The sequence below is a fragment of the Streptomyces luomodiensis genome (assembly GCF_031679605.1).
Taxonomy (GTDB): domain Bacteria; phylum Actinomycetota; class Actinomycetes; order Streptomycetales; family Streptomycetaceae; genus Streptomyces; species Streptomyces luomodiensis.
Map to the genome: position 1 here is coordinate 3,492,292 of NZ_CP117522.1, position 230,686 is coordinate 3,722,977.

A 230,686-nucleotide genomic window follows, 5' to 3' on the forward strand; every position below is an offset into this window, starting at 1 on the left:
GCACAGGCGGTCGGGCCGCGCAGATCCGCGTAGCCCTCGGGGTTGGCCAGCCGCAGCCGGACGGTGTCGGTGGCCGGCGGGGCGGGGGCCGGACCGAAGGCGTACGTGCCGAAGAGCCCGAGGTGGACATGGACCCAGCCGGTGACGGCGAAGTCCAGGAAGAGGTGCTTGCCGTGCGCCTCGGCGTGGTGCAGGGGCCGCCCGTCGATCAGCCCGGCACCGTCGGCGAACTTCCCCTGCGGGCTGGTGGCCCGGACGGGCCGGCCGCCGAAGGTCTCGACGTGGTCGGCGGCCAGCCGGTGGATGGTGTGCCCTTCGGGCATCAGTCGCCGTGCGGGTGGTGGGCCGGGATGGACGGCAGCTCGCCGGTGGTCTCGTAGGCGGCGAGCATCTCGATGCGGCGGGTGTGCCGCTCCTCGCCCGAGTACGGGGTGTTCAGGAAGATCTCGACGAACTTGGTCGCCTCCTCCTGGGTGTGCATCCGGGCGCCGACGCTGACCACATTGGCGTTGTTGTGCTCACGGCCGAGGGCCGCGGTCTGCTCGCTCCAGGCCAGCGCCGCGCGCACCCCCTTGACCTTGTTCGCCGCGATCTGCTCACCATTGCCGGAGCCGCCGATGACGATGCCCAGGCTCTCCGGGTCGGCCGCGGTCCGCTCCGCGGCACGCAGGCAGAACGGCGGGTAGTCGTCCTGGGCGTCGTAGATGTGCGGGCCGCAGTCGACGGGCTCATGCCCGGCCGCCTTGAGCCACTCCACGAGGTGGTTCTTGAGTTCGAAACCGGCATGGTCGGAGCCGAGGTACACGCGCATGTCCCGAGTGTGTCATGGTCGTGTGCCCCCCGCCGTCCCGGGTAGGCGTCGCATAAAAATCTGTAACGCCAAGGAACCTCATGAAAACCTCAAGTAACAATCCGGATTCAAAGGTTCATCTAGCAGGCCCCCTGAGATTCACTGGCGTCGCTCGTAACCCGAGAGCAAAGGAATCGAGCACATGAGCGCACAACCTGCGACTACGCCGGAGCGGCAGCAGCCACCCGGCGCCCCTGGCTCGACCGACGACGGCCTCCAGGCGGGTCTCAAGAACCGTCATCTCTCGATGATCGCGATCGGCGGAGTGATCGGCGCCGGGCTGTTCGTCGGCTCCAGCGCGGGCATAGCGAAGGCCGGCCCCGGCATTCTCGTCTCGTACGCGCTGGTCGGCCTCATGGTCGTCTTCGTCATGCGGATGCTGGGCGAGATGTCCGCCGCCCATCCCACCTCCGGCTCCTTCTCCGCCCACGCCGACCGCGCGCTCGGCCGCTGGGCCGGTTTCTCCATCGGCTGGCTGTACTGGTTCTTCTGGGTCGTGGTGCTGGCGGTCGAGGCCACCGCCGGCGCCAAGATCCTGGAGGGCTGGTGGCCGCAGGTGCCGCAGTGGGGCTGGGCGCTGATCGTGATGGTGATCCTCACCGCGACCAACCTGGTCTCGGTCGGCTCCTACGGTGAGTTCGAGTTCTGGTTCGCCGGGATCAAGGTCGTGGCGATCGCCGCGTTCATCGTGATCGGCGGGCTCGCCGTCTTCGGGCTGCTGCCGCATTCGGACAACGAGGGCGCGGGCCTGGCCCACCTCAGCGACCACGGCGGCTTCCTGCCGAACGGGCCGGGCGCCATCCTCACCGGTGTGCTGCTGGTGGTGTTCTCGTTCATGGGCAGCGAGATCGTCACCCTCGCGGCCGGTGAGTCCGCGAACCCGCAGCGTGCGGTGACCAAGGCCACCAACAGCGTGATCTGGCGGATCGCGGTCTTCTACCTGGGCTCGATCTTCGTCGTGATCACGCTGCTGCCCTGGGACGCCAAGTCGATCGCCGACAAGGGCAGTTATGTCGCGGCGCTCGACTCGATCGGCATCCCGCACGCCGGCGACATCATGAACGTCATCGTGCTGACCGCCGTGCTCTCATGTCTGAACTCCGGCCTCTACACCGCCTCGCGCATGGCCTTCTCGCTCGGCCGCCGCGGCGACGCCCCGGCCTCCTTCGCCCGCACCAACGCCCGTGGCGTCCCGCAGGCCGCGATCCTCGGCTCGGTGGTCTTCGGCTTCCTCGCGGTCTGGTTCAACTACCAGTGGCCCGACACGGTCTTCACCTTCCTGCTGAACTCCTCGGGCGCGGTCGCGCTTTTCGTCTGGCTCGTGATCTGTTTCAGCCAGCTGCGGATGCGCGGGATGATCCTGCGCGAGAACCCCGAGAAGCTGGTCGTCCGGATGTGGCTGTTCCCGTATCTGACCTGGGCGACGATCGCGATGATCTCGTTCGTCCTGGTCTACATGCTCACCGACGACGACGGGCGCGAGCAGGTGCTCCTCTCCGCGCTGGTGGCCGTGCTCGTGGTGGCCTTCGCCCTGGTCCGGGAGCGCGTCACCGCCGGCCGCGGCCCCGCCCCGGCGGCGCCCTCCAGCCCGTCCGGCCCCACGGACCCCACCCCCAAGGAGCCGGCGGCCCCGTAAGAGCCCGTAAGAGGCCGTAAGAGCCGTAAGGCCGCCTCGCCGAGCGGTTTCCCGTGCCCCTGAGCGGCGGTCGAAGCACCGCCGCCCGGGGGCACGGCCGTGTCCGGACTCAGGCCCGGTGCGTCCGCCATTCCCCGGTGCGGGCGAACCGTTCGAGGTCGGCCTCGTACGGCGCGGGATCAAGCCCCTGGGAGCGGACCCAGCCGGGGTCCAGGTGGGTCGTCCGGTACGGATCGGCGGTGTCGCCCATGACCAGGACGACGCCGCCCCGCGTGCCCGCCTCGCGCATCCGGGCCACCAGGTGGAGGGTGCCCCACAGGGCGGTGCCGGTGGCCGGTCCGGCGGCCAGTCCGCCGGCCGGTCCGGCGGCGCTGTTGAGCCAGCGCAGGGCCGCGATGGACGCCGCGTCCGGTACCGGGACCACCAGGTCGATCACCGCCGGAAGGAAGCCCGGCTCGGTACGGGGCCGTCCGATGCCCGGTATCCGTGAGGGCATCCCCGTGGCGTAGTCGGCACAGCCGCTCGCCCACGCGGGGAAATAGGCGGAGTTCTCCGGGTCCACCGCGGCCAGCCGGGTGGAGTGACCGTGCCGCCGCAGGTGGCGTCCGACGGTCGCCGAAGTGGCGCCGGTACCGATGCCGGTGACGATCCACTCGGGGATGGGATACGGCTCATCGCTCAGCTGACCGAAGATCTCGTCGGCGATGGTCGGCTCACCGCAGCCGGCCACGGCTCGCTCCGCGTCGCCGAAGTGGTCCAGGAAATGGCCGCCGAGCCGGGCGGCCAGCTCCCTCGCCTCCTCCTGCACGGCGGCCGGGGGCCGCTCACCCGGCTGCCACCGGCCGCCCTCCCGCTCGATCCTGGCCAGAACCTCCGAGGGGGTCTTCGCCGGGACGACAGCGGTGAAGTCCAGGCCGAGCAGATTCGCGAGGCGGGCTCCGGCGACCGCGACCGCCCCGCCGGTGGCGGCGATCACCGGGGTGTCCCGCTGGATGGCGCCGTCGGCGATCGCCTGCGCGAACATGGCGCGAACCAGTCGGTGTTTCATGCTGCCGGTGGGATGCGCGGACTCGTCCTTGACGTAGACCCGGATGTCCCCGCGGGCGAAGGCGGACGGCAGCGGAAGGGGGCGCAGGGGCGTGGGCAGCGTCCGGCGGTCGTGTTCCCGTAACCGCCTGATCGCGTCGGCCGCCCACGCGTGGGGATGCTCGGTGGCCATCCCGGCACCTTATGCCTGGGTGCCGGGCCCCGGCCCCGGCCTGCCCGGGGGCCGGGTTCCAGCCCGCCCTGGCTCTGCCGGGCCCGTGGGGTCTGACTCTGCCGGGCCCGTGAGCTCTGGCCTTGCCCGGCCCTGGGGTGCGGGTGACGCAGCCTCGGCATGTCCGGGGCGCGGACGGGCTCAGCCCCGGCACGCCCCGGCGAGCGGGGTGGGCTCACCCCGACCTGTCCAGGTGCGGGGGGCAGCCCCGGCGTGCCCAAGGGCCGGGGACTCTTCCCCGACACACCCGGGTGTGCGGGGGTGGCTCGGTGCCAGCGGGCCCTGGCGAGCGGGTGGCCCAGCCCAGATATGTCCCGCCCCGGTTTGCGGGGCCCAGCCCCGGCACGCCCGGGGGCGCCGAGCGCTCAGATCCAGCATGGTCGGGAACGTGCCGAAGGGCACGCCCCCACGTGCCCCGGCAAGCGGATGACCCAGTCCAGGCACGCCCCAGTGTGCGGGGACCCAGCCCCGGTACGCCCGGGGCGCACGGGAGGGGCTCAGCCTCCGTGCGCCCGGGTGTTGCGAGGGGAGGGTCAGCCGCGGCGGCCCACCAGCTTCCAGGCGGTGGGCAGGGCGCCCATCGCCAGCGCGGCCTTCAGCGCGTCCCCGATCAGGAACGGGGTGAGTCCGGCCGCGACCGCCTGGCCGAGGGAGATGTGGGTGGCCAGCGCGAGGTACGGGACGCCCACGGCGTAGATGATCGCCGAGCCGACCGCCATGGTGCCCGCGGTGCGCAGCGCCCCGCGGTCGCCGCCGCGCCGGGCCAGCGCGCCCACCACGGTCGCGGCCAGCAGCATGCCCAGCACGTAGCCGAAGGACGGCGCGGCGACGCCGGAGCCGGCCTCGGCGAACCACGGCAGGCCCGCCATGCCGACGAGGGTGTAGAGCGCCAGCGACAGGAAGCCGCGCCGGGCGCCCAGCGAGGTGCCGACCAGCAGGGCGGCGAAGGTCTGGCCGGTCACCGGCACCGGGGAGCCGGGGACGGGCACCGCGATCTGGGCGGCGAGGCCGGTGAGTGCGGCGCCCCCGAGGACCAGGGCGGTGTCACGGGCCAGGGCGCGGCGGGCGGGGAAGACCGCGTCCGCGAGGACCGTACCGGGTATGGCGGCGGCAGAAACAGTGCTCATCAGCGATGCTCCCAGGTCGTCAGGGTGGATACCGGGACGGTAACCCAGCGCCGAGCTCTCGGACACCGTCGGATGACCACAAAGCCGGACTCATCGGCTTGGCGGCTTCGGGCAGAGATCCACGCTACGGAGCGTGACACCAATGTCCGATATCCAGAAAAGTATGACCGCAATATTGTCCTGACCGAACAAAGCCCTTCACACTGGGCTCGTTTTGCATCCGCCCGCCCTCCTGTCCTGTGGGGGGCCGCCCTCCTCACAAGGGACGAAGAAGAAGAATGAACCGGACATCCGCGTCCTCCGCGCCATCCGGCGCCGCCGAGGCGGCCGGTGCGGGCGCGACCGCCTCGCCCCCGCTCTCCCACGGCCTCAAGCAGCGCCATCTGTCGATGATCGCCCTCGGGGGTGTGATCGGCGCGGGGCTGTTCGTGGGCTCCGGTGCCGGGATCGCCGCCGCCGGTCCGTCGATCGTGGTCGCCTATGCGCTGTCCGGGCTGCTGGTGATGCTCGTGATGCGGATGCTCGGCGAGATGTCGGCGGCCAACCCGGCCTCCGGCTCGTTCTCCGTGCACGCCGAGCGGGCGATCGGGCCGTGGGCCGGGTTCACGGTGGGCTGGATGTTCTGGGCCCTGCTGTGCGTGGGCATCGCCGCGGAGGCGATCGGCGCGGCCGGGATCATGGTCCAGTGGTTCCCGGGCACCGACTCCTGGATGTGGGTCGCGCTGTTCATGGCGATGTTCTGCGGGACGAACCTCGCGGCGGTCAGCAACTTCGGCGAGTTCGAGTTCTGGTTCGCCGCGCTGAAGATCGCCGCGATCACGATCTTCCTGGTCCTGGGCGTGCTCGCGATCCTGGGCATCCTGCCGGGCACCGGCGCCCCGGGCAGCTCCCATCTCACCGGTGACGGCGGCTTCCTGCCCAACGGCGTGAACGGCATGGTCGTCGGCCTGCTGGCGTCCGTCTTCGCGTACGGCGGACTGGAGACGGTGACGATCGCGGCGGCCGAGTCCGAGAACCCGGTCAAGAGCGTCGCGGGCGCCGTGCGCACGGCGATGTGGCGCATCGCCCTCTTCTACGTCGGCTCCATGCTGGTCGTGGTCACGCTCATCCCGTGGAACGACGCGTCGGTGGTCGAGAAGGGCCCGTACGTGGCCGTGCTCAACCACCTCGACATCCCGGCGGCCGGCGACATCATGAACGTGATCGTGCTGATCGCGCTGCTCTCCGCGATGAACGCCAACATCTATGGCGCCTCCCGCATGTCCTACTCCCTGGTCAGCCGCGGCGAGGGCCCCGCCTTCCTGGGCCGGGTCAGCGGCGGTGTGCCCCGTCTCACCGTGCTCGCCTCCTCCTTCTTCGGCTTCGTCGCGGTGCTGCTCAGCTACTGGTGGCCGGACACCATCTTCAAGTGGCTGCTCAACATGGTCGGCGCCGCGGTGCTGGTGGTCTGGGGCTTCATCGCCGTCGCCCAGCTGCGGATGCGCAGCCGGCTCCAGCGCGAGGACCCGGAGAAGCTCGTGGTGAAGATGTGGCTCTTCCCGTATCTGACCTGGGTCGCGCTGGCCGCCACGGTCGGGGTGCTGGTGCTGATGCTGCGCGAGAGCGACACCCGTAGCCAGCTGTACGCCACGGCCGGGATGGCCATCGTGCTCGCGGTCGTCGGAGCCGTACGGCAGCGGATGACGGCGGCCCGTAGCTGAGCCCTCACCACCCCGCACGGAGGCGGGGCGGGTCCTCGACCGGAGGACCCGCCCCGCCTCCGTCGTTGTGCCCGGTTCCGCGGTTCCGACTGGTGGGAAACACTCTTGCTGCTAGCGTGTACTTGCAAGTCAATTGCAATAAGCGGTCCGAAGGGCTTCGCATGGCCATCTACACACTTCCTGAACTTCCGTACGACTACTCGGCGCTGGCCCCGGTCATCAGCCCCGAGATCATCGAGCTGCACCACGACAAGCACCACGCCGCGTACGTCAAGGGCGCGAACGACACGATGGAGCAGCTCGCGGAGGCGCGGGACAAGGATCAGTGGGCCTCGATCAACGGCCTCGAGAAGAACCTGGCCTTCCATCTGTCCGGCCACATCCTGCACAGCATCTACTGGCACAACATGACCGGTGACGGCGGCGGCGAGCCGCTGGAGAAGGACGGGGTCGGCGAGCTGGCCGACGCCATCGCCGAGCACTTCGGCTCCTTCGCGGGGTTCAAGGCCCAGCTGTCCAAGGCGGCGGCCACCACCCAGGGCTCGGGCTGGGGCGTCCTGGCGTACGAGCCGGTCAGCGGGCGGCTGGTGGTCGAGCAGGTCTACGACCACCAGGGGAACGTCGGGCAGGGCTCGGTGCCGATCCTGGTCTTCGACGCCTGGGAGCACGCCTTCTATCTGCAGTACAAGAACCAGAAGGTGGACTTCATCGAGGCCATGTGGAAGGTGGTCAACTGGCAGGACGTGGCGCGCCGTTACACGGCCGCCAAGGAGCGCGCCCACAACCTCCTGCTGGCTCCGTAACCCGGAGCGCCCGCCAGAGCCCCTGCTCGCGTGATCGTCTTCTCACCGGACACCGGGCAGGCGGAAAAAGGGACCCCCGCGCGGTCGACTCGCGCGGGGGTCCCGTCGTGGGCGGTGGTGGTCCTTGCCGTCGGTCGAAACCTCAGTCGAAGATCGGGCCGACCGTCCGGGTCCGCTTGATCTCGTAGAAACCGGGGATCGAGGCGACCATCAGCGTGCCGTCCCACAGCCTGGCGGCCTCCTCGCCCTTGGGGGCCGGGGTGACCACCGGGCCGAAGAAGGCGATCTGCTCGCCGTCCGCACCGGGGACGGCGATGACGGGGGTGCCCACGTCCTGGCCGACCAGGTCGATGCCCTCCTTGTGGGAGGCGCGCAGCTCGGTGTCGTAGGCGTCGGAGTCGGCGTAGTCCGCGAGCTCGGCGGGGAGACCGGCCTCCTCAAGGGCGGCCACGATGGTCTCGCGGTTCTTCTCCAGGCCCTGGTTGTGGAAGCGGGTGCCGAGGGCGGTGTAGAGGCGGCCGAGGACCTCGCTGCCGTGCTTCTGCTCGGCGGCGATGCAGACCCGGACCGGGCCCCAGGCGGTCTTCAGCAGCTCGCGGTACTCCTCGGGCAGCTCATCGAGCTTGGGCTCGTTCAGCACGGCGAGGCTCATGACGTGCCACCGCACCTCGACCGGGCGCACCTTCTCCACCTCGAGCATCCAGCGCGAGGTCATCCAGGCCCAGGGACACAGCGGATCGAACCAGAAATCAGCAGGAGTCTTGGCGGTCTCGGTCACGTTTTCTCCTCGAACGGGCGCGTAGGTATGGCATGTGAAATAAAAGGCTGACCACCTCAGCCAACGCGGGCGGGGCGGGAGCTCATTCCCCGGTGCACCTGTCAGTGCGCCGTGACATGATTCCCGCTGTCCGATATCCGAGACGAGACTTTGCCGAGGGAGCCGCTTCGTGCCCGGTGAGAACCTGACCCGTGACGAGGCCCGTGCGCGGGCGAAGCTGCTGTCCGTCGAGGCGTACGAGGTGGCGCTCGACCTGCGGTCCGCGGTCGGGGAGCACACCGGGTCCGGGCCGCGCACCTTCCGCTCCACGACGACGATCCGCTTCCGCTGCGCGGAGCCGGGCGCGGCGACCTTCGCCGATCTGGTGGCGCCCTCGGTGACCTCGGTGCGGCTGAACGGGCGGGAGCTGGACCCGGCGGCCGTCTTCGACGGCTCCCGGATCGCCCTGGACGGGCTCGCCGCCGAGAACGAGCTGGTGGTGGACGCGCGGTGCGCCTACAGCCGGACCGGCGAGGGGCTGCACCGCTTCGTGGACCCGGAGGACGGCGAGGTCTACCTCTACACCCAGTACGAGCCGGCCGACGCCCGCCGGGTCTTCGCCAACTTCGAACAGCCGGACCTCAAGGCCCCGTTCACCTTCTCGGTGACCGCCCCCGAGGGCTGGACGGTGCTCGGTAACGGGACGGCCGGCCGGGTCGAGCCGTCCGGGGCGGGCGACGCCTCGGCGACCACCCACTTCACCCCGACCCGGCCCATCTCGACGTACATCACCGCCGTGGTCGCCGGTCCGTACCACTACGAGAGCGACCTCTACCGCCGCACGCTGCCGGACGGCTCGGAGCTGGAGATCCCGCTGGGGGCCCTGTGCCGCAAGGGGCTGGCCAAGCACTTCGACGCGGCCGATATCTTCACCGTCACCAAGCAGGGCCTGGACTTCTTCCACGACCACTTCGACTATCCGTACCCGTTCGGCAAGTACGACCAGGCGTTCGTGCCGGAGTACAACATCGGCGCGATGGAGAACCCGGGGTGTGTGACCTTCCGGGAGGAGTTCGTCTTCCGCGGCAAGGTCACCCAGGCGTCCTACGAGCACCGGGCCAACGTCATCCTGCACGAGATGGCGCATATGTGGTTCGGCGACCTGGTGACCATGGAGTGGTGGGACGACCTGTGGCTCAAGGAGTCGTTCGCCGACTTCATGGGGGCCTTCGCGCTGGTCGGGGCGACCCGCTTCACCGACGGCTGGATCACCTTCGCCAACCGCCGTAAGGCATGGGCCTACCGCGCCGACCAGCTCCCGTCCACCCACCCGGTCACGGCCGACATCGGGGACCTGGAGGACGCCAAGCTCAACTTCGACGGGATCACCTACGCCAAGGGCGCGTCCGTGCTCAAGCAGCTGGTGGCGTACGTCGGGCAGGACGCCTTCCTGGAGGGTGCGCGGCGCTACTTCAAGCGGCACGCGTACGGCAACACCCGGCTGTCGGATCTGCTGTCGGTGCTCGCCGAGACCTCGGGGCGGGACATGGCCACCTGGTCGCGCGCCTGGCTGGAGACCGCGGGGGTCAACGTGCTCACCCCGCAGGCCACCTATGACGCCGAGGGACACATCACCGAGCTGGCGGTGGTCCAGGAGGCCGCGGACAGCGCTGGTTCCGATGGTGCGGCTCCGCCGCGCGGGACGCTGCGGCCGCACCGGGTGGCCGTCGGGCTGTACCGCAAGGACGCCCCGTCCGGTGAGCGCGCCGGTGCGCTGGTGCGCTACGCCCGCGCCGAGGTGGACGTCGACGGCCCCCGTACGGTCGTCACCGAGCTGACCGGGGCCGCCCGGCCCGATCTGATCCTGGTCAACGACGAGGACCTCACCTACTGCAAGGTCCGCTTCGACGTGGATTCGCTGGACACCCTGCGCGAGCACCTGGGCGAGCTGACCGATCCACTCGCCCGCGCGCTGAGCTGGTCCGCGCTGTGGAACCTCACCCGCGACGCGCTGCTGCCCGCCCGGGACTACCTGGAGCTGGTGCGGCGGTTCGCCGGGGCCGAGAGCGACATCGGGGTGCTCCAGATGGTCCAGGCGTGGGCGCTGTCCGCCCTGCACTACTACTCGGCGCCGGACGCCCGGGAGGAGGCCGGCGCCCGGCTGGCCGAGGCCGCGCTGCGCGAGCTGCGGCTGGCCGAGCCGGGCAGCGGCCATCAGCTGGCCTGGGCGCGGTTCTTCGCCCAGGTCGCCGCCGCCGACTCCGAGGTGCGGCTGCTGCGCGGGCTGCTGGACGGCACGGCGCGGATCGACGGCCTGGATGTGGACCAGGAGCTGCGCTGGACGTTCCTGGCCGCGCTGGCCGCGAGCGGCCAGGCCGACGAGGCGCTGATCGCCGCCGAGCTGGCCCGCGACGACACCGCGTCCGGCAAGCGCCACCAGGTGCGGTGTCTGGCCGCCCGGCCCTCCGCCGCGGTCAAGGCCGAGGCGTGGGAGGCGGTGGTGGAGTCCGACCGGCTCTCCAACGCCCTGGTGGAGGCCACCATCTCCGGTTTCGACCAGCCGGGCCAGCGGGAGCTGCTGGCGCCGTACGCACCGCGCTACTTCGAGATGATCGAGCGGATCTGGCAGGAGCGGTCGATCGAGATCGGAATGGCGATCGTGCGCGGGCTGTTCCCTGCCGCCCTGGGCGACGCCGACACCCTGGAGGCCGCCGACGCCTGGCTGAGCGGCCACCCGGACGCGGCGCCCGCGCTGCGCCGGCTGGTCCTGGAGGCACGCGACGACCTCGCCCGCGCCCTGCGCGGCCAGGAGTGCGACGCGCGGGCGGCCCGCTGACGGCACCGTCAGGCGTGCGCCGAGCCTGTGGCGGCTCGGCGCGCGGGGTGCCTTTTCGGCATTCGAACTGCCGTCCTTTAGTGCGGTGTTGTCCGCTTTTGTCGACGACTGTGTAACAGCGGTTAGCCGGTGGAGCGGGCGCGGGAATGGCGGTGGCATGAGTCACAACACGCCGCTGTCCCCCCGCCCTCTCCACCACCTCTCGGACGTCCAGCGCCGCGTCCTGACCACACGTCAGCTGCGCGAACACGGTGTGTCCGGGTCCGTCGCCGCGGAGCGCTGCCGGCCCGGCGGGCCCTGGCAGCAGATCCTGCCGGGCGTCCATCTGCTCCACCCCGGCCCACCGACCAGCGAGGAGCGGCTGCTGGCCGCGCTGCTGTACACCGCGAGCCGTGGCCAGGGGGCCGACGGCGGGGCGCCCGGCGGCGGCCCCTCCGGCGAGGCGATGATCACCGGGCTGGCCGCGCTCGCCCTGCACCACTTCTCCTCCGCTCCCCCGCTGGCCTCCCTGGACCAGGTCGACGTCCTGGTGCCGCGCACCCGGCGGCTGCGCGCCACCGGTTTCGTCCGCTTCGTCCGGGCCGGCACCCTGCCCGGCCCCCAGTACCTCGCGGGGGTGCCCACCGCCCCGGTGGCCCGCGCCCTCGCCGACGCGGTGGCCCGGCTCGCCGATCCCACCCTGGTCCGCGGACTGCTCACCGAGTCCGTGCGCCACGGCCACTGCGACGCCGCGGCCGTCGTCGCGGAGCTGAGCGCGGCCCGGCTGCTGTCCCGGCCGCATGTCGTGGACGCCGTGGACGCGCTGCTCGCCGAGGGCCGGGCGATCGCCGAGGGACGGCTGTACGACATGGTGCGCGGCCACCATCTGCCCGAGCCGCTGTGGAACGTGGAGCTGCGGCTGCCCGGCGGGCCCTCCCTCGGCGGGGTGGACGCCTACTGGCAGGAGCAGGCGGTGGCGGTGGAGATCGACGCGCGGTCGCCGCGCCAGGACGAGCACGCCTGGCGCGGCGACCGCGGCCGCACGCGCGACCATCTGGAGAGGCTCGGCATCACGGTGGTGCGGGTCACCCCGAAGAGGCTGCGGGAGTCCCTGGCCGAGCAGGCCGCGGTGGTCCGTACCGCCCTGATCGCGGCGGCCGACCGCGACCCGGCCTCCTATGTGGTGGTGATGCCCCGCTGACGTGGCCGGCGCCCCGAGCCCCGGCGCGGGCGGATCAGGGCTTGCGCAGCAGCAGCTCGGTGTTGCGGTCCGTCGGGTCACCGGCGAGCTTCTGGCTGGCACCGGGCGCGTTGAAGGACAGCTCGCGGTAGAGGGCCGCGAGGCCGGTCTGGGACAGGTCCGTGAAGTCCGTGCGGTGCGGTGCGGCCGACTCGATGAGCGTGGTGAACAGCGAGAGCGTGCCGTCGTGGTTGTCCACCACCTCGATCACCCGGGCCAGCTGGGGGAAGTCCACGTGCGAGGCGGTGGTGATCTCCCAGAAGGTGCCGTGCGGGGTGATCTCGTTCTGGTGGCTGTGGCCGTTGATCCAGGCGAGCACCTGGGGGTGGCGCCGGAAGAGGGCGACGACCTCGTCCCCGCCGTGGCGGGCCTCGCCCGGCCGGTCCGGGTCGTGGTTCATGTTGTCCAGGCTGCGGCTGTAGTGGTGGCTGAAGACGATCACGTAGTCGTCCTCGTGGGCCTTCAGGGTCCGCTCCAGCCAGCGCAGCTGGGCGGTGCCGAGCGACCCGGTGTAGTGGCCGCCCGGGTCGGTGGTGTCCAGGCTGATGCCGACCACGCCGTCGGAGATCCGGAACGTGTAGTAGAGGGTGCCCTGGTCGAGGTTGTCCTTGGTGTAGCCGTGGCCGACCGGGCCGGGGCCGGCGGCGCCCGGGTCGAGATGCGCGGCCAGGTACTCGGCCTGGGTGAAGGGGGCGCGGCGCTCATCGGGAGTGATCGTGCGCATGTCCTTGGCGTACGCCTCCAGCAGCGCCTTCATCTCCGTGCCCGTGGGGTCGGCCCCCTTGCGCGTCCCCTTGTAGAGCTTCTCGGCCGCCGCCGCCGAGATGATCTCCAGCTTGCGCTTCCCGGTGGCGAAGTCCGCGTAGTAGTCGTGGCCGAAGGAGTAGACACCGCCGGCCAGGTCGTCGTGGTTGCCGATGGTGGAGTACCACGGCAGCCGCAGCCCGGGGCTGTGGACGGTGCGCAGCGCGGCCTCCAGGAAGCCGTCGACGCGCGGGAAGCCGAGCTTCTTGTCGGCGTCGCGCAGGGCCTGCTCGGGGTGCCAGAACTCCTTGTGCCCGCTGTTCTGGACGCCCTCGTAGTGCCGCGGATCGCCGGTGTTGGGGGTGATCCGGCCGCCGTTCATCGCGGTCAGGAACCACTCCAGCTCGATCTTGGCGTTGTTGTCGGTGTTGTCGCCGGTGGTCATGACGAACGACAGCGGCGCCCCGGTGGCGGGCCCGCCGCGCAGTCCGTTGATCCGCTCGATGAGCGAGGCGACCCCGGCGATGGTCAGCGCCTCGTGCGGCCGCCACGCCCCGGCGCGCCCGGCGCGCAGGAACTCGTAGCGCATCGGGTGCTGGACATCGGTCAGGTGCAGATCGGTGAGCTGGACGAACGAGGCGAGCGCGGTACGCCGGTCCGCGCGGCCGCCCTGTGCGCCGGTGATCTCGGTGCGGATCTCCCGGGCCCAGGCGGGGCCCGCGGCGAGCCGCCGGTAGCCGGTGGTGCCGTGTGCGGCGGAGAACGCCTCCAGCGTGGTACCGGCCGTCGAGGGCGCCGCGGGGGCCTGCACCACCCGGCGGGCCGCGGCGCGCGCGGTGGCGGGCTGCGAGGCGCCGGCCGAACCGCTGCCGGGCCCGAAGGCGAGCCCCAGACCCGCCGTGGCACCGGCGGCGGCGGTGGCGGCGAGGAACGTGCGCCGGTCGACGGCGGCGACGGCAGCTGCGGCGGACCGTACGGACCGTATGCGGGACATGCGCGATCTCCCCGAGTGGACACGCGGTGACGGACAGGCGGACAGCGGGGCCGTCCTCACCTCGGATCGTTGGCATCGGGGGTGGCCTGGGAGTGAACGAGACGGCAACGCCGGCCGCCGATCTCCACACGTGGATCTTGGCGATGGCAAACGGTCATCGCGCCCTGGTGAACCGGAACGCTGCCGCTCACCCGGTGTTCATCCGCGCTGGGAACCGCCCCGCCGTGGGGTAAATCACGGGACGGTAACGGGACGGCCTGAGACACTTGCCGGGGGGTAGGCGCCTCGAACACGCACAACCAAGGAAAAGGGCTGATATGAGGATCGGAATCGTCGGAGCGACCGGGCAGGTCGGCGGAGTGATGCGCAAGGTGCTCGCCGAGCGCGACTTCCCGGCCGAGCAGCTGCGGCTGTTCGCCTCCGCCCGCTCGGCCGGCCGTACGCTCCCGTGGCGCGGCACCGAGATCGCCGTCGAGGACGCGGCCACGGCCGACTACTCCGGTCTGGACATCGTGCTCTTCTCCGCGGGCGGCGCCACCTCCAAGGCGCTGGCCGAGAAGGTCGCCGCACAGGGCCCGGTCGTGATCGACAATTCCTCGGCCTGGCGGATGGACCCCCAGGTGCCGCTGGTGGTCGCCGAGGTCAACCCGCACGCCGCGGTGGACCGCCCCAAGGGCATCATCGCCAATCCGAACTGCACCACCATGGCCGCCATGCCGGTGCTGCGCCCGCTGCACGCCGAGGCCGGGCTCACCGCCCTGGTGGCCACCACCTACCAGGCCGTCTCCGGTTCGGGGCTGGCCGGTGTGGCCGAGCTCGACGGCCAGGTCCGCAAGACCGTCGACCGCGCGGCCGAGCTCACCCACGACGGCGCGGCCGTGGAGTTCCCCGAGCCCGGGGTGTACGCCCGACCGATCGCGTTCAACGTGCTCCCGATGGCCGGCAAGATCGTCGACGACGGCCGGTTCGAGACCGACGAGGAGCAGAAGCTCCGCAACGAGAGCCGCAAGATCCTGGAGATCCCGGAGCTGAAGGTGTCCGGCACCTGTGTCCGGGTCCCGGTCTTCAGCGGCCACTCGCTCCAGGTGAACGCCCGCTTCGAGCGTCCGATCAGCGTGCAGCGCGCCTATGAGCTGCTGGCCGCGGCCCCGGGCGTGGCGCTCTCGGAGATCCCCACCCCGCTCCAGGCCGCGGGCCAGGACCCCAGCTATGTGGGCCGGATCCGGGTGGACGAGACGGTCGAGCACGGTCTCGCGCTGTTCCTCTCCAACGACAATCTGCGCAAGGGCGCGGCGCTGAACGCCGTGCAGCTCGCCGAGCTGGTGGCGGCCGACCTGAGCTGACGCCGGTGCGCGACACGAGCGTGGGAGCGGCCCGTGCGGGTCGCTCCCACGTCCGCGTCCGGGCGGGCTCGGTCGCCCACTGGCCGCCGGTGCCCTGGGACCGACCGTCCGACATGCGAGGATGGCCATCCGCCTGACGCATGGCGTACCGCACCTGACGAACGGGAGTAATCCGACGTGCCTGGCACCAACCTCACAAGGGAGGAAGCCCAGCAGCGGGCGCGCCTCCTCACGGTGGACGCGTACGAGATCGAACTGGACCTGAGCGGCGCTCAGGAGGGCGGTACCTACCGTTCCGTGACCACGGTCCGGTTCGACGCCGACGAGTCGGGCGCGGAGTCGTTCATCGACCTGGTCGCGCCCACGGTGCACGAGGTGGTGCTCAACGGCGACGCGCTGGACCCCGCCGAGGTCTTCAAGGACTCGCGGATCGCCCTGCCGGGACTGCTGGCCGGGCGCAACGAGCTGCGGGTGGTGGCGGACTGCGCGTACACCAACACCGGTGAGGGGCTGCACCGCTTCGTCGACCCGGTCGACCAGCAGGCGTACCTCTACACCCAGTTCGAGGTGCCCGACGCCCGCCGGGTGTTCGCCAGCTTCGAGCAGCCCGACCTGAAGGCCACGTTCCAGTTCACCGTGACGGCGCCCGAGGGCTGGACGGTGATCTCCAACTCGCCGACGCCGGAGCCGAAGGACAACGTCTGGCGGTTCGAGCCGACGCCGCGCATCTCCACGTACATCACCGCGCTGATCGTCGGCCCCTACCACAGTGTGCACAGCTCCTACGAGAAGGACGGCCGCTCGGTCCCGCTGGGCATCTACTGCCGTCCCTCGCTCGCGGAGTACCTCGACTCGGACGCGATCTTCGAGGTGACGCGGCAGGGCTTCGAATGGTTCGAGGAGAAGTTCGACTACGCGTACCCGTTCGCCAAGTACGACCAGCTCTTCGTGCCGGAGTTCAACGCGGGCGCGATGGAGAACGCGGGCGCGGTGACCATCCGCGACCAGTACGTCTTCCGCTCCAAGGTGACGGACGCGGCGTACGAGACACGTGCCGAGACCATCCTCCACGAGCTGGCCCACATGTGGTTCGGCGACCTCGTCACCATGGAGTGGTGGAACGACCTGTGGCTGAACGAGTCGTTCGCCACCTACACCTCGATCGCCTGCCAGGCCCACGCGCCGGGCAGCAAGTGGCCGCACTCGTGGACCACGTTCGCCAACTCCATGAAGACGTGGGCCTACCGGCAGGACCAGCTGCCCTCCACCCACCCGATCATGGCCGAGATCAACGACCTGGACGACGTCCTGGTCAACTTCGACGGGATCACCTACGCCAAGGGCGCCTCGGTGCTCAAGCAGCTGGTCGCGTACGTCGGGATGGACGAGTTCTTCCGCGGCGTCCAGGCGTACTTCAGGCGCCACGCGTACGGCAACACCCGGCTGTCGGACCTGCTCGGCGCGCTGGAGGAGACCAGCGGCCGCGATCTGAAGACCTGGTCGAAGAAGTGGCTGGAAACAGCGGGCATCAATGTCCTGCGGCCCCGGATCGAGACGGACGCGAGCGGCACGGTGACCTCCTTCGCGGTGCGGCAGGAGGCCCCGGCGCTCCCCGCGGGCGCGAAGGGCGAGCCGACGTTGCGGCCGCACCGCATCGCCATCGGCCTGTACGACCTGGACGCGACCGGCAAGCTGGTCCGCTCCGAGCGGATCGAGCTGGACGTGGACGGTGAGCTGACCGAGGTACCGCAGCTGACCGGTAGGAAGCGCTCCGCCGTGATCCTGCTCAACGACGACGACCTCACCTACGCGAAGGTGCGGCTGGACCCGGAGTCGCTGGCCGTCGTCACCGAGCACCTGGGCGACTTCGCGGAGTCGCTGCCGCGCGCGCTGAGCTGGGCCTCGGCCTGGGACATGGTCCGCGACGGCGAGCTGGCCACCCGCGACTACCTGGCGCTGGTGCTCTCGGGCATCGCCAAGGAGTCCGACATCGGCGTCGTCCAGTCGCTGCACCGCCAGGTGAAGCTGGCCCTGGACCTGTACGCCGCGCCGGCCTGGCGCGAGACGGGCCTGGCCAGGTGGACCGAGGCCACGCTCGACCACCTGCGGGCGGCGGCGCCGGGCAGCGACCACCAGCTGGCGTGGGCGCGCGCCTTCGCCGCGACCGCCCGTACCGACGCCCAGCTGGACCTGGTCTCCGGGCTGCTGGCGGGCACCGAGTCGATCGAGGGCCTGGCCGTCGACACCGAGCTGCGCTGGGCGCTGCTCCAGCGGCTCGCCGCCACGGGGCGGGCGGACGAGGCGGCCATCGCGGCGGAGCTGGAGCGCGACAAGACCTCGGCGGGCGAGCGCCACGCCGCGACGGCGCGGGCCGCGCGGCCGACGGCCCAGGCCAAGGCGGAGGCGTGGGCGTCGGTCGTGGAGAGCGACAAGCTGCCCAACGCGGTGCAGGAGGCGGTGATCGGCGGCTTCGTCCAGACCGATCAGCGGGAGCTGCTGGCGCCGTACACGGAGAAGTACTTCGCGGTGGTGCAGGACATCTGGAACGGCCGCAGCCATGAGATGGCGCAGCAGATCGCGGTGGGGCTCTACCCGGGGCTCCAGGTCTCGCAGGACACGCTGGACGCCACGGACGCGTGGCTCGCGGCGGCCGAGCCCTCGCCGGCGCTCCGGCGCCTGGTGACGGAGTCCCGCGCCGGGATCGAACGCGCGCTCAAGGCCCAGGCGGCGGACGCGAACGCGGGCTGACCGGGGTGTGGCGCCGTGCGGGGCCCCGCGCCCCGCACGGCGCCGCGGCCGCGGGTGGCCGGGGCCGTCCGACGGGTTCGTTGCCGGGTGCCCCGGTCAGCGATCAGCGATCAGCGATCAGCGAGGATCGGGGATGGCCAGGCGGGACATGTCGCCGTACTGCCGTAGCGTCTCGGGGTACGCCGCGGCGGCGACCCGCAGCCAGCGCTCCGCCTCCTCCGTCCGCCCGAGCCCCCGCAGTGCCTGCGCGAGCCAGTACGGCGCCTCCTGGTGGTCCCCCTCGCACGCGGCCCGCAGCAGCGGTTCCGCCTCGGCGCAGGCGCCGCGCCGGACCATGCTGCGCCCGGCGAGGAAGGCGGGCGGGACCAGGCCGCTGCGCGCGGCGCGGACGTACCAGCGCTCGGCGTGCTGGGGGTCGCCGCCGCGCTCCTCCGACGTCCGGCCGAGCCACCACGCGGCGCGGCCGTGTCCGAGGTCGGCCGCCCGGCGGAACCAGATCTGGGCGGTGCGCCGGTCCCCGGCCTCGTCGTGGACGCGGCCGATGTCGTACGCGGCCCCGGCGTCGCCCTCGGCGGCCGCGGGCTCGTAGTACGGCACCATCCGCAGCCCCTTGGCGCCGCCCCGTTCGTGCAGCATCCGGCCGAGGCCGAGCAGGGCGCGCGGGGTGCCCGCCTTGCGGTACCACTCGGCGGCCTCCGGGAGCCGGTACAGCCGCATCAGCGCGTCGGCGTAGGCGCACCAGGCGTCCGGGCCGCCCTCCTCGGCGCGGGTCCGCAGCTCGGGCAGGCGCTCCGCCCACTCGGCGGGCGGCATCCGCTCGGGGTCGGCGCGGATCGCGGCGATGTCCCCCAGCGCCTTGACGATCCGTCCCTCGCTCTCGTCGAACGGGTCCCCGTTCTCCTCGTCGACGCCGGTGGCCCGCAGCCATCGCTCGGCCTCGTCCAGCCGCCGCTGCCGTAGGCACAGCACGCCGAGGTTGAAGCACGCCCATAGGTGGCCGCCGTCCGCCTCGTCGGCCTTGCGGTACCACTCCTCGGCGGTGTGCAGCTCGCCGTTCTCCTCCGCCCAGACGCCGAGGACGTACGCCGCGCCGTCGTAGCCCAGCTCATGGGCGCGTACGACGAGGGCGCGGGCCTCGTCCCAGCGGCTGTCGTCGCGGGCGATGAAGAGGGCCTGGTCCACCAGCGCCTTGGCGCTGCCGACCGCGGCCGCCCCGGCGTACAGCGCCTCGGCCTCCGCGACCATCCGGGGGTAGCGCTCGAACATCGCCTTGCGGTCCGGGTCGAGCAGATCGCGCAGCGCCTCGTACGCCTCCTCGGGATCGCCCTCGGCCTGCGCGCGGGCGAGGGCCTCGCGCCAGCCCGCCAGGTCCCGGAGCATGTCCTGGATGGCCCGGCGGGTGCGGGTGGCGACCTCGTCGCCCTCGGCGGACGCCTCGGCCAGCCGCTCCAGGGCGGTGTCCCATTCGCCGCGGGCGGCCAGCAGCACGGCGCCGTTGGTCTTGCACTCGACGCTGCCGAGCGCGGCCCCGTGCGCGTACCACGTCTCGGCGCCGGCCGTGTCGCCCGCCTCCTGCAGCAGCCGGGCCAGACCGAACGCACAGCCGCCGTCGCGATCGGCGGCCGTGCGGTACCACCGCTCGGCCTCGGCGAACTCGCCGCGGTCCTTGTGACAGATCGCCAGCGTGCGGGAGGCGTCCGCGTCCCCGGCGTCGGCGGCCCTGGCCCACCACGGCAGGGCCTCGTCCAAGCGGTCCCGCTCGGTGAGGAGTTCGGCGTAGGCCCGGTACGCGCCCGGCTTCCCGGCCTGCGCCGCGGCCCTGAGCCGGTCCGCCTCGGCCCGCTGGTCGGCGCTCTGACCCGCCGACAGCTGGTCCGACGTCATGTGGTCCGCCGTGGCGGGCGTTTCACCGGGAGCCGCGCCGGGCCCCTCTTGCGATGAATGTTCGACCATCACCCGATGGTGCCAGAGTGATCACGCTCGTTCGGCACGGGCCCTGCGACGGGCCAGCAGCGCCTCGCGCCGCTCGTCGAACTTGGTGGCCTGATCGTCCAATCCGCCCATGTAGAGCCCCAGTTCCTCCTGCGCCTTGAGCCCCTCCGGACCGAGCCCGCCGATCTGGAGGACCTTCAGGAAGCGCAGCACGGGCTGGAGGACGTCGTCGTGGTGGATGCGCAGGTTGTAAATGCCACCGATGGCGATCTGGGCGGCGGCACGCTCGAAGCCGGGCATCCCATGACCCGGCATGCGGAAGTTGACCACCACATCGCGGACGGCGCACATGGTCTGGTCCGGGGCCAGCTCGAACGCCTTCGCGAGCAGGTTCCGGTAGAAGATCATGTGCAGGTTCTCATCGGTGGCGATGCGCGCCAGCATGCGGTCGCAGACCGGGTCGCCGGAGTGATGGCCGGTGTTGCGGTGCGAGATGCGGGTGGCCAGCTCCTGGAAGGCCACATAGGCCACGGTGTGCAGCATGCTGTGCTGGTTGTCCGACTCGAAGCCCTCGGACATGTGATCCATGCGGAACCGCTCCAGCTGCACCGGATCGACGGCCCGGCTGGTCAGCAGGTAGTCGCGCATCACGATGCCGTGACGCCCCTCCTCGGCCGTCCAGCGGTGCACCCAGGTGCCCCAGGCGCCGTCGCGGCCGAAGAGGGTCGCTATCTCGTGGTGGTAGCTGGGGAGGTTGTCCTCGGTGAGGAGGTTGACCACGAGCGCGATCCGGCCCACCTCGCTGACCTTGGACTGGTCGGGGGCCCAGGCCTCACCGCCCATGACGCCGTCGAAGTTCCGGCCGTCGCTCCAGGGGACGTACTCGTGCGGCATCCACTCCTTGGCGACCTTCAGATGCCGGTTGAGCTCGGTCTCGACGACCTCTTCGAGTGCGTACAGGAGCTGGGTGTCGCTCCATACGGCCTGACCGTGGAGATGGGCGGGGGCAAGGGTCACGAGGGGGCTCCAGGGGACGGGGGCGGCGGGCTTTACCTACGGCCCCGTAGGTTACGACACCGTAGGTTAAAGCGAAAATAAACGGCCCGGGACCTGTGGATGGCGCCCGGTGAACCCGCCGTGACCCGAGCGGACTTGGCGACCCGGAGCGGGCAACGACAAGGGCGCCCCGGCCGGATGGCCGGGGCGCCCTGGCAGCGGCGTACGCGCGCTTCGTCGATCGATCGCTCAGTCGGTCTGCTTGCGGGACTTCCTGTCTCCCGCCATCACCAGACCCGCGATCACCAGGAAGAGAATGATCGGAGCGGCGACGTAGAGGCCCAGCGTCTCGGCGACGCTCAGGCCCGGACCCGGGTCGTCACCGTCGTCGCGGGTGAGCGCGAACGCGGGAGACGACATCAGCAGCATCGCCGTCGTCGCGGCGATGACTGCACCGGCGCGCACGGCGTTCTTTTTGACCTTGTTGCTCACGGACTCAAGTTATCCGACGCCCCTCGGCGCCGCGTGCCCGGGGTGGTCTTTACCATGCCGTTGAGGTGGCCATGACCGGGCTTGGAGATCACCTCGGTCACGGCCCGCCTCGCTGCGGTGGACGGTGGGTGACAGCAGCCGTGGCGCCGCGCAGGAGGCGGACACGGCAGGCCCACCTGTGGCCCACCTATGGAGGCGGTTCCTGGGAGGGCGTTTACGGGGCCGGGGCACGCGGGGTGAGCCGGGACACCTCGGCCATCAGGGCCCGCAGCCGGGGTGAGGCGATGAGTTCCTCGAGCGACATCGGGCGCCCCTCGGCGTCGGCGATCGGCAGCCGCCAGTTCGGGTACTGGTCCCAGGTGCCGGGCAGATTCTGGGGTCTGCGGTCCCCCACCGCGTCCGGCAGCCAGACGCCCACCATCTTCGCCGGGGTGCGCAGCAGAAAGCGGTGGACGGCCTTGACCGCCGCCTCCTCGTCGCCCGGCCCCTCCGGCAGCAGCCCGAGCCGTCCCAGCAGCGTCAGCCACTCGGCGACCTCGGCCGCGTCCGCCGCCCGCTCCTCGGCGAGCGGACGGGTCAGCAGGCCCAGCCGGTGGCGGAGCTCCACATGGTCGCCGGTGAGCCGGGCGGCCGTACTCGGCAGATCGTGGGTCGTCACGGTGGCGAGGCAGTCCGCGCGCCACTCCTCCGGCGACAGCGGCCGGGCCGCGCCGGTGGTGGCGCCCGGGTCGCCGTCGGGGGCGGCAGCGGCCTCGGCTTGGGCTTCGGTTTCGGCTTGGGCTTCGGCTTGGGCTTCGGCTTCGGCGTAGTGGCGCTCGAACCACATCACCGATGTGCCCAGCACTCCCCGCCGCCCCAGCTCCTCCCGCACGCCGGGCTCGACCGTCCCCAGGTCCTCCCCTATGACGACGGCCCCGGCCCGGTGCGCCTCCAGGGCGAGCACGCCGAGCATCGCCTCCGCGTCGTAGCGGACGTAACAGCCCTCGGTCGGCTCGCGCCCCTCCGGGACCCACCACAGCCGGAAGAGCCCCATCACATGGTCGATGCGCAGCGCGCCCGCGTGCCGTAAGAGGCCACGCAGCAGATCGCGGTAGGGGGCGTAGCCGGTGGCCGCGAGGGCGTCCGGGCGCCATGGCGGCAGGCCCCAGTCCTGGCCCCGGGCGTTGAAGGCGTCCGGCGGCGCGCCGATCGACATCCCGGAGGCGAAGACGTCCTGGAGCGCCCAGGCGTCGGCGCCCGAGGGATGGACCCCCACCGCCAGGTCGTGCACGAGGCCGATGCCCATGCCCGCGTCGCGCGCGGCGCGCTGGGCCGCCGCCAGCTGGGTGTCGGTGAGCCAGGCGAGCCAGCAGTGGAAGTCGGTGCGGTCCAGGTGCTCGGCGCGCGCCCGCGCGGTGCGCGCGGAGCGCGGATCGGCCAGCCCGTCGGGCCAGGTGCGCCATGCGGGGCCGTGGGCCTCGGCGAGCGCGCACCACAGGGCGTGGTCCTCCAGGGCCTGACCGCGCTCGGCGAGGAAGTCGCAGTAGGCGGCGCGGCGGCCGGGGCTGAGCGGGACCGTCCGCACCAGTTCCAGGGCCTCGCTCTTGAGGGCCCATACGGCGTCGCGGTCGATGAGGGCGCCCTCGCGCAGGACGGACGCACGGAGGGCGGCGGCGGCCTCCAGCAGCCGATCGGCCCGCTCGCGGGCGCGGCCGCGCAGATGGGCGTATTCGGGTACGTCCTCGACCCGCAGATGGACCGGGTCGGGGAAGCGCCGTGAGGAGGGGCGGTAGGGCGAGGGGTCGGTGGGCGCGGCCGGGGTGCCGGGGACGGCGGCATGCAGGGGGTTGATCTGGACGAAGCCGGCGCCGAGCGTCCGCCCCGACCAGGCGGCGAGGTCGGCCAGGTCGCCGAGGTCGCCCATGCCCCAGGAGCGGGCGGACAGCAGCGAGTAGAGCTGCACCAGGAAGCCGTGGCTGCGGGCCGGGGATAACGGCATCCGGTCGGGGGCCACGATGAGGGGGGCGGTGGCGCGGCGGCCGTCGGGGGCCTCGGCGAGCAGGGTGTGGGCGCCGGGCGGCAGCGCGGCGAGCCCGGCGAGGAGGCCGACGGCGACGGTGCCCTCCGTAAGAGGGCCACCCGCACGAAGGCCCTCCGTAAGAGGGCCATCCGCACGAAGGCCCTCCGTAAGAGGGCCATCCGCAGGAGGGCCGTCCGTAAGAGGGCCATCGGGGCGCGTGCCATCCGTAAGGGGGCCATCAGCGCCGCGGGCCCGCACGGCCGCCCACCCCCGCGCGTGCGATGCGCCGTCCTCGGCACGCACCCGCAGTGCCGTGCCCTCGGGCAGGCTCAGGCGTGGCGTCTTGCCGGGGCGCACCACCACGCAGGGGGGCAGCAGCCGGTCGCGCCGCCGGCTGTCATGCCGGTCCAGCGCTTCGCGTACGGATCGGGGGGTCGAGGCGTCCACGCCGAGCGCGGCGAGTACGGCGACGACCGTGTCCTCGGGCACCTGGACGGTGCGGCCCGGGGCTGGCTCGTATGAGGTGGCGACACCGTGCAGCTCGGCGAGCCGCGCTCTGCCCATCAGTACTCCATCGGCTCGCAGCCCGTGTCCGCGCCGGAGGGGGCGGCGGTCGGCTCACTCGTCAGGGGACGTTCGGCGGCCAGCGGGGGCTCGCTGGTCAGGGGGATGTTGTCGGCGAGCGGGGGCTCGCTGGTGAGGGGCGCCTCCACGGCGCTTCCGGACCCGAAGCCGTCCAGGCCGCACAGCCCGCAGTCGGGGTCGGAGACCCCGTCGAAGGGATCCGGTTCGCTGGACACCTCGGGGCCGGGTTTGGACAGGGCGGAGAGCAGAAGCTGAGCTGACGCGGCCACACGGACCTCCGTGGGGTTGTCGGCAGTGGGTCATGTCGAGCCCTACCCACTCCCTGCGGACGCAGACGTAAACGCTACCCGGACGTGCTGTAGCTCACATTCCCTCTGGGCGGCGATTTAACGGCGACAAGGGATTGAGGGCACAGAGTTTACGAACAGGACCGCCCTTCGTCCGTCAGACTTGCGCCGGACGCGCCGCACACCGTCCCGGTCCACTCGATGGGTGAGGCACGCACAATGCCGACATTCCGGCCGTTCGCGGTGCCACCCACGGGAAGGGCGCCCGGGTCGACGATCGGCATGGACGCCCCGGACACACGATGCATCCGCGTCCGGGACGCCGAGCGCGCCACCCGCCGCAAGGACCAGGGCCAGGGCCCCTGCGGGTAGACACAGTAATGGCCCGGTCTCAGGCAGATTTGCCGTCGATCCGGGCCATGGCGTCCTCCGCGCCGTATGCCTGCAGGTATGGCAGCCAGCGCGGGTCCCTATGCCCCGTGCCGATGATCCGCCACGCGAGCCCCGAAGGCGGTGCGGGTTGATGGCGCAGCCGCCAGCCGATCTCGGCGACATGACGATCGGCCTTGACGTGATTGCAGCGGCGGCACGCGGCGACCACGTTCTCCCATGTGTGCTGCCCGCCACGGCTGCGCGGGATGACGTGATCGACGCTGGTTGCGACGCCACCGCAGTATGCGCATCTGCCGCCGTCGCGGGCGAACAGCGCACGGCGGGTGAGCGGGACGGGGCCGCGAAAGGGCACCCTCACGAAGCGCTTCAGCCGGACGACGCTGGGGGCGGGTATCACACGGGTCGCGCTGTGCATCAGGGCGCCTGAGTCCTCGAGGCTGACGGCCTTGTCGTTGAGGACGAGTACGAGCGCGCGGCGGAGCGGTACGACGCCGAGGGGCTCGTACGACGCGTTGAGGACCAGGACATGCGGCACGGGGGCCTCCTTGTACGCCGGCGGCGCGTGGCTCGCGCCGGGACGATCTCCCCCAGTTTCCCCTGAACCCTGGGCGGAACGCCACTATCACCGGGTTAACGGTTGAGAGGCATTTCCGCGTACCGCACGTATACCGCCCGCACACCCTCTGTTCGCCGACCGCTTGACCACCGCCCCGATGGCCTGCCGGCGCGCTCGCGCAATGGGTGCGCGGGTGGTGGCGGCCACCTTCGAAGTGGCAAGAATCACGGCCCGCCCGCCCGCGGCCGGGCAGCGGGTGGAACTGCGGCCTCCGGGCCCGCTCATACGCGCCCCCTGGGCGCGCTCGCGCGCTCTCGAACACAGGAACGGCGCCTCCCGGGCCCGGCTAGTGTGTGAGAGGTTTCGCGCGGGTGATCCGTGCGGGCATGTCGCATACGAAGGGTTTCTGCTGTGTTCTGGTCCGCTGCTCTGGCCGCTGACTCGACGCCTCGTCCCACGACTCTCGACGATGCGCAGAAGAGCGCCACGAACGCCGCGGGCTGGGTGGAGGAGAACTGGTCCACCTGGCTCGGCATCGGGCTCCGCATAGCCCTGATCCTGATCATCGCGTTCGTGCTGCGGTCCGTCGTCCGGCGGGCGATCACCAAGCTGATAGAGCGCATGAACCGCACGGCCCAGGCCGTCGACGGCACCGCACTCGGCGGGCTGCTGGTCAACGTGGAGCGGCGGCGACAGCGTTCCGCGGCGATCGGCTCGGTGCTGCGCTCCGTCGCCTCGTTCCTGATCATGGGCACCGCGGCACTGATGATCCTCTCCGCGCTGGAGATCAATCTGGCACCGCTGCTGGCCAGCGCCGGGGTCGCGGGAGTGGCGATCGGTTTCGGCGCCCGCAATCTGGTCACCGACTTCCTCTCCGGTGTCTTCATGATCCTCGAGGACCAGTACGGGGTCGGCGACACGATCGACGCCGGGGTGGCCTCCGGCGAGGTGATCGAGGTCGGTCTGCGGGTCACCAAGCTGCGCGGGGACAACGGCGAGATCTGGTACGTGCGCAACGGCGAGGTCAAGCGGATCGGCAACCTCAGCCAGGGCTGGGCGACGGCCGGGGTCGACGTCCAGGTGGGGGCCGAGGAGGATCTGGACCAGGTCCGCTCCGTGATCACGCAGGTCGGTGTGGACATGGCCAAGGAAGAGCCGTGGAACGAGCGGCTGTGGGAGCCGATCGAGGTCCTGGGGCTCGACGCGGTCTATCTGGACTCGATGATCGTCCGGGTGTCGGCGCGGACCATGCCCGGCAAGTCGGTCGGCGTCGAGCGCGAGCTGCGCTGGCGGATCAAGAAGGCGTTGGACGAGGCGGGCATCCAGCTCATCGGCCGGCCCGTGGAGCCGGATCTGCAGACCGACGCCCCCGCCGATCCGACGGCCACCGCAGCGGCGCCGTCGGCGCTGTCCAACCCGGACTCACCGCAGTCCGCGGCCGCCAGCCCGATCACTCCCTCCGCCGGTTCGTCCGCCACTCCCTCCGCGACCGTGCCGCCGCCGACGTCGAAGTGACGACGCGGACGCGGTAAGGCTCCCGCCCCGGCACGGAACGGGAGCCTTACCGGCGCCGCCTTGACGGCGGCGTCGGCTCAACGGCGGTGGTGTCCGCCGAACGAGGCGAGGTAGCCGGCCGCGGGGGTGCCCACACCGGTCACGTCGTCGTAGCCCACGACCGCGTGCAGCGAGCTGTCCCGGCCGAGGCTGCGCAGCGAGGTCACCAGCCCCTCGGAGTCGTCCTGGCCGTTGACGTAGTCGACCCGGACCACGCCCAGCGAGACACCGGCGCCCAGCGGGTGGTCGGTCACATCGTGGTACGAGGCGGTGCCGTACCGGTCGTACAGCGCCGGGTTGGCGAAGCCGATCGGCTGTCCGCCGCGGGCCTGCTGAGCGAGCGCCTGGACGCCGGCGATCACGGGGGCGGCCAGCGAGGTGCCGCCGATGCGGTACTCGCCGTACTGGAGCGATCCGTCCGGGAAGGTCTGCGTCTGGCCCACCAGGAAGCCGGTGTTGGGGTCGGCCACGGCCGCGATGTCCGGGGTCACCCGCTGCTTGGTGGAGCCGCCGCCCGCGAGGGCGAGCGAGTCCGGCACCACACCGCGCTGGTAGAAGGGCTGGGCGACGGTCTTGCTGGTGCCGCCGCCGGCGCCCGAGGTGTAGGCGCCGGGCAGCGCGTCCCAGCTGGTGCCGTCGGCCGTGAGGGTGGCCTTGGTGGTGCCCCAGCCGGTCTCCCACTGGTACGTGTCGCCCTTGCCGACCGCCAGGGAGGTGCCGCCGACCGCCGTCACCCACGCCGAGTTGGCCGGGGTGTCGACCTGCTTGATACCGGTGGCGGCCACGTTGTCGCCGTTGTCACCGGAGGAGAAGTAGAAGCCGATGCCCTCGACGGCGCCCTGCTGGAAGATCTGGTCGAAGGCGGCGGCCACGTCCGGTGTCTCGTTGGCCTCCACGTCGCCCCAGGAGTTGGAGACGATGTCGGCCAGCCGGTTGTCGACGACCTTGGCGAGCGCGTCGATCAGGTCGTTGTCGGTGCAGGACGCCCCGCCGACGTAGACGATGTCCGCCGCGGGCGCGACCGCGTGCACGGCCTCGACGTCGAGGGTCTCCTCGCCGTACCAGCCGCCCGCGTCGCACTCCTCGGTGTACCGGTAGTCGGCGGGCAGCACCTGCGTCAACTGGCCCTTGCGGTAGGCCGGGTCGCCGTTGCGCCGGGCGTATCGCGCGGCGTCGGCGGCTATGGTCGGCGAGGCGAAGGCGTCGGTGATGGCGACGGTGACGCCCTTACCGGTGTCACCGCGCTTGGCGCCGTAGGCGGCGCGCAGCTGCTTGCCGGTGTACCCCTTGACCGCGTACGGCTGCTTGGCGCCGTAGGCCGAGGGCAGGCTCCGGTCGGTCCGGGAGCCGTAGTAGCTCGAGAACGGTCCGGCGTTCTCGAAGACCGGCCCGGGTGGCGGGAGGGTCTCGTCGTGCTTGGCCTTCTTGGGCGCGTTGTCCAGGCCGACGACGGTCAGCACGGCGCCGTCGAGCGAGGCGGGCACGGTGGCTGCCTTCGACGGCGCCCGGTAGACCTTGCCGCCCTTGGTGTAGTTGTGCAGCTGGGTGCCGAACGCCTGCTCGGCGGCGGCGACGTCACCGGTGACGGACAGATAGTGCTCATTGCCGCCGGTGACGTCGAGCCCGGAGTCCTCCAACCAGGCGGTCACGGCGTCCTTCTGTTGCCGTGTCGGCCCGAAACGTGCCTGTGTCTGCCGGGCCGACAGGTACGCGCCGTAGTCCGGCGAGGAGGGGTCGGACACCGCCTTCGCGTACTCGGCCAGCCCCTTGGCGTCCCGTCCGGCGAGATAGACGCGCGCGGTGACCTTATGGTCGTCGTCGGTCGCGCCGCGGTCCGAACCCGCCGTCGCCCAGGCGGGCTTGGTGCCGCTCAGGGTGTCACGGCCGTGCGGTGCGGAGTCGGCCTGCGCCGCGGGTACGCCCAGTGCCAGCGCACCGGCCGCCAACGGCAGCACCGCCGCCAGCCCCAGGGCCGTGCGCTGTCTGGAACGGGCCGTGCGCTGTCTGGAAGCGAAAGATCTCACCAAACCCCCTGCGATACGAGTGGTCGCATTCCGGCGGGCGCCGGCAGCCACCGCCACGGACGATCACGGCCATTGACGATCACGGCCACTGACGATCACAGCCACCCCACCGGAGGCCACTCTTGCGGTGACTTGTCCATGTCAGTTCCATGCGAGACCCATCTCTTCGCCAAGAACCCGCCAAGGAAAGCCCACCCGAAGCCCACCCAAAGAGCCCAGCCGGAGCCCGCCATGACCCATTGACGCCGCCCCGGTCCGCCCCCTACCTTGCTGTCATCAATAGGAAACTTTCCTAACAGAGCTCTCCACGACATGAGGGACGGGGGCAGCACCATGGCCGCACCACCCGGCAGCAGTACTCAGGGCGGCACGCCCGGGACCCCCCGCGTCCTCCGCGCCATGAACGACCGCGCGGCACTCGAGCTGCTGGCCGCGCACGGGCCGCTCACCCGGACCCGGCTCGGCGAGCTGACCGGACTGTCCAAGCCCACCGCCTCCCAGCTGCTGACCCGCCTGGAGACCGTCGGCCTGGTCCGTACGACCGGAAACGTCACCGGACGGCCGGGGCCCAACGCGCAGCTGTACGAGATCGATCCGGCCGCCGCCCATGTGGCCGCGCTCGCCGTGGACCAGGAGGGCATCACCGCCGCCGTCGCGGACATCACCGGCCAGGTGGTCGGCGAACACCGGGTGACGGCCCCGGCCACCGACGAGAGCGTGACCCACCGGACCGGCGAGCTGGTCGCCGAGGCGGTGGACGGGGCGCTGACCGCCGCCGGGCTCGGCCGGGACGATCTGCACACCACCGTGATCGGCACCCCCGGTGCGCTCGACCCGCGCACCGGGACGCTGCGCTACGCCCCGCATCTGCCCGGCTGGCAGTCCCGCACCCTGCGGGACGAGCTGGCCGAGGTGCTGCACACCCCGATCGTCATCGAGAACGACGTCAACCTCGCCGCCGTCGCCGAACAACACCACGGCACCGCCCAGGACTTCGACGACTTCGCCCTGGTCTGGGCCGACGAGGGGGTCGGCGCGGCCATCGTGCTCGGCGGCACCCTGCTGCGCGGCGCCACCGGCGGGGCCGGGGAGATCGGCTATATGCCGTTGCCGGGCGCGCCGCTGGCACGGGGCGGACCGGACGCCGCCGCCCGGCCGGACGGGGGCGGCGGGTTCCAGAAGCTGGTCGGCTCCCCCGCCGTCGTCGAACTGGCCCGCGCCCATGGGATCGACGCCCCCACGGCCACCAAGGCGCTCGCCGCCGCGCGGCGCACCCCCGGCGCGGGCGACGAGGTGCTGACCGAGCTGGCCCGCCGGCTGGCCGCCGGACTGGCCTCCGTCGTCGCCGTGGTCGATCCGGAGCTGGTCGTCCTTTCGGGTGAGGTCGCCCAGGCCGGCGGGGAGCGGCTGCGCGAACTGGTCGAGGCCGAGATGACCGGTCTCGCACTGCCGCGCCCGCAGTTGCGGATCAGTGAGATCGAGGGGAATCCGATTCTCACCGGGGCGCTGCGGACGGCGGTCGCCGATGCCCGTCGGACCGTTTTCGACACCGCCCGATTCGACGCCTGATACGACGCCTGATCCGGCGGCCGACCAGGTAGAAAGTTCGGCATGTGATTCGCTGACCGATTCGCCGCGCGGTCGCGTACCGCAGTAAAGGAAGTCCGCCATGCCACGAAAACTGGCCGCTTTCGCCTCGGTGCTGAGCGCCGGCGCCCTCCTCCTGACGGGCTGTGCAAATCCCAGCACCGGCAGCGCCGAGGACGATCCGACCAAACCCGTCACGCTGAAGTTCTGGCACGGCTGGTCGGAGAAGAACGAGGTCAAGGCGATCGACGCGAGTATCGCCCGGTTCGAGAAGCTCCACCCCAACATCAAGGTGAAGGCCACCGGAAACGTCACCGACGCCACCGTGAATCAGGCGCTGCGGGCCGGCGGGGGCAACGCCCCCGATGTCGTCTCCTCCTTCACCACCAACAATGTGGGGCAGTACTGCTCCTCCGGGATGTGGGTGGATCTCGATCCGTTCATGCGGAAGACCGGGCTGGACAAGACCGAGGTCTTTCCGAAAACGCTGCTGGACTACACGAGCTACCAGGGCGACCAGTGCGCCCTCCCGCTGCTCGCCGACGCGTACGGCATGTACTACAACAAGGACGCCTTCGAGGAAGCGGGCATCACCCGGCCGCCCCGCACCATGTCGGAGCTCAAGCGTGACGCCGCCAAGCTGACCAAGCGCACCGGGAACGGCGGCTATCAGCGGGTCGGCTTCATGCCCAATTTCCGGCTCTACCAGAACAGCCCGGACCGCTTCTTCGCCCAGTGGGGTCCGGACTACTTCGACGAGGACGGCAAGGCGCGGCTGGCGAAGGAGAAGGCGACCGAGGAGTTCTACGCCACCACCCGGGAACTGATCCGGCGCCAGGGCGGCTACGGCCCGCTGGAGACGTTCCGCACCTCCTTCGGTGATGAGATGTCGTCCCAGAACGCCTTTCTCACCGGAAAGCTCGCCATGCATCTGGACGGGGAATGGCGCGGCCTCTTCATGAAGGGTGCCGATTTCCGGTGGGGCACCGCACCGCTGCCCGTGCCCGACGACCAGCCCGAGACCTACGGCCGGGGCTATCTCACCGGTACGGTGATCGGCATCGCGCACAGCAGTACCCACCAGAACGCCGCCTGGGAACTGGTGAAGTTCCTGACCGCCGACACCGATCAGGTGGTCGCCTTCGCCAACGCCATTCACAATGTGCCGTCCACCAAAGCGGCGCTCACCTCCCCGAAGCTGGACGCGGATCCCACCTTCCGGGCCTTCCTCGATATCGCGCAGAACCCCCACAGCACCGCCATGCCGCCCTCCATCAACGGCGGTCAGTACGTGTCCTCGCTCCAGGACTTCTCCTACGACGTCGAGGCGGGCAAGGTGCACGACCTGGACGCGGGGCTACGCACACTGGATGCCGAGATCGACGCCGACAATCTCCAGGCACAGAACTGACGGAGTGCGATATGGCCACCCTGACGAACTCCACCGCCCTGCGTCGCAAGGCACGGCGTGAGCGGCTGCGCACCCTCGGCTTTCTCTCCCCCTGGCTGGTCGGCTTCAGCGTCTTCTTCGGCTATCCGCTGATCGCCACCGTCTACTTCTCCTTCATGCACTACAACCAGATCGAGGCCCCGACCTTCGTGGGGCTGCGCAACTGGCGGTATGTGCTGGAGCAGATGCCGCTGTTCGGACCGGCGCTGTGGAACACCCTCTGGCTGGTCGTGGTGATGGTCGCGCTGCGGGTCGTCTTCGGCCTGGGCATCGGGCTGCTGGTCACCAGGATCAAATCCGGGGTGGGGTTCTTCCGTACCGCCTTCTATCTGCCGTATCTCGCCCCTCCGGTGGCGGCCACCGTCGCTTTCGTCTTTCTGCTCAACCCCGGCACCGGTCCGGTGAACGACATCCTCGGGAAAGTCGGGATCGACGCGCCGAACTGGTTCAACGACCCGGCTTGGGCCAAGCCCTCCCTCGTACTGCTCTCCCTGTGGGGCATCGGCGATCTCATGGTCATCTTCATGGCCGCCCTGCTGGACGTGCCCAGGGACCAGTACGAGGCGGCCGAACTCGACGGCGCCGGGGCGTTCCACAAGTTCCGCTATGTGACCTGGCCGTCGATCACGCCGATCGTGATGTTCGCCGTCGTGACGGGTGTCGTGCAGACCATGCAGTACTACACCCAGGCACTGGTCGCCGGAAAGCTCGCCTCGGGGGTCAGCATCGGACCCGGAACGGTCATTCAGCCCGGCTATCCCGACCATTCCACGCTCACCGTGCCGCAGCTCGTCTATTCGCTCGGATTTCAGAACTTCAACACCGGAGCCGCCTGTGTGCTCTCACTTGTGCTGTTCGCGATCGCGATGGCCGTGACGACGCTGCTGATGCGCAGACGAGCCGGACTGCTGTCGGCCGAGGACTGAGCCGAGGACTGAGAGGACCGATCCGCCATGACCGCCACCACCGCCCTCTCGGCGCCCTCCGCGCCCGTGCGCCCCGCCGCGGGACGCTCCCCCGCCCCCGCCGCCCGCCGTCGTGCCGTGCTGCGCTGGATCGCCGTGCACGCGGTCGCCGTCGCCGCCGCGCTCTTCTTCGTCCTGCCCTTCGTCTTCGTCTTCCTGACCTCGGTGATGAGCGACGACCAGGCGATGAGCGGCACTCTGTGGCCTACCGAATGGCACTGGTCGAATTACGCCGAGGTCTTCACCACTCCGGGCTTTCTGGACTGGTGGCGCAATTCGCTGATGTACGCCGGACTCGGCACCCTCTGCACGGTCTGCTCCTCCGTTCCGGTGGCCTACGCCCTCGCCAAATTCCGCTTCCGCGGCCGCCGCACCGCCATGATGCTGGTCATCTCCACGATGATGCTGCCGCCGCAGGTCATCGTGATTCCGATGTATCTGGTCTGGGCCCAGCAGCTGCATCTGTCGGGTTCGCTGTGGCCGCTGATCATCCCGATGGCGTTCGGCGACGCGTACTCCATCTTTCTGCTGCGCCAGTTCCTGCTGACGATTCCCCGGGAGTACCTGGAATCGGCGAAGGTCGACGGCTGCGGTGAGATCGGCACGCTGCTGCGCATCGTCGTCCCGATGGCGAAGCCGGGAATCGCGGCCGTCGCGCTCTTCCAGTTCTTCTACTGCTGGAACGACTATTTCGGCCCGCAGATCTACGCCGCGCAGAATCCGGGGGCCTGGACGCTCAGTTACGGCCTGGAGAGCTTCAAGAGCGCGCACAGCGTCAACTGGAATCTGACGATGGCCGCGACCCTGCTCGTCATGGCCCCCGTGATCATCGTCTTCTTCTTCGCTCAGAAAGCCTTCGTCGAAGGCGTCACACTGACAGGAGTCAAGGGTTGAAGCTCGCAGTCGTGGGGGGCGGATCCACCTACACCCCCGAACTCATCGACGGATTCGCCCGGTTGCGGGACGCGCTCCCCCTGGAGGAACTCGTCCTCATCGACCCGGCCGCGGACCGGCTGGAGCTGGTCGGCGGGCTGGCACGCCGGATCTTCGCCAAGCAGGGCCATCCGGGCACCATCTCCTGGACCGACGACCTGGACGCGGCCGTGGACGGCGCGGACGCGGTGCTGCTCCAGCTGCGCGTCGGCGGTCAGGCCGCGCGGAATCAGGACGAGACCTGGCCGCTGGAGTGCGGCTGCGTCGGCCAGGAGACCACCGGCGCGGGCGGGCTGGCCAAGGCGCTGCGCACCGTTCCGGTGGTGCTGGACATCGCCGAGCGGGTGCGCCGCCGCAACCCCGACGCCTGGATCGTGGACTTCACCAACCCGGTCGGCATCGTGACCCGGGCGCTGCTCACGGCCGGACACCGGGCGGTCGGCCTGTGCAATGTCGCCATCGGCTTCCAGCGGAAGTTCGCCGCGCTGCTGGGCGTGGCCCCCGGCGAGGTGACGCTGGAACACGTCGGCCTCAACCATCTCACCTGGGAGCGATCGGTGCGCATCGGCGGCGCCGACGGCGAGGATGTGCTGCCCAAGCTGCTCGCGGAGCACGGTGAGGCGATCGCCGAGGATCTGCGGATGCCGCGCACGCTGGTGGACCGCCTCGGTGTCGTCCCCTCCTACTACCTGCGCTACTACTACCGGCACGACGCGGTGGTGCGGGAGCAGCGCACCAAGCCGTCACGGGCGGCGGAGGTCGCGGCGATCGAGCGGGAGCTGCTGGAGATGTACGGCGATCCGGCGCTGGACGAGAAGCCGGAGCTGCTCAGCAGGCGCGGCGGGGCGTTCTACTCGGAGGCGGCGGTCGATCTCACCTCGTCCCTGCTGCGCGACACCGGGGAGGTGCGGATCGTCAATACGTTCAACCGCGGCACCCTGCCCTTCCTGCCCGACGACGCGGTGATCGAGGTCCCGGCGAGCGTCGACGCTCAGGGCGCGAAGCCACTGCCCGTGCGCTCTCTTGAACCCCTGTTCGCCGGTCTGGTCGCGAATGTCACCGCGTACGAACACCTGGCGCTGGAGGCCGCGCTGAAGGGCGGCCGGGAGCGGGTCTTCCAGGCGCTGCTGTCGCACCCGCTCATCGGCCAGTTCGATGAGGCCGAGAAGCTGACCGACCACCTCATCGCGCACAACCGGGAGCATCTGGCGTGGGCCTGACCCAGTCCGTACCGACCCCTTCTTCTTCCTCCCCTCCCGGGCCCGACCGGTCGGTCCTGGCGATCGACGCGGGCAACAGCAAGACCGATGTCGCGCTCGTCGGCCCGGACGGCTCCGTCCTCGGCGCGGCTCGCGGCGGCGGCTTCCGGCCGCCAGTCGTGGGCGCCGAGCGCGCCGTCGGGTCGCTCGCGCCCCTGGTGGCGGAGGTGGCGCGGCAGGCGGGCCGGGCCGGGCCGCGGCGTGTGGGGCATGTCTCGGCGTGTCTGGCCAACGCCGACCTGCCCAGCGAGGAAGAGGAGTTGACGGGGGTGCTGGCCGGCCGCGGCTGGGGCGCCACCGTCACGGTCGCCAACGACACCTTCGCCCTGCTGCGGGCCGGCGTCGCGGACGACGGCGAGCCGACCGGCGTCTCCGTGGTCTGCGGTGCGGGCATCAACTGCGCCGGGATCGGCCACGGCGGCCGTGTCGCCCGCTTCCCGGCCATCGGCCGGATCTCCGGCGACTGGGGCGGCGGGGGCTATCTGTCGGAGGAGGCGCTGTGGTGGGCGGCGCGTGCCGAGGACGGCCGCGGCGAGCCGACCGAACTGGCCCGCGCCCTGCCCGCGCACTTCGGCCTGACCACCATGTACGAGCTGATCGAGGCGCTGCACCTGGGCCGTCTGGAGGCGGCCCGGCGGTATGAGCTGACGCCGGTGCTCTTCGCGGTGGCCGACTCCGGTGACGGGATCGCGCGCGCGATCGTCGAGCGCCAGGCGGAAGAGGTGGTGACCATGGCCGCGGTCGCCCTCGCCCGTCTCGATCTGCTGGGCGAGGAGACACCGGTGGTGCTGGGCGGCGGGGTGATCGCGGCCCGCCATCCGCTGCTGGACGGCCGGATCCGCGAACTGCTGGCGGAGCGCGCCCCGAAGGCCGAGCCGCGGGTGGTCACCGCGCCGCCGGTGCTCGGCGCCGCGCTGCTGGGACTGGACCGCACGGGCGCGCCCGAACCGGCGTACGCCCGGCTGCGCGCGCACTACGCCCCGAGTGACGACGCGGAAAGTGGAACCGAACGTCCTTCCGAAGCGTAATGAGAGGGGGAGGGTAGATCGCGATCCGAACAAGATCCAGGCTCGTCCGGTGACCTCTCCTGGCGCCGCGGTCCATACTGCTGCGACACCGACTGCGACACCACACCATGGGATCCGGGCCAAAGGGGAGAGGTCTTGTGTCATACCCGCCGACCACCGGCAGAGCCGTAGCGCCGCCCGCGCCCGCGGCCCCGCCGCGCACCGTGTGGCGTGAGGGGCTCGACCGGGCGCGGGCGGCGGCGACGACCGAGCCCGGTCGGCTGCGTGTCATCGGGGCGGTGCTGGCCGCGCTGATGGTCGCGTTCGGCGCGGTCACCGCCTGGCAGGTCTCCGACCGGCAGACCGCGGCGGACGCCGTGGCCGAGCGCAGCCAGCCGCTGAGCGCCGACGCGGCGCAGATCTACCGCTCCCTGGCCGACGCCGACACCACGGCGGCCAGCGGCTTCCTGGTGAGCGGCCAGGAGCCCGGCCAGGTCCGGCAGCGGTACGAGCGGGACATCGACACCGCCTCCAAGCTGCTGGTGCGGGCCGCGGCCAATACGGAGGGCTCGTCCTCCGCCCGCGAGGAGATACGGAAGATCAATCAGCTGCTGCCGGTCTACACCGGCCTGGTCGAGTCCGCGCGCGCCAACAACCGCCAGGGGCTGCCGCTGGGCGGCGCGTATCTGCGCTATGCCAACGACACCATGCGCGGCGAGCTGTTGCCCGCCGCGAGCAGGCTCTACAAGGCGGAGACCGCCCGGCTCGGGAAGGACTACGAGGACGCCGAGGCATGGCCATGGGTGGCGATCGCCACCGGTGTCGTCGCGCTGGGCGCGCTGGGATGGGCCCAGCGCCGTCACTACGAGCGCACGAACCGGGTGCTCAACCACGGGCTGCTCGCCGCCACGGCCGCCGCCACGGTGGTGATGCTGTGGCTGGTGGTCGGCCACGCGGTCGCCCGCGCCCAGCTCACCGAGTCCAATGACCACGGCGCGAAGTCCCTCCAGGTGCTCAACGAGGCGCGGATCGACTCCCTGCGGGCCCGCGCCGATGAGAATCTGACCCTGGTGGCGCGCGGCGCGGTCGTCGTCGACGAGGACGGCACCGACAAGGGCAAGGACGCCTACGAGGTCAGCTACGGCTCGCGGATGTCCGCGCTCGTGGGAAAGGCGTCCAGCGGGCGCCCCTCGGACGGCAGCCTGCTGGACGAGGCGCGCGCCCTCGCGGACGACGACGCGGGCCGCGAGCCGGTGGAGAAGGCCGCGGACCGGATCCGGGAGTGGCAGGAGCGGCACAAGGCCGCCCGCGCCGCCGACGACGGGGGCGACTACAAAACGGCGCTGACCAAGGTCATCGGCGCCAAGGGCACCACCGGCGAGTCCTTCGACGCGGTGGACACGGAGTTGGCCAAGGCCCTCGACCACGAGCAGCGGGAGTTCCAGCAGGCCGCCGACGCCGGGCGGGGGGCGTTCACCGCCATGGCGCTCGGCGCCGGGGTGCTGACCGTGCTGGGGGCGGCGGGTGCGGTGGTGGGCATAGGCCGCAGACTGTCGGAGTACCGATGAGGACGATGGGGGGCCACAGCATGCGATCGGTGCGATCGGCCGCCGCGGTGACGGTATGCGCCCTGGGCGTGGCCACGGCCATCGCGGTGCCGGCGGTGATGGACGGCGACGGGAGCGGCGGCGACGGCAGGGACGGTGCGCGAAGCCCGCATACGATGCGGGCCGGCGCCGAGGCTGCGGCGGACAGCTGCCGCGATCCCGAGGCGAGCCTGCGCCCGTCGAGCGCGAGCGGCCCGGCCATCAAGCGGATCAAGAACCGTGAGGTCAACGGCCACAAGTTGAACAAGCTGATCGCGGGCGTCGACCAGAACAGCTACCGCTGGGGATACCGCGATCCGGCCACCGGCGATCTCACCGGCTTCGACATCGATCTCGTGCGCGCCATCGCCGAGGACATCTTCGGCGATCCGGACGCGGTCATCTTCCGCACCATCCCCACCAGTCAGCGCATCAAGGCCCTGCAGCAGGGCAAGGTGGACGTCGTGGTGCGCACCATGACCATCAACTGCGACCGGATCAAGGACGTCGCGTTCTCCACCGCGTACTTCCAGGCCGGGCAGCAGGTGCTGGTCGCCGACGACTCGCCCATCACCGGCTACAACAAGACCCTGCGCGGCAAGAAGGTCTGCACCGCGCAGGGTTCCACCGCCGAGGCCGAACTGGACAAGCCGGACACCGGTGCCGAGCATCTGGGCGCGATCAAGGTGAAGCCCGTGCCCAACCAGCTGGACTGCCTGGTCAGGCTTCAGCTCGGCCAGGTGGACGCGGTGATCACCGACAATGCGCTGGCGGCCGGCCAGGCCGCCCAGGACCCCTCCGTCAAGCTGGTCGGCTCGCGATTCACCGATGAGTTCTACGGCGTGGCGATGAACAAGAACGACGACGACCTGGTACGCCGGGTCAACAAGGTTCTGGAGAACTACCGCCAGGGCGGTGCCTGGATGCGGGCCTACCAGAAATGGCTCGCGAAGGACTTCAGCACGGCACAGGGGAATCCGGCACCACCCGCCCCCCAATACAAGGACTAGGGCGGACAAGGACCGGAGCGGATGAGAACCGGCACGGACGGAAACGGACACATCACGTAGGGCAAGGAACGGACCGGCAAGGATTAGCGCCCGCCTCACACGCGTAGGGATGACGCTGAGACAGATCACATAACGGTTACGGACATGGAGAGGTGATCGATGGGGGTCCCGGGACCCTTCCCCAGCTTCGCGGGGACACCCAACGGCCCGGTCATGGGCCGCGAGGAGGTCGACCGCGCGCTGGCGAAGCTCGCCGCCGAACACGAGGCGATCGACTCCTCACTGCTCGCCCTCCAGGACCACGCGGGCAGAAGGCTCCTCGAGGGCGCCGAGCTCACGGGCGTCACCAAGGACCGGTGGTCCACCACCGAACAGGCCATCTCCCTCCTGTGGAGCTACTTCGACGCGTACTCCGAGGCCCTCACCCGCGCCCGTGAGGTGCGCTCCCGTCACCGTTGGCCGACGCAGGACGAGTTGGCCGAGCTCACCGAGCTGCTCCGCGGCACCGCGATCACCCTGCCCAGCAGCGCCTCCTTGGGCGGTTCTCCCCTGCTCAGCGAGGAGTTGAGCCTGGACCGGCTGGTCGACCGGATGAACCGCTGGTACGCCGAGGCCCTCGACGTCATCGTCAGCGCCGACGCCGTGTGGTCCACGCTGCCCGCCCGGATCGACATGCTCTCCGCCGAGCTGCACCGCACCCGTTCGCTGGCCCACTCCGTCGGGGTGCGCCCCGGTGAGCACCCCGCGGGGGACGATCTGGAGCAGATCACCGCCGAGCTGACCGCGTTGCGCGCCGACGTGGTCTCCGACCCGCTGGCCTTCTGGAAACCGGCCAGCGGCAGCTCCGCGCCCGGCGGCGGAAGCCCCGACACCGAGCGCTATGACCGCGCCGCCCGCGCCCTGGAGGATGTCCGGCGCGAGATCGAGGCGGTGCTGGATGTGCGGCAGGACGCCGAGCGGCGGCTGATGCGGCTGCGCGATGTGCTCTCCCGCGCCGATCGCACCCTGGCGGAGGCGCGCCAGGCGCGCGGCGAGGTGCTCGCGAAGATCGCGGCATCGGAGGTTCCGGCCGTCAGCGGCCCGCCGACCGCGCTGCACGAGCAGCTGGTCGCGGCCGCCGACTACCGCCGGCGCTCCCAGTGGCACCGGCTCTCGCCGCTGCTGGAGAGCCTGGAGCAGCGCGCCGACGACGAGCTGCTGCGGGCCCGCGAGTCGCTCACCGCGGTCACCGCGCCGCTCGCGGTCCGCGCCGAGCTGCGCGGTCGGCTCGACGCGTACCGGGCGAAGGTCGCCCGCCATGGCATGGCGGAGGATCCGCTGCTGGTGGAGCGGTATGACGTGGCCCGCCGGATGCTGTGGAGCGCACCGTGTGATCTGCGGGCGGCCGAGCAGGCCGTGCTGCGCTATCAGCAGGCGGCGGCCGAGGCCCTGGTGCCACGCCAGTCGGCCCCGGCCGACGAAAGCATCGAGGGAGGCTCGGCATGAATGCGGCGGTCGTCGCCTGCCAGCGGCGTAACTGCGACGGGTCCTACGAGGATGTGGGCGGAGGTGAGCTGTACTGCGATGTCTGCGGTATGGCCCCGGTCGTCTCACCGCAGGGCATGGTCGGCTCACCGGCCACCGGCGTCACCGGGCAGGGCGCGCCGGGCGGAAGCCTGTCGTCCGGCCGGGCCGCCTCCTCCGGCCGAGCCCCCTTGTCCGGCCCGGCGCCCTCCTCCGGTAGGGCCCCCTCCTCCGGCCCGGCCCCTTCCTCCGGTCGGGACTCCTCGTCCGGCCGGGTGCCCTCCTCCGGCACCTCGGGCCGGTCGCGGTCCGCACGCTCCGCCTCGTCCCAGCGCTCGGTGTCCGGGCGGCTGTCCCGCTCCATGTCGGGGCGGTCCTCGTCGCGTTCGGTCTCGGTGCGCAGCTCCCGCTCCTCCGCGTCGGCCCCCTCGGGACGCAACGCGCTGGGCGCCGGTCTGGTCAGCGTCCCGGAAGTGCCGCGTCCCGACCCGCGGACGGCGGTGCTGGCGGACCCCGAGGTCCCCGAGCGGAAGCGGTTCTGCAGCCGCGCCGACTGCGGCGCCCCGGTGGGGCGCGCCCGCGGTGACCGGCCGGGCCGCACGGAGGGCTTCTGCACCAAGTGCGGCCATCCGTACTCGTTCCTGCCGAAGCTGAGCCCCGGTGACATCGTGCACGGTCAGTACGAGATCGCGGGCTGTCTGGCACACGGCGGGCTCGGCTGGATCTATCTGGCCATCGACCGCGCGGTGTCCGACCGCTGGGTGGTCCTCAAGGGCCTGCTGGACACGGGCGACGAGGAGGCCCTGGCGGCGGCCGTCTCCGAGCGCCGGTTCCTCGCCGAGATCGAGCACGCCAACATCGTCCGGATCTACAACTTCGTCGAACACCTCGACCAGCGCACCGGCAGCCTCGACGGCTACATCGTCATGGAGTACGTGGGCGGCAAGTCGCTGAAGGACATCGCCAACGCCCGCCGCACCACGGAGGGCCGGCGCGATCCGCTGCCGGTCGAGCAGGCATGCGCGTACGGCATCGAGGCGCTGGAGGCGCTCGGCCATCTGCACAGCCGCAATCTCCTCTACTGCGACTTCAAGGTCGACAACGCCATCCAGCAGCAGGACCAGCTCAAGCTGATCGACATGGGCGCGGTCCGGCGGATGGACGACCACGACAGCCCCATCTACGGCACGGTCGGCTACCAGGCCCCCGAGATCTCGGAGGCGGGCCCGTCGATCGCCTCCGACCTCTACACGGTGGCGCGTACCCTCGCCGTGCTCACCTTCGACTTCCAGGGCTATACCAACGTCTTCGTGGACAGCCTGCCGGACCCCGAGCACGTCGAGATCTTCCGGCGCTACGAGTCCTTCTACCGGCTGCTGGTACGGGCCACCGACCCGGACCCAAGTCGCCGTTTCGCCTCCGCGCGGGAGATGGCCGACCAGCTGACCGGGGTACTGCGGGAGGTCGTAGCTCTCCAGACCGGGCAGCCCCGGCCGGCCCTGTCCACGCTCTTCGGGCCGGAACCACGGGTGGTGGACACCGAGCTGTTCGCCGCCGACGGCCAGGACCCGTCCCTGCTGGGCGCCCGGCGCACCGGCAGGGGTGCCGCCGCGGCCGCCCCCGCGCAGCGGCCGCCGGGCCCGCTGGCCCTGCCGCTGCCCGCCATGGCCGTGCTGGACGGACGGGCCACCGCGCTGGCGCTCCCGGTGCCGATGGTCGACCCGGAGGACCCGAACGCCGGGTTCCTGGCCGGGCTGCTGGCCGCCGACCCCGCCGAGGTGAGCGCCGCGCTGCGGACCGTGCCCGTCGACTCGCTCGAGCTGCGGCTGCGCCGGGTGCGCGCCCAGCTGGAGCTGGGCCAGGAGCAGGAGGCGGGCGTCGCGCTGACCGGTCTGGAGGCCGCGTACCACGACGACTGGCGGATCGTCTGGTACCGGGGGCTGCACGCGCTGGCCACCGGCGACCGGGAGACGGCCGCGCTCTCCTTCGACGCCGTCTACGACGCGTTCCCCGGTGAGCCCGCGCCGAAGCTGGCGCTCGGCGTCTGCGCCGAGGTGCTGGGCCAGTTGGACAACGCGGCGGAGTACTACCGGCTGGTGTGGACCACCGACCCGAGCTTTGTGAGCGCCGCCTTCGGCCTCGCCCGGGTCCTGCTGTGCTCCGGGGACCGGACGGGCGCGGTGCGGGCCCTGGAGTCGGTGCCGGAGTCCTCGATCCACTACACGGCGGCGCGGGTCGCCGCCGTACGGGCCCGGCTGCGCCAGCGCGCCCCGCAGGACGCCCTGCTGGGCGATCTGTCGGCCGCCGCCGCCCAGGTCGAGCGGCTGGGCGAGTTCGGTCTGGACGCGGTGCGGCGCGAGCGGCTGCGTACGGAAGTGCTGGGCAGCGCCCTGGATTGGGTACTGTCCGGCAGCAGCGGGGCACCGCCGGGACACAACCGGCCTCCGCTGCTCGGCAGCAGCCTGGACGAGCGCGGGCTGCGTTTCGGATTGGAGCGCTCGTATCGGATACTCGCCAGACTCGCGCAGCGAGGCGAGGAGAGGATCGAACTGGTGGAGCGGGCCAACCGTTTCCGCCCCAGGACGTGGGTGTGATCGATGTCGCAGATGCCGCAGCCGCCCCAGCTGTCAGCCTGCCCGACCTGTGAAGAACCTCCGCAGGCGGGGGACAGATACTGCGATCGGTGCGGTGCCGACCTGGTGGCGGCGGCCGCGTCGGCGGCGGAGGCGACCGCCGACCGGCCGGTGCCGCCGCAGGTGAACGGGGCGGCGCGGTCCACCCAGCCGGAGCCGGACGACTACGAGCTGGCCGCTCCCTCGGACGACGACGAGTCGGCCGAGCCGACCGACGACGACGGATCGGCCGCCCCGCCGGACGACGACGAGTCGGCCACCACCCCGGCCGACGAGTACGAGTCGGCCACCCCGACCGACGACGAGTCGGCCACCCCGCCGGACGACTACCAACTGGCCGCCCCGGCCCCCGCCGGGTACGGGCAGGTGGCCGACCCGCGGGCCACCGCGGCGCTCGGCGCGGCCGAGGCGACACCGTCCGCCGACGCCGGCACCCGCCCGGAAGCCAACGAAAGCACGCACATCAGCGCGGCGACCAGCACGGACAGCGGTACGGGCACCGGCACCGGCACCGGTGCGGACCCTCGGCTGCCCGGCGACGAGCACCACCCCCGGTGCGCCGCGTGCCAGGAGGGCACCATCGACCAGGACGGATACTGCCGGCACTGCGGGCAGGCCCAAGGGCGCGAACGCGACCATATGGAGAGCGAACTGGAGGGCCTCGCGGCGGCCACCGACCGGGGGCTGCGCCACCACCGCAACGAGGACGCGTTCTCCGTGTCCGCCGCGGAGCTGCCCGACGGCTCACCGGTCATGGTCGCCGTGGTGTGCGACGGGGTCTCCTCGGCCACCCGCCCCGACGACGCCTCGGCCGCCGCGGCCCATGCGGCGGGTGAGGCGCTGCGGGCCTCGCTCCCGCGCGGCGCCCACCCCCAGCAGGCCATGGCCGAGGCGATCGCCGCCGCCGCCGAGGCGGTCAACTCCCTGGCGCTGGAGACCGACGCGGACGCTGTCCACCCCGAGCCGCACCGCCATCAGAACGCACCGGCCTGCACCATCGTCAGCGCCGTCGTCACCAGCGACATCCTCACCGTGGGCTGGGTCGGGGACAGCCGCGCCTACTGGGTCCCCGACGACCGTTCGGCCCCGCCCGCCCGGCTCACCGAGGACGACTCCTGGGCGGCGCAGATGGTGGCCGCCGGGCTGATGTCCGAGGCGGAGGCGTACGCGGACGAGCGTGCCCACGCCATCACCGGCTGGCTCGGGGCGGACGCCTATGAGCTGGAGCCGCACACCGCCTCCTACAAACCGGACCGGCCGGGTGTCGTGGTGGTGTGCACCGACGGGCTGTGGAACTACGCCGAATCGGCGGAGGAGATGGCCCGCGCGGTGCCGCCGGACGCCCGCTCACGGCCGCTGAACAGCGCGCAGGCTCTGGTCGGCCACGCCCTCGGCGGCGGGGGCCACGACAACGTAACAGTGGCCATCGTGCCGTTCCCCGCTGCCCCGGGCCGGGCAGGATCCGCCTGACGGTCGCCAAGGAGCGGATGACATGGCCCTTTTCTCCACCTCCCCCGCGCCGCGGTTCTCGGTCGAGGTCCACCAGAACGAGTACCTCCCGGTGGGAGGCCACGAGGTGAACGCGATCATCACGGTCACCTCGGCCGGCGGCGGAGCCGAGGGAGGGTCGCCGATCCCGGCGTCCGGGAGCACCCCCGACGCGTCCGACCGGGATGGTTCCCCCGCCCGCGCGGCCGTGGTGATCATGGTGGACTGCTCCGGCTCCATGGACTATCCGCCGACGAAAATGCGCCACGCACGGGACGCGACCGCCGCCGCGATCGACACGCTGCGCGACGGCGTCGCCTTCGCCGTGGTGGCGGGCACCCACAAGGCGGTCGAGGTCTTCCCCGGCGACGGGCGGCTGGCCACCGCCGATCCGCTCACCCGCGCCCGCGCCAAGGAAGCGCTGCGGGGCCTGAGTCCGGGCGGCGGCACCGCGATCGGCACCTGGCTGCTGCTGGCCGACCTGCTGTTCGACTCCGCCGACACCGCGATCCGGCACGGCATCCTGCTCACCGACGGCCGGAACGAACATGAGGAGCCGGAGCGGCTGCGGATGGTGCTCGACGCCTGCGCGGGCCGCTTCACCTGCGATGCCCGCGGGGTCGGCACCGACTGGGAGGTCGCGGAGGTCACCGGGATCGCCTCCGCCCTGCTGGGTACGGCCGATATCGTGGCCGATCCCGCCGGACTCGCCGCGGACTTCACACGGCTGATGGAGGCGGTGATGGGCAAGGAGGTCGCCGACGTCAGCCTCCGGCTGTGGACGCCCAAGGGCGCCGAGGTGGCGTATGTGAAACAGGTCGCACCCGCGGTCGAGGACCTGACCGCCCGGCGCGTCGAGGCCGGTCCGCGCGCGGGCGACTATCCCACGGGGTCATGGGGCGAGGAGTCCCGTGATTACCACGTGTGTGTACGGGTTCCGGCCGCGGAGGTCGGCCAGGAGATGCTCGCGGCCAGGATTTCCCTGGTTCAGCCGCGGCCGGATGGAGTCGGCAGCCCGCCGAGTCCGCTGGCGCAGGGGCTGGTAAGGGCGGTCTGGACGGACGACCTGGCCGCCTCCACCGCGATGAATCCGCAGGTGGCGCACTATACGGGCCAGGCCGAACTGGCACAGGTCATCCAACAGGGAATGAACGCCCGCAAGTCCGGCAATATCGAACAAGCGACCGCGAAGCTCGGGCGTGCCGTACAGCTGGCGACCGCATCGGGAAATGAGGACACGGCGAAACTGCTTGCGAAGGTGGTGGACGTCGTCGATGCGGCGGCAGGTACTGTGCGACTCAAAGCGAAGGTCGCGGAGGCGGACGAGATGACCCTCGAAACGCGCTCCACCAAGACAGTTCGCGTTAAGAAGTAGCACATAACCAGCACTCACGTAGCACTTCTCGGCAGAAAACGCCAAGAACGCCACAAGAGGGGGATCCGACATGCCGACCTGTCCTAACGGCCACCAATCGGCGGCTGACGACTGGTGTGAGGTGTGTGGCCACCGGATGTCGGGGACACCCATGCCCTCCGGCGCCGTTCCGCCACCGCCGGCACCGCCCATGCCGGGTGCCCCCGGTACGCCCGTGCCGCCGGGCGGCTTCGGAAGTCCGGGGCCGGGCGGCCCACCACCGCCCGGTGGCCCGGGTGGCTACGGCTATCCGGCGCAGCAGCAGGAGCTGTGCCCGCAGTGCCGTACGCCGCGTGAGGCGCAGGCTCCGTTCTGTGAGGAGTGTCGCTTCAACTTCCAGGCGCAGGCGCCTTCCCCGTACGGCCCGCCGCAGGGCGGTTACGCCCCGCCGCCGCAGCCGGGGATGCCGCAGCCCGGCCCCGGGGGACCGCAGGGCCCGCACCCCGCCCAGGGCGGCGGCTACCAGGCGGCGCGCCCCGACAGCGACTGGACGCTCCCGCCGCCGCAGGGGGGCACGCCGCCGCACGGCGCGCCGCAGCAGGGCGCCCCGGGCCCCGGCCAGGGCGCACCCCCGGCCCCGCAGCAGTACGGCTACGGCTACCCCCAGGCCCCGGCGCCCGCGCAGCCGTACGGAGGTGAGGGGTACGCCCCGCCCCAGCAGCAGGGGCCGGGGCACCAGCCGCCGCAGCAGCACCCGGGTGCCCCGCAGCACTCGACGCCGCCCGGTGGGGCACCGTTCGGCCAGGGCGGTGCGCCGTCGCCCGCGCCCGGAAACTGGATAGCGGTCGTCGCCCCGGACCGTGAGTACTTCGTGGCGATGATGAACCGCAGCGGCCCGGAGGCCGCCGGGCTGAACCTCCCGGCCTACTCCCCCGAGCAGCAGCTGCCGCTCAACGGCCACCAGATCACCATCGGGCGGCGCCGCCACAGCACCGGTGAGGCCCCCGACATCGACCTCGGGCGCCAGCCCGAGGACCCGGGTGTCTCGCACCAGCACGCGATCCTCGTCCAGCAGCCCGACGGGGCCTGGGCGGTCGTCGACCAGGACTCGACGAACGGGACGACGATCAACGGCGGCGAGGAGCCGATCCAGCCGTTCGTGCCGGTTCCGCTCCGGGACGGCGACCGCGTCCACATCGGCGCCTGGACGACGATCACGGTGCGCCGGGGCTGAGCCACCGGGCTGCGCTACGGGCTGTGCTACGGGGCTGGGGCTAGACGTAGGGCTGAAGCCGACCGGGAGGGCCCAGTGGCCAGCCGTAGGCGCCCTCCGGGTCGTCCAGCCAGGCCCATTGGCGCTCGCCCCGCACCGTCACCCCGTAGCGCTCCCGCCCCGGTCTGCCCTCGTGCTCCCACAGCGCGAGGGCCTCGACCGGCTCCATCTGGCCCGCGGCCAGGTTCAGCAGGAACCGGAAGGAGTCGTCCAGCAAGGGCCGGGACGGCAGTCCGTAGGTGGGCACCTGAGGCGGCGGACCACTGCCGCGCAGCGGAACGAAGTACGCGGGGGTGGCCAGGAAGCGCCCCTCCGCATGGCGGGCGTCGGCGACCCTCAGGGCGATCAGCCCGGTCGCGAGCGGTGTCAGGATCAGTGCGTCCGGCCCGCACTGGCCGAGCCACGCGGGCGGGACGGACGCCACGGCGCAGGTGGCGATGATCCGGTCGTAGGGAGCGTGCGACGGACAGCCGCGCGCCCCGTCACCCGTGACGACCGCCGGCCGGTACCCGGCCGCGGCCAGATGGTTACCGGCGGCATCGGTGATCTCCGGGTCGAGGTCGAGGGTCGTGACCTGTGCGTCGCCGAGCCGATGTGCCAGCAGCGCGGCGTTGTAGCCGGTGCCCGCGCCGATCTCCAGCACGCGGTCCCCGTCCCGCACCTGGAGCGCCTCGAGCATCTGGGCCATCAGCGAGGGCTGGCTGCTGGAGGTGATCAGCTCGCCGTCGCGCACCCGCGTCGCGAGCGGGGCGTCCGCGTACGCACCGGCCAGCCAGCGGGCCCGCCGCAACGGGTGGGGGTCGTCGCGCCACAACCGGGTACAGCCAACCGTCCCGCGCGCCCCACCTGCCACCACCACTCCGGTGCCGCCCGCCTCGCCCCCTGCAGCTGCCCTCTCGCCGCCTACCTCGCCCGCCCCCGCTGCCCCGTCGCCCGCCTCGGGTGCCTCGCCCGTCTCGTAGTAGTAGGGCACGAAGAGATGGCGCGGTACCGCCTCGAAGGCTGCGCGCCAGGCGGGGTCCGTGAGTCCGCCGCTCGCCACGATCCCCCGGACCAGCCCGGCGCGCACCGCCGCGGCCTCCTCGGCGTACGGATCGGCCTCCCGGCCCGTACGGTTCGGCCGCGCACGTTCCGTAGCGTCCGGAGCGCTGCGTGTGCCGCCGCCCGTGCCACCGCCCGTGCTGCCCATGACTCCACTCTCCTGCGCCCGCCTCCCGGCCGCTACCCACGCCCCCTTTTCCGGACGGGGGCGTCTGAGAGCATGGAGGCGTGAAAGAGATTCCGCGCGGCACACTTCAGGAGCAGACCTTCTACGAGCAGGTCGGTGGCGAGCAGACCTTCCGGCGTCTGGTGCACCGCTTCTACCAGGGGGTCGCGGAGGACCCGCTGCTCAGGCCGATGTACCCCGAGGACGATCTGGGGCCGGCCGAGGAGCGGCTCGCGCTCTTCCTGATGCAGTACTGGGGCGGCCCCCGCACCTACAGCGACAACCGCGGCCACCCCCGGCTCCGTATGCGCCACGCCCCCTTCACCGTGAACCGCGCCGCCCATGACGCCTGGCTGCGCCATATGCGCGACGCGGTCGACGAGCTGGAGCTGGCCCCGGAGCTCGAGCGTCAGCTGTGGCACTACCTCACCTACGCCGCCGCCTCCATGGTCAACACGGAGGGCTGACCCGGCGGGCTCAGGCGGGTGTGACGGACAGACCGGGGAAGCCTGACGTACGCACCGCGACCGAGCCGTACGGAGTGCGCAGCCGCAGCCAGCCGCCCGCGGCGAGCAGCGTCAGAGGCTCGGCCACGGGGCCGGGCGCGGTGGTGGTCACAGCGCCCGCAGCAGCGGGGGCGGTGGCGGTCGGCGCCGCCGCCCGGACCGGCCGCAGGAAGCCCAGCGACTGGGCGGCGTGCACGGCGCGCAGCGGGAGCCCGGTGTCACCGAGCGTGCGGGACCAGATCTCATGGCCGATGCGGTCGCGCTCGGCGCGCGTACGGCGGTCCTCGGGAAGCTCCGCGTCACGGGTGCGGAACTCGGCGACGGCGGCGGCGACCGCCCCGCGCACCTCGTCCGCGCCCGGCAGCCCGTTCACCCGGCGCCAGCCGCCGCGCGGCGGCAGCACCCCGGCCCACGGCGGACCGGTGACGGACTGCGGCACGATGACCACCAGGCCGCGGCCCTCGGACGCTTCGGCGGTCCGCGCGGCCCGCGCCGTGTCCAGCGCGTCCGCGAACTCACCTGCCGAGACCGTCGCGTCCAGCCCCCCGGGCCCGCCCGCCGCCGTGGCCGACGTGGCATCGGTGTCCGTGGGGACGATCGCCTCGAGCCGTGCCGTACGGATCGCGAGGACATCGAAGGACGGCGGCCGGCCGAAGACGGCGAGCACACCGCCGCCCGCCTGCAGCCGCACCGCCGCCGCCCGGTCGTAGTGGATCAGCCGGGCCAGGAAGGCGGCGAGATCGGCCGCCTCCCCCGCGTCGGCGAAGTGCAGCTCCTGTCTGAGAGCGTGGAAGGCCGTCATACCGTGACGGCTCCCTCCGGTCGCCCGGCACGGCCGGCGGACCCGGCGGCCCCCGCGCTTCTCGCGGACGCCTTGCCGGTGTCCGTCACCGGGTCCGGCTCCAGGTACTCGGTCAGGAACTTCTCCTCTTCCGGGGTGACCCGGCGCGGGCGGCCCCGGTCGAGGTCGTACGGCACGATGCGGGTGGTGGCACGCACATACAGGGCGTCCTCGTCCTTGATCTCGTAGCGCACGGTGAGATACGCGGCCCCGATCTCCGTCACCCAGGTCTCGACCGTCACCGGCCGGTGCCGGTGGACGAGGGGCTTCAGATAGTCGATCTCGTGCCGGGCCACCACCACGCCGCCGGTGAACGCGTCACTCCCGCTCCCCGGCGCCAGCCGCCACATGAAGTCGACCCGGGCCTCCTCCAGATAGCGCAGGAAGGTCACGTTGTTGACATGGCCGAACGCATCCATATCGGACCAGCGCAGGGGACAGGAGTAGACATGGCGTGCCATCCGCTCAGCCCCGGGTCAGCTTCTTGTAGGTGGCGCGGTGCGGACGGGCCGCGTCCGGGCCGAGCCGCTCGACCTTGTTCTTCTCGTACGACTCGAAGTTGCCCTCGAACCAGAACCACTTGGAGTCGCCCTCGTACGCCAGGATGTGCGTGGCGACGCGGTCGAGGAACCAGCGGTCGTGGGAGACGACCACGGCGCAGCCGGGGAAGTCGAGCAGCGCGTTCTCCAGCGAGGAGAGGGTCTCGACGTCGAGGTCGTTGGTGGGCTCGTCGAGGAGCAGCAGGTTGCCGCCCTGCTTGAGGGTGAGCGCCAGGTTGAGGCGGTTGCGCTCACCGCCCGAGAGCACCCCGGCCGGCTTCTGCTGGTCCGGGCCCTTGAAGCCGAAGGCGGAGACGTAGGCGCGGGACGGCATCTCGACCTGGCCGACGTTGATGTAGTCGAGCTCGTCGGAGACGACCGCCCACAGCGTCTTCTTGGGGTCGATGTTGGCGCGGCTCTGGTCGACGTAGGAGATCTTGACGGTCTCGCCGACCTTGATGCTGCCCGCGTCGGCGGTCTCCAGGCCCTGGATCATCTTGAAGAGCGTGGTCTTACCGGCGCCGTTGGGGCCGATGACGCCGACGATGCCGTTGCGCGGGAGGGTGAAGGAGAGGTTGTCGATCAGGACCTTCTCGCCGAACGCCTTGGAGAGGTTCTCCACCTCGACCACGACATTGCCCAGCCGCGGGCCCGGCGGGATCTGGATCTCCTCGAAGTCCAGCTTGCGGGTCTTCTCGGCCTCGGCCGCCATCTCCTCGTAACGGGTCAGACGGGCCCTGGACTTGGCCTGGCGGCCCTTGGCGTTGGAGCGGACCCACTCCAGCTCCTCCTTGAGGCGCTTGGCCCGCTTGGCGTCCTTCTGGCCCTCGACCTTCAGCCGGGCCTGCTTCTTCTCCAGGTAGGTGGAGTAGTTGCCCTCGTAGCCGATGGCGCGGCCGCGGTCGAGCTCCAGGATCCACTCGGCGACGTTGTCCAGGAAGTACCGGTCGTGGGTGATGGCCACGACGGTGCCCTCGTACTTGGCGAGGTGCTGCTCGAGCCAGTTGACGGACTCGGCGTCCAGGTGGTTGGTGGGCTCGTCCAGCAGCAGCAGGTCGGGGGCCTCCAGCAGCAGCTTGCAGAGCGCGACCCGGCGCTTCTCACCACCGGAGAGGTTGGTGACCGGCCAGTCGCCGGGAGGGCAGCCGAGGGCGTCCATGGCCTGCTCGAGCTGGGCGTCGAGGTCCCAGGCGTTTGCGTGGTCCAGCTCCTCCTGGAGCTTGCCCATCTCCTCCAGCAGCTCATCGCTGTAGTCGGTCGCCATCTGCTCGGCGATCTCGTTGAATCGGTCGAGCTTGCCCTTGGTCTCCGCCACGCCGTCCTGGACGTTCTCCAGCACGGTCTTGGACTCGTCCAGCGGGGGCTCCTGGAGCAGGATGCCGACGCTGTAGCCGGGCGAGAGGAAGGCGTCACCATTGGACGGCTGCTCCAGGCCGGCCATGATCTTCAGCACCGTCGACTTACCGGCGCCGTTGGGGCCCACGACACCGATTTTCGCGCCGGGCAGAAAGCTCAGCGTGACATCGTCGAGGATCACCTTGTCGCCGTGCGCCTTGCGCGCCTTGCGCATGGTGTAGATGAACTCAGCCAAGAGAAACCGTCCGGCAATCTGGTAGGTATCGAGGTGCGGCTCCGCCGCGGTGTCCGTATCCGTGGCGGCTTCCACCGCGTGAGGGCAGATACACCCATCTTGCCGTACGGCCGGGCCGAGGCGGAAACCCATTGGTCCGGCGTGCGGCGTGGTCCGGTGTCCGCGGCCCGCGCGACGCGAAGGGCCGGAACCTCCCTGAGGCTCCGGCCCTCCATCACTGTGCGTGGTCGACGATCACCCGATGATCACCACAGTCGGTCATCGTCACTTCACTCAGCGATCACTGCTGCCCTGGCGTCGCCGCCCTGGCGTTCACTCGCCCGCGGGGGCCTTCTTCTTACGGACGAAGAAGATCGCGCCGCCACCGATCACGACCAGCGCCACGGCGATGCCCGCGATCATCGGGGTGTTGCTGCTGCTACCGGTCTCGGCGAGGTCGCCACCGGCGGTGTCACCGCCGGTACCGCTGCCGCCACCGGCCGACGCGGGGCTCGGCTGCGAGGAGGGGGTGTCGCTGCTGCCGCCGCTGCTGGAGGTCTTGCAGTCGAGGACGCCGGAGAAGGTCTTCTCGAAGCCGTTCGGACCCGTGATGGTGAACTCGTAGCTCTGGTCCTCCTCCACGGGGGCCGTGACGGTCTTCGACTGACCCGCCTCGACGGTGTGCTTCTGCCCCAGGAGCTCGAAGCTGAAGGCCTCGTCGCCCTTGTTGGTGGCCGTGACGTCGACGCCGCCCTTGGCGCAGTCCTTCTCGGCGGAGACGGCCGGGACGGCGCCCTTCTTCGCCCAGTTCGCGGTGGCGGTGGCGGAGACGGTGCTCTCGCTGGACCCGGCCAGGATCTGGGTCTGGCTCTTGGAGGCGCTGGAGAACGCGCGGCCCACCGGAACCTTGGTGGCGGCCTGGGCGGTCAGCGTGGCGGAGCCGTCGGCCGCGCCCTCGGGGACGTCGAAGTACACCTCGCCGCCGTCGGCGGCGCTGGTGATGGTCTTGCCGCTGCCGTCGACGAGCTTGACGCCGCTGTCCGCGTCCTCGGTGCCCGGGGTAAGGGTGACGCTGTCGGCGTTGGTGTGGACCTTGACCGGGCCGAGCCGCTCACCGGCCTTGCCGGAGACGGCCGGCGGGTCCAGGCTGAGCGACGCCTTGGGCTCCTCGAGGTTCTGGGCGCTCTTCTCGAGGTAGTCGGCGAGCTTCTCGGCCTGCGGGTCGACCGCGTCGACCTTGGCGTTGTCGGAGAAGCGCCAGATGGCGACCTGCGTACCGGCGGCGGCGGTCTTCTCGGTGAGGGCACCGGTGCCCGCCGTCTTCGCCAGTGCGTCGAGGTCGTTCACCTGCGGGTAGGAGTTCTGGAGAATCCAGTTGATCTTGCCCGCATCGGGATTGTTCGCCAGCGAGGTCTCGGCCCAGGACTTCTCCTCGTACTTGGCCTTGCTCTGCGTCGGGTTGTGCAGATCAATGCAGTACGTCTGGATGGAACCGCCGTTGTCGACCGACATCTCGAAGAGGCCGGCGCCGATCTGCTGGTCCTTGCCGTTGTCGTGGATGACGGCCTTGTCGAAGGTCTTGAGACCGCTCAGCGTGGCCGTGGCACCGCCCTGACTCGGGGGCACGTCATCGGCGGCGGCGGTACCGGCGGTGACCATCGCACCCGCCGCGACCAGGCCGGACGCCAGAACGGCGGCCGCAAGGCGGGCAATGCCCCGCCTCCGTACAGAAATCATGGTTTCCCCTCCGGGCGAGCGCCAGTCGGTTGGTGCGCCTCGCCAGCGAACTCAAAACACAGGAACCCCCGTTGGGCACCCAGGGATCCTAGGGAGAAAGAAACCGCGCGTTCCCCAGGAATGCCCCGACCCAACCGATCCGAATCGAAATCGTTATCTCGTCCACAGATTTCAAATGACTTGGGATTATCGACAAATCTCTGTGACCACGGCCACTCACGGGGAAGTTGCCCCAGTCGGTGTGTTTAGCAGAGGTTTGGCCTGTGAAACCCGCCGAAAAGCGGATGTACCCCGCGTGAGGTCGTGTCCGACCGCCACCGCGTCGATCTCCGCGGTGACCCAGCGCCTGGACTGATGCGCCCCGCCGCCGAGGTCCGCGCCGGGCGCGCCCGGGGCCGCGGCCCCGGCCATCCCCCCGCCGTCCCCCCGCGGCGGACGGTCCCGCTCCCGGTCCCATTCACGCTCCCGCACCCGCAACGTCCCATGGACGACGAGGGGTTCACCCAGCGATACCGACCCGGCGACATTCGCGGCGAGCGACCGCCATGTCCAGACCGTGTAGAAACTCGTGTACGCGTCCACCCACGCGTCCCGCCCCCGGTCCCAGCGGCGCACCGTCGCCGCCAGCCGGAACCGGGCCACCGCGACACCCGCGGCCGTCTCCCAGAAATCCGGCCGCGTCGCGGCATTGCCCACCACGGTCACCCAGCTCTCGTTCACCGGCTACGCCTCCCCCATCACTCATCGCTTCGCGGCTCTGCCGTGCCGTTCGTGGACCATGCTGCCCCCGATCGCGAGGCCCCGCCGGGCCCTGTGCACGACCCCGCGATTGTGGACAACTCGGTCATCCGTCCGGGTGACCGTCCGTCATGTCCCGCCCGCCGCGATGACGTACTGCGCCCGCACCTCCGCGTACCGGGCCAGCTCCGCCTCCACCGGCTCCAGCACCCGCGTCCGCCCGCATCCGGCCGCCGCCTCCCGCAGCAGGCCCTCCACCGACTGCCCGTGGCGCCGCGCGGGCCCCCGCGCGGCCGTCCGGGAGGCCCAGGCCAGCGCCGGGCCGATCACCGCGCCGCCCGTCACCGGCAACGCGGACAGCCACCACTCCGGTCCGCCGAACACCCCGGCCACGGCCCCCAGCAGCCACAGCACCCCCACCACTTGCGCCACCAGCAAGGCCATCTGGACCGCCGCCACCATCGACCACCACACGGGCCGGGGCGGCCGCCGGCTCGCCGTCGCGGCCGCCACCGCCTCGTCGACCGCCTCCGCCAGCCCTCTGCCGCCCCACCCCGCCGCCTCCCGCACGGCCTGGGCCCATGGGCCGGGCAGCCCCGCCGTCGCCTCGTCCGCGAGCGCCCGCACGGCCTCCTCCACCGCGGGCCGCGCCGTGACCGCCTCCGCCGCCACCGTCCGCGCCCGCGCGCCCGGGATCTCGGTCCGCTCCGGGGCCCCCGAGGTCCGCGAGGCCGAAGGGCCCCCCGGGTCCCCCGGGGTCCGGCCCTTCCTGTCCCGCAGCCGCCCCCATGGCGTTCCGCAGGCCCACTCGGCGTCCCTCAGCCAGGCGCGCTCCGCCGCCTGTCCGGCCGCGGCCGCGCCGGCCGCCTCGGCCAGCCGGTCCGCGAAGGCCGTCCGCGCCCGCTCGGTGAGCCCGACCGGTCCGCCGTCCGCCACGTACTGCGGCCGCAGCCGGGTCATCGTGCCGTCCACGTCCGCCGACAGCCGGCGCTCGGCCGCCCCGCACTCGGCCGTGAGCCGCCCCAGCATCTCCCGCAGCTCCCGGACGCCCTCGCCGGTCAGCGCGGACAGGGCGAGCACGGCCGCCCCGGGCTCCCCGTGCTCGCCGAGGGCGAGCCCGTCCTCGTCCAGCAGCCGCCGCAGATCGTCCAGCACCTGGTCCGCGGCCTCGCCCGGAAGCCGGTCCACCTGGTTGAGCACCACGAAGGTCACCTCGGCGTAACCGGCGAGCGGCCGCAGATAGCGCTCGTGGAGGACCGCGTCCGCGTACTTCTCCGGGTCCACCACCCACACCACCGCGTCGACGAGGCCCAGCAGCCGGTCCACCCGCTCCCGGTGGCCCGGGGCGGCCGAGTCGTGGTCGGGCAGGTCGAGGAGGACCAGACCGCGCAGCGCGGGGTCGTACGGATAGCCCGGGTTGCGCCGGTCCACCGCCGGGATGCCGAGCCGGTCCAGCAGGCCGTCGGCGTGATCGGTCCACGCGCAGGCGAGCGGCCTGGCGGTGGTCGGACGGCGGATGCCGGCCTCGGAGAGGGGCGCTCCGGCGAGCGCGTTGAAAAGTGTCGACTTACCGCTTCCGGTGGCCCCGGCGACGGCGACCACGGTGTGCCCGTAGGGGTGCCGTCCCCGCGCGTCCGCCTCGTCGAGCACCCGCGCGGCCCCGGCGAGCGTGCGGCCCTCCAGCCGGGACCGGGACAGCCCCACAAGCTGGCGCAGGGCCTCCAGACGGGGTCGCAGGGTGCCCGTGGCGAAGCTTCGGACACCCGCCTCGTACACGGCGTAAGGAGGGCCGCAGAAGGGCCGCCGGCCGGTCCTCTCCGCCGTGAGGCCCGCGGGGCCGTGGGAGACGCCCGGTGCGGGCTCCGCCACCATCCCCTCGTCCACCGCGCGGGCCGGTCGGCCCACGGCCCGTCCCCCGGCCCACCGGTGCGCGCGCCGGGCGATCAGGCCGTCGTCCCAGGTGTGGCGGCCCCCTTCCGCGTCCCGGTCTGCCCCACCGCCCTCGTTGCCGTCGTTGTCCTCCGTGGCCGTCACTTCCGGTCACCTCTCCTTCTGCAGTACGGACAGCGCGGCGATCAGCTCGACCTGGTGGTCCGGGGACATGTCCAGGGCGTCCAGAGGGGCGAGTCTGCGGTCCCGCTCCGCCCGCATGACGCGTGCGACGCAGCCGTCGAGCAGCCGTCCGCCGCGGTCGCCCAGGCGTAGCGCCGCGTGCGCGCCCAGGGTCTCGGCGAGCTTCTCGCCCGCCTTACGGGCGCGGCGTCCGCCCAGGAGGGACGCGGCGAGCAGGGCGGCGATCTTCTCCGGGACACAGCTGCCCCCGTGTTCGGCGATCCGGAGCCGGGCCTCCTCCTCGGCCAGCTCCTCGACACAGCGCCGCCAGTGCCGGACGGCGACGCCGATCCGCTCGGCGGCGCCGCGCGCGTCGCACGGCGCGAGCCCGGCCCGCGCGGCCGGGTCCTGCCGGCCGGCCTCCGCGAGCTGTTCGTCGGCGGTGGCGGCCGCGCCGCGCAGCAGGGTGGCCAGGGAGCCGGTGAGCGCCGTAAGGAGCTCGTCGGGGGTGCTGTCCTGCGGCAGGCCCTGCCAGTGGGTGAGCGCGCCGCCCGCGAGCGCCGCGCCCCGCTCGATCTCGCGCCGCACCCGCTCCGCCGCCTCCCCGTACGCGCCCTCGACCCGCTGGACCAGCCGCACCGCGGCCGCGTGCTGCGCCGCCGCGGCCCCGGCCAGCGCGGGCATCCGGGAGCGGAGCGAGTCCAGCGTCCCGGCGACCGTGCGGGCGGCGGCGACGGTGCGGGCGTAGGGGTCCTGTGCGTGCTGGGTGAGCCAGGCCCGCAGCGCAGCGACGGCGGTGGCGGGCAGCAGCCCGCTGCCGCCGCCCGCGGACTCGGGGAGCTCGGGGATGGTGAAGCGCGGGACATCGCCGAGCCCGGCGGCCGTGAGGAGCGCGGCGTACTGCCGGGAGACCTCGGCGGCCACCTGGTGCGGCACCCGGTCCAGGACGGTGACGAGGGTGACGTCGTACTCCTTCGCGGTCCGCAGCAGATGCCAGGGGACGGCGTCGGCGTACCGGGTGGCCGTGGTGACGAGCACCCAGATGTCCGCGGCGCAGATCAGTTCGGCGGCCAGATCGCGGTTCCGCGCGACCAGCGAGTCGATGTCGGGCGCGTCGAGCAGGGCGAGCCCCCGTGCCAGCCCCGGGTCGGTCTCCACCCGCAGCGCCGCCGGCCCCTCCTGCGCCCGCTCCTCCTCGTCGTACGCGCTCTCCGCCCGCTCCCCCTGCGCCGGCACCCACACCCGGGCGAGCCGCGGCAGCACCCGCTGCCCGGCGAACCAGGGGTGATCGTCGGGATGGCACACCAGCACCGGCGTCCGCGTTGTGGGACGCAACACACCTGCCTCGGTGACCCGTCGGCCGACCAGCGAATTCACCAGGGTGGACTTGCCCGCGCCGGTCGATCCCCCGATGACCGCCAGCAGGGGCGCTTCGGGGGCGCGCAACCGGGGCACGAGGTAGTCGTCCAGTTGAGCGAGCAGCTCGGCACGGCTGCGGCGAGCGCGGTCGGCGCCGGGAAGGGGGAGCGGAAACCGAGCGGCGTCGACACGGTCACGCAGTGCGGTCAGCGCGTCGAGCAGCCGGGGCCGTACGTCCAAGATCGCCACACGGTGAAGAATGCCCGCTTTTGGCGCCTTTTTGAAGCGTATGCTCACTCGCGCGCGTCAAAGAGACCTACCCGGATCAACCTAAAAGGGGCACGGGGTGAGCGTGACCACAGAGGCTCGGGCATAACGAGTGCACAACACCCGTTCTCTGATGCGTGAAAATCGATGCAAGTTCCGCACCTCCCTGCGATTATCGGATCGCTTCACCGAACCTCCACAACGTGCCACGCAGGTGAAGCACCCGGGGCGAGGCGCAGGGAGCCCTATCCTTGTCCCCGGCAAGGTCACGGTCCGTCGAGTCCGGCCACCCGCACCACGGCCGCCCCGCCGGTCCCGTGGACACCGGGGGCTCACCAGCTCCACGACCACCGGCCCCCGTAGCTCAGTGGATAGAGCAGGCGCCTTCTAAGCGCTTGGCCGCAGGTTCGAGTCCTGCCGGGGGCGCAGCGGACCCTCTCCTCTACGCACGTAGCGGAGAGGGTCCTTTGTCCGTTCGGCCGTCGTGGCCGGTGACGCGGGACCGGGATCGGACCGGAAGGGAACCGGAACGGCCCGCAGGGAACCGGGACGGGGCAGGGCCGGGAGCCATCGCTCCCGGCCCTGCCCCGGAATCCGTACGGCGCGGGGGTCGGTCCGCGGGAGTCAGTCCCCGCGGCCCCGGGTGTCCCCGCCCTCTTCGGTGCCCCCGCCCCCTTCCGGGCCCGGCTCGCCGCCGGTGCGCTGCTCCTTGGTGCCGAGGTCCAGCGGGGCGCCCATGCCCCCGGAGAGGGGCGGCTCGTGGTGGGTGGGCACCTCGTGCACGACCACCTCGGGGTGGTGGAGGTCGAAGGCGGGGGACTCCGAGCGGATTTGCGGCAGGGTGAGGAAGTTGTGCCGGGGCGGAGGGCATGAGGTGGCCCATTCCAGGGAGCGGCCCCACCCCCAGGGGTCGTCGGTCGCGACGCGCTTTCCGTACTTCCCGGTCCGCCACACGTTGTAGACGAACGGCAGGGTGGACAGGCCCAGGAGGAAGGAGCCGATGGTGGAGACCGTGTTCAGCGTGGTGAAGCCATCGGCGGCCAGATAGTCGACATAGCGGCGCGGCATGCCGTTGGCACCCAGCCAATGGTGCACCAGAAAGGTCGTGTGGAAGCCGATGAACAGGGTCCAGAAATGGATCTTGCCGAGGCGTTCGTCGAGCATCGTTCCGGTGAACTTGGGCCACCAGAAATAGAATCCGGCGAACATCGCGAAGACCACCGTACCGAAGACCACGTAGTGGAAGTGGGCGACGACGAAATAGCTGTCATGGACCTCGAAATCCAGCGGAGGCGAGGCGAGGATCACCCCGGTCAGGCCGCCGAACAGGAAGGTGACCAGGAATCCGATGGCCCACAGCATGGGTGTCTCGAAGGAGAGGGAGCCGCGCCACATGGTTCCGGTCCAGTTGAAGAACTTCACCCCGGTCGGCACCGCGATGAGGAACGTCATGAAGGAGAAGAACGGCAGGAGCACCGCACCCGTGGCGAACATGTGATGGGCCCACACCGTCGCGGAGAGTCCGGTGATGGCGATGGTGGCGCCCACCAGTCCCATATAACCGAAGATCACCTTGCGGGAGAACACCGGAATGATTTCGGTGATGATGCCGAAGAACGGCAGGGCGATGATGTAGACCTCGGGGTGACCGAAGAACCAGAAGAGGTGCTGCCACAGCACCGGCCCGCCGTTCGCTCCTTCGAAGACGACCGCGCCGAATTTACGGTCCGCCTCCAGCACCAGCAGGGCGGCCGCCAGAACGGGGAAGGCGATCAGTACCAGGATCGAGGTGAAGAGGATGTTCCAGGTGAAGATGGGGAGGCGGAACATCGTCATTCCCGGGGCACGCATGCACACGATGGTCGTGATGAAGTTGACGGCGCCCAGGATCGTGCCGAAACCGGAGAGGGCAAGGCCCATGACCCACAGGTCGCTGCCGGTGCCCGGGGCGCGCAGCTTGCTGCTGAGCGGCGTATAGGCGGTCCAGCCGTAGTCGGCCGCGCCTTGAGGGGTGAGCAGACTGCCGATCACGATCAGCCCGCCGAAGAGGAAAAGCCAGTACGAGAGCATGTTCAGCCGGGGGAAGGCGACGTCCGGGGCGCCGATCTGTAGCGGCATGATCTCGTTGGCGAATCCGGCGAAGACCGGCGTGGCGAAGAACAGCAGCATCAGCGTGCCGTGCAGGGTGAAAGCCTGGTTGTACTGCTCCGGACTGATCAACTGGAGTCCCGGCCGGGCCAGTTCGGCGCGCATGACCATGGCCAGCAGGCCGGCGATCAGAAAGAAACCGAACGCGGTCACCAAGTACAGGTGTCCGATTTTCTTATGGTCCGTCGTGGTGAGCCAGTCGACCACGATTCTGCCGAGTTTGGTGGGTTCCGCGGGAGCTTCAAAGTCGGGCTTGGTTGTCGTCGCCATGTCCGTGTCCGCTCCTCGGCAGTATGAATGTGTGGGCGGCCGGCGGCACCGGCCCACGAATCCGTTGTATCGATTCGCCCACCATTACCGGAAGCGGGACGGCGATTCGGACCCGACTCGCCGAAAAGGTCCCGGGCCCCACCGGGCATTGCGCGGAACACGGCAGGAGTTTCGCCTTGGCGAGCCGCTCGGGGCGCCGGAGGGCCCTCACCGTACGCCCTCCTCGCGGGACCGCCGGGTCAGCAGGCCGACGATCCTGCCGCCGAGTGACGGATGGGCCGTCGGCGGGGCGTCGGTCACCGGGGCCGGCCGCGACGGTCTGCGCCGCCACCGGCGGATCCCCGCGCTGACGACGACCGCCGCGGCGCCGAGCAGTGCCGATCTCGCCCGTCGCACACGTGACATCGGTCTTCTCCCATCCTCCGGGTGCGGATGAGCGGCCGCCTCGCATTCGCGAATCAGGCGTGTGCCGGTGCGGAAGTTCTCCGCTCTCCGCACCGGCCTCCGCCCCGCCGAGCTGCTATTCGCCCTTGAAGACGGCTTTCTGGACTTCGTCGGGGCCTTCGAAGCTGCCCTTCTTGACGTGCGACAGCTCATCGACCAATTCGCGGTCGGCCCCGTTCTCCTTGGCGCGTTCCACCAGGGACTGGCGGTCGGCCGGATAGCTGGCGCCCTTGAGCGCCTTCTGGAGATCGGTGGGGTTGGGTTTCGTCATGACGAATCCTCCGTTCACCTGCCTGTCGCGGGCCTCGGGGCCCAGCCCCGGTTACCCATGTCCGGAGGGCCCAATCAGAGGGGGCCTGGAGGAGTCAGCCGGTTCGGGGGATGGGGGGCACGAGGATGAGGGTCAGGGCTGAGACGGTGGAGCCGCGGTCTTCCCACGGCCTTCCCAGTGATCACCGAACGGACGGTCCGGCGATCACCGAGCTGACAGTCCTGTGCTCACCGGACCAACGGTCCGGCGATCATCGAGCGGACGGTCAGGAACGACGCCCCACGGCGTCGGGGTCGTCCAGCGCCTCATGCGGCTCCTCCGCCACGGCGCCCTCGGCCGACCCGGCCGGGGCGTGCTTGCGGCGCGCCGCCAGGCGGGCCGTGATCAGCCCGGCGACGGGCTCGGTGTAGCGGGCGGTGAGCGGGCCGAGGACGACCAGGATCAGGACGTACGCCGTGGCCAGCGGGCCGAGCGACGGTTCGATACCAGCGGTGACGGCGAGTCCCGCGATGACGATCGAGAACTCGCCACGGGCCACCAGCGTACCGCCGGCCCGCCAGCGGCCCCGGACGGAGATTCCGGCCCGCCGCGCCGCCCAGTAGCCAGTGACGATCTTCGTACCGGCGGTGATGACGGCCAGCGTCATGGCGGGCAGCAGCACCGGCGGAATGCTGGCCGGGTCCGTGTGCAGCCCGAAGAAGACGAAGAAGACGGCGGCGAACAGATCCCGCAGCGGGCTCAGCAGATGGTGGGTGCCCTCGGCGACCTCCCCGGACAGGGCGATGCCCACCAGGAACGCGCCGACGGCGGCCGACACCTGGAGCTGCTGGGCGATCCCCGCCACCAGCAGCGTCAGTCCGAGCACCACCAGCAGCAGCTTCTCGGGGTCGTCGCTGGAGACGAAGCGGGAGATGAGCCGGCCGTAACGGACGGCGAGGAACAGCACCAGACCGGCCACGCCGAGGGCGATGGTCAGGGTGACGCTGCCCGCCGCCAGGCCCGCACCGGCCAGCAGGGCGGTGACGATCGGCAGATAGACGGCCATCGCCAGGTCCTCGAGAACCAGGATGCTCAGGATCGCCGGGGTCTCCCGGTTGCCGAGGCGGCCCAGATCGCCGAGCACCTTGGCGATGACACCGGAGGAGGAGATCCAGGTGACGCCGGCCAGCACGACCGCGGCCACCGGCCCCCACCCCAGCAGCAGGGCCATCACCGCGCCGGGCAGTGCGTTGAGCACGGCGTCCACGAGCCCGGCCGGGTACTGGGTCTTGAGATTGCTGACCAGATCGGTGGCGGTGTACTCCAGGCCGAGCATCAGCAGCAGCAGGATGACGCCGATCTCGGCGCCGGTCGCGACGAACTCCTCGCTCGCCCCCAGCGGCAGCAGCCCGCCCTCACCGAAGGCCAGGCCGGCCAGCAGATACAGCGGGATCGGGGAGAACTGAAACCGTCCGGCCAGTCGTCCCAGCAGCCCGAGGCCCAGGATGACCGCGCCGAATTCGATCAGAAAGACGGCAGACGAATGCATCGCTTCACTCCCGCCCTAGTATCGCCGCGGCCGTCTCCACGCCCTCGCGGGTACCGATCACGATCAGCTCGTCCCCGCCGGCCAGCCGGAAGTCGGGGGTCGGGGAGGGGATCGCCTCCGCCCTGCGCAGCACGGCCACGATCGAGGCGCCGGTCTGCGTCCGCATCCGCGTCTCGCCCAGCACCCGTCCGTTCCAGTACGAGACGGTCGACAGCTCGATCCGCTCGGCCACCAGCCCGAGCTCGGTGGTGGACAGCAGGTTCGGGCTGTGATGAGTCGGCATCAACGCCCCTACGAGCGCTTCCGCTTCTCCTGCGGTCAGCCTGGTGGACAGGGCGCATTCATCGGGATCTTCCTTCCGGTATGTACTCAGTGTCCGTCCGCCGTCGCGATGCGCGATGACCGAGAGCCGCCTGTGTTCACGTGTCGTCAGGTCGTATCGAACCCCGATGCCCGGCAATGGCGTACTGCTCATCCGCGGAGCGCCCACAATCGTCCCTCTCGTAGCTCTGGTCTCATGCCACCCTAACGAATGGCAAAGAATAGGTAATGATGGCCGGTGTGCGAGGGTGCGATGGGACGATGCCGACCGCACAAGGTGGGGTGACCATCGAGATACGAGGAGGATGGTGCCCATGATTGAGTGGAGGCGGCTCAGCACCGGCGTCAGGCCGGTTCCCGATCCGGTCGCCACCCCCGTCATCTGGGGCGGGGCCTTCCTCGGCGCACTCGTCCTGGTAGCGACCGTGAACTTCTTCGGCGGCCACGGGCGGCCGATGTTCGCCCTGGTCACACTGTCGCTGCTGGCTGCCCTGCTGGGGCTGTGCTCGCGGTTCGTCGCCGCGCCCGGTACGGCGGCGCTGTGCTGGCTGTTCCTCAACGGCTTCGCCATCCCGCCCGCGGGCCAGCTCACTTGGGCGGGCGACCGCGACACCGGCTGGCTCGCCTGCCTCCTGGCGGCGGCCGTCGCCGGCACCGCGCTCGCCCGGGTCGTCAACGCGCGGGCGGGATACCGCCGTATCACCCCGCCGGGCCCGTAACGGACGGCGTTGTCAGGGCGCTTCACGGCGCCGTTTTCACCGCTCACCTGGTGCCACATGCCTGGCGCCACACACCTGATGCTCTAGTGCGGCATCGTCAGCACCGCCACACCGCCCACCCGGTCGGCGGCGAGGTCGTCGAGGGCGGTGTCCGCCCGGTCGAAGGGGTAGCGGGTGACCGTGGCGCGGACGCGGTGGTCGGCGGCGTTGGCCAGGAATTCCCGGCCGTCCTCGCGGGTGTTGGCGGTGACGCTGCGGACGGTGCGTTCGCGGAAGAGATGGCGCGCGTAGTTCAGGGAGGGGATGTCGGAGAGGTAGATGCCGGCGATGCTCAGCGTGCCGCCGGCGTCCAGGGCCTCCAGGGCGACCGGGACCAGGTCGCCGACCGGGGCGAAGAGGATGGCGGCGTCGAGGGGCTCGGGCGGTCGGTCGTACGCGTCCCTCGCGCTGGCGGCGCCGAGGTCCAGGGCGAGGGCGCGGGCGGCGGCCGAGCGGGTCAGGACGTGGACGACGGCGCCCTGGGCGATGGCGACCTGCGCGGTGAGGTGGGCGGAGCCGCCGAAGCCGTAGATGCCGAGCCGGCCGCCCGGTGGGAGATCGGCGCGGCGCAGGGCGCGGTAGCCGATGATGCCGGCGCACAGCAGCGGGGCGAGCTCCTCGTCGGCGTATCCGGAGGGCAGCTCATAGGCGTAGGCCGCCGGTACGGTGACGTACTCGGCGTAACCGCCGTCCGCGTCCCAGCCGGTGTACTCGGAGGACGGGCACAGGTTCTCCTGGCCCCGGAGGCAGTAGCCGCAGCGGCCGCAGGTGCGCCGCAGCCAGGGGACGCCGAGCCGGATTCCGGCGCCGGGGGCATGCGCCCCCTCGCCCGCCGCGACCACCTCGCCGACGGCCTCGTGGCCGGGGACGACGGGGCTGCGGTGCGGGGGCAGATCGCCGTCGCGGACATGCAGATCGGTGCGGCACACCCCACAGGCCCGGACCCGGACCAGCAGTTCGTCCGCCGCCGGCCGCGGAACCGGCAGCTCCAGCTGCTCGATCCGGCCCGGGGTGGGGACCGTCCATGCCCGCATGGTCGCCGGGAGGCCGGCGTGCGCATCCCTCACACCGCCAACGTAACGCCATGAGGGCCGGGTGCGGCTAGCCGGCATGCCTCCCGGCCATGCGGGGGCAGAAGGGCGGATATGTGTCCTGAACCTGCCAGCGCTGGGGACAGTGGTGATCAGGCTCGTGGGCCGCGTATCGGGGCAGAGCTCGTTGGCACGGCGCGGGTACGCCTGGCGGTCGTCGTCGCCATGGGCTACCGTCCGGCCCGCCGGGACCTGGGCTGGGTAGCGCCTCGGTTACGGGAATCCGGCGCGGGACATGGCACCTTCTTGACAGAACCCACCGTTCCGGTACTTCCCTCGCCTACGGTCCGCGGCATGGTCGCGTCCGTCACAACCGAGCCCGAGAGCTCCACCAGGCGCTCCATGGCCACGGAGCTCACCATCGGCGACCCCGCGCTCGCGGACCGTCTGGCGCGCGGGATGGACGCCTCGGAGAAGCGGCTGCGCGCTGTCGCCGCCGAGGCCCTGGACCCTGGTGTCGCGGATATCGCCGGGCATCTCCTCGCGTCCGGCGGAAAGCGGCTGCGTCCGCTGCTGGCGCTGCTCGGGGCGGAATTCGGCGAGCGCGATCCGTCCGCCGCCGTGGCGGCCGCCGCCCTGGCGGAGCTGGTGCATGTCGCCTCGCTGTACCACGACGACGTCATGGATCAGGCCCGCACCCGGCGCGGAGTTCCCAGCGCCAACGCCCGTTGGGGCAATTCCACCGCCGTACTCGCGGGCAACTGGCTGCTGTCGAAGGCGGCGCAGCTCTCCTCGGAACTCGGCCCGGAAGCCATCCGATTGCAGTCGGATGCCACCCATCGGCTGGTCATGGGTCAGGTACGGGAACTCATCGGCCCGTCGGGCGACGACGACCCGCTCTCCCACTACTTCGCCGTGGTGGCCGGGAAGTCGGCCGCGCTCATCGCGATGGCACTGCAACTCGGGGCGGTCCGGACGGGCGCCCCGGAGCGTGTGGTCGAGGCGCTCGCGGAATACGGAGAACATCTGGGGATCGCGTTCCAGGTGGCCGATGACATTCTCGACATCACCTCCAGCTCCGAGGTCTCCGGAAAAGAGCAGGGCAAGGATCTCGCGATCGGCGTCGCCAGCCTTCCGGTGCTGCTGGCGCTGGCCGCCGAGCGGCCCGAGGCGGATGAGTTGCGCACCCTGCTGAACGCCGCCGCCACCGCCCGCACCGTCGCCACCGTCGCCCCGGAGGGGGCCGGGCTGCCGAGGGCAGTGGCGCTGCTGGACCGCTGCGGGGCGCTGTCGGAGGCGCGGGCCGTGATGCACGCCCGGCTGCTGCGCGCCCGGACCGCGCTGAACGGACTGCCGCACGGCCCGGCCACCCGGGCGCTGCACGCTCTGTGCGACTTCGTCGCACACCGGGACCACTAGGGCCCTTCTGACGGCCTCCGGGGAGGGCCGGGCCGGTGCCCCCGGCCGACCGGCGTGGCGTCGGCCGACTGGCGTGGCGCCGGCCGGCCCTCGCGTGGCTGCCGTCGGCCGTCCGGGACTGCCGTCCAGGGCCAGGGGCCAGAGGAGCGGAACGTGGGACGGGCCGCGGCCTACGACTGCTGCTGCTGCTCTTCCACCCAGCGGTAGAAGGCGATCTGCCGGGACATGAGGGTGACCAGCTCGTACGCGGTGTGTGAGGCGGCCACGGAGGTGATGTCCGCGTGGTCGTACGCCGGGGCGACCTCGACCAGATCGGCGGAGACCAGATGGCAGTCGGCGAGCCCACGCACGATCTCCAGCAACTCGCGCGAGGTGAGACCGCCCGCCTCGGGGGTGCCGGTGCCGGGAGCGTGCGAGGGGTCCAGGACATCGATGTCCACCGAGATGTAGAGCGGCCGCTTGCCGATCCGCTCCTTGAGCTGCTGCACCACCTCGTCGACCCCGCGCCGCATCACATCGGCCGAGGTGACGATTCCGAAGCCCAGCTTGGTGTCCTCGGTCAGGTCCTCCTTGCTGTACAGCGGGCCGCGGGTGCCGACGTGCGAGAGCGCGGAGGTGTCGAGGATGCCCTCCTCGACCGCGCGGCGGAAGGGCGTTCCGTGGGTGTACTGGGCGCCGAAGTGGTTGTCCCAGGTGTCCAGGTGCGCGTCGAAATGCAGCAGTGCCACCGGGCCGTGCTTGCGGGCGACCGCGCGCAGGATCGGCAGCGCGATGGTGTGGTCCCCGCCCAGCGTCATCAGCTGCGCGCCCGTGGACAGCAGCTCCTCCGCGCCCGCTTCGATGTTCTCGATGGCCTCGTCGAGGTTGTGCGGGTTGGCGGTGATGTCGCCGGCGTCCGCCACCTGAACGTAGTGGAACGGGTACGCGTCCTGCGCCGGGTTGTAGGGGCGCAGCTGGCGCGACGCCTCGCGGATGGCGTTTCCGCCGAAGCGGGCGCCCGGCCGGTAGGAGACACCGGCGTCGAACGGCACCCCGACCACCGCGATGTCCGTTGTGCCGACCTGGTCCAGGCGCGGAACGCGGCCGAAGGTCGCTGGGCCCGCGAAGCGCAGGGTGCGCTCGGTCTCCTCGGGCGGTACGGGCATGGCTGTGTCGCGATGGTTCGCGGGCATGATCGGTTCTGAGCCCTTCGCGTGGGGGAAATAGGCGAGCAGTGGATCCTGCGTCAACTATTGAATCCCTCGATCGGGTGAATGCCCACCGTAATCACCCCCTAAAGGCAACCACGCCCCCTATCAGGCAGCCGGTACGCGCCGCTGCGCAGGGCCCTGTCCGCCGCCTTTCCCCAGGTCGGCTGCCTCCGTCGGCACCGCGTAGCATGAATTCCATGGGCAGCTCACGGTCGCAGGTGGCGGACGAGTGCAGCAACCCCGGCACCGGCCCGACCCCGCCCGTCCGGCACAGCCTGTGGCAGGGGCAGGGTCCCGTGGTGGCCGTGGTGGCGGTGGGCGGCGCACTCGGGGCGACGGCCCGCTACGGGGCGTCGCTGCTCTGGCCGACCCGGCCCGGCACCTTTCCCTGGACGACCCTGGTGGTGAACGGGGTCGGCTGCGCGATCATCGGCGTCTTCCTGGTGCTGATCAGCGAGGTGTGGACGGCCCACCGGCTGGTGCGGCCCTTCTTCGGTACGGGTGTGCTCGGCGGTTTCACCACCTTCTCCACGTACGCCGTGGACGCGACCCGGCTGGTCCAGGACGGCCGTATCGCGACCGCGTGCGCCTATCTGGCGGGGACCTTGGTGGTGGCGATGGCGGCGGTATGGGCCGCGGTGGCGGCGACCCGGCGCGCCCTCGGCGCGTACGGCGTCGGCCCCGGCGGGAAGGCGGCGGCCCGGTGAACGGCGAGCCCGCGCTGCGGCTGACCGTCTTCATCGGCGAGAACGACACCTGGCACCGCAAACCGCTGTTCGCCGAGATCGTGCACCGTGCCCATCGCGCGGGGCTCACGGGTGCGAGCGTGTTCCGCGGTGTCGAGGGCTACGGCTCCTCGTCCCTGATCCACACCTCGCGGCTGCTGTCGCTCAGCGAGGATTTGCCCATTGCCATCGTGATCATCGATACGGAGGAGCGGGTGCGGTCCTTCCTGCCCGAACTGGAGGAGATCGTGGGCGACGGCCTGGTGGTGGTCGACCCGGTCGAGATCGTGCACCCCCGGGGCCGCATCCGGTGAACTGGCTGCTGGTGATCGCGGGTGGACTGGTCGGCGCCCCGCTGCGCTATCTGACCGACCGCGTGGTACAGGCCCGGCACGACTCGGTGTTCCCCTGGGGCACCTTCGTGGTCAATGTGGCGGGCGCCGCGGTGCTGGGCCTGCTGACCGGGGCGGCCGTGGCGGGGGCGGCGTCCCCGCGGTTGCAGCTGCTCCTGGGCACGGGGCTGTGCGGAGCGCTGACGACATACTCGACGTTCTCGTACGAGACACTGCGGCTGGCCGAGGAGGGCGCCCGGCTCTTCGCCGTCGCGAACGTGGTGATGAGTGTGGCGGCCGGGACGGGCGCCGCCTTCGCGGGTGGAGCGCTCGCCCACACGATCTGGGGCTGACGGCACACCGCCCGCCCCCGGCACACCACCCACCCCGGCACACCGCTCGTACCGGCGCGGCGGGCGCCCCGGCGCGGCGCGTGCGGGAGCACCGCCACCGGACGCTACGGCAGCAATCGCGTCGCGGTCGGTGGCAGGCTGAACTCCCCGGTGGCCGCCGTCCGCAGATGCTCCAGCAGCACCCGGCGCAGCTCACGCGCGGCCCGGGGCGGCGCGACGTCCTTACGGTGGGCGACAGCGATGGTGCGCTGCATGTCGTGCCCCGCGAACGGGGTGATCCGCAGCCCGGACCGGGCCGCCACCATCCCCGGCAGTACGGCGATGCCCAGCCCCGCCCGTACGAAGCCCAGCACCGCGTCCATCTCGCCGCCCTCCACCGTGAAGGAGGGCTCGAAACCCGCCGCCCGGCACGCCGCCGTGGTGAATTCCCGCAGGTCGTATCCGCGGCGGAACATCACCATCGGCCGGTCCCGCAGATCCTCGACCCGGATCCGGCGGCGGCGGGTCGGTGGTGGGGACGCGGGTGAGGATGCCACCACCAGCTCCTCCCGCAGCAGCTCGGTGGCGGCGAGAGCGGGGGCCTGACCGGGCAGCGGGGTGATGATCAGCGCGAGGTCCAGCTCGCCCGCGGAGAGTGTGCGCACCAGGTCCTGGGAACCGCCCTCGTCCACGATGAGTTCGATGCCGGGAAACTCGTCGTGGAAGCGGCGCAGCACATCGGGGACGAAGCTGGCGCACAGGCTCGGCGTGGCTCCCAGCCGCACGCGGCCGCGCCGCAGCTGGGCGACCTCCTGGACCTCGCGGTGCGCGGTCTCGGTGTCGGCGAGGATCTGGCGGGCGAGCGGAAGCAGCGCCTCTCCCGCGTCGGTGAGCGCGATATGGCCGCGCGCCCGGTGGAAGAGATCGGCTCCGAGCTCCCGCTCCAGGGCCCGGATCTGCTGGGACAGCGAGGGCTGGGCGACATGCAGAAGCTCCGCGGCACGGGTGAAGTGCCGGGTCTCTGCGACGGTGGCGAAATAACGCAGCTGCTGCAACTGCACACCATGATGATAGGCAGGCCGTGGAATCCTGCCGCAGCACGCCCGCGACGCATCGCTGGGGGAGCTGGGGTGTCGCACGTGTCGCACGTGTCGCACGTGTCGCCCCGAGGACGGAGGGGCGCATCCGGCGACCGGTCGCGACCGGTCTTCCTCAGGCGGCCGTCGCCGGATGACGACGCGCGCCCTACGAGTGAGTGGCCAGCGCCTGCATCCCCGGGCCGCAGGCCTCGATCAGCGGGGCCAGTTCCGCCTCGGGCAGCGTCCGCGCGGCGCCGCGCCGACCGCCGTCGAGGTGCGCGACGGACGCGTCAAGCCAGGTGGGGAGCGGTTCCACACCGATGAATTCGGCCAGCCGGATGAGTTCCTTCTCCGGTTCCTCGACGAGGGTGTCGTACGACATCGAGGTGCGCTGGGAGGCCGGGACCGTGGCCAGCTGCTCCAGGCCGTCGATCATCACCCCGGACCACAGGCCGCCGAACACGGCGAGCGGGATGGGGCGGTCCCACACCAGCGCCGGGTCCCACTCGTCGCCCAGCAGCGGAGCGAGGTCGGGCGGGAGCTGGGCCGCGTGCTCCGGGGTCAGCTGATACGGCGACTCCAGGCCGCAGTGGTCGGCCATCTCCTTCGCCAGCGGGAGCATCCGGAAGCTGACGTGCCGGCTCATGGAGAAGGCGCAGTCAGGGCCTTCGCGGTAGAGGTGCACAAAGCGCGCCTCGGGGAAGGCGCGGTGCATCTCCGCCACCCGGCCTATGGACAGACCGGTTCGCTCGACGACGGCGCCGGGGTTGCCGAACCGTGCGCCGAGGGTGGCGAAGAAGGCCCTCCAGTGGTCCGCCGGACATCGCGTGGGCCACGAGGTGACCTCGGACTCCAACTCGTCGAAGAGGGCGTCCGGGTCATCGGTCAGATGGGGCAGCACCATGACGCTGATGGCGGGGATGCCGGTGGTCCTGGCGTCGAACCGCCGCTTGGGCAGCCGGTGGTAGAGGAACTCGGGCGGGATGGCCCCATTCTTGATCAAGTTATTGGTGAGAGCATGGGGACGGGACAGATATCCCCAGAACTCCGGGCCGCTCAGCGGGGCTTCGGCCAGCACTTCCGAATCGGGAATACTGGCGAACAATTCATTGATACTGAGTACGTCCGGGTGAAGATTGATGACCCGTGACAGAGCCGTCGAACCACATCGACCGGTGCCGACGACAAATGTCAAGTTCTGGTTGACCACGCGCACTTTCCTCCGGTTTGCTCGAACAACTAGGCATTTCCCTAGTGGTCGATGACACACCACACTTGGCAGCTACAGCGATGCTAATGGAGGCCCAGAAGCGGCACCCATCCACCATCGACCGTCAACCACCGGCCACTGAACAGCGGAAACGCACACGACGAGACGTCAGAGGCGAACTCGGAGTTCAAGACTTTCCGAGTCTTTTGCGCAACTTTCACATCCAGCAGGGCCGATGCCCCCCGGCTCCACCCCGCTCACCAGCGACGGAGCCCGATCCGACCCGTCACGCGGGGCTTCACAACTCGCTTACCACACCGTGACCTCAGTCGAACAAATTCACCCGTGACACAACGGTCATCTTTTCGCATCAACGGCACTGCTAGAGTTCGCAATCACCTCATACCCGAGATCCAGGGCTGGCACACACCAGCCGCGTCGGGAGAGGCCGAGAACACGCGACGTAACACAGAGCAGCCATGCCGCCGCACAGGGTGCTACAGGAGGGAACAAGAGCACCAATGGCCGGCAAGGTATTTTCGTCCGGGGGGACGGTGCGTTACCAGGTGTGCCATGCACGGTGATTCGCTTCCCCTCGCTCACGAGTAATTTCGGGGAAGGTGCTTCGTACGTGTTGGTGGAGCGCGATCAGGAGATGGCCCGGCTCAGTCGGCTCCTCTTCGAGGACGCCCGGCCAGGAAGCCGACTGGCCGTCATCAGCGGTGCCATGACATCGGGGAAAACCGCGCTTCTGCATGCCGTGGCGGATACCGCGAGTGCGCGAGGCGTCCGGGTGCTGCCCGCCGTCGCCTCCACCTCGGAACAGGACTTCCCCTACGCCGTGCTCGATCAGCTCTACCAGAGCATGCCGGCGCACCTTCGGCACGCCCGGCCGCGGCCGGGTCTCGACGTGCCCCCGAACCCCTACGGCCCGGACCAGGCCGACCTCCCGCTCCTCCAGGGGTTCCACCGCACACTCGACGAACTGACCGCTGACGCCCCGCTGCTGATCGCGATCGACGACGTCCAGTTCGCCGATCTGCCGTCACTGCGCTGTCTGGCGTACGGCATCCGCCGATGTCGCTCCGAGGCGCTGTCCGTCGTGGTGAGCCGCGGGTCACTGACCGGGCCCACCGCCCCGGCACTGGATGAGGTGCTGCACGAGCCGAAGGTCTGCCATGTGCGGCTCGCCCCGCTCACTGTCGCCGGCGTCACCACCCTGCTGACCGAGGAGTTGGGCGCCGAGGAGGCCGAGCGCCACGCCGCCGCGTTCCACGACATGACGGGCGGCAACCTCCTGCTGCTGCGCGGACTCCTGGACGACCGGTTCTCCCGCCTCGCCCGGGGCCCTGTGCACACCGCGCCGGGCTCCCCGGTGGCCGGAGAGTTGTTCCGGCAGGCGGCGCTGTCCTGCGTGTACCGCGGCGGTCCGGCCCACCGCCGGGTGGCCCATGCCATCGCGCTGCTGGGTGACGCGGTGTCCGTTCCCCTGCTGAGCAAGCTGATCGAGGTCGAGGAGCGGCAGGTCCGGCGGTCCGTGGCGACGCTCACCGAGGTCGGGATCCTGCACGACGCGCAGTTCCGCAGCGACGCGGTGCGCACCGTGCTCCTGGAGGATCTGGAGATGGACGAGCTCGGCCCGCTGCACCACCGAGCGGCCCGGCTGCTGTACGAGGAGGGCGCCGACCCCATCGACGTGGCCCGCCATCTGCTCAGCCACGAGGCGGCCGAGCCGGTCGAGGAGTGGATTCCGCAGGCGCTGCGGGACGCCGCCGAGCAGGCGATCGCCGCCGACCGCAGGGAACTGGCGATGAACTGCCTGCAGATGGCCGACCGGTGCAGCACCGATGAGCGCGAGGCGCTCGTCCTCCAGGCGACCATGGTCCAGGCCATGTGGCCGTTCAACCCGCTGTCCCAGATGCGGCGGCTCCAGTCGCTGGCCGGCCCGGCCGGCAGCGGACAGCTGCCGACGCGGCACACCCTCGCTGTGATCATCGGGCTGCTCGGGTTCGGCCGGATGGGCGAGGCGGCAGCCGCCCTCGAGCAGGTCAGCCGGGCCGCGGCCGGGAGCCCGAGCCCCGAACTCGACACGGGTCTGCGGACCATCGGACTGACGCTCGCCACCACCTACCCCGACCACCCCGAACTGCGGCCCTTCCTGCACCGGGGAGAGCCCGTCGGCCGGTGGGACGACGACGCGCCGTCGCCGGACCGGACCCCCGAGTCCCCCCAGCTCACCGCGCTCGGGGCGCTGTGGACGGTGCTGAGCCGGGGCGTCGACGAGGACACCGTACGGGCCGCGGAGCGGGTGCTGGAGACCGTCCGGCTCTCCGACCGGACGATGCTGACGGTGCACGCCGCGCTCCAGACGCTGGTGTACGCGGACCGCCACGCCACCGCCACCACCTGGTGCGACCGGCTGATCGAGGAGACGTCCAAGCGCGGCGCCAAGGCGCTGCTGGCCTACTTCTGCGTGCTGCGGGCCCAGATCGCGCTGCGCGTGGGACGGCTCCAGGACACCGTCCGGTTCGCGGAGCGGGCGCTGGCGGAGCTTCCGGCGCGCGGCTGGGGGGTCACCGTCGGCATGCCGCTGGGGATGCTGGTCAACGCGCACACCGCGATGGGCAACCATGACGCGGCGGCCGAACTGCTGGCCCGCCCGGTGCCGGAGGAGATGTACCGGAACCGCTACGGGCTGCACTACCTCTACGCGCGTGCCCGGCATCAGCTGGCCACCGGCCGTCATCACGCGGCCCTCACCGACTTCCGCGCCTGTGGCGAGAAGATGGCCGCCTGGGACCTGGATTCGCCCGCCACCCTCGCCTGGCGGCTCGGCGCCGCCGAGACCTGGCTGGCCCTGGGCGGGCAGGAGCGGGCGGCGCGGCTGGCGGAGGAACAGCTGGAGCTGGCCGGGGAGTCCTCCTCCCCCACCCGTGGCGCCGCGCTGCGGATCCTGGCCGCCACCCGGCCGTTGAACGAGCGGACCGCGCTGCTTCAGCAGGCGGTGGGGGTGCTTCAGGCGAGCGGCGGCTGGTACGAGATGGCGCGGGCGCTGGCGGATCTGGCGGAGACGCACAAACAGCTCGGCGATCTGGACACCAGCCGGCTGATGACCCGCCGGGCCCTGCGGCTCGCGGACAGCTGCGGCGCCGAGGAATTGTCCCGTTCGCTCCAGCGCACCCCGGCACGCTCGGCCCTGTCGGAGGCGGCCCGTACCGGTGAGGACACCGCCGCGTTCTCCGAACTCTCGGACGCCGAGAGCCGGGTCGCCGCGCTGGCGGCCTCCGGCTACACCAACCGGGAGATCGCCGCTAAGCTCTACATAACGATCTCCACGGTGGAGCAACACTTGACCCGCGTCTACCGGAAGATCAACATCAGCCAGCGCCGAGAACTGCCCGCGAGCCTGGATTTCGATGTCGCTTACACCGCCTGATATCCCCGCGATGCCGCTCGGCCCCAAGAGGTTGATGCCATGACGTGTGCGACCACGTCCGCCACGACGATGCTCGTGCCGGATTTTCCCTTTTCCTACGACAGATGGCTGAGCCATCCCGCCGGTCTCGGCACCCTGCCGAGTGCGGCGCACGGGACGGAAGTCGCGGTCATAGGTGGCGGTATGTCCGGACTGACCGCCGCATATGAGCTTCTGAAACTCGGGCTTCGCCCCGTTCTCTACGAAGCGGAGCAACTGGGTGGCCGGATGCGCTCCACACCCTTCCCGGGGAATCCGGAATACAAGGCGGAGATGGGCGCCATGCGCTTTCCCCTTTCCGCCCGGTCACTGTTCCACTACATCGATCTGCTGGGCCTGCCCACCCGTCCCTTTCCCAATCCGCTGGCACCGGCCACTCCCAGTACGCTCATCGACCTGAACGGCGGCCAGGACCGGGCGCGCACCGCCGGCGAGCTTCCCGAGGTCTACCAGGAGGTCGCCGCCGCGTGGGACAAGGCGCTCCAGGAGCGCGCCGACCTGGCCACCCTGCGGGACGCCATCCAGCGGCGGGACGTCGCCACCCTCAAGACCGTATGGAACTCGCTGGTCAGGGAGTTCGACGACCAGTCCTTCTACGGTTTCCTGGCCACCTCCTCCACCTTCCAGTCGTTCCGCCACCGGGAGATCTTCGGCCAGGTCGGCTTCGGCACCGGCGGCTGGGACACCGACTTCCCCAACTCGATGCTGGAGATCCTGCGCGTCGTGGTCACCGAGGCCGACGACAACCATGTGAGCATCGTCGGCGGGTCCTCGCAGGTGCCGAACGGGCTGTGGGAGCACCGGCCGGAGACCCTCGCGCACTGGCCGGCGGGCACCTCGCTGGCCTCGCTGCACGGCGGCCGGCCCAGACCCGCGGTCACCCGGCTGCGGCGGACCGCCGACGGCATACGGGTGGCGGACGAGAGCGGCGAGGAGCGCGAGTTCCCCACGGTGGTCTTCACCCCGCATGTGTGGACGCTGCTGAACCGGATCGACTGTGATCCGGCGCTGCTGTCCACCCCGCTGTGGACGGCGGTGGAACGCACCCACTACATGGGCGCGTCCAAGCTGTTCGTCCTGGTCGACCGGCCGTTCTGGCGGGACGCCGACCCGGCGGCCGGCCACGACGTGATGAGCATGACGCTCACCGACCGGATGCCGCGCGGGACCTATCTGTTCGACAACGGGCCCGACCGGCCCGGGGTGATGTGCCTGTCGTACACCTGGAACGACGACTCGCTGAAGGTCGCGACGCTCTCGGCCGAGGAGCGGCTGGAGACGCTGCTGACCAAGCTGGGCGCGATCTATCCGGACGTGGACATCCGGTCGCACATCATCGGCGGGCCGCTGACCGTCACCTGGGAGACCGAGCCCCGTTTCATGGGGGCCTTCAAGAACAATCTGCCCGGCCACTACCGCTATCAGCGGCGGCTGTTCACCCAGTTCATGCAGGGTGGAATGGATGCGCGGCAGCGCGGCTTCTTCCTGTGCGGGGACGACGTCTCCTGGACGGCGGGGTTCGCCGAGGGAGCGGTGACCACGGCGCTGAACGCGGTGTGGGGGGTGCTCCATCACCTCGGCGGCACCACGCATCCGGACAATCCGGGCCCCGGTGATCTCTTCGACGCCTTCGCTCCGCTGGAGCTCCCGTACGACTGACGGCCCCGGCCACCGGCCCAGGGGGAGCCGTCGCCGCAGGTCACCGGCTCCCCCTTCGTCACCTCAGCCCCGGGCGATCTGCTCGAGCCGGCGCTTGTCCGGCTTGCCGTTGCGGTTGAGCGGGAAGTTCTCCAGCACCTCGACGCGGTTGGGCTGTTCGTAGACCGGGAGCACCTGGCACAGCCGCTCACGCCAGTACTTGGCGTCCCGCAACTGGTCGTCCTCCACGAAGAAGACCAGCTGGGTGTCGCCGGCGCGGCGCTCATCGGGCAGCGGCACGATCCGCGTGGAGATCTCCGCGAGGGCCGCCTTCCGCTCGATCAGCTCCGGGTGGAGCGTGTAGCCGGAGCGGTGCACCGCGAACTTCCGCCCCAGGACGAAGAGATTGTCGTGTTCGTCGAGGTAGCCGAGGTCGCCGGTGGACTGCCAGCCGGTGGGTATGGCGTCGATGGTGCCGTCCTCGGCGAGATGGCCCTCGAGCGCGTCCGGGGTGTCGACCTCGATCTCACCGGCCTGGCCGGGGGCGACCGGATGGCCGTCCTCGTCGACGACGCGCAGTTTGATGCCGTCCATGGCCCGGCCGCAGGAGACCGGGTTCTCCAGGGTGGCGAAGGCGATGTTGCCCAGTTCGGTGCTGCCGTAGCTGTCCAGCAGCGGCAGTCCGAACTCGGCGACATAGCGGTCGGAGAGGGCGCCGTCGAGCGGCGCCGCGCCCGAGCAGAACATCCGGACCTGCTCCAGCCGCGCCCGCAGCGACGGTTTGCGGCCGACCAGGTTGAGCATGGTGCGGTAGCTCGACGGGGTGGCGTCGATCACCGTGGCGCCGGTGCGTCCGGCCATCTGCACCGCCCGGTCCAGGCGCTTGTACGGGGCGATCACCAGTGAGCAGCGGGTGAGCCAGGCGATGAGCACCATGGACAGCCCGTACTGGTGGGCGAAGGGCAGCAGCGGCAGCAGCACATCGTCCGGCCGGTGTCCCACCTGGGCGGCGTTGCGCTCCAGGTTGGTGAGGAACTTGCGGCCGGACTTGACGGCACCCTTGGGCTCGCCGGTGGAGCCGGAGGTCCACATGATCAGGCCGTCGGGCCGGTCGGCCCAGGCGTCGAAGGACAGTTCGCGGGTGGTGAGCGGGCGTCCGGCAGCCGGGGCGATCAGCTCATAGAGGCTGACCGCACGGATGTCGGCGTGGATCGGGGCGTCGTCGTCGACGAAGGCGATCCCGGCACCGGTGCGCCGGGCGATCCGCCGGGTCTCGTCCGGGTGCTCCTGCTGGTCGACCAGGACGATGGAGGCTCCCACGTGCATGAGCGCGAACAGCACGCTGACGTAGGCGGCGGAGTTGCCCGCCTTGAAGACGACACGGTCGCCGTGGGCCACCCCGTGCTCGCGGATCACATCGGCGACGCGCAGCGCGTCCAGCTCGAAGTCGGCCAGGGTGTGCACCGAGTCGGGCGCGTAGATCTTCGCGGTCATCGAACGTACTCTTTCCTTTCCGCTGACGAGTACGGGAAGCCCCGGGCCGGCCCCTAGGCTCCCTTGTCCTCGGCGCCGGTCTCCCACTCGGCGTCGACGGAGACTTGTGAGAGCAACTGGTCGTGCACCAGGTTGACGACCTCTCTCCGGCTCGAGTCGAGGTAGCCACGGGAGCCGGGAAACACCTCGAGGTCGAATCGTCCGCTCGTACGCCGCCGCCAGGCCCGTACGCCGCGCAGCGGGGTCTTGGGGTCGCCCTCACCGGCGAGGGCGACGATCCGGCAGCCGAGCACCGGGGGCCCCAGGGACCTCCCCCAGTGCGCGGTCCGGCCGGATACGAACAGGGTGAGCAGCGCCGTTCCGGTCTCCCGTTCCAGGCGCTCGGCGACGCGGTAGGCGAGGTCGGCGCCGGCCCGGTGGCCGAAGAACGCGAGCGGGCGGTCCATCCACTCCGCCAGCGCGCCGAAGATCCGGTCCGCCAGCTCCGGGGAGTCGGCCAACCGCTCCTCGTCGCCGTCCTCGACGCCGATGTGCAGCGGGTACTGGATCGCCAGCACCTCCACCGTGGGCAGCAGCAGCTCGGACAGGGAGAGGTAGTACGCGGTGGAGTGGGCGGATTCAGGGAAACAGATCAGCCGGAAACTGCTTGCGGTTTCTGTTTGCAATATCCGAATAAGGCCCACATCATCGGGCTTGATCTGGCTCAAGGAGTACATCCCCGCGATTGCACTGAGGGGCCGGGCACGAGTGCATGGTGGGGCGCGTCGACCACGCTCGTCCGAGATGCTGACTCCGTGAGGTTACGAGCGCCTTCTCCGGCGCCACAACCCCTAGTGACCGCTATTCGGAGGTACGCCTTATATGCGGGTACCGCGTCATCCCGGTGTGACACGGGCCGCCGGAGGTGCCCCCTAAAGCCCCCTCACCCGTGCCACCACCCCCTAACCTGCGAGCAGCCACGGGCCCAGAGTCAAGCAGTCGTGTTAAACATGAGGAAAGAATGTTCTCCTCCTGCCAATTAAATTCGGTGCGACGACAGCGATGAACCCAACACGTCCCATTGATTTCGCCGTCGTTGTCGACGGCTTGGTCAAGAAGTACCCAGGCCGGCCCGTTCCGGCTGTCGACAATCTCAGCTTCACCGTGAAGCACGGTGAGGTCTTCGGCTTCCTCGGCCCCAACGGAGCGGGCAAGACCACCACCATCGGCATCCTGACCACCCGGGTCGCCCCCAGTGGCGGACGCGCCTTCGTGCAGGGTGTCGATGTGATAGCCAGGCCGGCGGTGGCCCGCCAGTCCTTCGCCGTCGTGCCGCAGCGCAACAACCTCGACCGATCGCTGACGATCCGTCAGAACCTGCTGTTCCACGCCGGCTACCACGGGCTCTCCCGCTCGGAGCGGAACCGGCTGGCGGACGAGAGCCTGGAGTGGCTCGGCCTCAGCGACCACGCCAAGGCTCGGGCGGACGAGGTCTCCGGCGGCCAGGCGCAGCGCGTGATGATCGCGCGGGCACTGATGCACCGTCCCCGGGTGCTGTTCCTCGACGAGCCGGCCACCGGCCTGGACCCGCAGTCGCAGATCTTCGTGCGCGACCGGGTGGCCGAGCTGAAGACCCGTGGCGTGACGGTGGTGATCACCACCCACGACATGGAGGAGGCATCCAGGCTGTGTGACCGGATCGGCATCGTCGATCACGGCAAGCTGCTCGCCCTGGACACCCCCGAGGCGCTGACCGGCAGGATGAGCAACACCGCCCTGACCGTCACGGTGCGGCCGCCGTACAGCGGAATGAACGGCGTGGTCCACATGGTGCAGAGCCTCGGTGTCGCCGAGCGGGTCGAGGTGCTCCAGCAGGAGGAGGGCACACCCGACGGCGACGGCACCTTCCGGATGAAGGTCTACAGCAACGCGCCGTCCTCCGTACTCCTGCCCACCGTCATCAAGGCCCTGTCCGACACCGGCTGTGAAATCAAGGACCTGAATGTGAGCAAGGCGAGTCTGGAAGACGTGTTCGTCGAGCTGACGGGGAAGGAGATGCGGTGAGCACCTCCGCACGCCCCCCGTCCTCGACGGGCGAGACCACCGGCGCCAAGGCCACGGAGGAGAAGCCCGCGAGCAGCGCCACGCCGTCCGCGAGCCAGGGCGGCGGCCAGGCCCCCTCCGGCGACAAGCCGGCCGAGCGCAAGGTCCCCGACCCCAGGACCCCTGCCCCCGCCGCGCCGGCTCGGGACAAGGGCGACGACGACAGGGCCGCCGAGATCAAGGCCGCCGAGGACGACGGCTTCGAGGACACCCGGACCGTGCTCGTCCGGTCCAAGTCGCCGAACGCCGCGCCCGCCGCCGAGGAACGGGCCGAGGAGCGGAAGGCCCCCGCGGCCCCGCCGGTCAAGCAGCCCACGTCGCACGAGACCAGGCACCACGAGCCCAAGCCGCTCGACACCCGCCCCCATGAGCACAGGCACCACCAGCCGACGGGGTCCGGGACCACGCACGGCGACATCGGCGACACCCTGACGCTGGTCATCAAGCCCCAGCCGGCCCCGTCGGCCTCCCAGGCCGCGCAGGACGCCAAGGCCGCGCTGAACGCCATCATCGCGGCGGCCGAAGCCCGTTCGCCCCTCGTGGAGCCCGAGCCGGAGCGCGGACTCGAACTCGAACTGCCCGACGGAAAGCGCCGCGGCGGACGCCACCGGCGCCGCGCCAGCCGGTGGCGGACGTTCTTCTTCATCCTGTGGCGGGACATCTTCGTCACCGGCCGCGAGATGGGCCCCTTCCTGGGGCAGGTCATCGTGGAACCGTTCTTCATGCTGTTCGTCTTCGGCAAGGTGCTCGGCGAGATCGGCATGACCCAGCCCGGTTTCCAGCAGGTGCTGCTGCCCGGTGTGGTGGCGCTGAACAGCTTCCTGGTCGCCCTGCAGAACACCGCGTTGCCCCTGGCCATCGACTTCTCCTGGACCAAGGAGATCGAGGACCGATTGCTCTCGCCGCTGCCGGTCGGCCTGGTGGCGGTGGAGAAGGCCATCTTCGGAGCGATGCGCGGGGTGATCGGCGCCCTGGTCATGATCCCGATCGGTCTGTGGCTGCTGGACGACGTCTCCTGGCCGCTGTCCAAGATGCCGGAGACCTTGGGCATCCTCGCCCTCGGCGGACTGGTCGGCGCCGCGGTCGGGCTCACCCTCGGCACCCTGACGCCCGCCCGCCACATCTCCATCGTCTTCGCCATGACGCTCACCCCGATCATGTTCACCGGGGCCACGCAGTTCCCGTGGCGGAGCCTGGAGGGCGTCCGCTGGTTCCAGATCCTGTGCTCCGTCAACCCGCTGACCTACGTCACCGAGGCGATGCGCGGGCTGCTGCTGCCCTCCGGCCCCGGAATCCCGGAGTCGATCCCGCTGTGGATCTGCGGATGCGCCATCGGGGCGTCCATCCTGATCTACGGGTTCATCGGTATCCGGGGCTTCAACCGCCGGGCGCAGGACTGAGCGACGGCAGGTCCAGAGAGTAAGGCACCACACCATGACGGCATCCGAGCAGACGAAGACAGCCATCGTGTTCCCGGGCATGGGACCCTCCAGCTTCTCCGAGGTGGGCAGGTTCCTGACGCTCGACCCGTTCGCCCGCAAGCGGCTCGCCGAGGCCGACGACGCGCTCGGCTACTCGGTCTTCGACCGGCTCCGCGACTCCGAGGACGACTACTCCGAGGCCACCCAGATCGCCTTCCTGGTGAACTCGATGGCCTCGGCGGACCGGGCGGAGCAGGAACACGGCCTGGTCCCGGACCTGTGCGTGGGACCCAGCTTCGGGCAGAAGGCGGCGGCGGCCTACGTCAGCTCGCTGCCGTTTCCCGAGGTGGTGCGGCTCACCGCGGAACTGGCCCGCTGTGAACACGCCTACTTCACCGAGGAGTACCAGGACGCGGTCACCCACACCTTCGTCCGCACCCCGCAGGAGAAGCTGACGGAGATCCTCGCCGAGTTCGATGAACGCGGTGAGTGGTACGACTACTCCGGCTACCTCGACGACGGCTTCTTCATGGTCTCGCTGCGCGAGAAGGAGCTGGAGGGGTTCAAGAAGGCGATCAGCCAGGCCGGCGGCTACTCCATGTACACCATGGTCCCGGCGGTGCACGCGCCCGCGTTCGCGGAGCTGCGGCGCCGGGCCGCCGAGGAGATCCTGCCGAGGTACGACCTCAAGGACCCCAAGCTGCCCGTGGTCACCGACCAGGACGGCACGATCGTGACCTCGGCCGACGAGCTGCGCACCATGCTGCTGGACACCTTCGACCTGCCGATCCACTGGCCCAAGGTCGTGGACACGCTGAAGGACGCCGGGGTGTCGAAGATGTACATCACCGGGCCGGACAACCTCTTCCACCGGCTGGACCGCACCAAGTCCAACTTCGAGGTGGTGACGGTGGGTCCGGGCAAGCGCTCGCGCCCCGCCCGGAAACGCTGATCGCCCCTCCGCGGCACTCGGCCCCTCTCGCCCCGTCGATCGTGTGATCGGCGGGGCGATGTGCTGCGCGGCGGCTGGTCCGGGCCGGCTCCGCGAGAGCCACTGCGTTCAGCGGCCCCGCGCTGTATCCGCTGGGATGTGTCCGCGGGATGTCTCCGCCGGTGACCTCACTGGTCCGCCCGGCCGTGTCCGCGCCGGCATTCCGCCCGTACGACGACGTCGGTCCCCGAGCCCGCGTCCGGGGCTCGGGAACCGACGTCGTGCCGGGCCCGAATCGGCCAACAGCGTCTTGGGGGGCGGGGCGGGCCCTTTCGGGTGGGCCCGCCCCTTTTGGCGCCGCAGCGCCCGTCAGCCCGACAGCCAGTCCTCCACTACCCGCGCCGTCGTACCGGCGTGGTCCTCCATCATCGTGAAGTGGTCCCCCGGCGCATCGACCGCGGTGTGCGGCAGTTCCCAGTACGACCGCCAGTCGCCGTCGCGGGACCAATCGAAGAACCGCTCCTCGGCCCGGACCAGCAGGGTCGGGGTCTTGACCTCGCGGGGCCGCCACTGCCCGAACAGCCGGAAGTACGCGCCCATGGCCAGCAGCCGGGTGTCGTCCACCGGCACGTGGCCGGTGCTCCGCTCGTCGATCCCGGCCCTCAGGTTCGGCTGGACAGCCATGGCCGCTTCCGGGTCGTGCGAGTAGATGTCGAGCAGCACCACCGCGTCCGGGAAGACCCCGGTGCTCTCCAGCCGTGCGGCCACCTCATGGGCGAGCAGCCCGCCCGAGGAGTGCCCCAGCAGCACGAACGGCGCCCCGTCGGTCTGCCGCAGCACCGCCTCGGTGTGTGCTTCGATCACCGCCTCGGGGTTCGCCGGAAGCCGCTCCCCGGCGACGAAACCGGGGTTGCCCAGCGCCCAGACGTCCCGGTGGCCACGGAATCCGGCGGCGAACCGGGCGTACTGGTGCGGGCCTCCGATCGGCAGGATCGAGGGGAAGCAGACCAGCGCGGGCCGGGTGTCACCGCCGCGGGACAGCCGCACCATCGTGGGCGACTTGTCCAGTTCCGCGGCGCTCGCGAACGAGGGCCGGAACCGCGAGACATCCATCAGCAGCCGGGTGAACTCCTCCTGCCGGCCGAGTTCCTCGGCTTCCCGCATCATCGCGCCGAACACGGCCGACGACTCCGTGCCCGCCGTCTCTCCCTGCGCGGCGCCCGACACCGTACCGCCCTCGGCGGCCACCGGACCGGCCAGTCCGGCGAGCAGTTGCCGGGCGACCAGCTCGGGCGTGGGCTGGTCGAAGAGCAGCGTCGGGGGCAGCCGCAGCCCGCTCACGGCGTTGAGCCGGTTGCGCAGCTCGACGGAGGTCAGGGAGTCGAAGCCCAGCTCCAGGAAGCCACGCGTGGCCCCCACGGCCTCCGGGCCCTCGAAACCGAGGACCGTGGCGGCGTGGGTGCGGACCAGGTCCAGCACGACCTTCTCCCGCTCCGCCTCGTCCAGCCCGGCCAGACGGCGCGCCAGCGAGGGGCCGCTCCCGTCGGCCGCCGCGGCGGAGGCCATGCGCCGCCGGGGCGTCGCCCGGACCAGTCCGCGGAACACGGCGGGCAACGTGCCCTCGGCGGCCTGCTCCCGCAGCGGCGCGGTGTCCAGGTGGAGCGGTGCGAGCACCGCCTCACCGTCGACCGCGCATGCCACGTCGAACAGCTCCAGACCGTCCGCCGAAGACAGCGGCTTCATCCCGGAGCGCTCGAGACGCCGCACGTCCGCGTCCGTCATGGCGCCGGTCATCGCGCTGCGCTGCTCCCACAGGCCCCAGGCCAGCGAGAGGGCGGGCAGGCCGGCGGACCGGCGGTGTGCGACGAGGGCGTCCAGGAAGGCGTTGGCGGCGGCGTAGTTGGCCTGGCCCGGCGCACCGAAGGTGCCGGCGACGGACGAGAACAGCACGAACGCCGTGAGGGGGAGATCACGGGTCAGCTCGTCGAGGTTCCGGGCCGCGTCCACCTTCGGCCGGAACGCCGTGTCGATCCGGTCCGGGGTGAGCGCGGGCAACGGCCCGTCGTCCAGCACACCCGCGGTGTGCACCACGGCGGTGAGCGGATGCGCCGGGTCCACCTCGGCCAGCATCGCCGACAGCGCCTCACGGTCGGCCACATCGCACGCCGCGACGCTCACCTCGGCGCCCCGCTCGGTCAGTTCGGCGACCAGCTCGGACATCCCCTGGGCGCGCAGTCCACGACGGCTGTTGAGCAGCAGACGCCGCACTCCGTGCTCGGCCACCAGATGGCGGGCGAGCTGCCCACCGAGGACACCGGTGGCGCCGGTGATGAGCACCGTGCCGTCCGGGTCGAACCCCGGCAGCCCCTCGGGCGCCCGGCCCTGGTCCTGGTCCTGGTCCCGGACGGCGACCCGGGCCAGCCGGGGCGCACACAGGCCGCCCGCCCGGATGGCGATCTGCGGCTCACCGCTGGACACCGCCGCCGTGAGCGTCGTGGCCGATACCTGTTCACCGTCCAGGTCCAGCAGCAAGAAACGGCCCGGGTTCTCGGTCTGGGCCGTCCGGACCAGACCCCATACGGGCGCGTGCGGCAGGTCGGCCACCCCGGAGTCCGGGGACGTGGCGACCGCGCCGCGGGTGAGGAACGCCAGCCGCGCCCCGGCGAAACCCTCCTCCGCGAGCCACGACTGCGCGTCCTCCAGCGCGGCGTGCGCGGCCAGCCGCGCACCCTCCGCCAGATCGGCGCCATCGGCGCCATCGGCGGGGGCGATGTGCGGGAGGAGGACGACGTCGGGCCGGTACCCGCCAGAGGCCACCACGGCCGCCAGCTCGGCCAGATCGGGGAAGACATCGCACTCGGCACCGGTGGACTCCAGCGCGGTGACGAGCCCCAGGGCGTCCGTACCGTTCACGGCACCCGCGTCGACCAGGGCCCAGCGGATGGACTCGGGGGCCGCCGAGGGCGCCGGTACCGCGGCCCACTCCAGCCGGAACAGCGATGCGTGGTAGCTCACCTGGGCCGCGCGCAGCTGCTCCGGGGCAATGGTCCGCAGCACCAGCGAGTCCACCGACGCGACCGCGCCACCGTTCTCGTCCGCGACCGTCAGGGACACCGCGTCCGGCCCGGCCGGTGCGATCCGTACGCGCAGCGCCGTGGCGCCCGCGGCGTGGAGGGTGACACCACTCCAGGAGAACGGCATCCGGATGCCATCGGCGTCGGCTGCCACGAAGTCACCCAGCGCCACGCCGTGCAGCGCGGAGTCCAGCAGCGCCGGGTGCAGCCCGAAGAGCGCGGCGTCGGTCCGCTGCCGCTGCTCCAGCCGGAGCTCGGCGAAGACCTCCGCACCACGCCGCCAGGCGGCCGTCAGCCCCTGGAACGCCGGACCGTAGCCGACACCGCCGGCCGCGAACCGCTCGTAGAGATCGTCCACCTCGATGGCGACCGCCTCGGCGGGTGGCCATTCGGCCAGGCCCTCGGCGGTGCCGGCGGTCTCACCCGGCGCGAGGACACCACTGGCGTTACGGCTCCAGGACTGGTCCGAGACGTCGCCCCGGTCCGCGTCCGATTCCGGTTCCGGACGGGAGTAGACCTCCAGAGTCCGGCGCCCGTCCGCGTCGGGCGCGCCGACGCTCAGCCGCAGCTGGGCGCCGCCCCGCTCGGGCAGGATCAGCGGCGCCTCCAGGGTGAGCTCCTCCAGCAGATCGCAGCCCACCTGGTCGCCCGCCCTGACCGCCAGTTCGACGAAGGCCGTGCCCGGCAGCAGCACCGTACCGGCCACCGCGTGGTCGGCGAGCCAGGGGTGGGTGTGGAGGGAGAGCCGCCCGGTGAGCAGGAAGCCGTCGGTGTCCGGCAGCTCGACAGCCGCGCCGAGCAGCGGGTGGTCGGCGGAGCCCAGACCGGCGGAGGAGACATCGCCCGCCGAGGCCGGGACCTCGATCCAGTAGCGCTGGTGCTGGAAGGCGTACGTGGGCAGGCCGATACGGCGCGCGCCGGTGCCCTCGAACACCGCCTCCCAGTCCACCGCCACACCGCGCGTCCACGCCTCACCGACGGAGGCCCAGAACCGGTCCAGGCCACCCTCGTCACGCCGCAGCGAACCGATCGCGGCGGCGTCCACACCGGCGTCCTCGGCGGTCTCCTGCACACCCATCGTCAGCACCGGGTGGGCGCTGGACTCGATGAAGACACCGAAGCCCTCGTCCAGCAGACGGCGAACCCCGCTCTCCAGCTCGACGGTGCGCCGCAGGTTGGTGAACCAGTACTCGGCGTCCAGCTCCGAGCCCGCGACCCACTCCCCCGTCACGGTGGACAGGAAGGGCACTTCGGCGGCCTTGGGCTGTACGGGCGCCAGCAGCTCCAGCAGCTCGTCGCGGAGCAGCTCGACCTGGGCGGAGTGCGAGGCGTAGTCCACCGGCACCCGACGGGCGCGGACCTCGTCCGCCTCGCACGCGGCGATCAGCTCGTCCAGGGCCTCGGGCTCACCCGAGACCACCACCGACGAGGGGCCGTTGACGGCGGCGACCGAGATCCGCTCCTCGCCCCAGGGGGCGATCCGCTCCCGCACCTGGGCCACCGGAAGCGCCACCGACACCATGCCGCCCTTGCCCGCCAGCACCCGGCCAATGGCCTGGCTGCGCAGCGCCACGACACGGGCGGCGTCCTGCAGGGACAGAATGCCCGCCACGCACGCCGCCGCGATCTCACCCTGTGAGTGACCGATCACCGCCGCCGGGGCGACCCCGAGCGAACGCCACAGCTCCGCCAGCGACACCATCACCGCGAACAGCACCGGCTGGACCACATCCACCCGGTCCAGCGATGGCGCACCCTCCGCACCCCGCAGCACATCCACCAACGACCAGTCGGTGAACTCCGCCAACGCGGCCGCGCATTCGTGGATACGGGCCGCGAACGCCGGCGCCGTGTCCATCAGCTCCACGGCCATACCCGCCCACTGGGACCCCTGCCCCGGGAAGACGAAAGCCGTCTTGTCGGACACCCCGACGTTCTGGACCGGCGCCACACCCTGGACCAGCGCCGTCAGGGCCCGGATGAAGTCGTCGCGGTCGGTACCCACCAGTACCGCACGCTGGTCGAAGGCGGCGCGGGTGGTGGCCAACGAGTAGCCGACATCGGCCGGACGCAGTTCCGGGTTCGCGTCGAGGTGGGCCAGCAGCTTGGCGGCCTGCGCGCGCAGCGCCGCCTCACCCCTGGCGGACAGCGGCCACGGCAGCGCGCCGGACACTTCGAGGGAGGGTTCGGCAGGCTTCGCCGCCGTCTCTCGCTCCGCCGGGGCCTGCTCGAGGATGGTGTGCGCGTTGGTGCCGCTGATACCGAACGAGGACACCGCGGCACGCCGCGGACGGCCTGTCTCGGGCCACTCCACCTGCTCGGTCAGCAACGACACCGCACCCGCCGACCAGTCCACATGCGGCGACGGCTCATCCACATGCAACGTCCGGGGCAGCACACCATGCTCAATGGCCTTGACCATCTTGATGATCCCCGCCACACCGGCCGCCGCCTGCGTGTGACCGAAGTTCGACTTCACCGACCCCAGCCACAACGGCGCCTCATCGGTGTGCTCCTGACCGTACGTGGCCAGCAACGCCTGCGCCTCGATCGGGTCACCCAGCGTCGTACCCGTACCATGCGCCTCGACCACATCCACCTCAGCGGCGGACAACCGGGCATTGGCCAGCGCCTGCCGGATCACCCGCTGCTGCGACGGACCGTTGGGAGCGGTGAGGCCGTTGCTGGCGCCATCCTGGTTGATCGCACTGCCGCGCACGACCGCCAGCACCGGATGCCCGTTCTTCCGGGCGTCCGACAGCCGCTCCACCAGCAGCATGCCCACACCCTCGCCCCAGGCCGTACCGTCGGCCGCCGCCGCGAACGGCTTGCAGCGACCATCGGTCGACAACCCGCGCTGCTTGCTGAAAGCGATGAAGGTGCCGGGGGTGGCCATCACGGTCACACCACCGGCCAGCGCCAGCGAGCACTCACCGCTGCGCAGCGCCTGCACCGCCATGTGCAAGGTCACCAGCGACGACGAACACGCCGTGTCCACCGTCACCGCCGGACCCTCAAGACCGAAGGTGTACGACACCCGGCCCGACGCCACACTGCCCGAACTCGCGGTGCTGATGTAGCCCTCAAGACCATCGGGCGCACGGTGCAGCAGAGAGCCGTAGTCGTTGTACATCACACCGGTGTACACACCGGTCCGGCTGCCACGCACCGCCGCCGGGTCGATACCGGCCCGCTCGAACGCCTCCCACGACGTCTCCAGCAGCAACCGCTGCTGCGGGTCCATGGCGAGGGCCTCACGCGGCGAAATCCCGAAGAACACCGGATCGAAGTGATGGGCATCGTGCAGGAAACCACCGTTACGGGCATAGCTGGTGCCCTGCCGGTCCGGGTCGTCGTCATAGAGCGACTCGATGTCCCAGCCACGGTCCGTGGGCATATCGGTGATCGCGTCGGTGCCCTCGACCACCAGCTTCCACAGTTCCTCGGGCGAGGTCACCCCGCCGGGGAACCGGCAGCTCATCGCCACAATGGCGATCGGCTCATCGGCACCCGCCGTCGCGGCGACCACGGGAGCGCCCGTATCCGCCTGACTGCCCTGCGCCTCGGCCCGCAGATACGCGGCGAGGGCGACCGGGTTCGGGTAGTCGAAGATCAACGTGGCAGGGAGCCGGACACCACTGGCAGCCGTCAGACGGTTGCGCAACTCGACAGCGGTCAGCGAGTCGAAACCGATTTCGCTGAACGCACGCTGCGGTTCCACCGCCTCCGGCCCGGCATAGCCGAGCACCGCGGCCACCTGCGCACGCACCAGGTCCAGCACGATGCCCTCGGCCTCGGCGTCCGGGACCCCGGCCAACTGCCGCGCCAGCGCACCGGACCGCGCCGCCGCGGCCGCCTGAGCCGCCCGACGCGGCGGAACCCGCACCAGACCACGGAACAGCGGCGGCAGCATCCCCGCACCCGCCTGAACCCGAAGCGCGGCCATATCCAGCGGCAACGGCACCAACAGCGCCTCGTCCGAGCCCTGCGCGGCATCGAACAGCTCCAGGCCCATGTCGGCGGTGATCGCGGCCGCACCGCCTCGCCGCAACCGGTCGAGCTCCGCCTCGTCCAGCTCCCCGGCCATACCACTGGGCTCGGCCCACAGACCCCACGCAAGGGAAGTGGCGGGCAACCCCTGGGCCCGACGGTGCTGGGCCAGAGCATCCAGGAAGGCATTGCCCGCCGCGTAGTTGCCCTGCCCCGCACCACCGAACACACCGGCGGCCGAGGAGAACAGCACGAACGCCGACAGATCCAGGTCCCGGGTCAGCTCGTGCAGGTTCCACGCCGCGTCCACCTTCGGACGCAGCACCCGCTCCACCCGCTCCGGCGTCAGCGACCCGATCACACCGTCGTCCAGCACACCCGCCGTGTGCACGACGCCGGTCAGCGGATGCTCCGCCGTCATCGCCGCCAGCACCTCGGCCAGCGCGTCGCGGTCCGCCACATCGCAGGCGGCCCAGCGCACCTCCGCGCCCGACTCGGCCAGCTCGGCGCTCAGTTCGGCGGCTCCGGGGGCCTGGTCACCACGGCGGCTGACCAGCAGCAGCCGACGCACACCCCGCTCGGTCACCAGATGGCGCGCGAAGAGATTGCCCAGCATCCCACCGGCACCAGTGATCAGCACCGTGCCGTCCGCGTCGAAGGCGAAGGGCTCCCGGTCGGTGGCAGGGGCGGTGGTGCGGGCCAGGCGCGGGGTCTTGACCGCGCCCTGGCGTACGGCGAGTTCCTGCTCCCCCGATTCCAGGGCAGCGGGGAGTGCGGTGAGCGAGTCCGGGTGGCCGTCGAGGTCCACCAGGACGATACGCCCGGGATTCTCCGACTGCGCCGAGCGGATCAGACCGGTCGCGGTGGCCTGCGCGGGCTCGGCCACCACGTCCTCGGCAGCCGTAGCCACCGCGCCCTGAGTGAGAACGACCAGCCGCGAGTCCGCGAAACGGTCCTCGGCCAGCCACGTCTGCACCAGATCGAGAGTCCCGACAGCGGTCTCGTGCGCCATCGCGACCGGCGAGGAGCCCTCCCCCGACACCGCCTGCGGCGCCAAGGAGACCACGACATGCTCCGGAGCCACAGCACCGGACTCGACCGCCCCGGCCAGCCCGGCCAGATCCGCGTAGAGGTCCGCTTCGAGGCCAGGGACCCCCGCGCCCACCACCGCCACACGCCCCCCGGAGGACGTGCCAGTGGGAGCCGGTACCGGCACCCACTCCACCCGGAACAGAGCATCCGCCGCGCCACCACCAGCATGACCGGCACCCAACTGCTCCGGCGACACCGCACGCAGCGCGAGCCGCTCCACCGACGCCACCGGCGCACCCGTCACATCAGCCAGCTGAAGCGCCACCGTGCCATTCCCGGCCGACGACAACCGAACCCGCACACTGTCCGCACCCACCGAGTGCACCCGCACACCGCTCCAGGCAAAGGGCAGACCACCCCGCTCCAGGTCCTCGGTCAGATCACCCAGCCCGATCGTGTGCAGCACAGCGTCCAGCAGCGCAGGATGCAACCCGAACACATCGGCACCGGGCTCCACACCCTCAGGAAGCGCGACCTCGGCATAGACCTCGCCATCGGCCCGCCAGGCCGCCCGCACCCCCTGGAAAACCGGACCATAGCCGAAGCCCGCCTCGGCCAGACCCTCATACAGCCCATCGATCCCGATCCGCTCGGCACCCGCCGGCGGCCAGACACTCAACTCGAACGACGGCACCGACGACGACGCGCCCTCCAGGAGCACACCGGTGGCATGCCGCACCCACAGCTCGTCGTTCCCGGCCTCGTCGGGGCTCGAGTGGAAGGTCACGGTACGGCGGCCGGTGTCGTCCGGGGCCCCCACGGCGATCTGCAACCGCACCCCGCCCCGCTCGGGCAGGATCAGCGGCGCCTCCAGCGTGAGCTCCTCCACCAGATCGCAGCCCACCTGCTCACCGGCCCGCACCGCCAGCTCCACGAACGCGGTACCGGGCAGCAGCACCGAGCCCATCACCGCATGGTCGGCCAGCCACGGATGCGTCTCCAGCGACAGCCGCCCGGTGAACAGGAAGCCCTCCGCGTCGGCCAGGGACACGACCGTGCCGAGCAACGGGTGGTCGGCGGAGCCGAGGCCGGCCGAGGAGACGTCACCCAGCGAGGCCGGGACCTCGATCCAGTAGCGCTGGTGCTGGAAGGCGTAGGTGGGCAGTTCGACACGCTCCGCGCCGGTGCCCGCGTAGTACGCCTCCCAGTCCAGGGCCGCGCCACGGGTGTGCAGAGTGGCCAGGGCGGTGGTCAGGGTCTCCACCTCGGGGCGGCCGGACCGCAGCACGGGGACGAACGCCACCTGCTCCGCCTCGCCCGCCAGACACTCCTGTCCCAGCCCGGACAGCACACCGTCCGGGCCCAGTTCGAGGTACGTCGTGACACCCTCCGCCTCCATCGCGCGGATGCCGTCGAGGAAGCGCACGGCCTCGCGGACGTGACGCACCCAGAAGCCGGGGCTGGTGATCTCCTCGGCGGAGACGACGTTCCCGGTGAGATTGGAGACGATCGGGATACGCGGAGCCTCGTACGCGAGCCCCTCGGCCACCTCGCGGAAGGCGTCGAGCATCCCGTCCATACGCGGCGAGTGGAACGCGTGGCTGACCGTGAGCCGCTTGGTCTTACGCCCCCGCTCCTCGAAGCCCGCCGCGATCTCCACCGCCGCGTCCTCGTCACCCGCGATGACCACCGACGTCGGGCCGTTCAGCGCGGCGACGCTCACGCTGTCGGTGAGCAGCGGCAGCACCTCGTCCTCCGACGCCTGGACGGCGATCATCGCCCCACCCGCCGGAAGCTCCTGCATCAGACGGCCACGCGCCGCCACCAGCTTCACCGCGTCCGCCAGCGACAGCACACCCGCCACATGCGCGGCAGCGATCTCACCGATGGAGTGACCGGACACCACATCCGGCCTCACACCCCACGACTCGACCAGCCGGAACAGCGCCACCTCGACCGCGAACAGCGCGGGCTGGGTGAAACCGGTCCGATCCAGCACAGCGGCGTCGTCGCCGAACAGCGCCTCCTTCAAGGGCCGTTCCCCATGCGGGTCGAGCGCGGCACACACCGCGTCCAGCGCCTCGGCGAACACCGGGTACGTCTCGTACAGCTCACGCCCCATGCCCAGGCGCTGACTGCCCTGGCCGGTGAAGAGAAACGCCAGCTTTCCCTCGGTCTCCACACCCCGCACCACCCCGGCGGCGGGCTCACCGGAGGCGAGAAGTGCGAGCCGGTCCAGGAAGGTCGCGCGGTCACCGGCGACGACAGCCCCCCGGTGCTCCAACGCGGCGCGAGTGGTGGCCAGGGAGTAGCCGAGAGATACCGGATCCAGTTCGGGGCGTTCGGCCACATAGCTGTGGAGCCGGGCGGCCTGGGCGCGCAGGGCGTCCTCGCCCTTGCCGGAGATCACCCAGGGCAGCAGCGGAAGGACACGGGGCTCTGTGTCGGAGGCGGCCGTGCTGTCCGTCTCCGTCTGCGCCGGGGCCTGTTCGATGATGGCGTGCGCGTTGGTGCCACTGATACCGAACGAGGACACCGCGGCACGCCGCGGACGGCCCGTCTCGGGCCACTCCACCTGCTCGGTCAGCAACGACACCGCACCCGCCGACCAGTCCACATGCGGCGACGGCTCATCCACATGCAACGTCCGGGGCAGCACACCATGCTCAATGGCCTTGACCATCTTGATGATCCCCGCCACACCGGCCGCGGCCTGCGTGTGACCGAAGTTCGACTTCACCGACCCCAGCCACAGCGGCGCCTCATCGGTGTGCTCCTGACCGTACGTGGCCAGCAACGCCTGCGCCTCGATCGGATCACCCAGCGTCGTACCCGTGCCATGCGCCTCGACGACGTCCACCTCGGCGGCGGACAACCGGGCATTGGCCAGCGCCTGACGGATCACCCGCTGCTGCGACGGACCATTCGGCGCCGTCAGACCATTCGACGCACCATCCTGGTTGATCGCACTGCCACGCACGACCGCCAGCACCGGATGACCGTTCTTCCGGGCGTCCGACAGCCGCTCCACCAGCAGCATGCCCACACCCTCAGCCCAGGCCGTACCGTCGGCCGCCGCGGCGAACGGCTTGCAGCGACCGTCCGTGGCCAGTCCACGCTGCTTGCTGAAGGCCACGAAAGTACCGGGGGTGGCCATCACGCTCACACCACCGGCCAGCGCCAGCGAGCACTCACCGCTGCGCAGCGCCTGCACCGCCATGTGCAAGGTCACCAGGGACGACGAACACGCCGTGTCCACCGTCACCGCCGGCCCCTCCAGACCGAAGGTGTACGACACCCGGCCCGACGCCACACTGCCCGAGCTGGCCGTGCCCATGTAGCCCTCAAGGCCATCGGGCGCACGGTGCAGCAGCGTGCCGTAGTCGTTGTACATCACACCGGTGTACACACCGGTCCGGCTGCCATGCAGCGTCGCCGGATCGATCCCGGCGCGCTCGAACGCCTCCCACGACGTCTCCAGCAGCAGCCGCTGCTGCGGGTCCATGGCGAGGGCCTCACGCGGCGAAATCCCGAAGAACACCGGGTCGAAGTGATGAGCATCGTGCAGGAAACCACCGTTACGGGCGTAACTGGTGCCCCGCTTGTCCGGGTCGTCGTCGTAGAGCGACTCGATGTCCCAGCCACGGTCCGTGGGCATATCGGTGATCGCGTCGGTGCCCTCGACCACCAGCTTCCACAGCTCCTCGGGCGAGGTCACCCCGCCGGGGAACCGGCAGCTCATCGCCACAATGGCGATCGGCTCATCGGCACCCGCCGTCGCGGCGACCACGGGAGCGCCCGCATCCGTCTGACTGCCCTGCGCCTCGGCCCGCAGATACGTGGCAAGAGCGACCGGGTTCGGATAGTCGAAGATCAACGTCGCCGGGAGCCGGACACCACTGGCCGCCGTCAGACGGTTGCGCAACTCCACCGCGGTCAGCGAGTCGAAACCGATTTCACTGAACGAGCGCCGTGGCTCCACCACCTCCGGCCCGGCGTAGCCGAGCACCGCCGCGACCTGCGCACGGACCAGGTCCAGCACGATCGCCTCGGCCTCGGCGTCCGGGACCCCGGCCAACTGCCGTGCCAGCGCACCGGACCGCGCCGCCGCGGCCGCCTGAGCCGCCCGGCGCGGCGGAACCCGCACCAGACCACGGAACAGCGGCGGCAGCATCCCCGCACCCGCCTGAACCCGAAGCGCGGCCATGTCCAGCGGCAACGGCACCACCAGCGCCTCATCGGCGGCATCCGCGAGGTCGAACAACTCCCGGCCCTGGTCGGCCGTGATCGGGGCGATGCCACCGCGCCGCAGCCGGTCCAGCTCCGCCTCGTCCAGTTCCCCGGCCATACCACTGGACTCGGCCCACAGACCCCAGGCGAGGGAGGTAGCGGGCAGGCCCTGGGCCGCGCGGTGCTGGGCGAGGGCGTCCAGGAAGGCATTGCCCGCCGCGTAGTTGCCCTGCCCCGCACCGCCGAACACACCGGCCGCCGAGGAGAACAGCACGAACGCCGACAGATCCAGGTCCCGGGTCAGCTCATGCAGGTTCCACGCCGCGTCCACCTTCGGACGCAGCACCCGCTCCACCCGCTCGGCCGTCAACGACCCGACCACACCGTCGTCCAGCACACCCGCCGTGTGCACCACGGCGGTCAGCGGGTGCTCGGCGGGGAGGCCGGCGAGGACGGCGGCGAGCGCCTCCCGGTCCGCCACATCACACGCGGCCCAGCTCACGTCAGCGCCCAGCTCGGCCAGCTCGGCGCTCAGTTCGGCAGCTCCGGGGGCCTGGTCACCACGGCGGCTGACCAGCAGCAGCCGACGCACACCCCGCTCGGTCACCAGATGGCGCGCGAAGAGATTGCCCAGCATCCCACCGGCACCAGTGATCAGGACCGTGCCATCGGGGCGCCACGGAGCCGAGGTCTCGGCCGGGGCGGCGGCGCGGGCCAGACGCGGTGTGGTGAGCGCGCCCTGGCGTACGGCGAGTTCCTGCTCACCGGACTCAAGAGCGGCCAGGAGAGCAGTTGCCGAGTCCGGGTGGCCGTCGAGGTCCACCAGGACGATACGCCCGGGGTTCTCCGACTGCGCCGAGCGCACCAATCCGGTCACCGTCGTCTGGGCCAGGCTGGCCACCCGATCGTCGGGGGCAGCGGCCACCGCGCCCTGGGTGAGAACGACCAGTCGCGAGTCCGCGAAACGGTCCTCGCTCAGCCACGTCTGCAACAGATCGAGAGCACCGACAGCGGCCTCGTGCGCCATCGCGACCGGCGAGGAGACCTCCCCCGACACCACCTGCGGTGCCAGGGAGACCACGACATGGTCCGGAGCCACAGCACCGGACTCGACCGCCTCGGCCAGCCCGGCCAGATCCGCGTAGAGGTCCGCTTCGAGGCCAGGGACCTCCGCGCCCACCACGGCCACACGCCCCCCGGAGGACGTGCCAGTGGGAGCCGGTACCGGCACCCACTCCACCCGGAACAGAGCGTCCGCCGCGCCACCACCAGCATGACCGGCACCCAACTGCTCCGGGGACACCGCACGCAGCGCGAGCCGCTCCACCGACGCCACGGGAGCACCCGTCACATCAGCCAGCTCAAGCGCCACCGTGCCGTTCCCGGCCGACGACAACCGAACCCGCACACTGTCCGCACCCACCGAATGGACCCGCACACCGCTCCAGGCGAAGGGCAGACCTCCCTGCTCCGGCTGCTCGGTCAATCCACCGAGCCCGATGGTGTGCAGGACGGCGTCCAGCAGCGCGGGATGCAGCCCGAACAGATCGGCACCGGGCTCCACACCCTCGGGAAGCGCGACCTCGGCGTACACCTCGCCATCGGCCCGCCAGGCCGCCCGCACCCCCTGGAAGACCGGACCATAACCGAAGCCCGCCTCGGCCAGACCCTCATACAGCCCATCGGTCCCGATCCGCTCGGCGCCCGCCGGCGGCCACGCGCTCAGCTCGAACGTCGGCGCCGGCGCCGACGCGCTCTCCGCGAGCACACCGGTGGCGTGCCGCAGCCACGGCTCGTCGTCACCGGCCTCGTCGGGGCACGAGTGGAGGGCGAGGGTGCGGCGGCCGGTGTCGTCCGGGGCCCCCACGGCGATCTGCAGCCGCACCCCGCCCCGCTCGGGCAGGATCAGCGGCGCCTCCAGCGTGAGTTCCTCCACCAGATCGCAACCGGCCTGCTCACCGGCGCGCACCGCGAGTTCCACGAACGCGGTACCGGGCAGCAGCACCGAGCCCATGATGGCGTGATCGGCGAGCCACGGGTGGGTCTCCAGCGACAGCCGCCCGGTGAACAGGAAGCCCTCCGCGTCGGCCAGGGACACGGCGGTGCCCAGCAGCGGATGGTCGGCGGAGCCGAGGCCGAAGGCGGAGACATCGCCGTAGGCGGTGCCCGCGTCCAGCCAGTAGTGCTCGCGCTGGAAGGCGTAGGTGGGCAGTTCGACGCGCTCGGCGCCGGTGCCCGCGTAGTACGCCTCCCAGTCGGGGGCGGTGCCCCGGGTGTGCAGGGTGGCCAGGGCGGTGGTCAGGGTCTCGGCCTCGGGGCGGCCGGACCGCAGCACGGGGACGAACGCCACCTGGTCGGCCTCGCCCGCCAGGCACTCCTGGCCGAGCGCGGACAGCACACCGTCCGGGCCGAGTTCGAGGTAGGTGGTGACGCCGTGCGCCTCCATGGCCCGGACGCCGTCGAGGAAGCGGACGGCCTCGCGGACGTGGCGGACCCAGAATCCGGCATCCGCGATCTCGGCGGCGGGGGCGATGCCACCGGTGAGGTTGGAGACGACCGGGATCTTCGGCGCCTGGTACGTCAGGCTCTCCGCGACCTTGCGGAACGCCTCCAGCATCGGCTCCATCAACGGCGAGTGGAACGCGTGGCTGACGGTGAGCCGCTTGGTCTTGCGCCCCTGCGCCTCGAAGCCCGCCGCGATCTCCACCGCCGCGTCCTCGTCACCCGCGATGACCACCGACGTCGGCCCGTTCAGCGCGGCGATGGACACGCCCTCGGTGAGCAGGGGCGCCACCTCGTCCTCGGACGCCTGGACGGCGATCATCGCACCGCCGCCGGGCAGCCGCTGCATCAGCCGGCCGCGGGCCGCCACCAGCAAGGAGGCGTCCTCGAGCGAGAGCACGCCCGCGACATGGGCGGCGGCGATCTCGCCGATCGAGTGGCCGGAGACCACATCCGGCCTCACACCCCAGGACTCGACGAGGCGGAACAGCGCCACCTCGACGGCGAACAGCGCGGGCTGGGTGAACCCGGTCCGGTCCAGCGCCTCGGCGTCGTCGCCGAACATGACCTCGCGCAGCGGCCGTTCCAGACGCGGGTCGAGCGCGGCGCACACCGCGTCCAGCGCCTCGGCGAACACCGGGTACGTCTCGTACAGCTCACGCCCCATGCCCAGGCGCTGACTGCCCTGGCCGGTGAAGAGGAAGGCGAGCTTGCCGCGCGTCTCCACGCCCTGGACCACTCCGGCGCCGGGCTCACCGGAGGCGAGCGCGGCGAGCCGGTCGAGGAAGGTGGCGCGGTCCCCGGCGATGACGGCCGCCCGGTTCTCCAGGGCGGCGCGGGTGGTGGCCAGGGAGCGGCCGACGGACACCGGGTCCAGTTCGGGGCGCTCGGCCACGAAGGCGTGGAGCCGGGCGGCCTGGGCGCGCAGGGCGTCCTCGCCCTTGCCGGACACCACCCAGGGCAGCAGCGGAAGGGTACGGGGCTCCGCCGCCGCCTCGGTCTCGGAACCGGCCTCGGGGACCTCGTCGCCGTCGGTCTCCTCCGCCACCGGGGCCTGTTCGATGATCAGGTGGGCGTTGGTGCCACTGATGCCGAACGAGGACACCGCGGCCCGGCGCGGACGGCCGGTCTCCGGCCACGGGCGGCCCTCGGTCAGCAGCGAAACCGCCCCGGCCGACCAGTCGATGTGCGGCGAGGGCTCGTCGATGTGCAGGGACTTGGGCACATAGCCGTGCTCGATGGCCTTGACCATCTTGATGATCCCGGCGACACCGGCGGCGGCCTGGGTGTGGCCGATGTTGGACTTGATGGAGCCCAGCAGCAGCGGCCGCTCCTCGCTCTTCTCCTTGCCGTAGGTGGCCAGCAGCGCCTGCGCCTCGATCGGGTCGCCCAGCGTCGTCCCCGTACCGTGCGCCTCGACCACGTCGACCTGGTCGGCCGTCAGCCGGGCACTGGCGAGCGCCTGGCGGATGACCCGCTGCTGGGAGGGGCCGTTGGGCGCCGTCAGCCCATTGGACGCACCGTCCTGGTTGATGGCCGAGCCGCGGACGACGGCGAGCACCCGGTGACCGTTCTTCTTCGCGTCCGACAGCCGCTCGACGAGCAGCATGCCCGCGCCCTCGCCCCAGCCGGTGCCGTCGGCGGCCGCCGCGAAGGACTTGCAGCGGCCGTCGAAGGACAGCCCGCGCTGGCGGCTGAACTCGGTGAAGGTGCCGGGCGTCGGCATCACGGTGACACCGCCCGCGAGCGCCAGCGAGCACTCGCCGTTGCGCAGCGCCTGCATGGCCAGGTGCAGGGTCACCAGCGACGAGGAGCACGCGGTGTCGACGGTGAGCGCGGGGCCCTCCAGGCCGAAGGTGTACGCCACCCGGCCGGAGGCGACACTGCTGGAGGCGCCGGTGCCGAGGTAGCCCTCGACACCGGGCGGCACGGCGCGCAGCCGCGCGGCGTAGTCGTGGTACATGACGCCCGCGAAGACACCGGTACGGGTGCCGCGCACCGAGGTGGCGTCGATGCCCGCCCGCTCGAACGCCTCCCACGTGATCTCCAGCAGCAGCCGCTGCTGGGGGTCCATCGCGAGGGCTTCGCGCGGATTGATGCCGAAGAAGGCCGGGTCGAAGTAGTTGGCGTCGTGGAGGAAACCGCCCTCCCGGACATAGCTGGTGCCCGCGCCGTCCGGGTTGTCGTCGAAAAGCCGCCCGGTGTCCCAGCCGCGGTCGGTGGGGAACTCGGAAATGCCGTCCCCGCCCTCGGACACCAGCTGCCACAGGTCCTCGGGCGAGCTGACCCCGCCCGGGTAGCGGCAGCTCATGCCGACGATCGCGATGGGCTCCTGGTCCTCCGACTCCACCTCTTGCAGGCGGCGCCGGGTCTCGTGCAGGTCGGCGGTCACCCGCTTGAGAAAGTAACGGAGCTTTTCCTCATTCATGCGTGCGTTTCCTTAAGACGAACCCGGAAGGCGGGTCACTTCACGTCGGCCACGGTCACTTCAGGAGATTCCGAATTCCTTGCCGATGAAGTCGAAGAGGTCGTCGTCCGTGGCGGACTCGATCTCCTCGACGACCTCGGCGCCGTCTTCCGGTCCTCGGTTGTCGTTCCATTGCGCGAGCAGCGCCTGCAACCGCGCGGTGATCCTGCTCCGGCCATCGTCGTCCGGGGTGGCTCCGGCCAGGGACTTCTCCAGCCCGTCGAGCTCCGCGAGCAGCGCGGAGACCGCCGTCGCGTCGTCCGGCAGGATTTCGCCCCGCAGGTACTCGACCAGCGCGCCCGGTGTCGGGTAGTCGAAGACCAGCGTTGCCGGCAGCCGGACTCCGGTGGCCGCGTTCAGCCGGTTACGCAGCTCCAGCGCGGTGAGCGAGTCGAAGCCGACCTCGCTGAACGAGCGGGCCGGGTCGACCGTCTCCGGGCCCGGGTAGCCGAGGACGACCGCCACCTGGGTGCACACCAGCTCCAGCAGCGCCTCCTCCCGCTCGGGCTCGGAGAGCCCGGCGAGCCGCTCCCGCAGCGCCTCGGCACCGGCCGCGGCGGCCGCCGCGGACTCCGCCGCGCGCCGCGCCGGGGCCCGCACCAGTCCGCGGAAGAGCGCCGGGAGCATGCCGCTGCCCGCCTGTGCCCTCAGCGCCACCATGTCCAGCGGCAGCGGCACCAGCAGCGCCTCGTCCGAGCCCCGCGCGGCGTCGAACAGCTCCAGGCCGCTCTCCGGTGTGAGCGCCCCGACGCCGCCGCGCTGGATCCGGGCGATCTCGGTCTCGTCCAGCTCACCGGCCATACCACCGCCCACCGACCACAGGCCCCAGGCGAGGGAGGTGGCGGGCAGTCCTTCGGCCCGGCGGCGCTGGGCGAGGGCGTCCAGGAACGCGTTGGCCGCCGCGTAGTTGCCCTGGCCCGCGCCGCCGAACACACCGGCGGCCGAGGAGAACAGCACGAACGCCGACAGGTCCTTCTCCCGGGTCAGCTCGTGCAGGTTCCACGCGGCGTCCACCTTCGGGCGGAGCACGGTGTCCATGCGTTCGGGTGTCAGCGAGCCGATCACCCCGTCGTCCAGCACACCGGCGGTGTGCACCACGGCGGTCAGCGGGTGCTCGGCGGGGAGGTCGGCGAGGACGGTGGCGAGCGCCTCCCGGTCCGCCACATCGCAGGCCGCCCACCGTGCCTCGGCGCCCGACTCGGCCAGTTCGGCGGTGAGTTCGGCGGCGCCGGGGGCCCGCTCGCCACGGCGGCCGACCAGCAGCAGCCGCCGTACGCCGTGCTCGGCCACCAGATGGCGGGCGAACAGCCCGCCCAGGGTGCCGGTGGCGCCAGTGATCAGGACGGTGCCGTCGGGATCGAACGCGGGAGCCTCCGGCTCGGCGGCCACGGCGGCCCGCGCCAGCCTCGGCGCCCGGACGACGCCGTCGCGCACGGCGACCTGCGGTTCGCCCGTGGCCAGGGCGGCGGCCACGGTCTCCCGCGGCTCACCCCGGCCATCGGTGTCCACCAGGACGATCCGGTCCGGGTTCTCCGCCTGGGCGGAGCGCACCAGGCCCCAGACGGCGGCGTGTGCCGGGTCGGTCGCCGGCTCGTCCGCGGTGGCGGCCACCGCGCCGGAGGTGAGCACGACCAGGCGCGCGTCCGTGAAGTGCTCATCGGCCAGCCAGGTCTGGATCAGGGCCAGCGCCTGGGCGGTGGCCCGGTGCGCCGCGTCGGCCACGTTGGTGTCGCCGTCCCCGCCCGCGGGAGGTGCCGCGTCCGGCAAGGAGACGACCACGTACTCCGGGGCCGCCGTGCCGGCGGCCGTCGCGGCGGCCAGCGCGGCCAGATCCGGGTGGGCGGTGAGGCCCAGGGCGTCGGCGCCCAGGACCGCCCAGCGGTCGGGCGACACCTCGCCGGACGACGCCGGGACGGGCATCCAGTCCAGCCGGAAGAGGGAGTCGGACGCGCCGGCCGAGCGGGCCGCGCCGAGCTGCTCCGGGGAGACCGTGCGCAGCACAAGGCCCTCGACCGACGCCACCGGGGCGCCCGCCACATCGGCGAGCTCCAGCGACACCGTGCCCGTGGCCGCGCCGACGAGCCGCACCCGCAGCGCGGCGGCGCCGACGGCGTGCAGCGACACCCCGGTCCAGGAGAACGGCAACCGGCCCTGGCCGTCGCCCTGTTCGTCCGCCTGGAGCCCCAGCGCGTGCAGCGCGGCGTCCAGCAGTGCGGGGTGCAGGCCGTACGCGGCGGCGTCGGACGTCCAGTCCTCCGGCAGCCGCACCTCGGCGAACACCTCGTCCTCGCGCCGCCAGGCGGCGGTCAGCCCCTGGAACCCCGGCCCGTAGTCGAAGCCCGCCTCGGCCAGGCCGTCGTAGAGCCCGTCGGTCTCGATCTTCTCGGCGTCGGCGGGCGGCCAGGCGACCAGATCGAACGACGGCGCCGCGCCGTCCGACGCCGTCAGCGCGCCGGTGGCGTGCCGCAGCCACGGCTCGTCGGCCGGGGCGCCCTCGGTCCGCGAGTGCAGGGTCAGCGCCCGGCGCCCGGTGTCATCGGGCGCGGCGAGCGACAGCCGCAGCTGAACGGCGCCCTGGTCGGGCACGATCAGCGGCGCCTCCAGCGTCAGCTCCTCCAGCCGGTCGCAGCCCACGTGGTCCCCGGCGCGCAGCGCCAGCTCCAGGAACGCGGTGCCCGGCAGCAGCACCGTGCCCATCACGGCGTGGTCGGCCAGCCAGGGCTGGTTCTGCACGGAGAGCCGTCCGGTGAAGGCGATGCCGTCCGAGTCGGGCAGCTCCACGGCGGCGCCCAGCAGCGGATGGTCCGCCGCGTGCAGGCCGATCGCGGCGGCGTCACCGCCGGCCGGTCCGGGCTTCAGCCAGAAGGAACGGCGCTGGAAGGCGTACGTCGGCAGCTCGACCCGCCGGGCGCCGTACGGGGCGTACAGCGCCGCGAAGTCCACGGCGGCGCCCCGGACCTGGGCGGTGCCGACGGCGGTGAGCAGCGTCTCGGCCTCGGCGCGGTCCTTGCGCAGCGCGGCGGCGTAGGAGCCGCCGCTCTCGGTGGCGCATTCCTGCGCCATCGCGGTGAGCACCCCGTCCGGGCCCAGTTCGACATAGGCGGTGACGCCCTCGGCTTCCAGGGTGCGCACGCCATCGAGGAAGCGGACCGCCTCGCGGGCGTGGCGCACCCAGAAGTCCGGGCTGGTGATCTCTTCGGCCGAGACCACGGCTCCGGTCAGGTTGGACACGATGGGAATGCGCGGAGCCTGGTACGTCAGCTCCCGCGCCACCTCGCGGAAGGCGTCGAGCATGCCGTCCATGTGGGGCGAGTGGAAGGCGTGGCTGACGGTGAGCCGCTTGGTCTTGCGGCCCTCCGCCTCGAAGGACGCCGCGATCTCCAGCGCCGCGTCCTCGTCGCCCGCGACCACGACCGAGGTGGGGCCGTTGACGGCCGCGATGCTCACCCGCTTGCCCAGCTGCGGGGCCACCTCCTCCTCGGACGCCTGGACGGCGATCATCGCGCCCCCCGTGGGCAGCGCCTGCATCAGCCGGCCGCGCGCGGCCACCAGCCGGCACGCGTCCGCGAGCGACAGCACATCCGCCACATGCGCGGCGGCCAGCTCACCGATGGAGTGGCCGGAGAGGAAGTCGGGCCGCAGACCCCACGCCTCGACCAGCCGGAACAGCGCCACCTCGACCGCGAACAGCGCGGGCTGGGTGAAGCCCGTCCGGTCCAGCGCCTCGGCGTCGTCACCGAACAGCACCGTCTTCAACGGCCGTTCCAGATGCGCGTCCAGCTCATCGCAGACCGCGTCGAGAGCCTCCGCGAACACCGGGTACGCGTCATACAGCTCACGGCCCATCCCGAGCCGCTGGCTGCCCTGCCCCGTGAACAGGAACGCCAGTTTGCCGCCCTCGGCCACCGTGCCGTCGACCAGCCCGGCGGCGGTGCGGCCCTCGGCGAGGGCGTCCAGACCGGCCAGGAAGGCGTCCCGGTCACCGGCCACCAGCGCGGCCCGGTGCTCGAAGGACGACCGGGCGGTGGCCAGGGAGTGGCCGATGTCGACCAGGGACAGCTCGGGGTGGGCGGCCACGTGGGCCCGCAGCCGGGCGCCCTGGGCGCGCAGCGCCTCCGGGGACCTGCCGGACAGCACCCACGGCAGCGCGGGCGGCTCGGCGGCCGGGGCCACGGACTCCCGCGCCGGTTCGGCCTCGGACGCCTGCTCGATGATGGCGTGCGCGTTGGTGCCACTGATACCGAACGAGGACACCGCGGCACGCCGCGGCCGGCCCGTCTCGGGCCACTCCACCTGCTCGGTCAGCAACGACACCGCACCCGCCGACCAGTCCACATGCGGCGACGGCTCATCCACATGCAACGTCCGGGGCAGCACACCATGCTCAATGGCCTTGACCATCTTGATGATCCCCGCCACACCGGCCGCCGCCTGCGTGTGACCGAAGTTCGACTTCACCGACCCCAGCCACAACGGCGCCTCATCGGTGTGCTCCTGACCGTACGTGGCCAGCAACGCCTGCGCCTCGATCGGGTCACCCAGCGTCGTACCCGTACCGTGCGCCTCGACGACGTCCACCTCAGCAGCCGTGAGCCGGGCGTTGGCCAGCGCCTGCCGGATCACCCGCTGCTGCGACGGACCGTTGGGGGCGGTGAGGCCGTTGCTGGCGCCGTCCTGGTTGATCGCACTGCCGCGCACGACCGCCAGCACCGGGTGACCGTTCTTCCGGGCGTCCGACAGCCGCTCCACCAGCAGCATGCCCACACCCTCGCCCCAGGCCGTACCGTCGGCCGCCGCCGCGAACGGCTTGCAACGGCCATCGGTCGACAACCCGCGCTGCTTGCTGAAAGCCACGAAGGTGACAGGAGTGGCCATCACGGTCACACCACCGGCCAGCGCCAGCGAGCACTCACCACTGCGCAGCGCCTGCACCGCCATGTGCAGGGCCACCAGGGACGACGAACACGCCGTGTCCACCGTCACCGCCGGCCCCTCAAGACCGAAGGTGTACGACACCCGGCCCGACGCCACACTGCCCGAGCTGGCCGTGCCCACATACCCCTCGAGGCCATCGGGCGCACGGTGCAGCAGCGTGCCGTAGTCGTTGTACATCACACCGGTGTACACACCGGTCCGGCTGCCGCGCAGTGCGTTCGGGTCGATGCCCGCGCGCTCGAACGCCTCCCACGAGGTCTCCAGCAGCAGCCGCTGCTGCGGGTCCATGGCGAGGGCCTCACGCGGCGAAATCCCGAAGAACACCGGATCGAAGTGATCGGCATCGTGCAGGAAACCACCGTTACGGGCGTAACTGGTGCCCCGCTTGTCCGGGTCGTCGTCATAGAGCGACTCGATGTCCCAGCCACGGTCCGTGGGCATATCCGTGATCGCGTCCGTGCCCTCGACCACCAGCTTCCACAGCTCCTCGGGCGAGGTCACCCCGCCGGGGAACCGGCAGCTCATCGCCACAATGGCGATCGGCTCATCAGCACCCGCCGCCGCGGCGACCACGGGAGCGCCCGTATCCACCTGACTGCCCTGCGCCTCGGCCCGCAGATACGTGGCAAGAGCGACCGGGTTCGGATAGTCGAAGATCAACGTCGCCGGGAGCCGGACCCCGCTGACCGCTGTCAGACGGTTGCGCAACTCCACCGCGGTCAGCGAGTCGAAACCGATTTCACTGAACGCACGCCGTGGCTCCACCGCCTCCGGCCCGGCATAACCGAGCACCGCCGCCACCTGCGCACGCACCAGATCCAGCACGATCGCCTCGGCCTCGGCGTCCGGGACCCCGGCCAACTGCCGGGCCAGCGCACCGGACCGTGCGACCGCGGCCGCCTGAGCCGCCCGACGCGGCGGAACCCGCACCAGACCACGGAACAGCGGCGGCAGCATCCCCGCACCCGCCTGAACCCGAAGCGCGGCCATGTCCAGCGGCAGCGGCACCAACAGCGCCTGGTCCGAGCCCTGCGCGGCATCGAACAGCTCCAGGCCCTGGTCGGCCGTAATGGCGGCCACACCATCGCGCCGCAAGCGCGCGAGCTCCGCCTCCTCCAGCTCCCCGGTCATGGCGCTGGCCTCCGCCCACAGCCCCCAGGCGAGAGAGGTGGCCGGCAGTCCGGCGGAGCGGCGATGCGCGGCGAGGGCGTCCAGGAAGGCATTGCCCGCCGCGTAGTTGCCCTGCCCCGCGCCACCGAGCACACCGGCGGCCGAGGAGAACAGCACGAACGCCGACAGATCCAGGTCCCGGGTCAGCTCGTGCAGGTTCCACGCCGCGTCCACCTTCGGACGCAGCACCCGCTCCACGCGCTCCGGCGTCAGCGACCCGATCACACCGTCGTCCAGCACACCCGCCGTGTGCATCACGGCCCGCAGTGGATGCTCGGCGGGGACGGACGCGAGGACCTGGGCCAAAGCGTCCCGGTCCGCCACATCGCAGGCGGCCCAGCGCACGTCAGCGCCCAGCTCGGCCAGCTCAGCCGTCAGCTCGGCGGCACCGGGCGCCTGACCGCCACGGCGGCTGACCAGCAGCAGCCGACGCACACCCCGCTCGGTCACCAGATGGCGCGCGAAGAGATTGCCCAGCATGCCACCGGCACCAGTGATCAACACCGTGCCGTCCGAGCCGAAGGCAGGGACCTCCTGATCTGCGGCGGGGGCGGCGGTGCGGGTCAGGCGCGGGGTCTTGACCGCGCCCTGGCGCACGGCGAGTTCCTGCTCGCCAGACGCAAGAGCGGCCAAGAGAGCAGTGGCCGAATCCGGGTGGCCGTCGAGGTCCACCAGGACGATACGCCCGGGATTCTCCGACTGCGCCGAGCGGATCAGACCGGTCGCGGTGGCCTGCGCGGGCTCGGCCACCACGTCCTCAGCGGCCGTAGCCACCGCGCCCTGAGTGAGAACGACCAGCCGCGAGTCCGCCAAACGGTCCTCGGCCAGCCACGTCTGCACCAGAGCGAGAGCCCCGACAGCGGCCTCGTGCGCCATCGCGACCGGCGAGGAGCCCTCCCCCGACACCACCTGCGGTGCCAAGGAGACCACGACATGCTCCGGAACCACAGCACCGGACTCGACCGCCCCGGCCAGCCCAGCCAGATCCGCATAGAGGTCCGCTTCGACACCGAGGCCAGGGACCTCCGCGCCCACCACCGCCACACGCCCCCCGGAGAAGGTCTCCGAAGACGTCGGCACCGGAACCCACTCCACCCGGAACAGAGCATCCGCCGCGCCACCACCAGCATGACCGGCACCCAACTGCTCCGGGGACACCGCACGCAGCGCGAGCCGCTCCACCGACGCCACCGGCGCACCCGTCACATCAGCCAGCTGAAGCGCCACCGTGCCATTCCCGGCCGACGACAACCGAACCCGCACACTGTCCGCACCCACCGAGTGAACCCGCACACCGCTCCAGGCGAACGGCAGACCACCCTGCTCCAGACCCTCGGTCAGATCACCCAGCCCGATCGTGTGCAGGACGGCATCCAGCAGCGCAGGATGCAGCCCGAACAGATCGGCACCGGGCTCCACACCCTCAGGAAGCGCGACCTCCGCGTACACCTCACCATCGGCCCGCCAGGCCGCCCGCACCCCCTGGAAAACCGGACCATAACCGAAGCCCGCCTCGGCCAGACCCTCATACAGCCCATCGGTCCCGATCCGCTCGGCACCCGCCGGCGGCCAGACACTCAACTCGAACGACGGCACCGACGACGACGCGCCCTCCGCGAGCACACCCGTGGCATGCCGCACCCATGGCACCTCCTCGCCCGCGTCGTCGGGACGCGCGTGCAGGGCAAGGCTTCGGCGGCCGGTGTCGCCCGGGGCCCCTACGACGATCTGGACCCGCACCCCGCCCCGCTCGGGCAGGATCAGCGGCGCCTCCAGCGTGAGCTCCTCCAGCAGATCGCAGCCCACCTGCTCACCAGCGCGCACCGCGAGTTCCACGAACGCGGTGCCGGGCAGCAGCACCGAGCCCATCACCGCATGGTCGGCCAGCCAGGGATGCGTCTCCAGCGACAGCCGCCCGGTGAACAGGAAGCCGTCGGAGTCCGGCAGCTCGACAGCCGCACCCAGCAGCGGATGATCAGCGGCGCCCAGACCGGCGGAGGACACATCACCCACCGAAGCCGGAGCGTCGATCCAGTAACGCTCATGCTGGAACGCGTACGTAGGCAGCTCTGTACGGCGTGCGCCGGTGCCGTCGAACACCGCCTCCCAGTCCACGGACACACCCCGCGACCACGCCTCACCGACGGAGGCCCAGAAGCGCTTCAGCCCGCCCTCGTCCCGCCGCAGCGAACCGATCGCGGCCGCCTCGACGCCCGCCTCCTCCACGGTCTCCTGCACGCCCATCGTCAGCACCGGGTGGGCGCTGGACTCGATGAACACACCGAAGCCCTCGTCCAGCAGCCGCCGGACCGCGCCCTCCAGTTCGACCGTGCGCCGCAGGTTGGTGAACCAGTACTCGGCGTCCAGCTCCGGGCCCTCGACCCACTCCCCCGTCACCGTCGACAGGAACGGCACCTCGGCGTTCCTCGGCTGTACGGGCGCCAGCAGCTCCAGCAGCTCCTCACGCAACAGCTCGACCTGGGCGGAGTGCGAGGCGTAGTCCACCGGCACCCGCCGCGCCCGCACCTCGTCCGCCTCACACGCGGCGATCAGCTCGTCCAGGGCCTCGGGCTCACCCGAGACCACCACCGACGACGGCCCGTTGACGGCGGCGACCGAGATCCGCTCCTCGCCCCACGGGGCGATGCGCTCGCGTACCTCCGCCGCCGGCAGGGCCACCGAGACCATGCCGCCCTTGCCCGCCAGCACCCGGCCGATCACCTGGCTCCGCAACGCCACTACACGCGCCGCGTCCCGCAAGGACAGAATCCCCGCCACACACGCGGCCGCGATCTCACCCTGCGAATGGCCCACCACGGCCGACGGTACGACCCCGAGCGAACGCCACAGCTCCGCCAGCGACACCATCACCGAGAACAGCACCGGCTGGACCACATCCACCCGGTCCAGCGGCGGCGCGCCCTCCGCACCCCGCAGCACATCCACCAACGACCAGTCGGTGAACTCCGCCAACGCGGCCGCGCATTCGTGGATACGGGCCGCGAACGCCGGGGCCGTGTCCATCAGCTCCACGGCCATGCCCGCCCACTGGGACCCCTGTCCCGGGAAGACGAATGCCGTCTTGTCGGACGCCCCGACGTTCTGGACCGGCGCCACACCCTGGGCCAACGCCGTCAGAGCGCGGATGAGGTCATCGCGGTCGGAGCCCACCAGTACCGCACGCTGATCGAAGGCGGCGCGGGTGGTGGCCAGGGAGTAGCCGACATCGGCCGGACGCAGTTCCGGGTCCGCGTCGAGGTGGGCCAGCAGCTTGGCGGCCTGCGCGCGCAGCGCCGCCTCACTCCTGGCGGACAGCGGCCACGGCAGCACACGTGACGCTTCGAGGGAGGGTTCGGCCGGCTCTTCGGCCGGCTCCCGGTCCGCCGGGGCCTGTTCGATGATGGCGTGCGCGTTGGTACCGCTCATGCCGAAGGAGGAGATACCGGCCCGGCGCGGACGCCCGGTCTCCGGCCACTCCCGTGCCTCGCTCAGCAGCGAGACCGCACCGGCTTCCCAGTCCACATGCGGCGACGGCTCATCGATGTGCAGCGACTTCGGCAGCACACCGTGGCGCATGGCCAGCACCATCTTGATGATGCCCGCGACACCGGCGGCGGCCTGCGTGTGTCCGAAGTTGGACTTGATCGACCCCAGCCACAGCGGCTGCTCGGCGGTCTTCTCCTTGCCGTACGTGGCCAGCAGCGCCTGGGCCTCGATCGGGTCGCCCAGCGTCGTCCCCGTACCGTGCGCCTCCACCGCGTCCACCTCGGACGCCGACAGGCCCGCATTGGCCAGCGCCTGACGGATGACACGCTGCTGCGACGGACCGTTCGGCGCCGTCAGACCGTTCGACGCACCATCCTGGTTGACCGCGGTGCCCCGCACCACCGCCAGCACCCGATGGCCGTTCTTCTTCGCGTCCGACAGCCGCTCCACCAGCAGCATGCCCACACCCTCGGCCCAGGCCGTACCGTCGGCCGCGGCGGCGAAGGGCTTGCAGCGGCCGTTGGCGGCCAGTGCGCGCTGCCGGCTGAACTCGGTGAACACCTTGGGAGTGGTGATGATGGTGACACCGCCCGCGAGCGCCATCGTGCACTCGCCGTTGCGCAGCGCCTGAACCGCCAGGTGCAGCGCCACCAGCGACGACGAACACGCCGTGTCGACCGTGACGGCCGGGCCCTCGAAGCCGAAGGTGTACGACACCCGGCCCGAGGCGACGCTGCTGGAGCCGCCGGTGCCGAGATAGCCCTCGACGCCCTCCGGAACGGTGTGCAGCCGCGAGACGTAGTCGTTGTGCATCTGGCCGACGAACACGCCGACCTGCCGGCCGCGCAGCGTCCCCGGGTCGAGCCCCGCGCGTTCGAACGACTCCCAGCTGGTCTCCAGCAGCAGCCGCTGCTGGGGGTCCATGGCGAGCGCCTCGCGCGGGTTGATGCCGAAGAAGGCCGGGTCGAAGTGGTGCGCGTCGTAGTAGAAACCGCCCTCGCGGGTGTACGAGGTGCCGGGCCGGTCCGGATCCGGGTCGTAGAACGCCTCCAGGTCCCAGCCCCGGTCCTCCGGCAGCCCCGCGATACCGTCCCGGCCCTCGGCCAGCAGCTCCCACAGATCCTCGGGGGTGCGCACATCTCCGGGGAAGCGGCAGCTCATCGCGATGATCGCGATCGGGTCGTCCTCATCGGCCACGGCACCCGCGGGGCCGTGGGCCCGCGCCGGAACGGCCGCGGCCGCCTCGGAGCCCAGCAGCTCCTCCAGCAGATAGCCGACGAGCGCGGTCGGCGTCGGGTAGTCGAAGACGAGGGTGGCGGGCAGCCGCAGCCCGGCGGCGCCACCGAGGCGGTTGCGGAACTCCACCGCGGTCAGCGAGTCGAAGCCGAGGTCCTTGAAGGACCGGACCGCCTCCACCGCGTCCGGCGAGTCATGGCCGAGCACCACGGCCACCTGGGCCCGCACCAGGTCCAGCAGTGTCCGCTCCCGCTCGGCGGCGTCCAGCCGGACCAGCCGCTCCACCAGCGAGGACCCGTCCCCGGCCGCGCCCGACTCGGCGGTGCGGCGGGTCGTACCACCGCGCACCAGACCGCGCAGCAGCGGCGGCACCATCTCGAGGGGTGCGCCCGTGAGCGACGCCAGGTCGAGCTGCATGGGCACCAGGAACGCGTCGCCCACCTCCTGGGCGGCGTCGAACAGCGTCAGGCCCTCGTCCGAGGACAGCCCCAGCACACCGGAGCGGGTCATCCGGGACGTGTCGGTGGCCTCCAGCCCACCGGTCATCCCGCTGGCCTCGGCCCACAGACCCCAGGCCAGCGAGGTCGCGGCGAGGCCCTGGGCCTGGCGGTGGCGGGCCAGGGCGTCCAGGAAGGAGTTGGCCGCCGCGTAGTTGGCCTGCCCGGGGCCGCCGAACGTGCCGGCCGCCGAGGAGAACAGCACGAACGCGGCCAGGTCCTGGTCGCGGGTCAGCTGGTGCAGGTTGACGGCCGCGTCCACCTTGGGGCGCAGCACCTTCTCCAGCCGCTCCGGCGTCAGCGAGCCGATCACACCGTCGTCCAGCACGCCGGCGGTGTGCACCACGGCGGTCAGCGGATGCCCGGCGGGGATGCCGGCCAGCACGGCGGCGAGCGCGTCCCGGTCGGCCGCGTCGCAGGCGGCGATGGTGACGTCGGCGCCCAGCTCGCGCAGCTCGGCGGCGAGTTCGGCCGCGCCCGCGGCCTGCTCACCGCGCCGGCTGGTGAGCACCAGACGGCGGGCGCCGCGCACGGTCACCGCGTGCCGGGCGACCAGGCCGCCCAGGGTGCCGGTGCCACCGGTGATCAGCACCGTGCCGTCCGGGTTCCACGGGGCGGGCACGGTCAGCACGACCTTGCCGATGTGGCGGGCCTGGCTGAGGTAGCGGAACGCGTCCGGGGCCTGCCGCAGATCCCACGCGGTGATCGGCAGTGGCCGCAGCGCCCCCTGCCGGAACAGCTCCAGCAGCTCGCACAGCATCTCCTGGATACGGTCCAGGCCCGCCTCGGTCAGGTCGAACGCCTGGTAGGAGACGCCGGGGTATTCGGCGGCCACCTCCTCCGGCACCCGGACGTCGGTCTTGCCCATCTCGACGAACCGGCCGCCGCGCGGCAGCAGCCGCAGCGACGCGTCCACGAACTCCCGCGCCAGCGAGTCCAGCACCACATCGACGCCGCGACCGCCGCTGGCCTCGCGGAACGTCGACTCGAAGGCCAGGTCGCGGGAGGAGGCGATACGGTCCTCGGCCAGCCCCAGCGAGCGCAGCGTGTCCCACTTGCCCTGGCTGGCGGTGGCGTAGACATCCACACCCCAGTGCCGGGCCAGCTGCACGGCGGCCATGCCGACACCACCGGCGGCGGCGTGCACCAGCAGCGACTCCCCGCCCTGGAGGTCCGCCAGGTCGCGCAGCGCGTAGTAGGCCGTCATGAAGACGATCGGCACCGACGCGGCCTGGGCGAACGACCAGCCCTCCGGCATCGGGGCGATCATGCGGCGGTCCACGACCACCAGCGGTCCGAAGCCGCCCGGCAGCATGCCCATCACCCGGTCGCCGGGCGCCAGATCGGTGACCCCGGGGCCGGTCTCCAGGACGACACCCGCGCCCTCACTGCCCATCAGGCCCGCGTCGCCGGGGTACATGCCGAGCGCGTTGAGCACATCGCGGAAGTTCACACCGGCGGCCCGGACCGCGACCCGCACCTGTCCCGCCTCCAGCGGCGCGGCGGCCTCCGGGGCGGGCAGCAGCGTGAGGTTCTCCAGGGTGCCCTTGTCCTGGATGTCGAGCCGCCAGGCGGGCTCGCCGGGCGGCGGCACCATGGGCCCGGTGGCGGCGGTGCGCGCCAGCCGGGGGGCGTGCACGGCGCCCCGGCGCAGCACGAACTGCGGCTCTCCGGCGGCCAGCGCGGCGCCCAGCGCCTCGTAGGAGGCGTCGGTGCCGTCGAGGTCCACCAGCACCAGCCGGTCCGGGTTCTCCGACTGCGCCGAGCGCACCAGACCCCACACCGGGGCGTGCGCCAGATCGTGCGTACCGGCGTCGCCCGCGGTGGCCACCGCGCCCCGGGTCACCAGCACCAGCTGGGACGCCGCGAACCGCTCGTCGGCCAGCCACGCCCGGACCAGCGCCAGCGCCCGCTGGGTGGCGGTGTGCACGGCGGCGGTCACCTCGTCACCGGTGGCGCCGCGCGGGTCGAGGTACGCCAGGACGTACGCGGGCGCGTCCCCGGCCGCGGCCAGCGCGTCCAGGTCGGCGTGGACCGCGGCGCCGGACGTGAGCGGGGCGGGCGCATCCGCGCCGAGCACCGACCAGGCCACGGCCGGGCTCTCGGCGGACAGCGGCACGGTGGCCCAGTCCAGCCGGTACAGCGACTCGTGGTACGCGGCGGACCGCCCCTCCGCGAGCTGCCCGGCCGAAACCGGGCGCAGCGCCAGCTGCTCGACCGAGGCCACCGGGGCACCGGTACCGTCGGCCAGCTCCAGCGCCACCCCGTCGGCCCCGGCCGGGGTCAGCCGGACCCGGAGCGCGTCGGCGCCGACCGCGTGCAGCGACACCCCGCCCCAGGAGAACGGCAGCCGCCCCTGCTCATCCCCGCCCGCGCGGGCGAACGTGCTGTGCAGCGCGGCGTCCAGCAGCGCCGGGTGCAGCCCGAACGCGGCGGCGTCGGACTTCCCGTCCTCCGGCAGCCGCACCTCGGCGAACACCTCGTCGCCGCGCAGCCAGGCGGCGGTGAGCCCCTGGAACATCGGCCCGTACGCGAAACCGCCCTGCGCCAGGTGCTCGTAGAGCCCCTCGACCTCGGCGGGCTCGGCGCCCGGCGGCGGCCACGCGGTCAGATCGAACGAGGGCCGCGGAGCACCGGCCACCAGCACACCGCTCGCATGCCGCAGCCACGGCATCTCGGCGGGCGCGTCCTGCGCCCGCGAGTACAGCTCCAGCGTGCGGTGCCCGGCCTGCTGCGGGGCGCCGACGACGAGCTGGAGCTGGACCGCGCCGCGCTCGGGCAGGACCAGCGGCGCCTCGATGGTCAGCTCGTCCAGCCGGTCGCAGCCCACCTGGTCACCGGCGCGGATGGCCAGCTCGACGAAGGCGGTGCCGGGCAGCAGCACGGTGCCCATGACGGCGTGGTCGGCCAGCCACGGGTGGCTCTCCAGGGAGAGCCTGCCGGTGAACAGGAAACCGTCGGAGTCCGCCAGCGGCACGGCCGCGCCCAGCAGCGGATGGTCGGCCCGGTCCAGACCCGCCGACTCCACATCGCCCACGACACCCGCGGGCGACGTCAGCCAGAAGCGGCGGTGCTGGAAGGCGTAGGTCGGCAGGTCGACGCGGTGGGCGCCGGTCCCGGCGAAGTACCCGGCCCAGTCCGGCGTGACGCCACGGACGTGGAGGGCGGCGAGGGCAGTGGTGACGGCCTCGGCCTCGGGACGGTCCTTGCGCAGCGCGGTGGCGAAGCCCACGGCTTCGGGAGCCTCGACACACTCCTGGACCATCGCGGTGAGAACACCGTCAGGACCCAGTTCGAGGTAGGTGGTGACGCCCTGTGCTTCGAGCGTGCGGACGCCGTCGAGGAAACGCACGGCCTCGCGGACGTGACGCACCCAGAAACCGGGGCTGGTGATCTCCTCGGCGGAGACGACATCGCCGGTCAGGTTGGACACGATGGGGATACGCGGGGCCTCGTAGGTCAGACCCTCGGCCACCTCACGGAACGCCTCCAGCATCCCGTCCATACGCGGGGAGTGGAACGCGTGGCTCACCGTCAGCCGCTTGGTCTTACGACCCTTCGCCTCGAACGACGCGGCAATCTCCACCGCCGCGTCCTCATCACCCGCGATGACGACCGACGTGGGCCCGTTGAGCGCGGCAATGCTCACGCTGTCCGTGAGCAGCGGCGCCACCTCGTCCTCCGACGCCTGCACCGCGATCATCGCGCCACCGGCAGGCAGGGCCTGCATCAACCGCCCACGCGCGGCCACCAGCTTGGCCGCGTCCGCCAGCGACAGCACACCCGCCACGTGCGCGGCGGCCAGCTCACCGATCGAATGCCCGGCCAGGAAATCGGGCCGCACACCCCACGCCTCCACCAGCCGGAACAGCGCCACCTCCACCGCGAACAGCGCGGGCTGGGTGAACCCCGTCCGGTCCAGCTCCTCGGCATCGGCCCCGAACACCACGGCCTTCAGCGGCCGCTCCAGATGCGCGTCCAGCGCATCGCACACCGCGTCGAACGCCTCGGCGAACACCGGATAGGCGTCATACAGCTCACGCCCCATCCCCAGCCGCTGGCTGCCCTGCCCCGTGAACAGGAACGCCACCTTGCCGTCGGCCACCGAGCCCTGCGCCAGCCCCGCCGCCGACTCACCACGCGCCAGCGCCTCAAGACCCGCGACCAACCCGGCCCGGTCCCCGCCCACGACCACCGCGCGGTGATCCAGCGCGGCACGCGTCGTCGCGAGCGAGAACGCCACATCGGTCGGCGACAGCTCCGGCCGCCGCTCCAGGTCGGCGAGCAGCCGCTCGGCCTGCGCCCGCAGAGCGTCGGCGCTCTTGCCGGACACCGGCCACGGCAGCACGGACGGCTGAACGGCCGGAAGAGCGGCGATCTCGGCCGGTTCGGGCTCGGGCGCCTGCTCGATGATGGCGTGCGCGTTGGTGCCGCTGACGCCGAAGGAGGAGATACCGGCCCGGCGCGGACGCCCGGTCTCCGGCCACTCCCGCGCCTCGCTCAGCAGCGAGACCGCACCGGCTTCCCAGTCCACATGCGGCGTCGGCTCATCGATGTGCAGCGACTGGGGAAGGACGCCGTGGTGCATCGCCTGCACCATCTTGATGATGCCCGCGACACCGGCCGCGGCCTGCGTGTGTCCGAAGTTGGACTTGATCGACCCCAGCCACAGCGGCTGCTCGGCGGTCTTCTCCCTGCCGTACGTGGCCAGCAGCGCCTGCGCCTCGATCGGGTCGCCCAGCGACGTCCCCGTACCGTGCGCCTCCACCGCGTCCACCTCGGACGCCGACAGCCCCGCATTCGCCAGCGCCTGACGGATGACCCGCTGCTGCGACGGACCGTTCGGCGCCGTCAGACCGTTCGACGCACCATCCTGGTTGACCGCGGTGCCCCGCACCACCGCCAGCACCCGGTGACCGTTCTTCTTCGCGTCCGACAGCCGCTCCACGAGCAGCATGCCCACGCCTTCGGCCCAGCCGGTGCCGTCCGCGTCGGCCGAGAAGGACTTGCAGCGGCCGCTGGTCGACAGACCGCCCTGGCGGCTGAAGTCGATGAAGGTGTCCGGGGTGGACATGACGGTGACACCGCCCGCGAGCGCCATAGTGCACTCGCCGTTGCGCAGCGCCTGCGCCGCCAGGTGCAGCGCCACCAGCGACGACGAACACGCCGTGTCGATGGTGACCGCCGGGCCTTCGAGCCCGAAGGTGTACGCCACCCGGCCGGAGGCGACACTGCCGGCCGTACCGGTGCCGAGGTAGCCCTCCAGGCCGTCCGGCAGGGCGGTCAGCCGGGAGAGGTAGTCGTGGTACATGACGCCCGCGAAGACGCCGGTCTTGCTGCCGCGTACGGTCGCCGGGTCGATCCCGGCCCGTTCGAACGCCTCCCAGGAGGTCTCCAGCAGCAGCCGCTGGTGCGGGTCCATGGCGAGCGCCTCGCGCGGGTTGATCCCGAAGAAGTCGGGGTCGAACTCGCCCGCGTCGTAGAGGAACCCGCCCTCGATGGTGGCGCTGGTGCCCGCCTGCGCGGGGTCGTCGCCCAGCAGCCCCTCCAGCTGCCAGCCGCGGTCGGTGGGGAAGCCGGAGATGGCGTCCACCGAGCCGGTGACCAGCTGCCACAGCTCCTCGGGGCTGGTGACCCCGCCCGGGTAGCGGCAGCTCATGCCGACGATGGCGATGGGTTCGTCGTCGGCGACGGCGACGGTGGCGGCGGGGGCCGCGGCGGCCTCGTCGGCCTGGTCGCCGAGGATCTCGGTGCGCAGGAAGCCGGCCAGCGCGGTCGGCGTCGGGTAGTCGAAGACGAGGGTGGCCGGGAGCCGTACGCCCGTGACGGCGCCGAGGCGGTTGCGCAGCTCGACGGCGGTGAGCGAGTCGAAGCCCAGCTCCTTGAAGGCGCGGCCGGCGCCGACGGCCTCCGGGCCCGCGTAGCCGAGGACGGCGGCCACCTGGCCGCAGACGATCTCCAGCAGCAGCCGGTCGCGTTCGGGGACGGACAGGGCGAGGAGCCGGTCGGCGAGCCCGCCGGGGGCCGCGCCGCCGCCCGCCTCCACGACCCGGCGGCCGGGGGCCCGCACCAGGCCGCGCAGCAGCGCGGGGACCATCGACGCGTCGGCGTGCCGCAGCGGCGCCAGGTCCAGGTGCATGGGCACGAGCGTGGGGTCGCCCACGGCGAGGGCGGTGTCGAGGAGGGCGAGGCCCTCCTCGGAGGAGAGGGCGGCCACTCCGGCGCGGGTGATGCGCTGGATGTCGGCGTCGTCGAGGTCGCCGGTCATGCCGCTGCGCTCGGCCCACAGGCCCCAGGCGAGGGCGGTGGCGGGCAGTCCCTGGGCGCGGCGCCGGTGGGCCAGGGCGTCCAGGAAGGCGTTGGCGGCCGCGTAGTTGGCCTGGCCGGGGCCGCCGAGGGTGCCGGCGGCGGCGGAGAACAGCACGAACGCGGACAGGTCCAGCTCGCGGGTCAGCTCGTGCAGGTTCCAGGCGGCGTCGACCTTGGGCGGCAGGACACGGTCCACGCGTTCGGCGGTCAGCGAGCCGATGACGCCGTCGTCGAGCACACCGGCGGTGTGCACCACGGCGGTCAGCGGATGCTCGGCCGGGATGGCGGCCAGGGCCGCGGCGAGCGCGGTGCGGTCGGCCACGTCGCAGGCGGTGAGAGTGGCCTCGGCGCCCAGCTCGCGCAGCTCGGCGACGAGTTCGGCGGCGCCGTGGGCGTCGGCCCCGCGCCTGCTGAGCAGCAGCAGATGGCGCACGCCGTGCTCGGTGACCAGGTGGCGGGCGACCAGTCCGCCGAGGGTGCCGGTGGCGCCGGTGACCAGGGCGGTGCCCTCGGGGGCGAGGGCGGGGACGGTCTGGTCGGCGGCGGACGCCACCCTCGCCAGACGCGGTACGACCACGGTGCCGGCGCGGACCGCGAGCTGCGACTCACCGGTGGCCAGGGCGGCGGACAGCACCCGGTAGGACTCGTCGGTGCCGACGGCGCTTCCGGTGCTGCCGGTGCTGCCGGTGCTTTCGGCGCTTTCGAAGTCCACCAGGATGAAACGGTCCGGGTTCTCCGACTGCGCGGAGCGCAGCAGACCCCACAGCGGGGCGTGGACCAGGTCCTCGGTGTCGGCGTCCGTCGAGGTGGCGACGGCGCCACGCGTGGCGATGACCAGCCGGGAGCCCTCGAAGCGGGCGTCGGCGAGCCAGCTTTGGACCAGCTCCAGCGCACGGTGCAGGGCCTCGCGCACGGCGGTCTCGACGGGAAGCCCGGTGTCACCCGGGAAGAACGGGGCGACGACGGCCTGCGGCACCGGGGTTCCGGCGTCCACGGCCGCGCCCAGCGCGGCCAGGTCGGCGTAGTCGGCGGCGGTGGGCAGCGCTCCGGCCACCTCGGGGTGGTCGGTGCCCAGCACCGCCCACTGCCCGGCCACAACGGTGGTGGCGGCCGGCACCGGGGCGGGGGTCCACTCGACGCGGAACAGCGCCTCGTGGAAGGCGCCGCGCGCGGCGTGCACCTGGTCGGGCGAGACGGGGCGCAGCAGCAGCGACTCGACGGAGGCGACGGGCGCGCCGCTCTCGTCCGTCACCAGTACGGCCACGGCGTCCTGACCGGCGGGCGAGAGCCGGACGCGGAGCGCGGCGGCGCCGACGGCGTGCAGCCGCACACCGCTCCAGGAGAAGGGGAGGCGGCCGTGTTCGGTGTCCTCCAGGAGGGAGCCGATGCCCACGGCGTGCAGGGCCGCGTCCAGCAGCGCCGGGTGCAGCCCGAACAGTTCGGCCTCGGCGCGGGCGCTCTCGGGCAGCCGTACCTCGGCGTACACCTGGTCGCCCTGCTGCCAGGCGCCCTGGAGGCCCTGGAAGACCGGGCCGTAGGCGAATCCGGTCCCGGCGAGCCACTCGTAGAGGCCGTCCACGGGGACCTCGGTGGCACCGGCCGGCGGCCATGCGGTGAGGCCCTCGGAGGCGTCGGCGGGCGTGGTGGCGCCGGTGCCGAGCACACCGGTGGCGTGGCGGGTCCATTCGCCCTCGCCCCAGGTGCCGTCGGCGGCGTCCTCCAGGCGCGAGTGCAGGCTCAGCGAGCGGCGGCCGGTCTCGTCCGGCGCGCCCACGGACACCTGGAGCTGGACGCCGCCCTGCGGGGGCAGCACCAGCGGGGCTTCGAGGGTGAGCTCCTCCAGGACGTCCGCGCCGACGTGGTCACCGGCGCGGATGGCCAGTTCGACGAAGGCGGTGCCGGGCAGCAGCACGGTGTCCATGACGGCGTGGTCGGCCAGCCACGGGTGGGTCTGGAGGGACAGCCGGCCGGTGAACAGGAACCCGGCGCCGTCGGCGAGCGACACGGCGGCGCCGAGCAGCGGGTGGTCGGCGGAGCCGAGTCCGGCGGCGGTGACGTCGCCGGTCCAGGGGCCGGGCGGCTCGGGCCAGTACAGCTCGCGCTGGAAGGCGTAGGTGGGCAGTTCGACGCGGCGGGCGCCGGACCCCGCGAAGAAGGCGGCCCAGTCGACGGCCACACCGTGCACGTGGACACGGGCGAGCGCGCCGGCCAGGGCGGTGGTCTCGGGGCGGTCGCCACGCAGCACGGGGATGAACACGGCGCCGTCGGCGGTGACGCAGTCCTGCGCCATGGCGGAGAGCACCCCGTCGGGGCCGAGCTCCACATAGGTGCCGACGTCGTACTCCTCGAGCCGGCGGATGCCGTCGGTGAAGCGGACCGCCTCACGTACGTGCCGGACCCAGTAGTCGGGCGAGCAGATCTCGTCGGCGGAGACCGATCCGCCGGTCAGGTTGGAGATGATGGGGATGACCGGCGGGGCGTAGCTCACCTGCCGGGCGACCTCGCGGAAGGCGTCCAGCATGCCGTCCATGCGCGGCGAGTGGAACGCGTGGCTCACGGTCAGCCGCTTGGTCTTGCGGCCCTGTGCCTCGAACGACGCGGCGATCGCGGCAGCGGCGTCCTCGTCACCCGCGATGACCACCGACGTCGGCCCGTTGAGCGCGGCGATGGACACCCGCTCATTCAGCAGCGGCGCCACCTCGTCCTCGGACGCCTGGACGGCGATCATCGCGCCACCGGCCGGCAGCTCCTGCATCAGCCGGCCACGCGCCGCCACCAGCTTCGCCGCGTCCGCCAGCGAGAGCACACCGGCCACATGCGCGGCGGCCAGTTCGCCGATCGAGTGGCCGACGAGGAAGTCGGGCCGCACGCCCCAGGTTTCCAGCAGCCGGAACAGCGCCACTTCGAGGGCGAACAGCGCGGGCTGGGTGTAGCCGGTCCGGTCCAGCGCCTCGGCGTCGTCACCGAACATCACCTCGCGCAGCGGCCGCTGAAGGTGCTGGTCGAGCTCGGCGCACACCTCGTCCAGGGCGCGGGCGAAGGCCGGGACGGCCGCGTACAGCTCACGGCCCATCCCGGTGCGCTGGCTGCCCTGGCCGGTGAAGAGGAACGCCACCTTGCCCTCGCCGACCTCGCCCCGGACGACCCCGCCCGCGGGGCCGTCCTCGGCGAGTCCGGCCAGTCCGCGCAGCAGCTCCTCCCGGCCGCCCTCGCCGGCGAGGACCACGGCCCGGTGGTCGAGTGCGGCGCGGGTGGTGGCCAGCGAGTAGGCCAGGTCGACCAGGCCCAGGTCCGGGTCGTCCTGGACCCGGGCGGTGAGCCGTTCGGCCTGGGCGCGCAGCGCCGGTGCGCTCTGCCCGGACACCGGCACCGGCACCAGACCGCCGAGCCCGGTCCACTCCGAGGGTGTGGCGTCGCCGTCGGCGGCCCGCGGTTCGCGGTCCTCGGCGGGCGCCTGCTCGATGACGGTGTGCGCGTTGGTACCGCTCACGCCGAAGGAGGAGATGCCCGCGCGGCGCGGCTGGCCGGTCTCCGGCCACGGGGTGTTCTCGGTGAGCAGGGAGACCGCGCCCGCCGTCCAGTCCACGTCCCGGGAGGGCGCGTCGACGTGCAGCGTCTTGGGCAGGACGCCGTGCTCGATGGCCTTGACCATCTTGATGATGCCGGCGACACCGGCGGCGGCCTGGGTGTGCCCGAAGTTGGACTTGATGGAGCCGAGCCACAGCGGGCGGCCGTCGGGCCGGTTCTGCCCGTACGTGGCGAGCAGGGCCTGGGCCTCGATGGGGTCGCCGAGGCTGGTGCCGGTGCCGTGCGCCTCGACGGCGTCCACCTGGGCCGGGGTGAGCCGGGCGTCGGTGAGCGCCTGGCGGATGACGCGCTGCTGGGACGGTCCGTTGGGCGCCGTCAGACCGTTGGACGCGCCGTCCTGGTTGATGGCCGAGCCACGGACGATCGCCAGCACCTTGTGGCCGTGCCGGCGGGCGTCCGACAGCCGCTCCACCAGCAGCATGCCGACGCCCTCGCCCCAGCCGGTGCCGTCCGCGCCGTCCGCGAACGCCTTGCAGCGGCCGTCGGGCGCCAGGCCCCGCTGCCGGCTGAAGTTGATGAACGCGCGCGGGCTGTTCATCACCGTGACACCGCCGGTGAGCGCCAGCGAGCACTCGCCGTTCCGCAGTGACTGGATGGCCAGGTGCAGCGCCACCAGCGACGCCGAGCAGGCGGTGTCGACGGTGAGCGCCGGGCCCTCCAGGCCGAAGGTGTAGGAGAGGCGGCCGGAGATGACGCTGGCGGCGTTGCCGGTGAGCAGGTACTGCTCGACGCCCTGCGGCAGCCGGTGCAGCAGCTCCGGGTAGTCCTGGCCGTTGGTGCCGATGAAGACACCGGCCTTGCTGCCGCGCAGCGTGGCCGGGTCGATCCCGGCCCGCTCGAACACCTCCCAGGAGGTCTCCAGCAGCAGCCGCTGCTGCGGGTCCATGCCGAGGGTCTCGCGCGGGCTGATCCCGAAGAACGCCGCGTCGAACTCGCCCGCGGCGTCGAGGAACCCGCCCTTGTCGGTGTAGCTGGTGCCCTGCTGGTCGGGGTCGTCGGCGAAGAGCGACTCGATGTCCCAGCCACGGTCCGTAGGGAAGTCCGCGATGGCGTCGCCGCCCGCCGCCACGAGCTCCCACAGCTCCTCCGGAGACGTGACGCCTCCGGGGAACCGGCAGCTCATGCCGACGATCGCGATCGGCTCAGGCTCCTGCGACTCGACCTCGCGAAGACGCTGGCGCGTCTGGTGCAGATCGGCAGTTACCCGCTTGAGGTAGTCGAGGATCTTGTCCTGATCCGCCATTGGAGTCTCACCCATGCTTCTCGTCACAAACCTTGCGCCCGCGGACCCATCGATCCTTAGATTCCGAGTTCTTTGTCGATGAAGGCGAAGACCTCGTCGGGCGTCGCCTCCTGCAACTTCTCCGTCACGGTCCCGCCGTCGCCGTCGGCCGCCTCGGCATCGGCCGTACGGGGCTCCGCCCACCGCGCCGCGAGGTCCCGCAGCCGGGCCGCGATGTCGCCCCGCGTCGCGCTGTCGGGGTCGAGGACGGACAGCGCGGACTCCAGCGCGTCGAGCTCGGCGAGCCCGGGGGCCGCGGCCGTACCGCCGTCGCCCACGATCCGGCCGCACAGGAACTCGGCGAGCGCTGCCGGGGTCGGGTAGTCGAAGACCAGCGTGGCGGGCAGCTTCTGCCCGGTGGCGGCGGTCAGCCGGTTGCGCAGCTCCAGCGCGATGAGCGAGTCGAAGCCCAGCTCCTTGAACGCCCGCCCCGCACCGACCTCGTCGGTCGAGGGGTGGCCGAGCGCGGCGGCCGCGTTGCTGCGCACGACCTCCAGGACGACCAGGGACTGTTCGGCCCGGGAGATCCCGGCCAGCCGCGCCCGCAGCGCGTCCGCCGGGGAGCCGTCCGTGGCCGCGCCGGGCTCGCCGGCCGGACCTCCGGTCGCCCGCAGCCGCCGGACCTCCGGCAGATCGGCGATGAACGGGCTGGGGCGGACCGCCGTGTAGCCGTGGACGAAGCGGTCCCACTGGATGTCGGCGACGGCCACCACCGTGTCGGCGTGGTCCAGCGCCTGCCGCAGGGCGGTGATCGCCGCGTGCGGCGCCATCGCCGGGACACCGCCCCGGTCCAGCCGCTCCCCGATGGCCCCGTCGGCGGCCAGCCCCGTCTCGCCCCAGCGGCCCCAGGCCACCGAGGTGGCGGGCAGGCCGTCGGCGCGGCGCTGCTCGGCCAGCGCGTCGAGATAGGCGTTGGCCGCCGCGTAGTTGCCCTGCCCGGCGTCGCCGAGGGTGCCCGCGATGCCGGAGAACAGCACGAACGCGGACAGGTCCAGCTCGCGGGTCAGCTCGTGCAGATGGCGGGCCGCGTCGGCCTTGGGGCCGAGGACGGTCGCGAACCGCTCCGGGGTGAGCGCGTCCAGGACGCCGTCGTCCAGGACGCCCGCGGCGTGCATGACCGCGGTGAGCGGCTGGTCGGCCGGGATGGCGGCCAGCAGCGTCTCGACCGCCTTGCGGTCGGCCACATCGCACGCGGCGACGGTGACCTTCGCGCCCAGCTCGGTCAGCTCCGCCTGGAGCTCGGCCGCGCCCGGGGCCTGGAGGCCACGGCGGCTGGTGAGCACCAGATGCTCGGCACCCTGGCCGGCCAGCCAGCGCGCCACATGGGCGCCCAGCGCGCCCGTACCACCGGTGACCAGCGTCGTACCGGACGGCTGCCACGACCGTACGGCGGGCGCGCCGGCCAGCGGGGCGTGCGCGAGCCTGCGGGCGAACACGCCCGCCGCGCGCACCGCGAGCTGGTCCTCGCCGTCGCTCCCGGCGAGCACTCCGGCGAGCCGGGCCAGCGCCCGCTCGTCGGGCGCGCCGGGCAGGTCGACCAGGCCGCCCCAGCGCTCCGGGTACTCCAGGGCTGCGGTCCGGCCGAGGCCCCAGACGAGCGCCTGCCCGGGGGACGCCAGCCGGTCCGCACGGCTCACGGAGACCGCGCCCCGGGTGGCGCACCACAGCGGCGCCTCCACCCCGGCGTTGCCCAGCGCCTGGATCAGCGCGGCGGAACCGGTCAGCCCGGCGCTGACCCCGTCGGTACCGGGGGCGATGCCCTCGTCGAAGGCGAGCAGCGACAGCACACCCGAGACGGTTCCGGCGCCGGTCAGCTCCTCGCGCACCAGACGGGTCAGCGACGCGCGGTCCGCCTCGACGGCGGCCGGGGTGATCTGCCGCACCTGGGCACCGCGTTCGGTGAGCATCCGCACCGCGCCGAGCGTCCAGTCGTCGGTGGCGGCGGACTCGGGCACGGCCAGCAGCCAGGTGCCGGACAGCCGGGGGGCCTGGCGCTCGGTCAGGGAGGTCCAGGTCACGCGGTAGCGCCAGCCGTCCACCGTGGACCGCTCACGGGCCTGCTTGCGCCAGGACGCCAGACCGGGCAGGACGGCGCCGAGCGAGGAGCGCTCACCGTCGTCCTCGAACGCGAGGGTGTCGGCCAGCGACTCCAGGTCCTCACGCTCGACGGCCTCCCAGAAGCGGGCGTCGACGGCGTCGGACGGCGTGCCCGACTCGTCGGCCACGGCGTCGGCGGCCTGCGGCCAGTAGCTCTGCTGCTGGAAGGCGTACGTGGGCAGCTCGACGCGGGCCGCGCCCGTACCGTCGTACACCGCCTGCCAGTCGACGCCGACGCCCCGCGTCCACGCCTCGCCCAGCGAGACCCAGAACCGGTCCAGGCCGCCCTCGTCACGGCGCAGCGAACCGATCGCGGCCGCTTCCCGGCCCGCGCTCTCGGCGGTCTCCTGCACACCCATCGTCAGCACCGGATGCGCGCTGGACTCGATGAACACCCCGAATCCCTCGTCCAGCAGACGGCGGACCGCACCCTCCAGCTCCACCGTGCGCCGCAGGTTGGTGAACCAGTACTCGGCGTCCAGCTCCGGGCCCTCGACCCACTCCCCCGTCACCGTCGACAGGAACGGCACCTCGGCCGCCTTGGGCTCTACGGGCGCCAGCAGCTCCAGCAACTCCTCCCGGAGCAGCTCCACCTGCGCGGAGTGCGAGGCGTAGTCCACCGGCACCCGACGCGCGCGGACCTCATCCGCCTCACACGCGGCGACCAGCTCGTCCAGGGCGGTCGGCTCACCCGACACCACCACCGACGAAGGACCGTTGACGGCGGCGACCGAAATGCGCTCCTCGCCCCACGGCGCGATCCGCTCCCGCACCTGGGCCACCGGAAGCGCCACCGACACCATGCCGCCCTTACCCGCCAGCACCCGCCCAATGGCCTGACTGCGCAGCGCCACGACACGAGCCGCGTCCTTCAAGGACAGAATCCCCGCCACACACGCCGCCGCGATCTCACCCTGCGAGTGGCCGACCACGGCCGCCGGCCGCACACCCAGCGAACGCCACAGCTCCGCCAGCGACACCATCACCGAGAACAACACCGGCTGAACGACGTCCACCCGCTCCAGTGACGGTGCGTCCTCCGCCTCGCGCAGCACATCCACCAACGACCAGTCGGTGAACTCTGCGAGCGCGGCGGCACACTCATCAATACGGGCAGCGAACACCGGTGAAGCATCCAACAGCTCCACGGCCATGCCTACCCATTGTGACCCCTGTCCTGGGAACACGAATGCGGCCTTGCCCCCGATTGAGGCCCCCTGCACCAGGTTGGGCAGGACCTGCCCCCTAGCGAGGGCGTCCAAACCACGGGCGAAATCGTCCCGGTCGCCGCCGACCAGCACCGCGCGCTGCTCGAAGGCGGCGCGGGTGGTGGCCAGCGAGTGGCCGATGTCCAGCGGGCGCTGGGCCGGTTCGGCGTCGAGGTGGGCCAGCAGCTTGGCGGCCTGGGCGCGCAGCGCCGCCTCGCTCTTACCGGATACCACCCACGGCAGCGTGCCGAGCCGCCGGGTCACCGGCTCGCTCTCCGTCCGCTCCTCGGCGGGGGCCTGCTCCAGGATGGCGTGCGCGTTGGTGCCGCTGAAACCGAACGAGGACACCGCGGCCCGGCGCGGACGGCCCGTCTCCGGCCACTCCCGCGCCTCGGTCAGCAGCTCGACACCGCCCGCCGACCAGTCCACGTGCGGGGTGGGTTCGACGATGTGCAGCGACTCCGGCAGCACACCGTGACGCAGCGCGAGCACGAGCTTCATCACACCGGCGACACCGGCGGCCGCCTGCGCGTGGCCGATGTTGGACTTGATGGAGCCGAGCAGCAGCGGCTGCCCCTCGGGCCGGTCCTGGCCGTAGGTGGCCAGCAGCGCCTGCGCCTCGATCGGGTCACCCAGCGTGGTGCCCGTGCCGTGCGCCTCGACCACGTCCACCTCGGCCGCCGACAGCCGCGCGTTGGCGAGGGCCTGCCGGATGACGCGCTGCTGGGACGGGCCGTTGGGCGCCGTCAGACCGTTGGACGCACCGTCCTGGTTGATCGCCGAGCCGCGCACGACCGCCAGCACCGGGTGGCCGTTGCGACGGGCGTCCGACAGCCGCTCGACCAGCAGCATGCCCACGCCCTCGGCCGGGCTGAAGCCGTCCGCGTCCGAGGAGAACGCCTTGCTGCGGCCGTCGGAGGACAGTCCGCGCTGGCGGCTGAACTCGATGAAGGTGCCCGGGGTGGCCATCACGGTGACCCCGCCCGCGAGGGCGAGCGAGCATTCGCCCTGGCGCAGCGACTGGACGGCCAGGTGCAGCGCCACCAGCGACGCCGAGCAGGCCGTGTCGACGGTGACCGCCGGGCCCTCCAGGCCGAAGGTGTAGGAGAGGCGGCCGGAGACGACGCTCGCGGCGCTGCCGGTGGCCAGGTGGCCCTCGTAGCCGTCGGTGGTGTTGCGCATGAGGATGGAGTAGTCGGAGCCGTTGGTGCCGACGAAGACACCGGACGGGCTGCCGTGCAGCGTGGCCGGGTCGATACCGGCCCGCTCGAACGCCTCCCAGGAGGTCTCCAGCAGCAGCCGCTGCTGCGGGTCCATCGCCATGGCCTCACGCGGCGAGATGCCGAAGAAGGCGGGGTCGAAGTCGGCCGCCCCGGTGAGGAATCCGCCCTCGCGGGTGTAGCTGGTGCCCTGCGCGTCCGGGTCCGGGTTGTAGAGGGACTCGATGTCCCAGCCGCGGTCGCCCGGGAACTCCGACAGCGCGTCACCGCCGGAGGCGAGCAGCTGCCACAGCTCCTCGGGGGTGCGCACCCCGCCCGGGAAGCGGCAGCTCATGGAGACGATGGCGATCGGCTCGTCATCGGCGAGCGCCGCCGCGGTCGGCAGCGCGGCCACGGCGGCCGGCTGCCCGCCGGAGATCTCGCCGCGCAGATGGCGCGCGAGCGCCGTGGGGGTGGGGTAGTCGAAGATCAGCGTCGGCGGCAGCTTCAGCCCGCTGGCGGCGCTGAGCCGGTTGCGCAGTTCGACGGCGGTGAGGGAGTCGAAGCCCAGCTCCTTGAAGGCCCGGCCCGCCTCGACCTCCTCGGCGCCCGCGTAGCCCAGGACGGCCGCGACGGCGGTGCGGACCAGCTCCAGCACCAGCCGCTCCTGCTCGGCCTCCGGTGCCCCGGCGAGCTGCCGCACCAGCGCGGCGGCCGCGCCCGCGCCGTCCGCCTCCGCGTCGCCCGCCATGTCCTTGATGACGTCCCGCGCCTCGGGCAGGTCGCGCAGCAGCGGGCGGGAGCGGCCGGAGGTGAAGGCGAGGACGAAGCGCTTCCACTCCATGTCGACGACGGTCAGCACCGACTCGTCGCGGTCCAGCGCGTGCTGGAGCGCGGTGACGGCCGACCGCGGCGCCATCTCGATGACGCCGTGGCGGCGCATCCGGTCGCCGACGCCGCCCTCGGCCATCCCGCCCTCGCCCCACGGGCCCCACGCCAGCGAGGTGGCGGGCAGACCCTGGGCGCGCCGGTACTCGGCGAAGGCGTCCAGGAAGGCGTTGCCCGGGGCGTAGTTGCCCTGGCCGGGTGCGCCGAAGGTGGCCGCGAAGGAGGAGAACAGCACGAACGCGGACAGGTCCAGGTCCCGGGTGAGCTCGTGCAGATGGCGGGTGGCGTCGACCTTGACCTTCAGTACCCGGTCCACCTGGTCCGGGGTCAGGCCCTCGATCACCCCGTCGTCCAGCACGGCGGCCGTGTGGACGACGGCCGTCAGCGGGTGCTCGGCGGGGATGTCCGCGAGCAGCGCCTCGACCTGGGCGCGGTCGGCCACATCGCAGGCCGCGATGGTGACCGTGGCGCCCAGCTCGGTCAGCTCCGCCTGGAGTTCGGCCGCGCCCGGGGCCTGGAGGCCACGGCGGCTGGTGAGCACCAGACGCTCGGCGCCGTTCCCGGCCAGCCAGCGCGCCACATGGGCGCCCAGCGCGCCCGTACCACCGGTGACCAGCGTCGTACCGGACGGCTGCCACGACCGTACGGCGGGCGTGGCGGCCAGCGGGGCGCGCACCAGACGGCGTACGAGCAGTCCGGTGGCGCGGATCGCCACCTGGTCCTCCTCCTCGGCCCCGGCGAGCACGGCCACCAGCCGGGCCAGCGCCCGCTCGTCGGGCGCGCCGGGCAGGTCGACCAGACCGCCCCAGCGCTCGCCGTGCTCCAGCGCGGCCACCCGGCCCAGGCCCCAGACCAGTGCCTGTTCGGGGGAGTCCAGGGCGTCCGCACGGCCCACGGAGACCGCGCCCCGGGTGGCGGACCACAGCGGCGCGCCGGTCTCCGCGTCGCCCAGCGCCTGCACCAGCGCGAGCTGCGCCGCCACCCCGGCCGGGACGGAGGGGTGGCGGGGGTGCGGATGGCCGTCGAGGGCCAGCAGCGACAGCACTCCGGCGAACGGGATGCCGTCGGTGTCCGCGAGCGCGGTGCGCAGCCGCTCGGCCAGCTCCTCCCGGCCGTCGGCGTCGGTGTCGACGGCGATCCGCCGCACGTCGGCGCCGCGTTCGGCGAGCACCCCGGCCACGGCGTCCGTCCAGGTGTCCTCGGTGCCCGGGGTGTCCCCGGTGGCCGGCGCGACGACGAGCCAGACGCCGGACAGCCGCGCGGGCTGCCCGTCGGCGAGCGGCTTCCAGGTGACGCGGTAGCGCCAGCCGTCCACGACGGACTGCTCACGGCTCTGCTTGCGCCAGGAGGCCAGGGCGGGCAGCAGCGCGCTGACCCGCTCATCACCCTCGACGTCCAGCTCGGCGGCGAGCGCCTGCCAGTCCTCGCGCTCCACGGCCTCCCAGAAGCGGGCCTCGACGGGATCGGCGGCGGGCGCGGCGGTGGCGGGGGCGCCCGCCTCGAGCCAGTAGCGCTGGTGCTGGAAGGCGTACGTGGGCAGCTCGCACCGGTGCGCGCCGGTGCCCTCGAACACCCCGGCCCAGTCCACGGTGGCGCCCCGCGTCCACGCCTCGCCGACGGAGGCCCAGAACCGGTCCAGGCCACCCTCGTCACGCCGCAGCGAACCGATGGCGGCCGCCTCCATACCGGCGTCCTCGGCGGTCTCCTGCACACCCATCGTCAGCACCGGATGCGCACTGGACTCGATGAACACCCCAAAGCCCTCGTCCAGCAGACGCCGGACCGCGCCCTCCAGCTCCACCGTGCGCCGCAGATTGGTGAACCAGTACTCGGCGTCCAGCTCCGGACCCTCTACCCACTCCCCCGTCACCGTCGACAGGAACGGCACCTCGGCGTTCCTCGGCTGTACGGGCGCCAGCAGCTCCAGCAGCTCCTCACGCAACAGCTCGACCTGGGCCGAGTGCGAGGCGTAGTCCACCGGCACCCGCCGCGCCCGCACCTCGTCCGCCTCACACGCGGCGATCAGCTCGTCCAGGGCCTCGGGCTCACCCGACACCACCACCGACGAAGGGCCGTTGACCGCGGCGACCGAGATCCGCTCCTCACCCCACGGCGCGATCCGCTCCCGCACCTGGGCCACCGGAAGCGCCACCGACACCATGCCACCCTTACCCGCCAGCACCCGCCCAATCGCCTGGCTGCGCAGCGCCACGACACGAGCCGCGTCCTTCAAGGACAGAATCCCCGCCACGCACGCCGCCGCGATCTCACCCTGCGAATGACCGATCACCGCCGCCGGGACCACCCCCAGCGAACGCCACAGCTCCGCCAGCGACACCATCACCGAGAACAGCACCGGCTGGACCACATCCACCCGCTCCAGCGATGGCGCACCCTCCGCACCCCGCAGCACATCCACCAACGACCAGTCGGTGAACTCCCCCAACGCGGCCGCACACTCCTCGATACGGGCCGCGAAAACGGGCGAGGCGTCCATCAGCCCCACCGCCATACCGGCCCACTGCGACCCCTGCCCCGGGAAGACGAACGCCGTCCGGCCGCCGACGACGGAGCCCTGGGCGACGCCCGCCGCCATACCGCCCTCGGCCAGGGCGGTCAGCCCGGCCAGCAGTGCGTCGCGGTCGTGGCCGCGCACCACGGCGCGGTGGTCCAGCTGGGCGCGGGTGGTGGCCAGCGAGAGGCCCACATCGACCGGGCGCGGGCCGGGCCCGGCCTCCAGGTGGGCCAGCAGCCGCCGCGCCTGGGCGCGCAGCGCCGCCGCGCTCTTGCCCGACACCGTCCACGGCACCACGTCCAGCCGCTTGGCCGGGGCCGGTTCCCCGGTGGCTTCCGCGTCGGTCTCGTCGGCGGGGGCCTGCTCGATGATGGTGTGCGCGTTGGTGCCGCTGAAACCGAACGAGGACACGGCGGCCCGGCGCGGGTGGTCGGTCTCCGGCCACGGCGTGGTGTCGGCGAGCAGCGACACCGCGCCCGCCGACCAGTCCACGTGCGGGGTCGGCTCGTCGATGTGCAGCGTCTTGGGCAGCACACCGTGGCGGATGGCCATGACCATCTTGATGACCCCGGCGACACCGGCCGCGGCCTGGGTGTGGCCGATGTTGGACTTGATGGAGCCGAGCAGCAGCGGCCGGTCCTCGGTGTGCTCCTGGCCGTAGGTGGCCAGCAGCGCCTGCGCCTCGATCGGGTCGCCCAGCGTCGTACCCGTGCCGTGTGCCTCGACGACGTCCACGTCGGCCGCGGAGAGCCGGCCGTTGGTGAGCGCCTGGTGGATGACGCGCTGCTGGGACGGTCCGTTGGGCGCCGTCAGACCGTTGGAGGCGCCGTCCTGGTTGATCGCCGAGCCACGGACGATGGCCAGCACCGGATGGCCGTGCCGGCGCGCGTCCGACAGCCGCTCCACCAGCAGCATGCCGACGCCCTCGCCCCAGCCGGTGCCGTCGGCGGCGGCGGCGAAGGGCTTGCAGCGGCCGTCGGCGGCGAGTCCGCGCTGCCGGCTGAACTCGGTGAACGTCGAGGGCGTGGCCATCACGGTGACACCGCCCGCGAGCGCGAGCGAGCATTCACCGTTGCGCAGCGCCTGCACCGCCATGTGCAGGGTGACCAGCGAGGACGAGCAGGCGGTGTCGACGGTGACCGCCGGGCCCTCCAGGCCGAAGGTGTACGACACCCGGCCGGAGGCGATGCTGCCGGAGCTTCCGGTGCCGAGGAAGCCCTCGACGCCCTCGGGCACGGAGTCGAGCCGCGAGGTGTAGTCGTGGTACATGACGCCCGCGAACACACCGGTCCGGCTGCCGCGCAGCCCGGTCGGGTCGATCCCGGCCCGCTCGAACGCCTCCCACGACGTCTCCAGCAGCAGCCGCTGCTGCGGGTCCATCGCCATGGCCTCACGCGGCGAGATCCCGAAGAGCGTGGGATCGAAGCCACCCGCGTCGTAGAGGAATCCGCCCTCACTCACATAGCTGGCGCCCGCCTGGTCGGGGTCGGCGTCGTAGAGCGACTCGATGTCCCAGCCGCGGTCCGTCGGGAAGCCGGAGATGGCGTCCTCGCCGTCCAGGACGAGCCGCCACAGCTCCTCGGGGGTGCGGACACCGCCCGGGTAGCGGCAGCTCATCGCGACGATCGCGATCGGCTCCTGGTGCCGCTCCTCGACCTCGCGCAGCTGCCGACGGGCCTGGCGCAGGTCGGCGGTGGCCCGCTTGAGGTAGTCGCGGAGCTTGTCCTCGTTATTCACCATTGCGTCGGCTCCTTGCGAAGAGGGAGGTGGTGCTCATGAGTTCCATGGGTTCAGAACGCTCCCGTTCAGGAGGAGCCGAGTTCGTCGTCGAGCAGGTCGAAGAGCTCATCGTCGGTCGCGGTCTCGAGGTCGTGGTCGTCGGTGTCGCCGTCGGCGGTCGCGTCCTGGGCGTCGTTCCACTTCGCCAGGAGCGCCTGGAGGCGCATGGTGATCCTGGAGCGGGTGACGCTGTCGTCCGCGGCCACCGCCAGGGCGGCTTCCAGGCGGTCGAGTTCGCCGAACACCGACGGGCCGCCGTCCTCCCCGTGCGGGAGTTCCGCGCGCAGATGGCCGGCCAGGGCGTCGGGGGTCGGGTAGTCGAAGATCAGCGTGGCGGGCAGCCGGAGTCCGGTGGCCGCGCCGAGCCGGTTGCGGAGCTCGACGGCGGTCAGCGAGTCGAAGCCCAGCTCCTTGAAGGCCGCGCCGGGTTCGATCGCCGCCGCGCTGCCGTAGCCGAGCACGGTGGCCACCTGGCCGCAGACCAGGTTGGTCAGGAAGCGGTCCCGTTCGGCCGCGGACATGCCCGCGAGCCGCTCGGCGAGCCCCGCCGCCTCGTCCGCCCCGCCGCCACCGGCCGCGGCCCGCCGTACGGGGGTGCGGATCAGCCCGCGCAGCAGCGGCACGACCCCGGCCGTGGACTGGGCGCGCAGGGCGGCGATGTCCAGGGCGGCGGGGATCAGCACCGCGTGTCCGGCCAGGCCGGACACGTCGAACAGGGCCAGGCCCTCGGCGTTGCTGAGCGTGCCCATGCTGCCGCGGCTCATCCGCTGCCGGTCGGCGGTCGCAAGGGTCGCGGCCATGCCGCCCTCGTCCTCCCACAGGCCCCAGGCCAGGGAGACGGCGGGCAGGCCCTGGGCGCGACGGTGCTGGGCGAGGGCGTCCAGGAAGGCGTTGGCCGCCGCGTAGTTGCCCTGCCCCGGGTTGCCGAAGACACCGGCCGCCGAGGAGAACAGCATGAACTCGGCCAGGTCCAGGCCGCGGGTCAGCTCGTGCAGGTTCCACGCCGCGTCCACCTTCGGACGCAGCACCTGGTCCATGCGCTCGGCGGTGAGCGATTCCACGACCCCGTCGTCGAGCACACCCGCCGCGTGGATCACGGCGGTGAGGGGATGCGCGGCCGGGACGGACGCGATGACCCGGGCCAGCGCGTCCCGGTCGGCCGCGTCGCACGCCGCCCAGGTGACCTCGGCGCCCAACGCGCCCAGCTCGGCGGCCAGTTCGGCGGCGCCCGCCGCCTCCGCGCCATGGCGGCTGGTCAGCAGCAGCCTCCGGGCGCCGCGCTCGGTCACCAGGTGGCGGGCCAGCAGCCCGCCCAGGGTGCCGGACGCGCCGGTGACCAGCACGGTGCCCGCCGGGTCGAGGCCGGGCACGTCCGCCGCGTCCAGGGCCGCCACCCGGGCGAGGCGCGGTGCGTGGACGGCCCCGGCGCGCACGGCCAGCTGCGGCTCGTCCGTCCGCAGCGCCGCCACCAGGGCGGGGAGCCAGCCGTGGACGGCGCCGTGGACCGGGTCGCCGTCCGTGTCCGCCAGATCCACCAGGACGAACCGGCCCGGGTGCTCGGCCTGCGCCGACCGCACCAGGCCCCAGGCCGCCGCGTGCGTCAGATCGTCCACCCCCTCGGCCCCGGCGTCCTCGCCCGTGGTCACGGCCACGGCGCCACGGGTGAGGAGAACGAGCCGCGAGTCGGCGAACCGCTCGTCGGCGATCCACTCCTGGACCAGCGCCAGCGTCCGCCGGACCACGGTGTGCGCGGCGCCCACGGTGTCCCCGGGCGTGCCCAGGTCGGGCAGGCACGGCACGAGCACCACATCGGGCGCGATCCCCTCGGCCTCGACCGCCTCGGCGAGCGCGGACAGGTCCGGGTAGGTCTCGGCCTCGATACCGGTGTCCGCGTCCGTCAGCGCGGCCGTGATCTTCAGATCACCACCGCCGGTGCCGTCCAGGACGGCCCACAGGGCGGTGTCCTCCGGCCGCTCCCGCTCCGTGGACGTGGGCAGCGCGGGCGTGGGCAGCGCGGCCCAGTCGAGGCGGAACAACGCCTCGTGGTGTGCGGTACGGGCGGCCGCGAACTGCTCGGCGTCCAGCGGCCGGAGCGCGAGCGAGCCGACCGACACCACCGGGGCACCGGCCTCGTCGGCGATCTCCAGCGCCACCGCGCCGCCCTGCCCGGCCGGGGAGACCCGCACCCGCAGCGCGGTCGCGCCGACCGCGTGCAGCCGTACGGCGTCCCACGAGAACGGCAGCCGGGCCCGGCCCGCCTCTTCGGCCGGGAAGAACCCGCCGAGGGCCACCGTGTGCAGCGCGGCGTCCAGCAGCGCCGGGTGCAGCCCGTACGCACGGGCCTCGGCCTGCCGCTCCTCGTCGAGCGCCACCTCCGCGAACACCTCGTCGCCGCGCCGCCAGGCGGCCCGCAGCCCCTGGAACACCGGCCCGTAGGCGAGGCCGAGCGCGGCGAAGCCGTCGTACAGCCCGGCCACGTCGAGCGGTTCGACATCGGCCGTCCCGGTGCCGGCCGGGGGCCACTCCGTCAGGCCGGTTGCGGTGGCTGCTCCAGTGGCTGCTCCCGTGGCTGCTCCGGTGGCCGTGAGCACACCGGAGGCGTGCCGGATCCACGGCTCGTCGGCGGCGTCCTCCAGCCGCGAGTAGACGGTCAGCGCGCGCTGCCCGTCGGGGCCGGGCTCGGCCACGGCAACCCGCAGCTGCACCCCGCCACGCTCGGGCAGGACCAGCGGCGCTTCGAGCGTCAGCTCCTCCAGCAGATCGCACCCGACCTGGTCACCGGCCCGGACCGCCAGCTCCACCAGGGCCGTACCGGGCAGCAGCACGGTGTCCATGACGGCGTGGTCGGCCAGCCACGGGTGCGTACGGAGCGAGAGCCGGCCCGTGAAGAGGAAGCCCTCGGAGTCGGGCAGATCCACCGCCGCGCCCAGCAGCGGATGATCAGCCGAGCCGAGACCGGCCGAGGCCACGTCGCCGACGGCTCCGGCGGGAGCCTCCAGCCAATAACGCTCGCGCTGGAAGGCGTACGTCGGCAGGTCGACGCGCTGGGCGCCGGTCCCGGCGAAGACGGCCGCCCAGTCCGGCGTGACGCCACGGACGTGGAGGGCGGCGAGGGCGGTGGTGACGGCCTCGGCCTCGGGACGGTCCTTGCGCAACGCGGTGGCGAAGCCCGTCGCTTCGGGAGCCTCGACACACTCCTGGGCCATCGCGGTGAGAACACCGTCGGGACCGAGTTCGAGGTAAGTGGTCACACCCTGGGCCTCAAGGGCACGGACACCATCGAGGAAACGCACGGCTTCGCGGACGTGGCGCACCCAGAAACCGGGGCTGGTGATCTCCTCGGCGGAGACCAGCTCGCCCGTCAGGTTGGACACGATCGGGATACGCGGAGCCTCGTACGACAGCCCCTCGGCCACCTCACGGAACGCCTCCAGCATCCCGTCCATACGCGGCGAATGGAACGCATGGCTGACCGTGAGCCGCTTGGTCTTGCGGCCCTGGGCCTCGAACGACGCGGCGATCTCCACCGCCGCGTCCTCATCACCCGCGATGACCACCGAGGTCGGCCCGTTGAGCGCGGCGATGGACACCCGCTCGGTCAGCAGCGGCGCCACCTCGTCCTCGGACGCCTGCACCGCGATCATCGCGCCACCCGCAGGCAGGGCCTGCATCAGACGGCCACGGGCGGCCACCAGCTTGGCGGCGTCGGCGAGCGAGAGCACACCCGCCACATGCGCGGCGGCCAGCTCACCGATCGAATGACCCGACAGGAAATCGGGCCGCACACCCCACGCCTCCACCAGCCGGAACAGCGCCACCTCGACCGCGAACAGCGCGGGCTGAGTGAACCCCGTCCGGTCCAGCTCCTCGGCATCCTCGCCGAACAGGACCTCCCGAAGCGGCCGCTCCAGATGCGCGTCCAGCGCATCGCACACCGCGTCGAACGCCTCCGCGAACACCGGATAGGCGTCATACAGCTCACGCCCCATCCCGAGCCGCTGGCTCCCCTGCCCCGTGAACAGGAACGCCACCTTGCCGTCGGCCACCGAGCCCTGCACCAGCCCCGCCGCCGACTCACCACGCGCCAGCGCCTCAAGACCCGCGACCAACCCGGCCCGGTCCCCGCCCACGACCACCGCGCGGTGATCCAGCGCGGCACGCGTCGTCGCCAGCGAGAACGCCACATCGGTCGGCGACAGCTCCGGCCGCCGCTCCAGGTCGGCGAGCAGCCGCACGGCCTGCGCCCGCAGAGCGTCGGCGCTCTTGCCGGACACCGGCCACGGCAGCACGGACGGCTCGGTGACCGGGGCCGAGGGAGCCTCCGCGGGTTCGACGGCCGGGGCCTGCTCGATGATGGTGTGCGCGTTCGTCCCGCTGAAGCCGAACGACGAGACAGCGGCCCGCCGGGGACGACCCGTCTCCGGCCACTCCACCGACTCCCGCAACAACGACACCGCACCCGCGGACCAGTCAATGTGCGGCGACGGCTCCTGCGCGTGCAACGTACGCGGCAGCACACCATGCCGCATCGCCATCACCATCTTGATGATGCCCGCGACACCGGCAGCCGCCTGCGTATGACCCATGTTCGACTTGATCGAACCCAACAGCAACGGCTGCTCGGCGTCCCGCTCCTGACCGTACGTAGCCATGAGCGCCTGCGCCTCGATCGGGTCACCGAGACTGGTGCCGGTGCCGTGCGCCTCCACCACGTCCACCTCGGACGCCGACACACCCGCGCTCGCCAGCGCCTGACGGATCACCCGCTGCTGCGACGGACCGTTCGGCGCCGTCAGACCGTTCGACGCGCCATCCTGATTGATCGCGGAACCACGCACCACCGCCAGCACCGGATGCCCGTTCTTCCGCGCGTCCGACAACCGCTCCACCAGCAGCACGCCCGCGCCCTCGGACCAGCCCGTACCGTCCGCGTCCGCCGAGAACGCCTTGCACCGACCGTCCGCCGCAAGCCCGCGCTGACGGCTGAACTCCACGAACGGCGCCGGAGTCGCCATCACCGTCACACCACCCGCGAGCGCCAGCGAACACTCACCGTTCCGCAACGCCTGAACCGCGAGGTGCAACGCCACCAACGACGACGAACACGCCGTGTCCACCGTGATCGTCGGCCCCTCGAGACCGAACGTGTACGCCAGCCGCCCCGAGATCACACTCGCCGCGTTGCCGGTGCCGACGAATCCCTCCACGCCTTCCGGAAGCGCCGGCAGGGAGGAGGCGTAGTCGTGGTACATGACGCCGGCGAAGACACCGGTACGGCTGCCGCGCAGCGCACCCGGGTCGATCCCGGCCCGCTCGAACGCCTCCCACGACGTCTCCAGCAGCAACCGCTGCTGCGGGTCCATGGCGAGGGCCTCACGCGGCGAAATCCCGAAGAAGGCCGGGTCGAAGTGGCCGGCCCGGTCGACGAAGCCGCCCTCGCGGGAGTACGAGGTGCCCGGGTGGTCGGGGTCCGGGTGGTAGAGCCCGTCCAGGTCCCAGCCTCGGTCGGTGGGGAACTCCGAGATCACGTCCCGGCCCTCCATGACCAGCCGCCACAGATCCTCCGGCGTCTCCACCCCACCCGGATAACGGCAGCCCAGCCCCACGATCGCGATCGGCTCGTCATCAGCGGCGGCCACCACCACCGGCCCGGCCACCTCAGCAGCCGCGCCCATGACCTCCGCGCGCAGGAACTCCGCCAACACCACCGGCGTCGGATAGTCGAAGACCAGCGTCGCGGGCAGCCGCAGCTCAGCGGCCGCGCCCAGGGCGTTCCGCAGCTCCACCGCCGTCAGGGAGTCAATGCCCAGCTCACGGAAGGAGCGGTCGGGGTCGACCGTCCCGGGGCCGGCGTATCCGAGCACCGTCGCGACGTTCGTACGGACCAGGTCCAGCACGACGTCGAGTTGTTCGGCCTGGCTCAGCCCGGCCAGCCGCCGCGCCAGCGCGCCCGACGCCGCCGCGCCCTCCGCCGTACGCCGCGCCGGAGTCCGCACGAGCCCCCGGAACAGCGGGGACAGCGCACCGCTGCCCGCCTGCGCCCGGAGCGCGGCCATGTCCAGCGACATGGGCACCAGCAGCGCCTCGCCGAGACGCCCCGCGGCGTCGAACAGCTCCAGCCCCTCGGCGGCGGAGAGCGCGAGGACACCGCCCCGGCTCATCCGGGACACATCCGCGCCGTCCAGCTCGCCCGTCATCGCGCTGGCGTCCGCCCACAGGCCCCAGGCCAACGAGGTACCGGGCAGCCCGAGCCCCGTACGGTGCTGGGCGAGGGCGTCCAGGAAGGCGTTGGCGGCGGCGTAGTTGCCCTGCCCCGCGTTGCCGAAGACACCGGCGGCGGACGAGAAGAGCACGAACGCCGACAGGTCCAGCTCACGGGTCAGCTCATGCAGGTTCCAGGCCGCGTCCACCTTCGGACGCAGCACCCGCGCCAGCCGCTCCGGCGTCAGCGAACCGATCACACCGTCGTCCAGCACACCGGCCGTGTGCACCACGCCCGTCAGCGGACGCTCCGCCGGAACACCCGCCAGCACCTCGGCCAGCGCGGCACGATCGGCCACATCACACGCCGCCCAGCGCACCTCGGCACCCAGCTCGGCCAGCTCGGCACCCAGCTCGACCGCACCCGGCGCCCGCTCACCACGGCGGCTCACCAGCAGCAGATGCCGCACCCCGCGCTCCGCCACCAGATGGCGCGCCAGCAGACCGCCCAGCGTGCCACTCGCACCAGTCACCAGGACCGTGCCCTCGGCGTCGAACTCCGGCACGTCCTGGCCGGAGTCCGCGGCGGCGGCCCGCGCCAGGCGCGGCACCCGTACCTCGCCCGCGCGCAGCGCGAGCTGCGACTCGCCCGAGGCGAGCGCGGCGGACAGCGTGCGGAAGGACTCGTCCCGGCCGTCGAGGTCGACGAGCACGAGGCGCTCCGGGTTCTCCGACTGCGCCGAGCGCAGCAGACCCCACACCGCCGCCTGGGCCGGTTCGTCCAGCGGCTCGTCCGCACCGGCGGCCACGGCGCCCGACGTCAGCACGACCAGGCGCGCGTCCGCGAACCGCTCGTCCGCCAGCCACGCCTGGATTAGCGTCAGCGCCTCGGCGGTGGCCCGGTGCGCCGCGTCCGCCACGTCCGCGTCGCCCGCGACGGCGGGCGATACGAACACCAGCTCGGGCGTCTCGGCGCCCGCCGCGACCGCTTCGGTCAGCGCGGCCAGATCCGGGTACGTCGCGATGTCCGCGCCGACCGCACCGAGGCCGAGGGCGCCCGAGCCGAGCGCCGCCCAGCGGGCGGTCGGCACGGGGGCGGGGGACACGGTGGCGGGGGACACGGTGGCGGGCAGGTCAACCCACTCCAGGCGGAAGAGGGAGTCCTGACGCCCGCCCCGCGCGCCGCTGATCTGCTCGGCCGACACGGGCCGCAGCACCAGCGAATCCACCGACAGCACGGCACGCCCCGCACCATCGGCCACCGCGAGCGACACCGCGTCCGCGCCAGCGGCCGACAGACGCACCCGCAGCACCGAAGCACCCACCGCGTGCAGCGACACCCCGGACCACGAGAACGGCAACCGCGCCCCGTCCTCGCCCTCGACCAGACCACCCAGCCCCACCGCGTGCAGAGCCGAGTCCAGCAGCGCCGGATGCAGACCGAACGAACCCGCCTCGGACCGCCCGTCCTCCGGCAGCTCCAGCTCGGCGAAGACCTCGTCGCCCAGCCGCCACGCGGACGTCAGCCCCTGGAACACCGGACCATAGACAAGCCCCAGCCCGGCCATCCCCTCATACAGCCCGTCGATCCCGACCGGCGTCGCGCCCGCCGGAGGCCACACCCCCAGATCGAACGACGCCGCGGGCGCACCCTGCGCCAGCACACCCGAGGCGTGACGCAGCCACGCCTCATCGGCAGCCGCACCCTCCAACCGCGAATACACCTCGACCGCACGACGACCAGAGTCGTCCGGCGCACCCACCGACAGCTGAAGCTGAACACCACCCACCTCCGGAAGCACCAGCGGCGCCTCCAGTGTCAGCTCCTCCAGCAGATCACAACCGACCTGGTCACCCGCACGAACCGCCAGCTCGACGAAGGCCGTACCCGGCAGCAGCACCGAACCCAGCACGGTGTGCTCCGCCAACCACGGATGCGTGTCGAGTCCCAGTCGGCCCGTGAGCAGCAGCCCCTCGCCACCGGCCAGCGGCACGGCGGCCCCGACCAGCGGATGGTCGACAGTCGCCAGCCCCAGCCCGGCCGTACCGCCCACGCCGGCGGCCGGAAGCTCGGGCCAGTAGCGCGCGTACTGGAAGGCGTACGTCGGCAGTTCCACCCGAGCCGCGCCCGTACCGGCGAAGACGGCCTCCCAGTCCACCGCCACCCCACGGACATGCGCCCGCGCGAGAGCGGTGGTCAGCGCCTCGGCCTCGGGACGGTCCTTTCGCAGCGCCGCCACGAACCCGGCGTCCTCGCCCGTCACGCACTCCTGCGCCATCGCGGTGAGCACACCGTCCGGGCCCAGCTCGACGAACGTGGAGACGCCCTGGGCCTCGAGGGCCCGCACACCATCGAGGAACCGGACCGCCTCGCGGACGTGCCGCACCCAGAAGCCGGGGCTGGTGATCTCCTCGGCGGAGACGACATCACCGGTCAGGTTGGACACGATCGGGGTACGCGGGGCCTCGTACGACAGCCCCTGCGCGACCTCGCGGAACGCCTCCAGCATCCCGTCCATACGCGGCGAGTGGAACGCGTGGCTCACCGTGAGCCGCTTGGTCTTACGGCCCCGCGCCTCGAACGACGCGGCGATCTCCAACACCGCGTCCTCGTCACCCGCGATCACGACCGCCGTCGGGCCGTTGAGCGCGGCGATCGACACCCTCTCGGTCAACAGCGGCGTGACCTCGTCCTCCGACGCCTGGACGGCGACCATCGCGCCGCCCGCCGGAAGCTCCTGCATCAACCGCCCACGGGCGGCCACCAGCTTCGCCGCATCCGCCAGCGACAGCACACCCGCCACATGCGCGGCGGCCAACTCACCAATGGAGTGCCCCGACAGGAAGTCCGCCTTCAGACCCCACGCCTCCACCAGCCGGAACAGCGCCACCTCCACCGCGAACAGCGCGGGCTGAGTGAACCCGGTCCGGTCCAGCGCCTCGGCGTCGTCCCCGAACAGCACATCCCGCAGCGGCCGCTCAAGATGCGCGTCCAGCTCCGCACACACGGCATCCAACGCCTCGGCGAACACCGGGAAGGCGTCGTACAGCTCACGCCCCATCCCCAGCCGCTGACTCCCCTGCCCCGTGAACAGGAACGCCACCTTGCCACCGGCCACCGAACCCTCGACCAGCCCCGGCGCACCACGCCCCTCGGCCAACGCGCCCAGACCGGCCACCAGCCCAGCCCGGTCCCCGGCCACCACCACCGCACGGCGGTCGAAGGCCGACCGGCCGGTCGCCAGCGAGTAGCCCACATCCACCGGACGCAGCTCGGGCCGGTCCGCCACATGCGCCACCAGCCGCTCGGCCTGCGCACGCAGCGCGGCCACACCCCGCCCGGACACCACCCACGGCACCGCGGCCGGAGCCACCCCAGGAGCGGCCGCCACGGGCTCGGAAGCCTCCGGCGCCTGCTCGATGATCGTGTGCACATTGGTGCCGCTGATGCCGAACGACGAGACACCCGCGCGACGCGGGCGGCCGGTCTCCGGCCAGGCCATCTGCTCCGTCAGCAGCGATACCGCGCCCGCCGACCAGTCCACATGCGGCGACGGCTGCTCCGCGTGCAGGGTCTTCGGAAGCACCCCGTGCCGCATGGCGAGGACCATCTTCATCACGCCCGCGACACCGGCCGCGGCCTGGGTGTGGCCCATGTTCGACTTGATGGAGCCGAGCAGCAGCGGCCGCTCCGCGTCCCGTTCCTGGCCGTACGTGGCCAGCAGTGCCTGTGCCTCGATCGGGTCGCCCAGCGTGGTGCCGGTGCCGTGCGCCTCGACCGCGTCCACGTCGTCGGCCGAGAGCCCGGCGGCGGCGAGGGCCTGGCGGATGACGCGCTGCTGGGACGGGCCGTTGGGCGCCGTCAGACCGTTCGACGCACCGTCCTGGTTGACGGCCGAGCCGCGCACCACGGCCAGCACCGGGTGGCCGTTCCGACGCGCGTCCGAGAGCCGCTCGACGAGCAGCATGCCCGCGCCCTCGGCCCAGCCCGTACCGTCCGCCGAGGCCGCGAAGGCCTTGCAGCGGCCGTCGGCGGACAGGCCGCCCTGGCGGCTGAAGCCGATGAAGGTGCCGGGGGTCGCCATCACCGTGACACCGCCGGCCAGCGCCATGGTGCACTCGCCCGCGCGCAGCGCCTGCATCGCCCAGTGCAGCGCCACCAGCGACGACGAACACGCCGTGTCGACCGTGACGGCCGGGCCCTCCAGGCCGAGGGCGTACGCGACGCGGCCCGAGGCGATGGAGCCCGTGCTGCCGGAGCCGATGGCGCCCTCGCCACCGCCGTCCGGGGCCTGCTCCACGAGCGTGGCGTAGTCGTGGTACATGACGCCCGCGAACACACCGGTACGGCTGCCGCGCAGCGTGGTCGGGTCGATCCCGGCCCGCTCGATCGCCTCCCACGAGGTCTCCAGCAGCAGCCGCTGCTGCGGATCGGTGGCGAGGGCCTCGCGCGGCGAGATGCCGAAGAAGGTGGGGTCGAAGTCGGCGGCGTCGTGGAGGAAACCGCCTTCGCGGGTGTACGAGGTGCCGGGGTGCTCCGGGTCCGGGTGGTAGAGCGCGTCCAGGTCCCAGCCACGGTCGGCGGGGAAGCCGGAGATCGCGTCCTGGCCGGTGGACAGCAGCCGCCACAGGTCCTCGGGGGTCCGCACCCCGCCGGGGAAGCGGCAGCTCATCGCCACGATGGCGATCGGCTCGTCGTCGGCCGCGCCCACGGCCTGGACCGGCAGGCCCGACTGGGCGCGGGTGCCCGCCAGTTCGTCCCGGAGGTGTTCGGCCAGGACGAGGGAGGTCGGGTAGTCGAAGACCAGGGTGGCGGGGAGCCGCATCCCGGTGACCGCGTTCATCCGGTTGCGCAGCTCGACGGCGGTCAGCGAGTCGAAGCCCAGGTCGCGGAAGGCGCGGTCGGGGTCCACGGAGTCGGCGGTGCCATAGCCCAGGACGGCGGCGACCTGGGTACGGACCAGTTCCAGCAGCGTCCGGAGCTGCTCTGCCCCGCTCAGGCGGGCCAGCCGCTGCGCCAGGGCGCCCGTTCCGGCGGAGCCCTCCGCCGTACGCCTTGCCGGGACCCGCACCAGCCCGGACATCAGCGGCGCCACCACACCGGTGGCCGCCGCTTCGGCCCGTGCCGCCGCCAGGTCGAGCCGCACCGGTACGAGCAGCGCCTCGCCGGCCCGTCCGGCCGCGTCGAACAGTTCCTTGCCCTCGTCGGTGGAGAGCGCGGCGACCCCGCCCCGGTTCATCCGGGACACATCGGCCTGGTCCAGCTCACCGGCCATACCACCGGATTCGGCGGCCCACAGGCCCCAGGCCAGCGAGGTGCCGGGCAGACCGCTCGCCGTGCGGTGCTGGGCGAGCGCGTCCAGGTAGGCGTTGGCGGCGGCGTAGTTTCCCTGCCCGGCGGCGCCGAAGACACCGGCGGCGGACGAGAAGAGCACGAACGCCGACAGGTCCAGCTCACGGGTCAGCTCGTGCAGGTTCCAGGCCGCGTCCGCCTTCGGACGCAGCACCCGCGCCAGCCGCTCCGGCGTCAGCGAACCGATCACACCGTCGTCCAGCACACCAGCGGTGTGCACCACGCCCGTCAGCGGACGCTCCGCCGGAATCGACCCAAGCACCTCGGCCAGCGCGGCACGATCGGCAACATCACACGCCGCCCAGCGCACCTCGGCACCCAGCTCGGCCAGCTCGGCACCCAGCTCGGCCGCACCCGGCGCCCGCTCGCCACGACGGCTCACCAGCAGCAGATGCCGCACCCCACGCTCCGCCACCAGATGGCGGGCGAACAGACCGCCCAGCGTGCCACTCGCACCGGTCACCAGCACCGTGCCCTCGGCGTCGAACTCCGGTGCCGGCCGGTCGGCCTCCGCCACGGCCCGCGCCAGGCGCGGTGCCCGCAGCGCCCCGTCCCGCACGGCCACCTGCGGTTCGCCCGACGCCAGCGCGTCCGGCACCGCCGTCAGCGAATCGGCGGCGCCGTCCACGTCGATCAGAACGAACCGGCCGGGGTTCTCCGACTCGGCGGAGCGCAGCAGGCCCCAGACGGCGGCATGGGCCAGATCGGCCACCGGCTCGTCCGTACCGGCGGCCACGGCACCCGAGGTCAGCACGGCCAGGCGGGCATCCGCGAACCGCTCGTCCGCCAGCCACGCCTGGACCAGCGCCAGCGCCTCGCCGGTGGCCCGGTGGACGGCGGCGGGACCGCCGTCGCCTCCGGGGGCGAACCCGACCACCACGTCGTCCGGCAGCGCGACGTCACCGGACTCGGCCGCCGTGGCCAGCGCGGCCAGGTCGGCGTAGGTGTCGAACCGCTGCCCGGTCGACGCCAGGCCAAGGGCGTCCGACCCCAGCAGCGCCCAGCGTCCCGCCGTGCCCTGGGCGGACACCTCGGCCCAGTCGAGCCGGAACAGCGACTCCTGGCGGCCGCCCCGCGCGCCGTGGATCTGCTCGGCCGACACCGGCCGCAGCACCAGTGAATCCACCGACAGCACGGCACGCCCCGCACCATCGGCCACCGCCAGCGACACCGCGTCCGCACCGGCCGCCGACAGACGCACCCGCAGCACCGAAGCACCCACCGCGTGCAGCGACACCCCGGACCACGAGAACGGCAGCCGAGCACCCTCGCCCTCGATCAGACCGCCGAGCCCCACCGCGTGCAGAGCCGAGTCCAGCAGCGCCGGATGCAGACCGAACGAACCCGCCTCGGACCGCGCGTCCTCCGGCAGCTCCAACTCCGCGTACACCTCGTCGCCCAGCCGCCAGGCGGACGTCAGCCCCTGGAACACCGGACCGTACGCCAGCCCCGCCTCGGCCAGGCCCGCGTACAGGCCCTCGACCGGCAGCGCCGACGCCCCCTCCGGAGGCCACACCCCCAGGTCGAACGAGGCCGCGGGCGCACCCGAACCCAGCACACCCGACGCATGCCGCACCCAGGGCTCGTCGACCGCCGCGTCCTCGAACCGCGAGTACACCGTCAGCGAGCGCCGCCCCGAACCGTCCGGCGCGCCCACCGACAGCTGGAGCTGGACACCGCCCACCTCGGGAAGCACCAGCGGCGCCTCCAGCGTCAGCTCCTCCAGCACATCGCAGCCGACCTGGTCACCGGCGCGGATCGCCAGTTCCACGAAGGCCGTGCCGGGCAGCAGCACCGACCCGGCCACCGCGTGGTCGGCCAGCCACGGATGGGTGTCCAGGGCGAGCCGGCCGGTGTAGAGGAAGCCGTCGGAGTCGGCGAGCGCCACCGCGGCACCCAGCAGGGGGTGGTCGGCCGCGCCGAGCCCGGCGGACGCCATGTCGCCGGTCCAGTAGCCGGTGTCGAGCCAGTACGTCTCGCGCTGGAAGGGGTAGAGCGGAAGATCCGTGCGCGCCGTGTCCGTTCCGGCGAACACCGCCGTCCAGTCCGGGGACACACCGTGGACGTGGGCCCCGGCGACGGCGGCGGCCAGGCTCTGGAGCTCCGGGCGGCCGGAGCGCAGCGCGGACACAAGGGTGGCGTCGTCACGGGTCAGGCAGTCCTGGGCCATGGCGGTGAGCACACCGTCCGGGCCCAGCTCGATGAACGTGGTGACGTTGCGCTCCTCCAGGGTGCGCACACCGTCGAGGAAGCGCACGGCCTCGCGGACGTGGCGCACCCAGAAGTCGGGGCTGGTGATCTCCTCGGCGGAGACCACGGCACCGGTCAGGTTCGACACGATCGGAATCTTCGGGGCCTCGTACGAAAGACCCCGCGCCACCTGCCGGAACGTCTCCAGCATCCCGTCCATGCGCGGCGAGTGGAACGCGTGGCTCACCGTCAGCCGCTTGGTCTTACGACCCCGCTCCTCGAACGACGCGGCGATCTCCACCGCAGCGTCCTCGTCACCCGCGATGACCACCGACGTCGGGCCGTTCAGCGCGGCGATGCTCACGCTGTCGGTGAGCAGCGGCGCCACCTCGTCCTCGGCCGCCTGGACGGCGATCATCGCGCCACCCGCCGGAAGCTCCTGCATCAACCGGCCACGCGCGGCGACCAAGGTGCACGCGTCCGCGAGCGAGAGCACACCCGCCACATGCGCGGCGGCCAGCTCACCAATCGAATGGCCCGAGAGGAAGTCGGGCCGCAGCCCCCACGCCTCCACCAGCCGGAACAGCGCCACCTCGACCGCGAACAACGCGGGCTGAGTGAACCCCGTCCGGTCCAGCGCCTCCGCGTCCTCCCCGAACAGCACACCCTTCAACGGCCGTTCGAGATGCGCGTCCAGCTCCGCGCACACCGCGTCCAGCGCTTCGGCGAACACCGGATAGGCGTCGTACAGCTCACGCCCCATCCCCAGCCGCTGGCTCCCCTGTCCCGTGAACAGGAACGCCACCTTGCCACCGGCGGTCTTCCCCTCGACCAGCCCGGTCGCGGGTTCCTCGCGGGACAGCGCGTCCAGGGCCCGTATCAGGCCCTCGCGGTCGTCGGCGACGACGGCCGCCCGGTGGTCGAAGGCCGCCCGGCCGGTGGCCAGCGAGAAGGCGACGTCGGTGAGGCGCACCTCGGGGTGGGCGTCGAGGTGGGCGCGCAGGTTCGCGGCCTGGGCGCGCAGCGCGGGGCGGCTCTTGGCCGCCACGGTCCACAGTGGCAGCGCGGCGGCGCGGGCCTGGGCCGGGGTGCCGTCGTCGGCCGTCCGGTCGGCCGGTGCCGCCTCCGGCTCGGGCTCGGGGGCCTGCTCCAGGATGGTGTGGGCGTTGGTGCCGCTGATGCCGAACGAGGACACGGCGGCCCGGCGCGGCTGGCCGGTGTCGGGCCAGGCCCGCTGCTCGGTGAGCAGGGAGACGGCGCCGGCCGACCAGTCGACGTTGGGGGTGGGCCGGTCGACGTGCAGGGTCTGCGGCAGCACCCCGTGCCGCATCGCCATGACCATCTTGATGATGCCCGCGACACCGGCCGCGGCCTGGGTGTGGCCGATGTTGGACTTGATGGAGCCCAGCCACAGGGGCTGGTCCTCGGTGTGGTTGCGCCCGTAGGTGGCGAGCAGGGCCTGGGCCTCGATGGGGTCGCCGAGGGTGGTGCCGGTGCCGTGCGCCTCGACCACGTCGATCTGTCCGGCGGAGAGCCGGGCGGCGGCCAGGGCCTGGCGGATGACGCGCTGCTGCGAGGGGCCGTTGGGCGCGGTCAGGCCGCTGCTGGCGCCGTCCTGGTTGATGGCCGAGCCGCGCACCACGGCCAGCACCTGGTGGCCGTTCTTCTTCGCGTCCGACAGCCGCTCCAGCAGCAGCATGCCGGCGCCCTCGCCCCAGCCGGTGCCGTCGGCGGCGGCCGCGAAGGACTTGCAGCGGCCGTCCGCCGCGAGCCCCCGCTGGCGGCTGAACTCGGTGAAGGTGCCGGGGGTGGACATGACCGTGACCCCGCCGGCCAGCGCCAGCGAGCACTCCCGGCGGCGCAGCGCCTGTACGGCGAAGTGCAGGGCGACCAGGGAGGACGAGCAGGCCGTGTCGATGGTGACGGCCGGCCCTTCCAGCCCGAAGGTGTAGGCGACCCGGCCGGAGGCGATGGACCCGGAGCTGCCGTTGCCGAGGAAGCCCTCGACGTCCTCGGGCGCGGAGAACAGCCGGGAGGCGTAGTCGTGGTACATGACGCCCGCGAACACACCGGTCTGGCTGCCCTGGAGGGTGGTCGGGTCGATGCCCGCGCGCTCGAACGCCTCCCACGAGGTCTCCAGCAGCAGCCGCTGCTGCGGGTCCATGGCGAGCGCCTCGCGCGGCGAGATGCCGAAGAACGCCGGGTCGAAGTCGGCCGCGTCGTGCAGGAAGCCGCCCTCGTGGACGTACGGCTCCTGGCCGCTGTCCGGGTCCGGCTCGAAGAGGACGTCGGTGGCCCAGCCGCGGTTGGTGGGGTACGGCGTGGCCGCGTCACCGCCGCGGGCGACGAGCTCCCACAGCTCCTCGGGGGTGCGGACCCCGCCGGGGTAGCGGCAGCTCATCGCCACGATGGCGATGGGCTCCTGCTCGCGGTCCTCGGCCTCGCGCAGCCGCCGCCGCGCCTCGCGCAGGTCGGTGGTGGCCCGCTTGAGGTAGTCGAGGTACTTCTCTTCGTTCGCCGTCGCCATTACGCCGTCCCCGCGGTGCTGAGGTGAGTCGATGAGCTCTTGTGGAGCAGGTCAGGAGAGCCCGAGCTCGTCATCGAGGAGATCGAAGATCTCGTCTGCCGTAGCGGACTGGATTTCACGGTCTTGTGCGGTGCTGTCCGTAGCACTGTGCGTTTCATTCCACTTCGACAAAAGGTCGCGCAGGCGGGTGGTGATGGCGGGGCGTTCGAGGTCGTCCGGGGCGATCGCGGCGAGGATCGCCTCGAGCTTGTCGAGCTCCGCGTGCACGGGCGGGTGTCCGGCCGCGCCATCCGCGCCGGCCGCGCCGTCCAGGTTCAGCTCCTCGCGCAGGTACCCGGCGAGCGCGGTGGGCGTCGGGTAGTCGAAGATCAGCGTGACCGGCAGGCGCAGCCCGGCGGCGGCGCCCAGTCGGTTGCGCAGATCCACGGCGGTGAGCGAGTCGAAGCCGAGGTCCAGGAAGCCGCGTCCGGCGTCCACGTCGTCCGGGGTGGCGTAGCCGAGGACGGCGGCCACATGGGCGCGGACGACCTCCAGCAGTTCCCGGTCGCGTTCGGTCTCCGAGAGCCCGGAGAGCCGGGTGGCGAGCGAGCCCGCGGCGGAGTCGGCCACGGCTCCGGCGGCGGCACCGGTGGCCCCGGTGTCGGCGGAGCGGCGTACCGGGGTGCGGACCAGGCCGCGCAGCAGCGGCGGCAGCAGTCCGGCGGCGGCCTGGCCGCGCAGCGCGCCCATGTCGACGCGGATCGGTACGAGCACCGCCTCGGACAGGGTGTCGGCCAGGTCGAACAGCGCCAGCCCCTCGTCCTGCGGGAGTGCCGCGAAGCCGCCGCGCGAGATGCGGGTGACATCGGAGGTGTCGAGGCTGCCGGCCATGCCGTCGGCGGTCGCCCACAGGCCCCAGGCGAGCGAGGTGGCGGGCAGGCCCGCCGCGTGGCGGTGTGCGGCGAGCGCGTCCAGGAAGGTGTTGGCCGCGGCGTAGTTTCCCTGCCCCGAGCTGCCGAAGGCACCGGCGGCCGAGGAGAAGAGCACGAACGCGGCCAGGTCCAGGTCGCGGGTCAGCTCGTGCAGATGCCATGCCGCGTCCACCTTCGGGCGCAGCACCGTGTCGATCCGCTCACCGGTCAGCGAGCTGATCACTCCGTCGTCCAGGACGCCCGCGGTGTGCACCACGGCGGTCAGCGGATGCGCGGCGGGGATCGCCTGGAGGGTCGCGGCCAGGGCGTCCCGGTCGGCGGTGTCACAGGCCGCCCAGGTGACCTCGGCGCCCATCTCGCCCAGTTCCGCGGCGAGTTCGGCGGCGCCGGGCGCGTCGCCGCCGCGCCGGCTGAGCAGCAGCAGGTGGCGTACGCCGCGCCGCGCCACGAGGTGGCGGGCGAACAGGCCGCCCAGGGCGCCGGTGGCGCCGCTCAGCAGCACGGTGCCGTCCGGGTCGCCGAACCCGTCCGGCTCGGGGGTGTCCGGCCGGGCCGGGACCCGGCCGAGCCGGTAGGCGTGGCCGACGCCGGAGCGCAGGGCGAGCTGCGGTTCGTCGGTGGCGAGCACCGCCGGCAGGGCCCGCTGGGAGGCGTCGGTGCCGTCGGTGTCGACCAGCACGAAACGGCCGGGGTTCTCCGACTGCGCGGACTTCACCAGGCCCCAGACGGTGGTGTGGGCCAGGTCGGCGATGTCCTCGCCGGGGCCCGCCGCGACCGCGCCCCGGGTGACGAGGACGAGGCGGGTGTCGGCGAGCCGCTGGTCGTTCAGCCAGTTCTGGACCAGGTCCAGGGCGTGCCGGGCGGCGGCCCTGGCGGTGTCGGGCAGCGGGGCCGCGCCGCCGGTGGCGGTGAGGGGCGCCACGACCACGTCGGGAGCGGGCGCGTCGCCGTCGAGGGCAGCGGCGAGTGCCGCGAGGTCCGGGTGGTCCTCCAGCCGCTCGCCCGCGACGGTGAAGCCGGTGCCGGCGCCGAGGGTCACCCAGCGCTCGCCGAGCGGGATGTCGGTGGCGGAGGCGGCCGGGGCGGGCAGCTCCATCCAGTCGGGACGGAACAGCGACTCGTGGTGCGCGGTGCGCGAGGCGTCGAGCTGCTCGGCCGACAGCGGCCGCAGCACCAGTTGGTCGATGGTGGCGACGGCGGCGCCGGTGCCGTCCGCGAGGTGCAGCGACACCCCGTCGGCGGCGGACCGCAGCCGGACCCGCAGCGACGCGGCGCCCCCGGCGTACAGCCGGACGCCGGTCCAGGCGAACGGCAGCCGCGCCCCTTCGCTCCCCTCGCCCTCCGGGGCGAGGCCGAGGGTGTGCAGGGCGGCGTCCAGCAGCGCCGGATGCACCCCGTACGCGGCGGCCTCGGGCTCGAAGCCCTGGGGCAGCCGGATTTCGGCGAACAGTTCGTCGCCGCGCCGCCAGGCGGCGTGCAGCCCCTGGAAGACGGGGCCGTAGCCGAGTCCGGCGGCGGCCGCGCCCGGGTAGAACTCCTCGGTCGCGAGCGGCGTCGCGTCGGCCGGGGGCCATACGTCCAGGTCCGTCGGCGCGGGCTCGGTGTGCTGCCCGCCCGGGGCGAGGAAGCCGGTGGCGTGGCGGATCCACGGCTCGTCGGCGGGGGCGTCCTCCCGGCGGGAGTGCAGGGTCAGCGGACGCCGCCCGGTCTCGTCGGCCGCCGCGAGTTCCAGCCGCAGCTGGACGGCGCCCTGTTCGGGCAGGACCAGCGGCGCCTGGAGGGTCAGCTCCTCGATGGTGTCGCAGCCCGCCTCGTGGCCGGCGCGCAGCGCGAGTTCGACGAAGGCCGTGCCGGGCAGCAGGACGGTGTCCATGACGGCGTGGTCGGCCAGCCAGGGGTGGGTCGGCAGCGACAGCCGCCCGGTGAACACGAAGCCACCGGTGTCGGGCAGTTCCACCGCCGCGCCCAGCAGCGGGTGGTCCGCCGTGCCGAGGCCCGCCAGGACCACGTCCTCGACGGAGATGCCCACGTCGAGCCAGTAGCGCTGGCGCTGGAAGGCGTAGGTGGGCAGCTCCACCCGGCGGGCGCCGCGCCCGGCGTAGACCGCCGCCCAGTCCGGGGCCGCGCCGCGGACGTGGGCCTGGGCGAGGGCGGTGGCCAGCGCCTGGGCCTCGGGACGGCCGCCGCGCAGGGTGGGGACGAACACCGCGTCGGCGTCGGCGTCCCGCGCCGCCTCCGACGCGGCGAGGCAGTCCTCGCCCATCGCGCAGAGCACTCCGTCCGGGCCGAGCTCCAGATACGTGGTCACGCCCTGGTCGCGCAGGGTGCGGACACCGTCGGCGAAGCGCACGGTCTCGCGGACGTGGCGCACCCAGAAGTCCGGCATGCGGATCTCGTCGGCCGAGACCACGGTGCCGGTCAGGCAGGACACCAGCGGGATCTTCGGGGCGTTGAAGGTCAGGCCCTCGGCGAGCTTGCGGAAGTCCGCGAGCATCGGGTCCATGTGCGGGGAGTGGAAGGCGTGGCTGACCGTGAGCCGCTTGGTCTTGCGGCCCCGCTCCTCGAACGACGTGGCGAGCGCGGCAGCGGCGTCCTCGTCGCCCGCGACGACCACGGAGTTCGGGCCGTTGAGGGCGGCGATGCTCACGCGCTCATTCAGCAGCGGCGCCACCTCGTCCTCCGACGCCTGGAGGGCGATCATCGCGCCACCGGCCGGCAGCTCCTGCATCAGCCGGCCGCGCGCCGCGACCAGGGTGCACGCGTCGGCGAGCGAGAGCACACCGGCCACATGCGCGGCGGCCAGTTCGCCGATGGAGTGGCCGGAGAGGAAGTCGGCCTTCAGGCCCCACGTCTCGACCAGCCGGAACAGCGCCACCTCGACGGCGAACAGCGCGGGCTGGGTGTATCCGGTGCGGTCCAGGAGCTGGGCGTCGGTGCCGAACAGCACGGTCTTCAGCGGCTGTTCGAGGTGCCGGTCCAGCTCGTCGCACACCTCGTCCAGCGCCTCCGCGAAGCGCGGGAACGTCTGGTACAGCTCCCGGCCCATGCCGAGCCGCTGGCTGCCCTGTCCGGTGAACAGGAACGCCACCTTGCCCTCGGTGGCCACGCCGCGCACCACCTGCGCCGGGTGCTCACCGCGCGCCAGGGCGTCCAGCGCGGCCAGCGCCTCGTCATGGCCACCGGCCACCACGGCGACGCGGTGTTCCAGCGCCGCGCGGGTCGTCGCGAGCGAGAAGCCCAGGTCGGTGAGGGTGGGCCGGGGTTCGGCGGCGATCCGCGACCGCAGCCGCCGCGCCTGGGCCCGCACCCCGTCCTCGGTGCGCGCCGACAGCAGCACGGGTACGTACGGCAGGGCCTCGGGCTCCGCCGTGGGCTCGCTCGTGCCGAGCGCGGGCGGCTGCTCGATGATGGCGTGGGCGTTGGTGCCGCTGATGCCGAACGAGGACACCGCGGCCCGGCGCGGACGGCCGGTCTCCGGCCACTGGCGCGCCTCGGTCAGCAGCGAGACCGCACCGGCGGACCAGTCCACGTGCGGCGACGGCTCGTCCACGTGCAGGGTCTGCGGCAGCAGCCCGTGGCGCATCGCCAGCACCATCTTGATGACACCGGCGACACCGGAGGCGGCCTGGGTGTGGCCCAGGTTGGACTTGACGGAGCCCAGCCACAGCGGCCGCTCCGCGTCCCGGCCCTGGCCGTAGGTGGCCAGCAGCGCCTGCGCCTCGATCGGGTCGCCCAGCGTCGTGCCCGTACCGTGCGCCTCCACCACGTCCACCTCGCCGGTGGTCAGGCGGGCGTTGGCGAGGGCCTGGCGGATGACGCGCTGCTGGGACGGGCCGTTGGGGGCGGTCAGACCGTTGGACGCGCCGTCCTGGTTGACGGCCGAGCCGCGCACGATGGCCAGCACCTCGTGGCCGTTGCGCCGGGCGTCCGACAGCCGCTCCAGCAGCAGCATGCCCGCGCCCTCGCCCCAGCCGGTGCCGTCGGCGGCGGCCGCGAAGGACTTGCAGCGGCCGTCCCTGGCCAGTCCGCGCTGGCGGCTGAAGTCGATGAACGTGCCCGGGGTGAACATCACGGTGACACCGCCGGCCAGCGCCAGCGAGCACTCTCCGTTGCGCAGCGCCTGGGCCGCGAGGTGCAGCGCGACCAGCGACGACGAGCAGGCCGTGTCGACCGTGACGGCCGGGCCCTCCAGGCCGAAGGTGTACGCCACCCGGCCGGAGACCACACTGCTGGAGCTGCCGGTGCCGAGGTAGCCCTCGACCTCCTGGGGCACCGCGTGCAGCCGGGACCCGTAGTCGTGGTACATGACGCCCGCGAACACACCGGTCTTGCTGCCGCGCGCCGACAGCGGGTCGATCCCGGCGCGCTCGAACGCCTCCCAGGCGGTCTCCAGCAGCAGCCGCTGCTGCGGGTCCATGGCGAGGGCCTCGCGCGGCGAGATGCCGAAGAACGCCGGGTCGAAGTCGGCCGCGTCGTGCAGGAAACCGCCCTCGCGGGCGTAGGAGGTGCCCTGGGTCTCCGGGTCCGGGTCGTAGAGCGCCTCGAGGTCCCAGCCCCGGTTGTCCGGGAAGCGGGAGATGCCGTCCTCGCCCGCGGCGAGCAGCTGCCACAGCTCCTCGGGGGTGGTGACCCCGCCGGGGTAGCGGCAGCTCATCGCCACGATGGCGATCGGCTCGTCGTCGGTGGCGGCCGCGACCGGCACCGGTGTGTGCACCGCCGGGGACTGCGCGCCGACGAGTTCGGTGCGCAGATGGCGGGCCAGGACCTGCGGGTCCGGGTAGTCGAAGATCAGCGTCGCGGGCAGCCGCAGCCCGGTGACCGTGTTGAGCTGGTTGCGCAGCTCCACGGCGGTCAGCGAGTCGAAGCCCAGCTCCTTGAACGCCCGCCCCGAACCGATGGTCTCCGCACCCGCGTACCCCAGCACGGCCGCCACCTGGCCCCGCACCAGATCCAGCAGCAACCGCTCCTGCTCGGACTCGGACAGCCCGGCCAGCCGCCCGGCCAGCCCGGTCTCGCCGCCCGCCGGAGTCGCGTCCACCGCGCGCCGCGCCGGGATGCGCACCAGACCGCGGAACAGGGGCGAGACCGCGCCACTTGCGGCCTGGGTACGCAGCGCCGCGAGGTCCACCCGCATCGGCACCAGCGACGCCTCGTCGACGGTCAGCGCGGTGTCGAGCAGCGCCAGGCCCTCCGCCACCGGCAGCGGGGGCACTCCGGCCCGCCGCAGCCGCGTGATGTCGGCCTCGTCCAGGGTGCTGCCCATACCGGCCCCGGCCCACAGGCCCCACGCCAGCGCGGTGGCCGGCAGGCCCTGGGCGGCGCGGTGGCGGGCGAGGGCGTCCAGGAAGGCGTTGGCGGCCGCGTAGTTGCCCTGCCCCGGACCGCCGAAGACCCCGGAGGAGGACGAGAAGAGCACGAACGCGGTCAGGTCCAGGTCGCGGGTCAGCTCGTGCAGATGCCACGCCGCGTCCACCTTCGGACGCATCACGTGGTCGACGCGCTCGGGGGTGAGCGAACCGATCACCCCGTCGTCCAGCACACCGGCGGTGTGCACCACGGCCGTCAGCGGATGCTCGGCCGGGACGGTGGCGAGGGTCGCGGCCAGCGCCTCCCGGTCCGCCACATCACACGCCGCCCAGCGCACCTCCGCGCCCGACTCGGCCAGCTCGGCGCCGAGTTCGGCCGCCCCCGGCGCCTGGTCGCCACGGCGGCTCACCAGCAGCAGATGCCGCACCCCGCGCTCGGCCACCAGATGCCGGGCCACCAGACCGCCCAGCGAACCGGACGCACCGGTCACCAGCACCGTGCCCTCGGGGTCGAGGCCCCGGACGTCGTCCCGCTCCGGCTCCACGGCCACCCGCGCCAGCCGCGGGACGGACACCGCGCCCGCGCGGATCGCCAGCTGCGGCTCGTCCGACGCCAGGGCGGCGGGCAGCGCCCGCAGCGACTCGTCCCGGCCGTCGATGTCCACCAGCACGAAACGGCCCGGGTTCTCCGTCTGCGCCGAGCGCAGCAGGCCCCAGACGGCCGCACCGGCCAGGTCCGCCACCGGCTCCCCGGCCTCGACGGACACCGCGCCACGGGTCACCACGACCAGCGGGGCGTCCCCGAACCGCTCCTCCTCCAGCCACCGCTGGACGACGCCGAGCGCCGCGGCGGCGGCGCGGTGCGCCGCACGGGCCGTGTGCTCACCGACCTCGGCGGACGGCGACACGACGATGTACTCGGGTGTGGGTGCCGTGCCCTCGGCGACCGCCTCGGCCAGCGTCGCGAGATCCCCGTACGCCGTGGCCCCGAGCCCCAGCGGATCGGCGCCCAGCACCGCCCACCGGCCGTCGGCCGGACCATCCGCCCCGGCCGCGTCGGCGAGCCCGGCCGGTGTCGCCCACTCCAGGCGGAACAGCGACTCGTGGTACGCGGTGCGCGCGCTCCGCAGCTGATCGGCCGAGACCGGGCGCAGCCCGAGCGTCTCGACGGCCGCGACCGGCGCCCCGGTGGTGTCGGCGATCTCCAGCCGGACGCCTTCGGCGCCCGCGGGGGCCAGGTGCACGCGCAGCGCCGAGGCGCCGCTCGCGTACAGCGACACCCCGGTCCAGGCGAACGGCAGCCGCCCCTCGCCGCCCGTGTTGCCCAGTCCGGCCATGCCGATGGCGTGCAGGGCGGCGTCCAGCAGCGCCGGGTGCAGCCCGAACGCGGCGGCCTCCTCGGCCGTGTCCTCGTCCAGCGCCACCTCGGCGAACACCTCGCCACCGCGCTGCCACGCCCTGCGCAGCCCCTGGAACGCGGGGCCGTAGGCGAAGCCGATGTCCAGCAGGCCCTCGTAGCGGCCGTCCAGCGCCACCTCGGTCGCGTCCGCCGGAGGCCACGCGCTCAGCTCGAACGACGCCTCCGGACGGCCACCGGACGCCAGGACACCGGCGGCATGCCGGGTCCACGGCTCCTCGGCGGGCAGGCCCTCCAGCCGGGAGTGCAGCGACAGCGGACGGCGGCCCGTCCCGTCGGCCGCGCCCACCGAGAGCCGCAGCTGAACACCGCCCTGCGCGGGCAGCACCAGCGGCGCTTCGAGGGTCAGCTCTTCGAGGTAGTCACAGCCGACCTGGTCACCGGCGCGGATCGCCAGCTCCACGAACGCGGTGCCGGGCAGCAGCACCGTGTCCAGGATGGTGTGGCCCGCGAGCCACGGATGGGTCGAGAGCGCCAGCCGCCCGGTGAACAGCATCCCGTCCGCGTCCGGCAGTTCGGCGCTGGCCCCGAGCAGCGGGTGCTCGGCCTCGCCCAGCCCGACCGCGGCCACGTCGCCGAGGAACAGCGACGAGACCTTCGGCCAGTAGCGCTGCCGCTGGAAGGGATACGTCGGAAACGCGGCCAGCTCGACCGGTGCGGCACCCGTACCGGCGTAGTAGGCCGCCCAGTCCACCGCCACACCCCGGACATGCGCCCGCGCGAGGGCGGTGGCCAGCGCCTCGGCCTCGGGGCGGTCCTTGCGCAGGACGGTGGCGAAGCCGGTGGCTTCGGCGTCGGTGACGCACTCCTGGGCCATGGCGGTGAGCACACCGTCCGGGCCCAGCTCGATGAACGTGGTGACGTTCCGCGCTTCGAGGGCGCGGACGCCGTCCAGGAAGCGCACGGCCTCGCGGACGTGGCGCACCCAGAAGCCGGGGCTGGTGATCTCCTCGGCGGAGACCAGCTCGCCCGTCAGGTTGGACACGATGGGGATACGCGGAGCCTCGTAGGTCAGCCCCTCGGCCACCTCGCGGAACGCGTCCAGCATCCCGTCCATGCGCGGCGAGTGGAACGCGTGGCTGACGGTGAGCCGCTTGGTCTTACGGCCCTGCGCCTCGAACGACGCGGCGATCTCCAGAGCCGCGTCCTCATCACCCGCGATGACCACGGAGCTGGGCCCGTTCAACGCGGCGATCGAGACGCGCTCGGTCAGCAGCGGCGCCACCTCGTCCTCCGATGCCTGCACCGCGACCATCGCGCCACCGGCCGGAAGCTCCTGCATCAACCGCCCACGCGCCGCGACCAACGTCGCCGCGTCCGCGAGCGAGAGCACACCCGCCACATGGGCGGCGGCCAGCTCACCGATCGAATGACCGGAGAGGAAGTCGGGCCGCAGCCCCCACGCCTCCACCAGCCGGAACAGCGCCACCTCGACCGCGAACAACGCGGGCTGAGTGAACCCCGTCCGGTCCAGCGCCTCGGCATCGTCCCCGAACAGCACATCCCGCAGCGGCCGCTCCAGATGCGCGTCCAGATGGGCGCACACCTCGTCCAGCGCGTCCGCGAACACCGGGAAGGCGTCGTACAGCTCACGCCCCATCCCCAGCCGCTGACTCCCCTGCCCCGTGAACAGGAACGCCACCTTGCCACCGGCCACGGAACCCTCGACCAGCCCGGCCGCCGTACGTCCCTCGGCGAGGGCGTCCAGGCCGGACAGCAGCCCGTCCCGGTCCTCGGCGACGAGGGCCGCGCGTTCCTCGAACGCGGTACGGCGGGTGGCGAGCGTGAACGCCACGTCGGCGATGTCGAGTCCGGGGTGGTCGTCGAGGTGTGCGCGCAGCCGTACGGCCTGGTCGCGCAGGCCCTCGGGGGTCTTGGCGGAGAGCACCCAGGGGGCGGGGACGCCGGACCGGGGCGCGGCGACCGGCGCCGTGCCCTCGGTCGTCTCGTCCTCGTTCGCCGGGGCCTGCTCGATGATGGTGTGGGCGTTGGTGCCGCTGATGCCGAACGAGGACACCGCCGCCCGGCGCGGACGGCCCGTCTCCGGCCACTCCCGCGCCTCGGTCAGCAGCGCGACCGCGCCCGACGACCAGTCCACGTGCGGGGTGGGCTCATCGACGTTCAGCGTCCGCGGCAGCACACCGTGACGCAGCGCCAGCACCATCTTCATCACACCCGCGACACCCGCCGCGGCCTGCGTGTGCCCGAAGTTGGACTTGATGGAACCGAGCCACAACGGCTGTCCCTCGGGCCGGTCCTGGCCGTAGGTGGCCAGCAGCGCCTGGGCCTCGATCGGGTCGCCCAGCGTCGTTCCCGTACCGTGCGCCTCGACCGCGTCCACCTCGGACGGGGACAGGCCCGCGCCCGCCAGCGCCTGCCGGATCACCCGCTGCTGCGACGGACCGTTCGGCGCGGTCAGACCATTGGACGCACCGTCCTGGTTGATCGCGGACCCGCGCACCACCGCCAGCACCTCATGGCCGTTGCGCCGGGCGTCCGACAGCCGCTCCACCAGCAGCATGCCCACACCCTCGCCCCAGCCCGTGCCATCCGCACCCGCCGCGAACGCCTTGATCCGCCCGTCCGCCGCAAGACCGCGCTGCCGGCTGAAGTCCACGAACGCACCCGGCGTCGACATCACCGTCACACCACCGGCCAGCGCCAACGAGCACTCACCCGCCCGCAACGCCTGCATCGCCCAGTGCAACGCCACCAGCGACGACGAACACGCCGTGTCCACCGTCACCGCCGGACCCTCAAGACCCAGCGCGTACGCCACCCGGCCGGACAGCACACTGGCCGCGTTACCCGTCCCCAGGAAGCCTTCCGAGCCATCGGGGGCGGAGAGGATCACGGACAGGTAGTCCTGGCCGTTGGTGCCGGCGAACACGCCGACCTGCTGGCCGCGCAGCGTGGTCGGGTCGATCCCGGCCCGCTCGAACGCCTCCCAGGACGTCTCCAGCAGCAGCCGTTGCTGCGGGTCCATGGCGAGGGCCTCACGCGGCGAGATGCCGAAGAAGACGGGGTCGAACTCGGCGGCACTGTCGAGGAATCCGCCTTCGCGGACGTAGCTGGTGTACTCGCCCGTGCCCTCCGGGTCGTAGAGCGTCTCGAGGTCCCAGCCGCGGTCGGTGGGGAAGCCGGTCACCGCGTCCTGGCCGGACACCAGCAGCCGCCACAGCTCCTCGGGCGACCGTACGCCGCCGGGGAAGCGGCAGCTCATCCCGACGATGGCGATCGGGTCGTCGTCCAGGGCCATGCCCAGTGAGGACGCGCCGGTCACCGTCGGCCGGGAGCCGATGAGTTCGGCCTGGAGGTGGTCGGCGAGGGCGGTCGGGGTGGGATAGTCGAAGATGAGGGTGGCGGGCAGCTTGAGCCCGGTGAGGGTGGCGAGCAGGTTGCGGATCTCGACGGCGGTCAGCGAGTCGAAGCCGAGGTCGCGGAAGGCGCGGCTGGGCTCCACCGCGTCCGGTCCGGGGTAGCCGAGGACGACGGCCACCTGGGTGCGGACCAGGTCCAGGGCCAGTTGCTCGCGCTCCTCGTCGGTCGCGGCGGCGGCCAGGCGCTGCCGCAGGGACGACGGTGCGTCCGGGGCGCCCGCCCCGGTGGCCGCCGAGGCCGCTTCGAGGGCGCGCCGGGCCTCGGGGAGGTCGGCGATGAGCGGGTGGGGGCGGACGGCGGTGAGGCCGGGCGCGAAGCGGTCCCATGCGATGTCGACGACGAGGGAGAAGGTCTCGTCGAGGTCGAGGGCGGTCCGCAGGGCGGCGGTGGCCAGTTCGGGTGCGAGGGCGGGGAGCCCGGAGTGGCGGAGCCGTTCGGCGACGAGTTCGTCGGTGGCCATACCGCCTTCGGCCCAGGCGCCCCAGGCCATCGAGGTGGCGGGCAGGCCCTCGGCCCGGCGTTCCTCGGCGAGTGCGTCGAGGTAGGCGTTGGCGGCCACGTAGTTGGCTTGGCCCGGCGCGCCGAAGGTGGCGGCCATGGAGGAGAAGAGCACGAAGGCGGACAGGTCCAGTCCGCGGGTGAGCTCGTGCAGATGGCGCGCCGCTTCGGCCTTGGGGCGCAGCACGTCGGCCAGCCGCTGGGGTGTCTGGGCGTCGAGGACGCCGTCGTCCAGCACTCCGGCGGCGTGGACGACCGTGGTCAGCGGAAGCTGTGCCGGTATGGACGCGAGGAGGGCGGCCAGGGCGTCCCGATCGGCGATGTCGCACGCGGCGATGGTCACCTCGGCACCGAGGCCGATGAGTTCGTCGCGCAGCTCACCGGCGCCGGGGGCGTCGGGGCCGCGCCGGCTGGTGAGGACGATGTGCTGGGCACCGTGGCGTACCAGCCAGCGCGCCACATGCCCGCCGAGGGCACCGGTGCCGCCGGTGATCAGAGCGGTGCCGTGGGTGGACCACCCGCCGTCGGGGGTCTCCTGGTGCGGTGCGCGGATCAGGCGGCGTACGTGGATGCCCTGCGCGCGCACCGCGAGCTGGTCTTCGTCTCCGGGTCCGGCGAGGACGTCGGCCAGCCGCCCGAGGGCGCGGGCGTCGGCGGTCTGCGGGAGGTCGACCAGACCGCCCCAGCGTTCGGGGTGCTCATGGGCGACGGTACGGCCCAGGCCCCAGATCTGGGCCTGGACCGCGCTGGTGAGCCGGTCGGAGCGGCCGACGGAGACGGCACCGCGGGTGGCGGCCCACAGCGGGGCGTCGATGCCCGCGTCGCCGAGCGCCTGGACGAGGGCGAGGGTGCCCGCGAGTCCCGCGGTGAGCGCGGGGTGCTGGGCGTGCGGCCGCTCGTCCAGGCCGAGCAGCGACAGGACGCCGTCGGCGTGGGGGGTCTGGCGCGGGTCCTCCTCGGCCGGGGCCAGCGCCGCACGGAGCTGCCCGGCGATGTCCGCCCGGTCGGCCGTCGTGCCGTCCACGCTGATCTCGTGGACGCGTACGCCGCGTTCGGTCAGGGTCCGTACCGGCTCGGACGTCCACGGGTCGCCGGTGTGGCCCGCGGGGGTGACGACGAGCCAGGTGCCGGTGAGCGGCCGGGTCCGGGTCTGCGGCAGCGGCTTCCAGAGGGTGCGGTAGCGCCAGCCGTCGACGGTGGACCGGTTCTGGCTCTGCCGGCGCCACGCGGACAGGGCGGGCAGGACCTCGCTGAGCGGCTGGTCGCCGTCGAGGCCGAGGGTCTCGACCAGGGCGGCCAGGTCCTCGCTGTGCACGACCTCCCAGAACCGGGCGTCGGCCACGTCGGACACGGCGGGGCCCTCGGCGGAGTCGACGTACGAGAAGGGGTCGGACGGCCAGTAGCGCTGCCGCTGGAAGGCGTAGGTGGGCAGATCGACGCGGCGGGCGCCGGTGCCGAGGTAGTAGGCGTGCCAGTCGACGGGGACGCCGCGCACATGGGCCTGCGCGAGTACCTGGTTGAGGGTGCGGGCCTCGGGACGGTCGGGGCGCAGGGCGGGCAGGAACGCGTAGGTCCGCGTCCTGGCGCCGGCCACGCAGTCCTGGGCCATGGCCGAGAGCACCCCGCCGGGGCCCAGTTCGACGAACGTCGTCACGCCGTAGTCCTCGAGCCGGCGGACGCCGTCGAGGAAGCGGACGGTCTCGCGCACGTGCCGGACCCAGAATTCGGGGTCGGTGATCTGCTCGGCGCCCACCAGGGTGCCGGTGAGGCCGGAGACGATCGGGATCTTCGGAGCCTCGTAGGTCAGCCGCCGGGCGACCTGGCGGAAGTTCTCCAGCATCCCGTCCATGAGCGGGGAGTGGAAGGCGTGGCTGACGGTGAGCCGCTTGGTCTTGCGGCCCCGCGCCTCGAAGTCCGCCGCGATCTTAAGCGCCGCGTCCTCGTCGCCGGCGATGACGACCGACGTCGGGCCGTTGAGGGCGGCGATGCTCACGCGCTCGGTCAGCAGCGGCGTCACCTCGTCCTCGGACGCCTGCACCGCGATCATGGCGCCACCGGCGGGGAGCTGCTGCATCAACTGGCTGCGCGCCGCCACCAGGGCACAGGCGTGGGTGAGCGACAGCACCCCGGCGACATGGGCGGCGGCCAGTTCGCCGATGGAGTGGCCGGAGAGGAAGTCGGGACGCAGGCCCCAGGACTCGACGAGGCGGAAGAGGGCGACCTCGACGGCGAACAGGGCCGGCTGGGTGTAGCCGGTCCGGTCCAGCGTCGCGGCGTCGTCGCCGAACACCACGTCCTTCAGCGGCCGGTCGAGGAAGCGGTCGAGCTGGGCGCAGACCGCGTCCAGCGCCTCGGCGAACACCGGGTAGGTCGCGTACAGCTCGCGGCCCATGCCCAGGCGCTGGCTGCCCTGGCCGGTGAAGAGGAACGCGACCTTGCCCTCGGCGGCCTGCCCCTCGGTCAGCCCGGTGTGGGAGCGGCCCTCGGCGAGCGCGGCGAGGCCCGCGAGCAGCTCGTCGTGGTCGGCCGCGACGACCGCGGCGCGGCGGTCGAGCGCGGCCCGGGTGACGGCCTGGGAGTAGCCGATGTCGGTGAGGCGGTGGCCGGGGTGGGCGGCCAGGTGGGCGTGCAGCCGGGCGGCCTGGGCGCGCAGCGCGTCCTGGTCCTTGCCGGACAGCACCACGGGCGTGAGCGGCGGTACGGCCTGCCCGTCCGGCTCGGAGGGCTCGGCGGGGGCGGCCGGTGCGGGGGGCTCCTCCAGGATGGTGTGCACATTGGTGCCGCTCATGCCGAACGACGAGACGCCCGCGCGGCGCGGCGTCGCGCCCTCGGGGTCCCGGGGCCACTCGCGGGGGGCGGTGAGCAGTTCGACGTCCCCGGCCGTCCAGTCGACGTGCGGGGTGGGCTCGGTGAGGTGGAGGGTCTTGGGCAGCACACCGTGCCGCATCGCCATGACCATCTTGATGACACCGCCGACACCGGCGCCCGCCTGGGCGTGGCCGATGTTGGACTTGATGGACCCGATCAGCAGCGGTTTGCCCTCGGGCCGGTCCTGGCCGTAGGTGGCGAGCAGCGCCTGCGCCTCGATCGGGTCGCCGAGGGCGGTGCCGGTGCCGTGCGCCTCGACGGCGTCGACCTGGTCAGGCGTGAGCCGGGCGTTGGCCAGCGCCTGGAGGATGACACGCTGCTGCGACGGGCCGTTGGGCGCGGTCAGACCGTTGGACGCCCCGTCCTGGTTGACGGCCGAGCCGCGTACCACGGCGAGGACCGGGTGGCCCTTGCGCTGGGCGTCCGAGAGCCGCTCGACGAGCAGCATGCCGACTCCCTCGCCCAGGCAGAAGCCGTCGGCCTCCGGGGCGAAGGGCTTGGAGCGCCCGTCGAAGGCCAGTCCGCGCATCTTGCTGTAGTCGACGAAGACGCCGGGCGCGCACATCAGGGTCGCGCCGCCGGCGAGGGCGAGCGAGCATTCGCCGTTGCGCAGCGCCTGGACGGCGAGGTGGAGCGCCACCAGCGAGGAGGAGCAGGCGGTGTCGACGGTGACGGCGGGGCCCTCGAAGCCGAAGGTGTACGACAGGCGGCCGGAGGCGATGCTCGCGGCGTTGCCGGTGCCGAAGTAGCCCTCGAAGTTCTCATTGGAACTGAGGATCGCGCCCAGGTAGTCGTGGTTGCTGGTACCGACGAAGACGCCGATCTGCTTGCCGCGCACCGACACCGGGTCGATACCGGCGCGTTCGAAAGCCTCCCAGGACGTCTCCAGCAGCATGCGCTGCTGCGGGTCCATGCCGAGCGCTTCACGCGGGCTGATACCGAAGAAGGACGGGTCGAAATCGGCGATCCCGTCGACGAATCCACCCTCGTGCACATAACTGGTGCCGGGGTGGTCCGGGTCCGGGTGGTACATCGTTTCGACGTTCCACCCGCGGTCGACCGGGAATTCACTGACCGCGTCGATGCCCTCGCTGACGATGCGCCACAGGTCCTCGGGGGACTCGATGCCTCCGGGATAACGACAGCCGATCCCCACGATGGCGATGGGGTCGTGGTTCTTCGCCTCGGCCTCCTGCAGACGGAGGCGAGTCTGATGCAGATCCGCCGTTACCAGCTTGAGGTAGTCCCGCAGCGTCTCTTCATTCGCCATTTACGCAATCCATTTACGGCAGACGGCATCGGAAAATGCTCCACAGATTCCAACAGGGGAGCCGGTAACCAACAAACAATGAGTCGACTTCTCGCTCAGAGGCTATGCGCAAACTAATCCTCACGCCAACCCCTAACTGCCCCCTATGACCCCCTGGGGATCCAAGGAGGTATAGGGGGCAGCCGGTATTTCACAACTCTATTGAAGGGTAGGGAAAATCCTGTCCGATATCGAGAACGACGTCAATAGCGGAATTCCCGTCACGCCCTTCCGAGACCCTTGTTGATGAATGCGAAGAGCTCCTCGTCACTGGCCGACTGGAGCTCATCGGCGCCGACCGTCTCCTTCGCCGGTCCCTCCGACGGCGCCGCCGCGGGCTCGGCGGTGACCGCCGTACCGTCCGACTCGTCCCACTTGGCCAGCAACGACCGCAGCCGCATGGTGATCCGGGCCCGGGTGATGTTGTCGGGCGCGCTGCCGGTGAGCGTGGTCTCCAGCTTGTCCAGCTCCTCCAGCAGCGCGGCGCCGCCGGCCGCCTCGTCGGGCGCGATCTCGGCCCGCAGATAGGCGGCCACCGCGGCCGGCGTCGGGTGGTCGAAGACCAGGGACGGGGGCAGCTTCAGCCCGCTCGCGGCGCCCAGCCGGTTGCGGAGTTCGACCGCGGTCAGTGAGTCGAATCCCAGATCCTTGAAGGCCCGGCCCGCCTCGATCGCCTCGGCGCCGGAGTGACCCAGGACGGCGGCCACCGCACTGCGCACCAGATCGAGCAGCACCCGCTCCCGCTCGGTCTCGGGCAGCCCCGCGAGCTGTCCCGCCAGTGCCGCCCCGGCGGCGGCGTCCTCGGCCGCGTCGGCCCGCATCTCCTCGATGACCTCGCGGGCCTCGGGCAGGTCGTGCAGGAGCGGACGCGGCCGGTCGGCGGTGAACGCGAGGGTGAAGCGCCGCCAGTCCATGTCGATGACGGTCAGCGCGGTCTCGTCGCGGTCCAGTGCGTGCCGGAGCGTGGCGGTGGCCGGTTCGGGCGCCATCTCGTTGATGCCGTGGCGGCGCATCCGGTCGCCAACGGCGCCGTCCACCGTGGTGCCGTCGCCCCACGGGCCGAAGGTCAGCGTGGTGGCGGGCAGCCCGTCGGCGCGGCGCTGCTCGGCGAAGGCGTGCAGGAAGGCGTTGCCGGGCGCCTGGTTGCCCTGCCCGGGGGCGCCGAAGGTGGCGGAGAAGTGCGAGCACAGCACGAACGCGGTCAGGTCCAGGTCCCGGGTGAGCTCGTGGAGGTGGCGCGTGGCGTCCACCTTCAGCCGCAGCACCCGCTCGACCTGATCCGGGGTCAGGCCCTCGATCACCCCGTCCTCGATGACCGCGGCGGAGTGCACGACGGCCGTCAGCGGCTGGTCGGCCGGGATGGCCGCGAGGGTCCCGGCGAGCGCCGCGCGGTCGGTCACATCGCATGCGGCGAGGGTGACCTTGGCGCCCAGCCCGGTCAGCTCGGCCGCCAGCTCGACCGCCCCGGGGGCGTCCGCGCCCCGGCGGCTCGCCAGCACCAGGTGGTCGGCGCCGTTGCGGGCCAGCCACCGGGCGATCTGCCCGCCGAGCCGTCCCGTACCGCCGGTGACCAGCGTGGTGCCGGTGGGCTGCCAGGCCCGTACGGCGGGCGTGGCGGCCAGCGGGGCGCGCACCAGGCGGGGCCCGTAGACGCCCGCGGCGCGGATCGCCGCCTGGTCGTCGTCGCCGTCGGACGCGAGCAGGCCCACCAGCCGGGCCAGGGAGCGCTCATCGGGCGCCTCGGGCAGGTCGATCAGACCGCCCCAGCGCTCCAGGTGCTCCAGCGCGGCCACCCGGCCCAGACCCCAGACGAGCGCCTGCTCGGGGGAGGCCGGCCGGTCCGAGCCGCCGACGGAGACCGCGCCGCGCGTCAGGCACCACAGCGGCGCGTCGATCCCGGCGTCGCCGAGGGCCTGGATCAGCGCGAGCTGGGCGGCCGTTCCGGCGGGCAGGGAGGCGTGCCCGGGGTGTGCGCCCTCGGCCGGGGCCAGCAGCGACACCACCCCGGCGAACGAGGCGCCGCCGGTCTCGGCGAGCGCGGTGCGCAGCCGCTCGGCCAGCTCCTCGCGGCCGTACGTCGCGGTGTCGACGGCGATCCGCCGCACGTCGGCGCCGCGTTCGGCGAGCACCCCGGCCACGGCGTCCGTCCAGGTGTCCTCGGTGCCCGGCTCTTCCCCGGTGCCCGGCGCGACGACGAGCCAGCCGCCGGACAGCCGCGCGGACCGCTCCTCGGCGAGCGGCTTCCAGGTGACGCGGTAGCGCCAGCCGTCCACGACGGACTGCTCACGGGTCTGCTTGCGCCAGGACGCCAGGGCGGGCAGGACGGCGCTCATCGGCTGATCGCCGGCGACGGTCAGCTCGGCGGCCAGCGTCTGCCAGTCCTCGGCCTCCACCGCGGCCCAGAACTTCGCCTCCACGGCGTCGTGCCGGGTCTCCCCCGCCGCCCGCGCGGGCGCGGCCTCGGGCCAGTAGCGCTGCTGCTGGAAGGCGTACGTGGGCAGGCCGATACGGCGCGCGCCGGTGCCCTCGAACACCGCCTCCCAGTCCACCGCCACACCGCGCGTCCACGCCTCGCCGACGGAGGCCCAGAACCGGTCCAGGCCCCCCTCGTCACGCCGCAGCGAACCGATCGCGGCCGCCTCCACACCGGCGTCCTCGGCGGTCTCCTGCACACCCATCGTCAACACCGGATGCGCACTGGACTCGATGAACACACCGAAGCCCTCGTCCAGCAGCCGCCGGACCGCGCCCTCCAGCTCCACCGTGCGCCGCAGATTGGTGAACCAGTACTCGGCGCCCAGCTCCGGACCCTCGACCCACTCCCCCGTCACCGTCGACAAGAACGGCACCTCGGCGGCCCTGGGCTGCACCGGCGCCAGCAGCTCCAGCAACTCCTCCCGGAGCAACTCCACCTGGGCCGAGTGCGAGGCGTAGTCCACCGGCACCCGACGCGCCCGCACCTCATCCGCCTCGCACGCGGCGACCAGCTCGTCCAGGGCCTCGGGCTCACCCGACACCACCACCGACGAAGGACCGTTGACCGCGGCGACCGAGACACGCTCCTCACCCCACGGCGCGATCCGCTCCCGCACCTGGGCCACCGGAAGCGCCACCGACACCATGCCGCCCTTACCCGCCAGCACCCGCCCAATCGCCTGACTGCGCAACGCCACCACACGAGCCGCGTCCTTCAACGACAGAATCCCCGCCACACACGCCGCCGCGATCTCACCCTGCGAATGACCGATCACCGCCGCCGGGACCACCCCCAGCGAACGCCACAGCTCGGCCAGCGACACCATCACCGCGAACAACACCGGCTGGACCACATCCACCCGCTCCAGCGACGGCGCACCCTCCGCACCCCGCAGCACATCCACCAACGACCAGTCGGTGAACTCCGCCAACGCGGCCGCACACTCCTCGATCCGCGCCGCGAAAACGGGCGAGGCATCCATCAGCCCCACGCCCATCCGCACCCACTGCGACCCCTGTCCCGGGAACACGAACGCCGTCTGACCGGCCACCACGGCGCCCCGCTCCACACCGGCGGCCATGCCGCCGTCCGCGAGGGCGGTCAGCCCGGCCATCAGTTCCTCGCGGTCCCGGCCCTGGACCACGCCGCGGTGGTCCAGCGCGGAGCGGGTGGTGGCCAGCGAGAAGCCGATGTCCACCGGGCGCAGCGCGGGTTCGTCGTGGAGCCGGTCCAGCAGCCTGCGGGCCTGGGCGCGCAGCGCCACCTCGCTCTTGCCGGAGAGCATCCACGGCAGCACACCCGGCTGCTTGGACACCAGTTCCACGGGCTCCGGCTCCTCGGCGGGGGCCTGCTCGATGATGGTGTGCGCGTTGGTGCCGCTGAAACCGAACGAGGACACCGCCGCCCGGCGCGGACGGCCGGTCTCCGGCCACGGCGTGGCCGACCTCACCAGTGCCACCTTCCCGGCCGACCAGTCGATGTGCGGGGACGGCTCGGCGATGTGCAGCGACTCGGGCACCACCCCGTGCTCCATCGCCAGCACCATCTTCATCACCCCGGCGATGCCCGCGGCGCCCTGGGTGTGGCCGATGTTGGACTTCACCGACCCCAGCAGCAGGGGCAGTTCCTCGGGCCGGTCCTGGCCGTAGGTGGCGAGCAGCGCCTGCGCCTCGATCGGGTCGCCCAGCGACGTCCCCGTGCCATGCGCCTCGACGACATCCACATCGCTCGCGGACAGCCGGGCGTTGGCCAGCGCCTGCTGGATCACGCGCTGCTGGGACGGCCCGTTCGGCGCGGTCAGACCATTGCTCGCACCGTCCTGGTTGACGGCCGAGCCGCGCACCACCGCCAGCACCTTGTGGCCGTTGCGGCGGGCGTCCGAGAGCCGCTCCAGCAGCAGGACGCCCACGCCCTCGGCCGGTCCGAAGCCGTCCGCGTCCGCCGAGAACGCCTTGCAGCGGCCGTCCTTGGACAGTCCGCGCTGACGGCTGAACTCGATGAACAGACCGGGGGTGGACATCACATGGACGCCGCCCGCCAGCGCGAGCGAGCATTCGCCCAGCCGCAGCGACTGGACGGCCAGGTGCAGCGCCACCAGGGACGCGGAGCAGGCCGTGTCCACGGTGACGGCCGGGCCCTCCAGGCCGAAGGTGTAGGAGAGCCGGCCGGAGACGACGCTGCCGGCGTTGCCGGTGCCGAGGTGTCCGCCGAAGTCGTCCTCGGCGTCGAGCGCCACCGTCAGATAGTCGGACGCGTTCATGCCCGCGAAGACACCGGTCCGGCTGCCGCGCAGGGTGGCCGGGTCGATCCCGGCCCGCTCGAACGCCTCCCAGGACGTCTCCAGCAGCAGCCGCTGCTGCGGGTCCATCGCCACCGCCTCACGCGGCGAGATCCCGAAGAACGCCGCGTCGAAGCGGGTGGCGTCGTCGAGGAATCCGCCCTCGCGGGTGTAGGTGGTGTCCGGGGTGTCCGGGTCCGGGTCGAACAGGTTCTGGAGGTCCCAGCCGCGGTCGGCCGGGAACTCCGTCTGCGCCTCGCCACCGGAGGCCATGAGCTGCCACAGCTCCTCGGGGCCGCGGACACCGCCGGGGAAGCGGCAGCTCATGCCCACGATCGCGATCGGCTCATGGGCCTGGTCGTCGACTTCCTTCAGCCGCCGGTGGGCGGCGGTGAGATCGGTGGTGACCTTCTTCAGATATTCGCGGAGCTTGGCTTCGTTCGCAGTCGCCATGGACGTTCACCTATTCGCAATGCTCTGGATCGTCGGGAGGTTCGGGTGGGGGTGCTGCCGCGCTTCAGCCGTTGCCGAACCTCTTGTCGATGAAGTCGAAGAGTTCGTCGTCACTGACCTCTTCGAACGTGTCCGCCCCGGCATCCGCCCCGGCGTCGTCCGCGGTGCGACGCACATCGTTCCACTTCGCCAGCAGCGTCTGCAGGCGCACCGCGATGTTCGCATGCGCGGCCTCGTCCTCCGCCATCGACGCCAGATCGTCCGGCGTCAGCGAGGACAGGCTGTTCTCCAGCCGCTCCAGCTCCTCCAGTACGGGCGCCCCGGTGCCGTCGGCCTCCGGCGCCACTTCCTGGCGCAGATGGCGGGCGAGCGCCACCGGTGTCGGGTAGTCGTAGACCAGCGTCGCCGCCAGCCGCAGCCCGGTGGCCGCGTTCAGGCGATTCCGCAGTTCCACGGCGGTCAGCGAGTCGAAGCCCAACTCCTTGAACGCCTGCTCGGCGCCCACCTGCTCCTTCGACGCGTAGCCGAGTACGGCGGCCACCTGACGCCGGACCAGGTCCAGCACGGTCCGCTGCCGCTGGGCCTCCGACTGCCGCGCCAGCTGCTGGGCCAGGGTGCCCTCCCCGGTCTCCGGCACGGCCTCGGGGGCGGCGGGGCCGCTGGTCGCGGCGCGGCGCACGGGAGTGCGCACCAGTCCGCGGTAGAGCGGCAGCAACTGCCCCGTGGCGGCGGCGCCGCGCAGCGTCGCCATCTCCAGCCGTACGGGGACCAGCACCGCCTCGTCCGGCACGGCGTGCGCCGCGTCGAACAGGGCGAGCCCCTCCTCGGCGGACAGCGGCAGCACCCCACCGCGCGCCACTCGCTTGTGGTCGGCCTCACCGAGCCGCCCGCCCATGCCGCGCTCCTCGGCCCACATGCCCCACACCAGGGACAGCGCGGTACGGCCGGTGGCGCGGCGGTGTCCGGCGAGGGCGTCCAGGAAGACGTTCGCCGCGGCGTAACCGCCCTGGCCCGCTCCGCCCAGCGTGCCGGCCGCGGCCGAGAAGAGCACGAAGGCGGAGAGGTCCAGATCCCGGGTCAGCTCATGCAGATGGACCGCCGCGTCGACCTTGGGCCGCAGCACGGTGTCCACGCGCTCCGGCGTCTGCATGTCGATGACGCCGTCGTCGAGGACGCCCGCGGTGTGTACCACGGCCGTCAGCGGACGGTCGGCGGGAATCGCGGCCAGCAGCCTGGCCAGCGCCTCCCGGTCGGCCGCGTCGCAGGCGGCGACGGTGGCCTCGGCGCCCAGCTCGGCGAGGTCCGCGACCAGTTCGGCCATGCCGTCGGCGGCGGGGCCGCTGCGGCTGGTCAGCAGCAGGTGGCGGGCGCCGTGCGCGGTGACCAGATGGCGGGCGAACAGCCTGCCCAGACCACCGGTGGCGCCGGTGATCAGCACGGTTCCGTCCGGGTCGACGGCCTTCCGCACCGGCTCGCCCGCCTCGGTCCTGGCCAGACGTGGCGCGTACACCACCCCGGCACGCAGCGCCAGCTCGGGCTCGTCCGTCTCCAGGGCCGCCGCGATCGCCGGGTAGGACACCTCGCCGTCCACGTCGAGCAGGACGAACTGGCCGGGGTTCTCCCGCTGCGCGGACCGCAGCAGACCCCACACCGGGGCGTTCACCAGGTCCGCCACCGCCGGGTCACCGGCCGCGGCGACCGCGCCGCGGGTGACCACCACCAGCCGGGCGGAGCCGGGCCGCCCGCCGTTCAGCCACTCCTGGACCAGGCCCAGGGCGCGGTGGGTGGCCGTGTGCGCACCGGCGACAAGGCCGCCTTCCGCGGCGCCCGGCTCGGGCGGGAACGGCACCAGCACGGTGTCCGGCGCGGGCCCGCCCGCCTCGACCGCCGCGTTCAGCGAGCGGAGGTCGTCGTGGACCGTGACGCCGAACCCGGTCGTCTCCAGGGCCACACTCAGCTTGAGTTCATCGCCGCCGACGACGGCGAATCCGGCCGGCCCGGCCTCCGCGGGCGCCACCACCGGCGTCCAGTCGATCCGGAACAGCGAACCGTGCCGGTCGGACGTGGCCGCACCGGCGATCCGGTCCACCTCCAGCGCCTCGGTGACCAGCGCGTCCACCGAGGCGACAAGCGCACCCGCCTCGTCGGCCGCCACCATCGACACCGCGCCGTCCCCGGCCGGTGCCAGCCGTACGCGCAGCGCCTCGGCGCCGACCGCGTACAGGCTCACCCCGCGCCAGGACCTCGCCGTCGTGGCACCCTCCGCGCCCAGCGCGAGCGGCTGGAGCGCACCGTCCAGCAGGGCCGGGTGCAGGGCGAAGCGGGCGGCGTCGGGCCGCCGTTCCTCCGCCAGGCGGACCTCCGCGAACAGCTCCTCGCCACGCCGCCAGACGCGGCGCAGGCTCTGGAACGCCGGGCCGTGCAGCAGCCCGGCGCGCGCCATCTCCGCGTACAGCACGTCGGTCTCCACGGCTTCCGCGTCGGCGGGCGGCCAGACGGACAGCGGCTCGGCGCCGGCACCCGCCGGGACCTCGCCCGAGGCGAGCACACCGGCCGCGTGCCGCGTCCACGGCCGGTCCGCCTCCGAACGCTCCGGACGCGAGTACACGGCGAGCGGACGACGTCCGTCGTGGTCCGGCTCACCGACCGACACCCGCAGCCGCACCCCGCCGCGCTCCGGCAGGATCAGCGGCTCGTCCAGGGTCAGCTCCGCCAGTACCGCACAGCCCACATGGTCCCCGGCGCGCACCGCCAGCTCCACGAACGCGGAATCGGGCAGCACGGCCGTGTCCGCGACCGTGCGGTCCGCCAGCCACGCGTGCGAGGCGAGCGACAGCCGCCCGGAGAAGACGTACGCGTCCGCGTCGGGCAGTTCCACCGCCGCGCCCAGCAGCGGATGATCCGCCGAGCCGAGCCCCGCCGAAGCGACCTCGTCCAGGTTGAGCAGGGCATCGGCCCAGTAGCGGCTGCGCTGGAAGGCGTACGTCGGCAGCGCGGTCTTCCGCGCCCCCGTACCGGCGAAGAACGCCTCCCAGTCCGGGACCGGGCCGCGGACGTACAGCCGGGCGAGGGCGCCGGTCACCGCCTCGGCCTCCGGCCTGCCCTGGCGCAGCGCGGGCAGCAGCTCTGCCGCGTCGGGCTCGGCGAGGCAGTCCTGCGCCATGGCGGTGAGGACGCCGTCGGGGCCCAGCTCGACAAAGGTGGTGACACCTCGGGCTTCGAGGGTGCGGACACCGTCGAGGAACCGGACCGCCTCGCGGACGTGGCGCACCCAGAAGCCGGGGCTGGTGATCTCCTCGGCGGAGACGACGTCTCCGGTGAGGTTGGAGACGATCGGGATGCTCGGAGCCTCGTACGTCAGCCCCTCGGCCACCTCACGGAAGGCGTCCAGCATCCCGTCCATACGGGGCGAGTGGAACGCGTGGCTGACCGTGAGCCGCTTGGTCTTACGACCCTGGGCCTCGAAGCCCGCCGCGATCTCCAGCGCCGCGTCCTCATCACCCGCGATGACCACGGAGATCGGGCCGTTGAGCGCAGCGATGCTGACCCGCTCGGTCAGCAGCGGCGCCACCTCGTCCTCCGACGCCTGCACCGCGACCATCGCGCCACCGGCCGGAAGCTCCTGCATCAGCCGGCCACGCGCCGCCACCAACGTGCACGCGTCGGCGAGGGACAGCACACCCGCCACATGGGCCGCCGCCAGCTCACCGATGGAGTGGCCCGAGAGGAAGTCGGGCCGCAGACCCCACGCCTCCACCAGCCGGAACAGCGCCACCTCGACCGCGAACAGCGCGGGCTGAGTGAACTCGGTCCGGTCCAGTACCGCCGCATCGTCCCCGAACAACACATCCCGCAGCGGCCGCTCCAGATGCGCGTCCAGATGGGCACACACCTCGTCCAGCGCGTCCGCGAACACCGGGAAGGCGTCGTACAGCTCACGGCCCATCCCCAGCCGCTGGCTCCCCTGCCCCGTGAACAGGAACGCCACCTTGCCACCGGTCGTCACCGAGCCCTGGACCAGGCCCGGCACCTCGGACTCACCGCGGGCCAGCGCCGCGAGGCCGGCCAGCGGCGCTTCGCCGCCGTCCGCGATGAGCACGGCCCGGTGGTCCAGGGCGGCGCGGGTCGTGGCCAGCGAGTACGCCACATCGGTGGCGGCCGGCTCGGTGTTGTCGCCGAGATGGGCCAGAAGCCGCCCGGCCTGAGCGCGCACAGCCGCCTCGGACTTGCCGGACAGTACCCAGGGCACCGTCGGCAGCTGCACCACCGGACCGGCGCCGGCAGGGCGCGGCTCCGGCTCCTCGTGGGCCGGGGCCTGCTCGATGATGGTGTGGGCGTTGGTGCCGCTGATGCCGAACGAGGACACCGCCGCCCGGCGCGGACGGCCGGTCTCCGGCCACTCCCGCGCCTCGGTCAACAGCGCGACCGCGCCCGACGACCAGTCCACGTGCGGGGTAGGCTCATCGACGTTGAGCGTCCGCGGCAGCACACCGTGACGCAGCGCCAGCACCATCTTCATCACACCCGCGACACCCGCCGCGGCCTGCGTGTGCCCGATATTGGACTTGATGGAGCCGAGCCACAACGGCCGGTCCGCCTCGCGCTCCTGACCGTAGGTGGCCAGCAGCGCCTGCGCCTCGATGGGGTCGCCCAGCGTCGTTCCCGTACCATGCGCCTCGACCGCGTCCACCTCGGACGGGGACAGACCCGCACCCGCAAGCGCCTGACGGATCACCCGCTGCTGCGACGGACCGTTCGGCGCGGTCAGACCATTGGACGCACCGTCCTGGTTGATCGCGGACCCGCGCACCACCGCCAGCACCTCATGGCCGTTGCGCCGGGCGTCCGACAGCCGCTCCACCAGCAGCATGCCCACACCCTCGCCCCAGCCCGTGCCATCCGCACCCGCCGCGAACGCCTTGATCCGCCCGTCCGCCGCAAGACCGCGCTGCCGGCTGAAGTCCACGAACGCACCCGGCGTCGACATCACCGTCACACCACCGGCCAGCGCCAACGAGCACTCACCCGCCCGCAACGCCTGCATCGCCCAGTGCAACGCCACCAGCGACGACGAACACGCCGTGTCCACCGTCACCGCCGGACCCTCAAGACCCAGCGCGTACGCCACCCGGCCCGACATCACACTGGCCGCGTTACCCGTCCCCAGGAACCCGTCGCCGCCGTCCGGCGTGTTGAGGACGAGCGACATGTAGTCCTGGCCGTTGGTGCCCGCGAACACGCCGACCTGCTGGCCGCGCAGCGTGGTCGGGTCGATCCCGGCCCGCTCGAACGCCTCCCACGACGTCTCCAGCAGCAGCCGCTGCTGCGGGTCCATCGCCACCGCCTCACGCGGCGAGATCCCGAAGAACGCCGCGTCGAAGTCCCCGGCGTCGGAGAGGAATGCGCCCTCGCTCACATAGCTGGTGTGCGCGGAGGCGGAGTCCGGGTCGTAGAGCGACTCCAGGTCCCAGCCGCGGTCGGCCGGGAAGCCCGTCACCGCGTCCTGGCCGGACACCAGCAGCCGCCACAACTCCTCGGGCGACCGCACACCACCCGGGAACCGGCAGCTCATGCCCACGATCGCGATCGGATCGTCGGCCACGGCCACGCCCATGGACGAGGCACCGCCCATCGCCTCGGCCGCGCTCTCCTCGCCCAGGATCTCGGTACGGAGATGGGCGGCGAGCGCCGAGGACGAGGGGTAGTCGTACACCAGGGTCGGCGGCAGCCGCAGCCCGGTCACGGTGTTCAGCCGGTTGCGCAGCTCCACGGCGGTCAGCGAATCGAAGCCCAGCTCCCGGAACGCCCGGTCGGCCTCCACCGCCTCCGCGTCGGAGTGGCCGAGCACAGCGGCCACGGCGGAGCGCACCAGGTCCAGCAGTATCCGCTCGCGCTCCGCCGCCGGGGCCTCCCCGAGCCGCCGGGCCAGCGCCGACTCGTCGGCGCCGCCACCGGTCGTGGCCGTCCGACGGCCCTCGGCCTCCAGCGCCGTACGCACCTCGGGCAGCTCCAGCAGCAGCGGGCTCGGCCGGGCGGCGGTGAAGCCGGGGGCCAGCCGCTCCCAGTCGATGTCCGCGACCGTCACCGCGGTCTCGTCCAGGTCCAGGGCGCGCTGGAGCGCGGCGATGGCCAGGTCCGCCGCCATCGGCGGCACACCGGAGCGGCGCATGCGCTGCTCCAGCGCGTCGTCCGCGGCCATCCCGCCCTCGGCCCACGGGCCCCAGGCCACCGAGGTGGCGGGCAGGCCCTCGGCCCGGCGCCGCTCGGCGAGCGCGTCCAGGAAGGCGTTGGCGGCGGCGTAGTTGGCCTGGCCCGCGGCGCCGACCGAGCCCGCGAACGAGGAGAACAGGACGAAGGCCGTCAGGTCCAGGTCCCGGGTCAGCTCGTGCAGATTGGCCGCGGCGTCGGCCTTGGCGCGCAGCACGGAGGCGAAACGCTCAGGGGTCAGCGACTCCAGGACACCGTCGTCCAGCACCCCGGCCGCGTGGACGACCGCCGTCAGCGGCAGTTCGGCCGGCAGCCCGGCCAGCAGCGCGGCCAGCGCCTCGCGGTCGGCGACGTCGCAGGCCGCGACGGTGACCCGGGCGCCTGAGGCGGCGAGTTCGTCCCGCAGCCCTGCCGCACCGGGGGCGTCGAGGCCCCGGCGGCTGGTGAGCACCACATGCTCGGCGCCCTTGTCGATCAGCCAGCGCGCCACATGCGCACCCAGCGCGCCCGTCCCGCCGGTCACCAGCACCGAACCGGCACCCGGCCGCCAGTCGCGGCCGTGCGAGGACCCGGCGGCCCGGGTCAGCCGGCGCCCGAAGACACCGGTGGCGCGTACCGCCACCTGGTCCTCGCCGCCGCCCCCGGCCAGCACACCCACCAGCCGCGACAGCGCCCGGTCGTCCACCGTCTCCGGCAGGTCGACCAGACCGCCCCACCGCTCGGCCAGCTCCAAGGCGGCGACCCGGCCCAGGCCCCAGACCCGTGCCTGCCACGGGTCCACCGGGCCGTCGGACCGTCCGGTGGAGACCGCGCCACGCGTGGCCACCCACAGCGGCCCGGCCACGCCCAGGTCGCCCAGCGCCTGCGCCAGGGCGGCCGTACGGACCAGCCCGTCGGCGCCCTCGACGCCCCCGGCGCCTCCGGCGAGGGACGGCAGCGCGAACACACCGGCCACCGGCGCGTCGGCGACGGCCTCGCCCAGCCGCTCGGCCATGCCCGTACGGTCATCGGCGGTCAGCTCGACCCGCTGGACCTCGGCGCCGCGCGCGGACAGCGTCCGTACGACCCCCTCGGCCAGCGGGCCGTCCACCCCGCCGTCCGCCGCGTCGGCCGGGGCGACGACCAGCCAGCGGCCGGTCGGCGTCGCCTCGGCGCGGACGGCCACCGGCTTCCAGGCCACCTGGTAACGCCAGGCGTCCACGGTGGAGCGCTCGCCCTGGCGGCGGCGCCACGAGGACAGCATCGGCAGGACGGCGCCCAGCGAGGAGAGCGCGCCGTCGTCCTCGGACTGCAGCGTCCCGGCGAGGGCCTCCAGGTCCTCACGCTCCACGGCCTCCCAGAACCGGGCGTCCACGGAATCCCTCGCCGCGACGGCCGCGCGGACCTCTTCCGGGTCCTCCACCCAGAAGCGCTGCCGCTGGAAGGCGTAGGTCGGCAGCTCGACCCCACGGGCCCCCGTCCCGGCGAAGAACGACCGCCAGTCCAGGGCGAGCCCCCGGGTGTGCAGCGCGGCGAGGGCGGCCGTCAGCGAGTCCGGCTCGGTGCGTCCCTTGCGGAGCGCCGGGACGAAGGCGGCGGCGTCGCCGGACACGCACTCCTGGGCCATCGCGGTGAGCACACCGTCGGGGCCCAACTCCACGTAGGTGGTGACCCCTTGGGCTTCGAGAGCGCGGACGCCGTCGAGGAAGCGGACCGCTTCCCGGACGTGGCGCACCCAGAAGCCGGGGCTGGTGATCTCCTCGGCGGAGACGACCGTCCCGGTGAGGTTGGAGACGATCGGGATACGCGGGGCCTCGTACGTCAGCCCCTCGGCCACCTCACGGAATGCCTCCAGCATCCCGTCCATACGGGGCGAGTGGAACGCGTGGCTGACCGTGAGCCGCTTGGTCTTACGGCCCTGCGCCTCGAAGCCCGCCGCGATCTCCAGAGCCGCGTCCTCGTCCCCGGCGATGACCACGGAGGCCGGACCGTTGACGGCCGCGATGCTCACCCGCTCGGTCAGCAGCGGCGCCACCTCGTCCTCCGACGCCTGCACCGCGACCATCGCGCCACCGGCCGGAAGCTCCTGCATCAGACGGCCACGCGCCGCCACCAGTGTCGCCGCGTCGGCGAGGGACAGCACACCCGCCACATGCGCGGCCGCCAGCTCACCGATCGAATGCCCGGACAGGAAATCGGGCCGCAGCCCCCACGCCTCCACCAGCCGGAACAGCGCCACCTCGACCGCGAACAGCGCGGGCTGAGTGAACCCGGTCCGGTCCAGCGCCTCGGCGTCGTCCCCGAACAGCACCGTCTTCAACGGACGCTCCAGATGCGGGTCCAGCGCATCGCACACCGCGTCCAACGCCTCCGCGAACACCGGATACGCCTCATACAGCTCACGGCCCATGCCCAGCCGCTGACTCCCCTGCCCCGTGAACAGGAACGCCACCTTGCCCTCGGCCACCGAGCCCTGAACGAGCCCGGCCGCCGACTCGCCACGCACCAGCGCTTCCAGAGCGGACAGCAGCCCGGCGCGGTCCTCGCCGACGGCCACCGCGCGCCGCTCCAGCGCCGCCCGGCCCGTCGCCAGCGTGTAGCCGACGTCCGTGGTGTCCAGCTCGGGATGGGTGCCGAGATGGGCCAGGAGCCGCTCGGCCTGGCCGCGCAGGGCGGCCTCGGACGTGCCCGAGAGCACCCACGGCACCGCCGGCAGCTCCGTCGCCGGGCCGGCGACGGCGGTCTCCTCGGGGGCCGGGGGCTGCTCCAGGACGATGTGCGCGTTCGTACCGCTCACGCCGAAGGACGAGACGCCCGCCCGGCGCGGCCGGCCGAGCTCCGGCCACGGCCGGGCCTCGGTCAGCAGCTCGATGTCGCCCGCCGACCAGTCGACGTGCGGGGTGGGCTCGTCGATGTGCAGCGTCCGCGGCAGCACACCGTGGCGCATCGCCATGATCATCTTGATGACGGCCGCGACACCGGCGGCGGCCTGGGTGTGGCCGATGTTGGACTTGATGGAGCCCAGCCACAGCGGCCGGTCCTCGGGACGGTTCTGGCCGTAGGTGGCCAGCAGCGCCTGCGCCTCGATCGGGTCACCCAGCTTCGTCCCCGTACCGTGCGCCTCCACCACGTCGACGTCCGCGGTGGTCAACCGGGCGTTGGCCAGCGCCTGCCGGATGACGCGCTGCTGGGACGGGCCGTTCGGGGCGGTCAGGCCGTTGCTGGCGCCGTCCTGGTTGATGGCGGTGCCCCGGACGACCGCCAGCACCCGGTGCCCGTTCTTCCGTGCGTCCGACAGCCGCTCCACGAGCAGCATGCCCGCGCCCTCGGCCCAGCCCGTACCGTCCGCCGAGGCCGCGAAGGACTTGCAGCGGCCGCTGGTCGACAGACCCCCCTGGCGGCTGAAGTCGATGAAGGTGTCCGGGGTGGCCATGACGGTGACGCCACCGGCCAGGGCGAGCGAGCACTCGCCGTTGCGCAGCGCCTGCGCGGCCAGGTGCAGCGCCACCAGCGACGAGGAGCAGGCGGTGTCGATGGTGACCGCCGGACCTTCGAACCCGAAGGTGTAGGCGATCCGGCCGGAGACGACACTGCCCGCGGAGCCGGTGCCCAGATAGCCTTCGAGCCCCTCGGGGACGGCGTTCAGGCGCGACAGATAGTCGTGGTACATGACGCCGGCGAAGACACCGGTCTTGCTGCCGCGCACCGCCGCCGGGTCGATCCCGGCCCGCTCGAGCGCCTCCCAGGAGGTCTCCAGCAGCAGCCGCTGCTGCGGGTCCATGGCGAGCGCCTCACGCGGTGAGATCCCGAAGAACGCCGCGTCGAACTCCGCCGCGTCGTGGAGAAAACCGCCCTGGCTGGTGGAGCTGGTGCCCGCCTTGCCGGGATCGTCGCTCCGCAGCCCGTCCAGGTCCCAGCCACGGTCGGCCGGGAAGTCGGAGACGGCGTCCACGGAGTCCATGACGAGTTGCCACAGCTCCTCGGGGGTGGTGACCCCGCCCGGGTAGCGGCAGCTCATCCCGACGATGGCGATCGCGTCGTCGTCGGCGACGGCCACGGTCGGCGCGGGGGCCGCCGCGCCCTCGTCCGCCTGATCGCCCACCAGCTCGGTCCGCAGATGGCGGGCGAGGACCGCCGGGTCCGGGTAGTCGAAGACCAGGGTGGCGGGCAACCGCAGACCGGTCACCGTGTTGAGCTGATTACGCAGCTCGACCGCTGTCAGCGAATCGAAGCCCAGCTCCTTGAACGCCCGCCCTGATCCGATGGCCTCCGGGCCCGCGTACCCGAGCACCGTCGCCACCTGCCCGCGGACCAGATCCAGCAGCAGCCGCTCCTGTTCCGGCCCCGACAGCCCCGAGAGCCGCCGCGTCAGATCCGGCTCGCCCGCCCCGGCGGCGGCATCCACCGCACGCCGCCCCGGTACCCGCACCAGACCGCGCAGCAGCGGCGAGATGGCACCCGCCGCGGCCTGCGTGCGCAAGCCCGCGAGGTCCACGCGCATCGGCACCAGGGACGCCTCGCCCATGGACAGCGCGGTGTCGAACAGCGCCAGGCCCTCCGCCACGGGCAGCGGGGGAAGTCCGGCCCGCCGCATACGGGCGATATCGGCCTCGTCGAGCGTGTCACCCATACCGCCACCGGCCCACAGGCCCCACGCCAGGGAGGTGGCGGGCAGGCCATGTGCCGCACGGTGCCGCGCCAGCGCGTCCAGGAAGGCGTTGGCGGCGGCGTAGTTGGCCTGCCCCGGGCTGCCGAACACCCCGGCCACCGACGAGAACAGCACGAACGCCGTCAGGTCCAGGTCCTGGGTCAGCTCATGCAGATTCCAGGCCGCGTCCACCTTTGGGCGCAGCACTCCCGCCAGCCGCTCCGGTGTCAGCGAACCTATCACCCCGTCGTCCAGCACACCGGCGGTGTGCACGACGGCCGTCAGCGGATGCTCGGCGGGAACGGCGGCGAGGGTCGCGGCCAGGGCGTCCCGGTCCGCCACATCACACGCCGCCCAGGCCACCTCCGCGCCCGAACCGGCCAGCTCAGCGGTCAGCTCGGCGGCGCCGGGCGCTGCCTCGCCACGGCGGCTCACCAGCAGCAGACGCCGTACACCGTGCTCGGCCACCAGACGCCGGGCGAACAGGCCGCCCAGCGAGCCGCCGGCACCGGTGACCAGCACCGTGCCGTCCGGATTCCATCGCGGGGCGCGGCTGTCGGCCACGGACGTGGCGCGGGCGAGCCGCGGAGTCTTAAGGACACCCTGCCGTATCGCGACGTCGGGCTCGCCGCTCTCCAGCGCCGCGGGCAGCGCGGCGAGCGATTCCTGGCGGCCATCGACGTCGATCAGGACGAAGCGGTCCGGGTTCTCGGACTGCGCGGTACGCAGCAGGCCCCGCACCGCAGCGCCCGCCAGGTCCGCCACCGGCTCACCGGCCCCGGCGGCCAGCGCCCCCGAGGTCAGCACCGCCAGCCGCGCGTCCGCGAGCCGCGCGTCGTCCAGCCATGCCTGCACCAGCGCCAGCGCCTCGGCGGCGGCCTGGTGCGCGGCGCCGGCCACGTCCTCGCCGCCCCGTGCGGACGGTGCCGCCAGCACGACCCCCGGTACGGCCGCACCGGACTCGATCGCCGCGGTCAACTCGGCGAGATCCGCGTACGCCGCGACATCGGTGCCCACGCCTGCCGCGCCACGGGTGAGGTCGCCGGAGCCCAGCACCGCCCACCGACCGCGGTCATCGGTACCGGCCACACCCGCGAGTTCGGTCCACTCCAGGCGGAACAGCGACTCGTGGTACTCCGTACGCGCACTCCGCACCTGCTCGGCGGAGACCGGACGCAGCCTCAACGCCTCCACCAGGGCGACCGGCACCCCAGCCGTATCCGCGATCTCCAGCCGGACACCTTCGGTGCCCGCGGGGGCCAGGCGCACCCGCAGCGCCGAAGCACCACTCGCGTACAGCGACACCCCGCGCCACGCGAACGGCAGCCGCCCTTCCCCACCGGTATTGCCCAGCCCCTCGAGCCCCACGGCATGCAGAGCGGAATCCAGCAACGCCGGATGCAGACCGTACCGGCCCGCCTCCTCCACCGCGTCCTCGGGCAGCGTCACCTCGGCGAAGATCTCACCACCGCGCCGCCACGCCCTGCGCAACCCCTGGAACACCGGCCCATACGCGAAACCGATATCCCACAAGCCCTCATAGCGGCCGTCGAGATCCACCTCGACCGCGTCCGCCGGAGGCCACGCGCTCCACTCGAAGGACGCCTCCGGCCGGCCACCGGACGACAGCACACCACTGGCATGCCGAGTCCACGGCTCCTCGGCCGGCAGACCCTCCGGACGGGAGTGCAACGACAACGACCGCCGGCCCGCGTCGTCGGCGGCGCCGACGACGAGCCGCACCTGCACACCGCCCTGCTCGGGCAGGGCCAAGGGCACTTCCAGCGTCAACTCTTCCAGATGGTCACACCCCACCTGGTCACCGGCCCGGACCGCCAACTCCACAAGAGCCGTGCCCGGCAGCAGAACCGTGTCCAAGATGGTGTGCTCCGCCAGCCACGGATGGGTGGACAGCGCCAGCCGGCCGGTGAACAGCATCCCGTCCACGTCCGGCAGCTCAGCCGTCGCCCCCAGCAGCGGGTGCCCCGCCTCGCCCAGGCCCACGGCGGCCACGTCACCCAAGAACAGCGACGACACCCGCGGCCAGTACCGGCGGCGCTGGAACGCGTAGGTCGGCAGCTCGACCCGCGTCGCGCCACTACCGGCGTAGAACGCGCTCCAGTCCACCGTCACACCACGCACATGCGCCCGCGCGACCGCCACCGTCAACGACTCGGCCTCGGAACGATCCCCACGCAGCACCGGCACGAAAGAAACCCCGGACCCCGCGACACACTCCTCCCCCATGGCCGCGAGCACGCCATCCGGACCCAGCTCCAGGAACGTCGTCACATTCTGAGCCTCGAGCGTGCGCACGCCATCGAAGAACCGCACGGCCTCACGGACATGCCGCACCCAGAAACCGGGGCTGGTGACCTCCTCGGCGGAGACCAGCTCGCCCGTCAGGTTGGACACGATGGGGATACGCGGGGCCTCGTACGACAGCCCCTCGGCCACCTCACGGAACGCCTCCAGCATCCCGTCCATACGCGGCGAATGGAACGCATGGCTCACCGTCAGCCGCTTGGTCTTACGCCCCTGCGCCTCGAACGACGCGGCGATCTCCAGAGCCGCGTCCTCATCCCCCGCGATGACCACCGACGTCGGCCCGTTGACGGCCGCGATGCTCACCCGCTCGGTCAGCAGCGGCACCACCTCGTCCTCCGACGCCTGCACCGCGACCATCGCACCACCCGCCGGAAGCTCCTGCATCAACCGCCCACGCGCCGCCACCAACGTCGCCGCATCGGCCAGCGAGAGCACACCCGCCACATGCGCGGCGGCCAGCTCACCGATGGAATGGCCCGACAGGAAATCGGGCCGCAGACCCCACGCCTCCACCAGCCGGAACAGCGCCACCTCCACCGCGAACAACGCGGGCTGGGTGAACCCCGTCCGGTCCAGCGCCTCGGCGTCATCACCGAACAGCACATCCCGCAACGGACGCTCCAGATGCGCGTCCAGATGCGCACACACCTCGTCCAGCGCGTCCGCGAACACCGGATACGCCTCATACAGCTCACGGCCCATCCCCAGCCGCTGGCTCCCCTGCCCCGTGAACAGGAACGCCACCCGGCCACCGGTCACCGACCCCTGAACCATCCCGGCGGCGGCACGCCCCTCCGCGAGCGCCTCCAATCCGGCCAGCAATGCGTCCCGGTCCTCCGCGACCACCGCCGCCCGCTCCTCGAGCGCCGACCGGCCGACAGCCAGGGAGAAGCCGAGGTCCACCAACCGGACGTCGTTCTCCCGCACGAGGTGGTCGCGCAGCCGCCCGGCCTGCGCCCGCAGCCCCTCCACCGTCTTGCCCGAGAGGACCATCGGCAGCACACCGCCCGCCGGACCACCCTCCTCCCCGGTCGCTGGCCCGGCCGACTCCACCTCGACCACCGGCGCCTGCTCCAGCACCGCATGGGCGTTGGTACCGCTGAAGCCGAACGAGGAGACGCCCGCACGACGCGGCTGACCGGTCTCCGGCCACGGCCGGGCCTCGGTCAGCAACTCGATGTCGCCCGCCGACCAGTCCACGTGCGGGGTCGGCTCGTCCACGTGCAACGTCCGCGGCAGCACACCGTGCCGCATCGCCAGCACGATCTTCATCACACCGGCAACACCCGCGGCCGCCTGTGTATGGCCGAGGTTCGACTTCACCGACCCCAGCCACAACGGCCGGTCCTCGGGACGGCCCTGGCCGTAGGTGGCCAGCAGCGCCTGGGCCTCGATCGGGTCACCCAGCGCCGTACCCGTGCCGTGGGCCTCCACCACGTCCACGTCGGCGGCCGACAGACCCGCGTTCGTCAGCGCCTGCCGGATCACCCGCTGCTGCGACGGGCCGTTCGGCGCCGTCAGACCGTTCGACGCGCCGTCCTGGTTCACCGCCGTACCGCGCACCACCGCCAGTACCGGGTGGCCGTTGCGCTGGGCGTCCGACAGCCGCTCCACCAGCAGCATGCCCACGCCCTCGCTCCAGCCCGTGCCGTCCGCGCCCGCCGCGAACGCCTTGACCCGGCCGTCCCGCGCGAGCCCCCGCTGACGGCTGAACTCGACGAACGCACCAGGGGTGGACATCACGGTCACACCGCCGGCCAGCGCCATGGAGCACTCACCGGCCCGCAGCGCCTGGACCGCCGTGTGCAGGGCGACCAACGAGGAGGAGCAGGCGGTGTCGATGGTGAGGGCCGGGCCCTCCAGACCGAAGGTGTACGCCAGCCGGCCCGAGATCACACTGGCCGCGTTGCCCGTACCCACATGGCCGTCGATGCCGTCCTGCTCACCGCTCAACAGCACCGACAGATAGTCCTGTCCATTGGTGCCGACGAAGACACCGGCCGTCGCACCGCGCAGCGTCGCCGGGTCGATCCCGGCCCGCTCGAACGCCTCCCAGGACGTCTCCAGCAGCAGCCGCTGCTGCGGGTCCATGGCGAGCGCCTCACGCGGCGAGATCCCGAAGAACGCCGCGTCGAACTCCGCCGCGTCGTCGAGGAATCCGCCGTCACGGGCGTAGGAGGTGCCCGGCTGGTCGGGGTCCGGGTCGTACAGCGCCTCCAGGTCCCAGCCCCGGTCCGTGGGCATACCCGAGACCGCGTCCGTACCGGCCATGAGCAGCTGCCACAGCTCCTCGGGAGTCTGCACGCCCCCCGGGAACCGGCAGCTCATCGCCACGATCGCGATCGGCTCGTCATCGGCCACCACGGTCCCGGCCGCGGCGGGGCCGTCGGCGCCGGCCACCTGTCCGCCGAGCAGCTCGGTGAACAGGTGATCGGCAAGGGCGATCGGCGTCGGGTAGTCGTAGATGAGCGTGGCAGGAAGCCGCAGATCAGTGACCGCGTTCAGACCGTTCCGCAGCTCCACCGCGGTCAGCGAATCAAAACCGATCTCCCGAAACGCCCGCTCGGCGCTGACCTCCGCCACATCGGCATGGCCCAGCACACCCGCGACATGCGTACGCACCAGATCCAGCAGCGCACGCTTCCGCTCCGCTTCGGGCAGTCCGAGCAGCCGCTCGGTCAGCGCGGAAGCCGACTCGGCACCGCCCTCACCACGCCCGCCGGAATCCCGTCCGCCGGCGTCCCGCACGGGCGCCAGTTCGGCCAGCAACGGACTCGGCCGGACAGCGGTGAACGTCGACAGGAAGAGGTCCCAGTCGACATCCGCCACCGTCACGACGGACTCCGGGCCGGACAGCGCCCGCTGGAGAGCGACCAGGTTCAGATCCGGCGCCATCGCCCGCAGGCCACGGCGGCGCAGCTGCTCCTCGGCGTCGCCCTCGGCGGCCATACCACCGTCCGCCCACGGGCCCCAGGCCACGGCGGTCGCGGGCAGGCCGCGCGCCCGGCGCCGCTCGGCCAGCGCGTCCAGGAACGCGTTACCCGCGGAGTACGCGCCCTGGAAGCCGCTGCCCCAGATACCGGCGATGGAGGAGAAGAGGATGAAGGCGTCCAGGGGGTCGGACGACTCGTCGAAGATGCTGTCGAGGTGGATCGCCCCGGCCGTCTTCGCCCGCACGATGCGGGCGAATTCCGACAGGTCCCCGTCGGTGCCGGGCTCCTGGGAGACACCGGCCGCGTGCACCACGGCCCGCACCGGCGCACCGCTCGCCGCAAGCCTCTCCACCAGCGCCTCAAGCGCCTCACGGTCGGCCACATCGCACGCCTCGACGTCCACGGCGGTACCGGACCCGGACAGCTCGGCCACGATCTCGGCCGCCCCCGGGGCCTCGGGGCCACGGCGGCTGAGCAACACCAGCCGCTCCGCGCCGTTCCGTGCCAGCCAGCGGGCCACATGCTGCCCCAACGCGCCCGTACCGCCGGTCACCAGCACCGTGCCACGCGGCGTCCACGGCTCGACGGGGGCCGCGTCCCGCGGAGCCCGCACCACACGCCGTACGAAAACCCCGGCGGCGCGGATCGCCACCTGGTCCTCGCCGCTCACTCCGGTCAGCACACCCGCGAGCCGGTCCAGCGCACGTCCGTCCAGCGACTCCGGCAGATCGACCAGACCGCCCCACCGCTCCGGCCACCCCAGCCCCGCGGCCCGGCCGAAGCCCCAGAGCTGCGCCTGCGTCACGCTGTCGAGCCGGTCCGCACCACCGATCGAGACCGCACCCCGGGTCACACACCACATCCGCGCCGAGGCATAGCCGTCCCGCTGTTCCAGCGCTTCGGCCAGCGCACCGGTCAGCGCCAGGCCGACCGGCACCGCCGGATGCTCCGGATGCGGCCGCTCATCCAGCCCCAGGAACGACAGGACCCCGGCCACCGGACCATCGGCCGCCGCCGACGCGAGCCGTCCGGCGAGCGGTTCCGGATCGGCGTCGGCCGCGTCCAGCTCGGCCCGCACCACCCGCACCCCGCGCCGCACCAGGTCGTCCGCCACCGCGGCAACCCAGGGATCGTCCGCACGACCGGCCGGAACCGCCAGCAACCAGGTACCCGTCAGAGCGGCCGTCCCCGACGGACCGCCTCCCGAACGGGTCTGGGGCCGCCAGACGACGTGGTAGAGACGACCGCCGACCGTGGCCACATCCTGCTGCTCACGACGCCACGACGACAGGGCGGGCAGCACCGCGCTCAGCGGCTGGTCGCCCTCGACCCGCAGTTCGCCGGCGAGCGCCTCCCAGTCCCCGCGTTCCACCGCCTCCCAGAAGCGCCCCTCGACCACGTTGACGGCCGGGGCTCCCGACGCCGCTGCCTCCGGAGGGGCTTCAAGCCAGTACCGGCGGCGCTGGAACGCGTAAGTCGGCAGCTCGACCCGCGTCGCGCCACTACCGGCGTAGAACGCGCTCCAGTCCACCGCCACACCACGCACATGCGCCCGCGCGACCGCCACCGTCAACGACTCGGCCTCGGAACGATCCCCACGCAGCACCGGCACGAAAGAAACCCCGGCCCCCGCGACACACTCCTCCCCCATGGCCGCGAGCACACCATCCGGACCCAGCTCCAGGAACGTCGTCACATTCTGAGCCTCGAGCGTGCGCACACCATCGAAGAACCGCACGGCCTCACGGACATGCCGCACCCAGAAACCGGGGCTGGTGACCTCCTCGGCGGACACCACGGCACCGGTCAGGTTGGACACGATGGGGATACGCGGGGCCTCGTACGTCAGCCCCTCGGCCACCTCACGGAACGCCTCCAGCATCCCGTCCATCCGCGGCGAATGGAACGCATGGCTCACCGTCAGCCGCTTGGTCTTACGGCCCCGCGCCTCGAAGTCCGCCGCGATCTCCAGCGCCGCGTCCTCATCCCCCGCGATAACCACCGACGTCGGCCCGTTGACGGCCGCGATGCTCACCCGCTCGGTCAGCAGCGGCAGCACCTCGTCCTCCGACGCCTGCACCGCGACCATCGCACCACCGGCCGGAAGCTCCTGCATCAGCCGGCCACGGGCGGCCACCAGCTTGGCGGCGTCGGCAAGCGAGAGCACACCCGCCACATGCGCCGCCGCCAGCTCACCGATCGAATGGCCCGAGAGGAAGTCGGGCCGCAGACCCCACGCCTCCACCAGCCGGAACAGCGCCACCTCCACCGCGAACAACGCGGGCTGGGTGAACCCCGTCCGGTCCAGCGCCTCCGCGTCCTCCCCGAACAGCACACCCTTCAACGGCCGTTCGAGGTGCGGGTCCAGCTCCGCGCACACCGCGTCCAGCGCCTCCGCGAACACCGGGTACGCGTCATACAGCTCACGGCCCATCCCCAGCCGCTGGCTCCCCTGCCCCGTGAACAGGAACGCCAGCTTCCCGGCCACCGGCGACCCCTCCACCAGGCCCGGCACCGTCTGTCCGGCGGCCAGGGCTTCCAGCCGGGCCAGGAAACCGTCCCGGTCGCTCGCGACGATCACCGTGCGGTGGTCGAACGCCGCCCGGGTCGTGGCCAGCGAGTAGGCGATGTCGAGGACGCCGGGCACGGTGGCCCCGTCCTCGGGGTTCCGCAGGAAGGTGAGCAGCCGTTCGGCCTGGGCGCGTGTCGCCTCGCCGCCGCGTCCCGACAGCACCCACGGCAGGACGGGGGCCACCGCGGCGGGTGCGGTCCGCTCCGCCACCGGTTCGGCCTCCGGCGCCTGCTCGATGATCGTGTGGACATTGGTCCCGCTCACGCCGAACGACGAGACGCCCGCACGACGCGGCTGACCGGTCTCCGGCCACGGCCGGGCCTCGGTCAGCAGCGACACCTCACCCGCCGACCAGTCGACATGCGGGGTCGGCTCGTCCACATGCAGCGTCTTCGGCAGCACCCCGTGCCGCATCGCCATGACCATCTTGATGACGCCGCCGATACCGGCCACGTTCTGGGTGTGGCCGATGTTCGACTTCAGTGAGCCGAGCCACAGCGGCCGCCCCTCCGGCCGGTCCTGGCCGTACGTGGCGATGAGCGCCTGGGCCTCGATCGGGTCGCCCAGCATCGTCCCGGTGCCGTGCGCCTCCACCGCGTCCACATCGGCGGGGGTGAGGCGGGCGTTCTCCAGGGCCTGGCGGATGACGCGCCGCTGGGAGGGGCCGTTCGGCGCGGTCAGGCCGTTGCTCGCACCGTCCTGGTTGACGGCCGAGCCGCGCACCACCGCCAGCACCGGGTGGCCGTTGCGCCGCGCGTCGGACAGCCGCTCGACCAGCAGCACGCCGACACCCTCGGACCAGCCGGTGCCGTCCGCCGACGCCGCGAAGGATTTGCACCGGCCGTCGGGGGCGAGGCCACGCTGACGGCTGAACTCCACGAACACGTCCGGGGAGGACAGCACGGTCACGCCCGCCGCCAGCGCGAGCGAGCATTCGCTCTGCCGCAGCGCCTGGACCGCCAGATGCAGCGCGACCGAGGAGGACGAGCAGGCGGTGTCGATGGTGGCCGCCGGGCCCTCCAGGCCGAAGGTGTACGAGAGCCGCCCGGACGCGACGCTGGCGGCGGTGCCGGTCAGCAGATGGCCCTCGACGCCCTCCGGCAGGTCGTACCCACCGGCCCCGTAGGCCTGCGTGGAGGCTCCGACGAACACACCGGTGCGCGAGCCCCGCATGGTCGCCGGGTCGATCCCGGCCCGCTCGAACGCCTCCCAGGACGTCTCCAGCAGCAGCCGCTGCTGCGGGTCCATGGCGAGCGCCTCACGCGGCGAGATGCCGAAGAAGCCCGGGTCGAACTGGTCCGCGTCGTACAGGAAGCCGCCCCCGCGGGCGTAGAACGTGCCCTGCCGCTCCGGGTCCGGGTCGTACAGCGCGTCGAGGTCCCAGCCGCGGTCGCCGGGGAACCCCGAGATGGCGTCCTGGCCGCCCGCGACGAGCTGCCACAGCTCCTCCGGCGACCGTACGCCGCCGGGGAACCGGCAGCTCATGCCGATGATGGCGATCGGTTCCCGGGACGCGTCGGTGAGCTGCTGGTTCTGCCGACGCAGCCGCTCGGTTTCCTTCAGCGAGGCCCGCAGCGCATCAACGAGTTTGTCGTTGGGGGTTGTCATCGTGTACTCCGTGCTTCGGGTCCGCGTCAGGAATCGTTGCCGTCGAGGCCGTCGAGGTCGAGCGCCATGTCGATGAGGTGCTGGACGTCCATGGTGTCGATGGACTCGGTGTCGTCTTCGACGCGGCTGGTCTCGGCGGTGGCCGCTTGCGGTTCGGCCAGCCGGAGCAGCGTGTCCAGCAGGCCGGCTTCCCGGATCCGGCTCATCGGGAGGGTGGTCAGGATGCGGCGCAGCTCGGCGTCCTGCGGATCGGTGTCCAGATCGGCCGGGGCGTGCCCCGGGCCGTCCGGGACCAGTTCGGTCAGCAGGTGCTCGGCGAGCACCGCCGGTGTCGGGTAGTCGTAGACCAGGCTCACGGGCAGCCTGAGACCGGTGGCCGAGCCCAGCCGGGTGCGCAGTTCGACCGCGGTGAGCGAGTCGAAGCCCAGCTCCTTGAAGGCGCGTCCGGCCTCGACCTCGTCGGCGGAGGCATGGCCGAGTGCGGTGGCCACATGGGTGCGGACCACCTCCAGTACCGCGTCCCTGCGGTCTGCCGGGGCCAGCCCGGTCAGCCGCTCACGCAGCGCCGACGCGCCATCGGCCGCCGCCCGGTCCGCCCGCTCGCCCTCGGTTCCGCCCCGCAGGGCGTTGGCGACCTGGGGCACATCGTCGATCAGCGGGCGGGGGCGGGCGGCGGTGAAGGCCAGGGCGAAGCGCTCCCAGTCGACATCGGCCACGGTCACCGCGGTCTCCCGGCGGGTGAGCGCCCGCTGGAAGGCGACCATGTTCACATCCGGCGCCATCGGCGGCAGGCCGCGGCGGCGCAGCTGCTCCTCGGCGTCGCCCTCGGCGGCCATACCGCCGTCCGCCCACGGGCCCCAGGCCACGGAGGTGGCGACCAGGCCACGGGCGCGGCGCCGCTCGGCCAGCGCGTCCAGGAAGGCGTTGCCCGCCGCGTACGCGCCCTGGCCACCACTGCCCCACACCCCGGCGATCGAGGAGAAGAGCACAAAGGCGTCCAGCGGCTCGGTGTCCTCGCCGAAGAGGGCGTCGAGATGGTGCGCTCCGGCCGTCTTGGCGGCCACGATGCGGGCGAACTCCGGGAGTTCCCGGCCCGTGCCGGGCTCCTGGGAGACACCGGCCGCGTGCACCACGGCCCGTACCGGGGTGCCGTTGGCCGCCAGCTTCTCCACGAGCCCCGCGAGCGCGTCGCGGTCGGTCACATCGCACGCCTCGACGGACACGGCGGTGTCGGTGCCGGACAGTTCGGCCACGATCTCGGCCGCGCCCGAGGCGTCGGGGCCACGGCGGCTGAGCAGCACCAGCCGCTCCGCGCCGTTCCGTGCCAGCCAGCGGGCCACATGCCGCCCCAGGGCGCCCGTGCCACCGGTCACCAGCACGGTGCCGCGCGGTGTCCAGGTCTCGGTGGAGGCGGTCGCCGCGTCGCGTGCGGCCGGTACGAGACGGCGTACGAAGACCCCGGCGGCGCGGATCGCCACCTGGTCCTCGTCGTCGGACCCGGCGAGCACATCCGCGAGCCGGTCCAGCGCGCGTTCGTTGAGCGTCTCCGGCAGATCGACCAGACCACCCCAGCGCGCGGGCTGCTCCAAGGCGACGACCCGGCCGAAGCCCCACACCTGGGCCTGGGCGACGCTGTCCAGCCGGTCGGCGCCGCCGGTCGAGACCGCGCCCCGGGTGACGCACCACAGGCGCGCGGTGGCGTCGTCGCCCTGCCGCGCCAGCGCCTCGGCCAGCGCACCGGTCAGCGCCAGGCCGACCGGCACCGCCGGATGTTCCGGGTGCGGCCGCTCGTCCAGCGCCAGCAGCGACAGCACTCCGTCCACCTGGCCCCCGGCCGACGCCGACGTGAGGCGGGCGGCCACGGTCGCGGGGTCGGTGTCCGCGGCGTCCAGCTCGACACGTACGACCCGCACGCCGCGCCCCGCCAGGCCGGCGGCCACCGCGGCGACCTGGGGGTCGTCGGCGTGGCTCGCGGGAACGACGGCCAGCCAGGTGCCGGCCGGGACCCCCGCCCGGCTCCGCGGACGCGGCTTCCACACCACGTGGTAGAAGTGGCCGTCCGCGGCGGACAGCTCGCGCTGTGTGCGGCGCCACGACGACAGGGCGGGCAGCACCGCGCTCAGCGGCTGGTCGCCCTCGACCCGCAGTTCACCGGCGAGCGCCTCCCAGTCCTCGCGCTCCACCGCTTCCCAGAACCGGGCGTCCACCGCGTCCACGGTGGTCTCGGCCGGGGCTCCGGCCTCCGGGGTGGTGTCCGGCCAGTACCGGCGGCGCTGGAACGGGTACGTCGGCAGGTCGACGCGGTGCGCGCCGGTCCCGGCGAAGTACGCGGCCCAGTCCACCTCGGCGCCCCGGACGTATGCCTGGGCGAGCGCGGCGGTGACGGTCTCGGCCTCGGGGCGGCCGTTGCGGCAGGCGGGCGCCAGGACGGCCGCCTCGGCGTCGGTGACGCAGTCCTGGACCATGGCGGTGAGGACACCGTCGGGGCCCAGCTCGACGTAGGTGGTGACGCCCTGTGCTTCGAGCGTGCGGACGCCGTCGAGGAAGCGCACGGCCTCGCGGACGTGGCGCACCCAGAAGCCGGGGCTGGTGATCTCCTCGGCGGACACCACGGCACCGGTCAGGTTGGACACGATCGGGATGCGCGGAGCCTCGTAGGTGAGCCCCTCGGCCACCTCACGGAAGGCGTCCAGCATCCCGTCCATACGCGGCGAGTGGAACGCATGGCTCACCGTCAGCCGCTTGGTCTTACGGCCCTGGGCCTCGAACGAGGCCGCGATCTCCAGAGCCGCGTCCTCATCACCCGCGATGACCACGGAGGCCGGACCGTTGACGGCCGCGATGCTCACCCGCTCGGTCAGCAGCGGCGCCACCTCGTCCTCCGACGCCTGCACCGCGACCATCGCGCCACCCGCCGGAAGCTCCTGCATCAGCCGCCCACGAGCCGCCACCAGCTTCGCCGCGTCCGCGAGCGACAGCACACCCGCCACATGCGCGGCGGCCAGCTCACCGATGGAGTGCCCCGACAGGAAGTCCGCCTTCAGACCCCACGCCTCGACCAGCCGGAACAGCGCCACCTCCACCGCGAACAACGCGGGCTGAGTGAACCCGGTCCGGTCCAGCGCCTCGGCGTCCTCGCCGAACAGGACCTCCCGAAGCGGCCGTTCGAGGTGCGGGTCCAGCTCGTCGCACACCGCGTCCAGCGCCTCCGCGAACACCGGATAGGCGTCATACAGCTCACGCCCCATCCCCAGCCGCTGGCTCCCCTGCCCCGTGAACAGGAACGCCACTGCGCCGCCGGCCGTCACCGAGCCCTCGACCAGCCCCGCCGCACCGCGCCCCTCGGCCAGCGCCGCGAGCCGCTCGCCGGGGAGTTCGCCGTCCCGGCCGAGCAGCACGGCCCGGTACTCCAGGGCAGAACGGGAGGTGGCCAGCGAGTACGCGAGGTCGAGCGGGCGGGTCCCCTCGGCCCGGCCGTTCAGGAAGGCTCGCAGACGCTCGGCCTGGGCCCGTAGCGCGTCCTCCGTACGGCCGGAAACCGGCCAGGCGAGGACGGGCAGGGTCCGCTCCGGTGCGACGGAGTCGGCGGCGTCGGCGGCACCGGCGGTCACCGCGTCGGGGGCCTGCTCGATGATCGCGTGCGAGTTGGTGCCGCTGAAGCCGAACGACGACACCCCGGCGCGGCGCGGACGACCGGTCTCCGGCCACGGCCGGGACTCGGTCAGCAGCTCGATGTCGCCCACCGACCAGTCCACATGCGGGGTCGGCTCGGTGACATGCAACGTCCGCGGCAGCACGCCGTGCCGCATCGCCAGAACCATCTTCATGACGCCCGCGGCACCCGCGGCGGCCTGAGTGTGCCCGATGTTGGACTTCATCGAACCCAGCCACAGCGGTCGGTCTTCGGGCCGCTGCTGACCGTACGTCGCCAGCAGCGCCTGCGCCTCGATCGGGTCACCCAGCGACGTGCCCGTGCCGTGGGCCTCGACGACGTCGACGTCCGCGGCCGTCAGAGCCGCGTTGGCGAGGGCCTGGCGGATGACGCGCTGCTGGGACGGGCCGTTCGGCGCCGTCAGACCGTTCGACGCACCATCCTGGTTGACGGCGGTGGACCGCAGGATGGCGAGGACGGGATGCCCGTTCTTCCGGGCGTCGGAGACCCGCTCCACCAGGAAGAGGCCCACGCCTTCACCCCAGTTGGTCCCGTCCGCGTCACCGGAGAACGCCTTGATCCGGCCATCGGCGGCCAGCCCCCGCTGGCGGCTGAATTCCAGGAAGACCCCCGGGGTCGACATGACCGTGACGCCGCCCGCCAGGGCGAGCGAGCACTCGCCGTTGCGCAGCGCCTGCGCGGCCAGGTGCAGGGCCACCAGTGAGGACGAGCACGCGGTGTCGACGGTGAGGGCGGGCCCTTCGAGACCGAAGACGTAGGACAGCCGGCCGGATGCCACGCTGGAGGCGGTGCCGGTGCTGAGGTGTCCTTCGAGGCCCTGTGACTCGTCCAGCAACAGGGTGAGGTAGTCCTGTTCATTGGAACCGATGTAGACACCGGTCCTGCTGCCGCGCAGCGTCGCCGGGTCGATCCCGGCCCGCTCGAACGCCTCCCAGGACGTCTCCAGCAGCAGCCGCTGCTGCGGGTCCATGGCGAGCGCCTCACGCGGCGAGATGCCGAAGAACGCCGCGTCGAAGTCGGCCACATCGGGCAGGAAGCCGCCCTCGCGAGTGTAGGTGGTGCCTTCGGCGTCCGGGTCGTCGCTGTAGAGGTTGGCCAGGTCCCAGCCACGGTCGGTGGGGAAGCCGGTGATCGCGTCCTCGCCGGAGACCAGGAGCTGCCACAGCTCCTCCGGCGACCGTACGCCGCCGGGGAAACGGCAGCTCATCGCGACGATCGCGATCGGGTCGTCGTCGGCCGAGGTGGCCATGTGGTGGAGGGTGATCGCGTCGGTCACGTCACCGACGAGCTCACCGCGCAGATGGCCGGCGAGGGACGCCGCGTTCGGGTAGTCGAAGACCAGCGTCGGCGACAGCCGCAGCCCGGTCGCCTCGCGGAGGCGGTTGGACAGTTCCACGGCGGTGAGGGAGTCGAAGCCCAGGTCCTTGAACGCCCGGCCCTCCTCGAGGGCCTGCGGGTCCGCGTATCCGAGCACCGCCGCGACGTGGGTACGGACCAGATCCAGCAGCAGCCGGTCCTGCTCGGCCGCGCTCAGCCCGGCCAGCCGCCCGGCCAGGCCGGAAACGCCGTCACCCGCGGTGTTGTCCGCCACCCGCCGTACCGGAACGCGCACCAGCCCGCGCAGCAACGGCGCGAGCGTGCCCGCGGCGGCCTGGGTGCGCAGCGCCACGGCGTCGACCCGCATGGGGACGGTGGCCACCTCGCCCGAGCCGAGCGCCGCGTCCAGGAGGGCCAGGCCCTCCGCCGGGGTCAGCGGCGGCAGCCCCGCGCGCCGCATCCGGCTGATGTCCACCTCGCTCAGGCCGCTGCCCATACCGGAGCCCGCCCACAGACCCCACGCGAGCGAGAGGGCCGGGGCCCCCTCGGCGCGGCGGCGCGCCGCCAGCGCGTCCAGGAACGTGTTGGCGGCGGCGTAGTTGCCCTGGCCGGGGCCGCCGAACAGGCCCGAGACGGCGGAGAACAGGACGAACGACGCCAGGTCCGAGCCCCGCGTCAGCTCATGGAGGTTCCACGCGGCATCCACCTTCGGACGCAGAACGCGCTCGACGCGCTCGGGCGTCAGCGAACCGATGACACCGTCGTCCAGCACACCGGCGGTGTGCACCACGGCCGTCAGCGGATGCTCGGCGGGGATGGCGGCCAGCACCTCGGCGAGCGCTTCGCGATCGGCCGCGTCACATGCGGCGACCGTCACCTCGGCACCCAGCGCACGCAACTCGGCGACGAGTTCGGCCGCGCCCGTGGCCCGCTCACCACGGCGGCTGGTGAGCAGCAGGTGCCGCACCCCGCGTTCGGTCACCACGTGCCGGGCGACCAGGCCGCCCAGGGCACCGGTGCCACCGGTGATCAGTACCGTACCGTCCGGGTTCCACGGGGCGGGCACGGTCAGCACGACCTTGCCGACGTGCCGCGCCTGGCTCATGTACCGGAACGCTTCCGGGGCCTGCCGCACGTCCCAGGCGCTGATCGGCAGTGGCCGCAGCGCCCCCTGCCGGAACAGCTCCAGCAGCTCGCACAGCATTTCCTGGATACGGTCGAGACCCGCGTCGAACAGGTCGAACGCCTGGTAGGAGACACCGGGGTACTGGGCGGCCACCTCCTCCGGCTCCCGGATATCGGTCTTGCCCATCTCGACGAACCGGCCGCCGCGCGGCAGCAGCCGCAGCGACGCGTCCACGAACTCCCGGGCCAGCGAGTCCAGCACCACATCGACGCCGCGACCGCCGCTGGCCTCGCGGAACGTCGACTCGAAGGCCAGGTCGCGGGAGGAGGCGATACGGTCCTCGGCCAGCCCCAGCGAACGCAGCGTGTCCCACTTGCCCTGGCTGGCGGTGGCGTAGACGTCCACACCCCAATGCCGGGCCAGCTGCACGGCGGCCATGCCCACACCGCCGGCGGCGGCGTGCACCAGCAGCGACTCCCCGCCCTGGAGGTCCGCCAGGTCGCGCAGCGCGTAGTAGGCCGTCATGAACACGATCGGCACCGACGCCGCCTCGGCGAACGTCCAGTCCAGCGGCATCGGGGCGACCATGCGCCGGTCCGCCACCACCAGCGGCCCGAACGCACCCGGCAACATGCCCATGACGCGGTCGCCGGGGGCCAGATCGGTGACACCGGGGCCGGTTTCCACCACGACACCGGCGCCCTCGATGCCCATCACAGGGGCATCGCCGGGGTACATCCCCAGCGCGTTCAGCACATCCCGGAAGTTCAGACCGGCGGCCCGGACCTCGATCCGCACCTGCCCGGCCTCCAACGGCGCCGCCGCCTCAGGACACGGCAGCAGCGTCAGGTTCTCCAGCGTGCTCCTTTCCTCGATGTCCAGCCGCCACGCCCGCTCCCCGGCCGGAGGCACCATCGCGCCCTTCGACGCCACCCGCGCCAGCAGCGGCGTGTGGACCGTGCCGCGGCGCAGTGCCACCTGCGGCTCGCCCGAAGCCAGCGCGGCGCCCAGCGCCTCGTACGAGGCATCGGTGCCATCCACATCCACCAGCACCAGCCGGTCCGGACGCTCCGACTGCGCCGAGCGCACCAGACCCCACACCGCGGACCGCGCCAGGTCATCGACCCCGGCATCGCCCCCGGTGGTCACCGCGCCCTGGGTGACCAGGACCAGACGGGACGTGTCCAGCCGCTCCTCGGCGAGCCACGCCTGCACCAGAGCCAGCGCGTCCCGCGCGGCGGAGTGAGTGGCACCGGCCACGTCGTCCTCGGTGGTGTCCCCCGGGCCGAAGTACGCGAGAACGTACTCGGGCGCCCCCGTCCCCCCGGATTCCACCGCGTCGCTCAGCGCGGCCAGGTCGGCGTGGACCGGGGCACCGGCCCTGAGCGCGGCCGGCGCACCGGAGCCCAGTACCGCCCACGGCACACCGGCCCCGGACTTCTCGGCGGGCACCGGCACCGTGGCCCAGTCCAGCCGGAACAGCGACTCGTGGTACGCCGCCCGCCAGGTCAGCGCCCGCTCGGCCGGAGCGGCGCGCAGGACCAGCGTGTCCACGACGGCGACCGGGCTGCCAGCCGAGTCGGCGATCTCCACCCGGACACCGTCCGCGCCCGTGCCCCGCAGCACCAGACGCACCCGCAGCGCGGAGGCGCCGCTCGCGTACACCGACACCCCGCTCCAGGCGAACGGCAGCCCTCCCTCGGCACCGTCGGCCGGGCCGAGCAGGCCGAGTACGTGCAGCGCGGAGTCGAACAGCGCCGGATGCAGCCCGTAGTCCTGCGCGTCGGACGCCGCGGACTCGTCCAGCCGGACCTCGGCGAAGAGTTCGTCCCCGTGTCGCCAGGCGGCCGTGAGCCCCTGGAACACCGGGCCGTACCGCAGACCGGCGTCGGCGAGGGTCGTGTACAGCTCCTCGACCCCGACCGCCTCGGCGCCCGGCGGCGGCCACGCCGTCATCGCGAACGCCGGCCGGGGCGCGCCCGAGGCGAGCACGCCGTCGGCGTGCCGCGTCCACGGCTCCTCGGCCGGAGCGTCCTCCGCACGGGACAGGACGGCGACGGACCGCTGTCCGGCGCCGTCCGCCGCGCCGACCGTGACCTGAAGCCGGATGCCTCCGTGTGCGGGCAGCGTCAGCGGGACATGCAGGGTCAGCTCGTCGAGAAGGTCGCAGCCGACCTGGTCGCCGGCGCGAACGGCGAGCTCCACGAACGCCGTGCCCGGCAGCACCACCACGCCCTGCACCACATGGTCGGCCAGCCACGGATGGGTGTCCACGCCCAGCCGGCCGGTGAACACCAGTCCATCGGACTCCGCCAGCGGCACCGCCGCACCCAGCAGGGGATGCCCGGCCGGCTCCAGCCCCACGGACGCCACATCGCCCACGGACGCCGCGCCCGGCTCCAGCCAGAACCGCTCGTGCTGGAAGGCGTACGTCGGCAGGTCCACCCGGCGCGCACCCGTTCCGGCGAAGAACCCGGCCCAGTCCACCGCCACACCACGGACATGCGCCCGCGCCACGGCGGTGGTCAGCGCCCCGGTCTCGCGACGGTCCTTGCGCAGGGCGGGGATGCACACCGCGTCCTCACCCAGCAGGCACTCCTGCGCCATCGCGGTGAGCACGCCATCGGGGCCCAGCTCGATGAAGGTGGTGACGCCCTTGGTCTCCAGGGTGCGCACACCGTCGAGGAAGCGCACGGCCTCGCGGACGTGGCGCACCCAGAAGTCGGCGCTGGTGATCTCCTCGGCGGAGACCACGCCACCGGTCAGGTTGGACACGATCGGAATCTTGGGAGCTTCGTACGACAACCCCCGCGCCACCTGACGGAACGCCTCCAGCATCCCGTCCATGCGCGGCGAGTGGAACGCGTGGCTCACCGTCAGCCGCTTGGTCTTACGGCCCTGGGCCTCGAACGACGCGGCGATCTCCAGAGCCGCGTCCTCGTCACCCGCGATGACCACAGAGGTGGGCCCGTTGACGGCGGCGATGCTCACCCGCTCGGTCAGCAGCGGCGCCACCTCGTCCTCCGACGCCTGCACCGCGACCATCGCGCCACCGGCCGGAAGCTCCTGCATCAGACGGCCACGCGCCGCCACCAGCTTCGCGGCGTCCGCCAGCGACAGCACACCCGCCACATGCGCGGCCGCCAGCTCACCGATCGAATGACCCGACAGGAAATCGGGCCGCAGACCCCACGCCTCCACCAGCCGGAACAGCGCCACCTCGACCGCGAACAACGCGGGCTGAGTGAACCCGGTCCGGTCCAGCGCCTCGGCGTCATCACCGAACAGGACGTCCCGAAGCGGCCGTTCGAGGTGCGGGTCCAGCTCCGCGCACACCGCGTCCAGCGCCTCCGCGAACACCGGATAGGCGTCGTACAGCTCACGGCCCATCCCCAGCCGCTGGCTGCCCTGCCCGGTGAACAGGAACGCCACCTCGCCGTCGACGACCGCGCCCTCGATCAGCTCCGGCGCGGACTCCCCCCGCGCCAGTGCCTCCAGGCCCGCGGCCAGCCCGGCACGGTCCTCGCCGACGACCACCGCGCGGCGCTCCAGCGCCGCCCTGCCGGTGGCCAGCGAGTAGCCCACGTCGGCGGTGCCGAGGGCGGGCTCACGGTCGAGCCGGGAGATCAGGCGCCGGGCGTTGTCGCGCAGCGCCGCCGCGTTCCTGGCGGACAGGGTCCACGGCAGTACGGCGGCGGTGACCGCCGCGGTGGTGCCGTCCTCGCCCGTGGACGGGGACTCCTCGGGCTCCGGGGCCTGTTCCAGGATGGTGTGGGCGTTGGTGCCGCTCACTCCGAAGGCCGAGACACCGGCCCGGCGCGGCCTGCCGGTCTCGTCCCACGGCCGGGCCTCGGTCAGCAGGGACACCTCGCCCGCCGACCAGTCGACGGTCGGGGACGGCTGGTCGACGTGCAGGGTCTTGGGCAGGACGCCGTGGCGTATCGCCATGACCATCTTGATGACACCCGCGACGCCCGCCGCCGCCTGGGTGTGGCCCAGGTTGGACTTGAGCGAACCCAGCCACAGCGGATGGCCCTCGGGCCGCTCCTGGCCGTAGGTGGCCAGCAGCGCCTGTGCCTCGATGGGGTCGCCCAGTGTCGTCCCCGTGCCGTGCGCCTCCACGACGTCGATTTCGGCGGCGGACAGCCGGGCGTTCTCCAGGGCCTGGCGGATGACGCGCCGCTGGGAGGGGCCGTTCGGCGCGGTCAGGCCGTTGCTCGCACCGTCCTGGTTGACGGCCGAGCCGCGCACCACCGCCAGCACGGGGCGGCCGTTCTTCCGCGCGTCCGAGAGCCGCTCGACCAGCAGCACACCGACGCCCTCGGACCAGCCGGTGCCGTCCGCCGACGCCGCGAAGGACTTGCACCGGCCGTCGGGGGCGAGGCCACGCTGCCGGCTGAACTCCACGAACACATCCGGGGTGGGCATCACCGCGACGCCGCCGACCAGGGCGAGCGAACATTCCCGCTGACGCAGCGCCTGGGCCGCCCAGTGCAGGGCGACCAGCGACGACGAGCACGCCGTGTCGATGGTGGCGGCCGGGCCCTCCAGACCGAAGGTGTAGGCGATACGGCCGGACAGCACGCTGGTGGCACCGCCGGTGAGCAGCAGGCCCTCCAGCTCCTCCGGGACATCCTGGAGACCGGAGCCGTAGCCCATGGCCGACGCGCCCACGTACACGCCGGTGCGGCTGCCCTTGACCGACGTCGGGTCGATGCCCGCGCGCTCGAACGCCTCCCAGGACGTCTCCAGCAGCAGCCGCTGCTGCGGGTCCATGGCGAGGGCCTCGCGCGGCGAGATGCCGAAGAACGCCGGGTCGAAGTCGGCGGCGCCGTCGAGGAATCCGCCACCGCTGTTGTAGAAGGTGCCCTTGCGGTCCGGGTCCGGATCGGCCAGCCCCTCGATGTTCCAGCCGCGGTCGGCGGGGAATCCGGAAATGGCGTCACCGCCCTCCGCGACCAGCTGCCACAGGTCCTCGGGCGAACCGATGCCACCGGGGAAACGGCAGCTCATCGCGGTGATCGCGATGGGTTCCTGCGCGTCCGCCTCCACCTCGGTCAGGCGGCGACGGGTCCGGCGCAGCTCAGTGGTCACCCACTTCAGATTGTCGAGAAGCTTCTCTTCGTTCGCGCTAGCCACGGAAACGTCACCTCCTGAGGTCAGTTGAAGAACTGTGGGCGGTCATCACGTCAGGACCTTCCGAATTCATTGTTGATGATGTCGAAGATGTCTTCGGCCGAGGCGGAGTCGAGGTCGAGTGCTTCCTCGTCGTCGCCGTCGGCGACCGCGGCGCTCTCGGTCTCGTTCCATGTCCGCAGCAGCGCTTCGAGCCGGGCCGTGACCCGCTCGCGTTCCGTCGCGTCGTCGGAAACGCCTGAGAGGGCGAATTCCAGCTTGTCGATTTCGGCGAGGACCGGGAGTTCCGGTGTGGTGTCCTCACCGAGGAGTTCGGCACGCAGCACATCGGCGAGCACGCTGGGCGTCGGATAGTCGAAGACCAGGGTGGCGGTGAGCTTCAGCCCGGTCGCCGCGTTCAGCCGGTTGCGGAGTTCGACGGCGGTGAGGGAGTCGAAGCCCAGCTCCTTGAAGGCCCGGCCCGCCTCGACGGCTGTGGTGTCGTCGTGTCCGAGGACGGCGGCGACCTCCGTACGGACGAGGTCGAGCAGGACCCGGTCGGCCTCGGGCCCGGTGAGCCCCGCGAGCCGCTGCCGCAGGGACTCCGCCGGTGCCCCGTCCGTCCCGTCGCCGGCGCCGTCGGCGGGGTCCGCCGCGAGGGCACGGGCGACCTCGGGCAGATCGGCGATGAACGGACGGGGGCGTGCCACCGTGAAGGTGGCGGCGAAGCGGTCCCAGTCGACGTCGGCGACGACGACGGTGGTGTCGTTGCGGTCCAGCGCCTGCTGGAGGGCGGCGACGGCGGAGTCCGGGGCCATCACCGGCAGGCCGAGACGGCGCAGCTGCCCGGCCGCCTCGTCGTCGGCGACGAGGCCGCCGTCCGCCCACGGGCCCCAGGCCACGGAGGTGGCGGCCAGGCCACGGGCGCGGCGCCGCTCGGCCAGCGCGTCGAGGAAGGCGTTGCCCGCCGCGTACGCGCCCTGGCCACCACTGCCCCACACCCCGGCGATCGAGGAGAAGAGCACAAAGGCGTCCAGCTCGGTGTCGCCGAGCAGCGCGTCCAGGTGGGCCGCGCCCGCGACCTTCGCCGAGACCACGTCGGCGACATCGCTCGGGGTGGTCTCCGCGAGCGGTGCGAACTGCCCCGCGCCCGCCGCGTGCACGACCGCGCTGAGCGGGTGGTGCGGATGTTCGTCGCGGATGCGGGCCAGCAGTCCGGCGACCGCGTCCCGGTCGGTGACATCGCACGCGGCGACGGTCACCTCGACTCCCTTCGCGGTCAGTTCGGCCATGAGCTGGTCGGCCCCGGGGGCCCGCTGCCCACGGCGTCCGGCCAGGACGAGGTGGTCGGCGCCGTGGTCCGCCAGCCAGCGGGCCACATGGGCACCCAGCGCACCGGTGCCGCCGGTGACCAGGACCGTGCCCCGCGGCCGCCACGGCGCTCCGGTGGCCGGAGTGCGCTCGGCGTGGGCGAGACGGCGGGCCAGGACTCCGGCCGTACGGATCGCCAGCTGGTCCTCGTGGTCGTCGCCGTGTCCGCCGAGCACCCCCGCCAGGCGGTCGGCGGCCCGTTCGTCGAGCGTCGCGGGCACGTCGATCAGACCGCCCCAGCGCTCCGGGTGCTCCAGCGCGACCACCCGGCCGAGACCCCAGGTCTGCGCCTGTGCGGCACTGCCCAGCGGCTCCGAGGCGGCGGTGGCGACGGCGCCGGTGGTGGCGCACCACAGCGGGGCGTCCACGCCCGCGTCCCCGAGCGCCTGCACCAGACTTCCGGTGCCCAGCAGTCCAGTGGGCACGGCGGGGTGGTCGGGGTGCGGACGCTCGTCCAGCGCGAGCAGCGACAGCACACCGGACACCCGCTCGTCGGCCGTGGCCCGGCGGATCCGGTCGGCGAGGGCCTCCCGGTCCAGGTCCCCGCCGCCGGACGGGGTGATGCGCCGGATGTCGGCACCCCGGTCGGCCAGCGCGTCGATGACTCCGCGCACGGTGTCGGCGTGGCCGGCGGACCCGGCCGGTTCGACGACCAGCCAGACACCGGGCACGGCGGCCAGCCGCGGCTCCTGTACCGGCTTCCAGGTGACGCGGTAGCGCCAGCCGTCGAGTGCGGACCGCTCGCGTTCACGCCGCCGCCACGCGGACAGCTCCGGGAGCAGCGCGCTCAGCGGCTGGTCCACGTCGATGCCCACCGCGTCCGCCAGCGAGGAGAGGTCGTCGCTCTCGACCGCCTCCCAGAAGCGGGCGCCGGCCGTGTCGACGGCCGTGGCCACCTGGTCGGGCGTGTGCCGCACGGCATCGTCGAGCCAGTAGCGCCGTCGCTGGAACGCGTACGTGGGCAGCTCGACACGGTGTGCACCGGTCCCGGCGAACAGCGCCTCCCAGTCCAGGGCCGCGCCCCGGACATGCAGCGTGGCCAGCGCGCCGACCAGCGTCTCTGTCTCGGACCGCCCGCCGCGCAGCACGGGCACGAAGGCCACATCGGCCGCGGCCTCGGCGGCTTCGCCTCCGGTGGTGACGCAGTCCTGCGCCATGGCGGACAGCACCCCGTCCGGGCCCAGTTCGACATAGGTGGTGACACCCTGGGCCTCCAGGGCACGGACACCGTCCAGGAAGCGGACGGCGTGGCGCACGTGGCGCACCCAGTAGTCGGACGCCATGCCCAGCTCGTCGGTCACCAGCGCTCCGGTGACGGTGGAGACGATCGGGATGCGCGGCGCACCGTACGTCAGCCCCTCGGCGACCTTGCGGAACTCGGCGAGCATCCCGTCCATGTGCGGGGAGTGGAAGGCGTGGCTGACCGTGAGCCGCTTGGTCTTGCGCCCCCGCGCCTCGAACGAGGCGGCGACCTCCAGCGCCGCGTCCTCGTCGCCCGCGATGACCACCGACGTGGGTCCGTTGAGGGCGGCGATGCCGACGCCCTCGACCAGCAGCGGCTCGACCTCGTCCTCCGCCGCCTGGAGCGCGATCATCGCACCGCCGGACGGCAGTTCCTGCATCAGCCGACCGCGCGCGGCCACCAGCGTGGCGGCGTCCTCGAGCGACAGCACCCCGGCCACATGGGCCGCGGCCAGCTCGCCGATCGAGTGCCCGGCCAGGACGTCGGGCCGCAGCCCGGCGGCCTCGGCCAGCCGGAACAGCGCCACCTCGAGGGCGAACAGCGCGGGCTGGGTGAACCCGGTCTGGTGCAGCGGCTCCTCGTCGGTGCCGAACAGCACGTCGTACAGCGGCCGCGTCAGATGCCGGTCCAGCTCGGCGCAGACCGCGTCCAGCGCCTCGGCGAAGACGGGGCTGGCCTCGTACAGCTCTCGGCCCATGCCGAGCCGCTGGCTGCCCTGCCCGGTGAAGAGCACGGCGGTACGGCCTTCCGTGGGCACGCCCCGGATCAGCTGTGCGGCCGACTCGCCGCGCGCGAGCGCGGTGAGGCCCGCGAGCAGCCGGTCCCGGTCCTGGCCGAGGACCACCGCACGGTGGTCCAGCGCGGACCTGGTGGTGGCCAGGGAGTACGCGACGTCCACGGCGTCCGCCCCGGTGTCGGCCTCCAGGTGGGCGCGCAGCCGTTCGGCCTGGGCCCGCAGCGCGTCCTCGCCCTTGGCCGACAGCGGCCAGGCCACCACATCGGACCGGACCAGGGGGCGCTCCGGGTCGCCGCTCCGGTCCTGCTCGGGGGCCGCGACGGGCTCCGGGGCCTGCTCCAGGACCGTATGGGCGTTGGTGCCGCTGAAGCCGAACGACGAGACGCCCACCCGGCGCGGACGGCCGGTCTCCGGCCAGGGCCGGGCCTCGGTCAGCAGCTCGATGTCGCCTGCCGACCAGTCGACGTGCGGCGACGGCTCGTCGACGTGGAGGGTGCGCGGCAGCACCCCGTGGCGCATGGCGAGAACCATCTTGATGATGCCCGCGACACCGGCGGCGGCCTGGGTGTGGCCGATGTTGGACTTGATGGAGCCCAGCCACAGCGGCCGGTCCGCGTCCCGCTCCTGGCCGTAGGTGGCCAGCAGCGCCTGGGCCTCGATGGGGTCGCCGAGCCGGGTGCCGGTGCCGTGGGCCTCGACCGCGTCCACATCGGCGGCCGACAGACCGGCACTGGCCAGCGCCTGCCGGATCACCCGCTGCTGCGAGGGCCCGTTCGGCGCCGTCAGACCGTTCGACGCACCGTCCTGGTTGATGGCGGAGCCCCGGACGAGCGCGAGCACCGGGTGGCCGTTGCGGCGCGCGTCCGACAGCCGCTCGACCACCAGCATGCCCACGCCCTCGCCCCAGCCCGTGCCGTCCGCACCGGCCGCGAAGGCCTTGCACCGGCCGTCGGGGGCCAGCCCGCGCTGACGGCTGAACTCGATGAACGCGCCGGGACTCGACATGACCGTCACACCGCCCGCGAGCGCGATCGAGCATTCGCCCTGGCGCAGTGCCTGGATCGCCCAGTGCAGCGCCACCAGCGAGGAGGAGCAGGCCGTGTCGACGGTGACCGCCGGGCCCTCGAGGCCGAAGGCGTATGAGAGCCGGCCGGAGACCACGCTGGCCGCGTTGCCCGTGCCGAGGTAGCCCTCGACCCCCTCGGGGACCGTGTGCAGCGTGGCGTGGTAGTCCTGCCCGTTCGTGCCGACGAAGACACCGGCCGAGGAGCCGCGCAGCGTCGCCGGGTCGATGCCTGCGCGCTCGAACGCCTCCCACGAGGTCTCCAGCAGCAGCCGCTGCTGCGGGTCCATGGCGAGCGCCTCACGCGGCGAGATCCCGAAGAACGCGGCGTCGAAGTGGCCCGCGTCGTAGAGGAATCCCCCCTCGCGTGCGTAGAAGGTGCCCCGCTTGTCCGGGTCCGGGTCGTAGAGCGCGTCCAGGTCCCAGCCACGGTCGGACGGGAACTCCGCGATCGCGTCCCCGCCTGCCGTCAGCAGTTGCCACAGCTCCTCCGGCGACCGCACCCCGCCCGGGAAGCGGCAGCTCATCGACACGATCGCGATCGGATCGTCATCGGTCGCCACCGGCACGGGCACGGGCTGGGAGGTGTCGGCACCGGTGTCCGCACCCGTCAGCTCGCCGCGCAGGTACCCCGCGAGGGCGGAGGCGGTCGGGTAGTCGAAGACCAGCGTCGCGGGCAGCTGGATGCCGGTGGCCGCGTTCAGCCGGTTGCGCAGCTCGACCGCGGTGAGCGAGTCGAAACCCAGCTCGCTGAAAGCCCGGTCCACACCGATCGACTCCGAACCGTCATGGCCCAACACCACGGCCACCTGCGTACGGACCAGGTCCAGCAGCAGCCGGTCCCGTTCCGCCTCCGCCAGGCCGGTAAGCCGTGCGGCGAGCGAGGAGCCGTCGGCCACGGGCTCGGCGGCGGAGTCCTCCGCCACCGCACGCGCCTCCGGCAGATCCGCGAACAGACGGCTGGGCCGGACGGCGGTGAACTCCGGCGCGAACCGCCTCCAGTCGATGTCCGCGACGGTGACAGCCGTCTCGTCCAGATCGAGCGCCCGCTGTAGTGCGGCGATGGCCAACTCGGCGTCCATCGGCGGCAGTCCACCGCGTCGCATGCGCTGTTCCAGCGCCCCGTCCGCGGCCATCCCGCCCTCGGCCCACGGACCCCAGGCGATCGAGGTGGCGGGCAGCCCCTCGGCGCGCCGCCGCTCGGCGAGCGCGTCCAGATAGGCGTTGGCCGCCGCGTAGTTGCCCTGTCCGGCGGCGCCGAACGTGCCGCTCATCGAGGAGAACAGCACAAAGGCCGACAGCTCCCGATCACGCGTCAGCTCGTCGAGATGGGCCGCGGCGGCCACCTTGGCCCGCAGCACGGCCGTGAACCGCTCGGGGGTGAGCGAGTCCAGCACACCGTCGTCCAGCACACCCGCCGTGTGCACCACACCAGTCAGCGGCAGCTCGGCCGGGAGGGAGCCGAGCAGCTCCGCGAGCGCGTCCCGGTCGGCCACGTCGCAGGCCGCCACGGTCACCCGGGCGCCGGAAGCGGCGAGTTCGTCGCGCAGCTCGACGGCGCCGGGGGCATCGAGACCACGGCGGCTGGTGAGCAGCACGTGCTCGGCGCCGCCCGCGACCAGCCAGCGGGCCACCCGCGCACCCAGCGCGCCCGTACCGCCGGTGACCAGGGTCGTACCCGCGCCCGGGGTCCACGAGCCGCGGGCGGACGCCGCGGATGCCCGCACCAGACGACGTCCGAACACACCCGAGGCACGCACCGCGACCTGGTCCTCGCCACCGGCACCGGCACCGGCCAGCACCTCCGCCAGCCGCCCCAGCGCACGCTCGTCCACGACCTCCGGGAGGTCGACCAGACCACCCCACCGCTCAGGCAGCTCCAACGCCGCCACCCGGCCCAGACCCCACACCTGCGCCTGCACCGGGCTGACCGCCCCGTCCGAACGCCCCACCGACACCGCGCCCCGTGTGACCACCCACAACGACGCGCCGATACCCGTGTCGCCCAAGGCCTGCGTCAGCGCCGCCGTGGCCAGGAGGCCGTCCCCGTCCGCCAGAGCCAGCAGGGACACCACACCACCGGTCACGGCCTCGGCGCCGGAGGCCTCGGTGAGCCGCGCGGCCAGCGCGGCGCGGTCGTCATCGGCGGCCATCACCACCTGCCGCACGTCGGCACCGCGCTCGTTCAACATCCCCACCACACCGGCGGTCCGCGCGTCACCGACCGCATCGGCCGGTACCACCACGAGCCAACGGCCGCTCAGGGACGCGGCGGAACGGTCGGTGACCGGCTTCCACGACACCCGGTAGCGCCAGCCGTCCACCGTCGAACGCTCCGACTGCCGGCGCCGCCACGACGACATCGAGGGCAGCAGTGCCTCCAGCGCCTCGTTGTCCTCGGCGCCGAGGTCCAAGGTGGCGGCGAGCGACGCCAGGTCCTCGCGCTCGACGGCCTCCCAGAAGCGGGCGTCGACCGCGTCCCGGGCCGTGGCGTCGGCAGCCACGGTGGCCGTCGACGCCTCCAGCCAGTAGCGGCGTCGCTGGAAGGCGTAGGTCGGCAGTTCCACGCGCCGCGCACCGGTCCCCGCGTAGAACGCCTCCCAGTCCAGGCCCACGCCCCGCACCTGGAGCGCGGCAAGGGCACCGGCCAGCGTCGCGGCCTCCGAACGGCCCTCGCGCAGGAGGGCGACGAAGGCCGCCGTGTCACCGCCGGTGAGGCAGTCCTGGCCCATGGCGGACAGCACACCGTCGGGACCGAGCTCGAGGTAGGTGGTGACACCCTGGGCCTCCAGGGTGCGGACACCGTCGAGGAAGCGGACCGCCTCGCGGACGTGACGCACCCAGAAGTCGGCGCTGGTGATCTCCTCGGCGGAGACGACCGTCCCGGTGAGGTTGGAGACGATCGGGATCCGCGGGGCCTCGTAGGTCAGCCCCTCGGCCACCTCACGGAAGGCGTCCAGCATCCCGTCCATACGGGGCGAGTGGAACGCGTGGCTGACGGTGAGCCGCTTGGTCTTACGGCCCTGGGCCTCGAAGCCCGCCGCGATCTCCACCGCAGCGTCCTCGTCGCCCGCGATGACCACGGAGGCCGGACCGTTGACGGCGGCGATCGAGACCCGCTCGGTCAGCAGCGGCGCCACCTCGTCCTCCGACGCCTGCACCGCGATCATCGCGCCACCGGCCGGCAGCTCCTGCATCAGCCGGCCACGCGCCGCCACCAACGTGCACGCGTCGGCGAGGGACAGCACACCCGCCACATGCGCGGCGGCCAGCTCACCGATGGAGTGCCCGGACAGGAAATCGGGCCGCAGCCCCCACGCCTCGACGAGGCGGAACAGCGCCACCTCGACCGCGAACAGCGCGGGCTGGGTGAACCCGGTCCGGTCCAGCGCCTCGGCGTCCTCGCCGAACAGGACCTCACGAAGCGGCCGTTCGAGGTGCCGGTCCAGCTCCGCGCACACCGCGTCCAGCGCCTCCGCGAACACCGGATAGGCGTCGTACAGCTCACGCCCCATCCCCAGCCGCTGGCTGCCCTGCCCCGTGAACAGGAACGCCAGCTTCCCGGCCACCGGCGACCCCTCCACCAGGCCCGTGGCCGGTTCACCGGAGGCCAGCGCCTCCAGGGCGCGCAGGAAGCCCTCGCGGCCATCGGCCACCAGCACCGCACGATCCGCGAACGCGCCGCGCCCGGTGGCCAGGGTGTAGCCGATGGCGGCCAGGTCCACGTCCGCGTCGGCGGAGCGCAGCCGGTCGTGCAGACGGCGGGCCTGGCCACGCAGCGCCTCCCGGCCCACGGCCGACAACGGCCACGGGAGCACCGGCGGTACGGCGGACGGCCGCGCCGCCTCGTCCTCGTGGGCCTCGATGGCCGGCGGCTGCTCGATGATGGTGTGCGCGTTGGTGCCACTGATACCGAACGAGGAGATACCCGCACGGCGCGGACGACCCGCCTCCGGCCACTCCCGCGCCTCGGTCAGCAGCGCGACCGCGCCGTCCGCCCAGTCGACGTTCGGCGACGGCGCGTCGACGTGCAGCGTCCGCGGCAGCACTCCGTGCCGCATCGCCATGACCATCTTGATGATGCCCGCCACACCGGCCGCGGCCTGGGTGTGCCCGATGTTGGACTTGATCGACCCCAGCCACAACGGCCGGTCGGCGTCCCGCTCCTGACCGTAGGTGGCCAGCAGCGCCTGCGCCTCGATGGGGTCGCCGAGCCGGGTGCCGGTGCCATGGGCCTCGACCGCGTCCACCTCACCGGCCGACAGCCCCGCACTGGCCAGCGCCTGCCGGATCACCCGCTGCTGCGAGGGCCCGTTCGGCGCCGTCAGACCATTCGACGCACCGTCCTGGTTGATCGCGCTACCGCGCACGACCGCGAGCACCGGGTGGCCGTTGCGCCGGGCGTCCGACAGCCGCTCGACCAGCAGCATGCCCGCGCCCTCGCCCCAGCCCGTACCGTCCGCACCGGCCGCGAACGACTTGCACCGGCCGTCCGCGGCCAGGCCGCGCTGACGGCTGAAGTCGATGAACGTATCGGGTGTGGCCATGACCGCCACACCGCCGGCCAGCGCCATCGTGCACTCACCCGCGCGCAGCGCCTGAATCGCCCAGTGCAGGGCGACCAGCGACGACGAGCACGCCGTGTCGATCGTGACCGCCGGGCCCTCCAGGCCGAAGGTGTACGCCACCCGGCCGGACGCGACACTGCCCGCGGTCCCGGTGCCCATATAACCCTCGACATCCTCCGGCACACCTGCCACACCGGTGAGGTAGTCGTGGTACATGACGCCGGCGAAGACGCCGGTCTTGCTGCCGCGCACCGTCGCCGGGTCGATGCCCGCGCGTTCGAACGCCTCCCACGAGGTCTCCAGCAGCAGCCGCTGCTGCGGGTCCATGGCGAGCGCCTCACGCGGCGAGATCCCGAAGAAGTCCGGATCGAAGTCGGCCGCGTCGTGCAGGAAACCGCCCTCGCGGGTGTACGAGGTGCCCGCGTGGTCCGGGTCCGGGTGGTACAGACCGTCGAGGTCCCAGCCACGGTCCACGGGGAAGCCGGAGATGCCGTCGCCGCCGGTGGCGACGAGCTCCCACAGCTCCTCCGGGGTGCGCACCCCGCCGGGGAAGCGGCAGCTCATGCCGACGATGACGATCGGGTCGTCGTCCACCGCCGGAGCCGCCTGCGTCCGCACGGGAACGAGCGGCGCGGTGACCTCCTCAGCGCCCAGCAGCTCCTCGCGCAGATGACCGGCCAGGGCGGTCGGGGTCGGGTAGTCGAAGACGAGCGTCGCCGGCAGCCGCAGCCCGGTAACGGTCCGGAGGTCATTGCGGAGTTCCACAGCGGTCAGCGAGTCGAAGCCCAGCTCCTTGAACGCCCGCCCCGCCTCAACGGCCTCCGCACCCCCGTAACCGAGCACCGCGGCGACCCGGCCACACACCAACTCCAGCAGCTCACGGTCCTGTTCGGGCCGGGTGAGCCCGGCGAGGCGCTGGGCGAGCGAGGGGCCGTCGGCGGTGGCGGCGGCCGCCCGGCGGGCCGGCGCCCGGACCAGACCACGGAACAGCGCCGGGACGGTACCGGTCGCCGCCGCCTCGCTGCGCAGCGAGGCGTAGTCCAGCCGCATCGGGAACAACACGGCCGCGTCGTCGGCGCGGGCCGCGTCGAAGAGCGCGAGCCCCTCGTCGGGGGCGATCGGCGCGACCCCGCCGCGCACGATGCGCCGCAGATCGACCTCGTCCAGCCCGCTGCCCATGCCCGCACCGGCCCACAGCCCCCAGGCCAGCGCGGTGGCCGGAAGGCCCTGGGCGACACGGTGCTGGGCGAGCGCCTCCAGGAAGGAGTTGGCGGCGGCGTAGCTCGCCTGCCCGGATGCGCCGAACACGGCGGCGGCACCGGAGAACAGCACGAACGCGGACAGCTCGCGGTCGCGGGTCAGCTCATGCAGGTTCCACGCCGCGTCCACCTTCGGACGCAACACCCGCGCCACCCGCTCCGGCGTCAGCGACTCCAGAACGCCGTCGTCCAGCACGCCCGCGCTGTGCACCACAGCGGTCAGCGGATACTCGGCCGGGATGGCGTCCAGGGTCGCGGCGAGCGCCTCGCGGTCGGCGACATCGCAGGCCGCCCATGTCACCGTGGCACCGGCCGCCGTCAGATCGGCGCTCAGCTCCTCGGCGCCCTCGGCGTCAGCACCACGACGGCTCACCAGCAACAGATGCCGTACGCCGTGGGCGGAGACGAGATGGCGCGCGAAGAGACCGCCCAGGGTTCCCGAGGCGCCGGTGACCAGCACCGTGCCGTGCTCATCGAAGGACGGAGCGGTGTCGTTGTCGTTCTCGTCGGTGACCGGAACCCGGGCCAGCCGGGGCGCCAGCGCCACGCCCGCGCGCAACGCCAGCTCCGCCTCGTCCATGCCCAGCGCCCCGGGCACCGCACGGTACGAGCCCTCGTCCCCGTCCACGTCCAGCAGCACCAGACGGCCCGGGTTCTCCGACTGCGCGGAGCGGAACAGACCGCGCACGGCGGCGTACGGCAGGTCCGCCACGCCCGCCCCCGGCTCGGTCTCCACCGCACCCCGGGTCAGCAGCACCAGCCGCGCCGCGGCGAACCGCTCATCCGCCAGCCACTCCTGAAGCAGGGCGAGCACGGCCTGCGTGGCCTCGTGCACAGCCGACGCGTCTCCACCGCCGAAGCCGCCTGTGCCGTCGACGAACACGGTGTCGGGCACGGGCGCCCCGGCCTCGACAGCCGTCCGCAGCACCGCCAGATCGCCGAACGCGGCGAGCCGGATTCCGGGCCCGAACGCGCTCTCCAGCACGGCCAGCTCCCCGGCATCCACGCCGAGCACGGCCCACTCGCCCGTGGCCGCCCCCGTGGTGGGCGCCGGAACCGCGGTCCAGTCCAGCCGGAACAGCGACTCGTGCAGCCCACCACGCGCCGCGCGCACCTGGTCGGCCGAGGCCACCCGCAAGGCCACGGACTCGACCGTGGCCACCGCACGCCCCGTACCGTCGGCCACCAGCAGCGACACCGCGTTCGCCGAACGCTCGGACAGCCGCACCCGCAGCGCACCGGCCCCAGCCGAATACAGCTGGACGCCGTTCCACGCGAACGGAAGCAGCGCGCCCTCGGCCGCACCCGGATCGGCGGTGTCCAGGCCAATGGCGTGCAGTGCCGCGTCGAGCAGGGCCGGATGCAGCCCGAACCGCTCGGCCTCGGCATCCGACGTCAGCGACGCGTCCTCGGGGAAGCCCACCTCGGCGTAGAGGTTCTCGCCCAGCCGCCAGGCGCCCTTGAGCCCCTGGAACACCGGCCCGTAGCCGAGCCCCATCCCGGCCAGCTCCTCATACAGTCCCTCGACCGCGATCGGCGTCGCGCCCTGCGGCGGCCACACCGCGAGCTCCTCGAGGTCGGCGCCCGGGGCCCCGGGCGCGAGCACACCGGTGGCATGCCGCGTCCACGGCTCGGTCCCCAGTGCGTCCTGCCGACGCGAATGCACACTGAAGGAGCGGCGACCGGACTCGTCCGGCCCCTCCACAACGAGCTGCACCCGCACCCCGATGTGCTCCGGCAGCACGAGCGGGGCTTCCAGGGTCAGTTCGTCCACCCGCGCACAGCCCACCTGGACACCGGCAGCACTCGCCAGCTCCACGAACGCCGTACCGGGCAGCAGCACGGTATCCATGATCACGTGGTCCGCCAGCCACGCGTGCGTACGCGTGGACAGCACCCCGGTGAGCAGAAGACCGTCGGCGTCGGCGAGCGCAACGGCGGCACCGAGCAACGGATGGTCGATATCGCCCAGCCCGATCGACTCCGGGTCGCCCGCCATCAGGGCGGCCGGGCTGGGCCAGTACCGCTGCCGCTGGAAGGGATACGTCGGCAGCTCGGCCGGCTCCACACGGGCGGCACCCGCACCGGCGAAGACGGCCGCCCAGTCCGGCGTCACACCACGGACATGCGCCCGCGCGACGGCCGAGAGCAGCGCCTCGGCCTCGGGCCGGTCCTTGCGCAGCGCGGCGGCGAACGCGACATCCTCGCCCGTCGCACACTCCTGCGCCATCGCGGAGAGGACACCGTCGGGGCCCAGCTCGACGAAGGTGGTGACGCCCTGGGTTTCGAGAGTGCGGATGCCGTCGAGGAAGCGGACCGCCTCGCGGACGTGGCGCACCCAGAAGTCGGCGCTGGTGATCTCCTCAGCGGAGACGACGTCTCCGGTGAGGTTGGAGACGATCGGGATGCGCGGAGCCTCGTAGGTGAGCTCCTGCGCCACCTCGCGGAACGCCTCCAGCATCCCGTCCATACGGGGCGAGTGGAAGGCGTGGCTGACGGTGAGCCGCTTGGTCTTACGGCCCTGGGCCTCGAACGACGCCGCGATCTCCAGAGCCGCGTCCTCGTCACCCGCGATGACGACGGAGGAAGGCCCGTTGAGTGCGGCGATCGAGACGCGCTCGGTCAGCAGCGGCGCCACCTCGTCCTCCGACGCCTGGACAGCGATCATCGCGCCACCGGCCGGCAGCTCCTGCATCAGCCGCCCACGGGCCGCCACCAACGTGCACGCGTCCGCGAGGGACAGCACACCCGCCACATGTGCGGCAGCCAGCTCACCGATCGAATGCCCGGACAGGAAATCGGGACGCAGGCCCCACGCCTCGACCAGCCGGAACAGCGCCACCTCGATGGCGAACAGCGCGGGCTGAGTGAACCCGGTCTGGTCGAGCGCCTCGGCATCGTCCCCGAACAGCACATCCCGCAGCGGCCGCTCCAGATGCAAATCCAGATGCGCACACACCTCATCCAACGCATCCGCGAACACCGGATAGGCGTCATACAGCTCACGGCCCATCCCCAGCCGCTGGCTGCCCTGCCCCGTGAACAGGAACGCCACCTTGCCCTCGGCAACCGAGCCTTCGACCACGCCCGGGGCGGCCTCGCCCCGGGCCAGCGCGTCGAGTGCCCGCAGCAGGCCGTCCCGGTCACCGACGGTCAGCACCGCACGCCGCTCCAGGGCAGCGCGGCCGATGGCCAGAGTGTGGGCGACGTCGAGCGGCGCCGACTCCGGCCGCTCCGCGAGGTGGGTGTGCAGGCGTCCGGCCTGCTCCCGCAGCGCTTCGGCGTTCTTGGCCGACAGCACGAACGGCAGCACACCGCCGAGACCATTCCACTCGGGCGTCTCGGTCGGCTCGGCGGGAAGGGCCGGGGCCTGCTCGATGATGGTGTGCGCGTTGGTGCCACTGATACCGAACGAGGAGATACCCGCACGGCGCGGACGACCCGCCTCCGGCCACTCCACCCGCTCCGTCAGCAGCGAGACGGCCCCCGCCGACCAGTCCACGTGCGGCGACGGCTCATCCACGTGCAACGTCTGCGGCAGCACACCATGCCGCATCGCCAGCACCATCTTGATAATGCCCGCCACACCGGCCGCGGCCTGGGTGTGCCCGATGTTGGACTTGATGGACCCCAGCCACAACGGCCGGTCGGCGTCCCGCTCCTGGCCATACGTGGCCAGCAGCGCCTGGGCCTCGATCGGGTCACCCAGCCTCGTACCCGTGCCGTGCGCCTCGACCACGTCCACATCACCGGCCGACAGCCCGGCGCTGGTCAGTGCCTGCCGGATGACGCGCTGCTGGGAGGGACCGTTCGGCGCCGTCAGACCATTGGACGCACCGTCCTGGTTGATGGCCGAGCCCCGCACGATGGCCAGCACCGGGTGGCCGTTCTTCTCCGCGTCCGACAGCCGCTCCACCAGCAGCATGCCCACGCCCTCGCCCCAACCGGTGCCATCGGCCCCGGCCGCGAACGCCTTGATCCGGCCGTCGGCGGCAAGCCCGCGCTGACGGCTGAAGTCGATGAAGCTCTCGGGGGTGGACATCACCGTGACACCACCCGCGAGCGCCATCGAGCACTCACCCTGCCGCAGCGCCTGCACCGCCAGATGCAGCGCCACCAGCGACGACGAACACGCCGTGTCAACCGTGACCGCCGGACCCTCAAGGCCAAAGGTGTAAGCGACGCGGCCGGACACCACACTCGCCGCGTTACCCGTGCCCAGATGACCCTCCAGGCCCTCCGGCGCCTGCATCAGCAACGACAGATAGTCCTGACCGTTGGTCCCGGCGAAGACACCGATCTGCTCACCGCGCAGCGCGTTCGGGTCGATGCCCGCACGCTCGAACGCCTCCCACGACGTCTCCAGCAACAGCCGCTGCTGCGGATCCATGGCAAGGGCCTCACGCGGCGAGATCCCGAAGAACGCCGCGTCGAAGTCCCCGGCGTCGTAGAGGAAACCGCCCTCACGCGTATACGACGTCCCCTGACGCTCCGGATCCGGGTCATACAACCCCGCCAGATCCCAGCCACGGTCGGACGGGAACTCCGCAATCGCGTCCCCACCCGCCGTCAGCAGCTCCCACAGCTCCTCCGGCGACCGTACCCCACCCGGGAAACGACAGCTCATCGCCACGATCGCGATCGGATCATCGGCCACCGCAACCGTCCCGCGCGCGGCCACGCCGCCGGTCGCCGCGACATCCGCGCCCAGCAGCTCGGCACGCAGGTGCTGGGCGAGGGCGGTGGCGTTCGGGTAGTCGTAGATCAGCGTGGCGGGCAGGCGCAGGCCGGTCGCCGCGTTCAGCCGGTTCCGCAGCTCAACGGCGGTGAGCGAGTCGAAGCCCAGCTCCTTGAACGCCCGCCCGGCCTCGACCGCCTCGGCCCCGCCGTGCCCCAGCACCGACGCGACCTGCGCACGCACCAACTCCAACAGCGTCTGCGTGCGCTCGGTCTCCGTCAGACCCGACAGCCGCTCCGCGAGCGTGCCGGTCCCTGCGGTGACGGCCGGACGCGGCGCGCCCTCGGCGGCCTGCACCGGACGCGCCTCGGGCAGCTCGCCGAACAGTGCGCTCGGCCGCACGGCGGTGAACTCGGCGAGGAACTGGTCCCAGTCGATGTCCGCGACCGTCACAGCGGTGTCATCGAGGTCCAGCGCCTGCCGCAACGCGGCCAGCGCCGACTCGGGCGCCATCGGCGGCACCCCATCCCGGCGCATCCGCCGCGCCAACGCCTCGTCAGCGGCCATGCCGCCCTCGGCCCACGGACCCCACGCAATCGAGGTCGCGGGCAGCCCGTCAGCACGCCGCCGCTCAGCCAACGCATCCAGATAAGCATTGGCCGCCGCATAATTCCCCTGCCCAGCCGCACCCACCGAACCCGAGATCGAGGAGAACAGCACAAACGCCGACAGGTCCAGGTCACGCGTCAGCTCGTCCAAATGACGTGCGGCGTCGGTCTTCGCCCGGAGCACCGAGGCGAACCGCTCCGGCGTGAGCGAATCCAGTACCCCGTCGTCCAGCACACCAGCCGCATGCACCACAGCCGTCAGCGGGAACTCCGCCGGTATGGACACCAGCAGCTCGGCAAGCGCGTCCCGGTCGGCCACATCACACGCGGCCACCGTCACCCGAGCACCCGAAGCCACCAGCTCATCCCGCAGCTCCACCGCACCCGGAGCCTCCAGCCCACGACGACTGGTCAACACCACATGCTCAGCACCGTTCGCCACCAACCAACGGGCCACATGAGCACCCAGCGCACCGGTACCACCCGTCACCAGCACCGAACCCGAAGCCCGCCAGCCCTCATCGCCCGACGTCCGGCTCCCGACCGCCCGCACCAGCCGGCGCCCGAACACACCCGACCCACGCACCGCGACCTGGTCCTCGCCACCGGCACCGGCCAACACACCGGCCAGCCGTCCCAGCGCACGCTCGTCGGCCGTCTCGGGAAGGTCGACCAGACCACCCCACCGCTCCGGCAGCTCCAACGCCGCCACCCGGCCAAGCCCCCACACCAACGCCTGGCCAGGGCTCACCACACCATCCGAACGCCCGACCGACACCGCACCCCGCGTCGCCACCCACAACGGCGCACCCACACCCGCATCACCCAACGCCTGCACCAACACAGCCGTACGCAACAGACCCGACGCACCCTCGACCGCCAGCAGCGAGAACACCCCCGCCACCGAACCGCCCACGACCGCCGCACGCAGTTCCTCCGCCAGCCCGGCCCGGTCCCCAGCACCCAGCTCGACCACGCGCACATCAACGCCACGCCCGGCCAACATCCGCACAACGCCAGCGGCCCAGGCACCCTCGGCCTCACCCGCGGGGACGACCACCAGCCAGCAGCCATCCAACACACCAGCCGCCGACCGCTCCGTCACCGGCTTCCACGACACCCGGTAACGCCAACCATCCACCGCCGTACGCACCGACTCCTGCCGCCGCCACGACGACAACGCCGGCAACACCTCACCCAGCGGCCCCGGATCCACCGCGAGCTCCGCCGCCAACGCGGTCACATCCCCGCGCTCCACCACATCCCAGAACCGCCCGTCCACCGCCGAGCCAGCTCCGGCGTCGGCCGTCGGGGCCTCTTCCCACCAGTACCGCTGGCGCTGGAAGGCATACGTCGGCAGCTCAACCCGCCGCGCCCCAGTGCCCTCGAAAAACGCCGCCCAATCGGGACGCCGACCCCGGACATGGAGCAGAGCAAGAGCCCCGGTCACCGACTCGGCCTCCGCACGCCCCTTGCGCAACGCGGCGGCGAACGCGACATCCTCCCCCGTCACGCACTCCTGCGCCATCGCCGACAGCACACCATCGGGACCGAGCTCAACGAAGGTCGTCACACCCTCCGCTTCCAACGCCCGCACACCGTCGAGGAAACGCACGGCCTCACGGACATGCCGCACCCAGAAGTCAGCGGTCGTGATCTCCTCAGCGGAGACGAGGGTGCCGGTCAGGTTGGACACGATCGGGATACGCGGAGCCTCGTAGGTCAGCCCCTGCGCCACCTCGCGGAACGCCTCCAGCATCCCGTCCATACGCGGCGAATGGAACGCGTGGCTCACGGTGAGCCGCTTGGTCTTACGACCCTGCGCCTCGAAGCCCGCGGCGATCTCCAGAGCCGCGTCCTCATCACCCGCGATGACCACCGACGTCGGCCCGTTCAGCGCGGCAATGCTGACCCGCTCGGTCAGCAGCGGCGCCACCTCGTCCTCCGACGCCTGGATAGCGATCATCGCGCCGCCGGCCGGCAGCTCCTGCATCAGACGGCCACGAGCCGCCACCAGCGTCGCCGCGTCGGCGAGGGACAGCACGCCCGCCACATGTGCGGCAGCCAGCTCACCAATCGAATGACCGGAGAGGAAGTCCGGCGTCAGGCCCCACGCCTCGACCAGCCGGAACAGCGCCACCTCGATGGCGAACAGCGCAGGCTGAGTGAACCCCGTCTGGTCCAGTGCTTCCGCGTCATCCCCGAACAGCACATCCCGCAGCGGCCGCTCCAGATGCAGATCCAGATGCGCACACACCTCATCCAACGCATCCGCGAACACCGGATAGGCGTCATACAGCTCACGCCCCATCCCCAGCCGCTGACTCCCCTGTCCCGTGAACAGGAACGCCACCTTGCCGTCCGCAACCGTCCCCTCCACCACGGACGGAGCCGACTCACCCCGCTCCAGTGCGGTGAGCGTCCGCAACAGGGCGTCCCGGTCACCGACGGTCAGCACCGCACGCCGCTCCAGGGCAGCGCGGCCGACAGCCAGAGCGTGAGCGACATCAAGCAGCACCGACTCCGGCCGCTCCGCGAGGTGGGTGCGCAGGCGTCCGGCCTGCTCCCGCAGCGCTTCGGCGTTCTTGGCCGACAGCACGAACGGCAGCACACCGCCAAGACCGTCCCGCTCGGCCGGCTCCACCGGTTCCTCGACCACCGGGGCCTGCTCGATGATGGTGTGCGCGTTGGTGCCGCTGATCCCGAACGAGGAGATACCCGCACGGCGCGGGCGGCCGGTCTCCGGCCACTCCACCCGCTCCGTCAGCAGCGAGACGGCCCCCGCCGACCAGTCCACATGCGGCGACGGCTCATCCACGTGCAACGTCTGCGGCAGCACACCGTGCCGCATCGCCAACACCATCTTGATGATGCCCGCCACACCGGCCGCGGCCTGGGTGTGCCCGATGTTGGACTTGATCGACCCCAGCCACAACGGCCGGTCGCCGTCGCGCTCCTGACCGTAGGTGGCCAGCAGGGCCTGGGCCTCGATCGGGTCGCCCAGCGTCGTGCCCGTGCCGTGCGCCTCGACCGCGTCCACATCACCGGCCGACAGCCCGGCGCTGGCCAGCGCCTGCCGAATGACACGCTGCTGGGAGGGACCGTTCGGCGCCGTCAGACCATTCGACGCACCGTCCTGGTTGATCGCGCTGCCGCGCACGACCGCGAGCACCGGGTGGCCGTTGCGGCGGGCGTCCGACAGCCGCTCGACCAGCAGCATGCCCACGCCCTCGCCCCAACCGGTGCCATCGGCCCCGGCCGCGAACGCCTTGATCCGGCCGTCGGCGGCCAGTCCGCGCTGACGGCTGAAGTCGATGAAGCTCTCGGGGGTGGACATCACCGTGACGCCACCCGCGAGCGCCATCGTGCACTCGCCCTGCCGCAGCGCCTGAACGGCCATGTGGAGTGCCACCAGCGACGACGAACACGCCGTGTCGACCGTGACCGCCGGCCCCTCCAGACCGAAGGTGTAAGCGACGCGGCCGGACACCACACTCGCCGCGTTACCCGTGCCCAGATGACCCTCCAGGCCCTCCGGCGGGGTGGAGACCAGCCCGGCGTAGTCCTGGCCGTTGGTACCCGCGAAGACACCGGTACGGCTGCCGCGCAGCGTGGCCGGGTCAATACCCGCACGCTCGAACGCCTCCCACGACGTCTCCAGCAACAGCCGCTGCTGCGGATCCATCGCCAGCGCCTCACGCGGCGAAATGCCGAAGAACGCCGCGTCGAAGTCCCCGGCGTCGTAGAGGAAACCACCCTCACGCGTATACGACGTCCCCTGACGCTCCGGATCCGGGTCATACAGCCCCGCCAGATCCCAGCCACGGTCGGACGGGAACTCCGCAATCGCGTCCCCACCCGCCGCCAGCAGCTCCCACAACTCCTCCGGCGACCGCACCCCACCCGGGAAACGACAGCTCATCGCCACGATCGCGATCGGATCGCCGTCAACGGCCACGGCGGGGGCGTCGGTCGGATCGCCGGTCACCGCCACTTCCGCGCCGAGCAGTTCGGTCCGCAGGTAGTCGGCGAGGGCGGTGGCGTTCGGGTAGTCGTAGATCAGCGTGGCGGGCAGCCGCAGGCCGGTGGCCGCGTTCAGCCGGTTGCGGAGTTCGACGGCGGTGAGCGAGTCGAAACCCAGCTCCTTGAACGCCCGCCCGGCCTCGACCGCCTCGGCCCCGCCGTGCCCCAGCACCGACGCGACCTGCGCACGCACCAACTCCAGCAACGTCTGCGTGCGCTCGGTCTCCGGCAGACCCGACAGCCGCTCCGCGAGCGTGCCGGTCCCTGCGGTGACGGCCGGGCGCGGCGCGCCCTCGGCGGCCTGCACCGGACGCGCCTCGGGCAGCTCGCCGAACAGCACACTCGGCCGCACGGCGGTGAACTCGGCGAGGAACTGGTCCCAGTCGATGTCCGCGACCGTCACAGCGGTGTCATCGAGATCCAGCGCCTGCCGCAACGCGGCCAGCGCCGACTCGGGCGCCATCGGCGGCACCCCATCCCGGCGCATCCGCCGCGCCAACGCCTCGTCAGCGGCCATGCCGCCCTCGGCCCACGGACCCCACGCAATCGAGGTCGCGGGCAGCCCGTCAGCACGCCGCCGCTCAGCCAACGCATCCAAGTAGGCGTTGGCGGCGGCGTAATTACCCTGCCCGGCCGCACCCACCGAACCCGAGATCGAGGAGAACAGCACGAACGCCGAAAGGTCCAGCTCACGCGTCAGCTCGTCCAAATGACGTGCGGCATCGGCCTTCGCCCGGAGCACCGAGGCAAACCGCTCCGGCGTGAGCGAATCCAGTACGCCGTCGTCCAGCACACCAGCCGCATGCACCACAGCCGTCAGCGGAAGCTCCGCCGGAAGCCCGGCCAACAGCTCCGCGAGCGCATCCCGGTCCGCCACATCACACGCGGCAACCGTCACCCGAGCACCCGAAGCCACCAGCTCATCCCGCAGCTCCACCGCACCCGGAGCCTCCAGCCCACGACGACTGGTCAACACCACATGCTCAGCACCCTGGCCCACCAACCACCGCGCCACCAGCGCACCCAACGCACCCGTGCCACCCGTCACCAACACCGAACCAGCACCCGGCGCCCACCCACCGTCCGAGGCCGACGCCGGGGCCGAAGCCCGCACCAACCGACGCCCGAAGACACCCGAGGCCCGCACCGCGACCTGGTCCTCGCCACCGGCACCGGCCAACACACCGGCCAGCCTCCCCAGCGCACGCTCGTCGGCCGTCTCGGGAAGGTCGACCAGACCCCCCCACCGCTCGGGCAGCTCCAACCCCGCCACCCGGCCAAGACCCCACACCAACGCCTGGCCAGGGCTCACCACACCATCGGAACGCCCGACCGACACCGCACCCCGCGTCGCCACCCACAACGGCGCACCCACACCCGCATCACCCAACGCCTGCACCAGCGCGGCGGTACGCGGCAGAGCGGACTCGGACCCGACCGCCAGCAGGGAGAACACCCCTGCCACCGAACCGCCCACGACCGCCGTCCGCAGTTCCTCCGCCAGCCCGGCGCGGTCCACCGCGCTCGACTCGACCACGCGCACATCAACACCACGCCCGGCCAGCGTCCGCACCGCACCCGTGGCCCAGGCACCCTCGGCCTCACCCGCGGGAACGACCACCAGCCAGCAGCCACCCAACACACCAGCCGCCGACCGCTCCGTCACCGGCTTCCACGACACCCGGTAACGCCAGCCATCCACCGCCGTACGCAACGACTCCTGCCGCCGCCACGACGACAACGCCGGCAACACCTCACCCAGCGAAAGCCCCGGATCCACCGCGAGCTCCGCCGCCAGCGCGGCCACATCCCCGCGCTCCACCACATCCCAGAACCGCCCGTCGACGGCACCGCCCGGCGCAACCTCCGGCGCCGCCGGAACCTCCTCCCACCAGTAGCGGGTGCGCTGGAAGGCATACGTCGGCAGCTCAACCCGCCGCGCACCGGTGCCCTCGAAGAAGCGACCCCAGTCCGGGGACTGGCCCCGAACATGCAGCACGGCGAGGGCAGCGGTCACCGACTCGGCCTCGGCACGGTCCTTCCTCAGCGCGGCGACGAACGCGGCGTCGGACGCGGGATCGGTCACGCACTCCTGCGCCATCGCCGACAGCACACCATCAGGACCCAGCTCAACGAAGGTCGTCACACCCTCCGCTTCCAACGCCCGCACACCGTCGAGGAAACGCACGGCCTCACGGACATGCCGCACCCAGAAGTCGGCCGTCGTGATCTCCTCAGCGGAGACGACCGTCCCGGTGAGGTTGGAGACGATCGGGATGCGCGGAGCCTCGTAGGTCAGCCCCTGCGCCACCTCGCGGAACGCCTCCAGCATCCCGTCCATACGGGGCGAGTGGAAGGCGTGGCTGACGGTGAGCCGCTTGGTCTTACGGCCCTGGGCCTCGAACGACGCCGCGATCTCCAGAGCCGCGTCCTCGTCACCCGCGATGACGACGGAGGAAGGCCCGTTGAGTGCGGCGATCGAGACGCGCTCGGTCAGCAGCGGCGCCACCTCGTCCTCCGACGCCTGGACAGCGATCATCGCGCCACCGGCCGGCAGCTCCTGCATCAGCCGCCCACGGGCCGCCACCAACGTGCACGCGTCCGCGAGGGACAGCACACCCGCCACATGTGCGGCAGCCAGCTCACCGATCGAATGCCCGGACAGGAAGTCCGGCGTCAGCCCCCACGCCTCGACCAGCCGGAACAGCGCCACCTCGATGGCGAACAGCGCGGGCTGAGTGAACCCGGTCTGGTCGAGCGCCTCGGCATCGTCCCCGAACAGCACATCCCGCAGCGGCCGCTCCAGATGCAGATCCAGATGCGCACACACCTCATCCAACGCATCCGCGAACACCGGATAGGCGTCATACAGCTCACGGCCCATCCCCAGCCGCTGGCTGCCCTGCCCCGTGAACAGGAACGCCACCTTGCCCTCGGCCACCGAGCCCTCGACCACGCCCGGGGCGGCCTCGCCCCGGGCCAGCGCGTCGAGCGCCCGCAACAGGGCGTCCCGGTCACCGACGGTCAGCACCGCACGCCGCTCCAGGGCAGCACGGCCGATGGCCAGAGTGTGGGCGACGTCGAGCGGCGCCGACTCCGGCCGCTCCGCGAGATGAGCCTGCAGCCGCGCGGCCTGCTCCCGCAGCGCTTCGGCGTTCTTGCCCGACAGCACGAACGGCAGCACACCGCCAAGACCGTCCCGCTCGGCCGGCTCCACCGGTTCCTCGACCACCGGGGCCTGCTCGATGATGGTGTGCGCGTTGGTGCCACTGATACCGAACGAGGAGATACCCGCACGACGCGGACGACCGGTCTCCGGCCACTCCTGCGCCTCGGTCAGCAGCGACACCGCACCCGACGACCAGTCCACATGCGGCGACGGCTCATCCACGTGCAACGTCTGCGGCAACACACCATGCCGCATCGCCAACACCATCTTGATGATGCCCGCCACACCGGCCGCGGCCTGCGTGTGCCCGATGTTGGACTTGATCGACCCCAGCCACAACGGCCGGTCGCCGTGCCGCTCCTGACCGTAAGTGGCCAGCAGGGCCTGCGCCTCGATCGGGTCACCCAGCGTCGTGCCCGTACCGTGCGCCTCGACCACATCCACATCACCGGCCGACAACCCGGCGCTGGTCAGTGCCTGCCGGATCACCCGCTGCTGCGACGGACCGTTCGGCGCCGTCAGACCATTCGACGCACCATCCTGGTTAATCGCACTGCCCCGGACCACCGCGAGCACCGGGTGGCCGTTGCGACGGGCGTCCGACAGCCGCTCCACCAGCAGCATGCCCACGCCCTCGCCCCAACCGGTGCCATCCGCACCAGCCGCGAACGCCTTGATCCGCCCATCCGCCGCAAGCCCGCGCTGACGGCTGAAGTCGATGAAGCTCTCAGGAGTGGACATCACCGTGACACCACCCGCGAGCGCCATCGAGCACTCACCCTGCCGCAGCGCCTGCACCGCCAGATGCAGCGCCACCAGCGACGACGAACACGCCGTGTCAACCGTGACCGCCGGACCCTCAAGGCCAAAGGTGTAAGCGACGCGGCCGGACACCACACTCGCCGCGTTACCCGTGCCCAGATGACCCTCCAGGCCCTCCGGCGCCTGCATCAGCAACGACAGATAGTCCTGACCGTTGGTCCCGGCGAAGACACCGATCTGCTCACCGCGCAGCGCGTTCGGGTCGATACCCGCACGCTCGAACGCCTCCCACGACGTCTCCAGCAGCAACCGCTGCTGCGGATCCATGGCAAGGGCCTCACGCGGCGAAATACCGAAGAACGCCGCGTCGAAATCCCCGGCGTCGTAGAGGAAACCACCCTCACGCGTGTACGACGTCCCCTGACGCTCCGGATCCGGGTCATACAGCCCCGCCAGATCCCAGCCACGGTCGGACGGGAACTCCGCAATCGCGTCCCCACCCGCCGTCAACAGCTCCCACAACTCCTCCGGCGACCGCACCCCACCCGGGAAACGACAGCTCATCGACACGATCGCGATCGGATCATCGGCCACCTCGACCGCCGGCGCCACGGCACCGCCACTCACCACGGCATCCGAGCCCACCAGCTCCGTCCGCAGGTGGTCGGCGAGGGCGGTGGCGTTCGGGTAGTCGTAGATCAGCGTCACGGGCAGCCGCAGACCGGTCGCCCCGCTCAGCCGATTGCGCAGCTCAACAGCGGTGAGCGAGTCGAAGCCCAGCTCCTTGAACGCACGCCCGGCCTCAACCGCATCAGCCCCGCCATGCCCCAGCACCGACGCCACCTGCGCACGCACCAACTCCAGCAACGTCTGCGCACGCTCGGCCTCCGTCAGACCCGACAGCCGCTCCGCCAACGTCCCAGCCGCAGCAGGAACATCCAGGCGCGGCCCGCCCTCGACGGCCGGCGCGGGACGCGCCTCGGGCAGCTCCCCGAACAGCGCACTCGTCCGCACAGCAGTGAACTCGACAAGGAACCGATCCCAGTCGATGTCCGCGACCGTCACAGCGGTGTCATCGAGATCCAATGCCCGCTGCAACGCGGCAACAGCGGACTCGGGCGCCATCGGCGGCACGCCATCGCGCCGCATCCGCCGCTCGAACGCCTCGTCAGCGGCCATGCCGCCCTCGGCCCACGGACCCCACGCGATCGACGTGGCGGGCAGCCCCTCAGCACGCCGCCGCTCAGCCAACGCATCCAGATAAGCATTGGCCGCCGCGTAATTACCCTGCCCAGCCGCACCCACCGAACCGGCGATCGAGGAGAACAGCACAAACGCCGAAAGGTCCAGCTCACGCGTCAGCTCATGGAGGTTCTGCGCGGACACGGCCTTGGCGCGCACCACCCGCTCCAGGCGCTCGGCGTCCAGCGCGTCCACGAGGCCGTCGTCCAGCACACCGGCCGCGTGCACGACGGCGGTCAGCGGGAACTCCGCCGGTATGGACACCAGCAGCTCGGCGAGCGCATCCCGGTCCGCCACATCACACGCGGCCACCGTCACCCGAGCACCCGAAGCCACGAGCTCGTCCCGCAGCTCCACCGCACCCGGTGCCTCCAGCCCACGACGACTGGTCAGCACCACATGCTCAGCACCATTGGCCACCAGCCAACGGGCCACACGAGCACCCAGCGCACCGGTACCACCCGTCACCAACACCGAACCAGCACCCGGCGCCCATCCACCGTCCGAGGCCGACGCCGGGGCCGAAGCCCGCACCAGCCGGCGCCCGAAGACACCCGAGGCCCGCACCGCGACCTGGTCCTCGCCACCGGCACCGGCCAGCACACCGGCCAGCCGTCCCAGCGCACGCTCATCGGCCGTCTCGGGAAGGTCGACCAGACCACCCCACCGCTCCGGCAGCTCCAACGCCGCCACCCGGCCAAGACCCCACACCAACGCCTGGTCCGGACTCACCACACCATCGGAACGCCCGACCGACACCGCACCCCGCGTCGCCACCCACAACGGCGCACCCACACCCGCATCACCCAACGCCTGCACCAACACAGCCGTACGCAGCAGACCCGACGCACCCTCGACCGCCAGCAGCGAGAACACCCCCGCCACCGAACCGCCCACGACCGCCGTCCGCAGCTCCTCCGCCAGCCCGGCGCGGTCCACCGCGCTCGACTCGACCACGCGCACATCGACGCCACGCCCGGCAAGCGTCCGTACCGCACCCGTGGCCCAGGCACCCTCGGCGTCGTCCGCGGGGACGACCACCAGCCAGCAGCCACCCAACACACCAGCCGCCGACCGCTCCGTCACCGGCTTCCACGACACCCGGTAACGCCAACCATCCACCGTCGAACGCAACGACTCCTGCCGCCGCCACGACGACAACGCCGGCAACACCTCACCCAGCGAAAGCCCCGGATCCACCGCGAGCTCCGCCGCCAGCGCGGCCACATCCCCGCGCTCCACCACATCCCAGAACCGCCCGTCGACGGCACCGCCCGGCGCAACCTCCGGCGCCGCCGGAACCTCCTCCCACCAGTAGCGGGTGCGCTGGAAGGCATACGTCGGCAGCTCAACCCGCCGCGCACCGGTGCCCTCGAAGAAGCGACCCCAGTCCGGGGACTGACCCCGGACATGCAGCAGGGCCAGGGCGGTGGTCACCGACTCGGCCTCCGCACGGTCCTTCCTCAGCGCCGCGACGAACGCGGCGTCGGACGCGGAATCGGTCACGCACTCCTGCGCCATCGCCGACAGCACACCATCAGGACCCAGCTCAACGAAGGTCGTCACACCCTCCGCTTCCAACGCCCGCACACCGTCGAGGAAACGCACGGCCTCACGGACATGCCGCACCCAGAAGTCAGCGCTGCTGATCTCCTCGGCGGAGACGACCGTCCCGGTGAGGTTGGAGACGATCGGGATACGCGGAGCCTCGTACGTCAGCCCCTCCGCGACCTCGCGGAACGCCTCCAGCATCCCGTCCATACGCGGCGAGTGGAACGCGTGGCTAACGGTGAGCCGCTTGGTCTTACGACCCTGCGCCTCGAAGCCCGCGGCGATCTCCACCGCCGCGTCCTCATCACCCGCGATGACGACGGAGGAAGGCCCGTTGAGCGCGGCAATGCTGACCCGCTCGGTCAGCAGCGGCGCCACCTCGTCCTCCGACGCCTGCACCGCGATCATCGCGCCACCGGCCGGCAGCTCCTGCATCAACCGCCCACGAGCCGCCACCAGCGTGCACGCGTCCGCGAGCGACAGCACACCCGCCACATGCGCGGCAGCCAGCTCACCAATCGAATGACCGGACAGGAAATCGGGACGCAGGCCCCACGCCTCCACCAGCCGGAACAGCGCCACCTCAACCGCGAACAGCGCAGGCTGAGTGAACCCCGTCTGATCCAATACAGCCGCGTCATCCCCGAACAGCACATCCCGCAGCGGCCGCTCCAGATGCAGATCCAGATGCGCACACACCTCATCCAACGCATCCGCGAACACCGGATAGGCGTCATACAGCTCACGCCCCATCCCCAGCCGCTGGCTGCCCTGCCCCGTGAACAGGAACGCCACCTTGCCCTCGACAGCCGACCCCTCGACCACATCCGGGACGGACTCGCCCCGGGCCAGCGCGTCCAGGCTCGCGAGGAACGCCTCGCGGTCCGTGGTGACGAGGGCGGCGCGCCGCTCCAGTGCGGCGCGGCTGGTGGCGAGTGAGAAGGCGAGGTCGGTCGCGCTCAGCTCGGGGTGGGTGCGCAGATGGGTGGCCAGCTGTGCGGCCTGGGCGTGCAGCGCCTGCCCGTCCTTCGCCGACAGCAGCCACGGCAGTGCGGTCAGTTCACGCGGCTCAGGCTGCTCGGCCGGGGCAACCGGCAGGGCCGGGGCCTGTTCGATGATGGTGTGCGCGTTGGTGCCACTGAGTCCGAACGAGGAGATACCCGCACGACGCGGACGACCGGTCTCCGGCCACTCCACCTGCTCCGTCAGCAGCGAGACGGCCCCCGCCGACCAGTCCACGTGCGGCGACGGCTCATCCACGTGCAACGTCTGCGGCAGCACACCATGCCGCATCGCCAGCACCATCTTGATAATGCCCGCCACACCGGCCGCGGCCTGGGTGTGCCCAATGTTGGACTTGATGGACCCCAGCCACAACGGCCGGTCCGCGTCCCGCTCCTGGCCATACGTGGCCAGCAACGCCTGCGCCTCGATCGGGTCACCCAGCGTCGTACCCGTACCGTGCGCCTCGACCACATCCACATCACCGGCCGACAGCCCCGCACCGGCCAGCGCCTGCCGGATGACGCGCTGCTGCGAGGGACCGTTCGGCGCCGTCAGACCATTGGACGCACCGTCCTGGTTGATGGCCGAGCCCCGCACGATGGCCAGCACCGGGTGGCCGTTCTTCTCCGCGTCCGACAGCCGCTCCACCAGCAGCATGCCCACGCCCTCGCCCCAACCGGTGCCATCCGCACCGGCCGCGAACGCCTTGATCCGCCCATCCGCCGCAAGCCCACGCTGACGGCTGAAGTCGACGAACGCCTCGGGCGTGGACATCACCGTGACGCCACCCGCGAGCGCCATCGAGCACTCGCCCTGCCGCAGCGCCTGAACGGCCATGTGGAGTGCCACCAGCGACGACGAACACGCCGTGTCGACCGTGACCGCCGGCCCCTCCAGACCGAAGGTGTAAGCGACGCGGCCGGACACCACACTCGCCGCGTTACCCGTGCCCAGATGACCCTCCAGGCCCTCCGGCGGGGTGGAGACCAGCCCGGCGTAGTCCTGGCCGTTGGTACCCGCGAAGACACCGGTACGGCTGCCGCGCAGCGTGGCCGGGTCAATACCCGCACGCTCGAACGCCTCCCACGACGTCTCCAGCAACAGCCGCTGCTGCGGATCCATCGCCAACGCCTCACGCGGGGAAATACCGAAGAACGCCGCGTCGAAATCCCCGGCGTCGTAGAGGAAACCACCCTCACGCGTATACGACGTCCCCTGACGCTCCGGATCCGGGTCATACAACCCCGCCAGATCCCAGCCACGGTCGGACGGGAACTCCGCAATCGCGTCCCCACCCGCCGTCAGCAGCTCCCACAACTCCTCCGGCGACCGCACCCCACCCGGGAAACGACAGCTCATCGCCACGATCGCGATCGGGTCATCGGCCACCGCGACCGCCGGCGCCACGGCACCGCCACTCACCACGGCATCCGAGCCCACCAGCTCCGTCCGCAGGTGGTCGGCGAGGGCGGTGGCGTTCGGGTAGTCGTAGATCAGCGTGGCGGCCAGGCGCAGGCCGGTCGCCGCGTTCAGCCGGTTGCGCAGCTCGATCGCGGCCAGCGAGTCGAAGCCCAGCTCCTTGAACGCACGCCCGGCCTCGACCGCCTCGGCCCCGCCGTGCCCCAGCACCGACGCGACCTGCGCACGCACCAACTCCAGCAGCGCACTGTCCTGTTCGGCCCTCGGCAGGCCGCTCAGGCGCTCGCCGAGGGGGGAGGCGGCGTCGGCGTCGGTGACGACCTGGCCGGTGTCGGCGCCGGCCGTGGCGCGCGGTCCGGCCTCCGGCAGGTCGGCGATCAGCGGGCTCGGGCGTACGGCGGTGAGGGTGCGGGCGAAGTGCTCCCAGTCGATGTCCGCGACCGTCACAGCGGTGTCATCGAGATCCAGCGCCTGCCGCAACGCGGCCAGCGCCGACTCGGGCGCCATCGGCGGCATGCCCTCGCGGCGCATCCGCCGCTCCATGGCGTCGTCACCGGCCATGCCGGAGTCCGCCCACGGGCCCCAGGCGATCGAGGTAGCGGGCAGGCCCTCGGCACGCCGCCGCTCGGCCAACGCATCCAAGTAGGCGTTGGCGGCGGCATAGTTGCCCTGCCCGGCCGCACCCACCGAACCCGTGATCGAGGAGAACAGCACGAACGCCGAAAGGTCCAGCTCACGCGTCAGCTCGTCCAGATGCAGCGCGGCGTCGGCCTTCGCCCGGAGCACCGAGGCGAACCGCTCCGGCGTGAGCGAATCCAGTACGCCGTCGTCCAGCACACCAGCCGCGTGCACCACAGCCGTCAGCGGGAACTCCGCCGGTATGGACACCAGCAGCTCCGCGAGCGCTCCCCGGTCGGCCACATCACACGCGGCCACCGTCACCCGAGCGCCCGAAGCCACGAGCTCATCCCGCAGCTCCACCGCACCCGGAGCCTCCAGCCCACGACGACTGGTCAGCACCACATGCTCAGCACCGTTCGCCACCAACCAACGGGCCACATGAGCACCCAGCGCACCCGTACCACCCGTCACCAACACCGAACCAGCACCCGGCGCCCACCCACCGTCCGAGGCCGACGCCGGGGCCGAAGCCCGCACCAACCGACGCCCGAACACACCCGAGGCACGCACCGCAACCTGGTCCTCACCACCAGCACCGGCCAGCACACCCGCCAGCCGTCCCAACGCACGCTCATCCACCGACTCCGGCAGATCGACCAGACCACCCCACCGCTCCGGCAGCTCCAACGCCGCCACCCGACCAAGCCCCCACACCAACGCCTGGCCAGGGCTCACCACACCATCGGAACGCCCCACCGACACCGCACCCCGCGTCGCCACCCACAACGGCGCACCCACACCCGCATCACCCAACGCCTGCACCAACACAGCCGTACGCAACAGCCCCGACGCACCCTCGCCCACCGCGAGAAGCGACACCACACCCGTCACCGAGGTGTCGCCCACCGCCGTCCGCAGCTCCTCCGCCGCCCCGGCGCGGTCCCCAGCACCCAGCTCGGCCACGCGCACGTCCACACCACGCCCGGCCAGCGTCCGCACCACACCCGCACACCACGCGCCCTCGGCCTCACCGGCGGGCACCACAACCACCCAGCAGCTACCCGGCACACCGGCCGTCGACCGCTCCGTCACCGGCTTCCACGACACCCGGTAACGCCAACCGTCCACCATCCCACGCACCGACTCCTGCCGCCGCCACGACGACAACGCCGGCAACGCCTCACCCAGCGAAACCCCCGGATCCACCGCGAGCTCCGCCGCCAGCGCGGCCACATCCCCGCGCTCCACCACATCCCAGAACCGCCCGTCGACGGCACCGCCCGGCGCGACCTCCGACGCCGGTCCGGCCGGGGCGGGGGCGTTGAGCCAGTACCGCTGGCGCTGGAAGGCGTAGGTGGGCAGGTCGACCGTGCGGGCTCCGGTGGTGGCGTACGGGGCGGCCCAGTCGGCCTTC

Annotated in this window: 72 protein-coding genes, 1 tRNA gene and 1 pseudogene (2 of these 74 running past the window's edge); 33 read left to right on the forward strand and 41 right to left on the reverse strand. The window is 72.5% G+C overall.

The features are described 5' to 3' along the window. Window positions 1–323: the beginning of an Fpg/Nei family DNA glycosylase gene (locus PS467_RS15135; protein WP_311035716.1), read on the reverse strand. It extends 487 nt beyond the left edge of the window; 323 of the gene's 810 nt are visible here — the first part of the coding sequence; the start codon lies at window positions 321–323; its stop codon lies off the left edge, out of view. Continuing rightward, on the reverse strand, window positions 323–811 hold the full coding sequence (locus PS467_RS15140) for a ribose-5-phosphate isomerase (protein WP_268972030.1): 489 nt from the start codon (window positions 809–811) through the stop codon (window positions 323–325). Before PS467_RS15140 ends, PS467_RS15135 begins: the two co-directional genes overlap by 1 nt. A 181-nt stretch (window positions 812–992) precedes the next feature. Between PS467_RS15140 and PS467_RS15145 the strand changes: the two genes are divergently transcribed. Continuing rightward, window positions 993–2,486 (forward strand): amino acid permease, encoded by a 1,494-nt coding sequence (locus tag PS467_RS15145; protein ID WP_311035717.1) that lies wholly within the window; start codon window positions 993–995, stop codon window positions 2,484–2,486. A gap of 109 nt (window positions 2,487–2,595) precedes the next feature. On the opposite strand, the gene PS467_RS15150 is transcribed toward PS467_RS15145, so the two are convergent. Further along, window positions 2,596–3,705, reverse strand: coding sequence for a pyridoxal-phosphate dependent enzyme (locus PS467_RS15150; protein ID WP_311035718.1), 1,110 nt, complete (start codon window positions 3,703–3,705; stop codon window positions 2,596–2,598). Between the two features lie 572 nt (window positions 3,706–4,277). Further along, window positions 4,278–4,871, reverse strand: a complete 594-nt coding sequence (locus PS467_RS15155) for a biotin transporter BioY (RefSeq protein WP_311035719.1) — start codon at window positions 4,869–4,871, stop codon at window positions 4,278–4,280. A 278-nt stretch (window positions 4,872–5,149) separates the two neighbouring features. Here PS467_RS15155 and PS467_RS15160 point away from each other — a divergent pair, with 278 nt between their 5' ends. Both PS467_RS15160 and PS467_RS15165 read left to right on the forward strand, forming a co-directional pair. After that, window positions 5,150–6,571 (forward strand): amino acid permease, encoded by a 1,422-nt coding sequence (locus tag PS467_RS15160; protein ID WP_311035720.1) that lies wholly within the window; start codon window positions 5,150–5,152, stop codon window positions 6,569–6,571. Between the two features lie 161 nt (window positions 6,572–6,732). Further along, a complete protein-coding gene (locus PS467_RS15165; protein WP_268972034.1) occupies window positions 6,733–7,374 on the forward strand; it encodes a superoxide dismutase in 642 nt (213 codons plus the stop codon). 142 nt (window positions 7,375–7,516) lie between these two features. Here the strand turns inward: PS467_RS15165 and PS467_RS15170 are convergent, their stop codons facing one another. Continuing rightward, window positions 7,517–8,152, reverse strand: a complete 636-nt coding sequence (locus PS467_RS15170) for a mycothiol-dependent nitroreductase Rv2466c family protein (protein ID WP_268972035.1) — start codon at window positions 8,150–8,152, stop codon at window positions 7,517–7,519. Window positions 8,153–8,321: 169 nt separating this feature from the next. On the opposite strand from PS467_RS15170, the gene pepN (PS467_RS15175) reads away from it, so the two are divergent. Both pepN (PS467_RS15175) and PS467_RS15180 read left to right on the forward strand, forming a co-directional pair. After that, a complete protein-coding gene (gene pepN, locus PS467_RS15175; RefSeq protein WP_311035721.1) occupies window positions 8,322–10,967 on the forward strand; it encodes an aminopeptidase N in 2,646 nt (881 codons plus the stop codon). A gap of 157 nt (window positions 10,968–11,124) precedes the next feature. Continuing rightward, window positions 11,125–12,147, forward strand: coding sequence for a putative endonuclease domain-containing protein (locus PS467_RS15180; RefSeq protein WP_311035722.1), 1,023 nt, complete (start codon window positions 11,125–11,127; stop codon window positions 12,145–12,147). A 34-nt stretch (window positions 12,148–12,181) separates the two neighbouring features. Here PS467_RS15180 and PS467_RS15185 read toward each other — a convergent pair whose 3' ends face one another. After that, window positions 12,182–13,924, reverse strand: a complete 1,743-nt coding sequence (locus PS467_RS15185; RefSeq protein WP_311035723.1) for a TIGR03767 family metallophosphoesterase — start codon at window positions 13,922–13,924, stop codon at window positions 12,182–12,184. A gap of 317 nt (window positions 13,925–14,241) precedes the next feature. Here PS467_RS15185 and PS467_RS15190 point away from each other — a divergent pair, with 317 nt between their 5' ends. After that, window positions 14,242–15,267, forward strand: coding sequence for an aspartate-semialdehyde dehydrogenase (locus tag PS467_RS15190; protein WP_311035724.1), 1,026 nt, complete (start codon window positions 14,242–14,244; stop codon window positions 15,265–15,267). A 177-nt stretch (window positions 15,268–15,444) separates the two neighbouring features. Beyond that, window positions 15,445–18,015 carry an aminopeptidase N gene (gene pepN, locus PS467_RS15195; protein ID WP_311035725.1) on the forward strand — a complete coding sequence of 857 codons (2,571 nt, stop codon included), beginning with the start codon at window positions 15,445–15,447 and terminating at the stop codon, window positions 18,013–18,015. Between the two features lie 117 nt (window positions 18,016–18,132). Here the strand turns inward: pepN (PS467_RS15195) and PS467_RS15200 are convergent, their stop codons facing one another. The 6 genes from PS467_RS15200 to PS467_RS15225 all read right to left on the reverse strand — a co-directional run bounded on the left by PS467_RS15200 (window position 18,133) and on the right by PS467_RS15225 (window position 25,234). Further along, a complete protein-coding gene (locus PS467_RS15200; RefSeq protein WP_311035726.1) occupies window positions 18,133–19,899 on the reverse strand; it encodes a tetratricopeptide repeat protein in 1,767 nt (588 codons plus the stop codon). Window positions 19,900–19,989: 90 nt separating this feature from the next. Continuing rightward, window positions 19,990–20,964, reverse strand: a complete 975-nt coding sequence (locus PS467_RS15205) for an acyl-ACP desaturase (protein WP_268972044.1) — start codon at window positions 20,962–20,964, stop codon at window positions 19,990–19,992. A gap of 228 nt (window positions 20,965–21,192) precedes the next feature. Continuing rightward, entirely contained in the window at window positions 21,193–21,435 is a 243-nt protein-coding gene (locus PS467_RS15210; protein ID WP_014060726.1) for a hypothetical protein, read from the reverse strand. Between the two features lie 214 nt (window positions 21,436–21,649). Further along, window positions 21,650–23,998 carry a 4-alpha-glucanotransferase gene (gene malQ / locus PS467_RS15215; RefSeq protein WP_311035727.1) on the reverse strand — a complete coding sequence of 783 codons (2,349 nt, stop codon included), beginning with the start codon at window positions 23,996–23,998 and terminating at the stop codon, window positions 21,650–21,652. Then, window positions 23,998–24,288: a hypothetical protein gene (locus PS467_RS15220; RefSeq protein WP_311035728.1), complete on the reverse strand. Its 291-nt coding sequence runs from the start codon at window positions 24,286–24,288 to the stop codon at window positions 23,998–24,000. Before PS467_RS15220 ends, malQ begins: the two co-directional genes overlap by 1 nt. A gap of 409 nt (window positions 24,289–24,697) precedes the next feature. Continuing rightward, window positions 24,698–25,234 (reverse strand): HNH endonuclease, encoded by a 537-nt coding sequence (locus PS467_RS15225; RefSeq protein ID WP_137977977.1) that lies wholly within the window; start codon window positions 25,232–25,234, stop codon window positions 24,698–24,700. 432 nt (window positions 25,235–25,666) lie between these two features. Between PS467_RS15225 and PS467_RS15230 the strand changes: the two genes are divergently transcribed. Further along, window positions 25,667–26,770 carry a mechanosensitive ion channel family protein gene (locus PS467_RS15230; protein ID WP_311035729.1) on the forward strand — a complete coding sequence of 368 codons (1,104 nt, stop codon included), beginning with the start codon at window positions 25,667–25,669 and terminating at the stop codon, window positions 26,768–26,770. Between the two features lie 77 nt (window positions 26,771–26,847). Here PS467_RS15230 and PS467_RS15235 read toward each other — a convergent pair whose 3' ends face one another. Then, the gene (locus tag PS467_RS15235) at window positions 26,848–28,773 is read right to left on the reverse strand and encodes a S53 family peptidase (protein ID WP_311039862.1); all 1,926 of its coding nucleotides are present in this window, start codon (window positions 28,771–28,773) and stop codon (window positions 26,848–26,850) included. 393 nt (window positions 28,774–29,166) lie between these two features. Here PS467_RS15235 and PS467_RS15240 point away from each other — a divergent pair, with 393 nt between their 5' ends. From PS467_RS15240 to PS467_RS15300, 13 genes are all read left to right on the forward strand, one after another. After that, a complete protein-coding gene (locus PS467_RS15240) occupies window positions 29,167–30,402 on the forward strand; it encodes an ROK family transcriptional regulator (protein ID WP_432280585.1) in 1,236 nt (411 codons plus the stop codon). A 100-nt stretch (window positions 30,403–30,502) separates the two neighbouring features. Beyond that, window positions 30,503–31,831, forward strand: a complete 1,329-nt coding sequence (locus tag PS467_RS15245; RefSeq protein WP_311035731.1) for an ABC transporter substrate-binding protein — start codon at window positions 30,503–30,505, stop codon at window positions 31,829–31,831. 11 nt (window positions 31,832–31,842) lie between these two features. Further along, a complete protein-coding gene (locus tag PS467_RS15250; RefSeq protein ID WP_311035732.1) occupies window positions 31,843–32,796 on the forward strand; it encodes a carbohydrate ABC transporter permease in 954 nt (317 codons plus the stop codon). A 27-nt stretch (window positions 32,797–32,823) separates the two neighbouring features. Then, window positions 32,824–33,729, forward strand: a complete 906-nt coding sequence (locus tag PS467_RS15255; RefSeq protein WP_311035733.1) for a carbohydrate ABC transporter permease — start codon at window positions 32,824–32,826, stop codon at window positions 33,727–33,729. Beyond that, entirely contained in the window at window positions 33,726–34,988 is a 1,263-nt protein-coding gene (locus tag PS467_RS15260; protein ID WP_311035734.1) for a 6-phospho-beta-glucosidase, read from the forward strand. The genes PS467_RS15255 and PS467_RS15260 overlap by 4 nt, the downstream gene beginning before the upstream one ends. Continuing rightward, on the forward strand, window positions 34,979–36,055 hold the full coding sequence (locus PS467_RS15265; protein WP_311035735.1) for an N-acetylglucosamine kinase: 1,077 nt from the start codon (window positions 34,979–34,981) through the stop codon (window positions 36,053–36,055). Before PS467_RS15260 ends, PS467_RS15265 begins: the two co-directional genes overlap by 10 nt. 137 nt (window positions 36,056–36,192) lie before the next feature. Beyond that, on the forward strand, window positions 36,193–37,602 hold the full coding sequence (locus tag PS467_RS15270; protein WP_311035736.1) for a GlnX family signal transduction membrane protein: 1,410 nt from the start codon (window positions 36,193–36,195) through the stop codon (window positions 37,600–37,602). Then, window positions 37,599–38,630: a glutamate ABC transporter substrate-binding protein gene (locus PS467_RS15275; protein ID WP_498076482.1), complete on the forward strand. Its 1,032-nt coding sequence runs from the start codon at window positions 37,599–37,601 to the stop codon at window positions 38,628–38,630. Before PS467_RS15270 ends, PS467_RS15275 begins: the two co-directional genes overlap by 4 nt. Before the next feature lie 159 nt (window positions 38,631–38,789). Next, window positions 38,790–40,115 carry a coiled-coil domain-containing protein gene (locus tag PS467_RS15280; protein WP_311035738.1) on the forward strand — a complete coding sequence of 442 codons (1,326 nt, stop codon included), beginning with the start codon at window positions 38,790–38,792 and terminating at the stop codon, window positions 40,113–40,115. Further along, the gene (locus tag PS467_RS15285) at window positions 40,112–42,727 is read left to right on the forward strand and encodes a serine/threonine-protein kinase (RefSeq protein ID WP_311035739.1); all 2,616 of its coding nucleotides are present in this window, start codon (window positions 40,112–40,114) and stop codon (window positions 42,725–42,727) included. Before PS467_RS15280 ends, PS467_RS15285 begins: the two co-directional genes overlap by 4 nt. Window positions 42,728–42,832: 105 nt before the next feature. After that, on the forward strand, window positions 42,833–44,236 hold the full coding sequence (locus tag PS467_RS15290) for a PP2C family protein-serine/threonine phosphatase (protein ID WP_432280586.1): 1,404 nt from the start codon (window positions 42,833–42,835) through the stop codon (window positions 44,234–44,236). Window positions 44,237–44,258: 22 nt separating this feature from the next. Further along, complete coding sequence (locus PS467_RS15295) at window positions 44,259–45,629, forward strand: vWA domain-containing protein (protein WP_311035741.1); 1,371 nt, start codon at window positions 44,259–44,261, stop codon at window positions 45,627–45,629. A 70-nt stretch (window positions 45,630–45,699) separates the two neighbouring features. Further along, entirely contained in the window at window positions 45,700–46,842 is a 1,143-nt protein-coding gene (locus tag PS467_RS15300) for an FHA domain-containing protein (RefSeq protein WP_311035742.1), read from the forward strand. Between the two features lie 40 nt (window positions 46,843–46,882). Here the strand turns inward: PS467_RS15300 and PS467_RS15305 are convergent, their stop codons facing one another. Beyond that, entirely contained in the window at window positions 46,883–48,070 is a 1,188-nt protein-coding gene (locus PS467_RS15305) for a methyltransferase domain-containing protein (RefSeq protein ID WP_311035743.1), read from the reverse strand. 80 nt (window positions 48,071–48,150) lie between these two features. On the opposite strand from PS467_RS15305, the gene PS467_RS15310 reads away from it, so the two are divergent. Then, entirely contained in the window at window positions 48,151–48,555 is a 405-nt protein-coding gene (locus PS467_RS15310; protein WP_311035744.1) for a globin, read from the forward strand. Between the two features lie 10 nt (window positions 48,556–48,565). On the opposite strand, the gene PS467_RS15315 is transcribed toward PS467_RS15310, so the two are convergent. The 7 genes from PS467_RS15315 to PS467_RS15345 all read right to left on the reverse strand — a co-directional run bounded on the left by PS467_RS15315 (window position 48,566) and on the right by PS467_RS15345 (window position 57,670). After that, window positions 48,566–49,396 (reverse strand): DUF8185 domain-containing protein, encoded by an 831-nt coding sequence (locus tag PS467_RS15315; RefSeq protein ID WP_311035745.1) that lies wholly within the window; start codon window positions 49,394–49,396, stop codon window positions 48,566–48,568. Continuing rightward, entirely contained in the window at window positions 49,393–49,896 is a 504-nt protein-coding gene (locus PS467_RS15320; RefSeq protein WP_311035746.1) for an acyl-CoA thioesterase, read from the reverse strand. Before PS467_RS15320 ends, PS467_RS15315 begins: the two co-directional genes overlap by 4 nt. A gap of 4 nt (window positions 49,897–49,900) precedes the next feature. After that, complete coding sequence (gene ettA, locus PS467_RS15325; RefSeq protein WP_268976963.1) at window positions 49,901–51,565, reverse strand: energy-dependent translational throttle protein EttA; 1,665 nt, start codon at window positions 51,563–51,565, stop codon at window positions 49,901–49,903. A 312-nt stretch (window positions 51,566–51,877) separates the two neighbouring features. Then, window positions 51,878–53,281, reverse strand: a complete 1,404-nt coding sequence (locus tag PS467_RS15330; RefSeq protein WP_311035747.1) for a Cys-Gln thioester bond-forming surface protein — start codon at window positions 53,279–53,281, stop codon at window positions 51,878–51,880. Window positions 53,282–53,497: 216 nt separating this feature from the next. Further along, window positions 53,498–54,001: a single-stranded DNA-binding protein gene (locus tag PS467_RS15335; RefSeq protein WP_311035748.1), complete on the reverse strand. Its 504-nt coding sequence runs from the start codon at window positions 53,999–54,001 to the stop codon at window positions 53,498–53,500. 147 nt (window positions 54,002–54,148) lie between these two features. Further along, window positions 54,149–56,053, reverse strand: coding sequence for a GTPase (locus PS467_RS15340; protein ID WP_311035749.1), 1,905 nt, complete (start codon window positions 56,051–56,053; stop codon window positions 54,149–54,151). Between the two features lie 6 nt (window positions 56,054–56,059). Beyond that, window positions 56,060–57,670 carry a dynamin family protein gene (locus PS467_RS15345; RefSeq protein WP_311039863.1) on the reverse strand — a complete coding sequence of 537 codons (1,611 nt, stop codon included), beginning with the start codon at window positions 57,668–57,670 and terminating at the stop codon, window positions 56,060–56,062. A gap of 380 nt (window positions 57,671–58,050) precedes the next feature. On the opposite strand from PS467_RS15345, the gene PS467_RS15350 reads away from it, so the two are divergent. Continuing rightward, a tRNA-Arg gene (locus PS467_RS15350) sits at window positions 58,051–58,123 on the forward strand. A 198-nt stretch (window positions 58,124–58,321) separates the two neighbouring features. Here the strand turns inward: PS467_RS15350 and ctaD are convergent. From ctaD to PS467_RS15375, 5 genes are all read right to left on the reverse strand, one after another. After that, complete coding sequence (gene ctaD, locus PS467_RS15355) at window positions 58,322–60,115, reverse strand: aa3-type cytochrome oxidase subunit I (RefSeq protein ID WP_311035750.1); 1,794 nt, start codon at window positions 60,113–60,115, stop codon at window positions 58,322–58,324. Between the two features lie 207 nt (window positions 60,116–60,322). Next, on the reverse strand, window positions 60,323–60,520 hold the full coding sequence (locus tag PS467_RS15360) for a hypothetical protein (RefSeq protein ID WP_268972072.1): 198 nt from the start codon (window positions 60,518–60,520) through the stop codon (window positions 60,323–60,325). Between the two features lie 115 nt (window positions 60,521–60,635). Beyond that, on the reverse strand, window positions 60,636–60,830 hold the full coding sequence (locus tag PS467_RS15365; protein ID WP_311035751.1) for a DUF2795 domain-containing protein: 195 nt from the start codon (window positions 60,828–60,830) through the stop codon (window positions 60,636–60,638). A gap of 265 nt (window positions 60,831–61,095) precedes the next feature. Next, window positions 61,096–62,358 carry a cation:proton antiporter gene (locus PS467_RS15370; RefSeq protein ID WP_311035752.1) on the reverse strand — a complete coding sequence of 421 codons (1,263 nt, stop codon included), beginning with the start codon at window positions 62,356–62,358 and terminating at the stop codon, window positions 61,096–61,098. A gap of 4 nt (window positions 62,359–62,362) precedes the next feature. Next, window positions 62,363–62,833: a cation:proton antiporter regulatory subunit gene (locus tag PS467_RS15375; RefSeq protein ID WP_268972075.1), complete on the reverse strand. Its 471-nt coding sequence runs from the start codon at window positions 62,831–62,833 to the stop codon at window positions 62,363–62,365. Window positions 62,834–62,993: 160 nt separating this feature from the next. On the opposite strand from PS467_RS15375, the gene PS467_RS15380 reads away from it, so the two are divergent. Continuing rightward, a complete protein-coding gene (locus PS467_RS15380; RefSeq protein WP_311035753.1) occupies window positions 62,994–63,398 on the forward strand; it encodes a hypothetical protein in 405 nt (134 codons plus the stop codon). A gap of 83 nt (window positions 63,399–63,481) precedes the next feature. Here PS467_RS15380 and PS467_RS15385 read toward each other — a convergent pair whose 3' ends face one another. Continuing rightward, window positions 63,482–64,471 carry a zinc-binding alcohol dehydrogenase family protein gene (locus tag PS467_RS15385; protein ID WP_311039864.1) on the reverse strand — a complete coding sequence of 330 codons (990 nt, stop codon included), beginning with the start codon at window positions 64,469–64,471 and terminating at the stop codon, window positions 63,482–63,484. A gap of 351 nt (window positions 64,472–64,822) precedes the next feature. Between PS467_RS15385 and PS467_RS15390 the strand changes: the two genes are divergently transcribed. Then, window positions 64,823–65,887, forward strand: a complete 1,065-nt coding sequence (locus tag PS467_RS15390) for a polyprenyl synthetase family protein (protein ID WP_311035754.1) — start codon at window positions 64,823–64,825, stop codon at window positions 65,885–65,887. 170 nt (window positions 65,888–66,057) lie between these two features. Here PS467_RS15390 and speB read toward each other — a convergent pair whose 3' ends face one another. Further along, window positions 66,058–67,059: an agmatinase gene (gene speB / locus PS467_RS15395; RefSeq protein ID WP_432280587.1), complete on the reverse strand. Its 1,002-nt coding sequence runs from the start codon at window positions 67,057–67,059 to the stop codon at window positions 66,058–66,060. A 215-nt stretch (window positions 67,060–67,274) separates the two neighbouring features. On the opposite strand from speB, the gene crcB (PS467_RS15400) reads away from it, so the two are divergent. Genes crcB (PS467_RS15400) through crcB (PS467_RS15410) form a run of 3 tightly spaced genes read left to right on the forward strand, consistent with a single transcriptional unit; the run spans window position 67,275 to window position 68,487 of the window. Then, complete coding sequence (gene crcB, locus PS467_RS15400; RefSeq protein WP_311035755.1) at window positions 67,275–67,784, forward strand: fluoride efflux transporter CrcB; 510 nt, start codon at window positions 67,275–67,277, stop codon at window positions 67,782–67,784. Further along, window positions 67,781–68,116: a DUF190 domain-containing protein gene (locus PS467_RS15405; protein ID WP_311035756.1), complete on the forward strand. Its 336-nt coding sequence runs from the start codon at window positions 67,781–67,783 to the stop codon at window positions 68,114–68,116. The genes crcB (PS467_RS15400) and PS467_RS15405 overlap by 4 nt, the downstream gene beginning before the upstream one ends. Continuing rightward, window positions 68,113–68,487, forward strand: coding sequence for a fluoride efflux transporter CrcB (gene crcB / locus PS467_RS15410; RefSeq protein WP_311035757.1), 375 nt, complete (start codon window positions 68,113–68,115; stop codon window positions 68,485–68,487). The genes PS467_RS15405 and crcB (PS467_RS15410) overlap by 4 nt, the downstream gene beginning before the upstream one ends. Before the next feature lie 104 nt (window positions 68,488–68,591). On the opposite strand, the gene PS467_RS15415 is transcribed toward crcB (PS467_RS15410), so the two are convergent. Together PS467_RS15415 and PS467_RS15420 are read right to left on the reverse strand one after the other, a co-directional pair. Next, the gene (locus PS467_RS15415) at window positions 68,592–69,527 is read right to left on the reverse strand and encodes a LysR family transcriptional regulator (RefSeq protein ID WP_311035758.1); all 936 of its coding nucleotides are present in this window, start codon (window positions 69,525–69,527) and stop codon (window positions 68,592–68,594) included. A gap of 184 nt (window positions 69,528–69,711) precedes the next feature. Continuing rightward, window positions 69,712–70,815, reverse strand: coding sequence for a sulfotransferase (locus tag PS467_RS15420; RefSeq protein ID WP_311039865.1), 1,104 nt, complete (start codon window positions 70,813–70,815; stop codon window positions 69,712–69,714). 571 nt (window positions 70,816–71,386) lie between these two features. Between PS467_RS15420 and PS467_RS15425 the strand changes: the two genes are divergently transcribed. Continuing rightward, window positions 71,387–74,191, forward strand: a complete 2,805-nt coding sequence (locus PS467_RS15425; RefSeq protein WP_311035759.1) for a helix-turn-helix transcriptional regulator — start codon at window positions 71,387–71,389, stop codon at window positions 74,189–74,191. A gap of 39 nt (window positions 74,192–74,230) precedes the next feature. Beyond that, window positions 74,231–75,889: a flavin monoamine oxidase family protein gene (locus PS467_RS15430; protein WP_311035760.1), complete on the forward strand. Its 1,659-nt coding sequence runs from the start codon at window positions 74,231–74,233 to the stop codon at window positions 75,887–75,889. Window positions 75,890–75,952: 63 nt separating this feature from the next. Here the strand turns inward: PS467_RS15430 and PS467_RS15435 are convergent, their stop codons facing one another. After that, window positions 75,953–77,362, reverse strand: coding sequence for a class I adenylate-forming enzyme family protein (locus tag PS467_RS15435; protein ID WP_268972085.1), 1,410 nt, complete (start codon window positions 77,360–77,362; stop codon window positions 75,953–75,955). Window positions 77,363–77,415: 53 nt separating this feature from the next. Continuing rightward, entirely contained in the window at window positions 77,416–78,027 is a 612-nt protein-coding gene (locus tag PS467_RS15440; protein WP_311035761.1) for a thioesterase II family protein, read from the reverse strand. 376 nt (window positions 78,028–78,403) lie between these two features. Between PS467_RS15440 and PS467_RS15445 the strand changes: the two genes are divergently transcribed. The 3 genes from PS467_RS15445 to PS467_RS15455 are packed head-to-tail and all read left to right on the forward strand — an operon-like array spanning window position 78,404 to window position 81,817. Then, window positions 78,404–79,405: an ABC transporter ATP-binding protein gene (locus PS467_RS15445; protein WP_268972087.1), complete on the forward strand. Its 1,002-nt coding sequence runs from the start codon at window positions 78,404–78,406 to the stop codon at window positions 79,403–79,405. Beyond that, window positions 79,402–80,844, forward strand: a complete 1,443-nt coding sequence (locus tag PS467_RS15450; protein ID WP_311035762.1) for an ABC transporter permease — start codon at window positions 79,402–79,404, stop codon at window positions 80,842–80,844. The genes PS467_RS15445 and PS467_RS15450 overlap by 4 nt, the downstream gene beginning before the upstream one ends. A gap of 34 nt (window positions 80,845–80,878) precedes the next feature. Beyond that, complete coding sequence (locus PS467_RS15455; RefSeq protein WP_311035763.1) at window positions 80,879–81,817, forward strand: ACP S-malonyltransferase; 939 nt, start codon at window positions 80,879–80,881, stop codon at window positions 81,815–81,817. 348 nt (window positions 81,818–82,165) lie between these two features. On the opposite strand, the gene PS467_RS15460 is transcribed toward PS467_RS15455, so the two are convergent. From PS467_RS15460 to PS467_RS15500, 9 genes and pseudogenes are all read right to left on the reverse strand, one after another. Then, window positions 82,166–99,052 carry a type I polyketide synthase gene (locus tag PS467_RS15460; protein WP_311035764.1) on the reverse strand — a complete coding sequence of 5,629 codons (16,887 nt, stop codon included), beginning with the start codon at window positions 99,050–99,052 and terminating at the stop codon, window positions 82,166–82,168. A 60-nt stretch (window positions 99,053–99,112) separates the two neighbouring features. Next, window positions 99,113–121,555 carry an SDR family NAD(P)-dependent oxidoreductase gene (locus tag PS467_RS15465; RefSeq protein ID WP_432280741.1) on the reverse strand — a complete coding sequence of 7,481 codons (22,443 nt, stop codon included), beginning with the start codon at window positions 121,553–121,555 and terminating at the stop codon, window positions 99,113–99,115. A gap of 56 nt (window positions 121,556–121,611) precedes the next feature. Further along, window positions 121,612–131,238, reverse strand: a complete 9,627-nt coding sequence (locus PS467_RS15470; protein WP_432280742.1) for a type I polyketide synthase — start codon at window positions 131,236–131,238, stop codon at window positions 121,612–121,614. A 68-nt stretch (window positions 131,239–131,306) separates the two neighbouring features. Continuing rightward, window positions 131,307–147,551 (reverse strand): SDR family NAD(P)-dependent oxidoreductase, encoded by a 16,245-nt coding sequence (locus tag PS467_RS15475; RefSeq protein ID WP_311035767.1) that lies wholly within the window; start codon window positions 147,549–147,551, stop codon window positions 131,307–131,309. A gap of 51 nt (window positions 147,552–147,602) precedes the next feature. Further along, window positions 147,603–163,202 carry a type I polyketide synthase gene (locus PS467_RS15480; RefSeq protein ID WP_311035768.1) on the reverse strand — a complete coding sequence of 5,200 codons (15,600 nt, stop codon included), beginning with the start codon at window positions 163,200–163,202 and terminating at the stop codon, window positions 147,603–147,605. Window positions 163,203–163,462: 260 nt separating this feature from the next. Further along, a pseudogene (locus PS467_RS15485) lies at window positions 163,463–168,403 on the reverse strand (type I polyketide synthase); the annotation flags it as partial. A gap of 109 nt (window positions 168,404–168,512) precedes the next feature. Beyond that, window positions 168,513–188,723, reverse strand: coding sequence for a type I polyketide synthase (locus PS467_RS15490; RefSeq protein WP_311035770.1), 20,211 nt, complete (start codon window positions 188,721–188,723; stop codon window positions 168,513–168,515). Window positions 188,724–188,749: 26 nt separating this feature from the next. Continuing rightward, window positions 188,750–200,002 carry a type I polyketide synthase gene (locus PS467_RS15495; protein WP_432280744.1) on the reverse strand — a complete coding sequence of 3,751 codons (11,253 nt, stop codon included), beginning with the start codon at window positions 200,000–200,002 and terminating at the stop codon, window positions 188,750–188,752. A gap of 26 nt (window positions 200,003–200,028) precedes the next feature. Next, window positions 200,029–230,686, reverse strand: the 3' portion of a protein-coding gene (locus PS467_RS15500; RefSeq protein ID WP_311035772.1) for a type I polyketide synthase. It continues 3,041 nt past the right edge of the window; 30,658 of the gene's 33,699 nt are visible here — the last part of the coding sequence; its start codon lies beyond the right edge, outside the window — the gene reads right to left on this strand; its stop codon occupies window positions 200,029–200,031.

What these genes read in the sequence shown, in the direction of transcription:
- PS467_RS15140 (WP_268972030.1), bottom strand. Translation starts at nt 811, where the DNA reads ATGCGCGTGTACCTCGGCTCCGACCATGCCGGTTTCGAACTCAAGAAC.
- PS467_RS15145 (WP_311035717.1), top strand. Translation starts at nt 993, where the DNA reads ATGAGCGCACAACCTGCGACTACGCCGGAGCGGCAGCAGCCACCCGGC.
- PS467_RS15150 (WP_311035718.1), bottom strand. Translation starts at nt 3,705, where the DNA reads ATGGCCACCGAGCATCCCCACGCGTGGGCGGCCGACGCGATCAGGCGG.
- PS467_RS15155 (WP_311035719.1), bottom strand. Translation starts at nt 4,871, where the DNA reads ATGAGCACTGTTTCTGCCGCCGCCATACCCGGTACGGTCCTCGCGGAC.
- PS467_RS15160 (WP_311035720.1), top strand. Translation starts at nt 5,150, where the DNA reads ATGAACCGGACATCCGCGTCCTCCGCGCCATCCGGCGCCGCCGAGGCG.
- PS467_RS15165 (WP_268972034.1), top strand. Translation starts at nt 6,733, where the DNA reads ATGGCCATCTACACACTTCCTGAACTTCCGTACGACTACTCGGCGCTG.
- PS467_RS15180 (WP_311035722.1), top strand. Translation starts at nt 11,125, where the DNA reads ATGAGTCACAACACGCCGCTGTCCCCCCGCCCTCTCCACCACCTCTCG.
- PS467_RS15185 (WP_311035723.1), bottom strand. Translation starts at nt 13,924, where the DNA reads ATGTCCCGCATACGGTCCGTACGGTCCGCCGCAGCTGCCGTCGCCGCC.
- PS467_RS15190 (WP_311035724.1), top strand. Translation starts at nt 14,242, where the DNA reads ATGAGGATCGGAATCGTCGGAGCGACCGGGCAGGTCGGCGGAGTGATG.
- PS467_RS15200 (WP_311035726.1), bottom strand. Translation starts at nt 19,899, where the DNA reads ATGACGTCGGACCAGCTGTCGGCGGGTCAGAGCGCCGACCAGCGGGCC.
- malQ (WP_311035727.1), bottom strand. Translation starts at nt 23,998, where the DNA reads ATGGGCAGAGCGCGGCTCGCCGAGCTGCACGGTGTCGCCACCTCATAC.
- PS467_RS15240 (WP_432280585.1), top strand. Translation starts at nt 29,167, where the DNA reads ATGGCCGCACCACCCGGCAGCAGTACTCAGGGCGGCACGCCCGGGACC.
- PS467_RS15245 (WP_311035731.1), top strand. Translation starts at nt 30,503, where the DNA reads ATGCCACGAAAACTGGCCGCTTTCGCCTCGGTGCTGAGCGCCGGCGCC.
- PS467_RS15250 (WP_311035732.1), top strand. Translation starts at nt 31,843, where the DNA reads ATGGCCACCCTGACGAACTCCACCGCCCTGCGTCGCAAGGCACGGCGT.
- PS467_RS15255 (WP_311035733.1), top strand. Translation starts at nt 32,824, where the DNA reads ATGACCGCCACCACCGCCCTCTCGGCGCCCTCCGCGCCCGTGCGCCCC.
- PS467_RS15275 (WP_498076482.1), top strand. Translation starts at nt 37,599, where the DNA reads ATGAGGACGATGGGGGGCCACAGCATGCGATCGGTGCGATCGGCCGCC.
- PS467_RS15280 (WP_311035738.1), top strand. Translation starts at nt 38,790, where the DNA reads ATGGGGGTCCCGGGACCCTTCCCCAGCTTCGCGGGGACACCCAACGGC.
- PS467_RS15285 (WP_311035739.1), top strand. Translation starts at nt 40,112, where the DNA reads ATGAATGCGGCGGTCGTCGCCTGCCAGCGGCGTAACTGCGACGGGTCC.
- PS467_RS15295 (WP_311035741.1), top strand. Translation starts at nt 44,259, where the DNA reads ATGGCCCTTTTCTCCACCTCCCCCGCGCCGCGGTTCTCGGTCGAGGTC.
- PS467_RS15300 (WP_311035742.1), top strand. Translation starts at nt 45,700, where the DNA reads ATGCCGACCTGTCCTAACGGCCACCAATCGGCGGCTGACGACTGGTGT.
- PS467_RS15305 (WP_311035743.1), bottom strand. Translation starts at nt 48,070, where the DNA reads ATGGGCAGCACGGGCGGTGGCACGGGCGGCGGCACACGCAGCGCTCCG.
- PS467_RS15315 (WP_311035745.1), bottom strand. Translation starts at nt 49,396, where the DNA reads ATGACGGCCTTCCACGCTCTCAGACAGGAGCTGCACTTCGCCGACGCG.
- PS467_RS15320 (WP_311035746.1), bottom strand. Translation starts at nt 49,896, where the DNA reads ATGGCACGCCATGTCTACTCCTGTCCCCTGCGCTGGTCCGATATGGAT.
- PS467_RS15330 (WP_311035747.1), bottom strand. Translation starts at nt 53,281, where the DNA reads ATGATTTCTGTACGGAGGCGGGGCATTGCCCGCCTTGCGGCCGCCGTT.
- ctaD (WP_311035750.1), bottom strand. Translation starts at nt 60,115, where the DNA reads ATGGCGACGACAACCAAGCCCGACTTTGAAGCTCCCGCGGAACCCACC.
- PS467_RS15360 (WP_268972072.1), bottom strand. Translation starts at nt 60,520, where the DNA reads ATGTCACGTGTGCGACGGGCGAGATCGGCACTGCTCGGCGCCGCGGCG.
- PS467_RS15365 (WP_311035751.1), bottom strand. Translation starts at nt 60,830, where the DNA reads ATGACGAAACCCAACCCCACCGATCTCCAGAAGGCGCTCAAGGGCGCC.
- PS467_RS15370 (WP_311035752.1), bottom strand. Translation starts at nt 62,358, where the DNA reads ATGCATTCGTCTGCCGTCTTTCTGATCGAATTCGGCGCGGTCATCCTG.
- PS467_RS15375 (WP_268972075.1), bottom strand. Translation starts at nt 62,833, where the DNA reads ATGAGCAGTACGCCATTGCCGGGCATCGGGGTTCGATACGACCTGACG.
- PS467_RS15380 (WP_311035753.1), top strand. Translation starts at nt 62,994, where the DNA reads ATGATTGAGTGGAGGCGGCTCAGCACCGGCGTCAGGCCGGTTCCCGAT.
- PS467_RS15385 (WP_311039864.1), bottom strand. Translation starts at nt 64,471, where the DNA reads ATGCGGGCATGGACGGTCCCCACCCCGGGCCGGATCGAGCAGCTGGAG.
- PS467_RS15390 (WP_311035754.1), top strand. Translation starts at nt 64,823, where the DNA reads ATGGTCGCGTCCGTCACAACCGAGCCCGAGAGCTCCACCAGGCGCTCC.
- speB (WP_432280587.1), bottom strand. Translation starts at nt 67,059, where the DNA reads ATGCCCGCGAACCATCGCGACACAGCCATGCCCGTACCGCCCGAGGAG.
- crcB (WP_311035755.1), top strand. Translation starts at nt 67,275, where the DNA reads ATGGGCAGCTCACGGTCGCAGGTGGCGGACGAGTGCAGCAACCCCGGC.
- PS467_RS15430 (WP_311035760.1), top strand. Translation starts at nt 74,231, where the DNA reads ATGACGTGTGCGACCACGTCCGCCACGACGATGCTCGTGCCGGATTTT.
- PS467_RS15435 (WP_268972085.1), bottom strand. Translation starts at nt 77,362, where the DNA reads ATGACCGCGAAGATCTACGCGCCCGACTCGGTGCACACCCTGGCCGAC.
- PS467_RS15445 (WP_268972087.1), top strand. Translation starts at nt 78,404, where the DNA reads ATGAACCCAACACGTCCCATTGATTTCGCCGTCGTTGTCGACGGCTTG.
- PS467_RS15455 (WP_311035763.1), top strand. Translation starts at nt 80,879, where the DNA reads ATGACGGCATCCGAGCAGACGAAGACAGCCATCGTGTTCCCGGGCATG.
- PS467_RS15460 (WP_311035764.1), bottom strand. Translation starts at nt 99,052, where the DNA reads ATGAATGAGGAAAAGCTCCGTTACTTTCTCAAGCGGGTGACCGCCGAC.
- PS467_RS15465 (WP_432280741.1), bottom strand. Translation starts at nt 121,555, where the DNA reads ATGGCGGATCAGGACAAGATCCTCGACTACCTCAAGCGGGTAACTGCC.
- PS467_RS15475 (WP_311035767.1), bottom strand. Translation starts at nt 147,551, where the DNA reads ATGGCGACGGCGAACGAAGAGAAGTACCTCGACTACCTCAAGCGGGCC.
- PS467_RS15480 (WP_311035768.1), bottom strand. Translation starts at nt 163,202, where the DNA reads ATGGCGAATGAAGAGACGCTGCGGGACTACCTCAAGCTGGTAACGGCG.
- PS467_RS15490 (WP_311035770.1), bottom strand. Translation starts at nt 188,723, where the DNA reads ATGACAACCCCCAACGACAAACTCGTTGATGCGCTGCGGGCCTCGCTG.